190 protein-coding genes, 2 tRNA genes, 1 rRNA gene, 3 pseudogenes and 1 riboswitch are annotated in these 225,462 nt (G+C 44.8%); of the genes and pseudogenes, 93 read left to right on the top strand and 103 right to left on the bottom strand.

Features of this window, described 5'->3' with window-relative positions:
- The first annotated feature begins 251 nt into the window (after positions 1-251).
- The 4 genes from rrf to BW947_RS05985 all read left to right on the top strand — a co-directional run bounded on the left by rrf (position 252) and on the right by BW947_RS05985 (position 1,437).
- A 5S ribosomal RNA gene (gene rrf / locus BW947_RS06000) occupies positions 252-367 on the top strand.
- 36 nt (positions 368-403) lie between these two features.
- Positions 404-480, top strand: a tRNA-Asp gene (locus tag BW947_RS05995).
- A 224-nt stretch (positions 481-704) separates the two neighbouring features.
- Positions 705-959, top strand: coding sequence for a YkgJ family cysteine cluster protein (locus BW947_RS05990; RefSeq protein WP_076497485.1), 255 nt, complete (start codon positions 705-707; stop codon positions 957-959).
- 22 nt (positions 960-981) lie between these two features.
- Positions 982-1,437, top strand: coding sequence for an Rrf2 family transcriptional regulator (locus tag BW947_RS05985; RefSeq protein WP_076497484.1), 456 nt, complete (start codon positions 982-984; stop codon positions 1,435-1,437).
- Here the strand turns inward: BW947_RS05985 and BW947_RS05980 are convergent.
- From BW947_RS05980 to gpmM, 3 genes are all read right to left on the bottom strand, one after another.
- Positions 1,412-2,167 (bottom strand): divergent polysaccharide deacetylase family protein, encoded by a 756-nt coding sequence (locus BW947_RS05980; protein ID WP_076497482.1) that lies wholly within the window; start codon positions 2,165-2,167, stop codon positions 1,412-1,414. The genes BW947_RS05985 and BW947_RS05980 overlap by 26 nt on opposite strands.
- Before the next feature lie 250 nt (positions 2,168-2,417).
- Positions 2,418-3,551: a murein hydrolase activator EnvC family protein gene (locus tag BW947_RS05975; RefSeq protein WP_076497480.1), complete on the bottom strand. Its 1,134-nt coding sequence runs from the start codon at positions 3,549-3,551 to the stop codon at positions 2,418-2,420.
- 10 nt (positions 3,552-3,561) lie between these two features.
- Complete coding sequence (gene gpmM / locus BW947_RS05970) at positions 3,562-5,106, bottom strand: 2,3-bisphosphoglycerate-independent phosphoglycerate mutase (RefSeq protein WP_076497478.1); 1,545 nt, start codon at positions 5,104-5,106, stop codon at positions 3,562-3,564.
- A 266-nt stretch (positions 5,107-5,372) separates the two neighbouring features.
- Here gpmM and BW947_RS05965 point away from each other — a divergent pair, with 266 nt between their 5' ends.
- From BW947_RS05965 to BW947_RS05945, 5 genes are all read left to right on the top strand, one after another.
- A complete protein-coding gene (locus BW947_RS05965; RefSeq protein WP_076497523.1) occupies positions 5,373-5,807 on the top strand; it encodes a rhodanese-like domain-containing protein in 435 nt (144 codons plus the stop codon).
- 291 nt (positions 5,808-6,098) lie between these two features.
- The gene (gene secB, locus BW947_RS05960; RefSeq protein WP_076497476.1) at positions 6,099-6,584 is read left to right on the top strand and encodes a protein-export chaperone SecB; all 486 of its coding nucleotides are present in this window, start codon (positions 6,099-6,101) and stop codon (positions 6,582-6,584) included.
- A 4-nt stretch (positions 6,585-6,588) separates the two neighbouring features.
- Entirely contained in the window at positions 6,589-7,605 is a 1,017-nt protein-coding gene (gene gpsA / locus BW947_RS05955) for an NAD(P)H-dependent glycerol-3-phosphate dehydrogenase (protein WP_076497474.1), read from the top strand.
- Positions 7,606-7,843: 238 nt separating this feature from the next.
- On the top strand, positions 7,844-9,028 hold the full coding sequence (locus BW947_RS05950) for a BaiN/RdsA family NAD(P)/FAD-dependent oxidoreductase (RefSeq protein ID WP_076497522.1): 1,185 nt from the start codon (positions 7,844-7,846) through the stop codon (positions 9,026-9,028).
- A gap of 483 nt (positions 9,029-9,511) precedes the next feature.
- Entirely contained in the window at positions 9,512-10,531 is a 1,020-nt protein-coding gene (locus tag BW947_RS05945) for a Fic family protein (protein WP_244153232.1), read from the top strand.
- A 55-nt stretch (positions 10,532-10,586) separates the two neighbouring features.
- Here the strand turns inward: BW947_RS05945 and BW947_RS05940 are convergent, their stop codons facing one another.
- From BW947_RS05940 to BW947_RS05925, 4 genes and pseudogenes are all read right to left on the bottom strand, one after another.
- On the bottom strand, positions 10,587-11,951 hold the full coding sequence (locus tag BW947_RS05940) for a TrkH family potassium uptake protein (protein WP_076497472.1): 1,365 nt from the start codon (positions 11,949-11,951) through the stop codon (positions 10,587-10,589).
- Position 11,952: 1 nt separating this feature from the next.
- Positions 11,953-12,654, bottom strand: coding sequence for a potassium channel family protein (locus BW947_RS05935; protein ID WP_076497470.1), 702 nt, complete (start codon positions 12,652-12,654; stop codon positions 11,953-11,955).
- 46 nt (positions 12,655-12,700) lie between these two features.
- Positions 12,701-13,389: pseudogene (locus BW947_RS05930) on the bottom strand (response regulator transcription factor).
- Positions 13,390-14,436 (bottom strand): sensor histidine kinase, encoded by a 1,047-nt coding sequence (locus tag BW947_RS05925; RefSeq protein WP_076497468.1) that lies wholly within the window; start codon positions 14,434-14,436, stop codon positions 13,390-13,392.
- 361 nt (positions 14,437-14,797) lie between these two features.
- On the opposite strand from BW947_RS05925, the gene BW947_RS05920 reads away from it, so the two are divergent.
- The 6 genes from BW947_RS05920 to mog all read left to right on the top strand — a co-directional run bounded on the left by BW947_RS05920 (position 14,798) and on the right by mog (position 21,234).
- Positions 14,798-16,009: an NnrS family protein gene (locus BW947_RS05920; RefSeq protein WP_076497516.1), complete on the top strand. Its 1,212-nt coding sequence runs from the start codon at positions 14,798-14,800 to the stop codon at positions 16,007-16,009.
- A 93-nt stretch (positions 16,010-16,102) separates the two neighbouring features.
- Positions 16,103-17,413, top strand: coding sequence for an ammonia-forming cytochrome c nitrite reductase subunit c552 (locus BW947_RS05915; protein ID WP_083948146.1), 1,311 nt, complete (start codon positions 16,103-16,105; stop codon positions 17,411-17,413).
- A 263-nt stretch (positions 17,414-17,676) separates the two neighbouring features.
- The gene (locus BW947_RS05910) at positions 17,677-18,414 is read left to right on the top strand and encodes a sulfite exporter TauE/SafE family protein (RefSeq protein WP_076497465.1); all 738 of its coding nucleotides are present in this window, start codon (positions 17,677-17,679) and stop codon (positions 18,412-18,414) included.
- A gap of 163 nt (positions 18,415-18,577) precedes the next feature.
- Positions 18,578-19,042, top strand: a complete 465-nt coding sequence (locus BW947_RS05905; protein ID WP_076497463.1) for an NlpC/P60 family protein — start codon at positions 18,578-18,580, stop codon at positions 19,040-19,042.
- A gap of 32 nt (positions 19,043-19,074) precedes the next feature.
- Positions 19,075-20,538 carry an MFS transporter gene (locus BW947_RS05900; protein WP_076497461.1) on the top strand — a complete coding sequence of 488 codons (1,464 nt, stop codon included), beginning with the start codon at positions 19,075-19,077 and terminating at the stop codon, positions 20,536-20,538.
- Between the two features lie 162 nt (positions 20,539-20,700).
- The gene (gene mog / locus BW947_RS05895) at positions 20,701-21,234 is read left to right on the top strand and encodes a molybdopterin adenylyltransferase (RefSeq protein ID WP_076497459.1); all 534 of its coding nucleotides are present in this window, start codon (positions 20,701-20,703) and stop codon (positions 21,232-21,234) included.
- An 88-nt stretch (positions 21,235-21,322) separates the two neighbouring features.
- On the opposite strand, the gene BW947_RS05890 is transcribed toward mog, so the two are convergent.
- From BW947_RS05890 to BW947_RS05880, 3 genes are read right to left on the bottom strand one after another with little or no spacing between them, the layout of a single operon-like run.
- Entirely contained in the window at positions 21,323-22,516 is a 1,194-nt protein-coding gene (locus BW947_RS05890; protein ID WP_076497457.1) for an ABC transporter permease, read from the bottom strand.
- Positions 22,513-23,247, bottom strand: a complete 735-nt coding sequence (locus tag BW947_RS05885; RefSeq protein WP_076497455.1) for an ABC transporter ATP-binding protein — start codon at positions 23,245-23,247, stop codon at positions 22,513-22,515. Before BW947_RS05885 ends, BW947_RS05890 begins: the two co-directional genes overlap by 4 nt.
- A 3-nt stretch (positions 23,248-23,250) precedes the next feature.
- Positions 23,251-24,837, bottom strand: coding sequence for an alpha/beta hydrolase (locus BW947_RS05880; RefSeq protein ID WP_076497453.1), 1,587 nt, complete (start codon positions 24,835-24,837; stop codon positions 23,251-23,253).
- 438 nt (positions 24,838-25,275) lie between these two features.
- Here BW947_RS05880 and BW947_RS05875 point away from each other — a divergent pair, with 438 nt between their 5' ends.
- The 3 genes from BW947_RS05875 to BW947_RS05865 all read left to right on the top strand — a co-directional run bounded on the left by BW947_RS05875 (position 25,276) and on the right by BW947_RS05865 (position 28,435).
- Positions 25,276-27,084, top strand: coding sequence for an AMP-dependent synthetase/ligase (locus BW947_RS05875; RefSeq protein WP_076497451.1), 1,809 nt, complete (start codon positions 25,276-25,278; stop codon positions 27,082-27,084).
- Positions 27,085-27,349: 265 nt separating this feature from the next.
- A complete protein-coding gene (locus tag BW947_RS05870) occupies positions 27,350-27,760 on the top strand; it encodes an acyl-CoA thioesterase (RefSeq protein ID WP_076497448.1) in 411 nt (136 codons plus the stop codon).
- 126 nt (positions 27,761-27,886) lie between these two features.
- Complete coding sequence (locus tag BW947_RS05865) at positions 27,887-28,435, top strand: HPP family protein (protein WP_076497446.1); 549 nt, start codon at positions 27,887-27,889, stop codon at positions 28,433-28,435.
- Between the two features lie 19 nt (positions 28,436-28,454).
- Here the strand turns inward: BW947_RS05865 and BW947_RS05860 are convergent, their stop codons facing one another.
- Positions 28,455-28,718: a GNAT family N-acetyltransferase gene (locus BW947_RS05860; RefSeq protein ID WP_076497444.1), complete on the bottom strand. Its 264-nt coding sequence runs from the start codon at positions 28,716-28,718 to the stop codon at positions 28,455-28,457.
- 68 nt (positions 28,719-28,786) lie between these two features.
- A complete protein-coding gene (locus BW947_RS05855) occupies positions 28,787-29,215 on the bottom strand; it encodes an acyl-CoA thioesterase (protein ID WP_076497514.1) in 429 nt (142 codons plus the stop codon).
- Between the two features lie 448 nt (positions 29,216-29,663).
- Here BW947_RS05855 and BW947_RS05850 point away from each other — a divergent pair, with 448 nt between their 5' ends.
- On the top strand, positions 29,664-30,767 hold the full coding sequence (locus tag BW947_RS05850; protein WP_076497442.1) for a hypothetical protein: 1,104 nt from the start codon (positions 29,664-29,666) through the stop codon (positions 30,765-30,767).
- Positions 30,768-30,843: 76 nt separating this feature from the next.
- On the opposite strand, the gene mtnC is transcribed toward BW947_RS05850, so the two are convergent.
- The gene (gene mtnC, locus BW947_RS05845; protein ID WP_076497440.1) at positions 30,844-31,524 is read right to left on the bottom strand and encodes an acireductone synthase; all 681 of its coding nucleotides are present in this window, start codon (positions 31,522-31,524) and stop codon (positions 30,844-30,846) included.
- Between the two features lie 382 nt (positions 31,525-31,906).
- On the opposite strand from mtnC, the gene BW947_RS05840 reads away from it, so the two are divergent.
- Positions 31,907-32,335 (top strand): hypothetical protein, encoded by a 429-nt coding sequence (locus tag BW947_RS05840; RefSeq protein WP_076497438.1) that lies wholly within the window; start codon positions 31,907-31,909, stop codon positions 32,333-32,335.
- Positions 32,336-32,693: 358 nt separating this feature from the next.
- On the opposite strand, the gene BW947_RS05835 is transcribed toward BW947_RS05840, so the two are convergent.
- The 4 genes from BW947_RS05835 to BW947_RS05820 form a co-directional block, all read right to left on the bottom strand.
- Complete coding sequence (locus tag BW947_RS05835) at positions 32,694-34,571, bottom strand: DUF885 domain-containing protein (RefSeq protein ID WP_076497436.1); 1,878 nt, start codon at positions 34,569-34,571, stop codon at positions 32,694-32,696.
- 190 nt (positions 34,572-34,761) lie between these two features.
- The gene (locus BW947_RS05830; RefSeq protein WP_076497434.1) at positions 34,762-35,358 is read right to left on the bottom strand and encodes a Crp/Fnr family transcriptional regulator; all 597 of its coding nucleotides are present in this window, start codon (positions 35,356-35,358) and stop codon (positions 34,762-34,764) included.
- 194 nt (positions 35,359-35,552) lie between these two features.
- Positions 35,553-36,263 carry a purine-nucleoside phosphorylase gene (gene deoD, locus BW947_RS05825; protein WP_076497432.1) on the bottom strand — a complete coding sequence of 237 codons (711 nt, stop codon included), beginning with the start codon at positions 36,261-36,263 and terminating at the stop codon, positions 35,553-35,555.
- A 15-nt stretch (positions 36,264-36,278) separates the two neighbouring features.
- Positions 36,279-37,499, bottom strand: a complete 1,221-nt coding sequence (locus BW947_RS05820; protein ID WP_076497430.1) for a NupC/NupG family nucleoside CNT transporter — start codon at positions 37,497-37,499, stop codon at positions 36,279-36,281.
- Positions 37,500-37,747: 248 nt separating this feature from the next.
- Between BW947_RS05820 and BW947_RS05815 the strand changes: the two genes are divergently transcribed.
- Together BW947_RS05815 and BW947_RS05810 are read left to right on the top strand one after the other, a co-directional pair.
- A complete protein-coding gene (locus BW947_RS05815; RefSeq protein WP_076497428.1) occupies positions 37,748-38,311 on the top strand; it encodes a MarR family winged helix-turn-helix transcriptional regulator in 564 nt (187 codons plus the stop codon).
- On the top strand, positions 38,304-39,056 hold the full coding sequence (locus BW947_RS05810) for a siderophore-interacting protein (RefSeq protein WP_076497426.1): 753 nt from the start codon (positions 38,304-38,306) through the stop codon (positions 39,054-39,056). The genes BW947_RS05815 and BW947_RS05810 overlap by 8 nt, the downstream gene beginning before the upstream one ends.
- 81 nt (positions 39,057-39,137) lie before the next feature.
- Here BW947_RS05810 and hutI read toward each other — a convergent pair whose 3' ends face one another.
- Positions 39,138-40,364 (bottom strand): imidazolonepropionase, encoded by a 1,227-nt coding sequence (gene hutI / locus BW947_RS05805; RefSeq protein ID WP_076497424.1) that lies wholly within the window; start codon positions 40,362-40,364, stop codon positions 39,138-39,140.
- A gap of 193 nt (positions 40,365-40,557) precedes the next feature.
- Between hutI and hutC the strand changes: the two genes are divergently transcribed.
- The 9 genes and pseudogenes from hutC to selB all read left to right on the top strand — a co-directional run.
- On the top strand, positions 40,558-41,265 hold the full coding sequence (gene hutC / locus BW947_RS05800) for a histidine utilization repressor (protein WP_076497421.1): 708 nt from the start codon (positions 40,558-40,560) through the stop codon (positions 41,263-41,265).
- A gap of 115 nt (positions 41,266-41,380) precedes the next feature.
- Positions 41,381-43,060, top strand: a complete 1,680-nt coding sequence (gene hutU, locus BW947_RS05795) for a urocanate hydratase (protein WP_076497419.1) — start codon at positions 41,381-41,383, stop codon at positions 43,058-43,060.
- A 22-nt stretch (positions 43,061-43,082) separates the two neighbouring features.
- Positions 43,083-44,624, top strand: coding sequence for a histidine ammonia-lyase (gene hutH / locus BW947_RS05790; RefSeq protein WP_076497417.1), 1,542 nt, complete (start codon positions 43,083-43,085; stop codon positions 44,622-44,624).
- Positions 44,625-45,213: 589 nt separating this feature from the next.
- Positions 45,214-48,228 carry a formate dehydrogenase-N subunit alpha gene (gene fdnG, locus BW947_RS05780; protein ID WP_143562206.1) on the top strand — a complete coding sequence of 1,005 codons (3,015 nt, stop codon included), beginning with the start codon at positions 45,214-45,216 and terminating at the stop codon, positions 48,226-48,228.
- A gap of 2 nt (positions 48,229-48,230) precedes the next feature.
- Entirely contained in the window at positions 48,231-49,142 is a 912-nt protein-coding gene (gene fdxH, locus BW947_RS05775) for a formate dehydrogenase subunit beta (RefSeq protein WP_076497410.1), read from the top strand.
- Positions 49,139-49,783, top strand: a complete 645-nt coding sequence (locus BW947_RS05770) for a formate dehydrogenase subunit gamma (RefSeq protein WP_076497408.1) — start codon at positions 49,139-49,141, stop codon at positions 49,781-49,783. Before fdxH ends, BW947_RS05770 begins: the two co-directional genes overlap by 4 nt.
- The gene (gene fdhE / locus BW947_RS05765) at positions 49,783-50,688 is read left to right on the top strand and encodes a formate dehydrogenase accessory protein FdhE (RefSeq protein ID WP_076497406.1); all 906 of its coding nucleotides are present in this window, start codon (positions 49,783-49,785) and stop codon (positions 50,686-50,688) included. Before BW947_RS05770 ends, fdhE begins: the two co-directional genes overlap by 1 nt.
- 71 nt (positions 50,689-50,759) lie before the next feature.
- Positions 50,760-52,181, top strand: a complete 1,422-nt coding sequence (gene selA / locus BW947_RS05760) for an L-seryl-tRNA(Sec) selenium transferase (RefSeq protein ID WP_107884615.1) — start codon at positions 50,760-50,762, stop codon at positions 52,179-52,181.
- A pseudogene (gene selB / locus BW947_RS19070) lies at positions 52,178-54,001 on the top strand (selenocysteine-specific translation elongation factor); the annotation flags it as partial. The gene selA and the pseudogene selB, both read left to right, overlap by 4 nt.
- A 93-nt stretch (positions 54,002-54,094) precedes the next feature.
- Here selB and BW947_RS18690 read toward each other — a convergent pair.
- Positions 54,095-54,189: transfer RNA gene (locus BW947_RS18690), tRNA-Sec, on the bottom strand.
- A 141-nt stretch (positions 54,190-54,330) separates the two neighbouring features.
- On the opposite strand from BW947_RS18690, the gene fdhD reads away from it, so the two are divergent.
- The 4 genes from fdhD to BW947_RS05735 all read left to right on the top strand — a co-directional run bounded on the left by fdhD (position 54,331) and on the right by BW947_RS05735 (position 57,414).
- Positions 54,331-55,167 (top strand): formate dehydrogenase accessory sulfurtransferase FdhD, encoded by an 837-nt coding sequence (gene fdhD, locus BW947_RS05750; RefSeq protein ID WP_076497402.1) that lies wholly within the window; start codon positions 54,331-54,333, stop codon positions 55,165-55,167.
- 121 nt (positions 55,168-55,288) lie between these two features.
- Entirely contained in the window at positions 55,289-56,503 is a 1,215-nt protein-coding gene (gene yedE / locus BW947_RS05745) for a selenium metabolism membrane protein YedE/FdhT (protein WP_076497400.1), read from the top strand.
- Complete coding sequence (gene yedF, locus BW947_RS05740) at positions 56,503-56,736, top strand: sulfurtransferase-like selenium metabolism protein YedF (protein ID WP_076497398.1); 234 nt, start codon at positions 56,503-56,505, stop codon at positions 56,734-56,736. Before yedE ends, yedF begins: the two co-directional genes overlap by 1 nt.
- A 246-nt stretch (positions 56,737-56,982) precedes the next feature.
- On the top strand, positions 56,983-57,414 hold the full coding sequence (locus BW947_RS05735) for a VOC family protein (RefSeq protein ID WP_076497396.1): 432 nt from the start codon (positions 56,983-56,985) through the stop codon (positions 57,412-57,414).
- Between the two features lie 181 nt (positions 57,415-57,595).
- Here the strand turns inward: BW947_RS05735 and BW947_RS05730 are convergent, their stop codons facing one another.
- Positions 57,596-58,225 carry a DUF3157 family protein gene (locus BW947_RS05730; protein WP_076497394.1) on the bottom strand — a complete coding sequence of 210 codons (630 nt, stop codon included), beginning with the start codon at positions 58,223-58,225 and terminating at the stop codon, positions 57,596-57,598.
- A gap of 244 nt (positions 58,226-58,469) precedes the next feature.
- Between BW947_RS05730 and BW947_RS05725 the strand changes: the two genes are divergently transcribed.
- On the top strand, positions 58,470-58,862 hold the full coding sequence (locus BW947_RS05725; protein ID WP_076497392.1) for a DUF1090 domain-containing protein: 393 nt from the start codon (positions 58,470-58,472) through the stop codon (positions 58,860-58,862).
- A gap of 406 nt (positions 58,863-59,268) precedes the next feature.
- Complete coding sequence (locus BW947_RS05720) at positions 59,269-60,534, top strand: mechanosensitive ion channel family protein (protein ID WP_076497390.1); 1,266 nt, start codon at positions 59,269-59,271, stop codon at positions 60,532-60,534.
- Here BW947_RS05720 and BW947_RS05715 read toward each other — a convergent pair.
- Entirely contained in the window at positions 60,531-61,154 is a 624-nt protein-coding gene (locus BW947_RS05715) for a LysE family translocator (protein ID WP_076497388.1), read from the bottom strand. The genes BW947_RS05720 and BW947_RS05715 overlap by 4 nt on opposite strands.
- Positions 61,155-61,291: 137 nt before the next feature.
- Here BW947_RS05715 and BW947_RS05710 point away from each other — a divergent pair, with 137 nt between their 5' ends.
- Positions 61,292-61,744, top strand: coding sequence for a YybH family protein (locus BW947_RS05710; protein ID WP_076497387.1), 453 nt, complete (start codon positions 61,292-61,294; stop codon positions 61,742-61,744).
- A 14-nt stretch (positions 61,745-61,758) separates the two neighbouring features.
- Here BW947_RS05710 and BW947_RS05705 read toward each other — a convergent pair whose 3' ends face one another.
- Both BW947_RS05705 and BW947_RS05700 read right to left on the bottom strand, forming a co-directional pair.
- Positions 61,759-62,559 (bottom strand): NRDE family protein, encoded by an 801-nt coding sequence (locus BW947_RS05705; protein ID WP_076497385.1) that lies wholly within the window; start codon positions 62,557-62,559, stop codon positions 61,759-61,761.
- A 61-nt stretch (positions 62,560-62,620) separates the two neighbouring features.
- A complete protein-coding gene (locus BW947_RS05700; protein ID WP_076497384.1) occupies positions 62,621-64,228 on the bottom strand; it encodes a ZIP family metal transporter in 1,608 nt (535 codons plus the stop codon).
- A gap of 221 nt (positions 64,229-64,449) precedes the next feature.
- Here BW947_RS05700 and BW947_RS05695 point away from each other — a divergent pair, with 221 nt between their 5' ends.
- Both BW947_RS05695 and BW947_RS05690 read left to right on the top strand, forming a co-directional pair.
- Positions 64,450-65,043 (top strand): YhgN family NAAT transporter, encoded by a 594-nt coding sequence (locus BW947_RS05695; protein ID WP_076497383.1) that lies wholly within the window; start codon positions 64,450-64,452, stop codon positions 65,041-65,043.
- 333 nt (positions 65,044-65,376) lie between these two features.
- A complete protein-coding gene (locus tag BW947_RS05690) occupies positions 65,377-67,935 on the top strand; it encodes an immune inhibitor A domain-containing protein (RefSeq protein WP_076497382.1) in 2,559 nt (852 codons plus the stop codon).
- A gap of 94 nt (positions 67,936-68,029) precedes the next feature.
- Here the strand turns inward: BW947_RS05690 and BW947_RS05685 are convergent, their stop codons facing one another.
- Positions 68,030-68,593, bottom strand: a complete 564-nt coding sequence (locus BW947_RS05685; protein ID WP_076497381.1) for a chorismate--pyruvate lyase family protein — start codon at positions 68,591-68,593, stop codon at positions 68,030-68,032.
- Positions 68,594-68,708: 115 nt separating this feature from the next.
- Between BW947_RS05685 and BW947_RS05680 the strand changes: the two genes are divergently transcribed.
- The gene (locus tag BW947_RS05680) at positions 68,709-69,140 is read left to right on the top strand and encodes a flagellar basal body-associated protein FliL (protein ID WP_076497380.1); all 432 of its coding nucleotides are present in this window, start codon (positions 68,709-68,711) and stop codon (positions 69,138-69,140) included.
- A gap of 72 nt (positions 69,141-69,212) precedes the next feature.
- Complete coding sequence (rlmF, locus tag BW947_RS05675; RefSeq protein ID WP_076497379.1) at positions 69,213-70,304, top strand: 23S rRNA (adenine(1618)-N(6))-methyltransferase RlmF; 1,092 nt, start codon at positions 69,213-69,215, stop codon at positions 70,302-70,304.
- 66 nt (positions 70,305-70,370) lie between these two features.
- Here the strand turns inward: rlmF and BW947_RS05670 are convergent, their stop codons facing one another.
- The 5 genes and pseudogenes from BW947_RS05670 to ribB form a co-directional block, all read right to left on the bottom strand.
- Complete coding sequence (locus BW947_RS05670) at positions 70,371-70,574, bottom strand: DUF333 domain-containing protein (RefSeq protein WP_083948138.1); 204 nt, start codon at positions 70,572-70,574, stop codon at positions 70,371-70,373.
- Positions 70,575-70,640: 66 nt separating this feature from the next.
- Positions 70,641-71,303 (bottom strand): Bax inhibitor-1 family protein, encoded by a 663-nt coding sequence (locus BW947_RS05665; RefSeq protein WP_076497378.1) that lies wholly within the window; start codon positions 71,301-71,303, stop codon positions 70,641-70,643.
- 83 nt (positions 71,304-71,386) lie between these two features.
- A pseudogene (gene moeB / locus BW947_RS05660) lies at positions 71,387-72,164 on the bottom strand (molybdopterin-synthase adenylyltransferase MoeB).
- A 10-nt stretch (positions 72,165-72,174) separates the two neighbouring features.
- Positions 72,175-73,428 carry a molybdopterin molybdotransferase MoeA gene (gene moeA, locus BW947_RS05655; RefSeq protein ID WP_076497377.1) on the bottom strand — a complete coding sequence of 418 codons (1,254 nt, stop codon included), beginning with the start codon at positions 73,426-73,428 and terminating at the stop codon, positions 72,175-72,177.
- A 368-nt stretch (positions 73,429-73,796) separates the two neighbouring features.
- Positions 73,797-74,450 (bottom strand): 3,4-dihydroxy-2-butanone-4-phosphate synthase, encoded by a 654-nt coding sequence (gene ribB / locus BW947_RS05650; protein WP_076497375.1) that lies wholly within the window; start codon positions 74,448-74,450, stop codon positions 73,797-73,799.
- Between the two features lie 188 nt (positions 74,451-74,638).
- A riboswitch (FMN riboswitch) is annotated at positions 74,639-74,868 on the bottom strand.
- A 169-nt stretch (positions 74,869-75,037) separates the two neighbouring features.
- Between ribB and BW947_RS05645 the strand changes: the two genes are divergently transcribed.
- The 3 genes from BW947_RS05645 (at position 75,038) to BW947_RS05635 (ending at position 78,917) form a co-directional block, all read left to right on the top strand.
- Positions 75,038-77,173 (top strand): S9 family peptidase, encoded by a 2,136-nt coding sequence (locus BW947_RS05645; protein WP_076497373.1) that lies wholly within the window; start codon positions 75,038-75,040, stop codon positions 77,171-77,173.
- Between the two features lie 11 nt (positions 77,174-77,184).
- Positions 77,185-77,643, top strand: a complete 459-nt coding sequence (locus tag BW947_RS18780; RefSeq protein ID WP_076497371.1) for a GIY-YIG nuclease family protein — start codon at positions 77,185-77,187, stop codon at positions 77,641-77,643.
- Between the two features lie 641 nt (positions 77,644-78,284).
- A complete protein-coding gene (locus BW947_RS05635) occupies positions 78,285-78,917 on the top strand; it encodes a sce7726 family protein (protein WP_076497369.1) in 633 nt (210 codons plus the stop codon).
- On the opposite strand, the gene BW947_RS05630 is transcribed toward BW947_RS05635, so the two are convergent.
- From BW947_RS05630 to BW947_RS05520, 24 genes are all read right to left on the bottom strand, one after another.
- Entirely contained in the window at positions 78,888-79,961 is a 1,074-nt protein-coding gene (locus tag BW947_RS05630; RefSeq protein WP_076497367.1) for a beta family protein, read from the bottom strand. The two genes, BW947_RS05635 and BW947_RS05630, sit on opposite strands and share 30 nt — an antisense overlap.
- Complete coding sequence (locus BW947_RS05625) at positions 79,958-80,500, bottom strand: ImmA/IrrE family metallo-endopeptidase (protein WP_076497365.1); 543 nt, start codon at positions 80,498-80,500, stop codon at positions 79,958-79,960. Before BW947_RS05625 ends, BW947_RS05630 begins: the two co-directional genes overlap by 4 nt.
- Entirely contained in the window at positions 80,475-81,113 is a 639-nt protein-coding gene (locus BW947_RS05620) for a hypothetical protein (protein ID WP_208606965.1), read from the bottom strand. The genes BW947_RS05625 and BW947_RS05620 overlap by 26 nt, the downstream gene beginning before the upstream one ends.
- Positions 81,114-81,753: 640 nt before the next feature.
- A complete protein-coding gene (locus BW947_RS05615; RefSeq protein WP_076497361.1) occupies positions 81,754-82,581 on the bottom strand; it encodes a DUF4097 family beta strand repeat-containing protein in 828 nt (275 codons plus the stop codon).
- A gap of 306 nt (positions 82,582-82,887) precedes the next feature.
- Complete coding sequence (locus tag BW947_RS05610) at positions 82,888-84,933, bottom strand: M14 family metallopeptidase (protein ID WP_076497359.1); 2,046 nt, start codon at positions 84,931-84,933, stop codon at positions 82,888-82,890.
- 133 nt (positions 84,934-85,066) lie between these two features.
- Positions 85,067-86,224, bottom strand: a complete 1,158-nt coding sequence (locus tag BW947_RS05605; protein WP_076497356.1) for an FUSC family protein — start codon at positions 86,222-86,224, stop codon at positions 85,067-85,069.
- Positions 86,225-86,488: 264 nt separating this feature from the next.
- A complete protein-coding gene (locus BW947_RS05600; RefSeq protein ID WP_076497354.1) occupies positions 86,489-87,724 on the bottom strand; it encodes a dicarboxylate/amino acid:cation symporter in 1,236 nt (411 codons plus the stop codon).
- Positions 87,725-88,082: 358 nt separating this feature from the next.
- Positions 88,083-88,409 carry a DUF3325 domain-containing protein gene (locus tag BW947_RS05595; protein ID WP_076497352.1) on the bottom strand — a complete coding sequence of 109 codons (327 nt, stop codon included), beginning with the start codon at positions 88,407-88,409 and terminating at the stop codon, positions 88,083-88,085.
- Positions 88,406-90,010: a PepSY-associated TM helix domain-containing protein gene (locus tag BW947_RS05590; RefSeq protein WP_076497350.1), complete on the bottom strand. Its 1,605-nt coding sequence runs from the start codon at positions 90,008-90,010 to the stop codon at positions 88,406-88,408. The genes BW947_RS05595 and BW947_RS05590 overlap by 4 nt, the downstream gene beginning before the upstream one ends.
- Complete coding sequence (locus BW947_RS05585; RefSeq protein ID WP_076497348.1) at positions 90,007-90,375, bottom strand: hypothetical protein; 369 nt, start codon at positions 90,373-90,375, stop codon at positions 90,007-90,009. The genes BW947_RS05590 and BW947_RS05585 overlap by 4 nt, the downstream gene beginning before the upstream one ends.
- Positions 90,368-93,547, bottom strand: a complete 3,180-nt coding sequence (locus BW947_RS05580; RefSeq protein ID WP_076497346.1) for an efflux RND transporter permease subunit — start codon at positions 93,545-93,547, stop codon at positions 90,368-90,370. Before BW947_RS05580 ends, BW947_RS05585 begins: the two co-directional genes overlap by 8 nt.
- 4 nt (positions 93,548-93,551) lie before the next feature.
- Positions 93,552-94,601, bottom strand: a complete 1,050-nt coding sequence (locus tag BW947_RS05575) for an efflux RND transporter periplasmic adaptor subunit (protein ID WP_076497344.1) — start codon at positions 94,599-94,601, stop codon at positions 93,552-93,554.
- A gap of 27 nt (positions 94,602-94,628) precedes the next feature.
- A complete protein-coding gene (locus BW947_RS05570) occupies positions 94,629-95,270 on the bottom strand; it encodes a nickel transporter (protein WP_076497341.1) in 642 nt (213 codons plus the stop codon).
- 40 nt (positions 95,271-95,310) lie between these two features.
- Positions 95,311-97,497, bottom strand: a complete 2,187-nt coding sequence (locus BW947_RS05565) for a TonB-dependent siderophore receptor (RefSeq protein WP_076497339.1) — start codon at positions 97,495-97,497, stop codon at positions 95,311-95,313.
- A gap of 380 nt (positions 97,498-97,877) precedes the next feature.
- A complete protein-coding gene (locus BW947_RS05560) occupies positions 97,878-99,125 on the bottom strand; it encodes a glutamate-5-semialdehyde dehydrogenase (protein WP_076497337.1) in 1,248 nt (415 codons plus the stop codon).
- A gap of 48 nt (positions 99,126-99,173) precedes the next feature.
- Positions 99,174-100,274: a glutamate 5-kinase gene (gene proB, locus BW947_RS05555; protein ID WP_076497335.1), complete on the bottom strand. Its 1,101-nt coding sequence runs from the start codon at positions 100,272-100,274 to the stop codon at positions 99,174-99,176.
- 11 nt (positions 100,275-100,285) lie between these two features.
- A complete protein-coding gene (putP, locus tag BW947_RS05550) occupies positions 100,286-101,782 on the bottom strand; it encodes a sodium/proline symporter PutP (RefSeq protein ID WP_076497334.1) in 1,497 nt (498 codons plus the stop codon).
- 3 nt (positions 101,783-101,785) lie between these two features.
- The gene (locus BW947_RS18775; RefSeq protein WP_167368902.1) at positions 101,786-101,962 is read right to left on the bottom strand and encodes a hypothetical protein; all 177 of its coding nucleotides are present in this window, start codon (positions 101,960-101,962) and stop codon (positions 101,786-101,788) included.
- A gap of 164 nt (positions 101,963-102,126) precedes the next feature.
- Positions 102,127-104,184 carry an FUSC family protein gene (locus BW947_RS05545; protein WP_076497332.1) on the bottom strand — a complete coding sequence of 686 codons (2,058 nt, stop codon included), beginning with the start codon at positions 104,182-104,184 and terminating at the stop codon, positions 102,127-102,129.
- Positions 104,185-104,191: 7 nt separating this feature from the next.
- Positions 104,192-105,055, bottom strand: a complete 864-nt coding sequence (locus BW947_RS05540; RefSeq protein WP_076497330.1) for an efflux RND transporter periplasmic adaptor subunit — start codon at positions 105,053-105,055, stop codon at positions 104,192-104,194.
- A gap of 5 nt (positions 105,056-105,060) precedes the next feature.
- Positions 105,061-105,261: a DUF1656 domain-containing protein gene (locus tag BW947_RS05535; protein WP_076497328.1), complete on the bottom strand. Its 201-nt coding sequence runs from the start codon at positions 105,259-105,261 to the stop codon at positions 105,061-105,063.
- A gap of 180 nt (positions 105,262-105,441) precedes the next feature.
- A complete protein-coding gene (gorA, locus tag BW947_RS05530; RefSeq protein ID WP_076497326.1) occupies positions 105,442-106,797 on the bottom strand; it encodes a glutathione-disulfide reductase in 1,356 nt (451 codons plus the stop codon).
- 134 nt (positions 106,798-106,931) lie between these two features.
- Positions 106,932-107,510 carry a hypothetical protein gene (locus BW947_RS05525; protein WP_076497325.1) on the bottom strand — a complete coding sequence of 193 codons (579 nt, stop codon included), beginning with the start codon at positions 107,508-107,510 and terminating at the stop codon, positions 106,932-106,934.
- A gap of 105 nt (positions 107,511-107,615) precedes the next feature.
- Positions 107,616-108,407 carry a hypothetical protein gene (locus BW947_RS05520; protein WP_076497323.1) on the bottom strand — a complete coding sequence of 264 codons (792 nt, stop codon included), beginning with the start codon at positions 108,405-108,407 and terminating at the stop codon, positions 107,616-107,618.
- Positions 108,408-108,676: 269 nt separating this feature from the next.
- Between BW947_RS05520 and prlC the strand changes: the two genes are divergently transcribed.
- On the top strand, positions 108,677-110,716 hold the full coding sequence (prlC, locus tag BW947_RS05515; RefSeq protein ID WP_076497320.1) for an oligopeptidase A: 2,040 nt from the start codon (positions 108,677-108,679) through the stop codon (positions 110,714-110,716).
- Positions 110,717-110,913: 197 nt separating this feature from the next.
- On the top strand, positions 110,914-111,444 hold the full coding sequence (locus tag BW947_RS05510) for a thioesterase family protein (RefSeq protein WP_076497318.1): 531 nt from the start codon (positions 110,914-110,916) through the stop codon (positions 111,442-111,444).
- A gap of 20 nt (positions 111,445-111,464) precedes the next feature.
- Here BW947_RS05510 and BW947_RS05505 read toward each other — a convergent pair whose 3' ends face one another.
- Positions 111,465-112,112: a glutathione S-transferase family protein gene (locus BW947_RS05505; RefSeq protein WP_076497317.1), complete on the bottom strand. Its 648-nt coding sequence runs from the start codon at positions 112,110-112,112 to the stop codon at positions 111,465-111,467.
- Positions 112,113-112,318: 206 nt separating this feature from the next.
- Between BW947_RS05505 and BW947_RS05500 the strand changes: the two genes are divergently transcribed.
- The gene (locus BW947_RS05500) at positions 112,319-113,008 is read left to right on the top strand and encodes a DNA-3-methyladenine glycosylase I (RefSeq protein WP_076497512.1); all 690 of its coding nucleotides are present in this window, start codon (positions 112,319-112,321) and stop codon (positions 113,006-113,008) included.
- A 118-nt stretch (positions 113,009-113,126) separates the two neighbouring features.
- On the opposite strand, the gene BW947_RS05495 is transcribed toward BW947_RS05500, so the two are convergent.
- Positions 113,127-113,873: a TorF family putative porin gene (locus tag BW947_RS05495; RefSeq protein ID WP_083948142.1), complete on the bottom strand. Its 747-nt coding sequence runs from the start codon at positions 113,871-113,873 to the stop codon at positions 113,127-113,129.
- A gap of 879 nt (positions 113,874-114,752) precedes the next feature.
- Here BW947_RS05495 and BW947_RS05490 point away from each other — a divergent pair.
- The 4 genes from BW947_RS05490 (at position 114,753) to BW947_RS05475 (ending at position 119,808) form a co-directional block, all read left to right on the top strand.
- On the top strand, positions 114,753-115,898 hold the full coding sequence (locus BW947_RS05490) for an efflux RND transporter periplasmic adaptor subunit (protein ID WP_076497316.1): 1,146 nt from the start codon (positions 114,753-114,755) through the stop codon (positions 115,896-115,898).
- A gap of 9 nt (positions 115,899-115,907) precedes the next feature.
- On the top strand, positions 115,908-119,042 hold the full coding sequence (locus BW947_RS05485; RefSeq protein WP_076497315.1) for an efflux RND transporter permease subunit: 3,135 nt from the start codon (positions 115,908-115,910) through the stop codon (positions 119,040-119,042).
- Between the two features lie 142 nt (positions 119,043-119,184).
- A complete protein-coding gene (locus BW947_RS05480) occupies positions 119,185-119,460 on the top strand; it encodes a hypothetical protein (protein WP_076497314.1) in 276 nt (91 codons plus the stop codon).
- 24 nt (positions 119,461-119,484) lie between these two features.
- On the top strand, positions 119,485-119,808 hold the full coding sequence (locus BW947_RS05475) for a hypothetical protein (RefSeq protein WP_076497313.1): 324 nt from the start codon (positions 119,485-119,487) through the stop codon (positions 119,806-119,808).
- A gap of 70 nt (positions 119,809-119,878) precedes the next feature.
- Here the strand turns inward: BW947_RS05475 and BW947_RS05470 are convergent, their stop codons facing one another.
- A complete protein-coding gene (locus tag BW947_RS05470) occupies positions 119,879-121,495 on the bottom strand; it encodes an AbgT family transporter (protein WP_076497312.1) in 1,617 nt (538 codons plus the stop codon).
- 554 nt (positions 121,496-122,049) lie between these two features.
- On the opposite strand from BW947_RS05470, the gene BW947_RS05465 reads away from it, so the two are divergent.
- The 3 genes from BW947_RS05465 to BW947_RS05455 are packed head-to-tail and all read left to right on the top strand — an operon-like array spanning position 122,050 to position 124,445.
- Entirely contained in the window at positions 122,050-122,616 is a 567-nt protein-coding gene (locus BW947_RS05465; RefSeq protein ID WP_076497311.1) for a LemA family protein, read from the top strand.
- A 48-nt stretch (positions 122,617-122,664) separates the two neighbouring features.
- On the top strand, positions 122,665-123,702 hold the full coding sequence (locus BW947_RS05460; RefSeq protein WP_076497310.1) for a DUF3137 domain-containing protein: 1,038 nt from the start codon (positions 122,665-122,667) through the stop codon (positions 123,700-123,702).
- Entirely contained in the window at positions 123,702-124,445 is a 744-nt protein-coding gene (locus BW947_RS05455) for a lytic transglycosylase domain-containing protein (RefSeq protein WP_076497309.1), read from the top strand. The genes BW947_RS05460 and BW947_RS05455 overlap by 1 nt, the downstream gene beginning before the upstream one ends.
- Before the next feature lie 66 nt (positions 124,446-124,511).
- On the opposite strand, the gene BW947_RS05450 is transcribed toward BW947_RS05455, so the two are convergent.
- Positions 124,512-125,357 (bottom strand): 23S rRNA (adenine(2030)-N(6))-methyltransferase RlmJ, encoded by an 846-nt coding sequence (locus BW947_RS05450; protein WP_076497308.1) that lies wholly within the window; start codon positions 125,355-125,357, stop codon positions 124,512-124,514.
- Positions 125,358-125,520: 163 nt separating this feature from the next.
- Between BW947_RS05450 and BW947_RS05445 the strand changes: the two genes are divergently transcribed.
- The 5 genes from BW947_RS05445 (at position 125,521) to BW947_RS05425 (ending at position 131,044) form a co-directional block, all read left to right on the top strand.
- Positions 125,521-126,270: a class I SAM-dependent methyltransferase gene (locus tag BW947_RS05445; RefSeq protein ID WP_076497509.1), complete on the top strand. Its 750-nt coding sequence runs from the start codon at positions 125,521-125,523 to the stop codon at positions 126,268-126,270.
- A gap of 384 nt (positions 126,271-126,654) precedes the next feature.
- Positions 126,655-127,023: a hypothetical protein gene (locus tag BW947_RS05440; RefSeq protein WP_076497307.1), complete on the top strand. Its 369-nt coding sequence runs from the start codon at positions 126,655-126,657 to the stop codon at positions 127,021-127,023.
- 392 nt (positions 127,024-127,415) lie between these two features.
- Entirely contained in the window at positions 127,416-129,515 is a 2,100-nt protein-coding gene (locus tag BW947_RS05435; protein ID WP_076497306.1) for a protein-disulfide reductase DsbD family protein, read from the top strand.
- Between the two features lie 94 nt (positions 129,516-129,609).
- Positions 129,610-130,494 carry a DsbA family protein gene (locus tag BW947_RS05430; protein WP_076497507.1) on the top strand — a complete coding sequence of 295 codons (885 nt, stop codon included), beginning with the start codon at positions 129,610-129,612 and terminating at the stop codon, positions 130,492-130,494.
- A 25-nt stretch (positions 130,495-130,519) separates the two neighbouring features.
- Positions 130,520-131,044 (top strand): protein disulfide oxidoreductase, encoded by a 525-nt coding sequence (locus BW947_RS05425; RefSeq protein ID WP_076497506.1) that lies wholly within the window; start codon positions 130,520-130,522, stop codon positions 131,042-131,044.
- Between the two features lie 85 nt (positions 131,045-131,129).
- On the opposite strand, the gene cyoE (BW947_RS05420) is transcribed toward BW947_RS05425, so the two are convergent.
- Genes cyoE (BW947_RS05420) through cyoA form a run of 5 tightly spaced genes read right to left on the bottom strand, consistent with a single transcriptional unit; the run spans position 131,130 to position 136,079 of the window.
- Positions 131,130-132,062: a heme o synthase gene (cyoE, locus tag BW947_RS05420; protein ID WP_076497305.1), complete on the bottom strand. Its 933-nt coding sequence runs from the start codon at positions 132,060-132,062 to the stop codon at positions 131,130-131,132.
- 13 nt (positions 132,063-132,075) lie between these two features.
- The gene (cyoD, locus tag BW947_RS05415) at positions 132,076-132,405 is read right to left on the bottom strand and encodes a cytochrome o ubiquinol oxidase subunit IV (RefSeq protein ID WP_076497304.1); all 330 of its coding nucleotides are present in this window, start codon (positions 132,403-132,405) and stop codon (positions 132,076-132,078) included.
- Positions 132,405-133,025, bottom strand: coding sequence for a cytochrome o ubiquinol oxidase subunit III (gene cyoC / locus BW947_RS05410; protein ID WP_076497303.1), 621 nt, complete (start codon positions 133,023-133,025; stop codon positions 132,405-132,407). The genes cyoD and cyoC overlap by 1 nt, the downstream gene beginning before the upstream one ends.
- A 1-nt stretch (position 133,026) precedes the next feature.
- Positions 133,027-135,006, bottom strand: a complete 1,980-nt coding sequence (cyoB, locus tag BW947_RS05405) for a cytochrome o ubiquinol oxidase subunit I (RefSeq protein ID WP_076497302.1) — start codon at positions 135,004-135,006, stop codon at positions 133,027-133,029.
- 2 nt (positions 135,007-135,008) lie between these two features.
- Positions 135,009-136,079 (bottom strand): ubiquinol oxidase subunit II, encoded by a 1,071-nt coding sequence (gene cyoA / locus BW947_RS05400; RefSeq protein WP_076497301.1) that lies wholly within the window; start codon positions 136,077-136,079, stop codon positions 135,009-135,011.
- A gap of 1,267 nt (positions 136,080-137,346) precedes the next feature.
- On the opposite strand from cyoA, the gene BW947_RS05390 reads away from it, so the two are divergent.
- Positions 137,347-140,892: an EAL domain-containing protein gene (locus tag BW947_RS05390; RefSeq protein WP_425272272.1), complete on the top strand. Its 3,546-nt coding sequence runs from the start codon at positions 137,347-137,349 to the stop codon at positions 140,890-140,892.
- A gap of 119 nt (positions 140,893-141,011) precedes the next feature.
- On the opposite strand, the gene BW947_RS05385 is transcribed toward BW947_RS05390, so the two are convergent.
- From BW947_RS05385 to BW947_RS05370, 4 genes are all read right to left on the bottom strand, one after another.
- Positions 141,012-142,538: a DUF3300 domain-containing protein gene (locus BW947_RS05385; protein ID WP_076497298.1), complete on the bottom strand. Its 1,527-nt coding sequence runs from the start codon at positions 142,536-142,538 to the stop codon at positions 141,012-141,014.
- A gap of 148 nt (positions 142,539-142,686) precedes the next feature.
- A complete protein-coding gene (locus tag BW947_RS05380) occupies positions 142,687-144,051 on the bottom strand; it encodes an ATP-binding protein (RefSeq protein WP_076497297.1) in 1,365 nt (454 codons plus the stop codon).
- Positions 144,044-144,739: a response regulator transcription factor gene (locus BW947_RS05375; RefSeq protein WP_076497296.1), complete on the bottom strand. Its 696-nt coding sequence runs from the start codon at positions 144,737-144,739 to the stop codon at positions 144,044-144,046. Before BW947_RS05375 ends, BW947_RS05380 begins: the two co-directional genes overlap by 8 nt.
- Before the next feature lie 2 nt (positions 144,740-144,741).
- A complete protein-coding gene (locus BW947_RS05370) occupies positions 144,742-145,044 on the bottom strand; it encodes a PepSY domain-containing protein (RefSeq protein ID WP_076497295.1) in 303 nt (100 codons plus the stop codon).
- A 363-nt stretch (positions 145,045-145,407) separates the two neighbouring features.
- Here BW947_RS05370 and BW947_RS05365 point away from each other — a divergent pair, with 363 nt between their 5' ends.
- Both BW947_RS05365 and BW947_RS05360 read left to right on the top strand, forming a co-directional pair.
- Positions 145,408-146,361 (top strand): choice-of-anchor H family protein, encoded by a 954-nt coding sequence (locus BW947_RS05365; RefSeq protein ID WP_076497294.1) that lies wholly within the window; start codon positions 145,408-145,410, stop codon positions 146,359-146,361.
- Positions 146,362-146,441: 80 nt separating this feature from the next.
- Positions 146,442-146,915, top strand: coding sequence for a peroxiredoxin (locus BW947_RS05360; protein WP_076497293.1), 474 nt, complete (start codon positions 146,442-146,444; stop codon positions 146,913-146,915).
- 127 nt (positions 146,916-147,042) lie between these two features.
- Here the strand turns inward: BW947_RS05360 and envZ are convergent, their stop codons facing one another.
- Together envZ and ompR are read right to left on the bottom strand one after the other, a co-directional pair.
- A complete protein-coding gene (gene envZ, locus BW947_RS05355) occupies positions 147,043-148,359 on the bottom strand; it encodes a two-component system sensor histidine kinase EnvZ (protein ID WP_076497292.1) in 1,317 nt (438 codons plus the stop codon).
- A 39-nt stretch (positions 148,360-148,398) separates the two neighbouring features.
- On the bottom strand, positions 148,399-149,124 hold the full coding sequence (ompR, locus tag BW947_RS05350; RefSeq protein ID WP_076497291.1) for an osmolarity response regulator transcription factor OmpR: 726 nt from the start codon (positions 149,122-149,124) through the stop codon (positions 148,399-148,401).
- Positions 149,125-149,481: 357 nt separating this feature from the next.
- Here ompR and BW947_RS05345 point away from each other — a divergent pair, with 357 nt between their 5' ends.
- The 5 genes from BW947_RS05345 to BW947_RS05325 all read left to right on the top strand — a co-directional run bounded on the left by BW947_RS05345 (position 149,482) and on the right by BW947_RS05325 (position 160,576).
- Entirely contained in the window at positions 149,482-154,368 is a 4,887-nt protein-coding gene (locus tag BW947_RS05345) for a PAS domain S-box protein (protein WP_076497290.1), read from the top strand.
- Entirely contained in the window at positions 154,368-155,300 is a 933-nt protein-coding gene (locus BW947_RS05340) for a diguanylate cyclase (RefSeq protein ID WP_076497289.1), read from the top strand. The genes BW947_RS05345 and BW947_RS05340 overlap by 1 nt, the downstream gene beginning before the upstream one ends.
- A 75-nt stretch (positions 155,301-155,375) precedes the next feature.
- On the top strand, positions 155,376-155,900 hold the full coding sequence (greB, locus tag BW947_RS05335; RefSeq protein ID WP_076497288.1) for a transcription elongation factor GreB: 525 nt from the start codon (positions 155,376-155,378) through the stop codon (positions 155,898-155,900).
- Positions 155,901-156,041: 141 nt separating this feature from the next.
- Positions 156,042-158,393, top strand: coding sequence for a Tex family protein (locus tag BW947_RS05330; RefSeq protein ID WP_076497287.1), 2,352 nt, complete (start codon positions 156,042-156,044; stop codon positions 158,391-158,393).
- A gap of 218 nt (positions 158,394-158,611) precedes the next feature.
- On the top strand, positions 158,612-160,576 hold the full coding sequence (locus BW947_RS05325; RefSeq protein WP_076497286.1) for an LTA synthase family protein: 1,965 nt from the start codon (positions 158,612-158,614) through the stop codon (positions 160,574-160,576).
- Between the two features lie 62 nt (positions 160,577-160,638).
- On the opposite strand, the gene BW947_RS05320 is transcribed toward BW947_RS05325, so the two are convergent.
- Complete coding sequence (locus BW947_RS05320) at positions 160,639-161,199, bottom strand: hypothetical protein (RefSeq protein ID WP_076497285.1); 561 nt, start codon at positions 161,197-161,199, stop codon at positions 160,639-160,641.
- 61 nt (positions 161,200-161,260) lie between these two features.
- Positions 161,261-162,055, bottom strand: a complete 795-nt coding sequence (gene bioH / locus BW947_RS05315) for a pimeloyl-ACP methyl ester esterase BioH (protein WP_076497284.1) — start codon at positions 162,053-162,055, stop codon at positions 161,261-161,263.
- Between the two features lie 32 nt (positions 162,056-162,087).
- On the opposite strand from bioH, the gene BW947_RS05310 reads away from it, so the two are divergent.
- Positions 162,088-162,879 (top strand): ComF family protein, encoded by a 792-nt coding sequence (locus BW947_RS05310; protein ID WP_076497283.1) that lies wholly within the window; start codon positions 162,088-162,090, stop codon positions 162,877-162,879.
- A gap of 241 nt (positions 162,880-163,120) precedes the next feature.
- A complete protein-coding gene (gene nfuA / locus BW947_RS05305) occupies positions 163,121-163,699 on the top strand; it encodes a Fe-S biogenesis protein NfuA (RefSeq protein WP_076497282.1) in 579 nt (192 codons plus the stop codon).
- Between the two features lie 109 nt (positions 163,700-163,808).
- On the opposite strand, the gene BW947_RS05300 is transcribed toward nfuA, so the two are convergent.
- Positions 163,809-165,173 (bottom strand): MATE family efflux transporter, encoded by a 1,365-nt coding sequence (locus tag BW947_RS05300; protein ID WP_076497281.1) that lies wholly within the window; start codon positions 165,171-165,173, stop codon positions 163,809-163,811.
- A 22-nt stretch (positions 165,174-165,195) separates the two neighbouring features.
- Here BW947_RS05300 and BW947_RS05295 point away from each other — a divergent pair, with 22 nt between their 5' ends.
- The gene (locus BW947_RS05295) at positions 165,196-166,242 is read left to right on the top strand and encodes a polysaccharide deacetylase family protein (protein ID WP_076497280.1); all 1,047 of its coding nucleotides are present in this window, start codon (positions 165,196-165,198) and stop codon (positions 166,240-166,242) included.
- Here BW947_RS05295 and BW947_RS05290 read toward each other — a convergent pair whose 3' ends face one another.
- From BW947_RS05290 to BW947_RS05270, 5 genes are all read right to left on the bottom strand, one after another.
- On the bottom strand, positions 166,243-166,875 hold the full coding sequence (locus BW947_RS05290) for an SCO family protein (RefSeq protein ID WP_076497279.1): 633 nt from the start codon (positions 166,873-166,875) through the stop codon (positions 166,243-166,245).
- Positions 166,876-166,911: 36 nt separating this feature from the next.
- The gene (gene cyoE / locus BW947_RS05285) at positions 166,912-167,817 is read right to left on the bottom strand and encodes a heme o synthase (protein WP_076497278.1); all 906 of its coding nucleotides are present in this window, start codon (positions 167,815-167,817) and stop codon (positions 166,912-166,914) included.
- Positions 167,818-167,853: 36 nt separating this feature from the next.
- On the bottom strand, positions 167,854-168,831 hold the full coding sequence (locus BW947_RS05280; protein ID WP_076497277.1) for a COX15/CtaA family protein: 978 nt from the start codon (positions 168,829-168,831) through the stop codon (positions 167,854-167,856).
- Positions 168,831-169,376, bottom strand: a complete 546-nt coding sequence (locus BW947_RS05275) for a hypothetical protein (protein WP_076497276.1) — start codon at positions 169,374-169,376, stop codon at positions 168,831-168,833. The genes BW947_RS05280 and BW947_RS05275 overlap by 1 nt, the downstream gene beginning before the upstream one ends.
- Before the next feature lie 106 nt (positions 169,377-169,482).
- The gene (locus BW947_RS05270; protein ID WP_076497503.1) at positions 169,483-170,226 is read right to left on the bottom strand and encodes an SURF1 family protein; all 744 of its coding nucleotides are present in this window, start codon (positions 170,224-170,226) and stop codon (positions 169,483-169,485) included.
- On the opposite strand from BW947_RS05270, the gene BW947_RS05265 reads away from it, so the two are divergent.
- Entirely contained in the window at positions 170,225-170,443 is a 219-nt protein-coding gene (locus BW947_RS05265) for a DUF2909 family protein (RefSeq protein WP_076497275.1), read from the top strand. The two genes, BW947_RS05270 and BW947_RS05265, sit on opposite strands and share 2 nt — an antisense overlap.
- Positions 170,444-170,452: 9 nt before the next feature.
- Here BW947_RS05265 and BW947_RS05260 read toward each other — a convergent pair whose 3' ends face one another.
- The 6 genes from BW947_RS05260 to lexA all read right to left on the bottom strand — a co-directional run bounded on the left by BW947_RS05260 (position 170,453) and on the right by lexA (position 176,567).
- Positions 170,453-171,328, bottom strand: a complete 876-nt coding sequence (locus BW947_RS05260; RefSeq protein WP_076497274.1) for a cytochrome c oxidase subunit 3 — start codon at positions 171,326-171,328, stop codon at positions 170,453-170,455.
- Entirely contained in the window at positions 171,325-171,906 is a 582-nt protein-coding gene (locus BW947_RS05255) for a cytochrome c oxidase assembly protein (protein WP_076497273.1), read from the bottom strand. Before BW947_RS05255 ends, BW947_RS05260 begins: the two co-directional genes overlap by 4 nt.
- Before the next feature lies 1 nt (position 171,907).
- Positions 171,908-173,500 carry a cytochrome c oxidase subunit I gene (gene ctaD / locus BW947_RS05250; RefSeq protein ID WP_076497272.1) on the bottom strand — a complete coding sequence of 531 codons (1,593 nt, stop codon included), beginning with the start codon at positions 173,498-173,500 and terminating at the stop codon, positions 171,908-171,910.
- A gap of 9 nt (positions 173,501-173,509) precedes the next feature.
- Positions 173,510-175,048, bottom strand: coding sequence for a cytochrome c oxidase subunit II (gene coxB / locus BW947_RS05245; protein WP_076497271.1), 1,539 nt, complete (start codon positions 175,046-175,048; stop codon positions 173,510-173,512).
- 389 nt (positions 175,049-175,437) lie between these two features.
- A complete protein-coding gene (locus BW947_RS05240) occupies positions 175,438-175,950 on the bottom strand; it encodes a cell division inhibitor SulA (protein WP_076497270.1) in 513 nt (170 codons plus the stop codon).
- Positions 175,947-176,567: a transcriptional repressor LexA gene (gene lexA, locus BW947_RS05235; RefSeq protein ID WP_076497269.1), complete on the bottom strand. Its 621-nt coding sequence runs from the start codon at positions 176,565-176,567 to the stop codon at positions 175,947-175,949. The genes BW947_RS05240 and lexA overlap by 4 nt, the downstream gene beginning before the upstream one ends.
- Before the next feature lie 160 nt (positions 176,568-176,727).
- Here lexA and plsB point away from each other — a divergent pair, with 160 nt between their 5' ends.
- On the top strand, positions 176,728-179,151 hold the full coding sequence (plsB, locus tag BW947_RS05230; protein ID WP_076497268.1) for a glycerol-3-phosphate 1-O-acyltransferase PlsB: 2,424 nt from the start codon (positions 176,728-176,730) through the stop codon (positions 179,149-179,151).
- Positions 179,151-180,407, top strand: coding sequence for a tryptophan permease (mtr, locus tag BW947_RS05225; RefSeq protein WP_076497267.1), 1,257 nt, complete (start codon positions 179,151-179,153; stop codon positions 180,405-180,407). Before plsB ends, mtr begins: the two co-directional genes overlap by 1 nt.
- Positions 180,408-180,509: 102 nt before the next feature.
- Here mtr and BW947_RS05220 read toward each other — a convergent pair whose 3' ends face one another.
- The 5 genes from BW947_RS05220 to BW947_RS05200 all read right to left on the bottom strand — a co-directional run bounded on the left by BW947_RS05220 (position 180,510) and on the right by BW947_RS05200 (position 187,619).
- On the bottom strand, positions 180,510-181,679 hold the full coding sequence (locus BW947_RS05220) for a ribonuclease T2 (RefSeq protein ID WP_076497266.1): 1,170 nt from the start codon (positions 181,677-181,679) through the stop codon (positions 180,510-180,512).
- Between the two features lie 253 nt (positions 181,680-181,932).
- Positions 181,933-185,082 (bottom strand): efflux RND transporter permease subunit, encoded by a 3,150-nt coding sequence (locus tag BW947_RS05215; protein WP_076497265.1) that lies wholly within the window; start codon positions 185,080-185,082, stop codon positions 181,933-181,935.
- 9 nt (positions 185,083-185,091) lie between these two features.
- Positions 185,092-186,630 (bottom strand): efflux RND transporter periplasmic adaptor subunit, encoded by a 1,539-nt coding sequence (locus tag BW947_RS05210; protein ID WP_076497264.1) that lies wholly within the window; start codon positions 186,628-186,630, stop codon positions 185,092-185,094.
- 21 nt (positions 186,631-186,651) lie between these two features.
- Positions 186,652-186,912 (bottom strand): heavy metal-binding domain-containing protein, encoded by a 261-nt coding sequence (locus BW947_RS05205; protein ID WP_076497263.1) that lies wholly within the window; start codon positions 186,910-186,912, stop codon positions 186,652-186,654.
- 269 nt (positions 186,913-187,181) lie between these two features.
- Complete coding sequence (locus tag BW947_RS05200; protein WP_076497262.1) at positions 187,182-187,619, bottom strand: hypothetical protein; 438 nt, start codon at positions 187,617-187,619, stop codon at positions 187,182-187,184.
- 478 nt (positions 187,620-188,097) lie between these two features.
- Here BW947_RS05200 and BW947_RS05195 point away from each other — a divergent pair, with 478 nt between their 5' ends.
- Complete coding sequence (locus BW947_RS05195; RefSeq protein ID WP_076497261.1) at positions 188,098-188,661, top strand: NapC/NirT family cytochrome c; 564 nt, start codon at positions 188,098-188,100, stop codon at positions 188,659-188,661.
- A 79-nt stretch (positions 188,662-188,740) separates the two neighbouring features.
- Here BW947_RS05195 and BW947_RS05190 read toward each other — a convergent pair whose 3' ends face one another.
- Both BW947_RS05190 and rsmD read right to left on the bottom strand, forming a co-directional pair.
- Positions 188,741-189,025 carry a DUF1145 domain-containing protein gene (locus BW947_RS05190; RefSeq protein ID WP_076497260.1) on the bottom strand — a complete coding sequence of 95 codons (285 nt, stop codon included), beginning with the start codon at positions 189,023-189,025 and terminating at the stop codon, positions 188,741-188,743.
- Positions 189,000-189,653, bottom strand: a complete 654-nt coding sequence (rsmD, locus tag BW947_RS05185) for a 16S rRNA (guanine(966)-N(2))-methyltransferase RsmD (RefSeq protein WP_076497259.1) — start codon at positions 189,651-189,653, stop codon at positions 189,000-189,002. The genes BW947_RS05190 and rsmD overlap by 26 nt, the downstream gene beginning before the upstream one ends.
- 213 nt (positions 189,654-189,866) lie before the next feature.
- Here rsmD and ftsY point away from each other — a divergent pair, with 213 nt between their 5' ends.
- The 4 genes from ftsY (at position 189,867) to rpoH (ending at position 194,388) form a co-directional block, all read left to right on the top strand.
- Complete coding sequence (gene ftsY, locus BW947_RS05180) at positions 189,867-191,612, top strand: signal recognition particle-docking protein FtsY (RefSeq protein ID WP_076497258.1); 1,746 nt, start codon at positions 189,867-189,869, stop codon at positions 191,610-191,612.
- 3 nt (positions 191,613-191,615) lie between these two features.
- Entirely contained in the window at positions 191,616-192,332 is a 717-nt protein-coding gene (gene ftsE / locus BW947_RS05175) for a cell division ATP-binding protein FtsE (protein ID WP_076497257.1), read from the top strand.
- Positions 192,329-193,294, top strand: a complete 966-nt coding sequence (ftsX, locus tag BW947_RS05170; RefSeq protein WP_076497256.1) for a permease-like cell division protein FtsX — start codon at positions 192,329-192,331, stop codon at positions 193,292-193,294. The genes ftsE and ftsX overlap by 4 nt, the downstream gene beginning before the upstream one ends.
- Before the next feature lie 236 nt (positions 193,295-193,530).
- The gene (gene rpoH / locus BW947_RS05165) at positions 193,531-194,388 is read left to right on the top strand and encodes an RNA polymerase sigma factor RpoH (RefSeq protein WP_076497255.1); all 858 of its coding nucleotides are present in this window, start codon (positions 193,531-193,533) and stop codon (positions 194,386-194,388) included.
- Positions 194,389-194,475: 87 nt separating this feature from the next.
- Here rpoH and menE read toward each other — a convergent pair whose 3' ends face one another.
- The 5 genes from menE to BW947_RS05140 all read right to left on the bottom strand — a co-directional run bounded on the left by menE (position 194,476) and on the right by BW947_RS05140 (position 200,650).
- Positions 194,476-195,828 carry an o-succinylbenzoate--CoA ligase gene (gene menE / locus BW947_RS05160; protein WP_425272271.1) on the bottom strand — a complete coding sequence of 451 codons (1,353 nt, stop codon included), beginning with the start codon at positions 195,826-195,828 and terminating at the stop codon, positions 194,476-194,478.
- 61 nt (positions 195,829-195,889) lie between these two features.
- Positions 195,890-196,984, bottom strand: coding sequence for an o-succinylbenzoate synthase (gene menC, locus BW947_RS05155; protein ID WP_076497253.1), 1,095 nt, complete (start codon positions 196,982-196,984; stop codon positions 195,890-195,892).
- A 23-nt stretch (positions 196,985-197,007) separates the two neighbouring features.
- Positions 197,008-197,802 carry a 2-succinyl-6-hydroxy-2,4-cyclohexadiene-1-carboxylate synthase gene (menH, locus tag BW947_RS05150; RefSeq protein ID WP_076497252.1) on the bottom strand — a complete coding sequence of 265 codons (795 nt, stop codon included), beginning with the start codon at positions 197,800-197,802 and terminating at the stop codon, positions 197,008-197,010.
- A complete protein-coding gene (gene menD, locus BW947_RS05145; RefSeq protein WP_076497251.1) occupies positions 197,802-199,523 on the bottom strand; it encodes a 2-succinyl-5-enolpyruvyl-6-hydroxy-3-cyclohexene-1-carboxylic-acid synthase in 1,722 nt (573 codons plus the stop codon). The genes menH and menD overlap by 1 nt, the downstream gene beginning before the upstream one ends.
- Positions 199,524-199,681: 158 nt before the next feature.
- The gene (locus BW947_RS05140; RefSeq protein ID WP_076497250.1) at positions 199,682-200,650 is read right to left on the bottom strand and encodes a LysR family transcriptional regulator; all 969 of its coding nucleotides are present in this window, start codon (positions 200,648-200,650) and stop codon (positions 199,682-199,684) included.
- Between the two features lie 404 nt (positions 200,651-201,054).
- On the opposite strand from BW947_RS05140, the gene BW947_RS05135 reads away from it, so the two are divergent.
- From BW947_RS05135 to nrfD, 4 genes are all read left to right on the top strand, one after another.
- The gene (locus BW947_RS05135; protein ID WP_076497249.1) at positions 201,055-201,531 is read left to right on the top strand and encodes a DUF2726 domain-containing protein; all 477 of its coding nucleotides are present in this window, start codon (positions 201,055-201,057) and stop codon (positions 201,529-201,531) included.
- 79 nt (positions 201,532-201,610) lie between these two features.
- On the top strand, positions 201,611-202,078 hold the full coding sequence (locus BW947_RS05130) for a nitrite reductase (protein ID WP_076497248.1): 468 nt from the start codon (positions 201,611-201,613) through the stop codon (positions 202,076-202,078).
- A 4-nt stretch (positions 202,079-202,082) separates the two neighbouring features.
- Complete coding sequence (locus BW947_RS05125) at positions 202,083-202,769, top strand: 4Fe-4S dicluster domain-containing protein (RefSeq protein ID WP_076497247.1); 687 nt, start codon at positions 202,083-202,085, stop codon at positions 202,767-202,769.
- Complete coding sequence (gene nrfD, locus BW947_RS05120; protein WP_076497246.1) at positions 202,766-203,707, top strand: cytochrome c nitrite reductase subunit NrfD; 942 nt, start codon at positions 202,766-202,768, stop codon at positions 203,705-203,707. The genes BW947_RS05125 and nrfD overlap by 4 nt, the downstream gene beginning before the upstream one ends.
- A 264-nt stretch (positions 203,708-203,971) precedes the next feature.
- Here nrfD and BW947_RS05115 read toward each other — a convergent pair whose 3' ends face one another.
- Positions 203,972-204,403, bottom strand: a complete 432-nt coding sequence (locus tag BW947_RS05115) for an Lrp/AsnC family transcriptional regulator (RefSeq protein ID WP_076497245.1) — start codon at positions 204,401-204,403, stop codon at positions 203,972-203,974.
- A 250-nt stretch (positions 204,404-204,653) separates the two neighbouring features.
- On the opposite strand from BW947_RS05115, the gene yjeH reads away from it, so the two are divergent.
- Positions 204,654-205,925 (top strand): L-methionine/branched-chain amino acid transporter, encoded by a 1,272-nt coding sequence (yjeH, locus tag BW947_RS05110; protein ID WP_076497244.1) that lies wholly within the window; start codon positions 204,654-204,656, stop codon positions 205,923-205,925.
- Between the two features lie 16 nt (positions 205,926-205,941).
- Here the strand turns inward: yjeH and BW947_RS05105 are convergent, their stop codons facing one another.
- Together BW947_RS05105 and BW947_RS05100 are read right to left on the bottom strand one after the other, a co-directional pair.
- On the bottom strand, positions 205,942-206,400 hold the full coding sequence (locus tag BW947_RS05105) for a tellurite resistance TerB family protein (RefSeq protein ID WP_076497243.1): 459 nt from the start codon (positions 206,398-206,400) through the stop codon (positions 205,942-205,944).
- A 98-nt stretch (positions 206,401-206,498) separates the two neighbouring features.
- Positions 206,499-207,029, bottom strand: a complete 531-nt coding sequence (locus tag BW947_RS05100) for a DUF2780 domain-containing protein (RefSeq protein ID WP_076497242.1) — start codon at positions 207,027-207,029, stop codon at positions 206,499-206,501.
- A gap of 190 nt (positions 207,030-207,219) precedes the next feature.
- On the opposite strand from BW947_RS05100, the gene BW947_RS05095 reads away from it, so the two are divergent.
- Both BW947_RS05095 and BW947_RS05090 read left to right on the top strand, forming a co-directional pair.
- Entirely contained in the window at positions 207,220-207,927 is a 708-nt protein-coding gene (locus tag BW947_RS05095; RefSeq protein ID WP_076497241.1) for a hypothetical protein, read from the top strand.
- 33 nt (positions 207,928-207,960) lie between these two features.
- Positions 207,961-209,463 carry a DUF4145 domain-containing protein gene (locus tag BW947_RS05090; protein ID WP_076497240.1) on the top strand — a complete coding sequence of 501 codons (1,503 nt, stop codon included), beginning with the start codon at positions 207,961-207,963 and terminating at the stop codon, positions 209,461-209,463.
- Between the two features lie 16 nt (positions 209,464-209,479).
- Here the strand turns inward: BW947_RS05090 and BW947_RS05085 are convergent, their stop codons facing one another.
- Positions 209,480-209,842, bottom strand: a complete 363-nt coding sequence (locus BW947_RS05085) for a hypothetical protein (RefSeq protein ID WP_076497239.1) — start codon at positions 209,840-209,842, stop codon at positions 209,480-209,482.
- Positions 209,843-210,233: 391 nt separating this feature from the next.
- Here BW947_RS05085 and BW947_RS05080 point away from each other — a divergent pair, with 391 nt between their 5' ends.
- Positions 210,234-212,105 (top strand): methyl-accepting chemotaxis protein, encoded by a 1,872-nt coding sequence (locus tag BW947_RS05080; RefSeq protein ID WP_076497238.1) that lies wholly within the window; start codon positions 210,234-210,236, stop codon positions 212,103-212,105.
- A gap of 343 nt (positions 212,106-212,448) precedes the next feature.
- On the top strand, positions 212,449-214,320 hold the full coding sequence (locus BW947_RS05075; protein WP_076497237.1) for a methyl-accepting chemotaxis protein: 1,872 nt from the start codon (positions 212,449-212,451) through the stop codon (positions 214,318-214,320).
- Positions 214,321-214,447: 127 nt separating this feature from the next.
- On the opposite strand, the gene BW947_RS05070 is transcribed toward BW947_RS05075, so the two are convergent.
- Complete coding sequence (locus BW947_RS05070) at positions 214,448-215,443, bottom strand: LysR substrate-binding domain-containing protein (protein ID WP_076497236.1); 996 nt, start codon at positions 215,441-215,443, stop codon at positions 214,448-214,450.
- A gap of 113 nt (positions 215,444-215,556) precedes the next feature.
- Here BW947_RS05070 and BW947_RS05065 point away from each other — a divergent pair, with 113 nt between their 5' ends.
- On the top strand, positions 215,557-216,765 hold the full coding sequence (locus BW947_RS05065) for a multidrug effflux MFS transporter (RefSeq protein WP_076497235.1): 1,209 nt from the start codon (positions 215,557-215,559) through the stop codon (positions 216,763-216,765).
- Between the two features lie 140 nt (positions 216,766-216,905).
- On the top strand, positions 216,906-217,535 hold the full coding sequence (locus BW947_RS05060; RefSeq protein ID WP_076497234.1) for a tRNA-uridine aminocarboxypropyltransferase: 630 nt from the start codon (positions 216,906-216,908) through the stop codon (positions 217,533-217,535).
- Between the two features lie 289 nt (positions 217,536-217,824).
- Here BW947_RS05060 and BW947_RS05055 read toward each other — a convergent pair whose 3' ends face one another.
- Positions 217,825-219,945: a putative bifunctional diguanylate cyclase/phosphodiesterase gene (locus tag BW947_RS05055; RefSeq protein ID WP_076497233.1), complete on the bottom strand. Its 2,121-nt coding sequence runs from the start codon at positions 219,943-219,945 to the stop codon at positions 217,825-217,827.
- A gap of 292 nt (positions 219,946-220,237) precedes the next feature.
- Between BW947_RS05055 and BW947_RS05050 the strand changes: the two genes are divergently transcribed.
- Positions 220,238-220,594, top strand: a complete 357-nt coding sequence (locus tag BW947_RS05050) for a hypothetical protein (protein ID WP_076497232.1) — start codon at positions 220,238-220,240, stop codon at positions 220,592-220,594.
- Positions 220,595-220,780: 186 nt separating this feature from the next.
- Here the strand turns inward: BW947_RS05050 and BW947_RS18875 are convergent, their stop codons facing one another.
- The 3 genes from BW947_RS18875 to BW947_RS05040 all read right to left on the bottom strand — a co-directional run bounded on the left by BW947_RS18875 (position 220,781) and on the right by BW947_RS05040 (position 222,234).
- Positions 220,781-221,029: a hypothetical protein gene (locus BW947_RS18875; protein ID WP_244153231.1), complete on the bottom strand. Its 249-nt coding sequence runs from the start codon at positions 221,027-221,029 to the stop codon at positions 220,781-220,783.
- Between the two features lie 17 nt (positions 221,030-221,046).
- Complete coding sequence (locus tag BW947_RS18870) at positions 221,047-221,343, bottom strand: hypothetical protein (RefSeq protein ID WP_244153230.1); 297 nt, start codon at positions 221,341-221,343, stop codon at positions 221,047-221,049.
- A 72-nt stretch (positions 221,344-221,415) separates the two neighbouring features.
- Positions 221,416-222,234, bottom strand: coding sequence for a hypothetical protein (locus BW947_RS05040; RefSeq protein WP_076497231.1), 819 nt, complete (start codon positions 222,232-222,234; stop codon positions 221,416-221,418).
- Positions 222,235-222,605: 371 nt separating this feature from the next.
- Here BW947_RS05040 and BW947_RS05035 point away from each other — a divergent pair, with 371 nt between their 5' ends.
- Positions 222,606-223,937: a M16 family metallopeptidase gene (locus BW947_RS05035; RefSeq protein WP_076497230.1), complete on the top strand. Its 1,332-nt coding sequence runs from the start codon at positions 222,606-222,608 to the stop codon at positions 223,935-223,937.
- Positions 223,934-225,427, top strand: a complete 1,494-nt coding sequence (locus BW947_RS05030; RefSeq protein ID WP_143562204.1) for a M16 family metallopeptidase — start codon at positions 223,934-223,936, stop codon at positions 225,425-225,427. The genes BW947_RS05035 and BW947_RS05030 overlap by 4 nt, the downstream gene beginning before the upstream one ends.
- Positions 225,428-225,462 lie beyond the last annotated feature (35 nt).

The following is a 225,462-nucleotide window of genomic DNA, read 5'->3' as shown; positions in this document are numbered from 1 at the left end:
TAGGCATGGTGTGTAAGCGTTGTGAGGCGTTGAGCTAACATGTACTAATGACTCGAGAGGCTTAACCATACAACCCAGATGGGTTTTATATGGCCTTAGACGAATAGTGACACTTAATGAAGTGGTCATAAAATGCTGCTGCATTTATGACATCAAGTACATCGTTGTATTTGTCGAACTCAAGCAAGAAATCAGCTTTCCGAATTATTATTAACGTGGTCTCAAAGAGACACGGTAATAAACAGAATTTGCTTGGTGACAATAGCCTTGTGGAACCACCTGATCCCATCCCGAACTCAGCAGTGAAACGCAAACGCGCCGATGGTAGTGTGGGGTCTCCCCATGTGAAAGTAGGTCATCGCCAAGCGCCTAATTTAGGTTAATGTGTAAGCGTTAACTTAAAGGAGCGGTAGTTCAGTTGGTTAGAATACCGGCCTGTCACGCCGGGGGTCGCGGGTTCGAGTCCCGTCCGCTCCGCCAACATAAAGAGATAAGCCTCATCGAAAGATGAGGCTTTTTTCGTTATGTTTTTTAATAACAAATTTACCTATTTATCCGATGTTTATGTCGGTTTATGTCGTATATCAAAGGTATCATCTTTATAAACAGCTTATCTGTTTCGTGAGCCTCAGTAGTATTGACCCACGCCACAGATCTTAGGCTAATTAAGCGTTATAATGCCCCATATTTTGTGAGTAGTGTAAATGAATTGTCGTCTTGGATGCGGTGCTTGCTGTATCGCACCTTCAATCAGTAGCAAAATTCCTGGTATGCCTGACGGTAAGGCCGCTGGCGAGCGTTGTGTACAGCTGAGTGATGCCAATTTATGTTTGATTTTCGGCTCACCTGATCGCCCAGCTGTTTGCAGTGATTTTGATGCATCAGTAGATGTATGTGGTCATACGAACGATGAGGCACTTTGGTTGCTTAGCCAACTCGAATCTCAAACAGCTCATTAAGTTTATCGCGGACAGGTGAAATATGCAGTTAACTCGTTATACCGATTTTGGCGTTCGAACCTTAATGTATTTGGCTATTCAGCCAGATAGGACTACTTTATTTAGAATTGCTGAGATTACGCAGGTATTTGATTTATCTCCAAATCATATTTCTAAGATCGTACATCATTTAGGGAAGTTGGGTTATCTTGAAACCATTCGCGGTAAAATGGGCGGTTTTCGTTTAGGTAAGCCTGCGACTGAAATTAATCTGGGTCAGTTAGTGCGAGTGTTAGAAAACTCGTTAGCGCCGATTGATTGCAGTAAGCCTTACTGTCGATTCACACCAGCATGTAAGTTGAAAGGTGTGCTTGCCCAAGCGGTTGATGCCTATTTGAATGTACTCGATCAATATACTCTACTGGATATTGTGAGTAATCGTGATGAATTACTTACTCTGTTGCCGGATTTATCTATCTCAGTGTTGCAGTTGGATTAGTCCCTCCGGCTGGTGAAATATCGATAGAGAGTAAGCTTGATGCTGGCACCAGATCAATCCCTTCTATTTCTAGCCTTTGTAGATTAGCTTTAAGGAAGCGTATTGTTTCTGGATAAGGGTGTGCAATCGCCACGAGATTACCTTCTGTATGTGCTTGACTGATCATTACGCTAAATTGTTTTTCGAGTGCACTGGCACTGGTATCATTGTCTAAAAAAAGTTGGCGTTTTAGCAAAGGAACGCCTAATTGATCTGCTTTATCTCCCGCCTTAGTGAATCGTGTTGTCATACTATCGACAAAATACAGCTGTTTTTGTTTAAGGGTTTCCATAATCCATAACATGGGATCGTCGAGCTGTGTTAGTAGGCTACCCATATGATTATTCACGCCTTTAGCGAAAGGGACACTGTCAATTGCATCAATAACAGTGTCGCGAATTTGTGCCTCACTCATAGTATTGGTTAATCCGCCCAGCCCTAATGTTTTGCCGTTCAGTGCTTGCATGGGTAAATGCAGCATAATTTCATGGCCTTTTTCATGGGCAGTCTTGGCGAGCTGTTTACCCAGTGGTGTGTGAGGTAATACTGAGAGTGTCACCGTACTCGGTAACGCTAATACAGTTTCATCACTATGACGATACCCAATGTCATCAATAATTAGGGCAATTTGAGCGGCATAACTTTGAGAGGTACTTAGGGTTAATAGGAGTAATGAATAAAATAAACGCACAATGTCTTCTTATTAGTCATGATGCTATATCAATACTCATATTAAAAACTAAGCCATTTTGAGTGATAGCATGGGCTGATAGGGTATCGATTATAGCGATAATTTTATTGCCTGAACCCGTTGTTTAAATTGACTTAGATATTTGCATTAACGGGGTTAGCTATAAAGCTAAAAGATTAGGCCCGTAACTGAGCCTAATCCGACGCTATTGATAAAGTGTCCGCACACCTGTGGTGATAGGAAATACCGACTAGCGGCAGTATCTCGCTGGATCGACGGCTTTGCCTTTGTGTCTTATTTCGAAGTATAAGCCTGGCTCACTTTGCCCACCTGAGCGTCCGACTAAAGCTATCTCCTCACCCGTTTTAACCATGTCGCCAGGTTTTCTTAATAGGGTTTGGGCATGGCCATAAAGGCTCATATAACCCTTACCATGGTCGATAACCATCACTAAACCAAAACCGCGTAACCAGTCAGCATAAATAACCTTACCACCGGATACTGCACGAATATTTTGTCCCTCAGGCGCAGATAGCATGGTGCCTTTCCACACCACTTGGCCTGAGCGTTGGCTGCCAAAGCCTGCACTGACACGACCCTTAGTAGGCCATTTGAGTTTGCCACTTTGTTTACCAAAACCTTCCATGGATGGATTATCTTTCATCGCCCGCAACGCTTGCTCAACGACACGCTTTAAGCTGGCCTCTTCAATTTGCATCTGTTCAAGCTCAGCCCCCTTAGAGTTTAAGGTTCGTTGTAACTCATTAATGGTTAGTTGACGCTGATTTTGCTCTTGGCTCAGGCGTTTAGCTTGTACTTGCTGATCGCTCATAAGCTGAGTTAACTGTTGTTGTTTACTCGTTTGTGTAACCTTGATTTCATCTAGCTCAGTCAAGGTTTGCTTTAATTCATTAATCGACTTCATCCGCGCTTTGTTGAGGTATTGGTAATAGGCCAACATACGCTCGATAGTGGCAGGACTTTGTTGATTGAGTACCATCTTAGTGTAATCATGGTTACCGGCAAGGTAGGCGCTAGATAACTGTTTAGATAGCGTTTTCTGCTGCGTAACCTTAAGAACTTCTAATTCATCTTGGCGTGTTTTTAACTCTGCGAGTGTCGTGTCTATCTGCGCTAAATTATTTTTAGTGCTGTTGACCTTTTTAGCCGCAGACGCAATAGCCTCTTCATCGCTTCGTAGCAATGACAGTAATTTTTCTCTTTGTTTATCGGTAGTTTTTAACGCATTTTTTTGTTTATTTATTTGCGTTTGGATTGATTTCAACTCGGACTGACGCTTCGATAAATCAGAAGCGTTTGCCGAAAAACATAACATCATAAAGCCAGCAATAATGCTGGCTTTAACAAGGAGTCGAATGCTCACTAGGTAACGGTTACTCTTTAATGTGGATTAAGGGCTTACCTGTCATCTCTGCTGGAATGGCTTCGCCTATCAAGTTCAAGATGGTCGGTGCAACGTCGCTTAGCTTACCACCGGTATCGATAGTTGCATCGCGTCCCACAAAGATAAATGGCACTAATTCACTGGTGTGCGCTGTGTGCGCCTGACCTGTAGTTTCATCGGTCATTTGCTCGGCGTTGCCGTGGTCGGCAGTAATAATGCATTCACCGCCTACTTTTTCCAGCGCATCAACCACACGTCCAATACACGCATCGACGGCTTCACAAGCTTTTACCGCGGCGTCAAAATTACCCGTGTGGCCAACCATGTCGCCATTAGGGTAGTTGCAAATGATCACGTCGTACTTGGTCGACTCAATCGCCGCCACTAACTTGTCGGTCAGCTCGGCTGAACTCATCTCAGGTTGTAGATCGTAAGTCGCGACTTTAGGTGAGTTGATTAGAATGCGATCTTCACCTTTAAATGGCTCTTCTTTACCGCCGTTGAAGAAGAAAGTCACATGGGCATATTTTTCTGTTTCAGAGATGCGCAGTTGAGTGCGGCCTTGCTTTTCAAGCACTTCACCTAAGGTATTCACTAGGTTTTCAGAGGGGTAAGCGATAGGTGCTGTGATGTCGCCAGCGTACTCAGTCAAAGTGACAAAGTGCATTTTAGGCACGACAGCGCGCTCAAAACCATCAAAGTCGGGGTTAATAAAGCTACGGGTAATTTGACGGGCACGGTCGGCACGGAAATTCATAAATATCAGTGCATCGCCATCTTGCAAGGTCGTAACTTGACCGTCGGCATCAGTAATGGCTGATGAAGAGACGAATTCGTCGTTCTCGTTACGCTCGTAGGCCGCTTCTAATGCAGTAACGGCGTTGTCGAATTGGAACTTTGCCTTACCTTGGGTGATTAAATCGTAGGCTTGCGACACGCGATCCCAACGGTTATCTCTGTCCATTGCAAAGTAACGACCAATAATCGATGCAATGCGGCCATGACCTAATGTAGTAAACAGATCATCAAAATGGCTCAAGCTGCTCTTAGCACTGCGTGGTGGTGTATCGCGGCCATCGAGGAAAGCGTGCAAATAAACCTTAGTCGCACCGCGAGCAACTGCCATACGGCACATTGCTTCGATATGCTCTTCATGGCTGTGTACGCCACCGGCAGAAAGTAGCCCCATAATGTGCACCGCACCGTCGGCTTTAATCGCTGAGTCTATTGCATCACATAGGACTGCGTTTTTCTCAAACTCATGATCAGCAATGGCTTTACTAATGCGAGTGAGTTCTTGATAAACCACACGGCCAGAGCCTAAGTTAATGTGGCCAACTTCAGAGTTACCCATTTGACCATCAGGTAAGCCAACATCTAAACCAGAACCTGAAATCAAACTGTGGGGATATTGAGCATTGAGACGGTCGAGTACAGGAGTCTTTGCGTGAAAAATCGCATTGTTATGCGTGTTTTCTCGGTAGCCCCAGCCATCGAGGATCAACAACGCGAGTGGACGTTTAGCTGTCGTCATGGTGATTCCTTAAGTTTTATAGAAGCGATAGAAATCTGAAATTGGTTAAATATTACTACGTTAGTGGGGGATGAAAAAGCGCTTTACCCCGATTAAGGTCATCGAATGGCTAATTCGTTCGATTAGCGGGCCTGCTTGTGGCAAACACAGAGATAATTGCGCTAAAAGTGCGAGCTGGAACTGTGACTAAACTGCTGCAATCTGCCAAGGCAATCGGTATACTCTGTGCCCTTATCGAATTTTCGCCATTTATGCGGGCAATCATCATGCAAGAATATATCGAATTTTTTAAAGCTCACTCAATGTTAAGTCTAGCTTGGGTGGGATTATTTGTTGTGCTCGTTGCGAGTCTCATCAAATCAAGCATGTCAAAAATAAAAAATATTTCCCATCAAGAATTGACGATTATGGTCAACAGACAAGATGCAAAAGTGGTTGATGTGCGTTCGAACGACGAGTTCCGCAAGGGCCATATTGTTGATGCACTTAACGTTACGCTAGCGGATATTAAAAATAATCAGATATCGGCCCTTGAAAAGTATAAAGCCAGTCCCATTATATTAGTATGCAATGCTGGCATGACCTCGTCTCAAGCCGCTCAGCTTTTGGGTCAGCAAGGTTTTGAAAACCTGTATAACTTAAAAGGTGGTATGGGTGAATGGCAGGCAGCTAATATGCCTGTTTCAAAAAGCAAAAGATAAGTTGTCGGCGGCATTGATAATTTAAACTGCATGTTATTTTGGATATCGCAGTATTGAATCATCAATGTTTGGCATACTGATCCTACAGTGACTAATGGCTTAAATAAGTTGTTGGACAGGTTTGATCGATACCCGAATCTGGGTACAAATTGGCATGATACTAAGCACTAATACAGTTCTTGGATAAGATAAGCCACGAGCCAATTTATATTTAAGTAATAATTGGCTTTCAAATAATAATTGGCTTTCAACGAAAAGCTGAAACAACATTGATAGGATAAGTAGGAAATTATGGCTGAAGTAGCAAACAACGAACAACAAGCCCCACAATTCAATATCCAACGTGTTTACACTAAAGATGTGTCTTTCGAAACACCTAACAGCCCTGCGGTATTCCAAAAAGAATGGAACCCAGAAGTTAAGTTAGATTTAGACACTCGCAGCGCTAAGCTAGCTGATGACGTGTATGAAGTTATCCTGTCTTTAACTGTGACGGCACAAAATGAAGGCGAAACTGCTTTCCTATGTGAAGTACAGCAAGCGGGTATCTTCTCTATCACAGGTCTGACTGAGCCACAATTGGCCCACTCATTAGGCGCATATTGCCCTAACATCCTATTCCCATATGCTCGCGAAACCGTGGGCAGCTTAGTCGGTCGTGGTACTTTCCCACAACTTAACTTAGCACCAGTTAACTTCGATGCGCTGTTTGCTCAATATGTGCAGCAACGCCAAACCGCTGCGACTGCACCAGCGACTGAAGAAGCTAACGCTTAATCACATGAAAAATACTGCTGATATCACGGTATTAGGGGCGGGCTCTTATGGCACCGCCCTTGCCATTTCTTTGGCTAGCAATGGTCATAAGACCTTGTTATGGGGGCATAACCCTGCCCACATGCAAACGCTGGCGCAAGATAGATGTAACCAAGCATTTTTGCCAGGCATTGCATTCCCTGAATGTCTACACATCGAAGCCGATTTAGCGACCGCCTTAGCTGCCAGTAACAATGTGTTAGTGGTAGTGCCAAGCCATGTGTTTGGCACTGTGCTAAAACAAGCTCAACCTTTGCTCCGTAGTGATGCACGCATTGTATGGGCGACGAAGGGGCTTGAGCCTGAAACCGGACGTTTGTTGCAAGATGTGGCCCGTGATGTCTTAGGTGAGCAATATCCGCTAGCGGTGTTATCTGGGCCAACATTTGCGAAAGAATTGGCCATGGGATTACCAACTGCTATTGCAGTTGCAGGCACTTGCCCTAAGTTTACCCACGAATTAATTGAACTATTACATAGTCCAAAACATTTGCGGGTTTACGCCAACGACGACTTTACCGGCATCCAACTGGGTGGCGCAGTAAAGAACGTAATCGCGATTGGTGCGGGCATGTCCGACGGTATCGGCTTTGGTGCCAATGCCAGAACAGCCCTGATCACCCGTGGTTTAGTCGAATTAACGCGTTTAGGCGAAGCCTTAGGGGCCAATGCGGCCACCTTTATGGGAATGGCGGGATTAGGCGACTTAGTGTTGACCTGTACCGACAACCAATCCCGTAACCGTCGTTTCGGTTTAGCTTTAGGTAAAGGCAGCGATGTGATGACAGCGCAGGCTGAAATCGGCCAAGTAGTTGAAGGTTATCGCAATACCAAAGAAGTGTTTACGCTTGCTAAACGTCTTGGGGTTGAAATGCCAATCACTGAGCAAATTTACCAAGTCTTGTACCAAGGTAAATCGCCCGTCGATGCTGCTAAAGAATTGCTCAGCAGAGAGAAAAAATCAGAAACGCCGACGCAATAAACCGCGAGCCGTGATGATGCTGAATAAAAGAAAGGGTGCTAAAATAGCGCCCTTTTTTATGCACGGAAGTATTTATCCCCGGTCGCCAGGGATGGTGAAAGAGGGGATTTGTGCCTAACGTTTGAGCTTATCCTTGCTCCGTTTAGCTGTTGTATGACTTGCTTGCTAAATGTTCGCGAGTCATCAAATTGCCCGTTGGCAGCCAATATCAATCAATTTATCTGTGTGGAGTAATAGCGTGAAACATCATGATGTCATTATTATCGGAGCCGGCGCCGCGGGGTTAATGTGTGCAGCGACATCGGGTTACCGAGGCCGTGATGTACTCGTACTGGATAATGCCAAGCAAGCTGGGCGTAAAATTCTCATCAGCGGCGGCGGGCGTTGTAACTTCACTAACCTTAAAGTCGAGCCCGCTAACTTCCTCTGTGGTAATCCCCACTTTGTTAAGTCGGCACTGGCGCGTTATCCGTCGCAGCAGTTTATTGAACTGGTCGAGCGTCACGGCATTGAATACCACGAACGCGATCACGGCCAACTGTTCTGTAATGACTCGGCCAAAGAGATAGTCACTATGCTACTGACCGAGTGTGAATGGGCGGGCGTGACGATTAAGTTGCGCACCGATATTCTGGCCGTTAAAAAGACCGAGGCAGGGCGCTTTGAGCTCAACACTTCTAACGGCGAACTGAGCTGCGACTCACTAGTTATCGCCACGGGCGGCTTATCCATGCCTAAACTCGGCGCCACACCTTACGGTTATCAACTGGCCGAGCAGTTTGGCCTCAAAGTATTACCCACTTACGCAGGTCTGGTGCCTTTTACATGGCACAGTGAAGATAAAATTCGCTTCGAGCCTTTGTCGGGCATAGCCGTACCGAGCCGAATTACCGCCAAAGATGGCACTGCGTTCAGCGAAGCGTTGCTATTCACCCACCGCGGCTTATCAGGCCCCGCAATTTTGCAGATATCTAATTATTGGAAAGCGGGCGAAACCATAGAAATCGATCTCTTGCCGAATATGGATTTGGCGCAATTGCTGGAGCAACAGCTCGCCGCGCACCCTAAGCAAAGCCTGCGTAATACGCTCAGCCAGTGGTTACCTAAACGTTTGGTTGAAGTGCTATTCGATGAGGCCTTGCTAAACAAAGCCTTAAACCAGTTAGTGCACGTCGAGCGCGCAAAATTGGTCGATGATATACACCGCTGGACATTATTGATGAACGGCACCGAAGGCTACCGCACCGCCGAAGTGACTTTGGGTGGTATTGATAGTAATGAATTGTCATCCAAAACCATGGAAGCCAGCAAAGTCGCAGGACTCTACTTTATTGGTGAAGTAATTGATGTAAGTGGTTGGTTAGGCGGGTTTAATTTTCAATTTGCTTGGTCGTCTGGCGTCGCCGCAGGGCAAGCGGTGTAGCTGTATAGATGAAATTGCAACTAAGACAAACTTTTTTTGGGAGATGACTTTTAGTGATATGGATAATTAATAGAGGATTCTAATCGTTATCCTTTCACTAGACACCACACCGTTAACTCCACAACTCCTGCACAGTTTTCACCCTTGGATTCGCGAGGAAGTAGGCGAGTGTCTGTGGCTCAAGGCGACCCATGAACATCCTAAATTAAGAAGCTACAGCGATTGAATGACCATAACATTGCGCAAGGCGGCTGATTTTTAAGCATTAGTCAGTGGTTAACAAACTTATCAATGAGTTGAACTAGATAGATTTAATGTATAGAAAACTTGAAAAACTATACATGTTTTCTCTGTCATGTATAATTTTTGAGGAAAACTATATGTATTGAATCTCTTAAGTATAAAAAAGAGTGGAATTTATCTATGTTAAACTTGCTGGCCTTGCTTCCTCTTCCCAACATTGAATAGTGGGAAACTCGTTCAGTGCTAAAAAAAACCGCCGAAGCGCATCGCTATTTGGCTGAACTTAAAGGTGTTGCTGCCAGCATTCCAAACGAAGCGATTTTAATCAATACGTTGGCACTACAAGAGGCAAAAGACAGTTCAGAGGTTGAGAATATTGTCACTACGCACGATGAACTTTATAAGGCCAATTTATTTGAAGAGGCTATTACTAACCCTTCCACCAAAGAAGTCCAAGATTATGCCTTTGCTTTAAAGCAAGGGTTTCATATTGCGCGGCAAAACAAATTGATCCGCCTTAGCGATATTCTTGCGATACAGCAAAATCTAGAGCACAACAACGCAGGGCTGCGCAAGTTACCAGGCACTGATCTTAAGAATGCTCGAACAGGTGAAGTCATTTATATACCGCCACAGCATGCAGATGACATTGCTGAGTTCATGGACAATCTTATTCTGTTTATCAACAATGACGACCTGTGTGATGCCGATCCGTTAGTAAAAATGGCTATTATTCATCATCAATTTGAAAGTATTCACCCCTTCTATGATGGTAATGGTCGAACGGGGCGGATATTGAATATTCTGTATTTGGTCATTAAAGATTTACTTAACTTGCCAGTATTGTATTTAAGCCGTTTTATTATTCAGCATAAGGCTGACTATTACGCAAACTTGCAAGCGGTAAGAGATACAGGTAACTGGGAGCCATGGCTGCTGTTTATGCTTGATGGCATTATCGACACTGCGCAAAATACCATTTCACTGATCACCGAAATGAAAACGTTAATGACCAACGTCAAACAAGGTATCCGTGAGCATCTTCCAAAAATCTATAGTCAAGATTTACTCAACAATTTGTTTAATCATCCCTATACCAAAATTGACTTTTTAGTCGAAGAATTAGGGGTGACGCGTATTACCGCTACTAAGTATTTAGAGCAACTGGTCGAGTGCGGATTTTTAACGAAACAAAAAGTGGGGCGCGCTAATTATTACATTAACACCCCCTTGTGCCAGTTGCTGATCGCCCATAGCTAAACGGATTGTAACTATGGTGTTTTGTGCCGTTCCTGCGACCATCCAATCCATCTATTTACCCAATCGCCAGTTTGGTTTCTGCGTAGCGCAGTTTTTTCATCCTTGGATTCGCGAGGAAATAGGCGAGCATCAGTGGGCCGAGGCGACCCATGAACATCATAAAGATAATGATGGCTTGGCCTAAAGTGGTTAAGTTACCTGTTAAACCGCGGGACAAACCGACAGTGCCCAGTGCGGATATGGCCTCAAAGACGATATCGATTAATGGCGCTTTCTCGCTTAATACCAGCGTGAAAATGGCTAGCCAAGATACGACTAGAGAGATGATAGTCAGTGCTAAGGCTTTGCTGACAGTATCTTTGGGGATCTCGCGCTTAAATACATAGATGGCTTCGTCGCGACGTAAATAACCATAAGTGGCCAAAATCAGCACCATAAAGGTGACGACTTTAATGCCGCTGGCGGTGCTTAATGAGCCGCCGCCGATAAACATCAGCACGAGTATGAGCAAGGTGCTGGCGTCTTCGAGTTGGTTAATCGCTAGGGTATTAAAGCCTGCGGTGCGCGGTGTAACGGCTTGAAACCATGAGGCTAACCATTTGCCGAGTTCGCTTAAGGGCGCCAAGGTGTTGGGGTTGTTGTACTCAATAAAGTAAAGCGCAATCACAGCGACCGCGTTGATGATAATAGTGCCGGTGATCATCATGCGGCTGTAAACGCTGAGTTTTGACCAACGTTTGTTCCTACGCAGATCTATCCACACCGAAAATCCTAAACCACCGATAATAAGCAAAGCTGTGATCGTTAGATTGATAACGGGATCGGCTACGTAAGGCATCAGGCTGTCGGCACTGAGGGCAAAACCTGCGTTATTAAAGGCACTAATTGTATAGAAAAAACCGTGGAATAAGCTGGTTTTCCAGCCAAGTTCATGGCTCCAATGCGCTGATAAAATCAGCATGCCTATGGCTTCAACCAGCAGCGAAAATACTAATACTGCTTTTGCGGTTGAGACTAATGTTGATGTATCGGTTTGATTAAAAGCCTCTTTTGCGACTGTTTGTTGTAGAAAGCCAATCTTACCGCCAAGGGCGATAAGGGTGACAATGGCAAAGGTCATCAGCCCCAGCCCGCCGCATTGGATTAGCAGTGCAATGACGATTTGACCAAAGGGCGTAAAAACGCTGCCAGTATCTACAACAACCAGTCCTGTTACTGTGACTGCTGAGGTTGCCGTGAACAGGCTTTGTAGCCAAGTAATCGGTGATTCAGTCGCTATCGGCAGTTTGAGTAAACACATGCCGAGCATGATCAACAGGGCAAAACTGATGCTTAAAATAAACGGCGGCGCACCTAAAAGCTTTTTGCCCGCTTTAGGTTTGTGCTCAATTGCCGTGATTGAGGGATGCCATTGAACCACCTTACACCAACCTTGGTGCGAGGTATTTAAGTTCACTGCGGCTGCCACAAAGTAGCAAAGCGTCGTTGGTTTGTAGCACAAAATTGCCATCAAGCTTACTAAATACTGCCAGATCTCGCTTCACCATCACGGCCGTCACTTTGCCCTTAGGATTACGCTCTACATTCGTTTGGCTATCATCGGTACTGTCATCGAGGGTCGTCCCCAGTAACTTGGATAGAACAGTTTGGTCAAGGTGCGCTTTAATATGGATTTCAACCACATAAAGACCATCACCGATCGGCAAGAAATTACTTACCATAGGATAATTGAGCGACTGGGCAACGCGTATACCCATTTCTTCTTCTGGGTGTATGATGCGATCTACGCCGAGTTTAGACACAATTGTATGGTGCGCTTTAGTGCTGGCTTTGACCCAAATGACATTTACGCCCAAATTCTTAAGTGCCAAAGTGCATAGCAAGCTAGATTGCATATCTTTGCCAATGGCGACAAGCACCACGTCACTGCTGGCAAGGTCTAACTCCCGTAATGCAGTTTCGTCGGAGCAGTCGCAAATAACCGCTTCGGTTAGACTTTCAACATACTTTTCGACCATCTTGGGGTCACTGTCTACGCCTGTGACTGTGTGACCTAAGTGGATCAACTCATGGCTTGCCGCGACGCCAAATCGCCCTAAGCCAATAACGGTAAAGTGTGCCATACAAACATCCTTTTAAGATTTTTTGAAAGTTTTGATGAGAAAATGTTTATGACTGACTCGTGTCAGTTAAGCGATACCCTAAGCCTGCTTCAGTCTTTATGAGTTGTTGTTCAGTGCTATCGTTGAGTTTTTTACGTAACTGACTGACTAAAATCCGCAGATAGTGGCTGTCTTGTTGATGGGTTTCACCCCAAATATCCCGTAATAATTCGGTTTGTTTAACTAACTGACTCGGGCGGGACATTAAGGTCTCAATCAGCGCAAATTCCTTTTTGGTTAAGGCTATTTCTTGTTCATTGAACCAAAGCTGGTGGGTGCTTTTTTGCAGCTTAAGTGTGCCAAACAGCAGTACATCACTCAGGGGGATTCATCCACTAAGTCGCGAACTAATACCTTGATGCGTGCGATTAACTCTCTGATCCCAAATGGCTTACTGAGATAATCATTTGCGCCTGCTTCCAATAGGCGGATTTTCTCTTCCTCTTGATCGCGGGCGGTTAAGATAAGCACGGGCACTTTGTTACTCTGACGTAGGGTTTGCAGTAAGGTGATGCCGTCGCCGTCGGGTAAACCAAGGTCTAGCACCAATACGTGTGGCTGCTGCGCTTCATATTGCGCTAAGGCAGAGGCAATCGACGCCGCACCGAAATATTCAAAGCCTTCCGCTTCTAAAGATATGCGCATAAAAGTGTGGATTTGCGCTTCGTCATCAACAACTAGCACCTTATAAGCCATTTATTGCTCTCTTTTTTTAATCGGTAAAGCGATGCGAATAAGGCTGCCCTTGGAGGCGGGCTCGGCGCTGATCTGGCCGCCATGGGCAGTAATAATGCCTTTAGCGACAGCCAACCCAAGACCCGCGCCGCCATCAGTTGAAGGATGTTGGCGATAAAACAGTTCAAAAATAGCCATTGCCTCTGCGGGGGCGATGCCTACGCCCTCATCTTGAATATCTAACTGCAACACATCGCCCTGTTGGTAAGCCGTTACTGTGACGGGTTTATCTAAGGGCGAATAGCGCAGTGCGTTATCCAGTACATTAAAAATGGCCTGTTCAATCAATGAGCTGCTGATCATCAGTGGCGGCAGTTCAGCCGTGCTGTCGATAATGATTCGCGGCTGGGCGGCGGGAAAGCGGCCAATTGCTTGGTGTAATACATTGATAATCGTGTTTTCACTGAGGCTAAATTTAAGCGCACCGTGTTGTAACTTAGTGGCTTGTAAAAGGTTTTCGATATATTGATGCAGACGATGGCTTTCACTGGCGGCACTATCAATTAATTCATCCTTTTGCGACGCACTGAGCTTAGGCATGTATTCTTTCAATGTAGTCAGCGTGCCGATTATGGTTGCCAGTGGCGTGCGTAAATCATGTGAAACTGACAATAAAATGCTGTTGCGTAACTGAGCCTGTTCGAGTGCTGCTTGCTGGCGGCGGTAATGTTCAGCCAATTTGCTGGTAGTGAGGGCGACCAGTAAAAACACCGTTAAATTGAGAATGTCCTCAAGATTGAACATCTGTAGCGAATAGCGCGGCGTGGTAAACAGAAAATTAAAACTAGTTGCCTCAAACACTGCCGCAAAATAGGCAAAGTTGGCATTACACTGCAAGGCTATGGCGACCACGGCCAATTGTAAAACGAGCAACACAGCGATGGTAGAAGCCGAAAAATAGTCGATAAACACACTGCTAAAAATCGTAATCACTAACACAATGAAGGTAAATAAAGTGGGGCGGGCACGCCAGTACTGGGTCAAAGCTGCCTTTGTTAACAATGTCATGGAGTTGATAATGGTGTAATAGAAGTTAGTTTTACTCTAACAAAGCTATTTTAAGATAGCGCGTAAAAAAGTCGTAAAATTTTTAGGATGCTGACTTTATAAGTTTGTATTGCGTATCCGTAAACTCAGCCGTTAATAATACAAAAACTCTACCGTCCATTGTTGCGCGGTAAAAGTGCTTAACGAGAGTTATATCCTTGCACAATGTAGCTATCTTCAAATTGAAAACGTTGAACTTTGGGACATGGGTTCCAAAATCTAAGACCTAGTTTGAATTAAATAAGATTTCAGTACAGTATAAGAATCATATAAAAAACATCTTAAGTGTGCTCGCGATAATTAAGCCACTGAGTTAATTATGATGCTAAATATTGATGACCCTCAACAAATTGAACGTATTCCCGCGCTGTGGCGATTAGCCTTTAGGCCATTTTTTTTGGGAGGCGCAATATTAGCCGCACTCTATATTCCGCTGTGGTTATTAACTTGGTTTACTCCGCAATATAGTTTTTTTCCGCCCAATTTCTGGGCCATTATCTTGCCGTTATGGTGGCATCCACATGAGCTGCTATTTGGTTTTGCAATGGCGATTGTGTGTGGTTTTTTACTGACGGCCGTTCAAAGCTGGACTAATCAACCGGCATTAAAAGGCTGGCCACTTGCGCTGACGTTTAGCTGCTGGTTATTGGCTCGATTGTTACTGTTACTTCCAATGCAAGTACCACTGATTTTACCGGCATTGTTTGATTCGTTATTCCTTGGTATGGCAAGTCTTGCCTTGTGGCGCAGTATTTATAAAGTAAAGCAATGGCGTAATATTGGCTTTCCTATCATGTTGTTAGTCGCGTTAGTGATTAACAATGTTAGTTACTACGCTCTATTTGAGCGAGATTTTATTTTTGCCCATCAGATCTGGCAGGCAATGTTGTGGTGGTTTGCGTTACTGATCACCATAGTGGGTGGACGCGTGATCCCCTTTTTTACCGCAATGCGCATTAAGGCGACAAAAGCTGAACCATTACCTTGGGTTGAATATCCGCTGCTTGCGGTGATGATTTTACTGGTGATCCAAGCACTTTTTGAACCACTTTCGTTGGAAATAGAGCGAAGTTTATTGCTGATCGCAGGGCTATTACAGTTAATCCGATTTGCCCGTTGGTTACCTCATAAAACACTAAAGGAACCTATGTTGTGGTCCTTACATGTTGCCTATTTTATGCTTCCCGTCAGTTTATTAGCCATGAGTTGGTATCTCGATAATGAATATGCTTATCGCAGTTTACTGCACCTATTTGCGATAGGTTGTATGGCTACCTTGTGTCTTTCAATGATTTCTAGGGTGTCACTTGGGCATACGAGCCGAAATATTTATGAGGGCCCCAAAATGATATTGGCCTTTATTTGTTTGCCTTTAGCGGCAGTATTCAGAGCATTAATGCCTATCTGGTTTCCGGCTGACACCCAAGTCTGGTTATGGTTAGCCGCTAGTTGCTGGTTTATCGCATTTGCTATGTTTGTATGGCATTACATACCCATACTCACTCGCCCCCGTATTGATGGGCGACCAGGTTAAAATTGAGATTAGAATAAAGGAGATATAGTGGAAATTCATTTTAAAACAGTCACATTGTCAAAAATAAAGATTTATTTGATTGGCTCGCTGGCCATGGCGACATTTACCACTTTGGCCGCTTCTGATGCGAGCAATCAACAACAATTTCCTAATCAATATCAATCTTGGCAGGCAACATCCGAGCAGGTTGAGCGCGAGGATATGCTCGCCAATTATCCCGCCAGTATCATACTTTGGGCAGGATCTTCTTTTGCAAAAGAGTATCACAGCCCACGTGGACATCAATTTGCTGTTGCCGATGTAGCACACACCTTACGCACGGGTGTGGCACCAGAACCCGGTGAAAAAGGTTTATCTGCCAGTTGCTGGACCTGTAAAACGCCTGACGCACCTCGACTAATTGAGGAACTGGGTTTTGAAGGATACTCAGCCAAAAATTTTACCGATCTCGGTAAAGAGATCCAAAGCGTTGTTTATTGCAGTGATTGTCATGAGTCAGGTTCTAAAAAATTAGCCTTACCGCGTCCCCATGCCCAAGATGCAATGGCTAAAATTCAGCTACCTTTTGACAAACAAGATACCAACATGCAGGGCGCTCAGGTATGTGGTCAGTGCCATGTGACTTATTATTTCCGTCCAGAAAAAAGTAATGTGGTTAATATTCCGTGGATTTTTGGTAGCACTGCCGATGATATTGAAAAATACTATGATACTCGTCGCTTCTTCGAATGGATCCATCCCATATCAAGAACGCCCATACTTAAAGCGCGTCATCCAGACTTTGAGCACTGGAGCCGTAGTAAACATGCTGAAGTGGGCGTAACTTGTATTACTTGCCACATGCCAACTCAGCAAGATGCCAAAGGCGTTGAGTTTACCAGCCATAAAGTGGATAAAGCCTTACCGCATTTTGATAGTAGTTGCAGCAGCTGCCATAGCAGCAAAACTAAAATTGAAGCTAAGCTAGCGGCTAATAAATTAACCATTGAAACCAAAGCCCGTGAAGTAGAAGGCTTGTTAGTTAAGGCTCATTACGAGGCCAAAGCGGCATGGGATGCTGGCGCTAAATGGGAGCAAATGAATGCGCCTATTATGGCGATACGCCACGGCCAATGGCGATGGGATTTTGCCATGTCTTCACATGGTTTATATGCCCATAATCCCACCGAAGGTAAGCAATTGTTAGATAAAGCTTTTGAGCAAGCAAGTGATGCGCGTCAGCAACTCGCCGGGATATTAAAACAATTGAATGTTACTCAAGTGAGTTATCCAGATATCAGTACTAAACAAAAAGCCCAGCAAGCGATAGGCATAGTTGAGGCTGACTTAGTTAAAGAAAAACAGAAGTTTATTGAAGAAGAAATCAATAAAAACTGGCATCCCGTGGCTAAGTTTGGTTATTAGATAATTTAAGGCTGATAGAGATTTTTAATGATTTGTTATTTGAATCATTACTATAACAACCACCTCTCACCTTAGTGTTAGCACCTCAAATTATGTCTAGGCACAGATAGTTAAGCCTTAGCAAAACCCGAAGCCACATAGCTTCGGGTTTTTTATTTCAGGTTAAATAGATTCATTTGTATTGACCCAGCCATGTTTGCTCGATAGTTTTTATCACTGCAACAATAACTTGTTAGCCTTAAGGCATTATTCAGGGTGTGGTGATGTTTACGGACGCGCTTTTTTGGTTAATCGCGATACCCGCCGTATTAATTACGGGTATTTCTAAATCGGGTTTTGCGGGTGGAGTCGGCGGGTTAACTGTCCCACTATTGGCGTTAACGATTAGCCCAACTACAGCGGTCGCTATTATGTTGCCGTTACTAATCTATATGGATTTTTTAAGTGTACGTTCATGGTGGGGACAACATAATCCGCATCATTTACGGATATTATTACCTGCGGCAATTGCGGGTATCATTATCGGTTATTTGCTGTTTGAACGCTTGAATGAAGACTATTTGCGGGCTATTTTGGGTTGCGTGTCACTGGGATTTGGTTTGTATGGTTTGATTCTTGGGGATAAAACTCAAGCAACCCCTTCCTTCTTGGTTGGGCGGCTTTGTGGTTTAATCGCAGGATTTACCAGTTTTGTTGCTCATGCGGGCGGCCCACCACTCAATGCGTATTTACTGCCATTACGCTTAGCTAAATCTGAATATTTAGCCACAGCGGTGGTATTTTTTGCAGTAGTGAATGTGGTTAAACTCATTCCCTACAGCTTACTTGGGCAGATAACCCAAGAGAATATTATCGTCTCATTGTTACTCGCGCCACTCGCGTGGTTAGGCGTAAAGCTGGGATTATTTATTCAGCATAAAATTTCTGATAGGTTATTCAAGCGTATCATTTTGATTTTAATGGTACTGGTGGGGGTGCGTTTATTATGGACAGCATTCTAAATTTAAGCTTTAGGTTATCTAAGTCTGCTAAAGTGCTGTGATGTTTGAGTGTAGAGTGCTGCGGTATTAGGTTATTTTAGTGTTTGAGCGACTCTTAAGCTGAATTTTCTGATAGAAACTAAATGACTTTACTGTGAAATCTGCCTGCAATGAGTTAATGCTAATGAAACAATTACTGATAGTTATCTTAGCCTTAGGACTTGGTGCTTGTGCTAGCGCGCCAGAGCCTAAGCCTGTGGTAAAGCAAGTTGAACCGGTCTCGGTGTGGAACGATAGTAGTATCTCTGCACTGCATTCTGAGTGGCGCGGTGTACCTTATCGTATGGGCGGCGGCACTAAAAAGGGCATAGATTGCTCGGCTTTTGTTTCTGTTGCTTATCAAAAGATGCTAGGTCTAACACTGCCACGTACGGTCGAAGAACAGCAAGCCCTTGGTAAACCGATACCACGAAGTCAGTTACGCAAAGGTGATTTAGTATTTTTCAAGACAGGTTGGAGTTCGCACCACGTCGGTATTTACGTCGGCGATGACAGTTTTCTGCATGTGTCTACTAGCCAAGGGGTGAAAATTTCAAGTTTACATAACAGTTATTGGGCATCTAAGTATTGGAATGCACGGCGTATTTAATTCCACTATAGCCTTACGATAAGTAGAGAAGCATGCCACTAGAGCCTACGTTACCCCAGAGCGAGCCTTTACCCACTTCCGTTTTCCTTGCTATTTTTTCGGCGGTTTTTTTGCCTATGTTTCTGGCAGCGGTCGATCAAACCTTACTCGCCACAGCCACACCTGCGATTGTTGAAGATCTTGGCGGCCTGCGCCAAGCCTCGTGGATCACTATTGGTTATATGCTCGCGATGGCGGCTTCGGTGCCGATTTATGGCTGGTTAGGGGATAACTTTGGCCGCGCAAAAATCTTGATGATCGCCATCGTGGTTTTTGCCTTGGGTTCTATCGTTTCCGCAAGTGCGAGCACGATGGACCATATGATCGCCGGACGCATCTTGCAGGGTATGGGCGGTGGCGGCTTAATGAGTTTGTCTCAGTCATTGATTGGTGAGTTAGTGCCTATTCGTCAACGGCCGCGTTTTCAAGGCTATTTTGCCGCTATGTTTACCCTCGCTAGCGTTGGCGGCCCTGTTATTGGCGGCTTAGTGGTGCACGCTTATTCATGGCACTGGCTATTTTGGGCGAATATTCCACTGTCCATACTGGCAGTATGGCGGCTCAATAGTTTGCATAAACGCAGTGTTAAACCCATACGCCAAGGCCAGTTTGACTTAGTGGGCGTGGTGTTATTTCCGCTCATTATCACAGCACTATTATATTGGTTATCGGTTGCGGGACAGGAGTTTGCGTGGCTTTCAGTGACCAGTTTAGGCTTTGCCGTATTTGTCGTTTTAAGCTCTTTAGGATTGATCGTGTGGGAGCGGCGACGGGCGAGCCCATTTTTGCCGTTAGATTTACTCGCCAATAAGGCGGTGTATATGCCGCTGCTGACTGCAGCACTGTTTGCGGTCTGCTTATTTGCGATGATCTTCTTTTTACCGATTTATTTGCAAGTGGGGTTACATATTAATCCCGCCCAAACCGGTTTACTGCTATTGCCTATGACGTTCGGTATTGTAATGGGGTCGACGATGACAGGCCGCTTGTTAAGCAAAGATGTGGCACCTAAATGGTTACCGACTTTTGGTATGGGATTAGCCTGTATTGGATTGTTATTAATCAGTTTTGTACCGCCAAATGCCAATGTGATTGGCGGTTTAGGTGTGTTAGTTGGCATTGGTTTAGGTACAGTAATGCCGAGCGTACAGCTAGTAGTACAGAGTGTGTCTGGCAAAGCGCGGCTCAGCCAGATAACCGCTATGGTGTCACTGTGTCGCTCGATGGGCGCCGCCATTGGTACTGCACTATTTAGTGTGCTGCTTTATAGTTTGTTACCGCTAACGGATGCTGAATTTGGTATCGATGCAATAAGAAAATTGCCAATAGAGACGGTGCATCACGCCTTCCAGTATGGATTTATGGCTGCAGCAGGGGTGGCACTTTGTGCCGCGATCGTCGGTTTTTTATCGCCAGCGACTGCATTAAAAGATCACGATAGCGAAACGGCGCATTAAATGCGAGCAAGCTGAGTTTAAGCGCCAATACGTGACGAATGTCGACTTGCCGCAGCACATTGAACCGCATATTTATGTTATTTTAGCCGCAGAGAATATAGCAGAAGCCGTTGTTATTTATACAATGGGCAAGTCATACATTGACGTTTGGGGAATGGGATTATGAGCAAAGCAAAAATCGGTATTGTGACGGTAAGTGATCGTGCTAGCGCGGGGATTTATGAAGATATCTCAGGCAAGGCGATTATCGACACGCTCAACGACTACCTCACCAGCGAGTGGGAGCCGATTTATCAAGTGATCCCCGATGAGCAGCATGTTATTGAAGCGACGTTGATCAAGATGGCCGATGAGCAAGATTGCTGCTTAATTGTCACCACTGGCGGCACTGGCCCAGCTAAACGCGATGTTACCCCTGAAGCCACTGAAGCGGTATGCGATCGTATGATGCCAGGCTTTGGCGAATTGATGCGCGCTGAGTCATTAAAATTTGTGCCGACAGCAATTTTATCGCGCCAAACCGCAGGATTGCGTGGCGATTCTTTAATTGTGAACTTGCCGGGTAAACCTAAGTCGATTCGCGAGTGTTTAGATGCGGTATTCCCCGCTATCCCTTATTGTATCGACTTGATGGAAGGGCCGTATTTAGAGTGTAACGAAGCGGTGATTAAACCCTTTAGACCTAAGGCAAAGTAATGTTAGGTCAATAACAAAAAGCCACTGAATATTCAGTGGCTTTTTGTTTTAATTGTTTTTTTTAGTCTCTATCGTTGATATGCCTCCTTTAAAGCCCAAAAATTACCCTTTCACTCTTGAGCGACCTTTCCATGCCAAAGGCGAGTAATACTGCAATGGCTAAGGTGCTGAGGGTCGAAACTAATAACTGCAACATGGGCAAGTCCTTACCTTTAATAAAGTCCATTAATGCTTGTTGCTGGCCCGATACGGGCAACCACTGCAGCATATCTGGCGCTATGTTGTAACTGGCGGCCATCGATAAAGCTAAGGGCACAAACAACACTATCGTTAGGTAGGATTGGGCCTCCTTAAAGGACTTTGCCATAAAAGACACAAATAGTTGTAAGCAAGCTGCCATTAGCGCAACAGGAATACCGACCACTAACATCAGCGCCATAAATTCACTGGTGATGTTGACGCTAAAACCTAATTCTTGCCAAGGTACAAAGGTATAGGCAATTTTGGATACCAGCAAAATCAGCACTAATCCCAAGAGGGCAAACAGACTCACAGCGATGATTTTCGATAACACTAACTGGCGTGTCGTGAGCGGATGGCTTAGTAATAGCGCCAAAGAGTTACGTTCACGCTCGCCGGCACTGGTATCGATCGCGAGGTTCATGCCCGAGATAAATACCGAGTAAATCATAGTGAAAATCGCGATACCTAAGATCATTCCACCCTTAGAGTCTGTCGTCGCTTGGTCGTGGATATTGACCTTAAGTGGCTGCATTACGCGGGGATCGATACCGCGGGCAATCAAGCGTAGGCTGCCCATTTCTGTACTGTAGGCTTGCAGTTGTCTTTCGAGTCTACGAATCGAGTTTTGCAGTTTCTCGTCTGAGTTATCGGCAACAATCGTTATCTCAGCACCTTTGCCTTGGTTCATTTGCGCGGCATAGTCGGTGCTAATAATCATTTCAATGGCTTTAAGGTCTTGTGTGTCAGCTCCATTTTCCGTCGATGCTTTAGCCGTGCTGTCTTTAACGTTAGCCGCTTTAATATTGCCTTGAGTAATACCTTTATTTGATAAAAAACGCACTAAATCTGGGGCATTATCGGGATTGGTGATGGTGATTTTTAAGTCATCAGGGCTGGTAAGCTGGCCAATCAGCACCATAAATAAGCCGCACATAATCAGCGGCGTGCCGATGGCGTAGTAGAGTCCTGCCATCACCGAGCGCTTATCACGGGCTGCATCAATGAGTTCCTTGCGTACCATTGCGATTATTTTATTCATGCTGCAATTCCTTCATCGGTACCGATAAGTTGGATAAAGGCTTCTTCGAGTGAATCTTTGCCCGTTTGTATACAAAGCTCGCTTGGGCTACCAATGGCCACCACTCGACCTTGCGCCATCACAATGACTTGATCACACAGAGCGGCAACTTCTTGCATCACATGGCTAGAGAAAAGTACGCAATGGCCTTGATTTTTAAGGTCGATAAGAATATCGCGCAGCAGACGAGTGCTCATTACGTCGAGCCCACGGGTCGGCTCGTCGAGGATAATATTACTTGGGCGGTGGACAATGGCCTGTGCGAGTGCGGTTTTCATCCTTTGCCCTTGGGAGAAACCTTTGCAGCGGCGATCGCTAATATCTTCAAGGCGCAATTTAGCAATCACTTGGCTGGTGGCCTCTTTAGCGTCTTTAGATGATAAGCCGCTCAGCTCGGCAAAATAGCGGATATATTCTCGTGGTGTTAAGCGCTCATACAAGCCAAAAGGATCAGGAAATAACCCGAGTTGCTGCTTAGCACCGATAGGGTCGATGGCGACGTCGATACCTTCTATTTCAGCTTTGCCGGTATCAGGTTTCAGTAAACCAAAAATAGTGCGTAAACAGGTGGTTTTACCCGCACCATTGGGGCCGAGTAAACCGGTAATTTGGCCATTTTTGGCGACGAAGCTTAAGTCATTGAGCGCCTGCACGTCACCGATGCGCTTGGAAAGATGGGATACTTTGATCATGGCTTACTCCTTGGCCTCAGTGCTGGCGTTATCATCCGTTGTCGTAGTTTTTACGCTGTTCGCATTAAGTGGCTCTACCGAGCTGGCATTTAAATAAAAGCTGCGGCGCACATCTTTCTTTAAACATTTGCCGTCAAGATCGCTAACTGAACCCGAGCGAACAAGATCGGCGATAAGCGTGTTGGCGCAGGATTGATAAGCGACGCCGTGGGTCGCGTAGGGCGCAATAAAGTGCTTGGCATTACTGAGTTTTTCCATTGCTAACTCGCCCCAACTGGGTGGTGTGGCAGGGTCTATTTCACCAGATAACAACAAGGTTGGGATATTGCTGCTGATAGGTTCGCTAAAGCTGTCAGCGACCGCGGGGACTTTCCATACTGCACAAGTGGCTTCTAAGCCTTCGAGCATAGTCTTACCCATAAAGGATTTTTTGGCCTGCTCGCGCATGGCTGGCGTAATACGGTGCATATCTTCACCACAGACCACCGATGCGTGCATGCCCATCGCCATACCGCCATTTTCTAGGGTAAGGGCGTATAAACCAAGAATGGGTTGGAAATTATGTTTCGCGGCTTGGTGAATCGCATGGGGTACTAAGGCGCGCACGTTAGCCTGATACAGCGCCATGCGAATCGAGCCATAGAATTTACCGCGCGTCATCGTCAGCATGGTTTTTTCACCGCTGACAGGATCGTAAACATTTTCCATCACAGGCGCCTTCGCGAGTGATGCGGCCACTTGGTCGAATTCAGTTTTAAGCTCTGGGAATTGCGTATGACAAGCGGCGGTTTCTTGGCAATCTTTAAACAGTAAATCAAAACCACGATCAATTGCCGCGCCGATTTCTAATACACTTTGCTGCATTGGCACTATGCCGTCTAAGGTGACTGTGGCTAAGTGTTCTGGATACAAACGCATGTAAAGTTGTGCCATACGCGTGCCGTAGGAAATGCCATACACATGCAATTTTTTATAGCCTAAATGTTGGCGCACCACTTCAAAGTCTTTAATCGCATTAAGGCTACCGTATTGGGTTACGTCGGCGTCGAGTTGCTCAAGGCATTTTTGTGCCTCAACTAAGGTATCAACATTGTCATCATCAAATGACAGTGGAGATTGCGCCCCTTCATCACAGGTCAATAGATTCGAACGGCCAGTGCCCCGTTGATCAATCAGTAAAATATCCCGCTGCTGGCGTACTTTACTGAGCATGGCATCAAAACCAGCGGCGTTGTCGATAGCCGATTGCCCCGGGCCGCCAGCAATGGCGAGTAAGGCTTCTTCATGGTTGACGTTTTTTACCGCGGGCAATACTACATAATGCACTTGGATCTGTTTGCCATCGGGTTTGTTAGGATTTTCTGGCACAGTCACAAAGCCGCAATTTAAACGGTCTGATACGCCATTAACATAACAAGTGTCTGTCTTACTTGCTGTTTTTTTATCTTGGCTGATAACATCACTCGCCCAAGTGGCTGTACTGGCGATAGTCAGCACAAGGACACTTAATATATCGCGAGGCTTTAACCTCATTGGCGCAAGACGCTGAACGGCTTGGTGGGACTTCCTATATGTCGTGCCGCGAATCATAAGCGCTTTCCTTTTTGCTGTTCAGGAGGAACTTTTGTTTAATTATAACTATATCAATGCATTAATATAGTGTGTGAAGCTAATGTTAGCGCTTTTAAATGTCAACGTTAGTCGTGGATAATTTACCTACAAACCATTATACGAACCAAAGCGTACGATTAATGGTGAGTGTCTATCTGTGCTGTTTTTGTGGCGTAATGGTTCACTGAATAGTTACTTTATATCGGATAGATTCTTGATGTTAATAGGACGGATTGTGTTGATTTTGTGCAAGAAAAGGCATTAAAAGGCAGGCGTGATACAAACCTAACTGAATGTTTATAGCGTGATTTAGGTTGCATTTGCACAAGATTAGAGCAAAAACTCTTAGGTTTTATTTAGCCTTCAGGTAGAATGCGAAAAAAGCGGTACACTTGTAAGCTAAAAGGTGAGTCACCTATGTCTCTCGAACAATATCATGTTATTCGACTATTACAGCAGCAGAGTCAGTCTTTAAAGGATGCTATCGCGCTGGAAGGTTTCGAAATGGCTGCGCCTTGGTATCAGGTAAGCTGGCAAGCATTCGATCACATTAGCAGTAAAATTGCACAAGTGTTGATTCAACTCGGCGTACAAGTGCAAGACCGTTGTATTATTTTGGCGCAAAACTGCCCGCAGTGGACCTGTGCCGATATTGGTACACTCAAAAGTCGTGCCGTTGTGGTGCCCATTTATCCCACCAGTACCCTTGAGCAGGCGAGTTTTATCGTTAACGATGCCGCCGCTAAAGTCATCTTTGTGGATGATGCTAAGCAATATGCGATGGCCTGTGATCTACAAAAATTATGTCCCAGTATAGAGCATGTCATTGTATTCGATGCCAGTGTGGCTCTTGCGGCTAATACGGTTGAGCAACACTGGCATTTAGACACTTTACTAGCAGCTAACGATGAGCTGGAGGCTGAACAGAAGGCCGAACTAAATCAACGTCTACAAGCGACTAATCTCGACGATTTACTCACCCTAATTTATACATCAGGCACGACAGGCGATCCGAAGGGCGTGATGCTGGATTACCGCAACATGGCTTCGACTATACGCCAACACGATCAAAAACTGGCTTTTCAGAGTGGTGATGTATCTTTGGCATTTTTACCTTTGAGCCATGTGTTTGAACGCAGTTGGAGTTTTTACGTTTTGTGCCGCGGCGGTCATAACGTCTATTTGCAAAATACCCAAAGAGTAAAAGAGGCAATTAGCGCAGTACGTCCACATACTTTGTGTGTAGTGCCGCGTTTCCTCGAAAAAGTTTACAGCGCCGTACAAGATAAAGTCACCAAATCACCAATTAGCCGTAAAAAGCTGTTTGCTTGGGCAATGCGTATCGGTCAACGGCAGTTTGAAGTTGCTCAGGGTCGCGCCAAAGGTGGATTGTGGCTATCACTACAAGGGCGTGTGGCGCATAAACTCGTATTTAGCAAGTTGCACACAGTGCTTGGCGGCCGGCTGAAGTTTATGCCCTGCGGTGGTGCGGCCTTAGATATTAATGTGGGTAACTTCTTCCACGCTATCAATATTCCAGTGCTATGTGGTTATGGCATGACAGAAACCAACGCTACAGTGACCTGCAACACTTTAGACAATCGTGTGCCAGGTTCAAATGGCCAACCTTTGCTGGAAACTGAAATCAAACTGGGTAAAGATGACGAGATCCTCGTGCGCGGCGCCGCTGTGATGCGTGGCTATTACAATCGCCCAGAAGATACCGCCGCCGCCTTTGAGGATGGTTGGTTAAAAACCGGTGATGCAGGGCGTTTAGATGCTAACGGTAACCTATTTATTACCGACCGCATTAAAGAGCTGATGAAAACCTCCAACGGTAAATACATTGCGCCTCAAAGAATTGAAGGTGCTGTCGGCTGTTGTCCTTTTATCGAACAAGTGGCCATTATTGCCGATGCTCGTAACTATGTGACCGCCTTGATTGTGCCTGCGTTTGAGTCTCTGGAAACGTGGGCAAAAGACAAGGGCCTTAAGTATGAATCACCTTTAGAATTACTACGCCACAGCCACGTAGTCGCGCATTTTGAGCAACGTCTGAAGCAGTTACAGCATGAGTTAGCAGGTTTTGAGCAGATCAAAAAGTTCACTCTATTGCCCGATGCGTTTTCGATGGAAGCAGGGTTAATCACCCCAACACTTAAGTTACGGCGTAAGATGATTTACCATAAATATGCTCACGAAATTAATGCAATGTACAACAACTGATTCTTAAGTAGTTGTTACTAAAGGCCGCTATGCGGCCTTTTTGTTTTTCATTTTAAGCGCTGAGCTAGGCCTGTTTTGGGTTTGTTTGGACGTTTGGGTCTGTTAGGCTATGTATAAATATGACTGTGACTACTTAATTAAAGTCGCCAATAGTTTTCACGATAGATAACATTGTACCAAACCCTGTTCAGCCATCAGGGGTCACCCGTCAAACTTAAATTACCCTGTAGTTGATTTATAAATAACAATAAAAAAGGAAGTGTACATGTCAGTTACTGAATACAGCCTCGAAATATCCCCAAGATTTACCGAAACCGATGGACTCGGTCATATCAACAACACGGTCATTCCTGTGTGGTGTGAAGCGGCGCGTCAACCTATCTTTGAGATATTTAATCCAGAGTTGGATTTACAGCATTGGAATCTTATTGTTGCTGGGTTTACTGTCGCTTTTATTGCCCCGACTTATTACGGTAAAGACGTGACGGTGAAAACCTATGTGAGTCGTATCGGTAATAGCAGCTTTGAAGTGACACAAACCTGTTGGCAGGCGGGAAATAAGACGGCAGAGGTCAAGACGACTCTAGTGCATTACGACTACAGCAGCGAAAAAAGTTGTCCTATCTCAGAGGATATCCGCGCAGTGCTAACGGGCTTGCAAGGTGAAATTATTTAATGTTTCGCTAATCTTGGTTAAGCGCAATTGCAATTGCGCTTATTTAACGTTAATTTGGCGCCCGCGAACTGTGATGCAGATCACTCATCTGTAATGCATTGATGATATTCAGCCCGGATTAACATAATGAGATTTTACTTTACCCGCATGCGCTCTAAAGATATTTGCCCACCTAGACAACCACTTAAGAAAATAGTGTGGTCATGGGTTGGCGCATTTTGTGGTATCTACCTAGTTGCTAGCCTTGCTTTCTATATCAGTGTAAACCCGATGGGTACTATGTTTGTGATTGGCTCGTTCGGAGCATCGGCAGTACTGGTGTATGGCGCACCCCTGGCAGAGTTTTCACAGCCACGTAATTTAATCGGTGGCAGTGTGTTGTCAGCATTAATTGGGGTTGCGGTTTATCAGCTGTTTACAGATTATATGGTGCTTGCCTGTGCTTTAGCGGTATCACTATCTATCGCGTTAATGTACCTCACACGTACTCTTCATCCACCGGGCGGCGCAACGGCATTGATTGCCGTGATTGGCGGTGAAAACGTGCATCAACTCGGTTTTCTCTACGCGCTAATGCCAGTGTTCCTCGGCTCAGTATTACTTTTATTGGTCGCGCTGGTGGTCAATAACCTCTCCACCGATCCTAAGCGCCATTACCCTGTTTATTGGATTTAGCAACGTTACTGTAAACGGATTATTTCAAAAATTTCTGCACATACCAGCAGCTGGCTTGGGTAGCCAAATCTTGGCTTTTGGCCCATTTAAGTCCGTGGCGAACTAAGCGTTCGGCAAGGCCTTTACCGCGCAGTTCGTTGGGGACAAAGGTGCGGCTAAAATCGATATCCTTGCCTGATAATTGGTATTCCAACACGGCTTCATAGCCATCGACAGGGATAATAAAACGCTGTCTATCCTTTTGATGTTCAATGGCTATCTCGATATTTTCGTTATCTGACATACATGCTTCCTCAAGGTATGGCTTAAAGTGTGCTGATAATTTATCTATGGGCGCAGATAGCTTAGCGCTTAAGCAAGTTCATGCTGTTTGAGGATCGACAGTAGTTCTACGGGTAACTCGGCCTTTTTGCCTGTTCTAAAGTTGAACATCACCGCGACGGAAGTCCCTAGGGTTGTCACAGCCTGTTGCTGTTTACTAAAAGCCTGATAATGCATGGTAAATCTATCGCTGTGAATATCGCTAATGCTGACACTCACTAATAGAGTATCGGGGAAGGTCACTGGGCGTTTATAGCGGGCCTGATTTTCGCTGATCACAGGGCCAATACCTGATTTATATAAGCTATCTAACGGAAAGAGGCGATTAAAAAAGTCGATACGCGCCGTCTCAAAATAGCGGAAATAAACCACATTATTCACATGTTGCAGAGCATCCATTTCGCCCCATGCCACGGGGATTTGAGTGACGATGGGATTGATTGCAAGAAACTTTTCCATTGCCTGCTGTTGTGCACCTTTTTGTGGGTGTTCTTGTATCTGTTCCATGATGAAAATCTCTAGTTGAAACGTTCGTTTAAGGCAGCCAGACTAGCAGTATAAAATAGCAACGACAAGGCTTGTCCCGTACAGCAACTACTATTAACAATGGCGAGTTTAATAAATATTAATAACGTTTTTAAATAGTTATGGTAAGTTACCTTTATTGAGATGTGATGGCGACAATTTTTTTGGCGATAAAAGAAACCAGGTTACCTATTATTAAGCCTATCTAAACTGCCTTGAATAGCGTCATGAAATAGTCTTGTTTATCGTATTGTGTTTTAGACTAAATGTGAGTCGTTGTTAGCCATTTACTAGAGCCGTTGGGATGACGATCGTCACTGGTCTGGTTTATTACAGTGGCCATTGATGCGCGCTTAATCGTTAGTGGAGCAAAAAATTAATTATGAATTTGAGTGGTTATGCTGAATCTGTTCGCGAATATTTGCGGCAAGTGACTTTTCCGTCACCGAGTAAGCTCCAATTAGGATTGAGCAAGCTATGGCGTTACATCAGCCAAGGCATTGCTCGGCTATCCTTTGCACAAAAGTTATATCTTATTGCCTTGATATTAGCTTTCAGTGGCGATTTGATGGGCATGGTCGCTGTGATTGCCGTGATAGCGATGGCCGTTGAATTTTGGCCTGTGTTTGAGCGAGTCTGGCACAGCTTGGCGGGCAAAGCGGTGTTACTGCTGTTTTATGCCATTATTGCCAACTTTGCTTTAGGTTGGTCTGGCGCAATCGTGAACGAAGTGATTGGTGTGTCGGCAAGTGACCTCAACTATACCCATAACTTAGCGATTTTACTTTATATGCCCGCGTGGTTTTTGATGGTGAGTGCGGTTGTGCTGCTGGCATTGCAGTTGATTATTCCAGCCTATTTAGTGATGATTTTTTTGCTCAAGCCTTTGGGAATTAAATCATTACACATCACCTCGCATACTTCATTTCGTAAAACGACTTTTTTGATCCGTATCGTGTTGGCGACGGTGGTGCTATACCATTTGAGCCTATTAATTGATCTTGAAACCCGCATTCAGGCGACGTTGACTGATTTTATTAGTACAGCTCAACAAGTCTCAGAACATAACCCTAGCGATCCAACATTAGAGCTGCTGCCCAATGCGACCGATGTACTCACCGCGCCGATTGCTGAGCTAGCTAAAATAAAGCCTGAGCAAGAAGATGATAAGTTAGACCGTATATCAACGCCGCAAAATACTGAAGTGATTGAAGAAAAACGCGAAGAAGAGGAGCGCAAGCAAACCTATGCGTCACTGCGAGCACAATATCAATATCTGATGCGGCAGTGGCTGGCAACCTTTGCTTTTGCGCTTGAGGCCAATAGTCGCTCACGTTGTGAGAAGCCTGCAGAGTCGAATGTGGTCGAATTAAATGATTACGAGATTCTGCAAATCACGCCAGACAAAAATGCAGATTACGGTTATCGTTTTGAGGTAAAAAAGTGTATCTCGGCCGCATTTCCGCGTGAATCGGCGGGTAAATAATTCGCATATAAATAAAAGCGACCTGGAGGTCGCTTTTATTTATATGCGTTATGAGCTAAACCCCAGCAGGGCTGAATTAGTCAATAATCAGCTCATCGAAGCTGCTGATTTTGTAGCACTCGCCAGTACGTTGATGGCTATCGCGAACCATTTGGCAGGTCATCATGCCCGCGGCTTCAGCGGCCTTTAATTCTTCAATCACATCAGACACAAACAGCACTTGCTTGGGGCTTAAACTAATGGTGTTGAGGATATTACAGTATGCCTGTTTGTCTGATTTATGGCCCGTTCGGGTATCAAAATGGCCGTTAAACATCTCGGTTAAATCGCCGCCGTCACTATGGCTGAATAATAGTTTTTGCGCTTCAACAGAGCCGGATGAAAAGCTGTAAATACGCAAATTTTGCGCGCTATAACGTTTTATGGCTTCAATAAAGTCGGGGAAAATATGCCCAGTAAATTCACCATGTGCGTAGCCTTGCTTCCAGATTAACCCTTGCAGGGTTTTGAGCGGTGTGGCCTTACGATCTTCATTAACCCACTGCTGTAAAATCTCAGTGACGCGGGCTAAGTCGGCATTGGGTTCTAATGCGATCTCTCGGGTGTCACAAATACAGTTTTCAACCAATACATTGTGTTGGTTCTGCGCTAAAAAGTCTGGCAAGGCTTTGACAGAATAGGGGAATAGTACATCTTGGATAAAGTTTAGGTCTGTCGTGGTGCCTGCTGTGTCTACGACTATGGCTCTGATACCCATAATGTTTTGATACTCCACAATATGTTGGCTAAAAAAGTGCTACCTCGATCCTAAGCGTTATTGGCAATATTGGCTAGTCTATTTCGCCCAAGTAGATGGGCAAATTGTGGTCGATATCACTAAGCGGTAAAATTGAAATTTGATTAATCTAATAATTTTAAAAGCTTATCTGCTGAACATCTGAGAAAGCCCGCGCTTGATACTGCATTTTATCTATTTTTTCGCGCCCTATTTTGTGACGAACATAAGACTATGGTCTTAATAGCTAAGGGAAAATTAGGCTGCTATTGTAGTTAGCGCCTCGTTTCTACCTTATGTTGCGTAGACCGTCGTTTTTTTGGGTAATGCGGGGAAATTTTATGGGCAATAAGAGAGAGATTAAATGAAATATTTACCTGCTGTTGGTTTTGGTATTTTATTAGCTTTATTGAGTTTTATCAGCTTCTCATTAGTCGCTAGTGCGGGTTATATGTTAGACATGCTGAGCGGCGCACCAGATATTACCCAAAACAGTGCGGAGTATCTTTTGTTAGCGGCTCATGATGCGGGTTTACTGATATTGCTTGCGGGCCTAGTGCTTTATGCTTACCACAGGATATTTCCTACACTTCCCTTCGATTGGTTTGCCGCTGTCTTTATCCAAATGCCACTTGGTTTAGCAGTGCTGGTACTTGATGGTATTAACTTCAACTTACTGTCATTTAAAGGTTTTGCACTGACGTTGACCACCTTTACTGCCTCTTTTGGGGTGTTAATCATATTTTGGTTATTGCAGCGCAAAGCAAAACGCTTGCAGGTTAGTCATAGTTAATGAGCTTAAAGTTATAAAATATCACCTAGAGACAGTGCTAGATTGTTGTTGGATTTCCATTTTTTCTTGGGTAATTTTATTCATTGTTGATAGATGTACTTGTTTAGCGCTTTTATTGTGCACGAGCGATAAGTTGTTTTTATTGCCTATTTATCGCTAACAGAAATAAACGCGCCGGAGCAAGAATAAGTCTTCTCAAACCTTCCAAAACGTGAATATGAGTATCTGGCCAGCACGATAAAAAAGGGTCAACCGAGATAGCGGTTGCCCCTTTTTTGTATGTACAGCGTCAATATTGATGCATGTCATTGCGGTGCGATGAGTTATGAGCGGCGTGCTAGGTGTCAGCTAATTACGCTTAGACTGCTTTAACCGAAGCTAGCCACTGATTAATTTTTTGCTCCATCAAATCTAATGGTAAAGCGCCGTTTTCAAGCAGGCGGTCGTGGAACACTTTGATATCAAACTTATCCCCCAAAGCTTGTTTAGCTTTTTCACGTAGCTCGATAATTTTTAGCTCGCCGAGTTTGTAACCCAATGCTTGAGCAGGCCAAACCACGTAGCGTTCGATTTCAGCCGTAGCCTCGGAAAGATGAATACCTTCAGTTGTGACCATGTAATCAATTGCTTGTTCACGGCTCCAGTCTTTAGCGTGTATACCTGTATCGACCACCAAACGCACCGCGCGATGTAGTTCCGATTGTAAGCGGCCAATATCGTTGATGGGATTGTCAGCGTAAATACCCATTTCGGATGCTAAGCGTTCGGCGTACAAAGCCCAGCCTTCGCCAGCGGCATTAGAGTAAAAAATGCTACTGAGTAGTGGTAACTGGTCTGACAAACCTATGAGTGTTTGCAAATGATGGCCAGGGTTAGTTTCGTGGTAGGTTAAAGTTTGCAGCGAGTAAGAGGGTAATGCGGCCATATCGTACAAGCTTATCCAAAATGTTCCTTTACGTGAGCCATCTTGCGATGGGGCATCGTAAAGTGCACCGCTAGTTGATGCTGCACGACTATCCGGCACTGCTTCTACTGCGACTTCTTGAGCCGGTAAATGGCTAAACCACAGCGGCAGTTTGGCGTTTACCTGTGCAAGATCGGCATGAATATCGGCCAGTAACTGTTGTTTACCTTCAGCCGTATCTGGGTATAAATATTGAGGGTCGTTTAATAGCACCTGCATGCGCTCGCCTACAGTACCTTCGTTATAGCCGACCTTTTTTAGTAAACCGTCCATTTCTGTGCAAATGCGTGCCACTTCAGACAGACCAAGTTGATGAATTTGTTCGGCAGTTTTATCTGAGTTCGCCAGATGCTGAATCATGGTTTGATATAGTTTTTTGCCTTGGGGCAAGTGTCCGATACCAGCATTATGTGATGCCTTCGGGCGTATATTGTTGAGTGCGGAAATCAGTTGGCGCGTAGCAGGATAGTATTTGCTTTCGACCAATTCGGCGGCCGATTGCCCTAGTGCTTCACGGTCTGTTACCTCTGCAGTCAGTAATTTTTCGTTAAAACTGGTGACAAGTGGATGCTCAGCGGCCATGCCATTGAGTTGTTGCTGTAAGCTGGCAATCGTTTTATCGATGACAAAATCAGGTGGGATCACTCCCATTTGTGCATCTAAATTTAATTTATCGATCAACGTGCCCATCGCCGCAGGATACATGCTTAAACGGGTTAAATACGCCTTCGCTTCAGCACTATTGTTTACAGCAAACTTATCTTCCATATAACCAGGAAATTCAATATGCAGCCCTGATAAATGGCTAACTGTATAAGGTAAAAACCATACGCCGTATTCACCTAGTACAGTACCGTAAGCCACGGCCTTGGCAGGTAACAGTGCGCCTTTAATCTCTGACTTTATAGCATTAAGACTGATATTTTCTGAAGTGTTGAGTGTCGCAGTATCAATGGCATTTAGCTCATTTAATATTGCGTTAAGGCCTTTGCGCCGGTGGTTTTCACCAGATGGACTGTAGTTTGTAAGTTTAGACATGATGTTTTTACCCGCATCAATATCGGAGACGCCAAAATAGGTGGCAATTTCTGGTCTGAGGGCAAAATAGTGTTGAGTGATTACGGTTAATTGCTGTTTTAAATTTAGGCTGTGCCCAGCTGTGGTGGTGTTTTCGCCTAGCTTCGTTGCGGGCGTTTCAGTGTTGGTGGCGCTTGGTTCACCACAGGCGGTGACTAATAAACTTATCATTAAGATATTTATTATTTTTTTCATATGGTTACTCGTGAAATTAGACTCAGCATCAAAGTGATAGGAATGTTGCTGTTGAAATCGTATTTTGTGAGTAGAACATAAGATAGCTGTTCTGTCAGATATTAATCATTAACGTTATATAGATTGAATGACAGAGTCTTTATATTGCAGAAGATAGAGGGTAAGGCGTGGTAATAAACTAGGCTTGCGATTAAAGATCTATTATTTGGTAAAAAGGTTTATTTTTTATAATCTTCCCTTCTTGAATTAACTCATTAATAATACGTCGATATGAGCGCGTTGTAATACCGAGTTTTTTAGCGCCTAATGTGGAAGATAATTTAAACTGTTCTTCGTTAGCTAAGTTTTTTGCTTCTAATATTTGATTGATAATGCTGGCTTTAGTGGGTTGTGTGAGGTTACTAATAAGTTCGTGCATATTTCTATTGTATCGTTTAGTAATTAAAGAAGTAATATACATAAACATATCTGAATTTTTTTCTACAATTTTTATGAAGCTAGCTTTTGATATTCGATATAATGAACCTGATTTGTTAGATCTTACACTAAATAAAGAACTATTGTTTTCTTGGAAAAACTCCATCTCCCCTAAAAAACCAGTATAGTCATCTTCCACTTTTAGAATAAATTCATTACCACTTGAGTTGATATAAGATATTGTTAGGCTCGCATTCTCACAAAATAATAGTTCTGACACTTGCTTAGATTGTCTAAGTAAGTAGGTATTCTTACTGTACTTAATCTCTGCAATACCCATAGCCTTAACAATAGTAGTAATATCTTCCATAAGTATCTGTATTATATTCAATAACGTGTAATTTAACATTTAATTATACGCTTGCGGTATTGAATAGCAATCTATACTTAGAGATGTAATATTTTGGCTGTTAGTTGAGCGGTTTGACGTTATTTATATTTAATAAGTGGCTAAAGATATTAGCCACTTATTAATATTTATTTTATATAGCTACATGAAGTTAGTTATATTTTAAGTGCGGTTTCTAATGCGACTTTAACCATTTCGTGCAGATCGGTTCTGCGTTCATCAGCGGTTAAATACTCATGGCGAGTAATATGGTCTGTTACTGTGCACAGTGCGAGCGCGCGGCATTGATGTTCAGCAGCAAGTGTATAAAGCGCATTCACTTCCATCTCGACACCGAGCACGCCATATTTTGCCATTACAGTGTAATCATCTTCATTAGGGCGATAAAAGAGATCCGATGAAAATACATTACCGACTTTAAACGTAACTGAGGTTGTTTTTAATACCTCATAACACGCTTGTAATAGCTCAAAGTTTGCAATAGCGGCAAGGTCATGGTCTAAAAATCGAATTCGATTTGTTTTAGAATCCGTTGAGGCGCCCATAGCCACAATTAAATCTTTTAAGTGGATATTATCTGATATCGCACCGCAACTACCGACTCTAATAAAGTTTTTCACGCCAAAAGTGGTCATGAGTTCATGAAAGTAGATAGAGGCTGAAGGTGCACCCATACCATGGCCCATAACAGAAATAGCTTTAGATTTATATTTGCCTGTAAAGCCTAGCATTCCACGAATATTCGTGACTTCTCTAACGTCTTCTAAATAGGTTTCCGCAATGAGCTTTGCTCGTAGTGGATCGCCTGACATGATAATGGTTTCTGCAAAATCACCTGGATTTGCATTGATATGTGGAGTCGACATGTTTTACCTCAAAATTTATATTAAAGACACTAGGCCGCCAGCAATCGTGCCAGACATTAAATTGGCTAAAATCGCTGCTAAGAGAACTTTTGGACCAATTTGAGAGATAATTTCTCTTTTATCTGGACACATAGCAGCGATACCACCGACGACCATGGCAAGGGAGCCAATATTGGCAAATCCACACAGACTGAACACGACAATTGCCTGTGTTTTATCTGAAAGGGTGCTGGAGATTTCTAAAAAGTGGATGTAAGCAACAAACTCATTAATGGCAATCTTTTGGCCAATAATTGAACCCGCTTGTATTGCCTCTGACCAAGGTACACCCATTAAAAATGCCAGTGGTGACAGTAGGTAACCAATGATCATTTCTAGCGTAAGATTATCGATACTGAACAAGTGACCAAAACCGCCAAGGAGTCCGTTTAATAAAGCGATAAGCGCGACAAATGACACTAATAATGCGGTAACAGTGATGACTTGATTCATTCCCATTAATGAACCATCGGTAATGGCTTCGAGTAAACCTTTAGGTTGCTCAGCCGCATCGATTTCGATTTCATCTTTGACTAAATGTTGTTCCGTTTGCGGACACAGTAACTTGGCAAATAACAGACCCGCTGGCGCGGTCATAAAACAAGCGGTAAGAATATATTTAGGATCAATGCCTAAGTTGATGTAACCCACCATAGTGCCACCGGCAACACTGGCTAATCCGCCCGTCATCACGGCAAATAACTCTGAACGAGTCATATTTTTTACCAGTGGACGCACCATCGAAGGCGCTTCAATCGGGCCGACGAAGATATTGGCTGTGGCCGAGAGTGATTCTGCTTTACTGGTGCCTAATACTTTGGCAAGCGCGCCACCAATAATATTGATGACAAACTGCATCACCTTTAAATAGTACAGAACAGAAATTAATGCAGAGATAAATATCACGACACATAGGACGTTGATTACAAAAACGAACCCCACCTTATAATTGGCTAAGTCGCCAAAAACAAAGCTTAATCCCGCATTTGAGAAAGCGATAACACTGTTGACGCCACTACTCATGGCTTCAATAATGGTGACGCCTACTGGTACAAACATTACAAATGCACCCAGTAAAATTTGCAGTGTTAATGCACCCCCAATCGTTTTAAATTTTACATGGCGTTTATTCTCAGAGAATAAGTAACCAATCAAAATCAGAACAGCAACACCGATACAGCTCATTAGTGTAGACATAGGTCAATCCATCATTTTTGTAGAAGATCATTTTTGTTGTAGATGAATCATTGAGGATTTTTTCTATAAAAAAACGGACATTTTTCCGATTTAATCATAAAAATATGCTTATTTGCTGTACATCACTTAGGGCGTACAAGCTTTGCCTTAAATGTTAAGCGATATGCCATTCTCAACCACTCGAGATAGTTGACTCAGTCAATCAAATGCAATATTGTTGATATAGTCAACTATTGAGAGGGCTTGTTATGCCGTTATTGTCACTTAGCGAAACCTTGCACACCTTAGTCCACGCCTATAAAAAACAATTACGTAGTGATATTGCCGCGCAAGAGGTTGATTTACCTGTCACTCATATCCGTGCATTAAAAGGGATTTGTCGTAATCCAGAATCAACGGCTCAGTCTATTGCCCTGCGGATGCAACGGGATAAAGCACAAATCACTCGAGTGCTCAATGAGCTGCAGCACAGTGGCTTAATCACTAAACTGGATAACCCTAAAGATGGTCGTAGCCAGTTACTGCGCCCAACGGCTGAGGGGGAAAAAATCATGAGGCAGGTCAATATCGCTGAGCGCAAAACAGTCGCGCACATGACACAGGCTCTCAGCCCCGATGAAGTTGCTACTTTTATTCAACTTGCCAATAGAATAAGTAAGAGTGTCGACGAGACATTTAGCGCGAATAGCGTAACGCAAAAAAGATTGTCTACTGAGCGTAAAAGCTCTGTGGAAAAAGTAAGTATTGCATCACAGCTAATGGCAGAACACGCAGCTGTAGAGCCTTCAATTGAGGAGAATAGCAATGAATAAGCCGCCGCCACGTGAGTTACAAGTTATCCGCCGCACTTATATTACTCCGCATATGCTACGCATCAGTTTAGGTGGCGCCGGATTAGCGGGTTTTCCAATCAATCAAGAGAGTGCTTATATTAAGTTGTTATTCCCACAGGCAGATGAGCGTCCATTGATGCGCACCTACACTATTCGTCAGCAACGCGATAATGAAATTGATGTGGATTTTGTACTACACGATACCGACGGACCCGCATCAGGTTGGGCAAAAACAGCGCAAGTGGGCGATATGATTCAAATTGGTGGCCCTGGGCTTAAAAAACTGATCAATCTTGAGGCTGATTGGTTTTTACTCGCCGGTGATATGACTGCGTTGCCGGCCATTAGTGTCAATTTGGCACTTTTACCAACAGATGCCGTCGGTTACGCCGTGATTGAAGTGCTAAATGAAGCCGACATTCAGCCTTTAATACACCCTGAAAATGTTGAGCTGCATTGGGTAATAAACCCAGAAGCTGATCCTGAAGGTCGCCCTTTGGTTGAGAAAATAGCCCAATTACCTTGGTTTGCTGGTGAGCCAGCCGTGTGGATTGCCTGCGAATTTAACAGTATGCGCGCGCTAAGAAGACATTTTAAGCAAGCGCATACATTACCTAAGAGTCATTTTTATACATCAAGCTACTGGAAAATTGGTTGTAATGAGGGTGAGCACAAGTTGGTAAAGCAAGAAGATGAGCAGCACGAAAGTGCTATAAATTCTTAATAAAGATAAGGTCACTATATTTGATTTAGCGACCTTATCTTACTTGCGGTGTATCCTGCATTTGTGGCGAGTTCTTTTATGTTACTGATGTACTAACACGCCATTTTTCACTACATCTTTGCAGGGGTTTACGCCATAGCTGTAGGCTAACTGCGCAGGAGTGGCGATATCCCACAGGCAAAAATCGGCTTGTTTGCCAACCACTAAACTACCAACTCTATCTTCAATCCCTAGGGCTTTAGCGGCGTTTAAGGTGAGCCCTTTTAAGGCTTCTTCTGGGGTTAAGCGGAATAAGGTGCAGCCCATATTCAGCATCAGCAGGGTTGAGCAAATAGGCGATGAGCCTGGGTTAAAGTCGCTGGCGAGCACCATAGGTACACCGTATTGGCGCAGTAAATCGATAGGTGGTTTTTGCGTTTCGCGTAAAAAGTAAAATGCGCCCGGTAGTAGCACAGCGCAGGTGCCACTTTCACTTAAGGCTTTAACGCCTGCTTCATCTAAATATTCAATATGATCTACAGACTTAGCGCCAAGCCGCGCCGCCAATGCTGAGCCGCCCATATTGGTTAACTGCTCTGCATGGAGTTTAATCTCTAATCCCGCCGCTTTAGCTGCGCTGAGTACACGCTCAGTTTGTTCGAGATTAAACGCAATATTTTCGCAGAATACATCTACCGCATCGGCCAGATTCTCGGCGATCACGGCTGGCAGCATCTCGTTGATAATCAAGTCAACATAGCCATCGCTATTGTCTTTATATTCTGGCGGAATAGCATGGGCGCCGAGAAAAGTCGTTTTGACATCCACATGGTGATGTTCACCTAATTCTCGGGCAACGCGGAGGATTTTTAATTCAGTTTCAGTATCTAAGCCATAGCCTGACTTAATTTCAACCGTAGTTACCCCTTCTTTAGCAAGTGCGTTTAAACGCTGGCGGCCGAGCTCAAACAATTCTGCTTCATCGGCATCACGGCAGGCTTTAACAGTAGAAATAATACCGCCACCGGCGCGGGCTATATCCTCATAACTGGCGCCCTGTAAGCGTAATTCAAATTCATTGGCGCGATTACCGGCAAAAATTAAGTGTGTGTGGGCGTCAATCAATCCAGGGGTTATCCAGCCACCTTTGCCTCGGTAAACGGGGGTTGCCAATACATCAAAGGCGGGCAGTTCGCTACGTGGGCCAAGCCAAGCAATTTTGCCCTGTTTGACTGCGATGGCCGCGTTAGTAATCGCGCCATAAGGTGTTGATATGGAAGGGTCCATAGTGGCTAAGTTAACGTCAATCCAAACCTGATCCCAAGACATGTGTTCCCCTCGCTGCGTTGACATTTTGCCCCTGCGCAGTCGTTATCATTGAAAATTATGTGAGCTAGCTTGTATTTGCTTGTATATACAAGCTAGGATTGTAGCCGCTATTTTAATCGTTTGAAAGCGTCGTTACATTCGCTAGCGTGAGGTTATTCGCTCGCATTTATTCTCTCAGTTTAAAGGAAATGTTTTGGCTATTCCTAAGTTTGCCGAAATTAAGCAATACATTATCGGCTGTATCGAATCGGGCGAGTGGGAAGAAAATGCCCGTGTACCGTCTGAGAATCAACTCGCTGAATTGTTTACCTGTAGCCGGATGACGGCGCGGCGTGCGCTGACTGAACTAACCGATAACGGCGTACTTGAACGCTCGCAAGGGCTAGGCACCTTTGTGGCGGGGCGTAAATCGCAATCGTCCATGCTGGTAATTCGCAATATTGCCGACGAGATCAAAGACCGCGGCCATGGCTACAGCGTGCAGCAACTTTTATTACGGCAAATGAATGCTTCAGCAGCTATCGCTATAGCGCTCGAAGTTGATTTAGATAGCCCTATTTTTCATTCAATATTAGTGCATTGCGAGCAAGGCTTACCGCTGCAAGTTGAAGAACGCTATGTGAATCCCGCATTAGTGCCGGACTATTTATTGCAAGATTTTAGCCTGCAAACACCACACGAATATTTATCACAGGTAGCGCCGCTCACCGAAGCACACCATACGATTGAGGCGGTTATTGCCAATAGCGAATTACAACAAAGGTTAGCGATTCCAGCGACAGAACCTTGTTTACAGATTTTACGCCGCACTTGGTCACGGCAAGGCGTTGTCAGTTTTGCACGATTAGTTCACCCCGGAAGCCGCTTTAAGCTTGGTGGCCATTTAACCTTTAGTAAGTAGATTTCATATCAATAACACGTTGTACCCTTATTAAGAAATACACAATAAAAACAATACAATTATAAATAGTTCTACCGCGTTAACGGATGAACACCACAGGTTGAAGAGGATATTTATGGACAAGCGACACGACCCTAGCCGCCGTATTATTGCGCCGCATGGAACAACATTAAGCTGCAAAAGCTGGCTAACTGAAGCGCCAATGCGCATGCTAATGAATAACTTACATCCCGATGTCGCCGAGCGGCCTGAGGACTTAGTTGTCTATGGCGGTATCGGCCGTGCTGCCCGCGATTGGGATTGTTACGACAAAATCATCGAGGTCTTACAACGCCTCGAAGATGACGAAACCTTGTTAGTGCAATCGGGTAAACCGGTAGGCGTGTTTCGCACCCACAGTGATGCGCCGCGGGTGTTAATCGCTAACTCAAACCTAGTGCCACATTGGGCGAATTGGGAGCATTTCAACGAGTTAGATAAGCTAGGTTTGGCAATGTACGGCCAGATGACGGCGGGTTCTTGGATTTACATTGGCACTCAAGGCATAGTTCAAGGCACATACGAGACCTTTGTGTCGGTGGCAAAACAGCATTTTGACGGCATAGCGAAAGGCAAATGGATCCTCACTGGCGGGTTAGGCGGCATGGGCGGCGCACAAACTTTAGCGGGCACTATGGCGGGCTTCTCGGTGTTAGCCTGTGAAGTCGACGAAACCCGTATCGATTTTCGCTTACGTACTCGCTATGTCGATAAAAAAGCCACTACGCTTGATGAAGCATTAGCCATGATTGATGCGGCCAATGCCGCAGGCAAGCCTGTATCTGTGGGCTTGCTGGCAAACGCCGCCGATGTGTTTGCCGAGCTAGTTAAGCGCGGCGTTACGCCCGATGTCGTGACCGACCAAACCTCTGCCCACGATCCACTCAACGGTTATCTGCCGCAGGGTTGGACTATGGCGCAAGTGTCAGCCATGCGCAAAACCGACGAAGCGGGCGTCGTCAAAGCTGCTAAAGCCTCGATGGCAGTGCAAGTACAAGCGATGCTCGACTTACAAACTGCGGGTGCGGCCACGCTGGATTACGGTAACAATATTCGTCAAATGGCGTTTGAAATGGGCGTTGAAAACGCCTTTGATTTTCCTGGTTTTGTACCCGCTTATATTCGTCCGCTGTTCTGCGAAGGTATTGGCCCATTCCGTTGGGTAGCGCTATCTGGTGATCCTGAAGATATTTACAAGACCGACGCTAAAGTTAAACAGCTCATTCCTGATAACCCACACCTACACAATTGGTTAGACATGGCGCGTGAGCGTATTGCCTTTCAAGGTTTGCCAGCGCGTATTTGTTGGGTGGGCTTAAAAGATCGTGCTCGCTTGGCGTTGGCGTTTAACGAAATGGTCAAAAATGGTGAGTTGTCGGCGCCCATCGTTATTGGCCGTGATCACTTAGATTCTGGCTCTGTTGCCAGCCCTAACCGCGAAACCGAATCTATGCTCGATGGCTCAGATGCGGTGTCCGATTGGCCATTACTCAATGCGCTACTTAACACCGCCAGCGGCGCAACTTGGGTTTCATTGCACCACGGTGGCGGCGTGGGTATGGGCTTTAGCCAACATTCGGGCGTAGTGATTGTGTGTGACGGTACCGATGCGGCGGCAAAACGTGTCGGCCGCGTACTGTGGAATGACCCAGCGACAGGCGTGATGCGCCATGCCGATGCGGGTTATGAGATGGCCAAAGATTGCGCCGTTGATCAGGGCTTAGACTTACCTATGCTCACCGGAAATAATAACTAGAATAAAAACGGGAATACAAAATATGAAATCAGCGAACCACTTAGTGTTAACACCGGGCAGCTTGAGCCTAGCGCAATTACGCGAAATCAGCCGCCATAAGCTGACGCTTGAATTGGCACCGGAGGCCATTACCGACATCAATACCAGCGCGCAAATCGTGCAAAAAGTATTGGATGAAGGCCGTACTGTTTACGGTATCAATACTGGCTTTGGTTTATTAGCCAATACCAAAATTGCACCTGAAGATTTGCAACTATTACAACGCTCTATCGTGTTGTCGCACGCAGCGGGAACGGGGCAATATATGCAAGATGCTACAGTGCGCTTGATGATGGTGTTAAAAATTAACTCATTAAGCCGTGGTTTTTCAGGTATTCGCTTAGAAGTGATTAACTTTTTAATCCGTTTAGTCAACGCACAGGTCTATCCCTGCGTGCCAGAAAAAGGCTCAGTCGGCGCATCGGGTGACCTAGCGCCACTGGCTCACATGTGTTTGCCTATGCTCGGTGAAGGCGAGATGAGCTACCAAGGTGAGTTAATTTCGGCAGCCGAAGGTTTAGCCATCGCCGGCCTTAAGCCTATCGATTTAGCCGCCAAAGAAGGGCTAGCACTGCTTAACGGCACGCAGGCATCTACCGCGCTGGCGCTCGAAGGGTTATTCCATGCCGAAGACTTGTTTGCCGCAAGCAGTGTGATTGGTGCGATGAGCGTTGAAGCCGCTATGGGCAGCCGTAGCCCGTTTGATCCTCGCATCCATGCGGCGCGTGGTCAGAAAGGTCAAATCGATTCAGCTAGGGTATTTCGTCATCTACTGGGTGAAGAGTCAGAAATTAGCATCAGTCATGCTAATTGTGAAAAGGTGCAAGATCCTTATTCACTACGTTGCCAACCGCAAGTATTGGGTGCCTGTTTGACACAAATCCGCCACGCAGCCGATGTGTTAGGCACTGAGGCCAATGGTGTCACCGATAATCCATTAGTGTTCCAAGACACGGGCGATATTATTTCGGGCGGTAACTTCCACGCCGAACCTGTTGCTATGGCGGCGGATAACTTAGCGATTGCGATTGCTGAACTAGGCTCCATTGCCGAGCGTCGTATCGCACTATTAATCGATTCGAGCCTGTCGAAACTACCACCATTTTTAGTGAAAAATGGTGGGGTGAACTCAGGCTTTATGATTGCCCAAGTGACAGCCGCGGCATTGGCGTCAGAGAATAAAACTTACGCCCATCCCGCGTCGGTAGATAGTTTACCTACCTCGGCCAACCAAGAAGATCATGTGTCTATGGCGACCTTTGCGGCGCGCCGTTTACGTGATATGAGCGAAAATACCCGCGGCGTATTAGCGATTGAATGGTTAGCGGCAGCGCAGGGGTTGGATTTTCGTGCGCCGTTAGCGCCAAGTTCAGCCGTGGCTAAGGCCAAAGCCGAATTACGTGAAGTGGTCGCTTATTACGATAAAGACAGATACTTTGCCCCCGATATCGAGGCGGCTACTGATTTACTTTATTGCGCCAGCTTTAACCTGTATTTGCCAGCAGGAACACTACCCAGTGTTTAAATGGTTCGATACGGGAAATTATTAACCTGTAGCAGCGCATAAAAATACTGAAAGTGTGGGCTCAAGCAATTAGCTTGAGCCTTTTTTTATGCTTTCTGTCCATTTTTAAGGATTTTTAACTTTGTACTTTGAGGGCTTTTAACACCGCGGACAGGTTATTTTTTTCACTTTTCTTTACATTGTCAGTTTTTGATTTTGCTTCTGTACAAAAAACAACCTTTTCAAGTGTTCGCATATTCATTATTTGATGGTTACTAATTTTTTTAATAACCAAATGCATCACCAGAGGGACTATTTGTACTCTTGGTGTGTGACAATATGTCTATGTGCTTATTTTGGGTTTTAATCTTGTCTTGTCTGTTTAAATTGGTTTTAAATTCTATTTGTAGTGTATTTCGGTCTTGTTTTCAGTCTTTAGTTTTGTGGTTGGTGATTTGCGATCTAGATCTCGTGTCATTATTTGTTATCTAATTTCTATTTTAGGATAATCTCAAATTAAGTGTGGTCTTTAACGAGGCTCACTCAGTCGGTTGCAAATTTTACCATTGCAATCACCAGACTCATAACGACAAGAGTGTGAGAGGACGCTATGAACAGACGCCAGTTTTTTAAACTGTGTGCTGCCGGAGCTGCCACTTCAGCAATTTCAGCGTTGGGATTGATGTCCGAAAAGGCCTATGCGGCCGTTCGCGAGTTCAAACTCATTAGCGCGAAAGAAACCCGCAATAACTGCTGTTATTGCTCAGTGGGTTGTGGATTGTTGATGTATAGCAAGGGTAGTAATGGCAAGAATGCCGAGCAAACTATTTTCCATATCGAAGGGGATGCAGATCATCCAGTGAACCGTGGGGCTTTATGTCCTAAGGGTGCTGGTTTGGTGGATTATGTTAATAGTCCGAACCGTCTTAAATACCCAGAATATCGTGCGCCAGGCAGTAATGTATGGACGCGTATTAGTTGGGATGATGCGTTTCAGCGTATTGCTCGCCTGCTAAAAAATGATCGTGATGCGAATTTAATTGAAAAGAACTCCGCTGGGACGACGGTTAACCGTTGGCTAAGCACCGGGATGATGACCTCGTCGGCTATGCCGAACGAAGGTGGCTATATCACCCAAAAATTTGCACGGGCATTGGGCCTAGTTGCAATCGATACTATTGCGCGTAACTGACACTCTCCAACGGTAGCAAGTCTTGCTCCGACATTTGGACGTGGTGCCATGACCAACCACTGGATCGATATTAAAAACTCTAACGTCATTATTATTATGGGCGGTAACGCTGCAGAGGCTCACCCTGTCGGATTCGGCTGGGTAACGGAAGCAATGCAACATAACAACGCCAAATTAATAGTGGTTGATCCACGCTTTACCCGTAGCGCTGCGGTAGCTGATTACTACGCACCTTTACGTTCAGGTACCGATATTGCCTTCTTATTAGGGGTTATCCGTTATCTGATTGAAACTAAACAGGTTAACTACGATTACGTAAAAGCGTATACCAACGCAGGTTACATAGTTCGTGAAGACTTCTCCTTCAATGAAGGTCTGTTTAGTGGTTTTAATGAAGAAACCGATAGCTACGATAAAGAGTCTTGGTATTACGAATTAGACGAAGAAGGTCACGCTAAAATCGATCCTAGCTTTGAAAATCCACGTTGTGTGTGGAATTTAATGAAGCAGCATGTGGATCGTTACGATTTTGAAACAGTAAGCAATATTACCGGTACGCCGATTGCGGATTATGAAGTGGTTTGCCAACAAATTGGTAGCACGCATACCCACGACCGAGCGGCGACGTTTATGTATGCCTTAGGTTGGACTCACCACACTAAAGGCTCACAAAACATTCGCTCTATGGCGATGGTGCAATTACTGCTGGGTAACATTGGTGTGCTGGGTGGTGGTGTTAACGCACTACGTGGTCACTCTAACGTGCAAGGCGCGACAGACATGGGATTACTGTGTCAAAGCTTACCTGGCTACCTTAAGTTACCAAGTGATAAAGACACCGATCTTAAGACTTATCTTAAGCATAATACGCCGCTTGCATTGCGTCCCGATCAGACCAACTACTGGCAAAATTATCCTAAATTCTTTATTTCACAAATGAAGAGTTACTGGGGTGATAACGCGACAGCTGCCAATGACTTTGGTTATGACTGGGTACCTAAATGGGATAAACAATACGACTTTACTAAACACTTAGATATGGCCTATCACGGTGAAGTAAATGGTTACATTATCCAAGGTGTTAACGCCATTAACTCTATGCCAAACCGTAATAAGGTACTCAAAGCATTGAGTAATCTTAAATATATGGTGGTACTTGATGCTCTGGCAACGGAAACCGCAACCTTCTGGCAAAACGCCGATGGTTTCAACGAGGTTAATCCTGCTGAAATCATGACTGAAGTGTTCCGTCTACCGACAACCTGTTTTGCCGAAGAAGAGGGTTCGATTGTGAACTCTGGTCGTTGGATGCAGTGGCATTGGAAAGGGGCTAACCCACCGGGTGAAGCTAAACCAGATGCGGAAATCCTCTCTGGTGTGTTGATGGAAATGCGCAAGCTGTACAAGCAAGAAGGCGGTAAATTGCCTGAACCATTAAATGCCATTAGCTGGGATTACCATAACCCATTGTCACCACATGCTGAAGAAGTGGCCCGTGAGCTTAACGGTAAAGATCTGCTGACTAACCGTCAAATTAGTAGTTTTGCAGAGCTTAAAGATGATGGCAGCACGGCAAGTGCTTGTTGGATTTATGCGGGTTCTTGGACCGAAGAAGGCAACTTAATGGCCCGACGCGATAACCATGATCCGTCAGGTAAAGGGGTAACACCGGGTTGGGCATTTGCATGGCCAGCTAACCGCCGCGTGCTGTACAACCGTGCATCATGTGACCTCAACGGTAAACCTTGGGATCCTAAACGCACAATCGTTGAATGGGTTGATGGCAAGTGGCACGGCATTGATGTGGGCGACTTCAATATGAAGTTAACGCCACAGCAATCGGCGGGTCCTTTCATCATGCAGCCGGAAGGTGTGGGTCGTTTCTTTGCCCTCAAACTGTTGGCCGAAGGTCCGTTCCCTGAGCACTACGAGCCGATGGAGTCACCTATTGGGGTGAACCCACTGCACAAAGTGACCAGTAACCCAGCGGTGCGTATGTTACCGGGCGTAAAAGAAACCTTAGGTTCACATAAAGACTTCCCCTATGTGGCGACGACTTATTGTGTGACTGAGCACTTTAACTTCTGGTCAACCCATGCTCGTTTAGCGGCGATTTCTATGCCTGAAACCTTTGTCGAAATGGACGAAGTGTTAGCGGCCGAGAAAGGGATTGCTAACGGTGATTGGGTCACTGTCAGCTCTAAGCGCGGCAGTATACAAACCAAAGCGTTAGTGACTAAACGTCTGCAACCGTTAAAGGTGAATGGCCAGTTAGTTCATACAGTCGGGTTACCCCGTCACGGCAGCCATAATGCGTTAACTCGTAAAAGTTACTCCTGTAACGTGCTTACCACAGAAGTCGGTGATGCAAATACACAGGTGCCTGAGTTCAAAGCATTTTTGGTTAACATCACTAAAGCTGAGGGGATCTGATTATGGCATCACAAGACATTATCCGCCGCTCTGGAACTTCAGGGATGACGCCAGCAGCGAAAGGTCGTAACTCGTCGGAGCAGGTCGCCAAGCTGTTTGACGCCACTAAGTGTAATGGCTGTAAAGCCTGCCAAGTGTCGTGTTCAGAGTGGAATGATCTACGGGAAGAAGTGGGTACGTTCCAGGGTAGTTACCAAAACCCCATGTCACTATCAGGCCAGTGTTGGACCCTGATGGAGTTTCATGAGGTGATGGAAAGCAACAAGCTACGTTGGCAATTTACCCACTCAGCTTGTATGCACTGTGCTGATCCGGCTTGTTTAAAAGCCTGTTCGACCTCAGGAGCGATTATTCAACATGCCAATGGCGTGGTGGACTTTGATTCAGACAAATGTATTGGTTGCGGTTACTGCGCCAGTGCGTGTCCCTTCGATGTGCCAAAAATCGACCCTAAGGACAACAAAGCTTACAAGTGCACTATGTGTTCTGACCGTTTAGCGGTCGGATTAGAACCTTCCTGTGTGAAGTCATGCACCACCGGAGCCCTGCGTTTTGGCTCCCGTGAGGACATGTTGTTCTATTCCGAGAAGCGCGTGGCTGAACTGAAAGAAAAAGGCTTTCCAAAAGCCGGACTCTACAACCCAGAAGGCGTGGGCGGCACGGCGATGATGATGATATTACATGATATCACTCAGCCTGATAGCTATAACATGCCTGTTGATCCACAGATCCCATTGTCTGTCACCTTGTGGCAAGACTGGGTGAAACCGCTCGGTGCAGCGGGCCTAATTGCAACGGCTGCCGTGGCTTGTTTACACAAGATCACTGTGGGTCGAAACATAGTGGAAGAGGATCAGCCGGGTTATCAGCCTCCAGAGGAAGAGGTGAAGGACAAAGAGGAGGATGACCAATGAGCAAGCATGATAAGCAAGAAATGATAGTGCGTCATAAGCTGTTTGATCGCATTTGTCATTGGTTCATTGTTGCCGTGGGCTTAGTGACCTTTCTCACTGGCTTCTCTATCTTTTTTCCTTCCTTTCAATGGATGGGAGCGATAGCAGGAACACCCCAATTGGCGCGCTTCATTCACCCCATTGCCGGTTTGATGATGTGTTTACCCTTAATGTTGCTGTTGGCGCGTTATTACCATCACAACAAATGGGAAAAGAACGATCTCAAATGGATGTTGGCGATTAAGGATGTGATGTTCGAGAACGAGGAGGGTATCCCACCTATCGGCCATTACAACCCGGGTCAAAAGGTATTATTTCGTACCTTTGTGGTGACCTCAATCGTCTTAACCGTGACTGGGATCATGATGTGGCAGCCTTACTTTGCACCGTATTTTTCGGGCGTAGTAGTGGGCTGGGCCATTCTGTTACATGCGATTTGTGCCTTGATCATGATGATATTCGTGATAGTGCACTTTTGGATGGCAACGTGGGTGGAAGGTTCGGTCGCGGGCATGCTTTACGGCAAAGTTTCTAAAGCTTGGTGTCGTAAGCATCACCCTTTGATGTTAGATGAACATTCAGACGTGGAGAAAAAACACTAATGAGTCAAACAGCCGAGATACCTATGGTCCCCGGCAGCGAATCGCCGCTGGAACTGAAACATATTAAAGCGGTGGATCCCCATGCTGTGTATCACAGAAGGGCCCAACGTTTGCTGACGCTGGCCAAGGACTCGCCGCTGGCTGACTACTTTGAGCTATGCCGCCGTGTGGTGTCTATACAAGCCAGACTGGCAAAGGAGGCTGATTTCGGTCAGCTACTCTCTTGGGGGAAAGAAGGGGCCATTCCGCTTTCTCATTTGGGCTCAGAGGTGGATAGCTACTGGCAAGGACTACTACAGCAACTGTTAAGCGATCTGCTACCGCAGGTGGATGAATCCGTTGCACGGGTAGTGCGTTTGCTGATGCAGCAATCTCCTGAGCAGTTAAGTACGTGGGGACGCGCATTACGCGAAGGGCGCATGAGTGATGCTCCCGCGCGTTTTAGCCTGTTCCTGTGGGCGGCGATGGGGCTTTATTGGTCCCATTGGGCACCCATGGTGATCAAGCGTATGGATCAACGCAAGCTGAAACAACAAAGCTTGTGTCCCATTTGCGGCAGTCATCCGGTGGCGAGCGTTATTGTCGATGAGCCTCGAGCAGGCTTACGTTATCTGCATTGCAGTTTGTGTGAGAGCGAATGGCATTACATTCGCGCCCATTGCACGAGTTGTGGCCAAGATAAAGAAATGACAATTTGGTCGCTCGACGATGCACAAGCGCAAGTGCGGATTGAAAGCTGCGATGAATGTCATGGCTATACCAAAATGATGTTTATCGAAAAGTCACCCTTAATGGATGTGGCGGCTGACGATCTGGCAACCTTGATACTGGATAAAGAGCTTAATGCCAAAGGGTTTGGGGCGACAACCGTCAATCCACTCCTACTGGCCCATGAAACCGAGTAGTTCAAGTGAATGTGGGAGGGGCTTGTGATAATGCAAGTCCTTCCTTTTTTAGCACACTAAAGATGACACAGATGATGACCCAAGCACCCGACACGCCACAAGCCCTGTATCGCGCTTTACCTTCAATGGACAGCCTATTGGCAAAGCCGAGCTTTGCACAATTGCAGCAGACCTACGGTAAGGCGGCGGTAAAGGCGGCGTTGGATGGGCATTTACATGCTGCGCGCACGTTAATTAGTCAGGAGCACCGCTTACCAAATTGGTGTTCTGACCCCGCGCAATTGCACGGATGCTTGGTTGATCAACTGTCAAGAGACTATTGCCACAGCCTAAAACCGGTGTGGAACCTTACGGGTACGATTTTGCATACCAATCTTGGCCGCGCCCAGCAGTCGGAAGCCGCCATTAAAGCGGTCAGCTCGGTAATGCGTTACCCAACACCGCTAGAATTTGAATTAGCCGCAGGAGAACGTGGCCATCGCGATAATGCCATTAGTGGTTTGATCCATCGCCTTACTGGAGCAGAGGCCTGTTGTGTGGTTAACAATAATGCTGCCGCTGTATTGTTGATGTTATCTGCGGTAACGGCGGGGAAAGAAGTCATCGTTTCTCGCGGTGAGCTGGTGGAAATTGGCGGAGCATTTCGTATCCCCGACATCATGCGTCAAGCAGGTTGTACCTTAGTGGAAGTAGGCAGTACCAACCGCACTCATCTTAAAGATTACGAGCAAGCCATTACTGAAAATACTGCCGCCATCATGAAGGTTCATACCAGTAACTATCACATCAGTGGTTTTACCGCGGCGGTAGAAGAGGCCAAGCTGGGTGAGTTATGTCGCGAGCGCGGTATTGCATTAATCTCAGATCTGGGCAGTGGCTCACTCACCGATTTACGCCGTTTTGGTCTTAAACAAGAACCTACCCCGCAGGCCATGCTACTGGACGGGGTTGATTTAGTGAGTTTTTCGGGTGACAAATTATTAGGTGGGCCTCAGTCAGGCTTAATTGTCGGCAAACAGTCGTTGATTAATCAATTGCAAAGTCATCCTCTTAAACGCGCATTACGCTGCGACAAGCTGATTTTAGCGGCGCTAGAAGCCACCTTAATCCATTACCTCACGCCAGAAACCTTAGATACTGAATTGCCGATTATGGCGAAATTTGCCCGTAGCCAAGATACGCTCAGGCAAATAGGCCAGCGATTACAGCAGGCACTGATACCACTGTTTCAGCCTGCTTATGGCATTGAATTACAAGACTGCCAAACTCAGGTGGGTAGTGGCTCGCAACCCGATACCTTTTTGCCATCCGTCGCCTTGTGTTTTACCGCCTTAAAGGGCGGCAGTTTAAGCTTGTTAGAACAGCATTTTAAGCAAGCCGAACGACCCGTGATTGGCCGCATGAGTAACGATCAACTCAGATTAGATTTACGTGGAATCGACAATGAGGCGGAGCTGCTTGCTGAGCTAAGTACTCTAGGGGTGCAGTTATGATTATTGTCACGGCAGGCCATGTTGATCACGGTAAAAGTACACTCATTCAAGCATTAACAGGCATGGGCACCGACCGCTTACCAGAAGAAAAACGCCGCGGTATGACTATTGATTTGGGTTATGCCTTTATGCCATTGAATGATGGCTCACGCCTCGCTTTTATTGATGTCCCTGGCCATGAAAAATTTATCAACAATATGCTGGTGGGCGTCAGTCATGCTCGCCACGCATTATTGGTATTAGCCTGTGATGATGGTGTGATGCCGCAAACCCGCGAACATTTACAGATTCTGGCCCTTTTACCTCTAACTAGCTTGACCTTAGTGTTAACCAAGCGAGATTTAGTCGATAGCGAAAGAGCTGCGCAAGTTGCCGCGCAAGGTCAGGCTCTGTTGGCAGACTATGCGATGAATGCCAGTCGCATTTTTGAGGTTGCGGCCAGTCAATTTGATGAGCAGCAGACTAACGGTATCGCAGCACTGCGCGCTCATATCCTTGATATTGCAGCACAAGAGTCATTACGCAGCGAAGATGTAAGCAGTTTTAGAATGACACTCGATCGCGCCTTTAATGTTAAAGGTGCTGGCTGCGTGGTGACTGGCACCGTCATTAGCGGCAGAGTGTGCATCGGCGATAGTCTCTACAGCTCAGCACAAAAAGGCAAACTCAGGGTGCGTGGCATTCATTGCCAAGGACAAGAAGCGCAAAGCGCAGTGACGGGTACGCGTGTCGCACTTAATTTAGCCGGAGTCGATAGCCATCGCGCTCCAGAACGCGGTGATTGGCTGAGCAGCTTACCCCAAGCTGAGCCCTGTACTCGTCCCGTGGTGCATATCCGCACGTTTGATTATTCAGGTATCGATGGTCTAGTACATTGGCAAAATGTCAGTTGCCATCACGGCGGCGATCATACCTTAGGCCGCGTCTCGCTACTCAATGAAGTGGATGAACAAGGGTTTTGTCTGGCGGAGCTTGTGCTTGAAAAACCGTTATTACTCTGTCAAGACGACCGTATTGTGCTGCGTCATATAGGCGGTAAACAAACCTTAGGTGCAGGGCGGGTGCTGTCACTCAAGGTGCCTAATCGTAAAAAACGCACGCCTGAACGAGTCAATGCGCTGCAGCAATTAGCCAACATGAATCAGGCTGTCTCGGCTTTGGCATTATTAGGCCAAAGCCAAGCATTGCCCGAAGCTGAACTCGCTTGGCGTTGGCAACTGACCGATGAAGGCCTTGCCACGTTACTGGCTCAAGCAGGCCTAGTGCGACTTGGCGGTTATGCTATTGCCGTAAGTTTACTCGAACAAGAAAAACAGCAATTTCTACATTTACTGGGCGAATACCATCAACAACATCCTGATCAACTTGGGTTAGGCCGTAGTCGTCTACAGCGGATGATCCACAGTGTTTTACCGCCAGAATTAGCCAATAAAGTGCTCGACACGCTATGCCAAGAAGGCCGAATGGTGCTGCGCGGCGCTTTGTTGCAGCTTGCTGAACACAAAATAGTATTAGATGCCGATGCGCAGCAATGTTGGCAAAGGTTAGCACCTTGGCTAGCGCAACAAACTACACCGATATGGGTGACCGAAATGGGCGAATACCTTGAGCTTGACCCAGCTAAGTTGCGCTTATTGTGTTTTCAATTAGTGCAGCAGGGTTTTATTACCGCTGTCGTGAAAGACCGATATTTGCTCAGCGAGCAGCTTTGTCAGTATGCCAATTTAGTGCGTCAGCATGTAGCTGCAGAGGGCAAAATTGAAACGAGTGAATTTAAGGACATGATTGGACTTGGACGTAAGGCGAGCATTCAATTACTAGAGTTTTTTGACCGCAGTGGCTTTACCCGCAGAAAGTATCGCAGTAATAGCCGGGAAATTAGGGATGCAGAGCTGTTTTTCTCTCACGAGGATTGGCGGAAGAACATAGGAGTCGAACCTACCCAGGACTGCTGGCAGCCCTACCCGGATTTGAAATCCGGACGCCTCACCGGAGACGACGTTCTTCCAATGAAGACCTAGGGATAATAGAAAAAGCTTCGAGATGATTCAACTCGATTTTTATTTAGTTAATCACTTTGTGATGTAAGTCTTAAATTATCATCAAACTAATTGTTTTTACTTGTTTTTAACAGGTTAAGAGGGGCGCTATGGAATACCATTCACATGCTGTGGTTACTGAAAAAAAAGTGACCCTTTTAGAGCACGGACAAGCGTCAGAATTAACTGACTATTTAGCGAATGAAGTACGGGTTGCACTGGTTTATAACGGCATTTCACATACTGTTATGTTGGCCAGCCCCGAAAATTTAGAAGAATTTGCCGTCGGTTTTACGCTGTCTGAGCGTATCGTTTCGCATATTAATGAGATTAAGGGCGTTGAATTAGAGTTCACGCCTGAAGGCATACTCATTCAAGTTGAGATTACGCAGCGCTGTTTCATGGAGCTAAAGCAACAAAGACGCAATATGGCGGGTCGTACGGGCTGCGGTTTATGTGGCGTAGCGCAACTTGAAGAAGCGGTAAAACCCGTTATGCGCGTCGACTCCGATATTCGGTTTGATATTCAACATCTGCAGAACGCACTTGAACACATTAAAAGTAATCAACATCACTTCAAGCTCACCGGAGCAACTCATGCTGCGATGGGACTAAACCTTGAAGGACAAGTTACTGCGGCTTATGAAGATATTGGCCGCCATATCGCACTTGATAAATTAATTGGTGCTTTTTCGCTGCGCCAAGCTGAACGGCCTGTCGCCGTACTGCTGACGAGCCGAGCCAGTTTTGAAATGGTTCAGAAAGCGGCAAGCGCCAATATCCAAATTCTGTTTGCTATGTCCGCCGTGACCTCACTGGCGTTGGAATTAGCAGAGAAAAGCAACATCACGCTCATCGGTTTTTGTCGCAATGGCAGGGCAACGCTTTATACCCACGGTTATCGACTGCTGGGACAAAATACTGCCCGTTTAGCCAAAGCCATTTAAGCGTGAAGCGACTGTCACACTGAAATATCAATCGTGTATTGGGTTTGAGTGCAGCAGTGGCATAACGGTTATAAGCGCATTGCGCTTATTTTTTTACAGTCTCGTTCATTAGGATAATGACATGACATGGCAACAATTTAAGCAAGCCTATTTAATACGATTTTGGGCACCAATGCCTGCGGTGATCGCTGCGGGTATCCTTTCTACTTACTATTTTGGTTTAACAGGTACCTTCTGGGCCGTAACGGGGGAGTTCACTCGTTGGGGTGGGCATTTGCTGCAGTTTTTAGGCGCAAACCCTGAATCTTGGGGGTATTTTAAAGTGATCGGTTTAGAGGGTTCTCCCTTAGATCGCGTCGATGGCATGATGATTATTGGTATGTTTGGTGGTTGTATTGCCGCTGCGCTTTGGGCTAATAACGTCAAACTGCGTATGCCGCAGAGTCGTATTCGGATTGCACAGGCGCTGATTGGCGGCATTATTGCCGGTTTTGGTGCTCGCTTGGCGATGGGATGTAACTTAGCTGCTTTTTTCACCGGTATTCCTCAGTTCTCTTTGCATGCTTGGTTTTTTGCCTTAGCAACGGCAGCGGGCTCCTATTTCGGCGCAAGATTTACCTTATTGCCGATGTTCCGCATTCCGGTCACATTAAAAAAAGTCACTAAAGCCACCTCAATCAAGCAGGATGAAAATCAGGCTAGACGGCGTTTTCGTATCGGAATGTTGGTGTTTGTCGGTATTGTCGGCTGGGGTTTATTGACTATGTTCGATGCGCCAAAATTGGGTATGGCGATGCTATTTGGTGTCGGTTTTGGGCTACTTATCGAGCGAGCTCAAATCTGTTTTACCTCGGCTTTTCGCGATATGTGGATCACGGGCCGAACCCACATGGCGAAGGCGATTATTTTGGGTATGGCCGTCAGTGCTATTGGTATTTACAGCTATGTGCAATTAGGTGTGTCGCCAAAAATTATGTGGGCGGGCCCTAATGCGGTGATCGGTGGCTTACTATTTGGTTTTGGTATTGTGTTGGCGGGCGGCTGTGAAACGGGTTGGATGTACCGCGCGGTTGAGGGGCAAGTGCATTTCTGGTGGGTCGGTTTAGGTAACGTATTAGGTTCGACTTTGCTGGCTTATTATTGGGATGATATCGCCCAACCATTAGCGACTAATTGGGACAAAGTGAATCTGCTCACTAGCCTAGGTAATGAGGGCGGTTTATTAGTGACTTATGCACTGCTCGCGCTGTCTTTTGGTTCAATGTTACTGTGGGAAAAACGTTTCTTTGCCCGTAAAGCGAAGCGTGATGAACAACTGCTTGCGGAGGCCGTGTAATGACACAATATATTCCAGATTATCAACTTGATATGGTCGGCGAACCTTGTCCATATCCGGCAGTCGCGACCTTAGAGGCAATGCCTAAATTAAAAAAAGGTGAAATTTTAGAGGTCATTAGTGATTGTCCACAATCGATTAATAATATTCCTCTCGATGCTAAAAATCATGGTTATACCGTGCTAGAAATTGAGCAAAATGGCCCAACGATTCGCTATTTAATTCAGCGTTGAGGCTAACGAGTATTGAATCAAAAAAGCACAAACCGTTGAGTTTGTGCTTTTTTATTTAAGCAATTGCAGAAGGATTATTTGGCGAGCACTTTGTGCTGTGGACTTAACATTAATCTTGTAACGGCAATATTGCTGCTTGATACCAGCTGAGATGGTTATCACCTAATACAATTCTGAGAATTAAGTGCAATCCGTACAGAAATGGACGGTACACTACTATCCAATAGTTGCTGAGGCAGAGTTAGAATGAAACAAGCACTGGTGCATATTGCGTTAGTCGTAAAAGATTACGATGAGGCAATTGATTTTTATGTGAATAAATTAAAATTCGAATTAGTGGAGGATAGCTATCAAGCCGAGCAAGATAAGCGCTGGGTTGTGGTTGCACCGCCGGGTTCTAAGGGCGCAGCTATTTTGTTAGCGCGGGCTTCTAAGCCAGAGCAATTCGATTTTATTGGTAATCAGGCCGGTGGTCGGGTGTTCTTATTTTTAAATACCGATGATTTTTGGCGTGATTACCGCCGTATGGTCGCCGATGGTGTCGAGTTTGTGCGTGAGCCACAAGAGCAAGACTACGGCACAGTCGCGGTGTTTAAAGATCTCTACGGCAACTTATGGGATTTACTGCAATTGAATGATAAACACCCTATGGCGCAAAGATTGGCATATCGTGATTGAGTTATAGCCAATTGCAGTAGATTGGTACGCGGCAATAAGGCTTTAATCAGATAATGAGCTGCGAAAATATCTCACTGCTAATGTCCAAGAGTTTAGCAGCAAGATAGCCTTTTGGACCGAATGTCAGATAAGACGTCTTGCTGCTTAATAGAAAACTTAACCGCCCTTTATATCGGCTAAGTTAGCGAGAGTTGATCTCAGTGATCTTGAGGTTGATTAACTGCTTTTGCCATTGTGCTTTATCTATACCTTCGACCCAAATCACGCTGCTGTTACGCTGCTCGCCTTTGCGTAAATAGGTTTCAGGCATGCGGAATATCGCTTCCCACACTGCCAGTTTTTCAGTCTTGAGTAACGTGCCATTATCGGCAAAAAAGCTGGCTTCAACTTCCACTAATGTGACATGTTTATTACTCGTACTCGCCAGCTCAAAGCTAAGTCCGAGTTTATTCTCTTTCCATTGTGCTGTTGTAAAGCTGACTTTAATGCCGTCTTTAGCGGTTGAGCCTAATAATTCTGGCTGGGCAATGGCTGTGGCTGTTAGTGTGGTGACGGGCGCTGCAATAGCCTGACTTGCTTCGGCAGTACTCGGAAGGCTGGTAACACTGCTGGAGCTGTCAATAACGGCGTCAGTGGCTAAAACATTGGGTGCCACTTGGGTCTGCGTAAGCACATATTCCCAAGTAAAGTCGTCTTTAAGTCTGACTTGGGCACCGTTTTCGAGGGTGATATTGGCTACGTCGGCGGCCATAACCGATGATGATAGCCACAATAATGAGCTAAGTGCGCTAAGGCGTAATGAGGTTTGCATTGATTTTTGGGCTCCAGTATCTGTCTAAGTCAATATTCTGCCTTAACCTAAACAATTTAGCGCATGTTAATCACTGCCTAAGTGTTGTTTTAACTAAAAATCAGCTTTAAAGAGAAGATTCTAACGCTAACACAGATTGAACTAACAGATTGTGTCACTATATTGATAGCGCAGTGGCATGACACCATCACATAGCACAGTCACATAGCAGCATTATCAATAAAGAACGTGAGGAGATAATAGTATGCAAATGAAGTACGGAATTTATAGCTTGGTCATTGGTTTAGTTCTTAGCACAACAAGCTGGGCTGCTGATGCACCTAAAACCGGTTGCGCGGCAAAGTTAGACGCCATTAGCGCACAGCTTGCGCAGGCGAAAGCGGCGGGTAATAAGCATAGAGTTGCTGGGCTTGAAAAGGCCTATAGCGAAGTCTCTGCCCACTGTGACAACGACAGTCTATACGCTGAGCGACTAGCTAAAGTTGAGAAATTAGAAGAAAAGTTAACTGAGCGCCAAGATGAGTTGGCTGAAGCTATCGCTGAAGGTAAATCTATGGAAAAAATCACTAAGAAACGTGAGAAAGTGGCACAGGCTGAGGCGGAGCTGGCTCAAGCTCGAGCTGAGTTAGCCCATTAATCATGCGGCGTACTCGCTTAACTAACTCTATATCACCCATTCGATATGGTTGTTAAGGCTAGGCGTGAGTGTTCTCGCCTAGCCTTAACTGTTTTATGATCTGCTAAGTTTGATGACAGATGTAACTCATTACCTCTGACAGGCATATTCGATGTATTAAGTGGCGAGTATTTATGTGGCCATAAACCCAAGCTAATCAATGAATCACAGACGGTATTGTGCCTTAGTATCGGCGTAAAGATGTTCATTGGCTTTTGTGTTCGGTATGTTCAAAATGCTAATATCTATTTAAGAATAAGTAATTGTAAATAAACTGTATTTATAGTGAGTAGGTATAACTCTGAGTAACTCAATCGTTACCTTTGTATGGATTTATTGCGCTAGCGGCTAAAAATTGGAGTGAATTGTGGATCAGGAAATAAAACTCAAGATTTCGGCATGGTTAGCGAGCTTTGGAATTGATAGCCAGCCTTCGGACGGCATATCAACCAGCATTATGATTATTGCTTTTATGCTGATAGCGGGCATAGCTTATTTTATTGTTCTGCGCGTGGTTGTGCGTGCGGTCAACATGGTGATCTTACGTTCTAAAGCAACGTGGGATGATGTGTTTATGCGTTACAAAGTGCTCGAAAAGTTAGCTATGTTGGTGCCTGCAATCGTACTAAGTCTTTTAGTACCCATTGCACTCACTGAGTATCAAATTTTAAATACTTTGGTTAGCCGTTTGTTAAGCATTTGGATCGTAGTGCTGATGATCCGTGCTATTTATGCTGGTTTAGATGCGATTGATGAAATTTCAGATGTTAATTTGGTGAGTCGGCGTTTACCCGTTAAAAGCTTTGTGCAGTTAACTAAACTATTTTTATTCTTTGTTGGGATTATCGTTTCTATCTCAATCTTGGCCAATCAATCGCCGGTGTATTTCCTCAGCGGCTTAGGTGTGGCAACTGGTTTTGTGATGTTAGTGTTCCGCGACACTATTTTAGGTTTTGTGGCGGGGATTCAGTTAGCGGCTAACCGTATGGTAAGTAAAGGCGACTGGATCCAGATGGACAAATACGGCGCCGACGGTGCGGTAGAAGAAGTGTCACTGACCACGGTCAAAGTGCGCAACTGGGACAAAACTATCACTATGATCCCTGCTTATGCTCTGGTGTCGGATGCGTTTCGTAATTGGCGCGGCATGTCAGAATCGGGTGGCCGTAGAATAAAGCGTGCAATCAATATTGATATCAATAGCATTGCATTTTTAACTGAGGAAGAGCGTGAACGCCTGAGCAAGGTTCATTGTTTGAAAGAATATTTCCCTGCCAAAATTCATGAAATTCAAGAGTCTAATGCGAGAATTTCAGATCTGGATATAAAAGTGAATGGTCGTCATTTGACTAATGTCGGCACCTTCCGCGCTTATTTGCAAGAATACTTACAGCGCCATGATAAAATCCATAAAGAAATGACCCTAATGGTGCGCCAATTAGCGCCGACCACAGAGGGATTACCCATCGAGATTTATGTTTTTACCAACGATACTCGCTGGGCTTTTTATGAAGCAATACAAGCGGATATTTTTGATCATATTTTTGCAATATTACCTGAGTTTGGTCTAGTGTCATTCCAAGCCCCCACAGGTAATGACATTCGTAGCTTAAAGTCGGCTAAGGTCGATTAATCTCTCGATACTAGAATTGCGGCTAACGTTAAAAAGACACCGCCGCTGATTCTGTCAAACCAATGTAGCTTGTTACTGGTTTTTAAACTGGGAGCAAGCACGTTGGCCATGCAGGAATAGAACATCACAAAACTAAAATCGACCACTACCCAAGTGAGCGCCAAAATGGTGAGTTGTGGTAATTGCGGTACTGATAAGTCGATAAATTGTGGAAATAAAGCCGCAAAAAATAGTAAATCTTTCGGGTTACTAATACCCACCAAAAAAGCCTGCTTAGCAAGTTGTTGAGGTGTACCTTTACCTTGTAAATGGCACATTTCAATCGTTTGCCCTTGGTTCTTTGTCAGCAATAACTTGATACCTAAAAAAACTAAATATGCAGCGCCTCCCCATTTAAGTACGGTAAAACCATACTCAGAGGCGCTAATCAACGCCCCAAGACCCGCGGCAGAAGCCATCATTAATATTAAGGCTGCACTGACACTACCTAAGGCCGTAGCAAGGCTACGCATTTTGCCAAAATGTATGCCATGAGACATGGACAAAACGGCGATGGGCCCTGGAGATATTCCGATTAACATAATGGCAATAAAATAAAGTAGCCAAGTATCTGTTTGCATAAGTAACGCTCTAAATCTGTTAAATAAAAAATGAATTATATCATCTACTTTTTAGGTTTTTTGCTGACTTTAACGAGCGAGCCTGTGATGATTTCGCTATAGTATAGTTTAGCCTGATTGTGAGGGGGAACAATACTGTGTTGAAAAATGGACTGTGGAATAAAGGTATGTGGCCAAGAGTATTGGCGACATTATTGCTGTTGGTCACTTGTCATGTGAGCGCTGTACCTACGGATGAAATTACGCAAATGCTTAAAGGCCAGCAGGACGCGTGGAATCGCGGCGATCTTGATGCTTATATGCAAGGTTATTGGAAGAGCGATCGATTACGTTTTGTTTCTAATGGTAAATTTCGTTTTGGATGGGATGAAACTCTCGCCACCTATAAAAAGAATTATCCTAATAAAGAAGCTCTTGGTGAACTTAAATTCACTATAAAAGAAATCAAAATGCTGAGTAATTACGCGGCTATGGTGGTTGGTCGCTGGGATTTACGTCGCCAAAAAGATGCGCCTACAGGCGTGTTTACTCTGCTAGTTGAGAAAATAGATGATAATTGGGTGATCACTATGGATCACAGCTCAGATTAATCACGTGATAAAAATTAAGAAAGAATTAAACATTCTGGTGTTGCGGGCGGCTCGGATGGCAGGATTATATCGAAATCCTGTTGCCCGAGCTGTCGGCCTTTGCCATCGTATCTCACCTCGGTGAAATGCATTCTACCTTGGGTATCTTCAAGCAAAATACTGGTGGAGCGCGTGCCGTAGTCGGGATGCTGAATATAAATTGCTGCTAAGCGCCGTTCCCATTCAAGCCCCACGCCCGTATTGGGTAACTCATGATCTTGCGGCTGAGAATCATCTTTCATCAGTTGGATCAACGCTTGCACATCAATATCAGTAGATTGATTAATTAGGGCTTCTAGTGCTTGTTGTCCTTTGGCCATTTTGGGCCAAATATCATCAAGAGTGCCATTACATATTGCATGAAATCCATTGGCTAGTTTTACGGTGTTTTTATTTATGCTATTAAAACAAAATAAGTCCGTTCCTTGGCCAAAAATAAAATTAAATGGCTGATAATTATCGCTATGTTCAATAAGCCAATTTGGGCACACCAGTGAGCCAGAACTAAGTGTATTCGTGACTAACTCACCACGAGTACGCATCGCAGCAGAACTCTTTTGCGCCACTCGCAAATTAGTTACGCCTGCTATTTGCCCTTGCTTATTTACACCAAACCAAGTGCCGCCCGCTTGCAGATCTTTTCCTGCGAGTATGTTTTCTTCAGGTAGCCAGAAGTGTGCTGGCGCTGTGGGTCGATGATGAAACTCATCGCGGTTAGCACAGATGATTAAGGGGTACTTAGGATGGGCATTAATAGCGACAAAGAGTATGCACATAACAGGCTAAATTAATCCAAAGGTAGATTAATTTAGCCTGTCTGCACATAAATGAACAGTGTTAGTGATGTGAATGTTTATCTGTCTTTGTGTGCTCGTGTGCATGTTTGTCAGAATGTGGACTGACTGAGTTGGGCATTTCGGCATGGCTGTGAGCGTGGTTATGTGTATGACCCGCAGGCTTGCTGAGCATCAAACGACGTAAAAATTTACGTGGACCTAAGCGTAGTAGGCTGGCGGCAAATAACCCTGACAGCGCTAAGAGTGCAATTAAGTTGAGTATTTCCGGTAAAGAGATTAACGAGAACCACAAAGGTAGACGTAATGCCGCCATTAACCCTAAGGCAATAATACTCAGTAATATAGCCTTTTGTGGCCAGGTCATTAATTTCAGTTGCGCTAGGTTAAGTACGGGGGCAGCAATCAATGGCATCATCACAGCAACAGAACTCCAGCCGCTGTAAGCCAGTGCTAACGCGAGCACCGCTGCGCCTAAATTACAGAAACGCATCGGTAAAAATACCAATAATAGCACTATGACTTGTAATAATGGATTGCTTAATGGTACTGAAGGGTGACCAATCAGGTTCACGAGCACTAAGCTGAGCAAAATCCACGGTGCACTGCGATCGACCAAATGCGCAAAGCCAAAACGTAAAGATTTAGTGGGTAATGTTGTGTGTGGATCGGTAATATTGACCTTGGCATGGCTTAAGTAAGCACTCAAGATAAACACAATAAGTAGCTGAAATAGTGCCAACCAAGGACCCAGTAGCAAAGCGGTGATAACTAGCGCTTCTGGCCCCACTAAGCGTTGGAACCAGCGGCGAGCTAAACTGCTATCCTGCGGCGTTAGGCCACATTTAAAGCGCAGCGCCGCCGCAGCGTAGCTCAGCAACAGTACTGGGGCGAGTGTCAGTAACCATGTAACTAACTGTTCGGTGCTGTGATCGTGGTGAGTATGCTCGTGGCCACCAGAATCAATCATCAGTAGCATCACCAGTAGACCTATACCCAATAAACTACCAATTCCAGCTTGGTATTCGTATTTACCCTGTACGTTAGTATCGTGCTGGCCATGGGGTTGATGCAGTACAACATGTAAAATGGAGCCCGTAACAAACGCTTGTAAATAAACGGTATTATCTAAGCTTAATTGAGATAATAACTGCTCACCTGCAAAGTAACCCACAGCTGTAAGAATCATCATCGCGACCAGCACTAAACTGGCCCAGCGCGTGCCGACTTGTGGTTTAAGTAGCCACCAAATAGCCAATCCGACAGGGAGTCGATGCATAATGACCCCGAGCGCAAGTAAGATAGAACTGCCTTCTTGTTGTGCTAATACCATAGCCCCACCATCGGTGATGGTGTGTAACAATAAACCGCCGATGCCTAAGGACAGGGTGAGATTATGGGTTATTTCTGAATAGCGATGAAATAGTCGCTCACTAGCCGTTGGCCCCCAGATACCGAGCAATACAAACACAATCGCCAGCACTCCACCATGTTCTAATAGCTCAGGCAAAATATGGATCAGCACTAATCCGCCCAATGAGACGAATATAAAACCGTCGAGCGCTTTTTGTAATCCGCTTCCCGATGAGAAATAACGGTAAAAAAGTGGCCCGATTAATAGTGCGATACAGCTAGCAAGAAGATAGAGCATGGATTCCACGGGAAATTGGCTGAAAAAACGCTGTAGTATATCAGCTACAAGGCAAAGTGAGCAGAAACTTGCTGGTAATTTACTTAACGGTTGGCATTTTTTAGTCTGTTTTTAAGCGGATACTTTTATTCACTGTGGTTATTTTTATATTAATTTTCAGATCTAAGCCGCGAAAAGTTATACAATAGCGATCTATGTTGGCTTGGATGTTGATAAGTTAAATGGATATATTTTCTGCTGCAGTAATGTTGTTTCTTATTATGGATCCCCTAGGTAATTTGCCGATTTTTGCATCGATTCTTCGGCATATTGATCCTAAAAAACGTCGTAAGGTATTGATCCGCGAATTGCTCTTTGCGTTAGTTATTATGCTGTCTTTTCTTTATGCGGGCGAAGCTATCTTAAGTTTCTTAAATCTCCGTTCTGAATCGGTCAGTATTGCGGGCGGGATTATTCTGTTTTTGATCGCGATTAAAATGATTTTCCCTCAGCCTGGCGGTGTGGTTGGTTTAGCCGCGGGAGAAGAGCCCTTTATCGTGCCTATGGCGATTCCTTTGATGGCTGGCCCGTCGATTCTTGCTGCCTTGATTTTACTGGCGCATACCGATAGTTCGCGGATGGGTGATTGGACGATTGCGCTTGTTTCTGCTTGGGGCGCCAGTGCGGTAATTTTGATGTTCTATAAGCTTTTTACTCGAATACTGGGAGAGAAAGGTCTTACTGCCGTTGAGCGTTTAATGGGCATGGTATTGGTGATGATTTCGGTACAAATGTTCCTCGATGGTATTTCAAATTATATGAAAACGGCTATGTAAGCAGACCAAGTAAGCTGCCTAAAATCCCAGCGTAAAAACCGTATTCACCCAGTGAATGCGGTTTTTTTATGCCTCAGATACCGTCTAGAGTAAGGTTTATATTGAGAGTTTGCTGAATTAATGCTGACAAAATGGAAAATTCTGCTAATTAACCATTGTATCAAGTTGTTACATCGCTGTCGTGCTGCTAACGTCCACAACCCGTCTCTCAATTTGGGAGATGGATACCCTGAATAAATTGCCCCACGGGCAGAGTTATTTAAATACGAAGAGACATTCGCCTTATAAAAACACTCTCCAAGGCGGTGTTAGCAGTTACTTAAAGGATTAAAAATGCGAAGTACAAAAAACGCTATAGCGTTTGGCCTCTTGTTGGCATTGATTAGTGGCGCGAGTATGGCGGCTTCAAATCATACCCCTGCAGATGCGGGCGTGATTAACAAAGATCGAATTTTATATTGGCTTATTAAACGTGGCGAAGTGGCAACGGATGCCAGTGATAGCGTAAAGCAGGCAGCGATTGAGGCTTATATCTACCGCGCGACATTGGCTCAACCTAAAACCCCGCGCATTGAAGTTGAAGCTGAACATGCGCGCGTACAAAGAGCCCAATCATCGCACATGATGCGCTCACCAGCACAGCGCCTACAAGTTGATGCTGATGTAAAAAAAACCGTGAAAGTGTTGACCGTATTAATTGATTTCCCTAATTTAAAACATGATAACAATGGTTTAAAAGCCGATGATACCGCCATGTATTATCCCAGTTATCCACTATCGCATTATCAAAATTTACTCTTTTCTAAGACTGGATTTAACGGTCCACAGGGACAGAACCTCACATCAGGGTATCAATATTATCAAGCGGTTTCTGGGCAAACTTTTTCTTTTACAGGCGAGGTTAAGGGGTGGTATACCGCTAATCAGAATGCGGAATACTATGGCGCTAATGATCCTCAATCTGGTAGTGATGCACAGGTAAGCCAACTGGTTAAAGAGGCGGTGTCCCAGGCTGTCGCAAGTATGTCCATAGCAGAGTTAGCCAGTTATGATGTTGAAGATCCTTATGATATTAATAATAACGGTAACTATAACGAACCCGATGGCATCATCGACCACGTGATGATATTTCACTCCAGCATAGGTGAAGAAACCGGTGGCGGAGCATTAGGAACGAGCGCTATTTGGTCCCATCGCTATTTTGTCGACCAAGGCACGCAAGGTTATGCGCTACCTGGCACGGTGAAAAAAGTATTTGGTTACACCATTCAACCTATCGACGCGGCAACCGGGGTTTGTACCCACGAGTTTGGTCATGATCTCGGCCTGCCCGATGAATACGATACCAGTGATAATACGAGTAAAGATGGCTCACCAGTAGGCGCATGGTCATTGATGTCTGGTGGGAGTTGGACTGGTGACATTGCGGGTGCACAACCGAGTGGTTTTAGCCCTTATGCTCGCTCTTATCTGCAGGAAAGATATAAAGGTAAGTGGTTAAATGAGCGTGAAATTAGCTTGGATAGCATTCCTAAGTCAGGCATCAATATAACCTTGAATGAGGCGGTTAATCATCAGGCGGTAAACCAGATTTCTATTCCTCTTCCTCCTGCGCCAATTCCTTTTAAAATGCCATATCAGGGCAGTTACCAATACTATTCTGGCCAAGGCAATATGCTAAATAACAGCATGAGTTTTAATCTTGATTTACCTAAGGTAAGCACTGAAAAACTTATTCTGAGTATGCAGGCCAGTTGGAGCATCGAGACCGACTATGACTATATGCAAGTTAACGTGAATGGTGTGGCGATTGCGGGTAATCACACTTTGTCCGATAACGCGATAAATAGTGCGCGCCATATTATTACCGGTGAGTCGTCTGCCAACTCTCAGGCAGAAGGAAGCGATGCTTGGGTGGCTTTGGAATACGATTTAACCGCATTTGCTGGCAATGCAGTGACGATTGAAATCAACTATGTCACCGATGAGGCGACAACCCTGGCGGGGATAACGCTGGATAGCATCAGCATTAAACAAAATACCACTGAGTTATATAGCGATAATGCCGAAGTGGCGGATAAAGTGAAACTCAACGGTTATAGCCGTATTCAGGATTCTCGTCCAGGCGCAGCATCTCGCTATCTTATTCAGTTACGTAGTCATAATGGCGTTGATGTCGGCTTAAAATCAGTCGGTTTTGACCCCGGAGTATTGCTCTGGTTAGAAGATGTGGGTTATACCGACAACAACGTATCAGATCATGCTGGCCATAGTTTAATTGGCGTGATTGATGCCGACCAAAATATGCTTGGCGTAAGCTTGACGTCTACCGATGAACAAATCCGTGACGCTGCCTTTAGCACTGTGAAACAAAGCTTTTATTTAGGTGATAATCATCTCGATGCAGTGAGTCTATTTGATGACAGCTTAGACTACAGCGCACCGCTGCAGCCGCAATCTGGTATGGTTTTACAACCGCTCGGATTAACGATGCAGGTAGTGTCTCAGTCCCGTAATAACAGCACTGCGGTTATTCGTTTGGCGAATGCGAATGCCATTACACCATTAACGGTCAGTTTTACTAAACAAGTGACTCAATTAGCAGTGAATTTTACCAGTAATGTTGATGGTGGTATGGGGCAACTAACCTATGCATGGCGTTTTGGCGATGGCGCGACAAGCACTGCTGAGGCGCCAAACCATATTTATGCTGCGGCTGGCACTTATAACGTAGAGCTCACAGTAACTGATATGGCAAATACTCAGGTAACGAGCAATGCTACAGTCACCGTTGCAGCAGCAACTGAGAGTTCAGGCGGTGGTAGTTTAGCTTGGCTAAACCTTGCCATCCTCGGAGTATTTGCGTGGCGTCGTCAGTTTAAATGGCATTAAACTCTTATTATTACTCAATAAAAATTTAGTATTACTCAATAAAAATGCCTCTGATTAGAGGCATTTTTTATTGGCTCTCAAACCGTAAATCACATTACATCTTATTAATAGCTTGTTCGGCCGCGGGCAAAAAAAACTCACTGACGATCATTTCATGCTCACCGTGATGAAAGTAGCGGCGGCGTCCCCAAAGATCATGTTCGACAGTTTGCTGTAAACTTTCAGCTAAGTGGGCAAGGCGACTACAGGTTTCAAAGCTAGCGACTTCTATTCTACCGGGGATAAAGTTATCTTGGCTAAATAGCAATTCGCCTAAGGGGCGAGAGCCAAGGCTAAGAAAATCGCCTTGTCGTTCAGACATCAAACTTTCGGGGATCAAGGTTCTGGCAAATACCCAAGGCACAGTGTCGAGGCAGAGTAATACTTCGCGGATCCAGACTGAACCCTGTTGAGGATATTCACCATTTAATGGCGCATAGTGCCCTTCACCTAAGACTTTGACCTCAAATTGAGTGCAGCAGGTTTTGAGCTTTTGCGTTAGGCTGCCAGTGGCGAGCAACCATTCTTTTAAGGGTGAAAGGGGGAGTTTGTTGGCGCTATCGGCACAAAACCACTGAATAGATTCACCATAAGGGAAGCTTAAGCTAGTCACATTCATTAAATACTCGTTACAATATAAGCAAACGTCGGCAGTTTAGCATGTCATGGCGCGAGCAGATAGATTGGGAAGTTTCTTCCATTACCATTATTGTTTTAGGGGGCCGTAAGTCACTATGAAAAAATTACTCTCAACCTGTCTGATTTTATTCACTGGTATTTTTAGTGTTTACGCCGCCGATGAGAAAGAAGTGGCGCCTGCAGATACCGCTGCCGCGACCGCACCTGAGTACGCTTATTATGCTTTTGATCCAGAAATCGTCACCAATTACATTTCAACCCGTAAAAAACTAGGGTTTGTTAAAATCAGTATTGAACTGATGGTTAAAAGCCCCGACGACCTCATTACTATTGAGCGACATGATCCGTTATTGCGCGCCGCCATTGTTGAAGTGTTAGGCAACCAATCGGAAGACAAAGTTAAATCGCTGATAGGACGTGAAGAGATTCGCCGTGAATGCTTCGACATCGTCAATAATTTGATCACTCAAGAGGCGGGTAAGCCATTGATAGTCAACTTACTGTTTACCTCTTATTTGTACGATTAATTTACTGCCCCACTTTAAGGGCTGATGCATGTCGGCCCACTGCATTACACCCACTGCGCTACAAGAGTGACTATGTCAAAACCTGCCGTAAAACCGACTGCTTCAGCACCGCTCAAAATAGCCGCTAGCCCAATAAATACCAAAACCAACCGGGCAAAGAAGGCTGGCGCCAAGGCAAAGGTGAGTAAGGCGCCAATTAAAAACCGCGCCAGTGCCGAAATCAAAAAAACTCTACATCCGCGTAATGCCCATTTGCACGGTTATGATTTTCCGGCGCTGATAAACGCCTTGCCTAAACTAAAAACCTTTGTTCGCCCCACCGCCTATGGCGCTTTATCAATAGATTTTGCCGATCCTCAGGCGGTTAAAATGCTCAATACCGCCTTGCTTAAACACCACTATGGGATTGAATTTTGGGATATTCCTGCGGGAGCTTTATGTCCCCCCATTCCTGGTCGAGTCGATTATTTGCATTATGTAGCCGATCTCTTAGCCGAAGGCGATAAATCATGCGCGATGGATAACGTGCGGGTGTTAGATATTGGCACTGGTGCGAATGGTATTTATCCGATACTGGGTAGCCAAGTATACGGTTGGCAATTTGTCGCCACGGATATCAATGCTGATTCCCTAAACAATGTGCAACGTATTATCGAGCTTAATCCGCCATTGCAGGGGCGTTTACACTTAAGGCTACAGTCGAATGAAAAGGCTGTTTTTAAGGGTATTATTCAAACCGAAGAACGTTTTGAGTTAACACTGTGTAACCCACCCTTTCATGCCTCTATGGCAGAGGCCAATGAGGGGGCAAAACGTAAGGTGAACAATCTACAGCTTAATCGTCGTAGCGCGGTAAAGACTGCAACTACGTTAAATTTCGGTGGCCAAGCGGCAGAGCTTTGGTGCCAAGGCGGTGAACGGCAGTTCTTGGCGACGATGATCCGTGAAAGCCAAGCGTTTGCCGATCAATGCTTGTGGTTTACCAGTTTGGTGTCAAAGAAGGAAAACCTGAAACCTTGTTATCAAGCCTTGGCACAGCTAAAAGTGGATACAGTGAAGACTATCGAGATGCAACAGGGCAATAAAATTACCCGAGTTTTAGCATGGAGTTTTCAGTCGGTGGATAAGCGCAAAATCTGGCGCAGTGAACGGTTATCACATTAAGCTTTTGATTTTAAGTAAAAAAACAGGCGCTAAGCGCCTGTTTTGCCATCAAGTTAAAAATACTCTTTATTGCGGTTTTTCTGCCTTGTGATTGCGGCGAAATAACGCCCACTCTTCAATGACTTCTCCGTTGGGCAAGGTACAGATGCCATGTTCACCCTCAGCAGTCATCTTAATTGTTAAGCTGCCATTGAGGGAGGTGCAATACTCTGAAGCGGGATTGGCTATGCTCACTTTCGCAGCAGGTTGTTTGGCTTCACCACAACACACCCAATAGCAGGGTGGTCACAAACGTTAAACTGAACTTCATAAACAGCCTTTGACTCATTGTCTTGCTTACTTGCGGCCTAAAATTCGCAGGATCCGTAGAAATAAGTTGATGATATCCATATATAAAGCGGCTGCGCTATCGATAGCATTGTCTATAGTTTTGGGGATTTGATTCGCCCGTCCCCAGTCGTAACCAATATAACCGCAAAAAATAAGCACCACTATCCAATCTAAAATGCCGTGATGAGTATTAAACACAAATACTTCAATCAGTTCGACAACAATAACGAGCAACAAGGCGATAGTCAGTGCGCCCACAATTTTCTGGAAAAACGCAGGGAAAAGCGTACCTAAACACATCATGGCAATAGTCACTAAGCCGGTAATACGAATGGCCTCAGTCACTAATTCAGGATCGTATTGACTGACCACCATATTGATAATCAAACCGAAGGGTACGACCACAAAGTTATAACCAATAAAACTGACGAGTGGATTACTCGATTTTTGGAACAGATAAATCCCCAGAAAACAGCAGGCAAAATAGCCGATAAAGAACACCCACGAATTAATGCTGGCAATCGCTTCTGGGTCGATATTGGTGACCATCCAATAGTTAACGGCAAATCCCCAAATTAGCGTAAGGCCAATCACGAGGTTATAAATACCCGCACCAACGAGAGTACCGTCAGTGGTTACGCGATCAAATACACTATTTTCAGAGTCCATAGGTTTCCTTGTCATTCCTTTATGTTAACTATTCGTTCAGTCTCTACAATGTCGCGTTAAGTTAAGGTAAATAAACTTGTTTATCAAGTATTAGCATCCAGTGTACTACAGACGCTACAACGGGTTTGTTTGGGTAATTTTCATCTCGCGAAACTCCATCGTCATCGCATCGATCATCAAAATACGTCCCGCTAAGGTTTTACCCATGCCAGTGATCACTTTGATCGCTTCAATCGCTTGCAAGCAACCTACCATACCCACTACTGGTGCGAGAATGCCCGATTCGACACAACTGAGTTGTTGTTCACCAAATAAAGCGCTAAAACAATGATAACAAGGCGTTTCATTGTGGTAGTCAAATACGGTGATCATGCCTTCCATGCGAATAGCGGCGGCGGATACCAAAGGAATTTTGTGCTTAAAACAGCTGAGATTGAGCTGTTCGCGCACGCTGACATTATCGGTGCAGTCCAGTACCAAATGGTGCTCGGCAACGAGGGCATCAATCTCATGGTCATCTAACACGGCATCAATAGTATTGATTTTGATATAGGGGTTCAGCTGGCTAAGACTTTGCTTAGCCGATTCAACCTTCGGCTGACCGATATTGCCATCTTGATGCAGCACTTGGCGTTGTAGATTAGAAAGTTCAACCCGATCAAAATCCACTAAGGTCAGTTCACCAATACCTGCAACGGTTAGGTACTGGCTGGCGGCGCAGCCTAAACCGCCTGCGCCTATCATCAACACTTTTGCTGTTTTTAAGCATTCTTGACCGTCGATATCCATGGCTTTAATGGATATCTGGCGGCTGTACCGCAATAGCTCGCTGTCGCTAAGAATATCTTCTGAAACATTCATCGAGATTTTCCTAGCACAGTACGCTGTTAAAGGGTTCAACCGTTACTTGAGTGCCTACCGCGGTATCACCTTGAAATTGCTCTAATAACACCAAGCAGTTTGCTAGGCTCATTGAGGTCAACATGCCTGAACCTTGGCTACCAGTAATGGCAACTTCGAGCTCACCTTGTGCATTGCGGCTTAAAATACCGCGTTGATATTCGACGCGACCTGAGCTTTTACGTATTGGCGTACTGAGTGTGGCATTTAACATTAAGGGTGCGACAGGGGTTAAGCCCTGCATCTTTTGAAGTATTGGCCAAACAAGTTTATAAAAAGTCACCATCGATGATACGGGGTTTCCTGGTAAACCACAGAACACCGCCTTACCTATTTTTCCCATGGCGAAGGGTTTACCCGGTTTAATCGCCAATTTCCAGAAGGTGATTTGGCCTTCTTCATCGAGAACTTGCTTAGTAAAATCGGCTTCGCCGACTGAAACGCCGCCTGAGGTTAATACCATATCTGCTTGGCTGGCAGCATGGCGAAATGCCTGCCGTATCGCTTCAGGATCGTCGGCGATGACGCCTAAATCTAACCATTCGACATTGGCACGCTTGAGTAAGCCTTGGATTGAATAGCGGTTTGAATCGTAAATTTGCCCCGGAGCTAATTCACTGCCAACGGGGCGCAGTTCATCACCGGTAGAGAAAAAAGCCACTTTAAGCTGACGGTACACACGTACTTGGCTAGCGCCAATGGTCGCAAGTACGCCCAGTTCAGCGGCGCCGATTTGAATGCCCGCATTGAGCACCTTAGTGCCTTGGGTCAGTTCTTCACCGCGACAACGTACATTAGCGCCTTGTGCTTTAGGGTGACGAATATGCACAATTTCACCGTCTACTTCGGCTTCTTCTTGCATTTGCACTGTGTCATAACCAACAGGTAATGGCGCGCCCGTCATGATCCGCACACAGGTATTAGGTTTGGCTTCGCCTTGAAAACCATGACCTGCAAATGAACTGCCGATGGGTCGCAATGAGGTTTGATTCGTTTGTGTATTTAAGTCGGCAAAGCGTAGGGCGTAACCGTCCATAGACGAATTGTCAAACGGCGGCAGATCGATGCAAGCCGCTAAATCTTCGGCAAGAACGCGGCCAAGAGCATGGGGAAGTAACACTACTTCAGTGTCTGACACTGGGCTCACTTGTTCGAGCAACAGGGGAATAGCTTGATCTGGATGCATTAAGCTAGGTTGCGAACAAGGATCGGCTTTTACGGACATAGGGTCTACCTTATATGCAATGGGTCATGATGACGCGAAATGAATTTTTACCTGACCTTGGGGTGATACCCAAGTGACATCAACATACTGATGCCGAATTTTAAGGTTATTGCGTAACATTATGCCATGGTGATTAAGGATGGCTATGATCTGCATGCGAGTTTATGTGATATGCCAGCCAGTTTTTGCCCTTGCTTTGACTCAGGGCTCGATTCTAATTTTTTAGTGCGACACATTTTTCAGTAGCAAAAATGATGGAATGAACGTGTCTACGCTGCCTTTGTCGCTAAAACAAAAAGGACGTTTGCCGCAGCTAAACGTCCTTTTTTGTTAGTTAACATCCTCAAGCGAGGATGCTGTCATCTCACTTAACCTACATTCGCCAGTAACGACTTGCGATAAACCACGATATCTTCAATCGTTAACACGGGCATATTGTGCAGTGCACCAAAGGCAATAATTTCAGGTAATCGCGCCATAGTGCCATCGGGATTAGTGACTTCACACAATACGCCAGCGGGTTTTAAGCCAGCGAGTTGCACTAAATCAATAGTGCCTTCGGTGTGGCCGCGGCGGGTTAACACGCCGCCCGGTTGGGCGCGAAGTGGATACACATGGCCAGGGCGAGCGAGATCGCTTGGTTTAGCGTTGTCGCTAATTGCCGCTTTAATGGTAGTGACGCGATCAGCGGCTGAAACCCCCGTTGTTACACCAACAGTTGCTTCGATACTGACCGTAAATGCGGTGCCGTATTGGCTCGAGTTGTGCTCGACCATCGCTGGCAGTTCGAGGGCTTTGATTTTTTCATCGGGTAAACATAGGCAAACAATACCGCTACATTCACGAATGAGCATGGCCATTTGAGCGTTAGTGAGAGTCTCGGCTGCGAAAATTAAATCGCCTTCGTTTTCTCTATCTTCGTCATCGACAACTAACACACCTTGGCCTTGACGCAGGGCATTAAGACCCGCTTCAACGCGTTCGATAGCAGTACCAAAAGGAGCAAGTAAAGACTGATTCATGGCTAATATCCTTAAATAAACGACATTGGAATATCCAGAATCAGGGCGTGCAGAAATACAACGTAATCCAACCCTGTGGTTCGATTTTGTTGTAGCAATAACATTCACTTTTGAGTGACGTTATTGCAAAACATGAGGCTAACACTGCGATACACAAGCGCGTTGCACTGAGATACCACAATGTTGTCTTACATTCTCTTCCATCCGGACTCAGCACCGTCGCCATTAAAGCAAACAGTCCATTACCGTCGGCTCTGGAATCGTCAGGTTTGCACTTGGCAAAGCCTAAATCACCAGATCTGCTGACCCCGAAAATATAATTCGGGCGCTCGCGGGCTTTGATGACGTTAAGTAGAATAATTACTCACCGTTACCATTTACCGCCGGTGGGGAGTTTCACCCCGCCCTGAGAATTTGCTTTTGAGCCATTAACACTCAAAAACGCGGTTATGTTGCCCTTATTTACCCCGAATGGCAACTTCTCGCGCGCAATGTTTGCGCTAGTGCACACCTGACTACTATCATACTGAAAATGTTTAGCCTTTGAGTTATTCGAAGGTTGGTATCAACGTCACAAGGACGTATAAATGCGATCTCTGCTGCTAACTTTAGGTATTGCCATGCTGTTATCCGGTTGTTCGACCTCAAAAGGGCAAGTACCCGCCCCAATTGCTGAAAAAATTCCCCATGTGATGACTTTGCATGGCGTTACCCGCACCGATGATTACTATTGGCTGCGCGATGATGAGCGCAAAGATCCTAAGGTGATTGCCTATCTCGAAGCTGAGAATCGCTACACTGCAGCTTATTTCAAACCCTTAAAGCCGCTGCAAGACCGTTTATTTACAGAGTTAACCGAGCGTTTAGTCGCCGATGAGTCGAGCGTGCCGTACCAATGGCACCAGCATAGTTATTACAGTCGTTACCAAGAGGGCGGCGAATATCCGCTGATCAGCCGTAAGGGTAGTGATGGCGTTGAGCAAGTGATGCTTGACGTGAACGAGCGAGCTAAGGGCCATGAGTTTTATGGTTTAGGCGGCGCGAGTGTCAGCCCTGATGAAACTATGTTGGCCTTTGGCGAAGATGTATTAAGCCGCCGCGTATATAACATCTATTTCAAAGATTTAGCCTCCGGTGACATGATTGTCGATGTGCTCGAAAACACCGAAGGTCGAGTGGTATGGGCGAACGATAATAGGCATGTATTTTATATCGCTAAAGATCTTAAAACCTTACTGGGCTACCAAGTGTATCGCCACGAGTTGGGCACTAAGCAATCGAGCGATGTTTTAGTGTATGAAGAACAAGACGATTCTTTTTATATCTCGCTCGGCAAAACCTTAGATGAGTCGCAAATTGTGCTGTTCCAAGAAAACACCACAACCAGCGAAGTCTCTGTGCTTGATGCCAAGGATCCACTAGGTTTATTTAAGCCAGTATTAGCGCGGGAAGAAGGCCATGAGTACAGCGTGTCTAAGCTGGGCGATAGCTATTACATTCTTACCAACTGGCAGGCGACTAACTTCCGTTTGATGAAAGTCGCCATTAAAGATGCAGCAGACAAATCTAAGTGGCAAGAAGTGGTTGCGCACAACCCCAATGCCCGTATCGAAGACGAGTTAGTGCTCAAGGATTATCTGATTATTCAGACCCGTGAAAATGGCCTGAGCCGGATTAAAGTGATGCCGTTCAATGGTCAAAAGCCCTTTGAGCTGAGTTTTGATGAACCAGCCTATGTGATGGGTTTAGATGTTAACGCCCAGCAAGATAGCAATAAATTACGTATTTTCTACTCCAGCCTAACAACGCCAGAAGCCGTATACGAATATTCGCTGATTAATCCAGATAGACGGGATTTATTGAAGCAAGACCAAGTATTAGGTGGTTTTGATGCTAACCAATATCGTTCTGAGCGGGTGTTTATTACCGCCCGTGATGGCGTAAAGGTGCCTGTTTCTTTGGTGTATCGTAAAGATAAATTCAAGAAAGATGGCACTAACCCTCTGTATCAATACGGTTATGGATCTTACGGTTACACCGTTGAGCCTGACTTTTCTTCATCCGTTATCAGCCTGCTCGATCGCGGTTTTGTATATGCCATCGCTCATGTGCGCGGCTCAGAAATGCTCGGTCGCCCTTGGTATGACGACGGTAAACTGTTGAATAAGCAAAACACCTTCAATGATTTTATCGACGTGACGACGGCGTTAACCGCACAAGGTTATGGCGATAAAAATAAGGTTGTCGCCTCTGGTGGCAGCGCGGGTGGTTTGCTAATGGGCGCAATTGCTAACCAAGCGCCAGATAAATATTTTGCCATCGCCGCCCATGTGCCGTTTGTGGATGTGGTTACCACTATGCTCGATGAGTCGATTCCGCTAACAACTAACGAGTACGACGAGTGGGGCAACCCTAACGAAAAAACCTATTTCGATTACATGTTGAGTTACTCGCCCTACGACAATGTCACTGAGCAAGAATACCCCCATATGTTAGTGACGACAGGTTTGCATGACTCGCAAGTGCAGTATTTTGAACCCGCCAAGTGGGTTGCTAAGCTGCGCGATGTTAAAAACAAATGGTACAAGAGCGACGATAAAGTCTTGTTACTTAACGTGGATATGGAAGCCGGCCATGGTGGTAAGAGTGGTCGTTATCGCCAATACCAAGATACAGCCCAAGAATATGCGTTCTTCTTGAGTCTGTTAGGTATGGCAAAGTAGGTCATTCGTAAGTGACCGAATCAGCCGTCAGCCTAGGCAATACTGACAAAGAAGTTTTACAGCGACATGAGTCACTGGTGGCAGATACTCTTGCCCCAGTGACTAGCGTTGTGGCTACCAAAGATGGCGTGACTAAAGAAGCGCTGAATCCCGTACCATTAAATTCTGCACCTCTGAAGCCTACACCCATAAAGTCAGCATCCCTCTGGTATTTGTATCTAGTCCGCTGCGCCAATGGGCATTTATACACAGGCGTCACCACTGATGTAGCAAGGCGCTTTAGCGAGCATCAATCGGGTGGCATCAAATCTGCTAAGTATCTGCGCGGTAAAGGTCCGTTAACCTTGATGTATCAAGAGCAGGTTGGCAGTCAGGGCGATGCACTGCGCCGTGAGATAGCAGTTAAAAAACTAAGCCGTAGTCAAAAGCTGGCGTTGATTGAGTCAGGGGGCTGTGTGCTTGAACGCTAGAATTTTAGTGGCACGTTACGCAGACTGAGATTTTTCTGTCTTTCCATTTTCACATCTAGCTTTATCTTCAATGTGTTCTTCGTATTAAAGCAAAGTCAAAGTCGTGGGGCTTCACCCCACACCCGACCAAGGAGGACTGCTCGTCCTATCCTCCTTGGATGCTCCATGACGCCCCCAACGGAGTTGAAAGCCCCTTGTGCTCATTGGCAAATTTGCTATCGCTTTCGAAGGATGCGTCCCTGCACCTGCGAAAGCTAGCTTGCCATCCATGGCAAGACTCACGCAATTTACCTATTCGCCCTGCGGCAACTCCGAGGGGATGGTGTACTCCTGTTACTTTGGTGTTGTCTGCGATTTACTTAAAAAGATATACATGTCCCATCTTTCTATTTATGCTCGACGGCGGCATCCATGCCGCCAACGGTCACTTCCATGTCAGCGCTGAATCCAATTAACCACTGAGTATCCTGTTAGCCTGAACATACCCTCGTTCTGTTGTTTTATTGCAAAATTTAACAATGGGTATCTCGATAAAATCTTTTTCAAAATTACAATAAATTTATAATAAAAGAATAAATTTGCTTGTTGATTAGCTGTTGATAGGCCACAATACTGTTTAAATATACAGCTTAAATTAAACAATGACAGAATTAGAAATAAAAATTTTATTAGTAAAATATTTTCTAGAAAAGTACGATAATTTTGTGGTTAGCTCAGAGTTTCCCTTTCAGTTTGGTGAACGGCGAGCAGATTTAGCTTTATTATATTCAGGCTATTTAACAGCTTTTGAAATAAAGGGATCAAGGGATAAAGTATCTCGGTTAGGTTATCAAGTTGAAAGCTATAAAAAGTTTTTTGATTTTTGTTACGTGGTTTGTGAATCAAGTAATTTAGCAAGAGTAAGAGAAGTAACTCCAAAAGGAATAGGGATTTTGATTGCAGATGTTGATGGTATTAAACATGTCCGTTATTCTAAACTGTTTAAAAGACATGATAAGATGATGTTAATAAGCGTTCTCAGCGTGCAAAAGTTAAACACTTTAACAAAGGGTAAGCACTTAAGGTCTAAGCATGAAATTTGTGAGCATATATCAAATAATAACTCACTAGATTTAATAAGGGAAATATCAAGAAGTGATTTCAATGAAAAGTATGGAGTGGCATCAAGATTAATGAAACAAGAAACCACTCTTCATCTAAATTCTGACGATATATATACTATTACCAAAAAGGCTCCTTCTTTATTAAAGAAACGAATCAATCGACTCTCTTAATAAAATTCTACTTTTAACATAATAGTTCATACGAACAGATATCCAAAATGCAGGACTAATACCTGAAGGACTATTGGTCGCAGCAGCTTTAATTTCTTTGTCAGCCCATACACCAAGCGGTTGATATGAATCAGTATCTGAAATAGTATGTTTTGCTGCATTTACATAGCCACCGTTGTTTCTACGGTATCTTTTGTATGTGAATGACTTACCATCAAGTGATGCAATGTCGATTCTGGGAACAAAGGTACCACCTTTCATTTCAATTTGTTCAGTATTGATAGATACATAATCACCATATCTGATAGGAAATTCTTCACTAATCCCTTGATATATATCTTCTTCATTAATTTTAAAGCTACCAGCAACATCATCTCCACCAGCTTGAGCGACACTTGATGGAAAGCTAGAGCAGAGCATAACTACACCTTCAATTTTGGCCTCAAATGATTTAGTCCCTGCACATGCTTCAAGAAAAGCATCAACAACTTCATCAGTTGATTTATTTCTAACAAATTCAGCATCAAGAAGAACATAAAGCTTACAATCATCTTTTAAATTTTTGATAATTGGACTTAAATACTGTTCAACTTCATTATGGCTTAAATCATAGGGTAATCTAACCGCGAGAAATTTAGATCTTGCAGAAGCAATTGCGACAAATTCTTCAACATCTGCAAATTTACCATTATCATCCTCGTATAAGTGAACCATTGGAATAATATTTAAATCACTAAAAAGATCAAATAAAAAATATTGCCATTCCTTAAAGCCACTTTGTTCTGATAAAAGCTGCTCTATTTGTGGATTGCTATATATTTTATCTGTACTTAGATCAAGGATAAAAGGTCTGTTTTTTTGAATTTCAGCAATCTGTTTCATTCTGCGATATATATCGCCATCTGGTGCTACTTTTGTTTTTCTTGACTTTGTTAACTCGTAAATAGGTAAAATTTTTGAGAAATCATCGTCATTTATATTCTCAAAACAGCGAAGCTCGCCATCTCTAGTTTTAATTATTGGGAAATAGACAAATTCATTCATAGATTATGTCCATCATAGCCCAAGACTTTCGCTCGAATTCGTACAGCATTGGATGATACTTGGAAGTGCATTGCGACATCTTCAACTTTTGATGACACCTTTTCGATAAATGCCTCAAAGGTTTCTCTAGGCATCAAGAGTGAAGCAGCAAAAGTATTAGCCTCAGCTTCCATCCAATTAGAGTCTCCATTTCTGAAAAATGTTGTATCTTCAAAAGAGTCACTATTTGCAGCGTGCCGAATGCGGTGAGCAATTTCATGAGCAATTGTAAAACGCTGTCTATGAGGATGATGCAATGAATTAACAGTCATTATCCAATTACCGGTTTTTTTATCTTTTTTAAGCGAGCCAGACTCTTCATCTTGCATTGGTTCGTATCTAACAACAATTCCAAGGTGCCTAGCAAGTTCAGATACATTAACCGGATTCGTTTCTAAACCTTTATTCTCAGCAAGTGCTATTAAATGTTCAGGAGTTGATAGTTCTTCAAATTCTGTAGTCGTTTGAACTTTTCTATCTGATTTTCTTACGAATGCCATTACTCATTCCTTTTTTTACAAGTCGATAATCTTTGCCTTCAGCTTCTGATGCATCTAATTTAGCAACTCGTTCCGCAATCACCTTCAATTGCTGTCGTAAAGTTTGATTATCAGCCTCCAAAAAAGCTAACTGCTCAAGAGCGGCATGAACCATTTGAGCTGATTTTTCAAAAGTATCTGCGGTAGTACTATAGTCATCTTGTACCACTCGAAGTCGCAAGGCTGCTTCAGCTTGGACTTTTTGATTTAATGAGTGTTCAAATAGGTCACCACGCATATATTTTTTAGTTATTTCTTCCGCTTTTTCTTCTGACGTACTTTTAATATAAATAACTGATATTGCAGCAATCAAGCCATTGATAGCAACTAAAATTGTAATTATAGTTTGATAAAAACCAGTTTGAAATGACCATACATCTTTTATACTGATTAATGTTCCACTCTTAACTAACTCTCCAATAATATAAGAAGTAAAAGGATCATTGATATTATCAGCATTTGCTAATGTCACTGAGTTTGCATAACCAAAGTAAGCTAGCAACGAAGGAAGTGGTAAGAGAACAAGTAGCGTTATTATTAATATGCAAAAAACTAAGCTTACAACGGTGCTCACAAAAAATATCGTTCTACTAAAACTGTAATTTGTATTTATTATTGGTTCTGACATGTTTCAGTAATATTAAGTGAGGAGTTTAACGACTATACTAGATAACTATTTAATAAAAAAGAATTTATTCTTGTAGTATATGAGTCCCTAAAAGCCAAAATAGGCATTATTCGGTTATCAATGGTTGCACCAAATCCAGCATTGTTGCACCAGTGACCTTCTAAAACATGGATGTTTTAGCAGAGCCTACAAGGACGTATCCACGGCGAGTCACTGGTGTAACAGTGCGAAAGCCTGCGGCAGGCAATTAGGGAATACGATAGCAAAAAGCCATGTTGCCGCTGATTAGCCCCTCGAACCATTACCGAAGCTACTGGGTTACCGAGTGAGTTTACCGAGACACACATTGTCAAACTTTGCTTCGAAAAGACAAATAGGTAAAACGTTACCAACGACTGTCATGAATTGAGGCAGAGAAAGTCTCAGACGATGAAAAAAAATGCCGCTACCAGGGAGTCGCGGCAAAATTGCAATAACTGCAAAGGGTGGGTAGAAGACTGACATCTTGGCTGGGAACCGTTGCAACATCAGTCTCTACGCCGGGAAGTGGGTAAAACCTTTGGGTGTAGAGTGGTAAAGCGGCGCGTTATTTCATGCTTACTGGGCCGTCGATTTTATTAAATTTCACATCGCCAGAGCCTGCTGCAAGAATCGTTAATCCCTTAGTGTTAAACACATTAATATCGCCTGAGCCATCGGTGATGGTCACAGCACTTTGCACATTGGCGATTTCGATGTCGCCTGATCCATCATCAATAGTGATATTGCCGCTAACATCAGTCACCTTGATTGCGCCAGAGCCATCTTTAATGGTTAGGTTGCCGTTGTGTTGTCTGACTTCAATATCGCCAGAGCCGTCGTCGATCGTGAGGTTGCCATTGATTTGGCTGACTTCAATATCACCTGAACCATCTTCTATGCTGACATTGTTACCGCCGTTGATGATGAGCTCACCTGAACCGTCTTTGACATTGATGTCTGCTGTCATCTTGCTGATCATAATGGCGCCTGAGCCGTCATCGATATCCAGTGCTAAATTTGCAGGTACTTGCAGTTTTAGATCGATATAGGGCGAGTCATGATTAAGGCCGTTTTGTTCAATGTCAGCTTTGAGCTTGGCTTTATTGGCCTTTTTCTCAAGGGTGAGAATGACTTTGCTGTCCTTATTGCTATAGATATCGGCGACGAGTTTAATTTGGGTTAGGCCTTCGACGCCGATAATTTCAAGACTACCAGCGCCCGTCTCGGCAATTAGGCTTTGTAAGTCTTGGCTATCGAGTGTGAGTTCGCGTTGCTGGTGGTCTAAATCGGACATGCCAGCGGCGTTGACATTAATAATGCAGCCAGTGAGCGACACCCCCACGGTAAACACTAATATAAAAGCGAGGGTGAACATAAATGGACGTAGTGACATGTTAGCTTCCTTGTTTATCTGGCACTCATTTTTCGTGTGAGTGCTGAGTCGTCTTGCGATAGACAAGATATTGCACAGCCCATGCCAATATTAAGTTTTATTTACAATCAATGGCTTAAGATAAAAGATGTCCGTGCTTAGTTGTATGGACATGACGGCAGTTTTTAATTTTTACTAATTTTTGGTGAAATTACGTATTTTTAGCGGCGATTCCAATATGGAAATAAACCAATAAAAAAGCCCCAAAAATTGCTCTTTGGGGCTATGCAGGCACTAGCTAACGCTTATTGCTTATTAATCTTCAGTTTAGCGACTACGGTAAACCGGATACTTAAGGTATTGGTTATCGTAGTAAGGGCTGCGTTCATAGAACCAGCGCAGGCGCGCTTCGGGATCGGCGGCAAATTCGGCGTTGGTCAGTGCTTTATCGAACAGTGCCTGTAACTTAGGATCCTCTTTTAGCATCTTGGCCGCTAGTGGCTCTACGGCATAATCTTCAATGTATTCAGTGTTGGTGAAGATAGGATTAAAGAAACCCCATTGCAACAGAGAATCTGGCGATTGCGGCTCAAGCAGCAAAATTGCTAGATCGCCCAGCGGTTGCTCTGTGCTGATTTTAACCGTGCCCACGGGCAGAGTGGTGCTGACTTTCGTCAATTCAGACTCGGCTTTAACCGTTTGGCGCCCCTCAAGATCCTGAGTATTAAACACTGGGTTACTGAGCTTATATTGCTGTAATTTAAGCTCTGTCGGTTTAGTCAGGCGCGTCATGCGAATGCCATGTACGTTAAGGCGATCAATCACTTGCGTCCACTGCGCCGGAATATAGTAAGCACTCGGGCGAGTGACTTTAATATCGGGCACAGTTTCAGCCATCACAGGTAAGTTCGGGTACAGCTTAGGTTGACCGTTCCAGCGCACTACCTCTGTGCCACTGATTGGGCTAGTTTCAAGGGCATAATCGATGCCTTTAAAGTCCCAGCCTGTTGCTAATGGCGCCGATTTCCACGTTAGGGTAATGAGCGGCGAGGCGCGGTATTTATCTTCTTGAATTGCACTCTTGAGCTTAGTCGCCTGTTCCCCCACGGTTTTAAGGGTTTGCTCAAGCATTACATAGGTGCCGAGCACTCTTTGTTTAAAGGGTTTTAAGCTGTGGTTCTCAATCAAAATAGTCGGTAAATGGCGCGCATCGCCATAACCGTTGGAGAAGCGTGGACTAGGATTCCACAGCGACATACCTTTAGTGATATCGGTATTATCTACGGCAAAAATCAGTGGGCCGGGAATATGACCTTGCTCGGTTAATGCCGCTTCAACCGCGGGTCTGTAACTGTTTTCGAGCCAGCGGAAACTAGCAGGGCTTAACCCTTGGGCAAGGTTATAACCAAAGGTGACATCGTATTGGTAATCGATGCCGTCGGTGACATGGATATCGATATATAAATCAGGCTGCCACACATTAATGGCACGCAGCATGTGCTGCATTTCTAAGGTGTCGGCCTTGGCATAATCGCGGTTCAGGTTGAGATTATTTGCAGTAGTGCGCCAGCCCATATTCACTGGGCCACGTTGATTCACCCGATTAAATTTGCTGCTGCGCTCATGGGCATCGACACTAAACATAGGCACAAACAATAGGTTAGCTTTATCGAGCAAACCACTTTTATCGCCTTTGATGATGTCGCGCAATAGCATCATGCCGGCATCTTTACCGTCGATTTCTCCGGCATGAATACCCGCCTGTACTAAAACCGTTGGTTTAGTGTTTTGCTTGAGGCGAGCTGATTCATTAATGCCTTCGCTACTGGCGATATACATCCACATATCGCGCCCTTGTGGGCTTTTACCTAGACTAACCTTTTGTAACTTATTGGTTTCTAGTGCGAGTTTATCAAGCCAAGCGATAGTGGCATCGTAGCTTGGGCTCTCAAGGCCGCGACTTTGCTCGAAGGGCGTTGCCCACTCGTTGTCGACACTGAGCATCAGTGATTCACTGGCGCCATGCCAAGTGATACTGGGCGGTAAAATGGCATCGTTAACAAAAGTATTGGCTCGCTCAGGAGTGGCCGCTGGCTGAGCTTCTGCTGTGACAACTACGGCCTCGGTTATTACATCGGCCGCAGGCGCGGTGATTGGCGTATTCTCAGCGGAGTTTACGACTTGTGGCACAACAACAGGAGTATCAACTAGTGTTTTTTCAGGGGCAGTTGTGTGAGGCGTCGCGACTGCAGTCGCCTGTACCTGAGTTGTTTGATCTAAGGTTTTTGCATCGTTGGCAAAGGTATTACCAACGGAGAGACTACCAGTGGAGATACAGGCAATCGCGATAACGGAGAGAGGAAATACGCGCATAAAAAGAGTCCATCTATCGAGTTTTTATTAGGACGGTATCTTTTCATTAAACGCCCCGCTAACGCAAGGGCGGCCAAGGGTTTATCTGACTTTTAGGGCATAGATTTAACCCATAAGCTAACGGTCGAATAACTTAATCTGTTTGGTCTGGCTTTATCTCAGATGCTGGTGGTTTATGGTAGGCAATGTCGATAACGGCAATGTCATCATAAAGTGCTTCAACGGCAATCGCCAGTTGGTAAATAAGCCAGCTATACCCCGTAAGTGCAAAGCCCTGCTGGGCATCATAACTGTGTAGCGAAGTTGCACTGGTGGCTAGGCTCGACTCGGAGGATGAAACTAACGCGAGTTGTAATCTGTGTTGTAATTGTGACTCTAAATTTTCAGGTAAATGGGGGCGCTGCGGTGTTTTTCCGCCAGTAAATGCGGCCAGTTTTTGCAGATAAAGTGCGAGTTCAGCGGCAATGCTATTGATTTGGTTGTAGGCATCTTTATCTTTTTCCTGCCAGCGGGTTAAGGGCAAGAGTTCAAGCAGGGTGATTAAGCGCACTTGTTTATTCACTAACTGCGACAGTAATATTTTATGTTTTTTGAGTGTTTGGCTTTCCCACTCCAAAGAGAAAAATAACTTCTTTTGAGTGAGTACGGCCTTCATTGCAGTTTCAAGTTCAGTGCGAAAATCAAGATTATGATTTGCGGGCGCTTGAAGGTGTTGCGTTAATACATTGGCCATATTCCCAATAGTATTAGTTAGTTGCGAACGCCAATCCTGCTTAGCCTTAATCGGGAAAATAAACAGTGATACTAAAATAGCAATCACGCAACCGGAGAGAATATTCGCTGTTCGCCATAGCGCCTCAGAGGTACCGTGATTGGCATCGCCGACCACTATGATGATGGTAAATCCTGCCACTAAATAGGCGTAGCTATAACGTCCGGCCGAGATAAAGCAAATCAAACTAACGGCCAAAATAAGCAGGCTCATGATCAACCAATAACTGTCGATGGTCGCCACCAACATTATTCCATAAATCGAGCCTAAACAGGTGCCGACTGCCCGTTGCAATGATTTTTCAATCGCGCCGCCCACCTGCGGCAAACTCATCATAATGACCACAATGGTCACCATGCTCCAAATAAAGTGTGGCGGCGCCCAAATAGCATTGATGGTGACAGCAATCAGCAGAGCCAAGCCTAGCTTCAAGGCATGAACCGCACGAAAATGACGATAGATAAAGTCGGCAAAGGGTGTTGCTGGTGCAAAGGGTGTAGCAGGGGCAAATACAGACATAGGGCAGGATTCCTTTTACACGTTAACTTAATGTTATTATCGCAGAAAAATCCTATGACTTGCCGTTTATAGGTGAGAAAGAAATGTAAATTGCGAAATTTAACCGCTTACTCTGCGCGATATGAATGCTAGAGATCACATTAACATTCATATAGTTGAATTACTGAGCTTACGTATGAGTGGAAAACTGAGCATTATCGGCTTTAGGGTATAAAAAAGCTTGAATAAGCACTGCCTATTCAAGCCTTTGTTGATGTTTTACGGTTAGCTTATGCTGTCCGTTTTTACCTCAGCGTATTTATCCATAATTAACGCGCAAGCCGCATCACCTGTGATATTGAGTGCTGTGCGGATCATGTCAAAAATCCGATCTAAGGCAAACAATAAAGGTAAACCATCGATTGGGATCCCCGCTGCTAATAGTACGGCTACCACTAAAAAGGAGGGGCCGGGTACACCCGCTTGGCCGATAGCGCCCAAGGTTGAGGTGAATATGATGGCGGCATAAGCCATCATCGATAGATCAACCTGATACATTTGCGCAAAAAACATTGCCACTAGACCATAATAAATCGCGTTGCCGCTCATATTAATGGTGGCACCTAACGGTAATACGAAAGCGGTGGTAGCTTTAGATACTTTAAGATCTTCTTCGCAGGTTTCCATATTCACCGGTAGTGTAGCCATAGAGGATGCGGTTGATAACGCCATCACCTGTGGTTTTTTCATTGCCGAAATAAACTGGCGCGCTGATACTTTTGAGAACAGATGTACCACCAATGGAAAGAAGATAAAGCCGTAGATCAAAATCGCCGCCACAAACACGACAAACAGCTTAAATACCACTTCTAAGGCATCAAAACCGAAGGAGCCGACCGAATCTGCCATTAAGCCAAATACGCCAATGGGCGCAATGATCATTACGCAGTTGATCATCCACACAAAGGCATCAACTATGGTATTCAGCGCCGCCAAAATAGGTTTAGCGCCATCGCCTTTCACCTTCGTCAGTGCAATACCAAAGAAGATACTAAAGACCAGAATTTGTAAGATATTCCCGCCGTTCAACGACTCGAACACATTGGTTGGGATCATACCAATAAAGGTCTCGACTACCCCAGGTAACGCCCCTTGATCTTTAGTCACTTCCATCAAACCTGTGCTGCTATGGGCGGTAAAATCCACTCCCGCACCAGGTTGGAATAAATTTCCCATTACCAAGGCCAATGCTACGGCGATACCAGAAGTGACAATAAAGAAGCCGAAAGTACCAATGCCAATTTTTCCCGCAGAAGGGCTATCACCTAAACTCGCGGCACCGCTGATGATAGAAACCAGTACCAGTGGGATCACGAGCATCTTAACTAAATGAATGAAAATGGTGCCCAGTGGTGCAAATACGCTTGCACTGTCGCCCATAATAAAACCCACTAACGCGCCTAAAATCATGGCAATAACCACTTGCACACCAATATTGCCTAATAAATTTTTGCTTTTCATCCGTGCGAAACTCCCCATTACCACAGTCTTTAGTGTTATTTGCCGGCGATTATAACCTTAACGTCCATTTTCCATATTATTTAGTCGCGTAATCTACCCTGGTCCACAAATAGAGTTTAAATAGTGCAAATGATAAAGCTAAATTATTGAACCGTTACGGTGCAATAATTTCCATTATAATCAGTGGCTAATATGGTTGACTGACAAAGTGTAGGCGTTAAAACCATGCCTGTTTAATTTGCACATGCAGGATCTCATAATGATCAGAATTGTGGGATAAATGAGCATGATGAGAGCAACTTAACTGAGCATGCCTATTATGTGTGCAGATTGGTGTAGTTTGGCGCTGGGTAGTGGCTTAATACAGTAGTCCGAGCAAGCACACTAAAGCGCTGGCGGGTAATAGGGGTTGTAACCAACGCGGCTTATAGCTGATTAAAATCACTAGGATTATTGAGCTAAAGCACACCCAGCCGAGCAGTAATACGCTGGCGTAGGCGGGGCCATAATGATGACTGGCAAGCCAATAGCACAAGGCTAGCATTGCAGTGCCGGCGATGCGAAACCCACGGGCTTGTGTATCAGTTAGCGGACGATTACGCACGGCTCGGTGGTGGCTGAAATAAGACAAGGCCAACAGCCCCATGGCGATAAAACAGGTTAATAACTCGCTTGTGGCTGTCATGATTCGATTCCTAATTCTGTTGTCGCTTTGGTTGCCTGCGTAGCCCGCACTTTTTTGGGGCTACGTAAGCGCTTAGCTGCCATGTAAAACAGCGCTGCAAGTGCGAGCATCATCAAATCAAATCCTGCCAGAACATAGGCTTGGCGCTGTAGGTTGCTAATCAGCTGATATTGCGAAGTTATAGCATTGAGCAGGGGCAGCAGACCATAAAGCAAGGCGGTGAATAAAAAGAGTCGTTGCCATATTTGTCTATCTCGTTTGAAGCAGGCGAGTAGCGCGACTAACGCCCAACTGATAAAGAAACACTGGATTTCCCAATACTCTCTATCCGCAAAGGTGACGGGTAACAGTCGGTTGGCGTAGAAATAACTGGCTAACGCTATGGGCAGGCCTGCAAAGGTTGCCAGATTTAGCATTTGCACTAAGGCTAAACCGGGTTTGAACTGGCCGCTTTTTTGTTGTTTCTGAGCAAGTTTTTCTGCCCACATGATGGCGCCTGTCGCAATCATTACGCAGCCTGTAATCCCTGCTAATAAATACAATAACCTCAAACCTTGGCCTGCAAAGCGGCCGCTGTGGAGCGCTATCATAGTGCTTTGGGTTTTATTTGCTGCCGATGTAGCCGTTGATTCTTCTGTTAATTTCCCAGTTACTGCGCTAAAGCGATACCAAGGTGCTTGCTGGTTTAAGCTGTGCTCTGGACTCATTCGTACCGTTACGCTGGCGTTGGCATCATTCAAGTGCTCGACCTGCAGCATCTCTATTGGACTTGCCGTTTCATCATTCATGGGGATAACAGCACTAAGGCTAGCAAGCAGTTGCTGCGGGCTTAGCATGGTTGCTGCTTCGCCGCTGGGAGTGCTTGAGTTGAAAATAGGTCTCAATTGTGAGTAAAAGGCTTGAGTTTCATCACCATATTGTGTGCTCAGTCCCCATGGCATATACATAAACATCAGCGTCACTAAACCTGTGTAAGTGATCATAAGATGGAAGGGTAATGCGAGAACTGAGCTGGCGGCATGGGCATCGAGCCAAGAACGTGGGCCTTTTGCTGGTCTAAAACTAAAAAAATCCTTAAAAATCCGCTTGTGGATCACTATTCCACTGATGATGGCGACCAGCATGAACATAGTGCAAAATCCGACGATCCAACGCGCCGTTAATGCGCTCATATAGTACAAGTCGAAATGCAGCCGATAGAGGAAATCGCCACCTCGGCTTTCTCGTGCTTTGGGTAGGGTGTCACCCGTCGAAGGGTTAATAAATCCTTGATGATAATCACCAAATCGCTGACCTTCAGTGGCGGGTTCACTCCACGCATAGGTCAGTAATGGCATCCGTTGTGTGGGCAGGTAAACCCACCATGACTCAGCGTTGGGCGCTTGTTGTGCCAAGGACGTTAGGCCCTTGAGTATCAGTTGTTGGTTATCCGCGTTGGTATCATATTGGCTGATGTGGTTTTCGGGTTGCATCCACAGGTTAATTTCAGCACGGTAATAGGCCGCTGTTCCGGCAAAAAATACCAGAAACAACACCCAACAGGTGAGTAATCCCACCCAAGTATGCAGCCAAGTCATAGAGCGAAAAAAGGAGTCTTTCATAATCCGCCACCTTGAATAGGATTGATATCCAACGCTTTAGTCGCAAGATAGGCTAAATACAGCAGGCCGCTCAGCGCTAATATATCCAGCCAGAATCGCCACATTGATTTAACGCTAAAAACCCATAACACAGTGCAGGTATAAACAGTGAATGACAGCATCATGGCGGTTAATACTCGATCAACCTGAGATAACGGTAGGATTTGCGCCAGTAAAATGGTGGCGACAGCAGATAACAAATAGCCACCGAATATGGCCGCGAGACAGCGATTACCTACGTGTAGGCTATCGCGCCAAATAGTAGACGTTTTCCAACGCGTTAATCTTTGTGTTAACGGCCGAGTCATTTCGATTTTTTCAGTCATGATGATGTGCCACTTTTGCTGAACTGGCTGTTAGGTTAGCCCTGTTGGTGTAAGACAACACAGAGATTAGGAGGGCGGGTAAAAAGGTTAAGCTGAGTAGCGTTGCGACTACAAGGCCAGCCAGCACGACTATGCCAACGCCGCGGTAGAGTTCGCTGCCTGCACCCGGGAATAGCACTAGCGGTAATAGGCCAAATAAGGTTGTCGCGGTAGACATTAAAATCGGCCGTAATCGATTAGCGATGGCAGACTTTACGGCATCAACGACACTAAACAGACCAGATTGCAGGTTTTTACGGCTATGTTCCACGATCAAAATCGGGTTATTAACGACAGTGCCGAGCAGGATTAAAAATCCAAGCATGGTAATCATATCAAAGGGTTGGTGCCAACCTTGGCCGCCAAGATACGCAAACAAGCTACCGGTATAATTGAGCGTTTGTAAACCGACTAAACCGCCTGCGAGCCCGAGTGGAATAGTGATCAGCACAAATAACGGATAACCCCAGTGATTAAAAATCGCCACTAATAACAAGTAGATGATCAGCACTGCGACCAGAAAATTACTAGAGAGTGCCGCTTTTGTTGCTTCGAGCTGATCGGCAGCGCCTGAAATATCCAAACTGACATCTTTGCCGACAGCACCTTGTTGATAGAGGATAGGGACTAATTCTTCCCGCACTTTAGCTACAGCGGTTTCCAGCGCAATGGCGCGCGGCGGAATAATGTAAAGAGTCACGGTTCTGCGGCCATCGACGCGGCGTAAACTGTCGCTATCCATCTGCTCGCTAATATCGGCCAAGGCTTGCAGTGGCAACACATTGCCCTTAGGTGTGACTATCGGTGCGAGTGCTAATTGCGACAGGCTCTGTTGATTGCCAGCAAGGCTAAAGAGAAAAATATCTACTTTGTTATCATTGAGGAAAAACTCATCGACATAGGCGCCATCACTCAGTGCCGAAACGGCATAGCCAAACTCGCTGCCACTAAAATCTTGTTCTACAAGACGTTGCCAACGAGGGGGAATCTGCCACAGCGGTTGATCGAGCGACAAGCTCGATGGATCTGAATACAACTGTGGATCGGCAAACACTTTTTCTGCCGCTTGATATGCCGCTTCGGCAGCGCGATAGAGGCTGGCTTGATTCGGACCAGAAATATCCAAGGCGACAGCGCGGGTGCCGCCATCGTTGCTGGAAATAATCGACCCCCGCGATGAATAGGCGCGCATGCCCGGATATTGCTCAAATAAAGCGGTGAGTGAGCTCATCATGGCATCCATATCTTGGCTGCGAACGGGTTCGCTCATTACCCAAATACTGCCGACACCTACGCTGAGAGTATAGTATTTTAGCGGCGGGATTTTTTGCTCACCACGTTCAAAGGATGCCGCCTCGGCATTGACTCTTGCAGATAGCTTGGTGGTTAACTCTTGTGCAATCTTAGCCATTTCCGAAAGGTTATAACCCGGCGGCGCGACCATTGAGGTAAAGGCTTTTGGCTCTTCGCCTTCGGGTAAATATTCGGCCGGAGGCATCAGCCAAGCCGCAAGCCCAATCGTTAAGACGAGTGACAGCACAATCACTGCGGCGCGGCGTTTGGCCGACAGTACCAACTGGCTGACTAAGCTCAATATGCGTGATGCTTTGGGCGGTTCACTTTGGTTTGTGCTTGCCGAGCGCATTTTACCAAAGCCAAAACGGGCAATGGCGGCGGGTACGATGAACACCGCGACCAACATAGAGGCGACAATGGAGGACGCGATGGCAATCGCGATATCCGAGTACAGTTGTCCTGCTTCTTGTTTGATAAATAGAATGGGCACAAACACCAGCACTGTGGTGAGTGTCGAGGCCAGTACCGCAGGCCACACATCGTAAATGCCACTTATGGCGGCTTCGAGACGATCTAATCCGCGCCTGCGCGCTTGTTCAATGCTTTCGAGCACCACAATGCTGTTATCGACTGTCATGCCTATGGCAAAGGCTACACCCGCCAGCGAAATAACATTAATGGTGCGATTAAACACCAGCAGCCCGACGAAGGCGGCTAAGGTACACAGCGGAATACCGATAACACCAATCAGTGTGGCTCGACTCGATCGTAAAAAGAGGTACATGACCAAGGTTGCCAGCAATGCACCTAGGCCTAAATTCACCCACACATTTGCAACCGAATCTTGCACATAGCGCACATCATCACTGAATAACTCTAACTGCATGGCGTGCTGGGCGAGTTGACTTTGATTGATCTGTGCTACCACAGGCATCATGGCGGCTTTGATGGCGATGACGTTAGAACCCACGTCTCGCTTAACCGCTAAGCTGAGGGTACGTTCTTGTTCGGCAAAGGACAGCTCACGGATTTCGGCGTGGTCGAGTTTTATCTCGGCAACGTCTTGCAGCAGAATATTCGTATCACCTTGGCGTTTTAAAATCAGTTGCTTAAGTTGATTTAAATCCTCGAAACGGCCAATCACCCGCAGTAAATAACGTTTTTTACCACTATCGATATCACCCGCAGACGTGTCTTTGTTGCGATCTCTAATGGCTTGGCGCACATCCATAATGCTGATGCCGCGTTGGGCGAGTTTGGCGGGGTCGAGTAATATTTGGATTTGCCGTTCGGCGCCGCCTTGAATAGTGACGGAGGAAACGCCTTTGACGCGCTCCATTTGTGGGCGAATGAAGTCATTAGCGAAATCACGCATCATGTCTATATCTAGATTTAGCGGGTTGCCTGCGACAGGCACTAGACGGAAATACATGAAAGCGTTATCTGAATAAGAACTGCTGTAAAGCCTTGGTTGGTCGACGTTTTCTGGATAAGATGACACTTGACTGAGCGCATTGCTAACACGAATAAGCGCGTCGCTGATCTCAGTACTTTGGGGGAATTCGAGTTCTACCCATGCCGAACCTGTATCGGCCCAAGATGTCATACGTTGTAAGTTGGGCAGGGTGCGTAGGTAGCGTTCCTGCTCAAGTAGAATTTCTTTTTCTACGTCTTGTGGCGTTGCTCCCGGCCAACCTGTGGCGACACTGATGGTGCGTACATCTAAGTCGGGGATCATTTGGATTGGGATACGCAGTGCGGCAGCGGTGCCCAATACGCAAAATATCAATACTATGACCGACAGTAAGGTGCCATGTTTAATACCAAACTTCAGCATCCTACTAACCTCCTATGACAGGGTTGAGTACAGAGACTGACTGTTGGTCTTGTAGGCTTTCGTTACCGCGGATAACCACAGGCGCGTCTTTGGGTAACGGACTGAGAATTTCAATTCCGATGGCGCTCGTATGGCCAATTTGAACGCTATGACGTTGGGCTATGTTGTTTTGCACGGTAAAGACGCTGAACTGGCCGTCGGGATGACGGATTAAGGCATCTTGCGGCACCACAACACTGTGTTTTGCTCGCAGTAAGTGGAAGGTCGCGGTGGCCGATGTGCCGGGCATCAAAAGTCTATCCGCCTCGGGAATGGTTAAGCGCACTAAAAAGCTGCGAGCATTATGGTCGCTCACAGGGACAAGGGCACTTACATGGCCGCTAAACTGTTGTTCAGGCAGCATGTCGGCGGTAATGTCCACGTGAGTCGCCGTGGCTACGCTTTGGAACATTTCTTGCGGCACTTGAATATCGAGCCAGAGCTGTTCTTGGGATACTAAGGTGAAGATTTCAGTGCCGACATTAACCCATTCACCGGTTTCAGTTTGTTTACTTGAAATAACTCCCGCAAACGGCGCCATTAATTGGTGGCGGGCAACTAGCTCTTTTTGGTGTGCTAGTGCTGCCGTTAAACTTTGTAGATTAGCTTCGGCCTCGGTTAACGCCGCTTGGCGTATCGCGCGCTCCGTTTCGGGAAATAACTGCTGAGAGCTGAGTGTTTGCGCCTCAGTAAGGAGGCGCTGTTTTTCTGCCAGCATGGTTTTAGCGGCCATGACATCGGCTTGACGCTGTGCTAATTGGTGTACGGCTAAGGTGTCATCGAGTGCGAGCAAAGGCTGGCCTGCGCTGACTTGCGAGCCTGCATCGACCAGCACTTTAGCCACTAGGCCATCGGTGCGTGCCGATAAGCGAGCCACCCGTGCGGATTTAATTGAGCCACTGAGTGGCAACAGTTCATTGGTGTTGCCTGTTTGTGGCAAGGCGACTGTTACAGGTACTGCGCTTGCGTGGACTGCAAAACTCAGCAGATATAAACCTATCATTAAATACCGCACGTTAACTCCATCTGACTATTAAGATTATTACTGAGTGATAAAACTTGTGGTGGTGATGTGTAAAACGCTATCAACCTCGTTGCCAGCCAGTGTTTGTTTACCATCAGTGGTGTGGTTGCTGACGAGTAAATAGCGGCCTGCATCAGGGGTGTCGAGGGCGAATTTACCTTGGGCATCGGTAGTGAAAGACTTGCTCCAAAAACCGGGGCGATACACTTGCACGGGATGATTAACCAATGGCGCGCCTTTGTAACTAAGCACAAACTCGGGAGCGCCTGCCTTTACTGGTGTAAATTCAAAATCTTGCAGCGCTTTGGTGTGCTCTTGTCCCGTGCGGGCGTAGAGTATTGCGGCCTGCAGCCCGATCTCAGTTTTCCATGGCTGCCATGCGGTATCGGCATAGAAACTGACATCACTCTTGCCATCTTGTGTTTTAACCAGCAAATGATCGGCCTGCGCTGTGGCGGTCAACGGTGCTTTAGCATTGGCATCTAAAATTCGTGCTGCGCTTAACGACGCTAACTCTTCGGCGGTGGCGTACTCTGAACCAGGTTCACCAAATTGCACTTTGACTGAACCATCGCTGCTGCGCTCAAGCCACACTTCATGTGCTTGAGTTGAAAGTGTAATACCGCTGAGTAAAGTGAATAGTACAAGTACTTGTTTCATTTGATTATCCTTAATGTTATTTAGGGTTTAGTAGAAAATTTTACAGTGTCCAACGTAATGACAGGGTGGCATTACGTGGCTCGCCAAAGTCTGCGTAACCCCAAAGAGAGCGGTTATAGTTTTTGTCGAAAATATTGTTGATATTCAATTGCATCGAAATTGACGGTGTTATTTCGTAGCCAAACATGAAATCAACCAGCGAGTAGGCAGCCTGTGTTTGACGGTAAGCCACATTCGGCGCGCCATCGACGCCATAGATGGTGCCATCATAGAAGGTGCTGCTCTGCCAGCGCCAGCTTGCGCCCGCAGTAACACCTGGAAGGATGTCTTCAAAGTTGTACTTAGTGGTTAGTTTGAAAATATCTTCGGGTAGATAGGTTTGGCGACGTAGGCCATCTGCATCTTCCGCGTCGTTATGGGTATAACCGCCACTAATATCCCAAAGGTCGGTAAGTCGCCCGGCAATTTCAAGCTCGTAGCCCTTGGTGGTAATGCCATCGACACTTTCGTAGATAGAATCCCCTGAAGGTAGCTGGCCTTTACCCGCATATTCGGGTTCGTTGTCTTTGTTGGTTTCGTAGATTGCCGCTGACATATTGAGGGTGTCATCGAACAATGCGACCTTGATGCCACCTTCAACGTTGGTGCCTTCTGCGGGTTCGAGCAGTTGGCCATCTTCACCAAAATAAGTGCCGGGCTTGAAGATTTCAGTACGGCTGGCGTAGACAGAGATCTGCTCGGTCACATCGTAGACTAGGCCATAGTAAGGAATGAAAATGCCGGTTTTTTCCATGCTTGCATCTGTGCTATTGCCTACGAGATCATGTTTTTCGTAGGACCAATCACTCACGCGCCCACCGACCATTAACTTTAGCGAATCCAATACATTGATACGGACTGTACCGTAAACACCTGATTGACTTTGTTCATTCGTTTGGCCATTGGTGGGTGAATTAGGCAGATTAGGCTTGGGGTAATTGCCTTGATCGGCCACGTTATAGCGACGTTGGCGATCAGATTCAGTATTGATGTTGTCAAACTCGTTATCACCGTAGTTAAAACCAATCACAGCGCTATGTTCACGGCCGAGTAAGTCAAAGTTACCCGTGGCGTACAGGTTGAAACTGTTGGTATCGGATTCTCTATCATGCTGGGCGGCATAGGTATCGCCCCAAGGACCGACAAATTCGCCGGTTGATTTCACTATGTAGTCACCAGGGTAAAACGCCAATGCGTCTATGGTGGCATTAGCAATACGATAGGCACTGACGAGTGACCAGTCGTTATCGAATCTATGTTTAAACTCGGCCATGAGACTTTTTTGGGTCACGTCCCAATGGGTCCAGTCCTGTGAGTTGGAATAACTGCGGCCGAACTCGACAGGTGTGCCATCGGTATAGAATGCAGGATTAGAGTTCCAGTTATACACGCCGTCGGTTTGTGATTTTTGATAGTCCGCAAACAATGACAAGCTAGTATCTGTGCCGAGACTTGTTTCAACTACGCCATAAAGCACCGCTGTATCGCGTTGATAGCGGTCGATAAAAGAATCGCCTTTTTTCACTGCACTGACGAATCGGCCTTTAACATTGCCCGAATCCGTTAGCCAGCCAGAAACATCGGCCTCTAATCTATAGGTATTCCATGAGCCATAACTGACACTTGCGGTGGCGCGGGTGTCATCGGTTGGGCGTTTGCGAATAAAGTTAACTGTGGCAGAAGGTTCACCTAAACCGCTTAAAATCCCGGCGGCACCTTTTAACACTTCAACCCGTTCGGCAATCACAGGATCTAAACCTTGATCAATTGAACCGCTGTAAACATGGGATGAAGAGGTCGTGATTAGGCCGTCAATTTGGACACCGCTATCGAGTGCATAACCGCGCACAAAAATCTGACTATTTTCAGAGGCATCGCCCACCATAGTGACGCCCGGAGTGTGGTTTAACACTGACTCCATAGTGACCAAACCTTTGTCACTGATCATCTCTTCGGTAATCAAAGTGACGCTTTGCGGGGTTTCTTTGAGCGACATAGACAAACCCGTAGCGCTATTCATTGCTGCTCGAGTGTAAGTGCCCACCACATTTAACCTTTCTATCTGTTTTGTTTCATCTTTTTCATCTTGTGTAGGGTCGGTGTTGGCTTGAACCGTCAGAGTAAGCGTGCTGAGAAGTACAGGAATCAATGGCGAGCGCCATGACGTTAAAACAAATGGGGGAGGCATGGTATTTCAATCCTTTCAGGCGATATTTAAATTAAATGATGATGAGTTATTCCGGGCACACATCCATGTTACTAGTAAATCTTACTTGTAAATGAGAATTACTCGCATTGTATGTTTGTTGAAAATAAATGCAACATGCTGAATGTGTAAATTATTTCAGCGAAGTGGTGACTTATTGGTGAATATCTTGTCGGCGGTCTTTAGCGGGGGAGTTATTAATGGGTTAGCAGTTCTAGTGTATACCTTACTATCACTCGGTTTTATGGGTTAGCCTTGGAATACAATTAGTTGTAACTCAAGTTCCTTTAGCTAAAAAAAAAGGCCGCAGTCGTTATCGATTGCAGCCTTTAATCTTTACAATTGAATCGGGACCCAACTAATTAAGCGCGCACTTGGCCGGTTCCTGAGACTAAATACTTTTCAGCAGTTAAAGACTCGAGCCCCATTGGGCCGTAGGCATGTAGCTTAGTGGTGGCAATACCAATTTCGGCGCCAAGGCCGAGTTCGCTGCCGTCAGAGAAGCGCGATGAGGCATTCACCATGACGACAGACGCATCAACTGCACGTTGGAAGCGTGCGGCTGTGACTTCGTTTTCGGTGCAAATCACTTCAGTATGTTGGCTACCAAAACGGGCAATATGTTGGATTGCATGGTCGAAGCTGTCGACTTGACGAATGGCGATTTCGAGATCTAAATACTCTTGGCCGAAATCGTTTTCTTCCATGTAAGTACAGTGTTCAAAGTAGCCACCGGCCTGAGTACAAGCGTTGATTTTAACCTTGTGCTCTGCCAGCGATTTGGCGACTTTAGGCAAAAATTGCGCCGCGATATCTTGATGTACTAATAGGGCTTCGAGGGCATTACATACGCCTGTGCGCTGCGTTTTACCGTTGAGCAATAAGGCTAGTGCGTTATCTAAATCGGCATCCTTATCAACGTATAAATGGCACACACCTTTAAAATGCTGGATCACTGGTATTCTACTGTTATCAGTGACAAAGTTAATTAAACCTTCGCCGCCACGGGGAATGATCACATCGATATAGTCACGCTGCTGCATCAACTCTAGTAACAGCGCGCGATCAGGATCAGGGACCACTGTGATTAACGCGGTTGGTAAAGCGTATTGTGTTAATACGTTTTGCAAAATAGTAGCGATAACTTTGCTGCTCGTCAGCGCTTCTTTCCCACCGCGCAGGATCACCGCATTACCAGATTTAAAGCACAGGGCGCCCGCATCGGCGGTAACATTGGGGCGCGCTTCATAAATCATACAAACCACACCTAAAGGCACACGCATTTTACTGATGGATAAACCGTTAGGTCGCTTGCCAATATAGCGCTCGTTACCAATGGGATCGGGCAGGGCGGCAATGGTTTCAATGCCTACTGCCATGGCTTCAATGCGTTCAGGTGTTAGCGTTAAGCGGTCTAGCATCGCTGGGGCAACGTTATCGGCTGTTGCTCTGTTCAAGTCGATTAGATTAGCGCTTTGGATTTCATAGGCTTTTTCGCGTATTGAGCGCGCCATATCGAGGAGCACAGTATTTTTAAGCTGTTCGTCAACTTGGGCGAGGATAAGAGCCGCTTTGGCAGCTTCTTCAGATAAATTTTTGATTAAAGTCATATTTACTCCGCTTAGATGTTTACTCGCTCATATTTATTCGGCTGATGCTTATTCGAGAATGGCGATGTTTTTCTCGGAAATGATCGGTCCAGTCTTTTGCTGAAATTCACTGGCAAACTCGCGATCGTCTTGGTCCGTAATAAAGCTAAGTAAACAACTGCTGTAATTGGATTTGGCTTTTGCCAATTTAGTACCGTCACCTTTGCGTACTAAAATAGTGTCACCCACTGAAAAATCACCGTTAATGGCGACAACATCGTCACTGGTCAATTGCTCGCTATGGGCATCAAGGTCAATATCAAAATCATTTTCGACAATGACTTCGCCCTGAGCCTGCGAGGTATGTGTCATCCAATGCAAATGTTCCTGCATGGGTTTCTCGTGGGAAGTGAACAGCGTACCGGGATTTTGACCCTTCAATAATTGGTTGAAGGAGTCAGCATCAAAGCCATTGATAATAAAGGTTTCAATCCCGTGGGATATTGCCTTTTTGGCGGCTTGGATCTTAGTTCGCATGCCACCGGTACCGACGGCGCTACTGGCACCGCCGGCCATGGCGTAAATCTCGGCAGTAATTTCGGTGACTTGTTTTATCAACTTTGCATCGGGATTTTCATGGGGGTTTTGCGTGTAAAGCCCATTCACATCCGAACAGATAATCAATGTATCGGCATCGGCAGCCGCGGCGACCATGGCCGAGAGATTATCGTTATCGCCGACTTTGAGCTTGTCGGCGGTCACGGCATCGTTCTCGTTGATAATCGGCAGTAGCCCGTGTTCGAGTAGGCTAAAAATCGTATCTTTAATGCTGATGTAACGATCACGATTACGTAAATCGCCGTGAGTTAACAGTAGCTGGGCGGTTGGGAAATCAAATAACTTGTTCCATGTGGCCATCATATCGGCCTGACCCGCTGCTGCCATGGCTTTTTTCACTGTGACGCTGGGTTTATCAACCTCGCCAAAGTGATGCCATCCCGCGGCGACTGAGCCCGAAGAGACCAAGACAACTTGGATCCCTTGGGCACGACAATAAGTAATAAATTGGGCAATGCCGAGTAAGTAGTGGCTGCTGCAACCTTGTTTTTGGGGAGCAATCAGGGCACTACCTACCTTAACGACAATGCGTTTCCAGGGTAAGTCAGTCATACCTTAATGCCTTATCTGTCTTCGGCTAAAACACGGCCAGCCTTGTGGAATAATTTAGTGGTTTTGGCACAAGGGTCGGCATCGAGTAACGACACTACCCAAATCACCATACTGCTCACGGCAAAGCCGGGGATCATTTCATACACCACTGTGGTTAAGGCTTTGCCATCTGCTAATACTGGTGCATAAATCCAAAACAGGACAGTGAGAGCGCCTGACACTATGCCGGCTATCGCGGCTTTGTGGGTTAGGTTAGCTTTATACAAACTAAACAAAACTAACGGACCAAAAGCGGCACCAAATCCTGCCCAGGCATTACTCACCAGTGATAACACACTGCTAGAGCGGTCGAGCGCCAGTAGACTCGCAACAATGGCCACACCTGCGACGCCATAGCGTCCCATTTTAACCATGTCTTTCTCGGTAGATTCTTTCTTCGAAATAACACGATAGATATCTTCCGTGAGTGAGCTTGATGACACTAATAGCTGCGATGAAATGGTACTCATAATCGCCGCTAGAATCGCGGCCAGTAAGAAGCCACTAATAATCGGATGGAATAACAATTCTGAGAACACGATAAAGATGGTTTCAGGATCGCTCAACTTCATACCAAATTTATTGGCGTAAGCAATACCAACCAGTCCCGTTGCCAGCGCACCAACAATGGTTACTGTCATCCAACCCATACCAATGCGTCTTGCAGTTTTTATGTCTGCGACTGAACGAATCGCCATAAAGCGCACGATAATATGCGGTTGACCAAAATAACCCAGCCCCCAAGATAAGCTCGAGATAAGCCCTAACATAGTGACGTTTTGCATGGCATCAGAGAAATGTGGAATCGACTGATACGCAAAATTCATCATCTTGTCGGCACTGTTAAACTCTTGGTAAGCCACTACAGGCACTAAGACTAGTGCGATAAACATAATGCAGCCTTGAACAAAGTCAGTCAGGCTCACGGCCAAGAAACCACCTAACAAGGTGTAAGAAACCACCACGCTAAGCGTCACAATTAGGCCAATGTCATAGTTCAAACCAAATGCTGACTCAAACAATTTACCGCCAGCAACCAGTCCTGCTGAGGTATACAAGGTAAAGAAAATAACAATAATTACAGCAGCGATAATACGGATGCTGCTATTAGCGTTACCAAAACGTTTAGCAAAAAACTCTGGAATGGTCAGTGCGTTGTCGGCCACTTCGGTATAAACACGCAGTTTAGGGGCCACAATCAAATAATTGATTAGAGCACCAATCAATAGGCCAAGGGCGATGTAAATGGTTTCAAATCCAACCAAAAACATAGCGCCTGGTAGGCCCATCAGCATCCAACCACTCATGTCTGATGCACCCGCTGAGAGTGCCGTGACCTGTGGGCTGACTTTACGCCCGCCGAGAATATAGCCAGATACATCGCTGGTGGAATTTTTATAGGCAAATAAGCCAATGGCAAGCATAGCGATAAAATAGACCGCTAAGGAAACGTAAGCGAGATAGTTCATGAATTATTTATCTCCTAACGCTTTGTTATTTTGAATAATACTCGGTTTCAAAATGACAAAGAGATAGGTGCTTAATACGGCGAGCAAACACATAAACTGCATTGATTCTTTGGCGTGTACTAGGGTAAAACGTGTTGCCTGTGAGATGAGATTTTCCTCTGATGGGTTCCCCGATGACATAGTCTCTCCTTGGTTGATAATTGAATTAATATCACCAATATAGTTAGTGATCTAATTATATTAAGACATTTTATTGGCTAAACTTCAAGCTTTCATTGGATTTTAATAAGGTTGGTGACTGTAACGTGGTGGGATTTTTAGACGGAAAATAGTTTGATGTATGATTATTTTTCAGTGGCTTCTTTCTGCTCAGCGATGGTGTGGGCGGTGCGTTCAAAGGTTAAATTGACGCGTTCAAACATCCCTTCGATCATCGTAAGTTCTTCTGGTGGGAGTGGCGATTTGGCGAGTTCTTGCAGTAACGTGTCGCAGCTAAGTGCAAACTCTTTGGCGACTTTGCCTTGAGCGCAAGTAATAAAAGCTTTACCTAAACTGAGTTGCCAAAGGTGTAATGCGGACTCTAAATGGGCTGCAGGTATTCCCTGTAAAATGCGCCTTAGACGAATGGATACATGGCCAAGATTGAGTGCGGTAAACGCCAAGTCGGTAAAGACCCGAGAGCTATGACCCGAGCCTTTTTCGTAAGTGGCAATCCGCAGCAATCGATCACCCATACGGGCATTAAACCAAGAGGTAGGATCGGGACGTTGAGCCAGATTAACCAGATCTTTTTGGATGGATTGCAGCAGTCGATATTGCATTAAGTGTTCGCTGGGTTGAGTGATTAGCTTAAATAACCAATACAGTACGGTAACGCCTACAAAAATAGCCAGTGCATTACTGACCGTGTTTTCTATTGCAAAAGAAATGTTATTACTGGGCTGCACAAGTACAGCAAACGGTACGCAAATGCCTAAACCATAGGGTAAGGTCGGTCGATTTGCTAAGGCTAATAAGCCGATAAAAAACGGACCAGCGAGCACTAGAATGAGGATTTCAAAATCGCCGCTACTTTGTGCCAATAGGGGCAAGGCATAAAATATGGTAACTGGCACTATGATGATAATGCCGACAAGAATATGGCGTAACCCCGTTGTTAACATCGGCAGTGGTTGGCGTGCCATCATAATAGAAAAGACCACAGGCAAAAGGATCATCATCAGCACCGCATTAGAACCTGTACCTATCCACAACGAAGCCCCAATCACAAATACGGCCATACTGCGCAGGCCAGTAGTCAGACCAATAAGCGGATCACGGTGAAACTCCATTGGCGGCGCATTGAGGTTAGCAGCGCTATTACTTGTCAGTACATTATAGCTTTTGAGCACCATAATCAGGTCGGCACTTAATTCCATCGTGGCCTTGAGTAAGCGGGTTTCTAAGGGGGTTTTACTCTGATATTGCAGCAGGTTTTGCTGCACTTGATGGCGAAGGCTACGCGCCATTTTATAGCATTCTTGGTAATCACTTGAGTGTGCCATTAGGGTAAAACAACTGCGCATATTCTCTAATATTTTCGCCAGTGGCTCGCTAACCAGTTGAGGGTGATTACGCTGTAGGCGGCCGAATATTTGGATTGCTGCCAGTAATGAAAGGGTTTTATTACAGAGAAAATTTACTGCATGGTTTTGTCCACGCCCTTGCGGTCCTTCATAAATTACCGCGCTGGCGTCATCACTGAGGGTAGATATGGACTCTAGAATAGTATCAATATGCTCATGACGACTGGCGTGTGATCCTGTGGGGTCGAGCTCTAATGCAAGATAACTCAGCGTTTGATTAATGGTATTTTTAGCGCGTAGCTGCAAGCTATGTTTGACTTTTACAGGCCACAGCAGCTGGCTAACTAATACGGCACAGATGGCTCCAACAATAATCTCGCTGATCCTCGCCTGTGCCACATAAAATATTTTTGCACTGTCGGCCGTGTTCGGGCTTGCCATGACTATTAACACCACCAAACAGGCGGTCATACCGGCCATTGCGAAGGCGTATACAAAGTTTTGTTGGCGCATCATGGCCGATAGCCCTGAATTGAGCCCTATCCAGCAGGCGAGTAGCCCTAAGGCGAGTGTAGGATATGGAGCAAATCCGTTGAGTATCATGATCCCAACCAGTGCGCCAACTAAATTGCCGCCGATCTGGCATAAGCCCTTTTCGATAACTAAGCCACTTTCTGGGCGAACTTGCAGAAAAATGGCTGATACCAGTGCCCAATAGGGTCGCTCTAAATTCAAGAACATCGCCACATATAAGGCGAGCGTCATCGATATTACGCCTTTAACCGCGAATATAATGGTGCGTCTATCTGGGAAAAATAAGCTCTGTAATAACAGCATCTTAATTTTATTTATCAGTATGTAACTGGATAGATGCTGTCATGCCCACGCTTAATTCAACGTCAGGTGGAATAGCCTCTAGTTGAATATCGACAGGAATACGCTGCGCGAGTCTTACCCAGTTAAAGGTCTGATTTATCTGTGGTAACAGCTGTCCGTTGGTGGTGACATTAGTGTTAGCAATGGCTTTACCAATGCTGATGACTTTGCCATGCAATACATGGCCACCGCTCATTAGATTGATATCGGCACCTTGACCTAAGTGAATTAAGGGGATTTTAGTCTCTTCAAAATAGCCGGTAACATAGAGGGAGTTTTTTTGGACAAGTGAAAATACCGCATTACCTTTGCTGACGTAGTTGCCATACCTAAGGTTTAAATTGATCAGAGTGCCGTCTTCAGGGGCGAGAATTTGAGTTCGTTCTAAGTCAATTTTGGCAGTATTTAATTGTGCCAGCGCAAGTTCATAACTGGTCCTTGCCAGTTCAGTATTAATAAAAGCCTCATCGATAGTCTCTTTGCTGACTAAGTTGCCATTAGTTAATGCGATACGCCGTTTGTACTTATGCTTGGCAAGCTCCCATGCAAATTTTTGGCTTTCTGCTTTCGCATTCAATTCGGCAATGGTGGCCTTGTAGCGGGTATCGTCCACAGTGAATAACACATCTCCCTTATTGACGAGCTGATTATCTGCCACGTTTAGTTGGTTTACCCAACCTGAGACATCGGGCGTAATGGTGATGATATCGGCGCGTACTCGACCGTCACGGGTCCAAGGAGAATAAAGATAGTGTGACCATATCCAGTGCCCTGCGATACCTGCAACCGCGACCACTATTAATGTCAGCATGATACGTAAGATTTTGCCCATGAAAATCAACTCCCAAGCAAGTAAATAACGAAAGCCAGATAGCAGATAAATAGCCCTACCTCGAACCAAGCGGAGCGCCAAAGCCGGTGATAGAGCCCTGTTTGATACAGTACCAAACGAGTGATGCAGGAAAGCAGAAAAGCCAAGGGAATAAAGATAATTAATGGGCTGAATAGCAAACCATTGAACGCGAGCTCTTTAAGCATAACTCTCTTATCCCGATTGCTGCGGTGCAATAATAACAGCGCAGTCAATTTAAAATGCACAGTACTCAGCCGAGGTTATAGTAAAGTCGCGTAAGAGTTAATGTTTTTATCATATATCGGATCAATTAGGGCCAGCATAAGCTAGCCCTAATTATTATGAGAATAAAGTCAAAACCGCAGTTATCTCATGGTAACAAATTCTTCGGCGCCCGTTGGGTGAATAGCAACCACAGCATCGAAATCAGCCTTAGTTGCGCCCATTTTCATGGCCACGCCAAAACCTTGAAGGATTTCGTCCATACCAAAACCAATACCATGAATACCGACGACTTTTTCGTCCTTACCCGCGCAGACTAACTTCATCTTACAGGCTTGACGATGGGCCGTGACGGCGGTGTACATTGAGGTAAAAGTTGACGTATACACTTTGACGTTATCATCGCCATATTGGGTACGCGCTTCTGGCTCTGTTAGACCCATAGTGCCAATCGGCGGATGACTAAACACCACCGTTGGGATCAGGTTGTAATCCATTTTGGCATCTGTCATGCCGTTAAATAAACGCTCGGATAACAAACGGCCTGCTTTAACTGCAACTGGGGTGAGTTCTACGCCGCCCGCCATAATATCGCCGACACAGTAAATCCCTTTGTGAGTGGTATTTTGCTGTTCGTCAGTGATGACATAGCCTTTGTTATCTAATTCGACTTTAGTGTTTTCTAAGCCAATATTACCGGTTGCGGGTGAGCGGCCAATCGCCCAAATTAGGCAATCAACCGTTACGCTTTCACCGTTTTCTAAGCTTAAGGTTAGGCTGTTATCGGCATTTTTAATGACCGCTTTTGGCACACTATGCGTATGCAATGTTGGGCCTTCACTCGCCATGGCATCGACGAGGGCATCGACTAAGATAGGGTCAAAGTTACGCAATGGTGCATGTTTACGCACTAATAAGTGAGTTTCACTACCAAGTGCATGCAAAACGCCAGCGACTTCAACGGCAATATAGCCAGCACCTACAACGGCAACACGCTTAGGTTGCTCACGCAGGGCAAAGAAACCATCGGAATCGATACCGTATTCGGCACCAGGAATATTCGGGATCGTCGGCGCGCCGCCAGTGGCGATAAGGATATGATCGGCAGTGTAATGTTCACCGTTTACTTCAATAGTGTTGCCATCGACAAAGCGGCCATAGCCATTTAGCAAAGTGACTTTATTACTGGCAAAACCACGGCCATAGGCATCGTGAATGCGGCCAATATAGGCTTCGCGGTTTTCAACTAAGGTGTTCCAATCGAATTTATTAACCGTGACGTCAAAACCATAATCTTTAGCGTAAAGGTTCATCGCTTCGGCAACATGGGCGCCATACCACATGACTTTTTTAGGCACGCAACCGACGTTAACACAGGTGCCACCCACATGCTTGGCTTCGATGAGTAGTACTTTTGCGCCACGCATTGCAGCTCGGTTTGCTGAGGCGATACCGCCGCTGCCTGCGCCTAGGCAGATATAGTCAAAATGTTGAGCCATGAGTTTCTCCGTCTTACTTTAAGGATGAGATGCTTTACAGCAGAAGGTCATTGTAGGGATGTTTATGATAACAGACCAGCCCATTAGGTTCGTTATGCACCTAGATATCAAAGATTTCCTGTTAAAGAGAGCGATCACTTCGTGTTTGTTTCGCGGCGATATTGGCAATTGGAATGATCGTTTTGGTCTGGCCCTTCTGCACCACATTTAAGGCATTGCCATTCCTTGTTACGGATGCTGGCTTCATCACTAACATGTTGCAAGTTATTGCTTTGTTTTCCGTTGAGTTGTGCTTCAAGTTGGCCAATACGCTGATCGAGCCAGCGACAGTTGGGATCGTTCGCAACGTGGTTACGACTAGCTAGTTGTTGTTTACGGTTAAGTTTCTTTGCTTTAGAGGTTTTAACAGACGGAGTTGATTTGGTTTTTGATGGATTGATAGGGACGGTCACTGGAGTGGAATACTCTAATGCACTCTGTGTTTGGTGGGGAATATTTATCGGTTGTCCATGGCTGTCGAGCAAGGTACCTAAAGGTAAAGGTAAAGGTTCGGTTTTTTTCGGTTTAGATAAAGACGTTACACTAGGCTCGGATTCAGGTTCAGGTTCAGATTCAGATATCAGCTGTGCACTTACGGGAATTATGCTCTGCATAAACAGCATCATTAATGCCATAAGCACAATACGAATAAAATAAAGTTGATGCGCTAACATTCCCTGTCCCTCAGCATAATTGGATATTAACGGTAAAGTCGCTCCGTCGACATTTTGAGTTTAGTGAGTGGAATGTCGTCTTGCCAAATTTAGTGTCTAAATTAACTAAAACGTCATTGCAAAGTGGATGCCTGCATAAGTTTGATCCTGCGAGCTCGTATCGCCATTGGCCGCAGCTTCTTGTTCAATATCCCCTTGGGCAATGCTATGGCTAATATGGCCGCTGACACTCATGTTGGGTGATAATTGATAATTGCTTTCGAGACCAAACTGCAGGTTGTTCTTACCATTGTGCTCAGCTGTTCGGTATTTAAAATCAAACCCTTGGGTGATGTAGGGCGTGAGACTCAAATGGTCAGTAATATTCCAAAAACTGTGTAGACTCATTTCCACAAAATAGCCGTTAGCTTCGGCCGAATAAACATAATTTATTGATGGAATTAACCAAGGTGTGGCGGTGTAGGCGAGTTCAGCGAATAGCTCATTATCTTGGCAGCGACTACTACCATAGCCTTCAATACGTTGATATCCCAGATTCGCTTCGAGATTTTCGGCCAAGTTAAATCCATATTCAAGGCCAAGATTCCACTCGGTATAGACTTGGCTATCGCCACGACCAACTAATGCGTAGCTGGTCAAGTTGCCATATTGGACTGATGTATTCAGCCAATAAATACCGCCATTTTGTAAGTTATCGCGGCCCTGCGAGATATATTGACTGTCCCAGCCTAAATCGAATGTTACCGCCAAAGGTTCAGTCATCTCGCTGGGCATTAAATTGTATGATTTACTCTCGATGTGTTCTAAGTTCTCATTGGCGGATGCACTGTGACTAAGGCTATTGATGCCTAAAATACAGAGGATGCTTGCCATCATTTTTGCTGAGTGTATTACCATATTTTTATAGCTTTAGGTCGAGTGTATTTATACAGCAGAGAATAACTCTCTCCTGATTAAACGTTAATGCGAATTGATTCCATTTGCGATCTGGTTTGCAACAATGCTTAAGTAAATTAAACGTAAATAAAAAGTGCGAACCAACTCGCATTTTTCCGAATAAAAAATCGCTAGGTAAAGATTATCGAAGTGAGCAATCGGTTTTCTCGCCTTGATAAATGGGACATTAGCCCTTATTTATACCCTATACAGATTGTTGAGGAATCATTATGAGTAACCCTTTGCTTAGCGGCGCAAAATTACCGCTTTTTTCACAGATTAAACCGGAGCATATTCAAGTCGCTGTTGAGCATGCTATTGCTCAGTCTCGCGCTAAGATTGATGAGGTATTACAACATCAAGGGCCTTTTACTTGGGACAATTTAGTCGCGCCACTCGAACAGGTTGACGATGAACTGAGCCAAATTTGGTCACCTGTTTCTCACATGAATTCAGTCACTAGCACAGATGAATGGCGCACTGCCCACGATGCTTGCTTGCCATTATTGTCAGAGTACGGCACTTATGTTGGTCAGCATCAAGGTTTATATGAAGCCTATAAAGCCCTACGTGCATCGGATCAATTTGCACAATTGAGCCAAGCGCAGCAGAAAGTGATTGAGCACAGCCTGCGCGATTTTGAACTCTCAGGGATTGGTTTAGATGACGGGCAAAAAGTGCGTTATGGCGAAATTGTAAAACGTCTGTCTGAGCTTACCAGTGGCTTTTCAAATCAATTATTAGATGCGACCCAAGCCTGGACTAAATTAATCACCGATGAAACTGAACTAGCAGGTTTACCCGATTCAGCTAAAGCTGCTGCTAAGGCAATGGCGCAGGCGCGTGAGTTAACAGGTTGGTTATTTACCTTAGATTTCCCTTCATATTTACCCGTTATGACCTACAGCGAAAACCGCAGTCTTCGGGAAGAGTGCTACCGCGCTTTTGTCACCCGCGCCTCCGATCAAGGTCCTAATGCCGGTGAATTCGATAACAGCCCGTTAATGGACGAAATTTTAGCGCTGCGCCATGAACTCGCGCAGCTACTAGGCTTTGACAGTTTTGCTGATAAATCTCTGGCGACTAAAATGGCCGAAACGCCGGCGCAGGTAATGGCATTTTTAAATGAATTAGCACTGCGCTCAAAGGATCAAGCTAAAGCTGAACTGGCTGAGTTAAGAGCTTTTGCCGAGGCTGAATATGGCGTGACTGAGATGGCATCTTGGGACTTAAGTTTCTACGCCGAGAAGCTACAGCAGCATAAGTATGAGATTTCACAGGAAATTCTGCGCCCCTATTTCCCAGAAGATAAAGTGCTCTCGGGATTGTTCTACACAGTATCGCGTTTGTTTGGCCTTAAAATCATTGAGCAAACAGAGTTTGATCGTTGGCACAAAGATGTTCGTTTCTTCGATATTTTTGATGAAACAGGTGAACACAGAGGCAGTTTCTACCTCGACTTATATGCTCGCACCGGTAAACGTGGCGGTGCTTGGATGGATGATTGCCGTGTGCGCCGTCAAACTGCCCATGGTTTACAAAAGCCAGTGGCTTATTTGACCTGTAACTTTAATGGTCCGGTCGATGGTAAACCTGCGTTGTTTACCCACGATGAAGTGACGACCCTATTCCACGAGTTTGGCCACGGTATCCACCATATGCTGACCAAAATCGATGTTGCTGGCGTGTCGGGTATCAGCGGTGTGCCTTGGGATGCGGTCGAATTACCAAGCCAATTTATGGAAAACTGGTGCTGGCAGGAAGAAGCGTTAGCTGAAATTTCTGGCCACTTCGAAACGGGCGAGCCATTACCTAAAGCATTGTTAGATAAAATGTTGGCGGCGAAAAACTTCCAATCTGGCATGACGATGCTGCGTCAACTTGAGTTCTCGTTGTTTGATTTTAGAATGCACCATGAATACGATCCTGTTAAGGGGGCGCGCATTCAAGAAACCTTAGATGAAGTGCGTCGTCAGGTAGCCGTATTAACACCACCAGACTTTAACCGTTTCCAGCATGGTTTTGCCCATATTTTTGCGGGCGGTTATGCCGCAGGATATTACAGCTATAAATGGGCCGAAGTGCTGTCGGCGGATGCGTTTTCGCGCTTTGAGGATGAAGGTATTTTCAATCCTGAAACCGGTCGTCGTTTCTTGCATAATATCCTCGAAATGGGCGGCTCAGCTGAACCTATGGACTTATTCAAGCAGTTTATGGGGCGTGAGCCAAATATCGATGCTCTGTTAAGACACTCAGGCATTGCTGCATAAACAGGCTAGATAAGTCATTGTTAGTCAATCATATCAACATATTTAATCCGTTAATTATGTTGATGTAATGAGCTCAAAATAATCTGAGTTACACAGTAAGAAGGCGCCTGATAGCGCCTTTTTTGTGACCTAGATCTCGCTTGCCCTGTGGTATGACCTCTGTTAGCCTGTGGCTCTTATTTCAAGGGTGACTGGCTATGAATCTGTATTTTCGTTTGTTTTGGTTATTATTTTGGCGTACGCGCCACTGCCGTGAGATCGACTTTCTCGGCACCAGTCGCATCACTTATCGTGCTTTGCCGAGCGATTGTGATATCAATTTTCATCTGACTAACTCCCGTTATCCCGCCTTTATGGATCTCGCGCGGACTTATATGTTGGCTGAGATGGGTTTGCTAAAGCGCTTTATAAAGTTGAAGTGGATGCCAATCGTCAATGCCGCCGAATTTACCTATATTCGTGATATTAAGCCTTTTCAACAGTTTGAGATTGAAACTAAGGTTGTCGGTTGGGATGAGAAATATTTCTATATTGAACAGCGCTTCGTAAGTGAGCGTGGCCTGCATTGTATCGTGCATGTGCGCGGAGTGTTTGTGTGTAAGCGTAAGCAAATACCGCTGGATGTACTCGTGAAAGAGGCGGGGTATAACGAACCCGCGCCTGAGTTGCCACCCGAAGTGATTAAGTGGAAGGCATTTTTACAGTTAAAGAAAGAGCGTAACATTTGATTTTACAGAGGCATGCTCGCCTAGGGGATGCCTCTTTTCTCTCTATTATCCTCCTGCTCAATCAATAGTATTTCCTCCTGTACTAACATCCAAGCCCCGCGCAGTTGTGCTTGTTGCCAATAGCGTACTACTTGGTCAAAATCTAACAGGTTTAAATTTTTAAAAGCATAGTTTAAACATGGTATTAGAGCGCAGTCAGCGAGTGTAAAACTGTCGCCACAGATCCAATGATGCAGTGCGAGTTGTGCATCTAAGTGTTGAAATTGTAATAGTAATAGCTTCTCTATTTTCTTAATTTCAAATTCGTTACTGTTGTCGATATTTTTCATTTTTTCTAATTGAAGTAATGGGTTACTAATATCATTATCGATAATGCGATCAAATAGTCTGACCTGTAAATTATGCATTGGCTCCGTAGGTAGAAGTTGGGTACTGCTATAAAAATGCCTGTCTAAGTATTCAATAATAATGCTGGATTCGGGGATTAGCTGTTCATCTTGGGTTTTAAGTAAAGGCACTCTTGCTTGTGGATACAGTTGATAGAATTTTTGGCGTGAGAACGGATCGCGTAAATCGACAGTTATGGCGTCAAAGTTGGCCTGCTTCTCATAAAGTGCAATTAGTACCTTTTGCGAATAGCGTGATAAAGGGTGATAAAAAAACTCCATAGATACAGGCTCCAAAACCAGTCTTTTTTTGATTTCACGCTTTAACTTTAGTCGTAATTGAGGCGTTTGTTATAAGAGTTTGTTTTAAAAACGCTCGAGAGAATCCAATTTTTGTGATGAGGCTAAATGATCTATTGGGGATTAAAATCGGTATTATTAATGCTGTATTTAAAGTGTCAGAATTTAATCAGTTTAAAGGTAGTTATATGAATCAGTTAGAGCGTTTCTCATCCATTTATGCCAGAGCCAGTGATCGCAAAGGTGGTTCCGCTGGGCTCGAAGCTTTGCTGTCAGGTTGTTTAACTGATGATGAGATCCGCCAGTATCGTGATGCCGAGTTATTGTCTGCGATGAGTCGGCAGGTATTTCAAAGTGGTTTTGTGTGGCGGGTAGTTGTTAACAAATGGCCTGAGTATGAGAAGTCTTTTTTTGGATTTGAACCACACAAGGTATTGATGTTATCACCTGAGCAAATTCAAACTCGAGCGAGTGATGCAACTTTAATTCGTCATTTAAAAAAGACCCAAGCTATTTATGATAATGCGTTAATGATCCACGATATTGCGCGTGAGCATGGCAGTTTAGCGCAGCTAATTGCCGATTGGCCAACGCAAGATATTATCGGTTTATGGGCATTGTTAAAGAAACGCGGTACGCGATTAGGTGGTAATACGGGGCCATATTTTTTGCGCGGTATTGGGAAAGATACTTTCTTGTTAACCGATGATGTAAAGGGTTATTTTAAAACACATAAGCTCGTGGATACTGGCTTTACATCACAGACTGCGCTTAAACAAGTACAAGCGGTGTTTAATCAGTGGCAACAGCAGTCAGGTCGTTGTTTGGCCGATATTAGCCGCATATTGGCTTGTAGCGTGGGTGATAATCGGATTTAGTGTAATACGCCTGATGTTAATGCAAGCTGACCAGCCGATGGCTGGCCAAAGCTTTATGTATCAAACGATTATATGCTTGTTGAGACGTTGTATCCTAGACAGGCTAACCGCGCTAATCTTAAAAACTTTTGCTTATGCTAACAACAAATCTGTCATCGAAGATTTCAGTCTGAGTGCCATAAACTTTATGATCGTTATTAACTGTGCTGCCGTGGTAACGAACATCAAAACTCAGTCCGTAGAACTCTTTGCTAAGACCTAGGTTCCAGTGCCCCCAACCTTCGGCACCTTCACCGCTTAAATCTTGATAACCGACAGAACCCGACATTTTTACACCATTGGTGAAGTGATAACTTGGGTGCAGCGCATAGTTTACGCCTTGCCAGCCATCGACCCCAAACCAGTCATCAAGTGTTGGGGTTACTTCTAACTGTAAATTAGCACTGCCAAACTGCTTACCGACTTTTAGCCAGAGCTCGGTGTAATTTGAATAGGATGCGCCTGGATAAAGGTATGAAAACAACATGACATCATAGGTGAAGCCAGAGTTGCCAAATTCGCCCGCTTTACCGACAAAGGGAGCGGTGACGATTTCTAAATTGGGATCGGCAAATTTAATGTTGGAACTAAACACCCCAGCATACCAGCCTTCATTGTGGTTCCAGCTCAAAGTGCCTTGTACTGCGGGGATATCACCATCTAAAGTTTCAGATTCACCACGAAATACATAATCGGAGGTAAAATTGAGTTTACCATTAATCGTGCCACCCAAGAGTTGATTATCATCAGCTGCTTGAGCATTTATGGCAAAGGTAAGTAATGCTCCGCTGAGCAGGAGTGTGGTGCGAGTTGTCATGGTTATCATCTCAACATTATGTTTAATCAAGGGAGTTGTTAGCGCACCTTTATCATAAAAGTAAGTTGTGAATAGCGGTGTTACTGAGGATGAACCAATCACGAAAAGATATGAATAAATATGAAAAATCAATTTTAGTCGTAGAATTAATAGGTTTGTGAACAATTGCCTGCATTATAGAAGTCTTATTTGTGGGAGTCATAGTCTCATTTTATGAGGCACTAATTTGGCTTTGCTATTTGATCCGCTTTGGATGAATCACTAAGATATCCCGTTCAGTAATATTTGTACTGATTCGATTGCTGTAGATTGATGATGTAAAGTTGTCATTAAACGCAGGAAAGTACTTGATATGATGTATAACACTCATTCGCGCTCTATTTATAATTAAGCTATAAACGGTATGAGCTTTTTCTGCTAATATCTTATGTAAATCTGCTGTTTTTAACGGTTAAACCAATTAAAAATAGATTATAAAGACTATTTATAAGGCTGTTCTTGTCATCTAAATAAGTGATTATGAGAAATATGCTCACATTATGTCGAAGAGAATTCATTTGATTCACGGTTAAGCCATTAGTAACCGATTTACAGTGTATGCATAGGTTACAAATTCAACATGTGGAGTCGGCCGATTAATTTTTTATGGCACATTCTGCTAACAAGATGACTCATCTTTAATAGACTTTTTTAAATCGAATAACAATTCGTTGAGTTGAGCCATACCTGAACAGTGAAAATTTTTATTAGTTTACAATTTAGTTTCGTTATCTCCCTTGTTGCTCCCAATAGACTATGAGATAAATAACGGATTTAGTTACCATTACCGCTCGTGTCAGCGCAATAAGTGTACTGGTATGTGGGCAGTTAATATTTGAAGGAGTTCTCATGCGGCAGACAATTAAACTTGCCTCAGTTATAAGCGTAGCGTTATGGATGGCAGCTTGCAGCCCTCAGGAAGATAAAGCTCCGGCGAGTGCGGGTCCACAGAGTACGGAAGTGGGAATCCTTAATGTTGTTGCCCAGACTCAAGCGATTCTGGTGGAGTTACCTGGCCGTAGTAAGGCTTTTCTTGAGGCGGAAGTTCGCCCACAGGTTAGCGGTATTATTACTAAACGTAGCTTTATCGAAGGGAGTAACGTGAAACAAGGTGATTCACTTTATCAAATCGACTCCGCAACCTATAAAGCCGCTCTAGTGAGCGCTAATGCAGATTTAGCTAGAGCAAACGCGAGTTTGGCCTCAGCAAAAGCAAAAGCAGCTCGCTATAAGCAGTTAGTCAAAACTAACGCCATCAGTCAGCAAGATTTTGATGACGCAGAAGCGGGATATAAAGAAGCCTTAGCGGGTGTAACTGTTGCGGAAGCTGCCATTAATACCGCAAAAATCAATTTGCAATATACCGAAGTGCTAGCGCCTATCTCTGGGCGTATTGGTAAATCAAGTGTTACTGCAGGTGCGTTAGTTACCGCAAATCAAAGCCAAACGCTGGCTACAATTCAGCAGCTTGATCCTATCAATGTGGATATCGCTCAATCGAGCGCACAGTTACTACGCCTTAAAGCTAAATTGAAGCAAGGTAAGCTGCAAGCATCTGATAATGCTGATGTGAAATTATTACTCGAAGACGGCACACAATACAGTCATCCAGGTAAGTTGCAGTTTGCCGAAGTGAGTGTGGATGAAAACACCGGCTCAGTCATTCTGCGCGCCGAGTTCCCGAACCCTGAAAGTATCTTGTTACCTGGTATGTATGTGCGCGCTATGTTGAATGCGGGCACCGATCCACAGGCTATTTTAGTACCACAAAAATCGATCTCTCGTAACTCTAAGGGCGATGCGGTGGCTATGGTGGTTAACGAGCAAGGTATAGTTGAAGCGAGAACTGTGACGACTGCGGAAGTCATCAACAATCAATGGCGCGTGACTTCGGGTTTAGCTGTGGGCGATAAATTAATTGTGGAAGGATTACAGAAAATTCGTCCAGGCGCTCCAGTAACCACCAAAGTTATTTCTGAAACGCAAGCACAATAGGGCATAGCTATGGCACGTTTTTTTATTGACCGCCCCATCTTTGCGTGGGTGATAGCCTTAATCATTATGTTGGCGGGGGTCTTGTCGCTCCGAACCCTGCCTGTTTCGCAGTACCCAAGTATTGCACCACCTACTGTAGTGATCAGTGCGAACTACCCTGGTGCATCGGCGAAAATCGTTGAAGACTCAGTGACTCAGGTGATTGAGCAACGTATGAAGGGTATTGACCATCTACGTTATATTACCTCGACCAGTGATAGCTTTGGTAACGCGTCTATTACTCTGACTTTTAACGCGGAAGCCGATCCTGATATCGCTCAGGTTCAAGTTCAGAACAAATTACAGGGTGCTATGACCCTGTTACCGCAAGAAGTGCAGTCTCAAGGCGTTAACGTTAACAAGTCAAGTTCAGGCTTTTTAATGGTACTAGGCTTCGTATCGACCGACGGTTCGTTAGATAAAGGCGATATCGCCGACTACGTTGGTGCGAACATTCAAGATCCTATGAGTCGTGTTCCGGGGGTGGGTGAAATTCAGGTGTTCGGTGCCCAATATGCGATGCGTATATGGCTAGACCCGTTGAAGTTGACTCAATACCGCTTAACCAGCTTAGATGTTGTTGCGGCGATTCGTTCTCAAAACGCTCAAGTCTCCGCTGGACAGTTAGGTGGCGCGCCATCATTAGCTGGTCAAGAGCTGAACGCGACCGTATCGGCACAGAGCCGTTTACAAACACCTGAGCAGTTCCGCAAGATCATCCTCAAATCTGATACCTCGGGTGCGAACGTATTCCTGGGTGATGTGGCGCGTGTTGAACTGGGTTCAGAAAGCTATGCGATAGAGTCGTTGTACAACGGTAAACCTGCCTCGGGTATTGCGATTAAACTAGCAACTGGTGCAAACGCACTGGATACGGCAGAAGCCGTGCGTGCTAAAGTCGAAGACCTACGTCCTTTCTTCCCGCAAGGGTTAGAAGTCGTTTCTCCATACGATACAACACCTTTCGTAGAGCAATCTATCGAAGGTGTGGTGCATACCTTGCTTGAAGCGATTGTACTGGTGTTTATCATCATGTACCTATTCCTGCAAAACTTCCGTGCAACCTTGATCCCGACTATTGCGGTACCTGTGGTATTGCTGGGTACCTTTGCGATTCTATCGATTGCAGGGTTCTCGATTAACACCTTAACCATGTTCGCTATGGTGCTCGCCATCGGTCTGTTGGTGGATGATGCGATTGTGGTGGTGGAAAACGTTGAGCGGGTGATGGCAGAAGAGGGCTTGAGTCCGCTTGAAGCTACCCGTAAATCAATGGACCAAATTACCGGTGCCTTAGTCGGTATTGGTCTGACCCTATCTGCTGTGTTTGTCCCTATGGCATTTATGTCAGGTTCAACGGGTGTGATTTATCGTCAATTCTCTATCACTATTGTCTCTGCAATGGCACTTTCGGTACTGGTAGCAGTGGTGTTAACACCAGCACTGTGTGCGACTATGCTCAAGCCCCTTAAGAAGGGCCATGGTCATATAGAAACAGGCTTCTTCGGTTGGTTTAACCGCAATTTCGACAAGCTAACTAATCGTTATGAATCGAGTGTTGCTGGCATAATCAAGCGTAGCTTCAGAGTAATGGCGATTTACGTGGTGCTGGTAATTGCAGTGGGTTGGATCTTCATCCGTATGCCTACGGCCTTCTTGCCAGACGAAGACCAAGGTATTTTGTTTACCCAAGCTATTTTGCCGACTAACTCAACCCAAGAAAGCACGCTAAAAGTATTGGAAAAAGTTTCTGATCACTTTATGGCTGAAGAAGGCGTGAGATCGGTATTCAGCGTCGCGGGCTTCAGTTTTGCTGGTCAAGGGCAAAACATGGGTCTAGCTTTCGTTGGCCTTAAAGATTGGTCTGAGCGTTCAGAACCTGGCATGGACGTTAACTCTATTGCGGGCCGTGCCATGGGGGCATTTAGCCAGATGAAAGATGCCTTAGTCTTTGCCTTCGTACCGCCAGCGGTTATTGAGTTGGGTACGGCGAACGGCTTTGATATGTACCTGCAGGATAAGAGCGGCCAAGGTCACGAGAAGTTACTGGCGGCACGTAATCAACTGCTCGGTATGGCGGGGCAGAATCCTAATTTGGTTGGCGTACGTCCTAACGGACAGGAAGATGCGCCAATTTATCAGTTACATGTCGATCACGCTAAGTTGAGTGCGTTAGGCATTGACATCACCAGTGTCAACAGCGTGCTCGCTACGGCTTGGGGTGGTTCTTATGTGAACGACTTTATTGACCGTGGCCGCGTGAAAAAAGTGTATGTGCAAGGTGATGCGCAATATCGGATGCAACCGGGCGACATAGATAAGTGGTACGTACGCAATAATAGCGGCGACATGGTACCTTTCTCTGCCTTCGCAACTGGGGCATGGGAATACGGTTCTCCACGTTTAGAGCGCTTCGATGGTTTGCCAGCGATGAACATTCAAGGGGCCGCTGCACCAGGGTTTAGCACGGGTGCTGCGATGACCATTATGGAAGATTTGGTAAAGCAGTTACCGCCAGGCTTTGGTATTGAGTGGAATGGCTTGTCGTACGAAGAACGTCTGTCGGGTAACCAAGCGCCAGCTCTATATGCGCTATCTATCTTAGTGGTCTTTTTAGTATTGGCAGCACTTTATGAGAGCTGGTCAGTCCCGTTTGCCGTTGTGCTTGTGGTTCCGCTCGGGATTATCGGCGCATTGATAGCGATGAATGGTCGCGGCCTACCCAATGACGTGTTCTTCCAAGTAGGGTTGTTAACTACGGTGGGCTTAGCAACCAAGAACGCCATCTTGATTGTAGAGTTTGCTAAAGAGTTCTACGAGAAAGGCTCTGGCTTGGTCGAGGCAACGTTACACGCGGTTCGTGTGCGTTTACGTCCTATCTTAATGACGTCTCTCGCCTTTGGCCTTGGTGTTGTGCCATTAGCCATTAGCTCGGGTGTGGGTTCTGGTAGCCAAAATGCCATCGGTACTGCGGTACTTGGTGGTATGTTGAGCTCGACTTTCTTAAGTATTTTCTTTGTACCATTATTCTTTGTGCTAGTGGAGCGCATCTTCAGTAAGCGCGAGAAGAAAGGTCAAGAAGAGAAGCCAACCCCAACAGAATAAGCTTAGTTTTCTCTACACTAAAGCCCTGCAATAGCAGGGCTTTTTGTTATTTACATATGAGCGTATCAGTATAAATAACGATATTGATAGTCAGTCAGCTGTGGCATATTAGGTTTAGGTCATCATTACTGACAGGGAAAATATGCACGATTCTACGTTGGAATTACAAGAATTAGATGCGCGAATCGCCAAGGGTAAGTTGCACAGTATTTTAGTTGTTGGTGTACTTTATTGGGGCATGCTGACATCGCTTATCGTCGCTTTGATAAATTATTTTATATGGGACGATTCATTTGGGGGAGAACTGCAAAAAGCACTCTGTATTTACCCCATTTGTGGTATTTTATTTGGTTGGTCTGCGTGGGTGCAGATTAATCACAGACGAGATAAACTGCGCGCGAATATCAGCAATCGTTAGCGTAAAAGCGAGTATAGGAGTGACATGGTATTTTCGTGGGGTAATCTTGCAACTAAGCAACTTATCGTAGGAATGGTATGCCATATCATAGCACTGGCTATTTTGGCTTATGGTGTTTATACGTTTTATTGGCTTGAGCTTATTCTGCCTGAGTTAACCCGTTGCGTCGGTGGCGCGGTATTATTTGTGGCGATGGGGTTAGCGCCTAAGCTGTTTTTTATGCCTGTCAGCCAGATAGTGTCACAAGCCGAGAACACGACAGAAAAATCTGCATTGCAGACCTATGTGTTTAATCTAGGTATTTTTTTGATGATTTGCAGCCTGTTGATGGAATGGTTATACGATTAGAATCGACCTGATAAAGTAAGGGCGTCGAGGTAATCTTCGTCGCCCTTTTTATTACGATTTTTATGTGTATCTAAGGTGTATAGTAAGTCGCTGCGCCTGGTCCTACTGGTAGGCCAAAACCAAATACCCATAGGAAGAAAAACGCTGTCCAGCCTACAAAAAACACTAAAGTGTACGGCAACATAGTCGCAATCAGTGTGCCGATACCTAGGTTCTTTTGGTAACGGCAAGCCACCGCTAAAATTAAACCGAAGTAACTCATCATAGGTGTGATTAAGTTAGTCACTGAATCTCCAATACGGTATGCCGCTTGAATTGTTTCGGGCGCATAACCCACCAGCATCAGCATAGGTACAAAAATCGGTGCCGTAATAGCCCATTGAGCCGAGGCGCTGCCCAGCATTAGGTTGATAAAGCCGCAGAGCACAATAAAAAATAGAAATACGATTGGGCCAGTAAGTCCAATAGATTGCAGGCCATCAGCGCCTAATACTGCTAGCACCGCGCCTAAATTACTCCAGTTGAAGAAGGCAACAAACTGCGCCGCAAAGAACACTAGCACAATATACATTCCCATAGTGCTCATACTGTGGGACATGGCATTAATGACATCTTTATCATTTTTAATACTGCCCACAATTTTACCGTAAATAAAACCCGGAATAGCAAAGCAGATAAAGATAAAGGCGACTATCCCCTTAAGGAATGGTGAGCCGGATATAAGTCCTGTTTCTGGATGTCGCAGTGGTGCACCTTCTGGTACGACTGAAAGTGCTAAGATGGCAGTGAGCACTAACATAGACAATCCTGCCCATTTTAGGCCGCGTATTTCAATGGCACTGACACTTTCCATCGATTGCAGTACGGTTTCATCCGCATCATCATCTTGATATTTACCTAACTTAGGTTCGACAATTTTCTCGGTGACAAAGGCGCCAAGAAAAGTGATTACAAAAGTTGAGACAAACATGAAGTACCAGTTTACTTCTGGGCCGACGTTATAATCAGGATCTATCATACGTGCGGCAACTTCGGTAATACCCGATAATAAAGGATCGACAGTACCCAGTAACAAGTTGGCACTATAGCCGCCAGAAACCCCAGCAAATGCGGCAGCTAAACCCGCGAGAGGATGACGGCCAAGAGAATGAAAAATCATTGCCGCCATAGGGATCAATACGACATAACCAAGTTCCGCTGCCGTGTTAGACATAATGCCAGCAAACACTATGGTTACAGTGACCAATCGCTTTGAAGCGCCTATGACCAAGGTGCGCATGGCGGCAGATAATAGGCCAGAACGCTCAGCAATCCCAACACCCAGTAGTGCCACCAGCACAGTACCGAGCGGTGTAAAACCGGTAAAATTAGTCACAAGATTCGAGACAATCATCCGTAAGCCTTCAGCATTCATCAGGCTTACAACATGGATTAAACCGTCGGCGCTACGACCGTGAGATCCTATGGGCCTAGGATCGATAACGGTCAGCCCAAAGTAGCCAGCAATACCTGAAGCAATAATGACCGCGATACAGAAAAGTGCAAATAGGGTGATTGGATGTGGCAGTAGATTACCTAAGCGTTCGACAACGTTGAGCAAGCGTACAAACCAACCACTGGCGCTGATATCACTATGTTGTGGGCCTGAAGCTTTTTTATTGGTGATATCACTGGAGTTAACACTCATTATCTTTCCTTTATATCGACCTTGGCGCAGTGCAATTCCCTTGACTCTAGATACGCTATTAGCCAATAAGACCGCAGAGAGATGATTGCGGATATAGAATGCAGGATAAACATCAAGGTGAAAGTTAAAAAATTAGCTAAGAAGTATGATTGTTAAGGTTTAATTGAAACTTAAATGTTGCGATTGGTTTTGCGGAAGTGATGAGGCAAAAATAGTATAAAAAAAAATGGACTCTCGGAGAGTCCAGTATTCACGAGCAAAATTGGATGCTCTAATGTTGTGCCATATCACTATAGTCGTTATTTGCTGTATCGGAGCTGAATATCGTTAAATTTATATTTTGATTACGCTTTTTTAATCGTCAGGATCACTATTTGTTGTCGTCCCAGTTACGACATTTAGTGGGGATATTGGATGCTAAATAGCCGTAACCCCCTCATCAGCTCTGACCAGCACAGCATTTCACCGTCTTAATCTGTACTGTAGGTGAAATTTCCACTCATTTATGATTAGCTGTATTCTGCTAATAAGAATAAGAAACCTAAGGATGGAAGATGGAAAAATTATTATTGGGATTAACGCTGATTTTTATCGTGGCCTATCTTTGGTACGTCAGCCTAGTCAAAAAGCGTAATACCGCGCTCGAAGCTCTATCGGGTATTGATGTGCAGTTAACCAAGCGTGCTGATCTGGTGCCTAACATTCTAAAAATAGCCAAACGATTTATGGATCATGAAAAATCGTTGCTTACTGAAATCATCGAATTACGAACTCAACTGAGCAACAGCTATACCAAGACCGATCCTAAGGCGGTTAAAGAGCACTTAGCTCAGGCTGAACGGTTGAATGATAAAATGGGCACCTTGATGGTCAATGTAGAAAACTATCCTGAGCTCAAGTCCGACAACACTATGCTGCAGGCGATGCAGACCTATAACGAGGTCGAGGCCCATATTTCCGCAGCGAGGCGTTTTTATAATTCGGCGGTTTCTGAGCTAAACACTGCCGTCGAAATTTTCCCCGGTTCTATCATCGCTTCCATGGCGAACATTAAAGTAATGCCATTTTATGAAGTCAGTGAGTCGGCAAAAGCGCCCGTTGATGCAGCCGAATACTTGTAACTTTATCGCGACGGGTGATTGATCACCCTGCAATACGATGACATCAATATGAATATATTAACTTTTATTTTAGGTGTCCCGATTCGCGCTGTTCGCGGCCCGGTAAGTTTGTCAGCAGATTTAGAGGCTTTGCCTCAGCTACAAGCGTATTACGATAAAAATATCGCCCCCATCAGTCGCAAATATGAAACTCAACGCGTGGCCTGCCTTAAGGCTGCGCGCAAACGCTTGTATTTGAGCTTTATAATAGTGCTTGGGCTCACCTTGCTCACTGTTATTGGCTATCGCAGCGGAGCGGCTTATTTTCCTCCTTTGCCATTGCTTGCGTTACTTGGATTGGGCTGGTGGAGTTTTGCCCCAGTTCGCGATTTTAAACAGTCGGTGCAACAACATGTTTATCCACTGATGTTTAAATATTTTGGTGATGATTTTGTTTATAGCCGCGAAATGCGTCTCGACATGAATCGGTTAGTTGCGGCTAAGGTATTGCCACATTACGATAAAGTACGCTTTGGCGACTATATTCAAGGCTGCTATCAAGGCGTTGACTTGATGATTAATGAGCTTACCTTGACCAAAAAAGTGACAGTTGAAACGCAGGGTATCAATAGCAATAGACGAAGAACCGTTACGCGCACTCACACCCTATTTCGCGGCTTAGTGGTTGAGCTGAGTAGCCATAAGGCGTTTACCGGCCACACAGTAGTGCTGCGAGACCGTGGCGGGTTAGTTAACTTTGTATCCGATAACTATGCAGGGCTGACACGAGTAAAGCTTGAAGATCCGCAATTTGAAAAAGAGTTTGATGTGTTTTCAACGGATCAAGTGGAGTCGCGTTACTTGCTAAACACGGCATTTATGGAACGCTTACAGCAACTTGCCAAACATTTTGGCGGGGATATCCAATGTGCTTTTTTTCGTAATAAGCTAATGATGTTTTTACCGAATCGCAGTATCCATTTTAATATGCAGTCTATTTTCAATGGGGCGACTTTTTCCGCTGAATTTAGTCAGATAAACCGCGAGATGAAACAACTCTTTGCTATTATTGAAGTACTTAAACTTAACCAGCATACGGGACTCTGATGTTGCCTATTCGTTCACCACTTACCCGTAGATGGACTGTAGCATCTTGTTTATCGTCTCGCAGCCTAGTCGCGCTGGGCTTGAGTTTACTATTATTACCGAGTGCTTATGCGCAAGAGGCTAGCGAGAGCTCAAAGCCACGTATTGTTGCGCGTTACTCCGATAATGGTATCGTCAGCCGTGAAGGCCTTGAGAAACTTAAGATTTACCAATATCAGCAAACTAATGGTGTCACTGTCTTTACCGACAAAGCTCCCGTTAATAGCACCTATCAAATCTTACTCTATGACTGTTTTGCCTGCCGCCCCGACTCAACCATTGATTGGAATGGTATCCGTCTATTTACAGCTAATTATGATGCAGTTATCACCCATGCAGCGCATAAACATCAGCTTGACCCCGCTCTAATTCGCGCAGTGATCCATGCCGAGTCTGCTTTTAATGCGCGTGCCGTTTCGCGTACTGGTGCGATGGGCTTAATGCAATTGATGCCAAACACAGCCAAAGAGATGGGCGTGGCCAACGCTTTTTTGCCTGAAGAAAATATTTTAGGGGGCAGTCGATATTTGGCACAAATGTTAAAACAGTTTAATGGTGATGTGGCGTTGGCTTGTGCCGCCTACAATGCGGGGCCGACAACGGTAGTGCAGTACAATGGCATTCCACCTTATCCTGAAACTCAAGCCTATGTTGAGCGAGTAAAGATTTTATTGAAACGTTATCGTGAGCAGGCGGGGGCTTAACGGCTGTATATGAGATTAAAAATAGGCGGCGAAAATTTAAATATCCGCCGCCATTTAAATTGAGCGTTATTCGCCAACTTCCCATTTCACAGTAATGTTACCGTCAGCTTGTCCGAGTGTCTTACCTAAGTAATCCATTAACTCAGTTGCAATTTCATCTAACTGCCAAGGCGGGTTGATGACCCATAAGCCAGCTGCTGTCATACCAAACTCATCAGAATCGGGCTTGATTGCTTGTTCTATGCGTAGTTGGCGTTTAATACCACTGTTAGCAAGGCGCGATAACATGCCCTCGGTTTGAGCACGATTCACGACTGGATACCATAATAGGAAAACCCCAGTGGCAAAGCGTTTGTGCGCTTTTATCAGTGTTTCGGCCACATCTTGATAGTCGGTTTTCATCTCATAACTTGGATCAACCAGTACCAAAGCGCGGCGCTCTAGTGGCGGCACTGCGGCGATAAGACCTTGTAAGCCATCACCATTAAGTACTTTAACTTGTCTATCTTCGCAAAAGTAATCGTCCAGTAACACATAATCAGTACTGTGCAGCTCGTGTAGCACCATGCGATCTTTAGGCCCTAATTCCATGTCTATAATGGCGGGCGAACCCGGGTAGAAGTTGAGTTCATCAGGGTTTTCTTCATTAAAATGACGCACAGCGGCGACATAGTCCTGCAGCGATTGCGGCAAATCTGTTTTATCCCAAAGCTTAGCTACACCTTCGAGGTATTCACCGGTTTTTTGTGCAAATTCATCGCTTAAAGCATAACCACCTGCACCCGCATGGGTATCGATATACACAAGTGGTTTGTCTTTCTTGTGCATCAGCTGCAAGGTTTGAAGCAAGATGGCGTGTTTCAACACATCGGCATAATTGCCTGCGTGATAACCATGGCGGTAACTTAACATGGAATCTTCCAAGGTGAGTGGTGCAGGTGGAATACCCGCATTCATGAGGGCAATTATAGGGATAATAGTCCTTAGGGTAAATTGGCCAAGCCAAGACAGTATTCAGCTAAGATTGCTTTTGGCATAATGACCGCAGTTTTTAATTGTATAAACAGTGGTCCCTTTGCCTATTCCAGTCTTTTTCAATCAGCAATACCCGACACTTGTGGAGATTTGTGCGCGTTGGCAACTTGTCTACGATGCGAATGCTCCCTTCGAATTGCGTTTTGAATCAAATACCTTATCACTGTATAAACGTGATGAACCTAAGCTCGATGGCATAGTGGTCGATTTTGTCACTGGCGCCGTAGCGCATCGGCGTAAATTTGGTGGTGGTCGTGGGCAATCGATCGCTAAAGCGGTGGGATTAAAGCAAGGCATCACGCCGAGTGTGGTTGATGGTACTGCAGGTTTAGGGCGCGATGCCTTCGTGCTTGCGAGCCTAGGTTGTACAGTCACTATGGTTGAGCGTCATCCCGTGGTTGCGGCATTGCTTGAAGATGGTCTGCGCCGCGCCTATCAAGATGCCGAAATCGGTGATTGGATGCGTGAGCGGATGCGTTTGTTCCCTGGTTCTAGCCTAGAAGCACTCGCGAAACTGGAGCAAGACGTTGACGTGGTTTATCTTGATCCTATGTATCCACACCGTGATAAATCGGCCTTAGTGAAAAAGGAAATGCGTGTATTTCAATCCTTAGTTGGCGCCGATTTAGATGCCGATGGCCTGCTTGCGCCAGCGCTCGCTTTAGCAACTAAGCGTGTGGTGGTTAAGCGTCCCGATTATGCTGAAGATTTAGACGGCGTGAAGCCTAATACCGTTATTGAAACTAAGAAAAACCGTTTCGATGTGTATGTAAAAGCTGCGATGAAATAACAATCACCCAAGTATAAATACTTACGTATAAGCACTTGCGTATAAAAAGTCAGCTTGAATGGCGTAGGATAATAACCACCTATATTCAGGCGATAGCTTTTTACTTTATTTATCAATGGATAAGTTTTTCATGGTGATTTTTTGGGGTAGTGAGATTAATCATTACTTATTCCAATAATGCGTAAGAAAAAAAGTAAACTAGACCGCCAGTTTAGCGATAATACTCAAATAGTTTGCTTGCCGATGAACTATTGTTACAATCCTCCGGTCTTATACTCCGCGAACGTTTGATACCAAGCTGTTTATATTTTTCTAGCAAAAAAGACCAGAGACACTCACATCATTAAGTTATTGACTAAACAAACAGGCAATTTATGGGGCGTAATGGTTTTTACCATACTGACCTTGTTTTGTTTGACGCAAAATAGTGGAATGCTTAAATTGCTACTCAATCCATCGAGTACGCAAGCGATTGCTGGCACCTCTTTTTCGAGCGATATAGCCAAAGGTGTGAATGTTAGTCACCTTTCTAGCGAGGGTGATTTAGCTAAAACTGAGCCTAAAAAATGTGAATTGTCTGAAAAGTCGATCCGCACCTGTATTGATGTACCGAGTTCTATCCCTTTTCTAACGTTATTGTTCCTACTGCCATTACTCCCGCGCGCCTCCCGCGTGATAACACTGTTGCCTATACAGCGTTATCAAGCCAAACCTCGGCGAATACATCTCACCCATTGCCGCTTTCAAGAATGAAAATAATTTACTTATCAATTTGATAGGTGATTTTTTCAGCGTGAACTTTGTCTGTGGATCGTTAATTATCTCATCAGCTTATTGCTGATAAACAGAACTAAGTCGCGGCTGAACATCAGCTTTATACCTTTATCTCCCTATCAAATTTTTTGAACTACACCTTTTAGCGTATCGCTCCTATTAAGTCGTGAGGACTTAAATAACGAGATCATAGCGTTAGCCTGCACTTCGATGGCTAAAAGATGAGCTAAGGCATAACGTAAATGCACTTTGGAAATACACTCAACGGCGATTCACGCTTAAGTATTACCTCGGTAGTTATGCTGACGAAATATCAAAGAGATTAATATGCAATTGAATAACTTACAGTTAATGCATACTTTGGGGATAAAATGCACATTCTAAAATTCATCTCAATCCGATTGTGGATGCTGGTTTTGCTCGTGGCGAGTCCGGCGTTATCGGCAGCATCAACCCCATGGTTAGTGAATGAACATCATTTGCCCGTCAAGGTGCGATTTATGCTGACTGGCGCAGTAGATCCAGTATCGAATACTTTACCTGCGGTACTCGAGGTTCAACTTGAGGGCGATTGGAAAACCTATTGGCGTAGTTCTGGGGAAGGCGGTATTGCCCCAGCAATTAAATGGGATGAGTCCCGTAATCTACAACATGTTGATTGGGCATGGTCTGCACCTGCAGAGTTCTCATTATTAGGGCTACAAACCTTTGGCTATAAAGGTAATACGACCTTTCCATTACTCCTAACTGTTGATGATATTAGTGCGCCAACTCAGCTGCGCGGTAAGGTGACGTTATCGACTTGCACCACCATCTGTGTACTGACTGATTATCAAATTAATCTTGATTTCACCCCTAATGCACTGCAAGCAAATACTGATGCCATGTTGGCTTACAACAAGGCTATATCGCGGGTGCCCCAAAAGGTCGTGGCAGCAGAGGGCGCGCCGCCTGTGATGACATTAGGTTGGGATGCCGCGAAAAGTCAGCTTGAAGTCAGGCTGAATGATACCAACTGGCAGCAGCCCAGCATTATTATTGATGGCGAGCCCGATACTACATTTAAACGAGTGAGCTTAACTAAGAGCGAAACGGCCCTAGAGGGCCAGCAATTAGTGGCTATTTTTAATGGCACGAGTTGGCTAGGTGAACCAGAAGTATTAGGTAAACCACTCAATGTTACGGTTATTGATGGTGAGCGAGCACTCGAATATAGCGCCAAGGTTGAACCTAAGGTGATTACGCAGGAAAACACCTCGATATTCAGCATCATATTATTGGCGCTTATCGGTGGCTTGATTTTAAATGTAATGCCCTGTGTATTACCGGTGCTCGGGATGAAGTTGAGCTCAGTCGTCGCTGCGCCTCATTTACAACGCAATCAAATCCGCCAACAGTTTATCGCCTCAGCGCTGGGTATTTTAGTCTCATTTTGGCTACTGGCTGGCTTCATCTTAATACTCAAACTCACTGGACAAGCGATTGGATGGGGCGTGCAGTTCCAAAATCCGTGGTTTATCGGCTTTATGGCGCTTGTGACTACAGTGTTTGCTTTCAATATGTTAGGTGTGTTTGAGATTAACTTACCTTCTAACGTACAAACCAAGCTGGCGACAACCGGCGGCAATAACAACCGGGGCCACTTTTTACAGGGCATGTTTGCGACTTTGTTGGCAACGCCGTGCAGTGCACCTTTTTTAGGCACCGCAGTGGCATTCGCTTTGGGCGCTGATGTACTGAGTCTGTTGGTTATCTTTACTGCTTTAGCTGTGGGGATGTCGCTGCCTTGGTTAATGGTGGCGGCATTTCCACAAGTGGCGGGTTACTTCCCTAAACCCGGCCGCTGGATGAACATAGTAAAAGTATTTTTCTCCGCCATGTTGTTACTCACCAGTTTGTGGTTAATCAGCCTATTAGCGAGTTTTGTTAATGTGATTTATCTGTGGTCACTCGGTGCTGCCATTGCGCTGATTTTTATGTTCTTTATGGCTAAAAAATACGGCGCTATTGCCATTGTCAGCAGTGTGGGTATTTTATTATCGGCTGTCATCGCGTTTAGCACGTCAAATCAATGGGCAAAACCCTTACCAACAGACCTTACTTGGACGCCACTGGATCAAGCGTTAATTGACCAACAGGTTGCCCAAGGAAAGACTGTATTTGTTGATGTAACCGCAGATTGGTGTATTACCTGTAAGGCCAATAAAGTGGGCGTGATCTTACAAGAACCCGTCTACAGCTTGTTGCAACAGGCACATGTATTATCCATGAAAGGCGATTGGACCACAGCATCGCAGCCTATTACTGATTACCTCCAAAGTCACAATCGTTTCGGCGTGCCCTTTAATATCGTCTATGGCCCTAATGCGCCGCAAGGTATTGCATTACCTGAAATTCTATCTAGCCAACGGGTAATTGATGCGCTTAAACAAGCCTCATCTATGCCTAAAGAGGCGACAACTGAACACTAACGCTATTAACACTCGATATTTTGGTGAATTAACTGAGAGATAGTTAACGACTGGAACGACGCGAGCTCTGGTCCATGACATTGGAAAACCTATGATGAAATCAACGATTCACGTCAAAAATGTAGTTCAAGCTGATAAATTAACGCACGAAAATGGAGTCACAAACATGTCGAAATTAAGCACGATTTTTAAACACCGTAAGCTGCAAATGTTTGCGGTATCGAGTGTAGCAATGGCGATGTTCGTCATGTCATTACCCTCAATCAGCACTTTTGCCCATGCAGATGCTAGCAGCCTAACCGTTGCACAGCAGCAAGAAGTGCGCGCCATTATTAAGGATGCTTTGATCAATGATCCTGAGTTATTGAAAGAAGCCATTATTGCGTTGCAATCACGAGAGCAACAGGGCGCTGATGCCGCGATGCAGACGAGCTTAGTGACGAATCATGAGGCCATGTATGAAACGAAAAGCGATCCATGTAAAGGTGCGGCAACCCCCGAGATCACTATGGTGTATTTCACCGATTTTAATTGCCCCTATTGTAAAAAAATCGAACCCGCATTGAACCAATTGATTGAAGAATTCCCGCAGTTAAAAGTTATTATCAAAATGGTGCCACTGCAGGGTGAGGCGTCAAAGCTAGCTGTCGACTTTGCTCAAACCGTATGGTTAAACGAGCCTGAAAAGTATCTCAAAGTGAAGGACATGTTGATGTCGAGCCCGCGTGGACTGGATGCTGCCGCTATTACCAAAGTCGCTAAACTGACAAAAACGGAGCGTTGGGCTGGTAATACAGACCCACGAGTAGCTCAAATGGTAGATGATAATGTTAATTTAATGAATGAGTTAGGCATAGGCGGCACGCCAAGTATGATAATTGCCGATACGGTTATTCCTGGCTTAGTTCCCTATGAGGTTCTAAAAGAGCAACTAGAAGCCGCGATAGCAGCCCAAGATAAGACTCAGAAGAGTAGTTAAGATGAAGCCAAAGCAAACCGAACAGATGAGCGCCGCACAGGTTTCGGTCTCATTGCCTAAGCGCATATGGGATTTTGCCAAACAGTTGCTGTTGTGGCTGATCATTGCCCTTGTGGTGACGAGTGTGATGGACCTTTGGCGTGGTAAAGACATCCCGCGGGATAATTTACCTCCACTACGAGGTATAACCTTAGCGGGCGCCGAAGTCGATATTACCACTCTTAGCCAAGACCAAGCGGTACTGGTGTATTTTTGGGGGACATGGTGCCCAGTGTGTAATTTTGTCAGTCCGGCGGTTAATCAACTGTCTGAACATTATCCCGTGGTAACAGTAGCGATGGGATCGGGTGAAGACGAAAAGCTAAAGAAATACCTTCAGCATCAAGGCTATGATTTTGAAACGATTAACGATAGCGATAATACTATTGCTCGTGATTGGTCATTACAGGCGACGCCAACGATAATGGTCTTTAAAGCGGGAGAACTCCAATACTACACTACAGGCTTTACTAGCTTGCCAGGCATGTGGTGGCGAATGTTGTTTGCTTAAAATGCACTTTTTATCGGTGCTAAATTAATCAATAAAAAAGCGCTAACCTAAGTTAGCGCTTTTTTTAGCAGAATAAACTGAGTCTTTACTGAGTTAACGTCAATAATGGTGTTTGGCTGACCACTTGAAAATCTAGCGCCATAGTCACACTGAGCGCTGTAATAGTGATGATTGAAAAACCAAACACTTGGCGAGCCCAGCGGTGCATATCAATACCGTGACGATAACCTTTTAATGCCATAGCAAGCCACCACAGGCTAGTCGCGCAGGTGACCGCCATAAAGGCGATACCAGTATAACCCGCCAGTGGTAGCAGTGCGCTGACCAAAGCGAACACCGCAATATAAAGTACGATATGCAGTTTTGCCTTAGTCATGCCTTCGGCAACCGGTAATACCGGAATATTTGCAGCTGCATAGTCATTAAAGCGGAAAATAGCGATGGCATAAGAGTGTGGCATTTGCCATAAACTGAACATTAGCAGCAAAATAACTGCGCCCATGTCCATTTGCCCTGTCACGCTGCAATAGCCAACTACGGGCGGTACAGCACCCGAAAAGCTGCCAACCAAAGTGCCATATACTGAGTTACGTTTCATGTAGAGGCTATAAACGCCCACATAAACAAGATAACCAATAACGGCAAATAGCAGGGCTAATGCATTGGTAAATATCGCTAAAATACCAAAGCCAATAACGCCTAATATCACACCGAAAATAAACACATTCACCAGTGCAATTTCACCAGTGACGGTCACGCGTTTACAGGTGCGTTGCATTTTGGCGTCGATATCGCGATCAATACAGTTGTTGATAGCGCAGCCAGATGCCACGACCAAAGACAATCCCACTAAGCTTGCTAGCATCAAGACTAGATTTACATCGCCTTTGGCGGCCAATAAAAAACCGCCAGCAACGGAAATCAAATTCCCGAAAATGATGCCAGGTTTAGTAACCTGTACATACCCTTTGAAGCGTGCTTTCCATTGCGGTGACATAAATCTGTCTTGTATATTCATCTGCGGCCTCTCATTACATCATCAAAGTGTTAGCTTCGAGGATGATCCACACCGACAAGCCTACTACCATGACAATAATCAAGGCGGTAAACAGGAAGGAGAAGGTATTAATTTTTCCTTCCTTGGAGAAGTCTAAGTGCAAGAAGTACTTAAGATGTACCACTATCTGCACTATTGCCATCACGAGCACTAAGCTCAATGTGGTCGATTTCTCGAAGTGGTGGGTCATTACCGCCCAAAATGGAATAGCGGTTAATATCACCGACAGTACAAAACCCATTAAATAAGATTTAATGCTTGCGGCCAGATCGTCTGTCTTATGGCTATCAAGATGTGCGCTCATTACAGTGCTCCCAATAAATACACGACAGTGAATACACAAATCCACACGATATCGAGGAAATGCCAGAACAAACTTAGGCAACTCAAGCGGGTGATGCTGCGAGGACCTAAACCGGTTTTCGCCACTTCAACCATCATGATGACCATCCAAATTAAACCCGCAGTTACATGCAAACCGTGCATGCCGACAAGGGCGAAAAAGGATGATAGGAAAGCACTGCGCTGTGGGCCATTACCGTGTTCAATCAGGTGATGGAATTCATACACTTCCATTCCGATAAACACACAACCAAGTGCAAAGGTGATAACTAACCAAGCTAGTGTCGCGGCTTTGTTATGGCGTTTAGCAAAAATCAGCGCTAGCCCGTAGGTAATACTACTGACTAACAGAGCAGCAGTTTCGATCAACACAAAATCGAGTTCGAAAATGTCTTTACCTGAAACGCCACCATCGGTGTTCATGTAGAGCACCGCATAGGTTGCGAAAACCGAGGCAAACAAAATGCAGTCGGTCATTAAGTAAAGCCAGAAACCAAATAGAGTGTTGCCACTGGTATCGTGGTGTTCATGGTGCTCGTCACTGTGAGCAACATTTAAATCTGCTGGGATTGTAATACTCATATCAGCCCCTTACTACATGGTTTAAGTGAGCATCTTCAATGCGAGCCACTTCATCGGGTTGAACGTAATAGTCGACGTCATTGTTATAAGCACGGAAGAGGAACACGATGAACGCGCCTACTAAGCCCACAATGGCTAACCACAAGATGTGCCAAATCGCAGCAAAGCCCACAGCCGTAATGCCCAGAGCCATTAAGATACCGCTTGGGGTATTTTTAGGCATATGGATAGCTTGGTAATGCTTTGGACGTTGATACGCGGTGCCTTTTTCTTTGGCATCGGTAAAGGCATCAATATCAGCAACCTGTGGCAGCGTAGCGAAATTATAAAATTGTGGTGGTGATGCGGTTGACCATTCTAGAGTGTGGCCATTCCATGGATCGCCCGTAGTATCACGGTTTTGGTCGCGATCACGAATACTCACATACAGTTGTACGAACTGTAGAATAATACCCACTAAAATAATGGCAGCGCCCACAGCGGCTAAGTAAATCCAAATGTTCCATGCTGGGTTATCAATGTGGTTGATACGGCGTGTCATACCCATAAAGCCCAGTACGTACAACGGCATAAATGCCACATAGAAACCAATTTGCCAGCACCAGAATGACGCTTTACCTAAACGTTCATTTAAGTGGAAACCTGTCGCTTTAGGGAACCAGAAGGCAAAACCAGCTAAGTAACCAAATACTGCACCACCAATAATCGTGTTATGGAAATGCGCGATTAAGAACAAGCTGTTGTGCAAGACATAATCGGCACCCGGTAAGGCCAATAGCACTCCAGTCATCCCGCCTATGGTAAAGGTCACCATAAAACCTAGCGTCCACAATACGGGTACCGTGATACGCAAACGGCCACGGTAGATAGTGAACAACCAGTTAAATAGTTTTACCCCTGTCGGCACAGCAATAACCATAGTCATCACCCCGAAAAAGGCGTTAACGTTGGCGCTTGAGCCCATGGTAAAGAAGTGGTGTAGCCAAACAATAAAACCAAGTACAGAAATAACCCCACTTGCCCACACCATTGAGGTGTAACCAAAGAGTCGTTTTGACGTAAAGGTTGAAATGACTTCCGAAAATATACCAAATGCAGGCAGAACCAAAATGTAAACTTCAGGATGTCCCCACGCCCAAAATAGGTTGATATACATCATGGCGTTACCGCCACCTTCATTGGTGAAAAAGTGGAAATCCATGTAACGGTCAAGAGTCAGTAAGCCGAGTACCGCGGTCAAAATAGGGAACGAAGCAACAATGAGTATGTTTGCCCAAGTACAAGTCCAAGTGAAAATTGGCATTTGCATTAGCTTCATGCCTGGAGCGCGCATTTTGAGTACCGTGGCGATAAAGTTCACCCCAGTTAAGGTCGTCCCTATACCCGATATTTGCAGTGCCCAAATATAATAATCGACCCCAACTCCCGGACTATAAGCTAGCTCAGAGAGTGGTGGATAAGCAACCCAACCGGTTTTAGCAAATTCGCCTAATCCTAATGAAATATTGATCAGCACAGCACCCGAAGCGGTAAGCCAGAAACTGAGATTATTCAAGAAAGGGAAGGCAACGTCGCGGGCACCAATTTGTAGCGGTACCACTAAGTTCATTAGACCGATCATAAATGGCATAGCCATAAAGATAATCATAATCACGCCGTGGGCAGTGAAGATTTGGTCGTAATGTTCAGGCGGCAGATAACCAGCGGCGCCGTTGGTTGCGAGTGCTTGCTGGGTACGCATCATAATGGCATCTGAGAAGCCACGGATAAGCATCACCATCGCAAGTATGATGTACATGATACCAAGGCGTTTATGGTCAACTGAAGTTAACCAGTCGTTCCAAAGTACGCTCCATTTCTTATATTTAGTGATCAAGGCTGCGATGAACAGGCCTGCGATCGCGACGACCGCGAGGGTCACCATGATGATTGGCTCGTGATACGGGATCGCATCTAAGCTTAATTTACCTAAAAATGACATGATTACTCCGCCTCCACTTTTTGGGTGGATGAGTGCTCTAATGATAAAGGTTCAGTAGATGAATCCTTTGTTAATGACGGTGCAGAATGTGTTGAGCTATCCATGTCGGCCATGTTCTGTGTATTTTCCATCGCGTGCTCGCCAGCCATATGCGCCATATCGTGCTCAGTGCCCGTATGTTCCATACCTGCGTGCATGTCCATTCCTTCGTGACCTTTCATGTCTTGATGTGAGTCCATGTGCATGTATTGCATCACGATTTGGTCAAACATCCCTTTGCTCACTGAACCAAAGTATTCCACAGGGTTGTATTCGCTTGGTTTAGCCAGAGCTGCATAAGATACTGAGTCTAATCTGTGCTTCTGTTGTTTTAATTTCGCAATCCACGCATCGAAGTCGGCAGGTGTTTGAGTGGCAATCGCTTTAAACTTCATGCCTGCAAAACCTGCACCGCTGTAGTTCGCTGAAATACCATCGAAGGTACCTGGCTCGTTGGCGATCAAATGCAATTTAGTGGTCATGCCCGCCATAGAGTAAATCTGGCTGCCTAGCTGTGGGATGAAGAAGGAGTTCATTGCAGTGTCTGAGGTGATCTTAAAGTTCACCGGAACATTAGCTGGGAATGCTAGTTCGTTAACGGATGCAACACCTTGTTCTGGATAGATGAATAACCATTTCCAGTCCATTGAAACGACTTCAACCGTAATAGGTTTAGCCTCGTGGACGAGTGGTTTATAGGGGTCAAGATCATGGGTTGAACGCCAAGTGATCACGCCGAGTATAATCACAATCACAATAGGTACTATCCACACCACGGTTTCAATTGCCGTTGAATGTGCCCATTTAGGCGCATAAATCTCTTGGTCGCGACTGTCGCGGTATTTCCATGCGAAGTACAAGGTCATGAAAATAACAGGAATAACCACAATTAACATGAGTAGGGTGGCGACGACGATCAGGTGCTTTTCATCGATACCGATTTGACCCTTAGGGTCCAATACTCCGCCGTCACAACCCGCAAGCATGAGCACTAATGCTGCGGATGCTGCTTTACTTAATTTTCGAATTAACAAAGGACGATTCCTCTAACCCTAAGGTTTACAACTCTGCCAAAAAAGCACTGGCAGTTGCATTCAGTGGTGTTATCTACAAGAAGATCCGGAAAAACCAGAGGCAAAATACAGTAATGTTTTGCCGCCTCGAGCAATGTGAGGGTCTACTTTTAGCACTAAATGCTTAATTTTATTTTATAAACAAAGGATTAAAATGGTGGGGCGCGACAACCGTGGGCTGTTTGTTCGAGGTATTTTAGCCTTGGAGGAGCTAAAAAAAGTGAAGCGTTAGTTAGATCTATATTATTGATAGATTTGCAGTTGCTATCGATCAAATACCATAACTGCTGAATAATAAGCGGATTAAGTAATAATAAGCTGAGCAGGCTAGCACCAACAAAATCGGTCAAAAAGCCGTCGTTTAGACAAATTAGTCCACTGACATCGATGCTGCTACCCATCAACATGCATAAAACCTCAGCGACAGGCAGCACAAACAATAACCCGAATAATAGGGTTAAGTTTGTCACGCTAAAATGAGAGAACCTAATTATCAGGCTCAATCTTTCAGCAATGAATTGGCTTATAGCTAATTTCAATGAGTGGGTCCGGCTGAACAGGAAAGGGGGAGTTAGTTGGCTGAGCAAAAAATATTCAGCATGCAACTTTTTTGTGCGACAGAGGATACCAATAAGCGGCTATTGAATGAAAGCGGTTCTCCTGCCTAAACTGGCTTAAACATTAAAAAAACCCTAATAAAAACATAGTTAATCATATAAAATAACTAATTTAACCATTATTTAACTGACCTATGTCTCATAAACTAAAGATGTGTGATGATGGTGGTACATCTATTTTGGCTAAAGTTGACTTGCTGCGCGCCTTGCTTGTTAGGTGATCACGCTGCTTTAAGTGTCAGTTGAATAGTCATAACGTTGCGAGTCGATCTCAAATATCGATCCTCGAGTATCAATCATAGTGTTACTTGGGCTTTGTCTGCCAATAGTGAGTGTGTTTAACGTAAGCATGTGCGGTGAAAAAACATACAGAGGCATGCCATGAAATTTAAATCACTTTGCTTATGTACATTAGGCTATGTGACTATATTACTTTGTGATCATTTCAACGTTAATATGAGGTTGAGATTAAACCTGTCAGTAGTGCATGATGCTCTACTCTATTAAATATCACTAATGTGAAGGGACCAACTATAAAGTCATTTATCCCATACATTACGGTAAATTTTTTCATTGCCGTCGCTTATTTAGTGGTTGGGAAGCTAGGCTTGATGATTGCTTTGCCGCCTGGATATTCGGCTGCCATTTGGCCTGCTGCAGGCATTGGCATTGCTGCTTGCCTCCTTTGGAAACCCTATGCACCTTGGATTGGCATATTCATAGGGTCAATGTTGATTAATTCTCATCTGGGTGGATACCTACATTGGAGCTGGTTGGCATTATCTATCTCAATGGGCTCGTGTATACAGGCAGTGCTCTCTGCCCATGTTCTTAGGCGCATAGATCCTTTATTCACTTTAGATAATCCTCGTGTTGTCCTTAAATCTAGCTTGAGCGTAGCGTTAACGTGTTCAATAGCGGCGATTATTGGTAACAGTTCATTGCTTTTCAGTGGTGCGATTGAGCGCTCAGATATGTGGGGCAATTTAGTTTACTGGTGGACGGGAGACCTGTTGGGTGCAGTGATTTTTATTCCGTTAACCATGCTGCTGTTTGATAAACGGGCTATTTGGCGCTCACGCCGCCTGCAAACTGGAATGTCTTTATTGGTCGGTTTTTTATTGTGCGTCGGAGTTTATTACTATGCACAGCTGAATCAGCGTCACGAGTTACAGGATAAGTTTCAGATCCAATCTAATGCGGTTATTAATAATGTTCAAAGCTTACAAACCGCGAGCCTTCAGCAAGTTATTGCATTAGCTAGTTTATTTGATAATAGCGAGCAAGTGTCTTTAAATGAGTTTACCCAGTTTGGTAAACGCAACATGGCGCCAAAGGATGAATTTAGAGTCTGGTCTTGGCTACCGTTAGTTACTGCGTCCGAGCAGAAAAATTTTGAGGCATTAACGAGTGCGGCCATTGGCAGAGCTTACAAAGTGAGCCGTCCAGAAGGTTGGCAAGCTAATAGCGATGGATGGTTAGTGCCAACCATGTATGTTCAGCCTCTGGCGGGTAATGAGGCCGCATTAGGAGTTGACCTTAATAGTGAGCCAATACGCGCCGCTGCTATTGCTAAAGCGCGCTTAACCTTAGCTCCAGTGATGACGGCCAAAGTTCAATTAATGCAAGAACCCGACGGTCCGGGTGGTGCGTTAATCCTTGTGCCTACATTGGATAAATTAGGCGAGGTTTCGGGTTTTTGCTCTGCTGTCATCGACTTTAAAAAAGTCATTAACGATGTCGAAATAATAAAGGGAATTGAGTGGAAACTGACCGATGTGAGTGACGGTGGTGCGTTGCTTTATCGTAGCACTCCAATGCTTTTCCCTGAGTTTACTGGGTCGCTGTTCAGTGATAGAACTGGGCAATATTTTCAAGCCGACCTCATGCTCGCTGATCGCCATTGGCATATCGTGATTTATCAATCTTATGCAGCATTGATGGGTGATGATTTTAGCTTACCGATACTGATGTTATTACTCGCTTTTATTGCCTGTGCTGTGGTGGGCGGTATGACACTGGTTTCGTCTGGTGAACGTCAGCGTATTGCAGATACCGTGACCGAAAAAACGATGGCATTATCCAAAGAGATTGCCCGCAGTCAGGCATTTCAAAGCACTCTGGTTGAAAGTGAACAAAGGTATCGTAGCCTGTTTGATAAGGCTCCCGCTGGGCATGCTCTCAAGCGTGTCGACGATGGTCAATTTGTGGCAATAAACCAAGCTTTTAGTGATATCACTGGCTACACCCTTGCTGAGTTAAATCAGCTCGAGCCTTGGGAGTTGACGCCGCTGCGCTATCAATTAAGTGAAAACGAGCAACTAACACGCTTAAAGCAGACTGATCGTTATGGCCCTTACCAGAAACACTATCGCCACAAAAATGGTCAACTGATTGCCGTACGTTTGAATGGCACTTTAGTGACTGCGGCAAATGGTGAGCAACAAATTCTCTTTATTGTGGAGGATATTACCGAGCAAGAGCACACCGCCGCACGATTACATCTGCTGGCACAGGTATTTCAGCAAAGCGGTGAAGGCATTAGCATCACAGATGCCAACGATATTATCGTCGACGTAAACACTTCTTTTACTCAAATTACCGGTTACACACGTGAGGAGATTATCGGTAAAAATTGTCGTGATTTAGAGGCACAACGCACTGATAAAACGATTGATGCCCAAGTACGTGTCGCCCTTGAACAAACGGGTTTTTGGCAGGGCGAGGTGTGGGATAGGCATAAACAAGGTTATGATTTTCCTAAATGGTTAATGATATCAGTGGTGCGGGATGAATCGGGTGCAGTCAGCCACTATATTGGCTGCTTTACCGATATCAGTGCGCGAAAAATCACTGAGGAACAGATCCATTTTCTAGCTCATCATGATTCGTTAACCCTGTTGCCTAATCGACTCAGTTTGCAGCTGCGCCTCGAAGAAGTGTTTCGAGAAGCATTAATATCGCAGAGCCAAATAGCGGTGATGTTTATCGACATGGATCATTTTAAGAGTATTAATGACACCTTAGGTCACCATATGGGCGATCAGTTGTTATTAGAGGTTGCTCGACGTTTAAAAAGTACCGTAGGTGAGCACGATATTGTGGCACGTTTTGGTGGTGATGAGTTTGTGGTGGTGTTGTCTGACACACATCATGATGAAGTCGCTAATTTAGCTGAAGCGTTACGTTGTGGTTTGAGCCAAACCTATATTATTGATAATCAGGCACTACATTCATCACCGAGTATTGGGATAAGCTCGTTTCCTGCCGATGGTGATAGTGTTGAAGCCTTAATGAAAAATGCCGATATGGCCATGTACCGTGCTAAAGCAGCTGGCCGCAACAACTATCAATTTTTTACAGCAGCAATGAATACCTCTGTCACTGAGCGCCAACATATTGAAACTGGGTTGAGGCAAGCATTAGCGAATAATGAATTGCTACTGCATTATCAGCCGCAAATGGATATTCATAGCAGCCAAGTAGTGAGTGTTGAAGCGCTGATACGTTGGCAGCATCCAGAGCTTGGTTTAGTCGCTCCAGACCGTTTTATCCCCATCGCCGAAGAAATTGATATGATTATTCCTATTGGACAATGGGTGTTAGAAACGGCTATGGCGCAGCTTGCGGATTGGCGTGCGGCAGGCGCCACTGAATTGCGAATGGCAGTCAATTTATCAGCACATCAATTACGAAAAGACACTATTGTCAGTGATATCACCAATGTATTGCTGAAACATAATCTGGGTAAAGGGGCGTTGGAGCTCGAAATTACTGAGAGTGTGGCAATGCAACATCCTGAGCAAAATGCGCGCTTATTAGCTGAACTACGTCAGTATGGTATTGAGCTTGCTATCGATGATTTTGGTACTGGTTATTCGTCATTATCCTATTTGAAGCTTTTACCCCTAGACAGGCTGAAACTTGATCGCTCTTTTGTGAAGGATATTGAGCACGATCCTAACGATGCGGCCATCAGTGCGGCCACGATTTCTATGTCCCATGAGCTTGGCTTGACGGTCGTCGCTGAAGGCGTTGAGAACGAGGTACAACTGGTATTATTGTCGGGTATGGGTTGTGATTTAGCGCAAGGGTTTTATTTCTCTAAACCCTTAGTCGCAGAGGAGTGTTTCCGTTTTATTCAGCGCTATTTATAAAGTCTATTAATGTTTGCCACTATAAAGTAGCGCACCCATAGTGTTGATATTTAACCGCTCAACTAAATAAAAAAACGCCATAGATGGCGTTCTTCGTTTGCTGCTAGTAATCGTAAAACCTATTCTCTGTGACGTCGCTCTTGGCTTTGAGCTGTTCGACCTTGATTATGATCTACCGAGCGAGTCGCTTGCATATTTTGGCGTGGCTCACTTTGTTTTACTCTCATTTCTTCACGTTGCTTTGGCGCTGACTGTTTTACCTGTTCAATGCGCGGTTGCTGAATGCGCTGTTGCTCATTACGTTGCTGTGGTTGACTGCGTTGTGGTTCTGCACGTCTTACCTCAGGACGCTGAGTTTCAACTCTGGGCGTCACAGTTCGTAAGTTCTCTTGTTTCTGTGGCTGCGCCCTTTGCGGAACAACATTACGTGGTTGCGATTCCCGAGTTTGATATTGCCTTTGCTGCGGCTCTTTTACAGGTATCGGCTTTGACTGTGCAGGTCTTGATTGGGCCTCATTACGATCCTTATGAGTGGGCGTTTGCACCATAGGCGCAGAGCGGCGTTCCTTTAACTCTGCCTGCGTTTTTTGGTAACTCGGTGTACGTTTATCGTGCTCACGACCATCATAGTTATGCTGTTTATCTTTATAGTCACGGCTCTTGTCATGTTGATTTTGGCGTTCATTAGATTTTGAATATTGGCTGTTGTAGTGCTTGTTACTGCCATTAGAGTGCGAATCACGACCACGATACTTGTTATCGTTGTAATAGCGTTGCTTGACTATGGGGTTGTGATAATTCACGCCACGGCGATGCTCTGGCTTATGCTGCCAAGGCTGCGCGCCATGGCTAACACTGTATCTTTCCCGTGGACGATAGCGGTGCGAATGACGATAGTCGAGTACGACCACTTTGTGGCTATGCCAGTGAAAAGAGCTAAAGAAGTAGTTGAAGGAGATGTGGATCCCCGGTGACCAGTAGAAATGGTTATGACGTGGGCGATAGGGATAACCCGCATAGCCGCTAAATTCCCAATATACCGGTGGATAGGCTGCGCCCCAGCGCCATGAGCCAAACACGACACGGGGATCATAGTAGGGCACGTAGACTATTTCGCGCTTAGCTGGTTCGATGATGATTTGATTATTGGCACGGGTGATGGCCATGTTATCCATATTAGCTAAGCTGCTAGCCTTATCAGCCTGTTGCCTTAAGGATTGAATGCCGTTCATCACTTGGCCTTCATCTTCTAAGAAGGCTTCACCTAATCCTTGAGTCCAGTTGAGATCATCCGCCATCCGTTGTAGCAGCGTAGGGAAAGCCAATAGTGCTTTTACACTTGGGTCCCAGTCTTGAGTGTCAGCCTGCGACATGATCTGGTCGACCGATAAGTTAGGGCGCTGCGTTAACCAACGTTGTGCCTGCACGATTTCCAGAGGATAAGTCGAAGCGATTAAGATGTGGGTTAATAGGCTATCGGGATACAGGGCAATGGGTGCCAGCATTTGTTCAAGTTCAGCTTGGCTGGATGTTGCGCTCGAGCCTTGGCTCATTGATACACCGGCCGCCTGTGCGATAGTCGTCAAAGGCAAGGTGACTAACGCTGCCGTTAGCACTAGCCAATTCCATCGTGATGTTCTGTTCATTATTCGCTCCAATAACCCTATTCGAGGATGTTATAGGCATGATAGGCGTTTGAATATGAACATAAGCTGAAAGTGTCTTACGGTATAGGATTTATATTTAATGATAAATTGAATGAGATAGTGAGTTCATCATATTGAAATTAAATGATTAAACTGAGTAAACAAAGCTGATGCTAAATTTGGCACCACCTAGCGTTGTTGAACGGGAGACGGTAATTCTACCGTTATAGCTATCGACTAAATCACGCACTATAGCAAGCCCAATCCCATTACCTTGCAGATAAGAGTCTGCACGGATACCGCGTTCAAAGATTTGCGTTTGTAGCGCTTCACTGATCCCTGGGCCATCATCTTCGATGCAAATCAGTAGCTGATAGGCATCACCGGTTATCGTTAACTTGACGGTGGATTTTGCCGCTTTACAGGCGTTGTCGAGCAGGTTGCCCACAATCTCGGTTAAATCAGCCTCATCCCCCTTAAACACAGCTTGCGCTGCAACCTCGCTACTAAGGTTTATTTGTGGTTCTCGATAGATTTTAGTCAATGTACGCAACAGTTTAGCTGCGACTTCATTTGTGCTAATCCCTAAATGCCACGAAGCGGCAGCAGCAGTTTGGGCGCGTTTCAGCTGGTGGCCAATAATTCGGCTGATTAACGACACTTGCTCACTGGAAGCTGCACTTAAATCGGCTTGGCTCTTAATGACTGCTAACGGGGTTTTGAGGCTGTGGGCAAGATCGGCTAAGGCATTTCGATAGCGTGAACGCTGGGTTTGTTCGGTATTAAGTAAAATATTGAGTTGCCGTGCCACAGCTTGTAATTCAGTGGGATATTGGCTGCTGAGCTGCATCGATTTACCTTGCTCAACATGATGTAGTTCTTGAGTAAAGCGCGCCAGCGGTCGCAGTGTCCACCATAACCAACTGAGTTGAAACACTAACATAACTAACATCAAAATTAGCAGCCAAGTCCAAAGCTGTTGATTAAATTTATCAATTTGTTGCTGGAACGCGATCTCATCTTTAATGATGTGGATGGTTACTGGCACGTTTTGATTTTGGCTGGCAAAACTCACGCTAAAGCTATAAATCAAATGAGGTTTATCGGCGAGTATGATTTGCTCAAATGCGCTTTGACCTGTCACAGGAATGGTAAAATGGGGTGGTGGCGTAATGCCCATAAAAGATTGCGAGTGCCACACAATGGTTTGTTTGCCACTGGTATCTTCAGTGGTGGCAATGGCATAAAGCCCTGATTGAACGAGGTTAAAACGATTCTCTAGCACTAACTCTGGGATGGAAATTTGTTGATTGTCTACCTCTGTAACCGCGAGAATCGAATAAACATAGGCGCTAAGTTCATTTTGAGTTGCACTTTTAACTTGCTCGGTAAAAGCATCGTTTAAGGCAATGCCAATCAAGGGTAATAACACTAAGATGAACAATAGCGCGCTGGCGACTAAGCGCGCTTTAAGAGAATTTAAAACTTGCCACGCCATAGCGCGTTTACTCATTGCCGCTTTGCTCAGGTGCTAAGATTTTTAGGCGATAACCTTGGCCGCGTAGGGTTTCAATCAGATTGTATTGATTATCGGGATCGAGTTTTTTGCGTAAACGGCGGATAAAAACCTCAATCACGTTGGAATCTAAGTCAAAGTCTTGATCGTAAATATGCTCAGTCAGTACCGTTTTAGATTTTACTTCGCCTTGATGCAGCATAAAAAATTCGAATAACTTGTATTCTGAACTGCTAAGACTCACCAATTCTTCGCCTTTGCGTATTTCTAAACTGCTGGTATTAAGGCTAAAGGGGTCGTTGTAAATCAAAGGGCTGGATTTACCTGCGGAGCGACGAATTAATGCTTTTAAGCGGGCGATGAGTTCTTGGGGATGAAAAGGTTTGGTGAGGTAATCGTCGGCGCCGGCGTCAAGTCCTTCAACCTTATCTTGCCAACTGTCTCTGGCGGTTAAAATTAAAATTGGGAAACCACGCTTCTGCTCGCGCACCTGTCGGATCAGGGCTATACCATCAAGCTTAGGTAAACCTACATCGATAATGGCCGCATCATAGTTGACTTCGAGTGCTTGAAATAGACCTTCTTCGCCATCGCTGGCAATATCGACACTATAATGAGCCTCGAGTAAATGCTGTTTTAAGTTAGTTTGTAATTCTAAATCGTCTTCCACTAATAACAAACGCATCGTTACTTCCTCGATACTCGGCCCGTTGCGGCGTCTACTGAGACTGAAAATACTTGGCCATCATTATTGAGAATTTTAACGCGATAACCTGCACCACTAGATTGTACGCTCAGTACTTTTCCTTGAAATTGGCGCTGCGCTATTGCCACCGCTTGATCCGGATTATTGACCACCAGACGGCGCTGCTCGTTCTTTGCCTCTTGATTGCGGGACTGATTGCGATCATCACGTCTATCATTGCCAGCCGTGCTTCCAAAAGAGGCAAATAAGCAAGCGATTAGGGCCAATGTCAAACCAAATTTCATATCGGGTATCCGCAATGTTTGGCGATCTTGAGTTAATGGGTGAAGTGGATAAGTTATCGAGTTGACTAAGAATACCTCATCACCTTAACAAACATATAGAGATCAGCCAATTGGTTAGCAACATTCCTTAAAAATAACTCAAATAGTTTGTTCAACTACCTTAGTTACAATTATTTTACCGTGGTAACTGCAATGAAACGGCAGTCACTCGCTCTATTTTTAAGCGTATCTAGTGTTGTCTAATGTAGATGAATTGGCGCTGAACGAATCAATTAAGTCATAAACTTGGATGTTCAGCTTATGTTCACCTTCATTGCACTTTAATAGCTCCAATTTGAACGGATTATCCATGGGGTATTCAAGATGAACAAACACAATAACCTAGGTATGGCAGCCATAATGAATACCTTCTTAGTGAAAGGCGTAGTCATTGGCACGCTATTAATGCTCCCTTCCGTGGTGAGTGCTGAGCCTCGATACTTAGAATCGTCGCAAAACTTATCACCATTTGCAGCTGCCAGTGTAGGTATTGCCAAAAATGCCGAACAAAGCAGTGAGCAAGCCGCCGAACAGGAGCAGCAAGCACTCACTTTGTTACAGCACGCCGCCCCCGCTAAAAATATTACTGAAGCGGCGGCAACAGTGGTTAAATCCTTAGCGCCAGCTTTGTCGACAAAAGCACCCGCAGTAAAACGAGTAGAGCTGATGGGCACTGCGCCAATGACGCGTGAGCAAGTGACGGCTAAGCATGCGAGCCAAGGGATACCCAGTTCGAGCGCTGCCAGTGACAACGTCAATCGTGCACCTGTGTACCATAGTTTTTCAATTTATGATGCCAGCAGCCGTTTGTTCGAAGACTTTGACTATGATGGTTTTTATCAAACCTTTAGCGTGACTTTTGACGTTGATGTTAATGGCTATTATCTTAATGAAAGAGCGGACTTATTTGCTGAGCTTTATTTGAGTCGTAATGGTGGCCCTTGGGTGCATTACTACACCACAGAGGTGTTTACTATTTATGGTGACTCGCAACAGGATGATTATGAAGTACTGACCACGCTTTATACGGGTTATGCAACGGATTACTATGATGTGTTAATTGATGTATATGAAGTGGGTTACAGCGATGTAGTGGCGACGATTAGCGCCGATGAAATTGATAGTTTATATGCACTGCCACTCGAAAGCAGCGATAGAGATACAGATCGTGGGCCCGATGTGATCATCGTGGAAGAAAGCGGTGGTAGCTTATCGGTATTGGGTCTGTTATTCCTCAGTTTATGCGCGGGGCTACGCTTAAATCGAACTCGAGCATAATTACCCTTATTTCTCTCTGTGTTTATCTGCGTTAAATAGGGCTAGTATGGATAGGTTAATTTAACTAAAGGGAGAAAGACATGATTGCTCAAGGTCAAAAATTACCCGCTGTAACCCTAAACCAACTGACTAAAGATGGCATGGTAACTCACCAAGTTTCTGAATTATTCGCTGGTAAAAAAGTAGTATTGTTTGCAGTGCCTGGCGCTTTTACGCCGACGTGTTCTGAAGCGCATTTACCTGGATATGTCGTGCTTGCTGACGAGTTTAAAGCTAAAGGCGTGGATTTAATTGCCTGTGTGGCTGTGAATGATGCCTTCGTCATGAAAGCATGGGGCGAAGCACAAAATGCCTCTGAATTAATGATGCTCGCCGATGGCGATGCCAGTTTTACTAAAGCATTAGGCTTAGAAATGGATACCGCTGGTTTTGGCGGCATACGCTCACAACGTTATTCGATGATTATCGAAGATGGTGTAGTGACACTGCTGAATGTTGAAGCGCCAAATGCGTTTGAAGCCAGTAAAGCCGAAGTGGTTTTGGCTGCGCTGTAATCTCTAATCAGGCGTGACGATCAATTGGGAGCTTAGGCTCCCAATTTTTTATCTGTGTATTAACCGATTAAGCGGCCAACAATGGCGGCATGCCGTATGATTATTGATTTATCGACAATAAATAAATCTATTCTAGTGGTAGCCACACTTGCGCTTTTAACCCACCTTCAACACGATTTGATAAGATGATTTGCCCTTGGTGGCGGTCAATAATACGTTTGATGATAGCGAGACCGAGGCCTGAGCCAACGCTACCACGGGCGCTATCCCCTTGAGTAAAAGGTTGAAAAAGTTTACTAACCTGTGACTCATCAATACCGGGGCCGTTATCTTCGACGCAAAAGCCAATTCGTTTACCATCAAATAGTGAGCTGATACGGATCCAACCTGAACCATAGCGAAAGGCATTTTCGACTAAGTTACTCAGTACCCGCTTAATGGCAATCGTTTGGAACAGTGCTTCAGGGCAATCAGTGAGAACAAGGTCAATTTCACCGGCACGATTGGCTTCTGCTTGAGCGATATCTTGGATCAGTTTATTGATTTGCCCTAACTCACGGCTGGTGTCTTGATCTTGGCGTATGTAGGCAATAAATTGGCTAATGATGGCGTCCATATCCTCAATATCGTTCACTATGCCATCTTTAAGATATTGATCTTCATCTACCATCATCTCAGAGGCGAGACGAATACGGGTCAGTGGTGTACGCAAATCATGGGAAATCCCCGCCATTAATAACGCTCTGTCTTGTTCAAGTTGCTTCATACTGTGCGCCATCTGATTGAAAGCATTGGTTACTTCAACAATTTCACTCGAACCTTTCAGCGGCAATGGCTCGGGGAACTCACCACGGGAGACCGAGATAGCCGCTTTTTGTAGTCGTCTAAGTGGACGATTTTGCTGGCGTGCAAACCACCAACCGCCCGCGACGCTTAGCGCACCAATCACCAGTAAATAAAGAGTGAGCGGCGAAAGATCTGATACATTCTGGCCGATAAGTGGCACTTTTATCCAGATTGAAGGTGCTTGCGGTGGGCGGATCCAAATTTGTAGTACTTTGCCGTGGGTAACGCGTACCTCGGCATCGCCACCCAGATATTCAGACATCTGTGATGACCAAAAACCATAATAAGTCGCTTGATCAATGCCAGCTTCACGTGCTTGCTGTTGATTATAAATCTTCATGCCGTCGTCACGTACTTTGGCATTAAGGGCATCGACTATAGTTAAGTGTTCGCGGCCAATATCGATACCGTCGACAAACAGCAGTTTGACTTGGCGAGCGATAAGTTGATTGATTTGCTGGTAGCTAGGCTTGAGTACATAGACCGCCACTGTGATGTAAGACACCAACTGATTAATCAAAAGTAAGCAACCAATCAGCATTACGGTTTGACTAAACGCGCTTCGAGGTAAAAAACGCCACCAAAATTTCGTTTTCATGGCGGGTTTAATCACGACACATTGAGTGGAAAATACGGCTCATCGACGGGCGGCGCCATCGGGCACAAACACATAACCCAATCCCCAAACCGTTTGAATATAGCGAGGGTTGGCGGGATCTTTTTCAATTAAGCGACGTAGACGCGATACCTGCACGTCGATAGAACGCTCTAATGCTGAATAATCACGGCCGCGGGCAAGGTTCATCAGTTTATCCCGTGATAACGGTTCGCGCGGATGAGTAACGAGCACTTTTAGTACAGCAAATTCGCCGCTGGTGAGTGCGATAGATTCATCACCGTGGTACATCTCGCGGGTAGCTAAATCTAAGGAAAATTCACCAAAGTTGATTTGTGCCTCTTGCTGCGCGGGGGCACCGGGCACATCTTGGGTTTGGCGACGCATCACCGCTTTAATTCGCGCGAGTAATTCCCGTGGGTTAAACGGTTTTGGTAAATAATCATCGGCGCCGAGTTCTAGACCAATAATTCGGTCAACTTCATCGCCTTTGGCTGTCAGCATCACGATAGGGATCCGGTTTTCTTGCTGGCGCAGACGACGGCAAATAGACAAGCCATCTTCACCGGGTAACATCAGGTCGAGTACCAGTAGATGAAAGTTTTCACGTTCTAATAAACGATCCATCTGCTCGGCATTAGCTGCGCTGCGCACCTGATAACCTTGCTCCATCAGGTAACGCTCGAGTAATGCTCGTAGGCGCATATCGTCATCGACAACGAGAATTTTCGAGGTTTCTTGTCCCATGGAATGTCCCTTAATTGCGCAGTTTGGTGTTTATTCTACTGCTGAGAAGTAGTTAAGATTAACCAACTGACTGAAATTGAAAATGAATCGGCTTAATATAGCCGCATTCCGCACAGGCGACTAGCTCACCTTAGGGCTTAGGCGTAATAAATACTGATATTTATTGGCTAATATTAATGCTAAGCAAATGAAATTGCGTGGAAATACTCGTGATTTCTCACGCTAGAGGTGAAATTGTAACTAAATTGAAATTAGAGATTTTTGGTACATTTATACCGTGTTGCCATAACCTTAGTGGCAAAAGGGGTTGTATTAGTCCAGAATCATAACCCTATGATTCTATATTGTAAGGTGTTTATGCGCGTGTCGATGAGCTATAAAAATGCCTCAAAGTTGGGCTTATTTATCCTGTTAATTGGGGTAACGCTCAGTGCCGTAGCGGCATGGTGGGTACAGAGAACGAATACCCAAACAATCGCACAAGCCTTACAGGAAAACACCGAACAGATCGGTGAGAATGTCATCAACCGTATGACCTTATATCAATACGGTTTACGCGGTGTACTCGGTACGATTGTCGCAGCGGGTGAGCACAATATCAGTCGTGCAGGTTTTGGTCGTTATAGTTTGATACGGGATGTAGAACAAGAGTTTCCAGGCGCCCGTGGATTTGGTTTTATTCGCCGAGTCGCCCGTGCCGATGAGGTTAATTTTTTAACCCGAGTTCGACAACATAGCTGGCCTGATTTTATGATTCAGCAACTAGCGCCTAATGACGGTGAACGATATGTTATTGAATATATTGAACCAATCGCGCGCAATCAAGCTGCAGTTGGCTTAGATGTTGCCTCTGAGCCGTACCGTAAGCAGGCTGCTGATGCGGCACTATTATCAGGAGAAGCGCGTTTATCTGCCCCGATTACGTTAGTGCAGGCTGAGGGAAAGACCTCACAGTCCTTCTTAATCTTACTGCCAATTTATCGAACCATTTCAGTACCTAAAACAGAAGCAGAAAGACTCTCGGCGGGTTATGGCTGGAGTTTTGCGCCATTGGTGACCAACGAAGTATTAACGGGGCTGGCATTAGATCACAAGATGACCAAGCTGTTACTGAGCGACGTCACGCAAGCTTCAGACCCTATCCCTTTTTTTGAAACTCAGCATGATGCATCACCACTGTCGTCCTACCGCCATAAAATGATCAAAGAGATTTTTGGTCGTCAGTGGCAGATAGAAGCAATTGCATATCCTGCTTTTATTAAGGCGCTCCATCTCAATAAACCTAGCTTAGTATTTATCGGTGGTAGTGTATTTAGCTTGCTCTTAGGCGGGTTAATTGCGATGTGGTCGCTGAATTTGCAGCGCAAGCAACAAGTGATCGCAGAGCAAGCAAGGCGCGCTAGCATGTTAGATCATTCGCTCGATGCGATTATCAGTTATGACACAGACGGTAGCATTACCAGTTGGAACCGAGGTGCAGAACAGTTATTTGGTTATACCGAAGAGCAGGTCTTAAACCAATCGAGTTGGGATTTAATTATCCCCCCCAATAGAGTGTTAGAAGAGCAGTTATTATTTGCGGAAGTGATGTCGGGAAAAATTGTATTAAATCGGATATCTATCCATCAAAAACAAAATAGCAGCCATTTATCGACATCAACTACGGCACTACCTATTTACGATGCATATGGCGCCATTGTGGGTTTGAGCCAAACTATCCGCGATATTAGCCAGCAGCAAGAGGCTGAGCAGCAAATATTAAACCTCAATGCGAGCCTTGAACAACAGGTGATTACGCGTACACAAGCGTTGCAGCAAGCATTGTTAGAGCACCAAACCTTGCTGAATACGATTAATCAACAGCTGCTTTATTCTGTGACCGATGCAGACGGAATTATTCTAGAAGTGAATGATCATTTTTGCTTCGTCAGTGGTTATTCCCGTGAGCAACTGGTTGGCAGTACCCATGCAATAATGAAGTCGAATGAGCACGATACTGCATTTTGGCAAGCGATGTGGGCGCAAATAACCTCTGGCGAGTCTTGGCATGGTGAGATCTGCAACCGCGATCAAAACCAGCAACTAAAATGGTTCGACACCGTTATTGGCCCTGTTATTGATGAGCAAGGTAAAATTGAGCGTTTTGTCGCGTTAAGAATTGATATCACTGGTCGTAAGCTAATACAGATTGAAAAAAATAACTTAGGGTCATTACTCACAAATGTACTCGATGCGGCCTCTGAAATGTCGATTATTGCGACTGATACCAAGGGTGTGGTGACCATTTTTAACCGCGGTGCCGAGCGTTTGCTGGGCTACTCAGCTACAGAGGTCGTAGGTAAATCACGGCCGACGCCTTTACACCTAAAAGAAGAGTTACTCACTCAAGCTGCAGAGATCTCCCGTGAGTATGGCCAAGATATTCAAGGTTTTGATGCCCTCATTTATAAAGCGAAAATTCAAGGCTCCGAAACACGTCAGTGGACTTATGTGCGTAAAGATGGCAGCCAATTTCAAGTATCCCTCTCGGTTACCGCAATGCACGATAGCGAAGGTAAAATTATTGGCTATTTAGGCATGGCAGTCGATATTTCGCAGGTATTACAACAACAAGAAGCACTCATTACTCTCAGTAACCATTTAAGCAAGGCTGCTGAAGTCGCTAAACTGGGTATCTGGGCTTGGAATGTGCTCGATAACACGCTCGAATGGAACGATCGTATGTATATTATTTATGATCACCCCCTAAGCTTACAAAAGCAGGGCGTCACTTATGAGCATTGGTCTATGCGCGTCCATCCTGACGATCTAGTGTCTGCTAATGCCCAATTAGAAGCGGCTTTAGCGGGAACCGTTCAATATGATCCTATTTTCAGGTTGATTAAAGCGGACGGCTCTACTTGCTATGTACAAGCGGCAGCTGCCATAGAGCGGGATAAAAACGGTAATGCAGTAAGAGTGATTGGTATTAATATCGATATTACCGAGCAGCGGCAATTAGAAGCAACTCTCAGAGAAGCTAAATTAGAGGCCGATGCGGCCAGCGCTGCTAAGTCTGCATTTTTAGCAAATATGAGCCACGAAATTCGCACACCGATGAACGCCGTATTTGGTATGTTGCAACTCATGCAACATACCTCTCTTTCCTCGCAGCAGCAGGACTATGTTAGCAAGACTCAAACCGCTGCTAAGTCATTGTTAGGTTTGCTTAATGACATTCTTGATTTCTCTAAAATCGATGCAGGTAAGCTAACACTCGATCTACAGCCTTGCTCTATCGAGCTACTGATGCGCGATCTTGCCGTAGTGCTATCAGGTAATCATGGCAATCAAGATGTTGAGGTAATGTTTGACCTTGATTCAGCCTTACCGCCCTGGTTGTTAGCCGATCAGTTGAGATTGCAGCAAATTCTCATTAATTTAGCGGGTAATGCACTTAAATTTACCCTTAGTGGCCAGGTCACGGTTGCGATTAACTGCTTAGCCCGTGACACCGATACGGTTACGTTACAGATTGCGATTACGGATACGGGAATAGGCATCAGTGATGAGCAAATAGAGCGGATATTTACCGGATTTGAGCAAGCGGAATCGTCAACATCACGCCGTTTTGGGGGGACGGGGCTTGGGCTCGCCATCAGTAAAAGGCTGGTTGAGCTTATGGGCGGCCAGCTACAAGTCACCAGTCAGGTCGGTATCGGTAGCCGTTTTTGGTTTGATGTGACTTTTCCGATTATGACAGCAGGAGAAAGCCAACAGATAGATCTCAGTGGATACCGTGTTTTAGTGGTTGATGATAATCAGCTCACTGCGGAGATTTTATATAAGGTTCTCACTGGGCTGGGTTGTGAGGTCGAAATAGCCTTGGGAGGTTATTCGGCGCTCACTCAATCAGCCCGTGCCGATAAAGCTTTAAACCCCTTTGACGTCATCTTGATGGACTGGCGTATGCCTGAGTTAAATGGCTTACAAACTGCCGAAATACTGCGTGATTCACATGCCGATAGTCGTACGCCACTGGTGGTAATGTTAACCGCCTATGGGCACGAAGTGATTGCAGAAAGTCAGCAGATTAAAGACGTACCTTTTGTGAATTTTTTAACCAAACCCGTTACTTCACAAGTCTTAGCTGAAACAATTGTAAATGCCATCGAAGGCAAGACGATGAATAGCCATCCTAAGCCGCGTTCGCAGCGACTATTAGCCGGACTCACCATTTTAGTGGTCGAGGATAATCAGCTAAACCGACAAGTGATTGATGAGTTGTTAAGTTATGAAGGGGCAAGTGTAGTATTGGCCGAGGGCGGCGTGGCAGGAGTTGCTCTGGTGTTTGAAAATGAAAACCTATTCGACATCGTCATAATGGACATGCAAATGCCTGATATGGATGGCTTGGAGGCGACTCGTCTTATCCGTAGTGATGAACGCTTTGCTACTTTACCCATATTAGCGATGACGGCTAACGCCTCTCAGTCAGACAGGCAAGATTGCCTCGATGCCGGGATGAATGACCATGTAAGTAAACCCATTGATATGCCATTACTGCTACCCAGTATTTTGCAGTTAGTAGGACGAGAGGTCGCAACTACTCAGCAATATGCAGAGTATTATTCCACGGCAGCGGTCAGCCTAGAGGATGAGCCATTACTGGATAATATCGATCTTATCTTGCAGCGTTTTGGCGGAAATGAGTCGTTCTTTCATAAAATAGCGCAGAATTTCACGCCTGAAATGAACAAGCAACTGGCGCAATTGACCCAAGCGACTCGGGTAGCTGACTATGAAAAGGCGGCCGCTGTAAGCCATGCGATTAAAGGCGTGGCCAGTAGTTTTGGGGCTAGGCGCTTAGCGACATATAGTGCTTATTTAGAGCAACAATTTAAGCAAAAATCCTTTGAGCAAGTTGAAGTTGAGCATTGGGTTGATAAGTTAGCTGTGTTAATCCACCAAAGTAGCCAACAAATCGCGACTTATGGCGAGGCTACAGAAGCGAGTATTTTCGCGAATGATGTTACAAATCAACTCAGTCAGCCAGCCACAGCGGTACAAAATATAAAATTAGAGCTAAATACGCTAATGACGTTATTAGCAGAAAATAATTTAGAAGCTATAACGCGAGTGGAGCAGTTAGCAGAATCGTTATCGGGCCACCCACAATGGTCAGTGCTATATACGCAAGTGCAAGCTCTCGAATTCGCCCAAGCATTAGATACGCTACACATTATCGTGTTGGAGGATAAATAATGGATGTTGCAGACATAATTGTGCCACTTGAAACTGAGAGAGGTAAAATTCTTGTCGTTGATGATCAACCGCTTAATATTAAAATATTGCATCAACTCTTCCATGAAGATTATGAAATGTTTATGGCGACCAATGGCCAACAAGCGATAGCATTATGTCAAAAGTTACAGCCAGATTTAGTGCTGTTAGATATTGAAATGCCGATAATGTCAGGCTATGACGTCTGCCAACAACTTAAAGCCGATCCGCTAACGGCCAATATTGGGGTCATTTTTGTTACGGCACATTTTGATGAAGTTCAGGAGGTTAAAGGCTTTCAGCTCGGTGCGGTTGATTTTATTCATAAGCCTATTAACCCAATCATTACCACCGCACGAGTTAAGAATCAGTTTATTCTTAAGCGGCAAACCGATTTGTTGCACTCGATTGCATTGCTTGACAGCTTAACTGGGGTGGCGAACCGGCGTCAGTTTGAACAACGTCTACCTGAAATATGGGAGCACAGTTGCCGAACTCAATCGCCTTTATCCGTGGTGATGTTAGACGTTGATTTTTTCAAACATTTCAATGATCGTTATGGCCATCAAGAAGGCGATCGATGTTTACGTCTGGTTGCTAAAGCAATTAGCACTACATTAAAACGCGCGGTGGACTTTGTTGCGCGATATGGTGGTGAAGAATTTATTTGCATTCTACCTGACACCCCATTGCTAGGGGCGGAACATATGGCACAGAACATAGTCGATGCAGTGCAAGCTTTGCACATTAAGCATATCGATTCGAGTTTCAACGAAGTTACTATTAGTGCCGGTGTAGCCTGCGTGCAGCCTCGTAGTGATTTGACCTGGCAAACGCTTATTGAAACGGCTGATCAGCAATTATATGTTGCGAAACAAAATGGTCGTAATGTCGTTTGCGGTTTGGAGCTGTAGTTAACCCGTTTTATATTATTTTTAGCGTTCCTATAGGATGCCGCTATTTTTGCTCAATATGTGGATAAGAGAGTTATGAAAGCACATTTGATTACCCGTCAGGGTTGGCAAGCTTTAGATAAAGAGTTGAAGTATTTATGGAAAGAATATCGACCGCAAATCACCCTTAAAGTGCAAGAAGCTGCGGCGCAGGGTGACCGTAGTGAAAATGCTGATTACACCTATAACAAGCGCTTATTAAGACAAATAGATGGCCGTGTTCGATACCTAGTTAAACGGCTTGAAGAATTGAAAATTGTCGATTATTCGCCACAGCAAGAAGGTAAAATTTACTTTGGCGCGTGGTTTGAACTCGAAAACGAAGCGGGTGAGCGTGTACGTTACCGTATTGTGGGTAAAGATGAGCTCGATACTAAATTGGGCTACATCACTATTGATTCACCTATGGCGCGTGCGTTAATCGGCAAGCAAGTGGATGATGAGGTGGTAGTGCAAACACCGTCAGGACCAAAAGAATGGTATATCAATCAGATACGTTATACACCGTTTGAAGATAATCTTACTGGTACGCCAGAGTCGCTATTCGATAGTGCTGGTTAATTTTAGACAACGACGAAGAAACTCAGCTGAAGATCAAACTCTGTGATTTCAACTTGGCTTTAGCATGAAACTTACCGTGCGCCTGTGGTATCTTTGGCGCAATAACGACTTACTTTATTAGCTAGGCACGACACTTTATTTATGCAAACTCATGCTCATAATATCGCTCAAATTATCGCTCAAGAACTGAATGTTCGTGAGCAACAAGTCACCGCAACTATCGCTCTGCTTGACGATGGTGCCACGGTTCCTTTCGTCGCCCGTTACCGTAAAGAAGCTACGGGCGGCTTAGATGATACGCAATTGCGTACCTTGTATACGCGTTTAGGTTATCTGCGTGAGCTGAATGACAGGCGTCAAGTGATCCTGTCTAGCATCCAAGCTCAAGGTAAGTTAACCCCAGAATTACAATGGGCTATTGACGAGGCTGATAGTAAAACACGTCTCGAAGATTTGTATTTACCCTTCAAACCTAAGCGTCGCACTAAGGGGCAAATCGCGATTGAAGCAGGATTAGAGCCATTAGCCGATGCATTGTTGGCTGACCGTAATGCCGATATAGACGCCAAAGCGAGCGAATATATTAATAGCGAAGCAGGATTTGCTGACATTAAAGCCGTGCTTGAAGGTACGCGTTATATTCTGATGGAACGTTACGCTGAAGATGCTGAGTTATTGCGTAAAGTACGTGAGCATTTAGGCCAAAATAGTGTATTAGAAAGCCGCTTAATCGCTGGTAAAGAGAAAGAGGGCGCGAAATTTCGCGACTATTTTGAGCATACTGAGCCGTTAGCTAAAATCCCATCTCATCGTGCATTGGCTATGTTGCGGGGTCGTAATGAAGGCTTTCTATCACTATCGATGAATGCTGATCCAGCCGCGCAAGCGGGCCAAGGTAGCTACTGTGAGGTAATTATTGCTGATCACTTACGCCTTAAACTGGGCGAAAGTAGTGTCGATCAATGGTTGAAAACCGTAGTCACCGCAACATGGCGCGTAAAAATTGCCCTGCAAATGGAAACCGAGTTTATTTCGCAAATGCGTGAACGCGCTGAAGCTGAAGCGATTAAAGTCTTTGCCCGTAATTTAGGCGATTTACTGATGGCAGCACCTGCGGGCGCAAAAGCCACTATGGGACTGGATCCCGGTTTACGCACTGGCGTGAAAGTGGCTGTGGTGGATAACACCGGCAAGATGTTGTGCCATGCGACTATTTTCCCCCATGCACCACAAAATTTGTGGGAAAAGTCGATTCGTACTTTGGCTAATCTTGTCAAAATGCATAAGGTTGAGTTGATTGCGATTGGTAATGGTACAGCATCGCGCGAAACTGACAAATTAGCCGCTGAGTTAATTGCCAGCGTGAAAGATACCCATCCACAGTTGACCAAAGTGATGGTCAGTGAAGCGGGTGCATCGGTATATTCAGCCTCTGAATTAGCGGCGCTTGAGTTCCCAGATCTTGATGTCTCTATTCGTGGCGCAGTGTCGATTGCTCGTCGATTACAAGATCCATTAGCCGAGCTGGTTAAAATTGAACCTAAATCTATCGGTGTCGGCCAATACCAACATGATGTGAGTCAAAGCCAGTTATCGGGTTCACTTGAAGCTGTGGTTGAGGACTGCGTAAACGGTGTGGGTGTCGATCTTAATATGGCTTCTGCGCCTTTGCTGTCACAAGTGGCGGGTTTAAATAAAACATTAGCTAAAAATGTTGTGGATTATCGCGACGCCAATGGTCAGTTTAAAAACCGTAAAGAGTTATTAAAAGTACCGCGTCTAGGACCCAAAGCTTACGAACAAGCGGCAGGTTTTTTACGTATCAGCGCTGGTGACAATCCTCTGGATGCGTCATCTGTGCATCCAGAGGCGTATTCGCTGGTGGAATCAATCGCTAAGGCTAAGCAAGTTGAATTGGCAAGCCTACTAGGTAACTCAGAGCTATTGCGTAGCATCAAAGCGCAGGACTTTATTACGCCAGATTTTGGTTTGCCAACCGTGACCGATATTTTGACTGAGCTTGATAAACCCGGCCGCGATCCCCGTGGCGAGTTTAAAACGGCAACCTTCAAAGATGGCGTTGAAGAACTTAAGCATTTAAAAGCCGAAATGGTGCTTGAAGGCGTTGTGACCAACGTGACTAACTTTGGTGCTTTTGTCGATATTGGCGTACATCAAGATGGTTTAGTGCATATATCTTCATTGACTGACAAATTTATCAGCGATCCCCATACCGTGGTAAAAGCGGGTGATGTGGTGAAAGTTAAAGTGATGGAAGTCGATGTTGAGCGCCGCCGTATTAGTTTGAGTATGCGTTTGGATGAAGCTATCGATCAAACGAAATCTCAATCACGACCCAATAGCCAAAGCCGAAGTAATAACGCTAAAACGCCTGCGTCGGCAAAACCTACACAAAAATCGGCACCTAAAGCCTCTGCTAATGCGGCGATGGGAAATGCATTTGCCGATGCTTTCGCTAAACTGAAAAAATAACGTCTGCAATGTTAAAACTCGGATACAAAGTGTGTCCGAGTCATATCTTTTTACTTATTACTCACAAATTTGTTGCATAAATGCTGCTTTAAAGAATATAACGTTGGCATTTAATGCAACGTTAAGCAAAGTCAGTTGTCATAGCATGGCTCATTCACTGATTTTCTTGAATCGACACTCTAACACAGAGTGGCTTTTTATATGTTTTGGGGTAACACATGCAAGCAAGTTTATTTTCTCGTGGGCAGAAGAAGGCCCATGGGCCTTTTCGTGCCATCTTTATTTTTTCATTATTAGTCATCTTCATTACTACCCTAAGCCGTATTGCTTTGGGATTGTGGCAGGCCGATCGCGTCACCGCTGTTGATGGTTGGTCACACCTATTAATTCAAGGGTTGCGTGTTGATATAGCAACCTTGTGTTGGTTATGGGGTATCGCAGCGTTAGGAACCACGCTATTTTCTGGTGATCATGTTGTAGGCCGTTTATGGCAGTTTATTTTACGAGTATGGCTAACTGTTGGCCTGTGGATCATTCTATTTTTGGAAGCATCAACGCCTGCATTTATTGAAGAATACGGTATTCGTCCGAACCGCTTGTATGTCGAATACCTTATCTACCCGAAAGAAGTGTTATCTATGTTCTGGGCGGGTCGTAAATTCGAACTCTTTTTCTCGGTATTGTTAACAATTGGCACACTCTGGCTTGGGTGGGTATTAAGCGGTAAGCTCACAAAAAATCTTCGCTTTCCACGATGGTACTGGCGCCCTGTGTTGGCGTTGTTTGTGATTGCTCTCACGATCGTAGGTGCTCGCTCAACGTTAGGCCATAGGCCGATTAACCCTGCGATGGTCGCATTTGTCGATGATCCGTTGGTTAATTCTTTGGTTATCAACTCTGCTTATTCATTAGTATTTGCAATCAAGCAGATGGGCAGTGAAGAAGATGCGTCAGACGTTTATGGCGATCTAGAGGATAAGGATATTATTGCTACTATCCGCCAGGAAAGTGGCCGTCCTGAAAGTGCATTTACCTCAACAGATTTACCTTCGCTGAGTTTTAATCAAGCTAGTTATACTGGTAAGCCAAAGAATTTAGTTATTCTATTGCAAGAGAGTTTAGGTGCGCGTTTTGTGGGGAGTTTAGGCGGTTTACCCCTCACTCCTAATATCGACGCTTTATCTAAAGAGGGTTGGTATTTCGATAATTTGTATGCCACAGGAACTCGCTCAGTACGCGGTATCGAAGCCGTGACGACAGGTTTTACACCAACGCCAGCTCGCTCGGTGGTCAAATTGGGTAAGAGCCAAGTTGGCTTTTTTAGTATTGCCGAACTACTTAAAAATCATGGTTATACCACCCAGTTTATCTATGGTGGTGAGAGTCATTTCGATAATATGCGTAGTTTTTTCTTGGGCAATGGCTTTAGTGACATCATAGATCAAAAGGATTACAAGTCTCCGGCCTTTGTCGGCTCGTGGGGGGCATCTGACGAAGATTTAATGCGTAAAGCTAATAGTGAGTTTGAACGCTTGCACAGCGAAGGTAAACCCTTCTTTAGTTTAGTTTTTAGCTCGAGTAACCACGACCCATTCGAGTTTCCAGATGATCGTATTAAGCTTTACGAAGAACCTAAACAAACCCGCAATAATGCGGCAAAATATGCTGACTATGCGATTGGTGAGTTCTTCAAGTTAGCGAAAAATGCCGATTACTGGAAAGACACGATTTTTATCATTGTTGCTGACCATGACAGCCGGGTTGTTGGTGCTGATCTGGTACCGATATCGCGTTTTCGTATTCCGGGTTTAATCCTTGGGGATAATCTAGCGCCAAAGCGCGATCAGCGTATTGTCAGTCAAATAGATTTACCACCAACATTGCTATCATTGATAGGTATTTCAGACTCTTATCCTATGCTTGGCCGTGACTTAACCCAAGTTAGTGACGATTGGCCTGGCCGCGCATTAATGCAATATGATAAAAACTTTGCCCTAATGGAAGGTAGTGATGTAGTGATTCTTCAGCCAGAAAAAGCTGCTCAAGGTTTCCAATATAATATCAAAACTAAGAAATTGACGCCTTATGCCCCAGCGGCAAAAGCCTTAGAAAAGAAAGCATTAAGTTGGGCATTGTGGGGCAGTTTAGCCTATCAGCAAGAGCTATATCGCTTACCGAAATAAATATTCAATAGAATAAAAATGCCGCTATTTAGCGGCATTTTTTATTGATACTAATAAAGAGATTAAATCGATGTCGACAAAGCGGGCTCTTGTTCTGGTCGTGTTTGCCGTTCGTAGAACAGGCTAATGCGTTGCCCGAGTTGTTGATAAAAATGATTTGGCTCGCTTTGGATAGATGGTCGTGCAGCATTACTTACTGTGTTTGCTTTAACACTATTCCCCATATCACTTACTGCGTCTTGGCTGACTTTTAAGCGTATATCCTTACGTTGTAACGCCGCTTGGCCTTTTGCTGCTATTTTTAGCGTTTTAGGTAAAATCCGCTCGGCCACCAAAAGGGGCGCTTTTTTCTCTTGCTGTTGTTGGTTTTGTTGCTGCGAAGATTGCTGTTGCTGCTGTTTTTCTTGAACTTGCTGCTGATTGCTCTCAAGTGTTTTGGTTTGTTGCTGAGTATGATCTGCTGTGCGTTCATTTTGCGGATTAAAGGCACGTTCTTCGTGACCTTTAGTTGCTGCTTGTGGCGGAATTACCACAGGTTTCAGTTGGTTGTCGACCCGAGCCGAGTCCGTTGCGACATTACTGGTCGCGAGCGGAACTTGGGGGTAGTTACTGACAACTAACATGGAAAATTCCTCACTGCATTAATGGTTAAATACTAGCCATTAATCGCTCAAAGATAAAGCTTTAGCGTGTCTGTAATGCTAACCAAGGCATAAATATCTGCAAAAACGCTTGTTGATGGGAAATAAACGGCGCATGGGAGGCTTTGGCTAACATAGCATCTTCAATGTGGCTTGCCATTGGCATTTTAGGTTGCACGCGTTTAGGCACAAGTCCATCAAGTCGTCCCCAGATTCTAAGCCAAGGCAACTGTAGCTCTGTAAGTTGCGATCTTAAGTCAATGTCAGTCAGCATACTTAACCCCTGTGATAACGCTGTGACAGTCGGTAAAGGGCGTGCGAGCACAAGATCGCGCAGCTGTTTGATATCTTCTTTAGCCGTTTCGCTGCCCATAGCTTGAATTGCCAGAAATCGTTCTATCGTGCGCGGTAAATTTTGCCCAAGTTGTTCACTAAACTGATTAAGCACTTGGGGTGGGATGCCTGGCCAAGCTTCATCTTCTTTCGCCATAAAACAGGGTGAAGAGGCAATAGTAATCAAGCCTTTGATTTTTTGTGGATAACTCAGTGCTGCTTGAGTAGCAACAAGCCCACCGAGCGACCAACCTGCCCAAATGGCGTGTTCTGGTAATGCTGTCACTAGAGCATCAACCCAAGTGGATAGCCCACCTTCTATTTGCTGACTATGGCCAAAGCCCGGCAAGTCGACATAGTGCACTCTATACTGAGACAGTGACTGGTGTAAGGGTGTAAATACTGCACTATTTACACCCCAACCATGAAGCATGACCAGATCAGGCCCTTGGCCTATTATTTCAATATGCAAATTAGCTGAATTGTTGGATGTCATTTGGCTCATTTGAGTGCCTCAAAAATCGATTAGGTGAATATATGTCGCACGTTGTCAAAAGGATTTGGCTGCAAGCCGCTTTGCGGAAAATGCGTGTAGGATATCAACTCGGTACTACTTGGCTAGCGAGCAGTTTACCTAACCGTTGCTTGCTGTGCCACCAATCGATATCACTTCCCGAGAGCGGCATTTGTGCTATTTGTCTGCATTCTGGCCTATATCGCGGGCCGATTTGTTTAGGCTGCGGTAAGTCGATGCAAATTGAGGCCGATTATTGTGGTGAATGCCAAAAACGCCAGCCGCGTAAAGTGATTGCGCCTTGTAGTTATCATCAAGGTTTAGGCACTTGGGTTGGCGCGATAAAGTATCAAGGCCAGCTTGCCGCTTTACCTGTGTTATGTCGTGCTTTAGTCACGCGTATTAAAGCATTAGAACAACAAGGATTAATCAGGCTTCCCCAAGCCATAATACCCGTACCTTTACATCCTAAACGTCTGCAACAACGGGGATTTAATCAAGCATGGTTAATTGCCCATGAGTTATCGCAACTCTTGCAGTTGCCGTTGATTGACGAAGGACTAACGCGCAGACAAGATACTCGACCGCAAGCTGGGCTTTCGGGGGCACAGCGGCGGCGTAATTTACACGATGCTTTCATTTTGGCAGATGATTTTGCCTTCCAACGTGTTGCACTGGTCGATGATGTGGTCACCACTGGGACTACAGTTTCTGAAATAGCGCGCTTATTTGAGGTGCATTACGTTGATGTTCAAGTGTGGTGTTTGGCACGAGCTGAGGCGCCTGGCTTGCTAGATGAGCTTGATAGTGAGTGAGTTGGCGAGTTATAAGCTCCCGTAAAAATCATATTAAACATTTGTTTTATAATAATTATTTATTTTCAACTTATCCAAGCTATACCGCTCGAGCCCGCGACATAGTAGCGTTAAAGCGTGATCGTTATGGCAAAAATCCATAAACTTGCTACCCAAGGGACTACAAAGCAAAGGTGAGTCGGAGTATCATACGGCTAATTCTTACTAAAACACTCAGGTATCCCCTGACGGAGCAGGTTTCATGATTACTATTTCCGATACGGCTCAAGCCCATTTTGTTAAGTTGTTAGCAGATCAACCTGAAGGCACTCATATTCGCGTATTTGTGATCAGTCCAGGAACCTCGCAAGCTGAGTGTGGTGTATCTTACTGTCCTCCAGATGCTGTTGAAAGTGATGATATTGAAATCGAGTTTACAGGTTTCAAAGCTATGGTTGATGAAAAAAGCGCGCCTTTCCTTGAAGATGCCACCATTGACTTTGTGACGGATCAATTAGGTTCTCAACTTACGCTTAAAGCCCCCAATGCTAAAATGCGTAAAGTGTCTGGTGATGCACCTTTAGTTGAGCGTATTGAATATGTGATCCAATCTGAGATTAACCCTCAGTTGGCAAGTCACGGTGGCAATATTATGTTGGTTGAAATCACGACCGAAGGCGTTGCAATATTGCAGTTCGGCGGTGGATGTAACGGTTGTTCTCAAGTTGATATCACCTTAAAGGATGGTATCGAAAAACAACTGTTAGACATGTTCCCAGGTGAGCTGACTGGCGTGCGTGACGTGACAGATCATCAGCATGGCGAGCATTCTTACGCTTAATCTTATTTGCTGGTTTTAATAAAGAACGCGACCTTTGGGTCGCGTTTTTAGTTTTACGTTCGTAAATTATTTTGTGGCACGAATAGGGTTGTGTACGAGCCGTATTAGTTTAAGCCAAGAAATCTTTGCTGAAATAATAATGCCCAGCAAGCGTTAAACTTCTCACGATCATAAAGGCGCTAATGGCAGCCCAGAGTGCATGATTACCTTGCTCTGGTGATAATAGCTGCTGCAGTAAATACCAAGTGGGGAAAAATGCGCCGAAGGTAGCAAGTATCATGCTGTTACGCATTACTTTTCCTTTAGCTGCACCAATATAAACACCATCGAATAAATAAGAACTAAAGGACCATAAAGGTAAGAATATTAGCCAGATAAGATAGGCCTGTGCTGTAGTTCTGACCTCATTAATGCTGGTTAATAATGCGATAATATTGCTACCAAAAAGGCCGAAAAAGGCACAAAACCCTAGAGCCGTAATCGCGGACCAGCACCACGCTAAGATCACCGCCTCCCTTAATTGCTTAGCTTGCTTTTGCCCGTAGGCTCGGCCGACTTCTGCCTCAGCGTAATAGGCAATACCATCCAGAGCATAAGAAATTAACAACAATAAATTCAGTAATACGGCATTGGCGGCAACGGTATTATCGCCTAAACCAGCACCATGAAATGTCATAAAGGCAAAGGCTGTCTGCAGGCACAGGCTGCGGATAAAAATATCGGTATTTAGTCTCAGTAATTTGCCATAACCCGTAAACGTAATATGGGTAAGTAACTGGGATAAGTGAAAATCGGTTGCGCGCTTAAGTTGTTGTAACACCATAGTCAGCGCGACGGAGAAGGCGGTCATATCGGCAAATACTGAGGCGAGTGCAGCGCCTTTTACGCCCCAGCCTAAACCGAGTACGAATATGATATCGAGAATAATATTGGCAAGGTTAGCTAAGATAAGTTGCCACATAGCGGCTTTGGGCTGTTGCCGCCCTAATAGCCAGCCTAACATCACCAAATTGAGCAAGGCGAAGGGCGTTGACCAAATTCGTACCTGAAAATATTCGCGGCAATATCGCTCAACCTCACTACTCGCTTCGGATAACCCTAATGCTAAATTGAGTATCGGGACTTGCATCGCGATAACTCCAACACCCAATAATAGCGCCAGCATAGCGCCTTGGACTAATAGCTTATGCTGGGCGGGCAGATCGTCAGCGCCAAATGCTTGTGCGACTAAGCCTGTGGTCGCCATACGCAAAAATCCCAATAACCAAATGATTAATGTGATAATTGTTGACCCGACAGCGACTCCGCCTAAATAATAGGCTTCACTCAGATGACCTATAACAGCCGTATCGACTAAGCCCAAAAGTGGAATAGTGATGTTGGAGAGTATCATCGGCAACGCGAGCGCCAGTAATTGACGATTTTTCGCGCCGTTAAGCATTAGGTCATACCAAGTTGATTTAGTCGTATTCATTAATTTTAGAGGTATTCACATTATGGTTAAACGTGCACTGTTGGCACTCATCGGGCTAATCACTTTTTCGGCCCACGGGGTGGTTATTTTGCAATATCACCATGTGTCAGAAACCACTCCGGCGGCGACCAGCGTTACACCTGCACAATTTCGTGAGCAAATGCAGTTTCTCGTTGACGATGGCTTTAAGGTGATCCCGCTGTCTCAAGTGGTTGAAGCGATAAAGCAAAAACAAGATTTACCTGCAAAAACAGTCGCGATTACCTTCGATGATGGTTATCGCAGCATAGCTACAACTGCGCATCCTATCCTAAAGGAATTTGGATTTCCCTACACCTTGTTTGTGGCAATTGAGCCGATTAAACAAAAGTTTACCGAGATGATGAGCTGGGATGAATTGGTTAAGTTAGCGAAGGAAGGCGCGGATATCGCTAATCACAGTTGGGCTCACGAACATTTGATCCGTAAGTTAAGTAATGAATCACAGGTACAGTGGATAGCACGCATAAAAACCAATATTTTGGATACAGAAAAAGCCATTTTGGATGCGACAGGGCATAATTTTAAAATACTGGCCTATCCCTACGGTGAGTATAATCAAGCTTTGCAGGACATGTTAACAGATAACGGCTTTGTCGCTTTTGGACAACAGTCTGGTGCTGCTGGCCCTTATTCACCCTTAACCGCACTGCCACGCTTTCCGGTTGCAGGGCAATATGCAGATTTAAAAAGCCTTAAGGCCAAGTTATACAGTTTAAATATGCCTGTGATAGCACAAAGTCCTAGCGATCCAGAGTTAACGGGCGGCCGTTGGCGCCCAGAGCTTAACGTCACACTCGATATGAGTGATATCTCTGCCAAACAAGTGATGTGTTATATCCAAGGCCAAGGTTCAAAAAAACCGACTTGGTTAAGTGAAAATAAGTTTAGTATTCAAGCGGATTTAGCCTTACCTGCGGGGCGTTCGCGTTACAACTGCACTGCGCCAAGTAAGGCGCGCAATGGTTACTATTGGTTTTCTCAGCCTTGGGTGAGGCCAAGGGACGATGGCTCTTGGGTCAAAGAGTGATTAACGGCTAGGTTTGTATTGCGACACTATTTTTCTAAAATCGCTAATCATTTCATCATTAACGACCTGTGGTGGTTTCCCCAATGTTGCCGTAGGTTTGAATACTGCGACTCGTGTTCCCAGGGGTGACACCAATACATAGCCTGCGCTGTGGTCAACTTGGTAGTTCTCTCCCTCACCGATCATGGCATAAGCTAGCCCTAAGCTGCGGGTGAGGGGAAATAATTGTGTGTGTTCGCCTGTCACAGCTTTAAATTCTGGATTAAAAAAATTGACATAGGTCAGCAGTTTATCCGGTGTATCCCGTTTGGGATCTACGGATAAAAATACCACTTGTAATGGCGCTATTTGATTGAGTTCAGGATAAGCTGCTGCGAGTTTATTTAAGGTCGTCGGGCACACATCGGGGCAAAACGTAAAGCCGATAAAAAATAAGCTCCATTTATCTTGTAAGTTAGCGTTGGTAAAAGGCTGTTTGTGCTGATCAACTAATTCAAAAGGCGCTATTTCGTATGCCTGTGGAAATAACAAACCACTCTCTAATTCGAGCGGTTTAGGCGAGTTAAATTTCACCGCCAATAGGCCGCCAAGGCCAATCAATAAAATGGCGCCAACTAAAATTCTTTTTTGCATAAAGTAAGCTCCATAAATACTCGTTAGTGCTACAAACTAGAACCACAAATAATGGTCAAGTAGTAATGCCATAAATAACAACATTAAATGGTAGATAGAAAAGCGAAACACCTGCATTGCCAAGCCATCATGGTCACGATATTTAAGTTGCCACGCCTTATAGATAAATCCCGTACTGAGCAAGCTAGAGCATACAAAGTAGACTGGTCCACACATACCAACCAGCACGGGTAGCAGGCAAGCAACCGCTAATAATACTGTATAAAGCAAGATACAGGTTTTGGTAAATTCGACCCCGTGGGTAACCGGTAACATAGGAATATCTACTTTGGCATATTCGGTGCGTCTGTGAATGGCCAATGCCCAAAAGTGTGGCGGCGTCCACGTAAAAATAATGATCACAAGCAATAATGCATGGCCGTGCAATTCGTTAGTGACGGCTGTCCATCCCAATAATGGTGGCATAGCACCTGCAAGACCGCCGATCACGATATTTTGCGATGTAGCACGTTTTAAATAGGCGGTGTAAACCAAGGCGTAGCCAATCAGGCTGGCAAATGTTAACCAAGCTGTGAGTGGATTAACCCATAAATATAAAATGATAAAACCAGAGCTACCTATGCTGGCGGCGAAGATCAGGGCGTGTGTGGCTGAAATACGTCCTTTTGGCAGTGGGCGATTGTAAGTTCGCGCCATTAAACCATCGATACGGCGATCGATCAGATGATTCAATGCCGCTGCCGAGCCGGCCATCATGGCAATGCCAAGCATACCTACAAGTAAAGGTTGAACGGGCACCGCATGGGGCACTGCCAGGCACATGCCGACTAACACTGTGAGTAGCATGAGTGCGACCACTTTTGGTTTAGTCATTTCAAAATAGGCGCGCCATGTCGTGCTAAAAGTTGGCAGGCTACTGGTGATTGAGAGTGGTTTTGCCATCTTGGATCCCTCGCTTATGTCTTACGCTATAAGAACTTATGCTTTACGCCATAAAAAATAGTTGATGGCGACTAAGGTCAGCAGCAACAGTGCAGCTCCGCCGTTGTGAGACACGGCAATGCCAAGTGGTAAATGCATGACTACGTTAGAAATACCTAAGCTCACTTGTAGGATTACTAGCCCCACTAATAATAGGCTTAAGGCTCTAAGCCCCGTCGCGCCAACAAATAATCGGTAGGCGAGGACGAGTAGTAAGCTGGCGGTAACGATAGCGCCAATTCTGTGGGCAATATGGATAGTCATACGTGCACGGTAATCGAGCACCCCAAATTCAAAACTATGATGTTCACCTTGGAACGGTGAAAAGGCTTTTACTATAGTCAAATTATCTACCCAGTTACCTTCACAAATAGGTAAAGAGGTACAGGCGAGCGCTGCATAGTTAGACGATGTCCAGGCGCCTAACATGATTTGACCAACAAGGACAAATAGGCTCAGCAGTGCAAGCGGTGCTAAGTTTTTGGCATAGGTTTCGCTATTAAAAATACGCCTTGGGCGGGTGCGTAGATAGAGGAGTAAAAGCAGTGAAATTAAGCCAAAACCACCAATGAGATGCGACATTACTACTATGGGCATCAGTTTCATCGTCACTGTCCACATGCCGAGAGCGGCTTGAAAGAGGATCAATAATAATATAATCAATGGCAGCTTTTTCGGTGCTGCTGGCGTTTTTAAACATAACACTAAGATGCATAACACCAGTAAGCCCAGTCCGCCGGCGATGTATCTGTGGATCATCTCCAACCAGGCTTTCTCTGGGTGGATATCATGATCTGGGAATATGTTTTGTGCATGGGCGATTTCATGGTCTTGTGTGGGGACTTTGATATGGCCGTAGCATCCTGGCCAGTCAGGGCAACCTAGCCCCGCATCTGATAGGCGAGTGTAGGCGCCCATTAAAATCACTAATAAGGTAAAAACTAAGGTTAAGCGTAGCAGCCAAGTGAGTTGCATCAATCTACCCTCGATAGTTTTAGCAACTTGCGCAGATCGGCAATTAGCGCCTTACCTTGAGCCAAATTGGCCTCTTTGCCCAGCACTTGTGGATAGCGCAACACTAAACTGCCTAAGGGATCGACTATGATTAGCTGTTGTTCATCTAGCCACTGGCTTAAAGCTGTATTGATAGGTTGAGTGTTGAAATTAAAGTCTTTTAAGGCGCTAAGATCGCTATCGGAATTAAGCAGAATAAGCGGCTCGACTCGCGCCTGATCTGGCCCGAGTGCAGTATGACTTTGACGTAAAATATATAAGCGTTCGCGACAAGCCTCATCGCAGTGGGCGGGTAATAAATACAGCAGTTGCCATTCTTTGGGCTGGGGATTCTCAACCCCAAGGCTGGCATAGTTGGTTTCCGGGCTAATTAATTCACCATGATTAGTGGCACCGCCATGGTATAAATTGAGGCTCAGTACTAACTTGGCGATGACCACGGGCGCGATAAATGCCAGCAATAACAGCCCTAATGCCTTGTGTTTAGATTTATTCTGGGAGTTCATGCTTGCTCCTCTCATTCAAATTATCCCTAATTTATTGTTTTTTATTATTAAGTTTTTTTATCATTGTAAGTATGGTCTGGATTTTCCTCTTTGCTTATTGATTTTGTTATTTTTTGCCGCGGTAGCGCTTTATATATTTAATTCCCTGCCACAGCATAAGCCCTGCAAAGACGGCTGCCATCGAAAACCATTGCAATGCATAACCCCAATGTTTTTGTGCCGACAGCGGAAAGGGCTGCCAAGGATGTGGTAAATCGATAGATGCTAACTCATCAGGTTGTAACACCGCAGGTAGCAGAGGGTGACCAAGCATTTTGGCTATTTCGGGCATATTGAGATTTTGAAAACGAACACTTGCCCCTGTTTCAGCCATGAGTGACTGACTTAATGGATTAATTTGTTTTTGATAAAGCCGGCCTTCGATATTTAATTCACCACTCAGTGGGTGGATGTGAGGTAATTCATCGCGGTGGGAACTGGCGGTGATAAAACCTAATTCAACCAGCAGCCAAGGTTGGTTAACTTCGACTTGGAGAGGTTGAAAGGCTAAATATCCGACTTGACCTTGATAGATTTGATTATCCAGTAGCCAGATCTGCGAGCTGGCAGGGCTGGCATGTATTTGTAGCCGATAACCTGTTAACAATTCCTTGTTTATTTTATGCTGGAGTTGCTCAAAACTTAATGCTGGTAAAGATTGCCTAGCTTCCATTTGAGCTAAAAGCGCAGTTTTTTCCTCGCCTCGCGCTAACTGCCATAATCCTAACTTGACCAAAATAATAAATACCGCCACAGTCAATATCAGTAAAAAAAGCGTTAATTTATTCAGCAGAACATAAGGATATTGTATGAATGCCCTGTTCATTTTTAAGTTAGTCTTAGTTCTGCTATTGCTGTTTATCATTTTTAATTTGGCCAGAGCCCTATTTATTATGGTGAAAGGCGATACTCAAGTGCCGATGAGTCGTTACCTTGGTCGCCGAATAATATTTTCTGTGTTGGTTATCTTATTGCTGTTAGTCGCATTAAGCACAGGGCTCATCAGCACTCATCCCACACCTCGTTAGGGTTTATGTTTACAACACGTAAACGAACATAAATAAACATAACCAAACTACGTCTACAAAGTGCCAATACCAACTCCCCGCTTGGAAAGCAAAATGTTTATCTGCGCTAAAGTGACCCTTTAACACTCTGAAAAACAATACCAATAAAAAGAGAGTTCCGAGCGTTACGTGCATACCGTGAAAGCCTGTTAATAGGAAAAAGGTATTACCGTAAACTCCAGACGTTAGTGTGAGCCCCATTTCATGATAAGCGTGCATATACTCTTGGACCTGTAAGGCAAGGAAACTCATCCCCAAGAGTATGGTGATCCCCAGCCATAATTTAATAGCTGAGCGTTTACCCTTTTCAAGACTTACCTGAGCAAAGTGCAGGGTGACGGAGGAGGTAAGCAGCACTATGGTGTTAATTAAGGGGAGGCCGCTCCATGGCATCGCTTCGGTTTTAGTGCCATCGGGTGTGGTGAGCAGTGGCCAAACGGCTTCAAAATGTGGCCATAGTACTTCATGGGTCATTGCATTATTGGAGGCACCGCCGAGCCAAGGTACTGCAACCATACGGGCATAAAATAGTGCTCCAAAAAATGCACCAAAAAACATGATTTCTGAAAAAATAAACCAGCTCATGCCTTGGCGAAAAGAACGGTCCATTTGGTGGGAGTAGAGCCCTGTCATTGATTCGTTGATCACGGTTCTAAACCAACCCACTAGCATAAATACGATAACGGCAATGCCTGCGAGTAAGATATAGCCGCCACCGGATGCACCAGATTTTAACTGATGGACAAAGTGTCCTGCGCCAAAGGCAATTAAAAACAATCCTATAGCGCCAATAATGGGCCAGACGCTTTGGGCAGGAACATAGTAATTTTCATGTTTTATAGTCATTTTGCAGCTCCTTGCTCTATGGCTGACGCTAACTGCTTGTCGGTAATGTCGTAGAGTGTGTAAGAGAGGGTCAGAGTGTGGATTGATTCAGGTAACTGAGGATCCACAAAGAAAATGAGTGGCAACTCCGCGCTTGTTGAAGCCGCTAAGTGCTGTTGATTAAAACAAAAACATTCTGTTTTATTAAAGTACGCAGCACCTTGGCCAGGTGATACCGAAGGGATTGCCTGACCGACCGTGGCTCTGTCTGACACATTGCGCGCCAAAAATACTGTGTGTATGAGTTCGCCAGGGTGAACTTCAAGTCGCTTGGTTTGCGGCTCAAATTTCCATGGCATACCCGTTTGCACTTGGGAGATAAATTCCACTGTGACAATACGGCTAGTGTCGATGGTTATCGCTTGATAACTACTGGCGGTATTAGCCGTTTTGCCGTTAATTCCAAGCTTGTCACATAGCACATCGTATAGCGGCACCAGCGCAAAACCAAAGCCAAACATACCGATACAACCCATGACGAGCATGCTGATCAGCTTGTGGTTTGACTTGAGTTTATCTGGCTGGTGATGGTTCGTCATTTCATTTCACCTCAGGTGGTGTGGTGAATGAGTGATAAGGTGCAGGGCTTGGTAATGTCCATTCTAGACCTTCAGAACCTTCCCAAGGTTTAGCAGGAGCTTTTTCGCCGCCACGGATACATTTGATGACTAATACTAAGAAAATCAATTGCGATAAACCGAAAGCAAACCCACCAATCGATACGATTTGATTTACATCGGCAAATTGAATTGAGTAATCAGGAATACGTCTGGGCATACCCGCAAGTCCAAGGAAATGCATTGGGAAAAACAGTACGTTGACTGAAATTACCGAACACCAGAAATGCCATTGTCCTAGTCGCTCGTTGTACATGTGCCCGGTCCACTTAGGTAGCCAATAATAGGCAGCTGCCATGATAGAGAAAATGGCCCCTGTGACTAACACATAATGAAAATGTGCCACCACAAAATAAGTATCGTGGTATTGGAAATCCGCTGGCGTAATAGCCAGCATTAATCCCGAAAACCCCCCAATAGTGAAGAGCACGATAAAGGCCACAGCGAATAGCATTGGCGTTTCAAAACTGAGTGAACCGCGCCACATAGTCGCGACCCAGTTAAATACCTTTACACCTGTTGGTACCGAAATCAGCATAGTGCAATACATGAAGAATAATTCGGCAAAGACAGGCATACCAGTGGTGAACATATGGTGTGCCCACACTAGGAATGACAGAATAGCAATACTGGCAGTCGCATAAACCATTGATGAGTAACCAAATAATGGCTTGCGACTGAAGGCGGGAACAATAGCGGAGATGATGCCAAAAGATGGCAAAATCATGATGTAGACTTCAGGGTGGCCGAAGAACCAGAAAATATGCTGAAACATCACTGGATCGCCGCCGCCTGCAGCCTCGAAAAAACTTGTACCAAAAAACTTATCGGTTAGCACCATAGTCACTGCACCTGCGAGCACTGGCATAACCGCTATTAGTAAAAATGCGGTGATAAGCCAAGTCCAGACAAACATGGGTAGCTTCATCCATGTCATACCGGGAGCTCGTAAGTTTACTATGGTCACAATCACGTTAATCGCGCCCATAATGGAGCTTATTCCCATGATATGGATGGAAAATACAAATAGAGCTGTACTGTCTGGGCTATAGGTGGTCGATAATGGTGCGTAGAAGGTCCAACCAAAGTTAGGCCCGCCGCCTTCCATAAATAGTGAGCTGAGCAAGATAGTAAAGGCGAAGGGTAAGATCCAAAAACTCCAGTTATTCATCCGAGGTAACGCCATGTCTGGCGCACCGATCATCATGGGGATCAGCCAGTTCGCCAACCCAGTAAACGCTGGCATTACAGCGCCAAATACCATGATCAACCCATGAACAGTCGTCATTTGGTTGAAAAAATTGGGTTCAACTAATTGTAAACCTGGCTGAAATAGCTCAGCGCGGATTACCATGGCCATAGCGCCACCGGTTAAAAACATGATGAAGCTGAACCATAAATACAAAGTGCCTATGTCTTTGTGGTTGGTGGTTAACAGCCAGCGCATGATGCCTTTTGGCGCATCATGATGGTGGTCATCATGGGTTATGCTTTGATCTTGAGTCGTTGTGCTCATCATAATCCCCTACTGTCCATGGCTTGCGATATCAGCAGGTTGCACTGTATCGCCGGTATTGTTGCCCCAAGTATTACGCTCATAAGTAATGACTGCAGCCAGTTGCTGTGGGCTAAGTTGTTTGCCAAATGCCTGCATAGCAGTACCTGTTTTGCCGTGCATCACAATATCGATGTGATTGGCAACTGGCCCAGTGGCAATAACGCTGCCAGCAAGTGCGGGAAAGGCGGGTGGCACTCCTATTCCCGTCAATTGATGACAAGCAGCACAAATTGTGGCGTAAACAGTTTTACCTTCGGCCATAAGGGTGTCATGACTGAGTGTCGGCAGGCTTGCGGGATCGACTGCTGCGGGTTGTGGTATCGAAGTCGGATTTGGTGTTGCACTGGCAGGTGCCGTATCGGCAGATGCTGGCGTACCAACCTTGCCGTTCATGTGCTCGTTGACGTCTTTGGCTTGTACCGCATCGCCAGTATTATTGCCCCAAGCATTACGCTCGTAGGTAATTACGGCGGCAATTTCTTGCGCAGATAATTGCTTACTAAAAGCTTGCATAGCTGTCCCTGTTTTGCCGTTGAGCACGATTTCAAGGTGTCCGCTGAGTGGTCCAGTGGCTATTGGGCTGCCTTTGAGGTGTGGGAATACACCTTGTAGCCCTTCACCATTAGGTTGGTGGCAGGCTGCGCAGTGTCCTAAGTAAACTTTCTCACCTTGGGTTATTAGCTCATCTTTACTGAGTGTTTGTGATAACGCCGCTGTTGCTGCTGCGGCTGCTGCGCCTGCCGCTTGCTTTTGCTCTGTCACCCATGCTTCAAAATCAGCTTCGGATAGGGCTTGTACTACGATGGGCATAAAACCATGATCTTTACCGCAGAGTTCGGCACATTGACCGCGGTAAATACCGGGTTTGTCTATGCGAGTCCAAGACTCATTAATAAATCCAGGGTTAGCGTCTTTTTTCACAGCAAAAGCAGGTACCCACCATGAATGGATCACATCTTCAGATGTCATCAAGAAGCGAATTTTGCGGTTTATCGGTAAGACGAGCGGTTTATCGACTTCCAATAGGTAGTGTTCACCTTTGGCTTCTGTACCGTCGATTTGTGCTCTAGGGGTTGCGAGTATGCTGTAAAAATCAATGTCTTGATCAAAATAGCTGTAATGCCATTTCCACTGGGAACCGGTCACTTTAACTGTCAGATCGGCGTCGCTGGGGTCTTCCATCGCAATTAAAGTCTTTGTTGCCGGAATCGCCATTAAGATCAAAATGATGAAGGGTAGTACGGTCCAAGCAACTTCGACTTTAGTGCTTTCGTGAAAGTGAGACGCGACTGCGCCTTTAGATTTTCTGTGGTTGATGATGGCATAAATCATCACGCTAAAGACCACAAGGCCAATTGCGCAGCAGATATACAAGATAGTCATGTGCAAGTGATAAACCTTGCCACTGATCTCGGTCACGCCAGGGGTCATGTTGAACCGCATGTCCGCGGCGGCCAACGATGGTGCGAATAACACCACGAGTAAACAATACAACAATTGCTTCACAAGACTTCTCCTCTGCCAATTGCGAATAGCAACTACAAAGAAGAGCAACACAGTAAGTCTTAACTCTATGCAAACTCTTCAGTTCCCAAAAAAGCTGTTTTGACTTCAATGTGTGTTGGCGGCTGTTACTTCCAATTAAGTATTGTTACTGCTGGTATTAGCCACGTTTACACATACGACTGAAATACATCTGTTCTCTATTTCTAATAATAACGGTTCAATTGATTTGCCAAGGGCAACGCTATATCACCGTCGACTGAATCAACCATACTTGCTGTTTAAATATTGATCAAGATCACCAATTAAGCTAATTATATGAAAAATTGCCAAAAAAAAGCCTCACATTCATAGGCGAGGCGGCTTTTAAGCTAAAAAATTAAATAAATATTTTAATGTATTGCACTAAAAAAAGATGGCTGACCTAGGAGCCGTCCTTGCTCAATGTGTAGATCGTTAGGTAAGTGATTGTTTACATCTTCCAGCACTATACCCATAGCCCGAGCACTTTTGGCCACAATCTGTAGGCGGCGATTATCGCGGGCATCTAATGATTGGGTCCAAGTAATCACTGCACTAGACGTTCCACTCGTTAGCGCCTTTTCCATCGCCCACAATGTTTCGACATCATCTTTAGCGTGTACGAGTAATACTCTATCCATACGCACCCCCGCGCTGGCGAGCATTTGTTTATAGCCAATGCTGGGTGGGTTGATAAGCACTAGCCAACGGCCCTGCTGACTTAGTTGGGCGAGTTGGGCGCTCAGGTGAATGAGTTCTTGGCGGCCTTGAGTTTTTGTGGGCATACAGGCGATAGGCGTGTGTTGCCAATCATAATCGGCAGCGCGAACTTCATCGCGCCATAAGCCTGGATGACGCGGGGCATTGCCAAGTAGTTTGTTCATAGCCAATCTCCATTACGGATCACACCGACGGCGAGTCCTTCAATTGTTAAACTTTGAAAGCCTAAATCCACTTTTATTGGGGAGTAGTCTTCATTTTCGGCGTGTAGATAGACCACATTACCTTTTTTTTCGAAACGTTTAACCGTGACATCGTCGTCGACTCTAGCGACAACCACTTGACCATTTCTAGCTTGTTGTACTTTATGAACTGCCAGTAAATCTCCTTCGAGAATACCGATATTTTTCATACTGTCGCCTTTAACTCGTAGTAAAAAGTTGGCAGTAGGATGGAACATGTTTGGGTCGATTTGATAATACTGTTCTACGTGTTCTTGGGCGAGAATAGGCTCGCCCGCAGCAACTTGGCCTATAAGAGGTAAGCCGGTTTCAGTTAAGTCTTCGACTTCAGCGGTGAGACGAATGCCTCGTGAGGTACCAGGTATAATCTCGATACAGCCTTTTTTCGCCAACGCTTTTAGATGTTCTTCAGCCGCATTAGCACTCTTAAAACCTAAACGAGTAGCAATTTCTGCCCGAGTAGGTGGCATGCCAGTATCGGCAATGTTTCGTTTAATTAACTCTAAAATTTCAGCTTGCCGTGGCGTCAAAGGTCTCATGGTCTTTCCTGTTTTTCTATACAGTTACTGTTAGTATATACAGTATTGTTTGCAGTGCAAGTATTAACCATTTTTTAACCATATCGGAGAGAATTAGCGAATATTCCCTATAGTCTGGTATTCTATCCGGCTAGTGAACGTACTTAATTGCATAAGAATAATGCCTAAACATGACTCTCTTTGGTTAAAATCATTACGTTGGATCCAAAAACACTTAGTGCACACTATTGTGGTGCCTCAGGATCCCTTTGCCGATCTGAATCTGGATGCCTCCAGACCTCTTGCTTATGTGATGAAAACAGAATCACTCAGTGACATTGCTGCTCTGAGTGAAATAACGGCTAAACTCGGGCTACCTAGCCCTTATGAGCCGCTAGTTGCTAACGGTGTTGTTGCACCGCGGGTCGTTTGTCTTCAAGGGCGTAAGCCATTGTTTGGTGAGCGCACTGGTAACGAACCTTTTCTCGAATGTTTTATGCGCTTATTAGCCGTACATAAACAAGATCCTGAGCTCGATATTCAACTGGTGCCTGTCAGCTTGTATTGGGGGCGAACGCCAGGGAAAGAAGATGACACAATGAAGGCGGCCGTATTTGAACGGGAAAACCCGACTTGGCTACGCAAGTGTCTGATGATTTTATTTTTAGGCCGACATAACTTCGTACAGTTTTCTAATGCGGTATCGCTGCGTTATATGGCTGACGAACATGGCACAGATATGGGGATTGCGCATAAGTTAGCGCGAGTAGCGCGGGTGCATTTCCGTCGCCAGCGTAAAGTGATGACCGGACCTGTGTTGCCTAATCGCCAAGCGTTATTTCATTCGTTATTAAAATCGGAATCAATACGTAAAGCGATTCAAGAAGAAGCGGCCAATAAAAAGATTTCTGAGACGCAAGCGCGCGAGACAGCTATTGAGTATCTCGATGAAATAGCTGCTGATTACTCCGATAGTTTAGTGCGTATTGCCGAACGCTTCTTAACTTGGCTGTGGAACAAGCTTTATAGTGGGATCAATATTAAAGGTGCTGAGCAAGTTCGCCAGTTGCACCACGATGGTCACGAGATTGTCTATGTGCCTTGCCATCGCAGCCACATGGATTACTTACTGCTATCTTATATTTTATATTATCAAGGTATGGTGCCGCCGCACATTGCCGCAGGTATAAACCTTAACTTCTGGCCCGCTGGACCTATGTTCCGTCGTGGTGGCGCCTTCTTTATTCGTCGTAGCTTTAATGGTAATAAGCTTTATACCGCTGTATTTCGTGAATATTTAGACCAACTGTTTGCTAAAGGTTATTCGGTAGAATACTTCTCCGAAGGCGGCCGCTCACGCACGGGGCGTTTATTGGCACCCAAAACCGGCATGATTGCCATGACAATGAATAGCGTACTACGTGGTATCGAGCGTCCTGTAACGTTAGTGCCTGTATATTTGGGTTATGACCATGTGATGGAAGTGGCGACTTACCACAAAGAATTAAGTGGTAAGAAAAAGAAAAAAGAATCTGTGTGGCAGGTATTTGGCGCCATTCGCAAACTCGGTAATTTTGGTCAAGGCTATGTGAACTTTGGCGAGCCTATTACCTTGCAAAACTTCTTAAATGAACGTGCACCTAATTGGCGTACTGAGCTTGCTGATGATCCAGAGCAAAAACCAACTTGGTTAACACCAGCGGTAAACGTACTAGCTAATCGGGTGATGACTCATATCAACGATGCCGCAGCGGCGAGTTCGGTCACATTAACAAGCTTAGTGTTACTGGCTACAGATCAAAATGCCTTACAGCGCAGCCTGCTGGAGCGTCAGCTTGATCTGTATCTGACCCTTCTCAAGAAAGTGCCTTACACTGCTTATACTTCGGTTGTTGAAGGTGATGGCAAGCTGTTAGTGCAACAAGGTTTAGATCTGAATAAGTTTGTTGTGTGTGCCGACCCATTAGGTGAAATTGTTTCTATTGAAGCAAGTCAGGCAGTATCCATGACTTACTATCGTAATAATATCATTCACTTATTTGTTGTACCGTCATTAATTGCGAGTTGTTTAACGCATAGTGATCATATCCCGCGTCAGCAAGTGGTATCAATCGTTGCTGATTTTTATCCTCTGCTAAAAGCTGAGCTTTTTATGGGGATTAAAGATGTACCAGCTTATGTTAATCAAGTGCTAGATTTCTTCATTGAACAAGAATTAGTGGTTGAGACTGATACCTTAACTGTCGTGCCTGAGCACACTAGCCAACTATTATTGTTAGCCAGTTCAGTGAGTGAGACTTTGCAGCGCTACGCCATTATTTTCAACTTGTTAGCCAATAGACCTAAGATGGAGCGCTCAGAGCTTGAATCTGAAAGTCATCTGCTCGCCCAGCGTTTAGGAGCATTGCATGGTATTACAGCGCCTGAGTTTTACGATAAAAAACTTTATGGCACATTGAGCGTTAAGCTAAAAGCATTGGGGTATCTGGCTGATAGCGAAGACAAGTCGAATATTAATCGCATACGGGATCAGGCTAACAGCTTGTTACGCCCCTCAGTGAGGCAAACCATAGTGGCCAGTGTCACTGCGGAGCACATTGTTTAATGGCAAACCATATGAATGCGGTTAAAAATAAGCCCGCTGGTAAGTCCCTGCTCGGTGGAGCAATGATTATTGCTGGTACGACCGTTGGCGCTGGGATGTTTTCTCTGCCCGTGGTGGGTGCGGGTATGTGGTTTGGTTATTCGATTTTAATGTTATTAGGTATTTGGTTTTGTATGTTGATGTCGGGTTTATTGTTACTCGAAACTAATTTACATTTCGAACCCGGCGCTAGTTTTGATACCTTAAGTAAGCAAACTTTAGGGCAATTTTGGCGAATTGTTAATGGAGTTTCCATTGCCTTTGTCTTGTATATTTTAACTTATGCCTACATTAGTGGCGGTGGTTCGATTGTAAATCATAGCTTACATGGCATGGGCGTTGAGTTACCGCAAAGTGTGGCTGGGCTGGTGTTTGCCATCGTTTTAGCGTGCATAGTGTTAATTAGCACTAAGGCAGTGGATCGGATTACCACGATTATGCTCGGTGGCATGATTATCACTTTCTTTCTCGCTATCGGCAATTTACTGATCGAAATCGACGTGACTAAGTTGCTCGAACCCGATGGTAATAATAGCTTTTCGCCATATTTGTGGGCGGCTTTACCCTTTGGCCTTGCCAGCTTTGGCTACCACGGTAATGTTCCCAGCTTAGTGAAGTATTACGGCAAAGACTCCTCCACCATTATCAAGGCAATCTTCGTCGGTACCTTTATCGCGCTGGTGATTTATAGCTGTTGGTTAGTGGCTACTATGGGCAATATTCCCCGCAGCCAGTTTATTGATATTATTGCCCAAGGCGGCAATATGGGTGTGCTGGTCGGCGCTTTGTCTAAGGTGATGGCGAGTAGCTGGTTGAATAGTATGTTGTCACTGTTTGCCAACTTAGCCGTGGCTTCATCTTTCCTCGGAGTTACATTAGGCTTATTTGATTATCTTGCTGATTTATTTAGCTTTGATGATTCGCGTACGGGCCGCATGAAAACCGCATTAGTGACCTTTGTGCCACCCACTATCTTAGGTTTACTGTTCCCCGATGGTTTTTTAGTGGCGATTGGTTTTGCGGCATTAGCTGCAACCATTTGGGCGGTAATTGTTCCGGCACTAATGGCCTATAAATCACGGCAGTTATTCCCTAACAGCACAGGTTTTAGAGTGTTCGGTGGGACACCACTAATCATGCTTGTGGTGTTATTTGGCATAGTGACAGGTGCTTGTCACTTATTGGCAATGGCGCATTTACTACCACAGTATTCATAATGTAGCCCAGTATGATAAGCCCTCATCATGAGGGCTTATTTGTATTATAAATATGGCTTTTTTAGTCTTTATAATCAGGTTGTTATTACCGTTTTAACGTGTCTAGTTAGGCTGGTCGATTGTTATGGTTTCAGGACAAGAGCCTTTTTTAGCTTTGTCAGCTTTGGCTAGTAGACTTGGTAAGGAGTCTGAAGTCTTAATGACCTCGGGCAAATTAATACGGATTTCACTCAATAAGCCTTTGGCACATTCTAAGCTCATTTTAGTGTGAGCACCTTTGCCAAAACTGGCATCAAAACTTTGGTTTAATTCACTTTTGGTGACATTTTTACCAATACGTTCATGAATAAAACCTTGTACCCATGCCGAGGCGTTTACCGCTTGGGTTAGCTGGGTTGCCAATAAAAAGTATTCGTTTGGATCTTGGCTGCGGCAAGTGCCGTGTTTCCACCATTGGTGTCGCTCTAAACAGGTTCCGTAGCGGGCGCTTGGCATGACTTCTTCTAAATTTTTACGAACCGATGGGTTAAGTTCAAACTCAGGATAAGTACAGAAATCGTTTGGCTGTAGTTTTACTGTGTTGCAATAGCCATAACGTGTGCCGCATTGCTGCTTATTCGGCCACAGTCCGTGCAGACTAAAGTGTTGCCATTGGGTCGACTCACTCGTTTGGCTTAACGCGTGGCATTCTGCTTTTCGGCTGCCATAGAGTTCACAAAACGTGCTTTGCCAGCTTAATGCCAACACATTGGCATCAAATTTTTCGCCTATTCGACATTGATCCCCTTGGCTCTTTTGCGTGACGCCATGCTCTTTAAGGCTATCTCGGTTTTTGGCTTTGATATCCGCTGCCGTGGTGGTTTGCGCGGGTTCGACTGCCGTTGCTGGTATTGATAGATTACTGCCTGCAATATTGGATTGATATTGGCCGCAAGCACCACTAATCCAGCGCATGGGCGATTTTATCGCATTGGTTCGCACTCGCAGCCAGTCGGGTTTTAAGCTGTTACCGAGGATTTCGAGTACAGGATAGCGCTCGCCAATATTGCTCTGCCACTGATCGGGATTGGTTTGTTTATTTTTTGATTGAAATAATTCACAGCGTTTATCGGCGATAAATTCTCCGCTCGCTGGCGCAGCAAAAGCGGGTATGACTGCAATGATTAGCGTACCGAATAGGCCGAATGCAGCAAGTAATACGCGCGGTGGGCGGTTAAGTAAACCTACTATCAGCCTAATTCGGCTGATCGTTAAACAGAATGTTTTTATCATTTAATGGAATCCTTTCTGCTACAGATAGTTGAGTCAATCCTGTGGTGCGCTGCGTTAATGGTACACATAAGCGTTATAAACTTAGAGGCTTATTTTATTGATCGTCATTTGTAGCGGCATTGCTCACGCTCTCCTAAATCGATGCTAGCCTTCGTCTGTATATGAGTTGAATCCACTAAGCTTTAGTTTTATGAAATGAAAAATCCCTTCAACCGTAACGGCTTGAGGGGATTTTTGTAGATTTACATTGTGGTTAACTTACATGCTCGGCATCTTTCTTTAGCTTGCGCGAGTAAACCAGTAAGTAGAGTGCGGGCAGGACAAATAGTGACAATAACGGTGCTGTTACCATGCCGCCAACCATAGGTGCGGCGATTTTTTGCATCACATCGTTACCCGAGCCAGCGCCCCACATAATGGGTAATAGACCAAAGAAGATGGTTGCGACCGTCATCGCTTTAGGGCGAATACGCATAACCGCACCTTCGATTAAGGCTTCTTTTAAATCGCTAACACAGTGGTAAGTGTCTTTTTCTTGCCGGTGCTTGATAGCGTTATTGAGATATACCAACATCACCACCCCAAACTCGGCGGCGACACCTGCTAGGGCAATCATACCCACGGCCACAGCTACTGAGATATTGTAATCGAGTAGATACAGCAGCCAAGTGCTGCCGACCAGCGCAAAGGGTAGGCTGAGCATGATAATGCTGGCCTGAATGGTGGAGCCGAATGTCATCATCAGCAGAATAAAAATAACTGCTAACGCCATGGGGATCACTTGTTTAAGCTTAGCATCTACGCGTTGCATATATTCATACTGCCCTGCGAAAGTATAGCTGTAGCGCGGAGGTACTTTCAGTTCGGCATTTAAAGCTTGCTTAGCGGTGGCAATATATTCGCCAATAGAAGTACCTTCAATATCGATAAATACCCAAGAGATTAAACGACCGTTTTCACTGCTGAGCATAGGCGCACCATCAGTGATTTCAATATCCGCTAAATTTCGCAGTGGCAAGTAATGCCCAGATTTAGTGATGACAGGTAACTCACGTAGTTTCTCGATATTATCGCGTAGCTCACGGGGGTAGCGTAGATTGATGGGGTAACGCTCAGCACCCTGTATCGATTCACCAATATCCATGCCGCCAATGGCGTAACGCACCACATCTTGAATATCCTGTAAGGTCATACCGTAACGCGCTGCCACATCCAGTTTTGGGCTGATATCAATATAGCGCCCACCGCCACTGCGTTCAGCATAGGCCGATTTGGTGTGTGGCACCTTACTCAAAATTGCTTCAATTTGAGTACCTATTCTTTGCAGCTCGTTGACATCGGCCCCAGTAATCTTAAGCCCAACAGGGGTTTTTATCCCCGTTGAGAGCATATCGATACGAGTTTTGATAGGTTGCACCCAAGCATTAGTGATTCCCGGCACTTTGACCGTTTGTTGCAGCTGGGCAATGATGCCATCTAAAGTCATGCCTTCACGCCATTCGTTATGGGGCTTGAGCATGATTGTCGTTTCAAGCATGGTCAGTGGCGCGGGATCGGTGGCGGTTTCGGCGCGGCCTGCTTTGCCGAATACGCGAGCGACTTCGGGGACTGTTTTGATTAACCGGTCAGTTTGTTGTAACACTTCGGCAGCTTTACTGGCGCTGACACCGGGTAGTGTTGTTGGCATATAGAGTAAATCGCCTTCTTCAAGAGCAGGCATAAACTCACTCCCCATACGAGTCATTGGGTACCAAGCACTGGCGAGTGCGACTAACGCTAAAATTAACGTGACCTTAGGAAATTTCAACACCAGTTTTAGTGACGGCTCATAAAGTGCAATCAAGAAACGGCTAATAGGATTACTGCGTTCGCTGGGGATTTTACCGCGGATAAAATAACCCATCAAAATGGGTACTAAGGTTATCGATAAAAAAGCTGCCGCGGCCATAGCAAAGGTTTTTGTGTAAGCCAATGGCGCGAATAATCGACCTTCTTGCGCCTCGAGCGCAAACACGGGCACAAAGCTTAAGGTGATAATGATCAATGAGAAAAATAGTGCAGGGCCGACTTCAATTGAGGCTTCGGTGACGATACGCCAATGTTCTTTAGTATCAGGCTCGCGATTATTATCTGCCTTAAAATGCTCTAAATGCTTGTGCAAGTTTTCGATCATCACAATCGCACCATCCACCACAGCGCCGATAGCAATAGCAATGCCGCCAAGACTCATGATATTGGCGTTAACACCCATCTTATTCATCACGATAAAGGCGATTAGGATAGATAGCGGCAGAGTTATTACCGCCACGAGCGTGGATCGTGCATGTAGTAAAAATAGTAAACAGACTAAACCAACCACTAACATTTCTTCGACGACTTTACTAAAGAGGTTGTCGACGGACTCAAGAATTAAATGGGATCTGTCATAGGTAGGAATAATCTCAACGCCTTCTGGCAGACCGGCTTTGAGTTCTTCGAGTTTTGCTTTCACCGCATCAATTGTCGCTAAGGCGTTTTCGCCGTAACGCATCACTACAATTCCGCCAACGACTTCACCTTCACCATCGAGTTCGGCAATGCCGCGGCGTGAGGCTGGGCCTTTACGCACAGTAGCCACATCTTTGAGTGATAAACCTGTACCAGCAGGGCTGGTGATGCCAAGGGGAATTTCACGAAAATCTTCCAAGGTTTGGCGATAACCTTTGGCGCGTACCATGTATTCAGCTTCGGCCATCTCGATCACTGAGCCGCCGGCTTCGCTGTTAGCTCTATCGATGGCTTGTTTAATGCTGGCGATATCGAGCTTATAGACCGCCATTTTATCGGGCTCAAGCACTATCTGATAAGTCTGCTCCATGCCGCCTACGGTAGCGACTTCTGACACGCCCGCTACGCTTTGTAGCTCTAATTTAAGATACCAATCCTGTAGACTTTTGAGTTGTGATAAATCTAAATTTCCGGAGCGATCGACCAGCGCATATTCATACACCCAACCCACGCCTGATGCATCTGGGCCAAGAGATGGCTGCACGTTTTGTGGCAAGCGGCTGCTGATTTGGCTCAAGTATTCGAGCACTCGTGAACGTGCCCAGTAGATGTCAGTGCCATCTTCAAAAATCACATACACATAAGAGTCACCGAACATGGAATAGCCACGTACAGTTTTGGCACCGGGTACGGCTAACATGGCGGTCGACAAAGGATAGGTGACTTGTTCTTCTACCAATTTTGGTGCTTGACCCGGATAAGGGGTTTTAATGATCACTTGTACGTCGGATAAATCTGGCAGCGCATCGAGCGGCGTTTTACGCAGCTCCTGTACGCCCCAGACCGTGATCATGATGGCAATAATTAGCACCATAAATCGCTGCCTAATGGACGCTTCAATAATATATTTCAACATATCGCGCTCCTAGTGCTGATGACCGCTGCTTAAACGCATTAAGCTGCCCTTGAGACTGGCTTCTGAGTCGAGTAAAAACTGCCCCGAAATTACCACCCGCTCACCTTCATGCAGGCCTGAAATAATCTCGGCCTTGCCTTGGCTCATCATGCCAACAGTGACTTGTTTAGCGGTAAAACTGTCATCGGCTTGTTTAACGATTACGCGGTTTTCTTTACCCGTTTGAATTAAGGCTTCCTGCGGGACCACCAGTACATTTTCATGTGGCCCGCCAAATAGCGAAACCTTAGCGAGGGTTTTGGGTCTTAAATCTACCTTAGTATTGTTGAGCACTACCCGTACTCGAAGGCTACGAGTCACTGGATCAAGTTCGGGATAGATGTAATCGATAGTGCCTTCAATACCGTTAATATTCATGGCGGGAACGGCAATTTCGGCCTTTTGCCCTTTGGCAATCCAGCTTTGCTCGTTCTCAAACACGTCAGCAATTACCCACACTTTAGAAAGATCCACCACCGACATCACCTCGGTTGAGGGCTGAATATACATGCCATCACGTACATCGAGTGCTTTGACAATTCCCTCTTGGCGCGCATAAAAAGGTACTCGATATTGTGTTTGTTTTGATTCGGTTAATTGTTTGATTTGTTTATCATTAAACCCAAGAAAAGATAATCGTAAACCTGCGTCGCGAACCAGACCTTTATAGCGCTCTTGTCCGTTTGTTGTAGCGGTATCCATCGCCAGTAGATAATCATTTTGCGCATTGATTAAATCGGGAGAGTAGATCTCATAAAGTAGCTGATCTTTCTTAATGGTATCGCCAACTGACTTGATCATCAGCTTTTCAATCCAGCCAGTAACACGGGCATGGATATGGGTAATTTGACTTTCGTCATAGTCGACCTGACCAACGGTTTCGACAAATTTCCATAGTGTGTCGCGTTCAACTTTTGCGACTTTAAGCGCTAGCGCTTGCTGCATACTGCCAGAAACATTGATGTTGATTTCTTGGGTATTACCACCGGTTTCGACTTTCTCTAAATTCATGCCACAGATAGGGCAAGTGCCGGGCACATCACTAATGATGTGGGCGTGCATAGGGCAAACGTACTTGATTGTTATCACGTTATCTGCAGCTTTGACTAAGCTGTCGGCCTTAGGTGCAGGAGTGTCAAATACCAGACTTGAAGACTTAGTGGCTAAGGTTGGTCGGTGCTCTGCGTTTTGGTGCTCAGCAGCTTGATGCTCAGTATGCTTATCTGTCGGGCTAGCGACAGCTTGTTGCTCAACTAAAAACATATTGCACTGAGGGCAGCGGCCGGGCTCATGGCTGATCACTTCTGGATGCATTGGGCAAGTATAAGTTTTTACTTGATTTATAACGTTCGCCTGCGGCGCATGTTCATGGCTGTTAGCTTGGTGTGCAGCAGTTTGATCTGTACTTGCAAGTTGTGCATGACTCAACCAAGGCGTACTAATAAGTATGCTACTCAATAGTAGTACGGTCTTAGGGGCTTGTTTTTTTACGTTGTTAAATGGATTCATATGCCTCATCTCCGGCCTAGCTTAGTGGTGTTCGTGCGCGTTGTGCAGCGTACCTTCAGCTATTTTTTCATCCGTCGCTTTGGGCTCTAAGTCCATACCACATTTAGGGCAAGTATCGCCTTTTGTGCCAACCACTTCGGGGTGCATAGGGCAAATATAGGTTTGCGCTTGCAATTGTGGACTTAGATTACCGTGCTGATGTTCGTGTGGCGCGGCCGTGGCAAACACACTGGTATTGATAAGCAGTAATGTCATTAAGGCGAGGTTAGTTAGGTTTTTCATATTATTCACTCCATCGGATTACTAGCCGAAGATTAAGTCCATAAAACATCGATGAGCCTTGTAGATTAAAGCTATTTGCTTTGATTTACAGATTGATGCCATAACTTGGCATTTGGCGCAGTGATCAATATTTTTCTGAACGTGGGTGCATAATTTAATAATAAGGCACCACAATAAACGGCAGAAACTTGCGTTAATTTGGTTGTCGTTTTAGCTTGATTACTTCGCGTTTTTTAATGGCTGATTTGCCGATTAAAAGCAAAGTAGAGCTAGGCTATCGGTGGTTTAAAGGCCGAAGACAAAGAGATAGAGTGGAAATGAGGCATAGGAGTGGCCATTGCGGTATCGCTCATGCTCACACTTGGCCAGAGGTGTGGGCTGAATAGAGTGCCAGCGACTGAAATCGTCAAACAATGCCCACAATCATTTGAACATGATGTGGTGCCATCACAGCAATGCTGTTTCGCGCCGGGAAGCATTGTCTCGTTACAGCAATCCGCGTTGGCTATTGAATGTGAGTCAGAACTGTTCTCTGTGTTCATCTGCATCACTGTATGATGCATTTTTTGACTTGAAGCCTTATGGTTTATTGCACTCATGTCCATAGTGTGCGGCACCATGGCGTGACCATTAGACACAACACTTTGCCCGACGAGTGCGAGTAAAGTGAATACGACTAAAAAGTAACGACCGAGTGTGTGATGCATAAGTATCCCAGATGATGAACGGCTCGATTCTAGCATAGCGATATTATTCTGTAATGGGTTAGCTCACGTTTTAGCATAACCAATAGATATTTATTCTCAATAGACCCTGCAGCAGTCAATTATTTATGCCTATTTTTGCATTAATCTAATACTCCGCACCATAATAAATGTGTCGTCAGTCACATTTAAGTATTCTATAAATAAGATTTAACTTAAGCGCATTTAATTCGAATGTTAATCATTAAAATAAACTCCCCGTGTTTTATTTCGATTAGGTGGATGTAAATATCCATGTATTACGCCGTTTGTTAGAGGGTTTCTGCTTGTTACTACTGTAATAGTTAGATCTAGATCTCACTTTACGCTTTTAAACGTCATTCAATGGTTAAATTTTGGCTTAGAATCAAATTTCTAATAAATAAAAGAATATAAACTAGACTTATAAAAACTAAATTTATCAATTTCGGAGAATAGAGTGATGAACTGGCGTGCACTGTTTAAACCTAGCGCAAAATATTCAATCCTAGCATTACTGGTCGTGGGTATTGTTGTCGGAGTTGTGGGCTACTTTGCCACCCAAACGACCTTACACGCTACCAGCCAAGATGCATTTTGTATGAGCTGCCATAGCCAACACTCATTGAAAAATGAGGTGATGTCATCTCCCCATGGTAACAACCGTGTGGGTATTGTGGTGCAGTGTCAGCAATGTCACATTGCACAGGAACCATTCCAATATTTGAAGAAAAAGATCATCGTTTCTAAAGACGTTATCGGCTTCTTAATGATTGATGGTTTTAATACTCAAGCTTGGTTAGATGAAAACCGTAAAGAGCAAGCTGAACTCGCACGTGATTATTTGCGCTCAATTGATTCTTCAACGTGCCAAAATTGTCATAATCGTATTTATGAAAACCAATCAGAAAATATGAGCAAAATGGCAGTGAGAATGCACAGCAACAATTTTAAGAAAGCGCCAGAAGATAGAAAAACCTGTATCGACTGTCATAAAGGTGTGGCTCACCCTTATCCTAAAGGATAAATTTTAGTGCAAGATCACTCTGAGTAATTACCATAAAAAAACCCTCTTACCGAGGGTTTTTTATTATTTATAATATAGGTTAAACCGCATTAGCCAGTACTCGCTGTCGATAGGTGAGCAAACTAAAAATGCCAAAGATAAATACCTGTAAATAATCTTGCTTCGTTAATGGCAGCAAGGTTTTAAACAACATATGGAAAATAGCAACCTGAAAACAATGCATCATGCAGGTAATACCAAGCAGGATATTCAAAATAATCGCGACATTGCCGTCAAAAGGGATTACTAAGTTATAGGCCATCATCAGCCAAGCAATAAGCGTGATGGCTTTACCTACATTAATCAACAAGGGCATGGTTTTCATCTTCTATAGGCTCAGTCGTATTTGCAGATTGATATTGATACAAGCGATAACTGACTTGCCCTGTATGCTTTTCTTTTAAAGCTTGCCAGTGAGATGGTATTGCTAATTGTGTCAATTCCGCTTCAACTTCGACATAAATCAATGCGCCATCATTGAGCCAGCCTTGGGTGTCGAGCAGTTGAGTCGTCTTTTCTGCCAATCCCTTGCGAAATGGCGGGTCGATAAACACTAGGTCAAAACCCTGATCGCAGCCTTGTTGTAACACCATTAATGTGTCGGCGTTGAGCACTTCGGCCTTATCGCATTTAAGGGTTTGAAGATTTTCTTTTAGCTGCAAAGCCGCGCCACGTTGTAACTCGATAATTTTAGCGTAATTTGCATAACGCGATAGGGATTCGAGCGCCAATGCGCCACTCCCGCCAAAACAGTCAAGTACACGAGCATTAACAACGCTGTTAGCTAACCAGTTAAAAAGTGTTTCGCGCACTCTATCTGGCGTTGGCCTTAAACCATCGAGATCCTGAATAGGCAAACGACGCGAACGCCATTGTCCACCAATGATCCGCACCTGACCACTACCAAGCTGACTTTTAGTCGATTGATTTTTTATCGAACGATGATTGGCCAAAGTGCCCCCGTGATTTTGCCTGAAGAAAGAAAGTGGTAGACTATGCCACCTTAATAAAGGCCGCTATTTTATATCAAAGTCTCACCAAAAGGTGAGAAGGCTGAGTGAGCTTAGCTAATTGCCGACTTTTTGGACGTAATTTCCGAGGCAATCTGGTATAACATCAGGGTCTTATTCAAAATTCAACACTGAAGTAGAGCGCTGGGATCACACATGGCAAAGAAAGGTTTTTTCTCTTGGTTTCGTAAAGATAAGTCACAAGATGAGGTCGTCGCTGAAACTCCAGTCGTTACTCCCACACAAGACGCTGAAAAAGCACCGTCTGTAGAGCAGGAACAAGTAGAGGCGCAGCGTTTAGCTATTGAAACAGCAGCAAAGCTGGCCGCAGAGCAGTTAGCTGCCGAGCAGACGCAAGCCAAAGTAGAAGCAGAACGTATTGCCCACGAGCAAGCACAAATCAACGCTCAGCGTATAGCTGAGCAACAAGCAAAAGCAGCACACTTGGCGGCAGCACAGTTAGAGGCTGAACAAGCTGCAGCAGAATTTACTGCAAATAAGTTAGCCGCAGAACAATTAGCTCAAGAGCAAGCCCAAATTGAAGTAGAGCGTTTAGCGGAACAACAAGCGCAAGTAGCACGTAAGGCGGCTGCTCAGCTAGAAGCTGAACAAGCTGCAGCGGAATTTACTGCTGAGAAGCTAGCCGCAGAACAACTAGCTCAAGAGCAAGCCCAAATTGAAGCCGAGCATTTAGCGCAAGCACAAGTAGCACGTAAGGCGGCCGCACAGTTAGAGGCTGAACAAGCTGCAGCAGAATTTACTGCTGAGAAGCTAGCCGTAGAACAATTAGCTCAAGAGCAAGCCCAAATTGAAGTAGAGCGTTTAGCGGAACAACAAGCGCAAATCACAGCCGCTGAAGAAGTGGAACGTGTTAGCCAAGCTTTAGTAGCAGAACAGCTTACCGCAGAGCTTGAACAAGTTGTTGAGCTTGTAGCAGAATTACAACCTGAGCCGCAGGCTAGGCCGGTTAAAGAAGGCTTGTTTGCGCGTCTAAAACGCGGATTGATGCGTACCAGTGAGAATATCGGTAGTGGTTTTATCGGGCTATTTCGCGGTAAAAAAATTGATGATGACTTATTTGAAGAGCTAGAAGAGCAGTTATTAATCGCCGATGTTGGCGTTGAAACGACTACGCGTCTTATTAAAAACTTAACAGAACATGCGTCACGTAAACAATTAAAAGATGCCGAAGCGTTATACGAGTTATTGCGTGATGAGTTGCAAAAAACACTTGACCCTGTCGCCATTCCGTTAGTGCCAGATAATGCGAATGGGCCATTTGTAATTTTAATGGTGGGCGTCAATGGTGTGGGTAAAACGACCACTATCGGCAAAATGGCCAAGCAATACCAAAGCCAAGGTAAATCGGTGATGTTAGCTGCGGGCGATACTTTCCGTGCCGCCGCGGTTGAGCAGCTACAAGTTTGGGGACAACGTAACGACATTACTGTGATTGCCCAGCATACGGGCGCAGATAGTGCTTCGGTATTGTTTGATGCCTTACAAGCCGCCAAAGCGCGTAAAGTCGATGTATTGATTGCCGACACCGCGGGTCGTTTGCAAAATAAAGCGCATCTAATGGAAGAATTGAAGAAAGTTGTGCGAGTAATGAAAAAGCTCGACCCCGATACACCACATGAGGTCATGCTGACATTAGATGCCAGCACGGGGCAAAATGCGATTAGCCAAGCGCAATTGTTCCAAGAAGCTGTAGGGGTAACGGGAATTACCATCAGTAAGTTAGATGGAACAGCTAAGGGCGGCGTAGTGTTTGCGATTGCCGACAAGTTTAATATCCCCATCCGTTATATCGGTGTTGGTGAGCAAATTGATGATTTACGCCCCTTTAATTCGAAAGAATTTATCGACGCCTTGTTCACTCAAGAAAAAGCGGATAGCTAATTTATGATTGATTTTCAGCAGGTCAGTAAGATTTATCCTGGCGGCCAAATGGCGCTGGAAGATGTCAATTTTCATCTGCAACAGGGTGAAATGGCATTTTTAACCGGCCACTCAGGTGCGGGTAAAAGTACGCTGTTGAAGTTAATTACGGTTATTGAACGCGCGACCACTGGCCGTGTGGCGATTAATGGCCATGATATCGCCCATTTGAGTGCCAAACATGTGCCGTACTTACGCCGCAATATTGGTATGATTTTTCAAAATCATCATCTTTTAATGGATAGAAGTGTTTTTGATAATGTCGCCTTACCGCTGGTGATTGAAGGTTTTTCCCATGGTGAGATACGTAAGCGTGTGGCTGGTGCCCTCGACATGGTGGGGTTATATGGCAAAGAGCGGCATAACCCGATCATGTTGTCAGGTGGTGAGCAGCAACGTGTCGGTATTGCCCGCGCGATTGTGAATAAGCCGCTTTTACTGCTTGCTGACGAACCAACGGGTAACTTAGATCCTAAGTTATCGATGGATATTTTACGTCTATTTGAAACCTTTAATGATGCCGGCACAAGCGTGCTTATCGCCACTCACGATTTGGGATTAATTGCGCGGATGAAGTACCGTACTTTTACGCTTAAACAGGGACGTATGTTAGGCGCACAAGAGTTAGATCATAGTGTGCATGCACGTAGTACAACGCTCAATAGAGGTGAAGGTCTATGAGCAATAGCGCAAAATTAACTCGTAGTAAATTGCCTCTGTCGGGACGATTCGTGATGTTTTTTATTCGACATGCGCAACAAGCCATGGCGAGTTTAGGTGAACTCTGGCGTAATCCAATATCCTCTGTGATGACAATGGCGGTACTCGGTGTGAGTTTGAGTTTACCGGCGGCATTACAGGTATTGGTTAAAAATGCTGAAACCATTACTAGCTCGTGGAATAGTGCCGCTGAGATATCCTTATTTATTGATGATAATCGCAGTGAACAAACAATCCAGAGTCTATTAACTCGTATTGGTACTTATTCTGAAGTTGATAAGGTGCGGTATATCGATAAAAACCAAGCCCTAGAAGAGTTTCAACGCCTTTCTGGATTTGGTGAAGCCTTAGCCTATTTGGATAAAAACCCCTTACCAGCCGTGATTACGGTGACCCCTACGAAGCGATATTCAACGCCAGTGGGAGCCCGGGAATTATTAACTAAGCTAGAGCGTGAACCTGAGATTAGTTTTGGCCGTTTAGATATTGAATGGTTAGAGCGTTTACAAGCTGTGGTTCGTGTGCTTGAGCGGACTGTAATGGCGATTGCAGCTCTTCTCATTTTGGCCGTGGTATTGGTGATTGGTAATACAATTCGTCTCGCGATTATGAATCGACGTAGCGAAATCGAAGTGATGAAATTAGTCGGTGCAACCGAAGCTTTTATCCAGCGTCCTTTCCTTTATACGGGTATTTGGTATGGGGTAATTGGTGGCATACTAGCTTGGCTTATCATTAACTTATTGGTGTGGTATCTCGATTCGGCGTTGGCAGAATTGTTGGGGCTTTACGGCAGTCAGCTTGAAATGAAATCACTGACGTTTACTGAGTTATTGCAATTAGTCGGTTTAGCATCATTTTTAGGCTGGTTAGGGTCGTATTTATCGGTTCGTCAACATTTACGTGCCATTGAACCGTCGTAACCCGGTTAACCTTCGACGTTAATAAATAGCAAAAAAGTCACTAAAAAAAGCGATGGTGATGAACTTTTTTTCACTTGATATGTCTATTTTAACGAGTTAAAAAGGCTATCGGTAAACGCGCTAAGGTTGACATAGTCTGTCAATTAGCCGATAGTTCATCAGCTTATTCTTGTGGTATTTTGTTAGAGAGCTCAAGAATACACTCGTAAGTAGTCTGATAAAATGTAGGAGAGCGAATGACCTTTCAAACGCAATCAATGGCACTGACTGTCCCACAGGGCGCCAGTAGCTTAGAAGCTTATATCAATTCAGTGACTAGCATCAGCATGCTGGATGCTGAGGCTGAGTATGAGTTAGCCAAGCGTTTGCAGGAAACAGGCGATCTGCAGGCGGCGAAGCAACTGATTATGTCGCACTTACGTTTTGTTGTGCATGTCGCAAAAGGCTACTCAGGCTACGGTCTGCCACAGGCTGACTTGATCCAAGAAGGCAACATAGGTTTGATGAAAGCGGTTAAACGCTTCGATCCTGATGTTGGCGTGCGTCTGGTGTCTTTTGCTGTTCACTGGATCAAAGCTGAAATACATGAATATGTGCTGAAAAACTGGCGCATTGTTAAAGTTGCCACCACTAAAGCGCAACGTAAGTTATTCTTTAATATCCGTAAAGCTAAAACTCGCTTAGGTTGGTTCAGCGATGCTGAAGTCAGCATGGTGGCTGAAAATCTCGGGGTTTCTAAAGCTGACGTGACCGAAATGGAATCACGTATGGCGGCGCAGGATCCTGCATTTGATTTGACTAATGATCAAGATGAGGAGCATGACTTTGCTCCTGTGCATTATCTAGAAGATCATTCGTCAGATTTAGCGGAGAATATTGAAAACGACAACTGGGAATCCGATTCTCAAGGTCGTTTATTATCGGCGATTAAAACCTTAGATGAGCGTAGCCAGCATATTCTGCGCGCTCGTTGGTTAGATGATAATAAAACGACACTGCAAGAACTGGCAGAAACCTATCAAGTGTCGGCTGAACGTATTCGCCAACTTGAGAAAAATGCCATGAATAAACTAAAAGCGTGTATGGAAATCTAAGTCGCATCACTCATTAAGCGAAGTGATTTCAGACATAAAAAAACCTGCTACGGCAGGTTTTTTTATGTCTGAAATTCGTGTTAAAAATTAGCCTTGAATAAGGTTAGCAATCAGTGATTTTCGGTTCACTTTCAGCCCTGTCTGCTCACTACTTTCTGGCCATGGGTAATAGTGTCTTGGACGTTTGAAACGGGCGATTTTATCGGCGAGGAATAACTCGAGTTCGCTGGTTATCGCCTCAGGCTGACGGGCTAAACTACCGCGAATAATGGCGGCAGGAAGGTGACCAAATTTGTCGTCAGGGATAGCGAAAACGATAGCATCGTCTATTTGCGGGTGCAGCTTAAGCGCGGCTTCAATTTCTTCTGGCTGGATATTTTCGCCACCGCTGATAAACATATTATCGACGCGGCCGAGGATGCGTAGATTGCCATTTTCATCCCATTCACCCCTGTCTTTGGTATAAAACCAGCCATCTTGATCAACGCACGTTTGTATTCCATCGGCAGTGAGGTAGCCCATAAATAGACAAGCGCCGCGCACCCAAATAACACCGTCTTCGATTTTAAGCTCACGTTTCGGGAGTAATTTGCCACTGCTGCCGTCGCTTAAGGCGAGCCCCGTGGTGATTTGTGAGCCCATTTCTGTCATGCCGTAACTGGTGTAGCTGGCAATATTACACTGCTTAAGTTGCGTGAGTAAGTCGAGTGAGACGGCGCCGCCACCGAGTAATAAGGCTTTGATGCTTTTAAGCTTGCTACTGGTGTCGGTTAATAGTTTATTCAGCTGTGCAGGAACCAGAGATAGATGGCTTAGTTTATCTTGGTCAATCTGTTGGCTTAGACTAAGTGCATGATCTGGCATAACAACACAAGCGCCGACTAAGGCGCAGCGATTTAATATTGCCAGACCACCAATGTGGAATAAGGGGAGTGAGAGTAACCAAGCATCTTCTTGTTCTAGCGCGATTAAGCTGCGAGCACCCTCAGCGTTTGCAATATGGTTAGCTAGGCAATGAACAGCTGCTTTGGGGAAACCACTGGAGCCAGAGGTTAAAATCACATTGGCAGGACGTAACACATCGACAGGTTGAGGTAAGTTGGTGCTAACGCATTCAAAATCTAACGCTAATAGACGACAGTGTTGTAACCCTGTATTTTCCTGACTCCAAAAATAGCATATCTGATGACTATCGATTAAACCTTGGATCTGCGTTAGGGGGAAACGTGGTGAGATAGGGAAAAAGATTGCCCCGATATCAATACAGGCCCAGTAGAGGCAAATCATCTCCAGATTATTACTGGCAACGCAAGCGAGGGATTGGCCTTGGCTGATACCCGCAGCACTTAGCTGCTGATTAAGTGCGATAACGCGCTGGCTTAATTCAGAGTAACTAATGTGTTGTCCTGCCTGCTTGATGGCCGTTTGCTGTGGAAACATAAGCGCGGCTTGGTGTACAGGTGACAATATTAGCGGTGGCGATAGGTAGGTATTTGGCAAGCTATCTTTCCTCACCCTTAGCGATACTAGAATCACTTTGCAGTGTTAAATCAAGGGTGTGTTGCACAATAAGCTCAAGTTGCGCCAGTGTCAGGCAGTGTTTTTTACCCGATGATATTAATAAATCTTGGCTAAAGGCACTTAGAGTATCTAACCCAGGGGTTTCATCGGGAGTGAAGATGGCAGCTAAATGAGCTAGATCGTGAATACCTAAGCTGCTTTCAAGGCATGAACTAATAATACAACGCACGCCATAGCTCTGCGCTGTATCGATTAAATCAGCGAGCCTTTCGACAGTGCCGAGCAACATAGGTTTAATCACCAGTGCCGTCAGACCCTTTTGCATCTTAAATTGATACGCGGGATCATTAAGCGACTCATCGAGGGCATATGGCATGCCAATCGCTTGATAAAATCCCACACTATCCTTTGGGTTTTGGCAAGGTTCTTCAATGTATTCAATAGAATCTAGGGGGAGGCACGCAGCAAATTCGATCGCTTGCTCAAGTGTAAAACCTTGATTTGCGTCTAAACGCAATTTGAGATCGGGGCGGGTACGTAGAATGCCATAAATGAGTTTAAGCTCATCTTCAATTGAGGCCTGAGCCACTTTCACTTTCACTGAGTGAACGTCCACGCCAAGCGCTGCAATTTTGTTATCGAGTAAGTCTGTACCTGTATCCGTAGGATGATAAATCAAAGGGACGGTAGCAGTTTGTGGACGAATAGCATCAAGTTTACCCGACAGCTTGGCATGTAATAGACTTAGACCGAAAGCTAAGGAAGGGTAAGCGCTCGTGTTAGCATATTCCAGCAATCTGTCGATATGCTGACCGCAGAGCTGCGGTAATAACTCAACTAAAGAGTGTTGCACTTGAGCCAGCGATTCGCGGCTAAATCCGACTAAAGCTTGCTGATTGATATCAACGCCTGAGAGTGGCGCAATATCAACTTCGACTTGTCGATACTCGCCTTCAATACTTATACAGGCTTGCAGCACTAATCCCGCTCGGTGATCAATTCGTTGCTTGCCTACTGGCAGCAACACGTCGAGCGGTAGTCGATATTGATACAGGTTAAGCGAGCTTAAGATCATATGTTTCCTACATTTTAATACTATTAACCTAGCAGCTTAACTAGCGTTGAGACTAATACCTCTGGAGCCGCTTGGTGTATGTTGTGTCCAGCACCATTGATGCGGTGGACGAGAATGGGCACATGTAATTGCCACTCTTGAGCGAGGGCGTGAAACTTAGCATCTTGACTGCCGGCAAAGAAATGGCATTCACAGGCAAGCTGTGAAGGTACATCCCATAATGAAACTTGGCGCGCCAATGAGGTGGCTAAGAATACTTGTTTAAGTATTTGCTTAGGATGCATGTTCAATATATGAGTTCGATACTCGATTAAGCTTTTTATTTTGGCGGCGGTCATATCGGCAAATACGGGCTGCTGATACCACAAGCTTAAAAAATCTTTACTATTAAGATTGAGCAAACGTTCGGCCCACTGGGCATCACTTTGGCTTCTGGTGTGTTTTTCCTGCTGATCTTTAAGCCCTGGATGGCAGGACTCGAGGTTAAGACTCAATAATCGCTGCGGATAGGCCCTAGCAAGATGCAGGGCGATGCGCCCCCCTAATGAATAACCGTAGAGATGGAACATCTCAGTATTAAGTTTAAGGCTATCAAGTCGCGTCATTATGTCTTGCGTGCAAAAGTTAAAATCAAACTTAGCCTCAGTCGCCCCCTCAGCTTGATTATCCCCATGGCCCGGCAGATCCAGACAAATACAATGAAAGTGCTGACTCAACGTAGGCATTAACGACAACCAGTCGACCTTAGTGCCTAAAAAGCCATGTAGTAGCACTAAAATGGGTAATGAAGCGTCACCGTAACGGGCCATAATTGGCATTAGCTTTGTTTCACCCATAGGTTGAGCGCAGCGATTTGATCGCTAGCTTGGTTTTGGCTCACGTTGACCTCAATGATCGAAGCCCCCTGAAAATCTAGCGCCTCATTGTAGCTATCTTGAAAGTCGGCTAAATTATCCACTTGATTATAGGGCAAATTAAACATGGCTGCGGCATAACCAAATTCTAAGCCGTGGCTGAGTCGATAATAATCACTACGAATTTGCTCATTAGGCACGGGCAGTAAGTTGAAAATATTACCGCCATCGTTATTGAGAATGACGATGACTAACGGGCTGGTTAAACTTTTTGCGATTGCCAGCGAGTTGAGATCGTGCAATTGCGATAAATCACCAATGATCAAACTCGTGGGTTTGCTTGCGTGAGCCGCAATGCCACATGCTGTAGCAAGTAAACCATCAATCCCTGATGCGCCACGATTGGTGAAGGTGGTCGCTGTACAGCAACTTACGGGGGCATACATGTCGTACAAACGTACAGGTAGGCTGTTACCAATAAAAAGCTGTTGTTCTAATGGGCGTGTATTGGCAATCGCACGGACTACTTGTGCTTCACCAAATTCACCATGATCGATATTGCGCACAAATAAGTTATGCAATTCATCGTTATAGGTAATTAAAGTATTTGCCCAGTTTGCAGAGGATGAACGATACCAGTTCAATGCGGCAAACTGTCCTGCATTAGCATGCCAAAGGTGTTTAGTATTGTGGCTCGGGTCGAGCCGGTTTTGCTCGGGTAAAATTTGCCAGTAACTATGCCAATTTTGTTCGGCTAAATATCCAATCAAGCGTTTTGATAATAAACGACCGCCAAATACCAGTACGCGATCGGCCTCTTGTAATAAATTGCGCGCCCTTGGGTGTTGCAACAGTTGGTCGATATTACCTATGACAGCAGGATGCTGGCGCAGTTGTGACTGTGCATCGGTGAGAAGCGGCCAGCCAATTTTTTGCGACAAGGTAATGAGCAGCTGTGGATCTTGCTCTGGCGTAAGCGTACCAACAACAATGACACCTTTACCGTGGACGAACCGCATGATGGCATCGTCACTTGGACTGCTCTGCTGAGAACTCTTGCCATATTGAGTATAAGGTTGCGTGAGTTGCAGCCAATTGTGCAGCGGTTTTAAATAGGGCGATTCTGCATCGAGGATAGTGCTCCCGAGTTCACTCGGATATAAAGGCTCACGGTACATACAGTTAACGTGTACTGGACGAGTTTGATTCGCTATTGCCTCATCTATGGTAGTGAGCAAAGCTTGCGGTGCAATGTGTGTATCCGGTGTAGGTAAATTCACTTGCATAGCATAATTGGCAAAAATACCGGGTTGAACTATGGCTTGATTGGCACCGCAGCCAAGTAATTCAGGCGGACGATCACCACTTAAAACAATTAAAGGCACATGGGTTAGCCAGGCTTCAACGATTGCGGGGTACAAGTTGGCGACGGCGGTACCCGATGTGGTAATAATCGCGACTGGTGCGCGGCTGGCTTTTGCTAGCCCTAAAGCCATAAAGCCGAGTCCACGTTCGTCGAAATGTAAATGACGCTGGAGCTTAGTTTGCTGGGCGGCGGCGAGGGTTAATGGCGTCGAGCGTGAGCCTGGTGCCATACACACATGTTGTACGCCAAGACGTGCTAATTCCTCAAGAATAAGGGCGCCCCAAATAAGATTAAGTGTGGCTGTATTTTCGGTCCGCATAGCTGAATCTATTAGGATAAAGATAGGCTTAGTGTAACGTGTTTGCGGCGTAAGATGTATGGTTGGCTTAACAATTTCGCCAAGGGTTATCTAGAGCATGAGCTGGTGCTTAAGCTAAGGCTGTATCATCTCTATATCGTATTTTTTACTCTTTTTTGCTAAACAATATGATCAACAATTTTTTTAATTTGCCCATTTAACCAAATTAAATCGTCATTTATGTTATTCGGTTGATTTTTTTGCACTAAGAATATTGCCGGTACTTCAGTTTCGGCATATAAACGTTCGGCCTCAAGTTGTGATAACTGACATGTATGTAATTCGGGGGTATCACTCGCCATTTCATAGACGACGCGATAGGGCAATAATGATAGCGCCTGACTTTCTCCGAGATATTCAAACAAACTTGAAATACTGGTAATGTTAATTTCAGTATTGAGTGTGATGCTATTTTTGAGGCAAAAATCTTGATAAGGGCTGAGTTTGCTATGCGAATTACCTAAATCGGTATTTACATAGGGATATTCTGCAATCGTTTCTAAGGTGATATCCCGCTTAAAGATAGGATGGTTGCTGCTAGCAATAAGATAAACTTTATCCATATTTTGCAGTGCCGTTGTTAAAAGCTTATCACCGAATGCGGCCACGTCTGCTGCACCTTTATTACAGCAAATACCTAACATAGTCTCGCCGTTAATAATATCTTGAGTGGTATGCATTGACCACGGAGTGATATTAATATGCATGAGTTTTTTTTCTTCTTTAATGGCCTGCATAAGCGGTTTTGGGAAAGCGTAGGCAATTAAACCTGGCGCAGAAATTTCCACGTGGGTTTTGACTAAATTAGTATTAGCTGCTCTGGCTTTATAAAACTTATCGGTACATTCAATTGCTTCTTTTGCTATTGGATATAAATGAGAAACAAACTCATTAGGGAAAAGTCCATATTTACGACGAATAAAAAGTTCATCACCAAAGATTTCACGCATATTTTTAAGGCTACGGCTAATCTTAGGCGCAGGAATATCGAGAGCTTTAGACACATAAGTTGCAGACTTGTTTTCATATAATGAAACAAGTATTTTCAAACTTAGAATATCGAGCCCATCAAGATTACTAATATGCATTTTTTATATCCCTTAAAATGGAGTAAATGCTTTAAACATTGATTGATTATGGCTCGGCTGAATAATATTAATGTGAAATGTATCTCAACTTCAAAACTATAGCTCCGTAATTAATAAAGGTTTTCTTATATTTATATTTTTCACATATTAAAAAATATAAAATATTATTTTTAATATGTTAATTCCGATTTTCAATATTTCAAATATTGAAAATGTAGCTTTCATATTCCGCTATCGAGATTTGCACTAAGTGACAATGAGGGTTGATTCTTAATTTGTTGTTTATTATTAGGTTGTTATTGTCAAGCGTGATCCTTGTCAAGTAAATAAGTTTGCTTCACGTTAATACTAAAGTTGTTTTAAAAAAGGTGATAACAAAAAATAAATAGGTTATTGGAGGCGTTATGAATACTTCAGTTATTCTCAGTTATGCGTTTATGTACTTTGTGCTGTTTGTCGCAGTTCCATTCGTTTTTGTCATGTTCGTCATGACCTGTATTAAGTTTTTTAAATCAGGTTCGGATGAGGCTGAACATCACGAAATAAAACTAAAACCCATGCTGTTTGATAAGAAAAGCTTTAGTTTTTTTAAATCATTAAAAACAGTAGTAGAAGGCAAGTATGATATTTTTTGTAATGTGCCATTAGATACAGTATTTGAGATGGATCAGCATGATGCTAGTTTAAATCATGATTATCGTCTCGATTATGTATTAATTGATCAGGACTCATCCGAAGTCAAAATGGTAATTAGTGATTCTAGTAAAGAAAATAACTCACTAATGAAAAAACTATTTAGTAAGTTCAATATTAACTTTATTGAGATGAATCAACAGAAATCGTGGGATGCACAAAGCCTTAAGCAAGCGCTAGCTGTCTGATTACGACCGTCGGGTTCGGATATTTCCGAACCCTGACACTCATCTTCGCCCTTCCCCAAATAAATGTGAGGACTCCTTAATGTCCAAAATAAAATGGCTGTGGTCGATTCGCTTGGGTGCAATTGCATTGCTTTTAAGCTTTAGTGCGATGAGCGCCGAATCTCCGCTTCAAATTAACAGTGATACAGCCTGTATGAAGTGTCACAAGCGTAACGGTTCAATGTTAGGCCATCATGGCCAAGATACGATGAAAATGTCCTGCTCAAGTTGTCATGGCGAGAAAGGGGATCACCCCAAAAAGCCAAATGACTTAGTTGTGTTTGGTCTGCAAGAAGGATCTGATCTTGATAAACAGCTTGCCGTTTGTCGCAAATGTCATACACCGAAAAAACTGAGCGCAGCAGAGTGGACACATAACGTACACGCTAAAAAAGTGCCTTGTGCTGCCTGCCATAAATTACATAGCGCAACCGATCCCATGGTTGAAATGACGCCAAAGGTTCGTAGTGAGTTGTGTAGCAGTTGCCACGCCGGCAAGCAGGAGTAAAGTCATGGAAAATTCAAAAAGAAGGTTTCTAAAGGGCACCTGTGCGTTATTAGCGGGTGCAACAGGCGCATCACTTCTTACCACAGTGAATGCCTCTGAAAGCGCTAAAGCCGGATCCGATATTAAGTATGCGATGGTTCACGATGAATCTAAGTGTATTGGATGCCGTGCATGTGAAGTGGCATGCCGTGAGGTGAATGATGTTCCCGAAGGTGTGTCTAGAATTCAAATTCTGCAGACAGGTCCCTTTGGTGAATACCCTAACCAGTTTTATCACTTTAGCCGCAAGTCTTGCCAGCATTGTGAAGATGCACCTTGCGTCAACGTGTGCCCAACAGGCGCCGCGTTTATTGATAAAGAAACCGGTATCGTTTCGGTTAATGCATGGAAATGTGTGGGTTGCCAATATTGTATTGCAGCTTGCCCTTATCAAGTTCGCTTTATTAATCCTGTCACCCACGCAGCGGATAAGTGTGATTTCTGCCGAGAAACTAACTTAGCCCAGGGTAAGCAACCTGCTTGTGTGGCCGCTTGCCCAACCAAGGCATTGGTGTTTGGTAATTTAAAAGATTCGACTTCTGAGATAGTACAAGTGCTGCGCGCTAATCCCACTCAACGCGCCAAAGTTGCCCTCGGAACGCGACCTAAGTTATTCCGTATTCTGGCGAAATCTGGGGAGGTAGTGCTATGAGTGCCTTACATTTTGATACCTTAGTGTGGCATTGGCCCATTGCTATTTACTTGTTTCTTGCAGGCGTTTCTGCAGGGGCGATGTTCTTCGCTGTATTGTTAAAACATTTTGTCTTAAAGCAAAACGCTTATAAATCGGGTTTTGTGCGCGCCGCTTGTATTATCGCGCCAGTGGCGGTAATGGCCGGATTAGGCATTTTGGTTGCTGACTTAACAAAACCTCTCGATTTTTGGAAGATTTTAGTGTTTTACAATCCTACATCTGTCATGTCGATGGGTGTACTTATTCTGCTGATTTATCAAGTATTCATGTTTATGTGGATTGGTTTAACCTTCCGTAAACCGGTTGATGATTGGTGTGAAACACGTTTTCCTATCGTGCTGAAGTTAACTGCATTACTGGCTCGGTTTGAGGCTGCCATCACGGGATTACTGGTGATCCTATCTTTGGCTTTGGGAGCTTACACGGGCTTTTTACTGTCGGCGTTACCTGGTTACCCCATGCTTAAAAACCCAGTATTGCCTTTATTGTTTTTAGTTTCTGGGCTTTCCTCTGGTGCAGCTGCGGCTTTACTCGGGGGCGTGTTGATGAATGGTAAGCCTGATGACAAAGAGGTGCACTTTATCCATAAAGTTGAGATCCCGTTGATCTTAGTTGAAATAGTATTGTTGTTTACCTTCTTTATGGGATTAGTGCTTACTGGTGGGCAAAGTAAGGTCGCAACCTTTAATGCCTTAGGTTATGGCTTCTGGGGATGGGTGTTCTGGGTCGGTATTGTCGGGTTCGGTTTATCAGGTCCTTTAGCGATGAATCTATTTATGACTTCAACATCGAAACGTAAATGGGCTTATGTCGCAGGGACGGCCTGCTTAAGTTTGCTCGGCGTTATATTGCTACGTAACTTTATCCTTTATACGGGGCAAATGACCATAGCCTAAAGCAGAGTCGTGTATCTCTGTAAGCATAATGATAAGAGTGGAAGGACATCGACAAATCGCGAAAACAGTATTTAAGGATAATATTGTAGATAAACCCTTGTGATGCTAGCTCTCAAGGACAAGTCTAGTCGCGATTTGTTGTGTAACAGGGAGGTCGCTGGGCAGGATGCCATTTTCTAGACTTGACTATTTTGCCCTGCCTCCAAATGGGCGTTGCCACCTTTATTTTTAGGGTGGCGTTTCTTGTTTTGGGGTAAATATAATTTATTCGCCGAGATTATTGATCCATTCACTCATAACCACATGGGTTTTGATTTTGATAATATCGGTATGAGTATCAATGTATTCACGGATCTCGTGTAAGCGGCGCATTGAAGGTGCGTTGACATAAACCAGTAAATCCATATCGCCAGAAATTCCACGGCAGGTAATTACTTCGGGTATCGCTTGAAAAACGTGTACTACGTCAGCACAGCGTGGACATTGATGCTGGATCTCGAAATAAGCCGATACGCCCTCTTTTTGTGATTCGCTCAATAGCACTTGATAGCCACGAATAACCCCAGTTTGTTCTAATTTTTTAATGCGCTCGGCCACTGCGCTGCGTGACAGGTTTACCTGTTCAGCAATATTCGACACGCTTTGACGTGCATCCTGACGCAGACTATGAATGATGGCGGTATCAAATTTATCCAAGGGTTACTCCAGTGAAAATGGTTGTTTTAAATCCATGTACTATTTTGCCATTAGTTTGAACAGCTAAAAATTGACTGATGTTTTCAGTTTGAAATATCACTCAACTTTAAATTAGCCGCCATTTTGACTGAGATACAGCCATTTACCGTGATTATGCTTGTTCTGGACGTGAGGAACACTGAAATTAACGGCAGATTGTGGGGCTAAATCTCACTATACTAGCAGCTCAAAAACCACAGAATACTAACAGATGAATTCAAATAGCGGAACTATAGGTCGTTGGCAAGGTGCTGGATTAATGGCGACCACTTTGCTTGGTACTGGGGTATTCATTTTACCTCAAATGACAATTGAAAAAGCGCAATCAGGCGCGCTAGTCGCGTGGATATTGCTTACTCTAGCCATTATTCCAGTGGCACTTGTCTTTGGTCGTTTAGCGAGTGTATTTCCCCATGCCGCTGGCCCCGCCTATTTTGTCGAAAAAGCCTTTGGCCGCACAGCAGGCCGAACCATAGGGTTGATCTTTTTGCTGGTGGTGCCGATGGGCGCGCCCGCAGCTATTTTAATGACTTTTCAGTTTGTAAACGCCTTAATACCTATATCGGGCTGGTCGAAGGTTGGTGTTGAGGTGCTAGTTATTTTTGGTTTGTTCCTGATTAACCTAAGGGGCATTCAAGTGTCGGCTAAGCTGCAATTTGGCCTGACACTGTGCATAGTTGCCGTGGTAATGGTGCTGTTTGGTGCAAATAGTTTTCAGCCAGGCCAGCTAACCACACTTGCTAGCCATGGTATGCCCGAAATGCCGACCGTAATGATGGCTGCTGGCATTGCTTTTTGGAGTTATTTGGGCATCGAAGCTATGACCCATCTCGCCGATGATTTTCGCCGCCCGCAACAAGATATGATCCCCGCGATGATGATGGGCACGATATTAGTAGGGGTTATTTATGTGGCTTGTACACTCTTACTCTTATTAGTTCCGACAGATAAAAGCGTTGCTATGATTGGTGTGTTTGATCAAGTACTTGGTGGTTATGGCGCGCAAGTTATTGGTATTTTAGGTATTGCCAGCGGGTTGGCTACAGTTAACGTATATGCCGCCAGTGCGGCTCGTTTAGTATGGAGCTTTAGTTGTGAGGGTATTTTGCCGCGCTTTTTTGCGGTAAAGAATGCCCACGGTGTTCCTATTCGCGCTTTAGCAGCATTGTTATCAGTAATGGCAAGTGTCATCGTGCTCACCTATATTTCTGGGCAAGAGCTTGAGCACCTTATCGCATGGAGCAATAGTGTGTTTGTGGTGATCTATCTGATGGCGATGTTAGCGGCAGCTAAGTTATTACCGCGGCATAATTGGCCGTTAGTGGCGCTCGGTTGTGTATTTTGCGTTGTGCTGGCCTTTGCGCTTGGCGCCAGCATGTCCTACGTGTTGGTATTAATATTAGTGGTGGCGCCATTCCTGTGGTGGCAAAAGAGCCACATTATCCGTAAGCAAAGTTTGACTGTACCAGAGTCATTACTGTGACCAGCAGGATTAAAACCTACTGGGTATGACTGGTTTCTATGGCGATATTGCGCATGTGGATTAATTCACTGTGTTTTAGATAGAGCAAATCAGCAGTGCGGCGAATAATTTGGTCTTCGTACTGGGATAACTGCCCATCGGCGTAGGCCAGTTGCCACATTGCGAGCAATAGTTGTTGCTTCTGCTCAAGGCTAAATTCAGCATTAATGGCGGTGGTGAACTCAAAGAGTGAAGTGGCGTTGCCTTGGACTCTTTTGGCTTCATCAATTAATACTTGCGCATCTGCTTGCGACATTGACAAGGTTTCGGTCAGTAATTTAGGTAATAACTCGGCTTCTTGTGGTGACAGTGTGTCATCGGCAAATACCACCTCAAGTAACATACTAGCTGCGGCGAGCTTAAGTTGATGCGCCTTGTCTTCAGGTGAAGCGGCTTGAGTATGCGCTTCAAGAAATCGTCTTAATTTTGCAATCATATATGGCGGCTCTTATGCTGGAGGAATATAGAGTAGAGTCGATTGAGGAATGAAAGTTCACCCTAAGTATCGAGCGCTTAGGGTGAGGGCATACCGAGTTAAAGCAGTGAGCTCAGACCTTTTGTGAGTAAATCTGAGGTACCTTCTGCGCCATTGGAGTCTAAGTAAGACTTGGCAATATTGATCATTGGCATAGCCAAGTCTTTAGAAATACCTAGTTTTTCAAAAGCATCAAATACCATTGCACTACTTTGTAGTGATGATCCTAAATTTCCCGCTTTTGATAACAAGCCAGATACACCTGAGGTTGAGTCTAGTGCAGGTGCTGCCGCTAATAGGCTGTCGGCGTTAGGGATGCTGGCAGCCAATGTTGAATAGTCTGTTGTACCAAGGCTAGATTGCGCTAAACCTAATAAACTGCCTAAACCACCCTCTGCCTGAGTTTGATTTAAACCTAGCTGTGACATAACGTTACCAACCAAATCATTTGATTGAGTTGCTGTTGCCGTCGCGAGCGTTTTCTCCGTTTTTGCTTGAGCTCCAGTTAAGTTATCTAGCCATCCCGCACTGGCGGGCGCTGCCAAAATACAAGTGCCAAGGAGGATAGACAGGGTAATAGTGTGTTTCATATGGAAGCGTCCTTTAATAGTTTACGCGCTAGTTCGTTGGACAGTTTAGCGGGTTTGCGGCTTTTGTTGCAGTAGTTTTCTGTGATTAACAGTTCACACTGATGATTTCTATTGTGCATTACTAAGGGATTTTCGGTATCCTTAGCGGCAATTCTTAGTGTTAATTTATTTCAATTATTTGGAAAGTCGCATGTCACTATCCGCAATTTTGTCAGAAGCCTATAACTTCTTCCGTAATCATCTAGCACAACTCGCTATGTTGACTATGCCATTACTGTTGATCCAAGTGGGGATCCAGTTATGGTTAGGCATAGAGATGGGTAAAGTCGATTTAGAAAATCCACAGTTTGGTGCACCGCACATGATTGCGATGATGCTGTTATTGCTCACCTTTTCGGTACTTATTGCCGCAGTTACGTTGTTTTTAGAACTGCGCTCTCAGGGACACAATCCTTCTGCGGGCTTGGTACTTAAAGCCAGCTTGCCTTTTGTTCCACCACTATTATTGGCTGGGGTGTTTTCTGGCTTAGCAATCTTAGCCCCGGTCATGCTGTTTGCTGCCTTTGGACCTTTATGGCTGATTGGATTGGTCATTAGTTTTTATCTTTTTGCCCGATTAGCTTACGTCAACTTTATGGTTGTGGTCGAACGCTTAACCCCATTAGAGGCCATTAAGGGAAGCTTTAGTTTTAGCGGTCCTATTGTGCTGAAAACGATTGCGCTATTAATGCTATATCTACCACTTTCCGTTATCGGCAGTCAGCTATCTGGATTTGCTGCAATGGGTGGGTTTCCGCTACAAATGTTGATGGATACCATTATGTCTTTCATTGGCTTATTCGTTAACGTCGCGTTATTTCGCTTATATATGGTGTCGAAAAAGCCTAATGTTGCATAGTACACATCCAATCTAGTTTGTAGGGAATCACTCATGGGGATGAAAGCGGTCATTAAGGATAGTGAATTTATCCAAGATTTTTCGGCCTCTTTGAGTGATGATTATCTCAAGGCAAAAAGCTATGTGCAGGATGTGCCGACCCAGTCGCTGCTGCACATTCGTAGCTTTACTCATAAACTTGCTGAGTTACTCGGGCAAGATAAGCAAGTCGCGTTCGCGAGTCCAAATTTATACGATAGAATCGAACAACTTAACCAGCAACGCGTTATCGATGTTAAAACTACTCGCGCGCTACATCGATTGCGTGCCGACGGTAATCGCGGCGCTCACCCTGAAAAGTATCATCTCACCCAAGAGCAATTACTCGCGCTCGCGCAAAAATCCATTAAAGATGCCTTGGCCTTAGTTGAGCATTTGTACCCAAAGGTGAAGAGGTACGCGGCATCTCAATACTGTTATGAAGCGTCTGACGCTATGACGGCCAAAGATTTATGCTATCGCGCTATTATGGAAAACGATGCACACGCGCAATATCTAGTGGGGATATCCTTTAAAACCAAGGCGCTAATGCTTAAAGAGCAAGAATCGCTCAAAGAACAAACGTTACTTAAAGAGCAAACGCTTGTGATAACCGCAGGCCCAGCATCAAGTGCCGATGTATCCGCTATCTCCCAGGCCAATAGTGCTTCTCATCTGAGTGCAACAGACTGTTTCTCCCGTGCAGCTTATTGGTTTTCCCTGGCGGCCCCTAGAAATATGGAGGCCTTGCATGAGCACGGCGTGGCATTAATCCACGGATATCAAGGTACACCAGAGGTGGCTGAGGGTGAAAAAGCGATTGCCACCGCAGCCGAGGCTGGAATCGTCAATGCGATGGCGTTGTTGGGATATTTTTATCTTGTCGGCAGTGAGTCGTTTCAACCCGATAGTCAGTTAGCGCAGCATTACTTACAACGCGCGGCAGATGGCGAACAAGCCGAAGCTATGGCTAATTTAGGTGTGCTGCATTACCAGCAAAAAAATCTTACTCAAGCCCATTATTTTATCAGCAAAGCCGCGCAAGCGGGTTATCCCCATGCTCAATACCATTTGGCCTTAATGTTGGCTAATGGCGATGGCTGCACGCGGGATGTTATAGCAAGCGAGCATTGGATGGCTGAAGCTGCAGAGCAAGGACAACTAGATGCCATGCTTATGCGCGCGCAACATATGCTTAATGATGATAATGCCTTTGGCAACGATTTGACTCAGGCAGAGGATTATCTGCGTCAAGTCATTAAATACAGTTACAGTGTTGCTGCCATGATCGAGCTAAGCATGGCATTAGCCGACGGTATGCTAGGGCGAATCGATGTGGTGGGGGCAGCGGCTTTGCTTAAATTAGCACGACAAAATGCCAATAAAAAAGAGGCCGATATTATCGAGCCCCTTCGGCAGTCACTTGCATTACAGATTGAAAATGTGTTGAAAGTAACGCAAGACCCTGCAGAAATTCACAGCCTCAAACACGCGCAGACTTTACTCTCGCAAACTTAACTCTAATTCGTTTAAGTTAGTGTTCGTCTTCTTTATGCTCAAAAGTCCGCCCTTGTTGGCGCATTCGATGGGTTTCTCTCGCATTAGACTCTCTGACAATATTAGCTGAGCTGTAAACGTGACCTTGTGGCTCTTCAGTCATGTAGTCATGTTGATTAGCGCTTGCCTGTGCTTGGTTAAATTTTGCTACCTGACGCACCATATAGAAACGGCTAAATAACACTAAACAGCCGAGGGCAATAGCCCCAAATAGGAGAACGAAGGGTAATAAAAATAACGATAAACAAATTAGACTCAGACTAACCGCCATCGCTAACCAAGCCCGAGGGCCAGAAATTCGTGTCTGCATTGGACTGCGTTGGAACTGTTGATAAATCATGCGAACTCCTCGATAAGCAGTGGACATTTAGTGTGCAATAGCGAGTATGTTTAGGTCACGTTAATATTGCTTAATTTACTTTATTTTACTTTGAAACTCATTCATCGTTAAATATTTGCTTTATTTGTGAGTTAAAAATAATTTGAGTTATCAACTATGGTTTTGTTGGTTGTGTATAAGTTTTATAAAAATCTTTCTGCTGGAAATGTGAGCACCGTCTTTCTTAACTGTACAAAATATGGGACAATTTAGTCTAAATTAAGCTTTAGTTTTAATGTAAAAAGTCGCCTTGTAATATTAACTATAAATATTAGCTAAACCCGTTTAGACACAGCTCAACCCGTTCAGACACCCTATTTCTCAATGCTTTGTTAATAAATTAGACACCAACATGAACTCATATTCGCTCAAGCAAAAAATTCTGTTCTCCGTTGTGGTAGCCCTTTCACTCGTGATTGGTTTGTTGTCATGGCAAAGTTATTCCAGCCAAAAATCCCAGCTGTTGCAAAATAGCCTAGAGCAAGTACAACGCTTAGGTGATCAACAAGCCGAGCGTATTCAAGAATGGTTAGTAAGCAAACAAGATATTATGGGAGCACTGGCGAGTAAGGTTGAAGGCGATACGCTTAATACACTGCAACAGGCACAGGTATCTGGCCGTTTTCAGTTAACTTATTTTGGCTCTCAAACTGGGCAAATGCATGATTCAGATCCCAGCATTGATCGTAGCGGTTATGACCCACGCAGCCGTCCTTGGTATCAACAAGCCGCTAGTGCACGTGCGCCTATTTTAACTAAGCCTTATGTGGATGTTGCTTATAATATTTTAGTGGTAACGATGGCACAACCCACGTCTCAAGGTGTTGTCGGCGGAGACTTATCTATCGCAAGCCTTGTCGATGGTGTTAATCGGATGAAATTACCAGCCAATGGTTATGCCATCATGATGCACAAAGACGGCACGGTGATCGCTTATAAAGATCAAGCGAAGACGATGAAACCGATAAGTGAAATCGATGATGAGCTTAATCGCAGTTTACCGGAGCAGAGCCGCAAGGCGGGTGCACTGTTACCGATGTATTTTGACAATGAAGGCCGCGATAAGCTGGTATGGAGTGTTGATATTCCCAATACTGAATGGGAATTAGTACTCGTGCTTGATAAAGCAACCTTAGAGGCCCCGCTGTCTAGCCTATTACTGACTCAGCTAGGATTAGCGGCACTGGTGTTACTCTTGAGTGTATTAGCCATTTCTTGGTTAGTGAATGTGCTTTTAGGTCCTTTAGGGCGAGTATCGCAAGCGTTGGCGCGTATCGCTGATGGTAATGGTGATTTAACGCAACGTATCTCTGTCGATACTCAAGATGAAGTAGGTGTACTTGCAGATAGTTTTAACCGTTTCGTCGGTAGCCAGCACCAATTAATTAGCCATATTCGTCAACTGGCCAGTGAGTTAGATGCTGATGCGGAGCGCAGTTTAGTCACCACGCAAACCTCAGTAAATGAATTACAGCGTCAGCAGCAGGAAGTCGCCATGGTCGCAACAGCTGTGACTGAAATGGCGAGTGCCACTAATGAAATTGCGGCTAATGCCGAGAATACCGCAACGGCAGCGCAGCAATCTGCTACGAGTAGCTTACAGGGTAAAGAGTTAGTAAATAAAACCCGTAACTCAATTAACTCTTTGGCTGATGAAGTTGCTCAAGCAACAGATGTGATTGAAGATTTGAGTCGTCATGCACAATCCATTTCGAGTATTTTAGCAACAATTCAAGGAATTGCAGAACAGACTAACTTATTGGCGCTTAACGCAGCCATTGAGGCGGCTCGTGCTGGAGAGCAAGGCCGTGGCTTTGCAGTTGTAGCTGATGAAGTACGAGTATTATCGCGCCGCACTCAAGATTCGACCCAAGAAGTGCATACAACTATTGAAACCTTGCAACGTACTACGGCTAGAGCTGTGAGCTTGATGGAAAGTAGCCAGAAACTAGCCGGTAACAGTGTTGGCGATGCCAATGCGGCCGCGAAGGCGCTAGAAGAGATTACGCAAGCGGTTAATGTTATTTCAGATATGGCCAGCCAAATTGCCACCGCAGCGGAAGAGCAAACTCAAGTAACGAGTGAAATTACTCAAAATACGGTTGCGATTAAAGATGTTACGGATGAAATAAGCGCATCTGCGATGTCAGATTTAGCACAGGCTAGAGCGTTGAAAGCCCGCGCAAATGATTTAAAGGCTCAAGTAGCGACCTTTATTCTATGATCTAAGTAGATAGCGCAGTCGGACAATTATTATTTTTTAATTTTAAAGTGCCATATAAATTTATGGCACTTTTTTATTATACCAGCACAACGTTTCTTGTAAGTGTTTTAACTTTTTAGATACCTTATGTTTAAATTTAGATGAGTTACAATTTATTTTATATAGACGCTTTTTAAGTGGGTCTTTTGACTGCGATAAATTTTGTTTCAACGACTCACCTTTACTGGTGATAGTGGAATTATGAACTATATTTTTATGTATCTAAGTAAACTAACCGTGACTAAAAATAGTGGTTTTATTTTTAGTTAGTCTAATTACCTGATGTTTATTAGTGAACAATATTATGAACTCATATTCTTTAAAAAATAAAATCCTATTTTCGGTTATTATCGCGCTCTGCGCGGTTATTTTACTATTATCTTGGCAGAGTTACTCTAGCCAAAAGAAAGCACTACTAGAGGCGAACTTACAGCAAGCTCAACGGATTGGAGATCAGCAAGCTCTGTTGATTAGTAAGTGGCTTGAAAGTCATCAGCAAATTATTAAAAGTATCGTGGGACAGCCCGGTTATGATATTGCACAGGCAATAAAACAAGCTAAGCAGTCTGGAGGATTTGAATCAACCTATTTTGGTGAGTCAAACGGTAATATGCGGGACTCAGAGCCGGCAACTGACTATACCAACTTTGATCCTCGCACCCGCCCTTGGTATCAAGCCGCGGTGCAAGCGGGTAAAAGCATACTAACTCAACCTTATCTCGATAGTGCCTTCAATATTTTAGTGGTGACTTTAGCTGAACCCGTCGTAGGTGGTGTGGTGGCAGGAGATTTATCCATTAATATGCTCATCGAAGAAATCAATCAGATGAAGTTACCTGCAAACGGTTATGCCATCATGGTGCATAAAGACGGCACGGTTATCGCCTATAAAGATCAAACTAAGACGTTGAAACCGATAAGTGATATCGATAACGATCTTAATCGTGGTTTACCAGAGCAGAGCCGTAAGGCTGGTACCTTGTTACCGATGTATTTTGAAAGTGAGTCCCGTGACAAACTCGTTTGGGCCGTTGATATACCCAACACTGACTGGGAGTTGGTATTAGTGCTCGATAAAGAGACGTTAAACGCGCCACTTTCTAGCCTGTTACTTACCCAACTTGGATTATCGGCACTGGTGTTGATCGTGAGTGTGTTAGCTATATCTTGGTTAGTAAATGTGCTTTTAGGGCCTTTAGGTCACGTATCAAAAGCTCTCGCTCGCATTGCCGATGGTAATGGTGATTTAACGCAACGTATCTCTGTCGATACTCACGATGAAGTGGGTATGCTTGCCGATAGCTTTAACCGTTTTGTGGGTAGTCAACATCAGTTAATTAGTCATATCCGTCAACTGGCCAGCGAATTAGATACTGATGCAGAGCGTAGTTTAGTGACTACGCAAAACTCAGTAAATGAATTACAACGTCAGCAGCAAGAGGTGGCTATGGTCGCGACAGCTGTGACTGAAATGGCGAGTGCCACTAATGAAATTGCGGCTAATGCTGAGAATACTGCCACGGCAGCACAGCAATCGGCTATGAGTAGCTTGCAGGGTAAAGAGTTAGTGAATAAAACCCGTAACTCTATCAATTCTCTCGCCGATGAAGTGACTCAAGCAACGGATGTAATTGAAGATTTGAGCCGCCATGCGCAGTCAATTTCGAGTATTTTAGCGACGATTCAAGGGATTGCAGAACAGACCAATTTATTGGCACTTAACGCAGCGATTGAAGCCGCTCGTGCTGGTGACCAAGGCCGAGGGTTTGCGGTTGTGGCTGATGAAGTGCGGGTGTTGTCGCGCCGTACTCAAGACTCGACTCAAGAAGTACATACTACGATTGAAACCTTGCAGCGTACTACTGCCAGAGCCGTGAGCTTGATGGAAAGTAGTCAGAAATTAGCTGGAAACAGTGTTGGCGATGCTAATGCGGCGGCGAAAGCGCTAGAAGAGATTACCCAAGCGGTTAACGTTATTTCAGATATGGCCAGCCAAATCGCCACCGCTGCGGAAGAGCAAACCCAAGTCACGGGTGAAATTACTCAAAATACGGTTGCGATTAAAGATGTAACTGATGAAATCAGCGCATCAGCGATGTCAGACTTAGCACAGGCTAGAGCATTGAAAGCTCGTGCAAATGATTTGAAAGCCCAGGTAGCGACCTTTATTTTATAGCGTTACCGTTGTTTCGTTATGGCTAATGTTATGCCGTATAAAAGGCCCGATAATAACCATATTATCGGGCCTTTTTGTATCGATACTCACGGCGATATTCTCTTTTAATGATTCTCACCGTGTGCCGTTATTCTCCCACTAGACTATCAAGCGAGGAGTTGCCAAGCGGGTTAAATAAGGCGGCTATGCTCTGACAAATGGTTTCTCTAATCCATTTGTGCCCTTGATCTTCATTATTTCTTTGGTGCCATAACAGTACATAGGCCATGGGCATAAACTTGAAGGGTAATGGCAATAGTTTGAGTGGATAAAGTTGACAGGCATGGCGAGCAAAGCTCGATGGCAACGTGAAGATCAAATTGCTGTGAGCACATACACTGGCGGCACCATAAAAGTCAGGTACTGTCGTACTGATTTGCCGTCTATGTCCAAGGTCGGCAAGAAAGTAATCTAGCGCCCACCAATCGTTGCCTTCACAACGAACCTGAACATGGGCCATATCAAGGTAGAGTGCTAAAGTCCACTGTTCTGAAGTCAGTGCTGTCATTAGTGGGTGGTTTTCACGCACTAAGCATACTTGCTGATCGGTAAATAATGTCTGATAAGCAATGCCTTCGGGCAGGCGATCGACTTGAAAATCGGACAATGGATGTAGATCTCGTCCTGAAATACCAAAGTCAATTTGCCCTTGCTGCAAATCTTGCATCGATTTCTCGGTCCAGACGTAGGAGTCGAGTTTGACGTTAGGTGCGGTGGTCAGCATAGGGCCAATAAAATACGGAATTAAGGTTTCATAGGCGCTTTCGACCATGGCAAAGGAAAATTGCCGATTACTACTGGCGGGATTAAAGGTCGGAGGCTGAGTTAATTGATACAAATCTTGTAATATATTCGGCAGTTTTTGTCCGAGTATAAGAGCATGTGCTGTAGGTTTTAAGCCATGGGCGGTACGCTGAAATAGCGGATCGTCTAAGGTTTCTCTAAGGCGGCTTAAGCTCTTACTGAGTGCGGATTGGCTTATGTGTAAGCGGCTTGCGGCGCGGGTCACGCTTTGCTCTTCTAGTAGAACTTTGAGTATGACGAGTAAGTTAAGATCGATTCTGGCTAAGTTGTCAATATTCAAAGATATTCCTCAGAGGAAATTTACTTTGGAAATTATACCATTTCTATTCATACCTTGAGTTAATTAAAATAACGCCCACTAAAATATTGTTCATTGTTTAACTGAGATGATTTATGCGGCGCAATCTGTTACCTATCTTGATGTCTATGGTGCTTCTTAGCCCATTAGCTATCGATATCTACTTACCTTCAATGCCAACTATGGCGACAGAATTCGCTGTATCTGCCAGTGACGTGCAATCCACACTGGTTTTATTTTTATTTGCTATGGGCTTAGGGCAAGTCTTAATTGGGCCATTGGCAGACCGTTATGGCCGTCGTCCTGTGGCGATATTTGGCGTATTACTTTATGGCGCAAGTAGCCTTCTTGCCGCTGCTGCTATCGAGTTTCATTGGTTACAGATTGCCCGTCTATTACAAGGGCTGGCTGCCTGTTCTACGTCAATTGTAGTATTTAGCGCAGTACGCGATTGTTACTCTCAAAAAGAGGGTGCCAAGATTTACAGCTACTTAAATGGTGCGATTTGCGTGATCCCCGCATTAGCACCGACGTTAGGTGGTTTACTGGCCCTGCAATTTGGTTGGCGCTCAACTTTCATTTTCATGATGTTATATGCCATGTTGATGATGATTGTTGTTGGTTATCGTTTACCTGAGACTCGTCCTGCGAATACCGTCACCACTGGCCCACTTTATCGTTGGAGCCGATATAAACCTGTACTAGGTAATACTCACTTTTTATTTTATGCCTTGGCTTGCATGTCAGCGATGGCGGCTATTTTAAGTTATGTGTCTTATGCACCAGTATGGTTAATTGGTCATTTAGGGGTTTCTGAACTCACCTTTAGTGGCCTATTTGGGCTTAATGCAGTGTTTAACATTGTCGCCTGTTTTGCTGCGCCAATAGTGATACGTAAGCTAGGTAATCGTCCGACGGTGGTGTTGGCGCTTTCTTTATTGATTCTTTCTTCACTTGCGGTAGTGGCGGCTCAACTATTTGGCCCGAGTTCGGGTATCGCTGCTGCGTTTGCCTTTATGCTACCAATGATGTTGTTATGTGTTGGGTTTGCCTTTTTGCTCGGCCCTGCAACCAGTATGGCACTATCGGCTTTTGGTGAGCGAGCAGGAACGGCTGCGGCGATGTTAGGCTTTATTCAAATGAGCGGCGCATCAATTTTAGCTGGGCTGGTACAACAAACTGATCTGATTGCGCCTTATGCAATCGCATTAGTAATGGGCGTATCTTCCATCGGGTTGTTATTGATGATGACGTTGAGTCGATTCGATCATTGGCATCAAGAGCAGCTTACAGCAGAGCATTAGTCCATCGTATTTTTGGTAATTCAGTACACCCTTTACTCACAGTTTGTTTGACCGCAGGCTGTGGGTATTTTTTATTGTGTCTTTTCACGCTTTATCCTTTGGTATACTTGTCGTTAGATTTGTTTATCTGAGGCTGCCGCTTGTCCCGTCATTATTGTATTACTTGCCGTTATCCGCAGAATGCGTGCCTATGCGCCAGTATTCAGCCCATTTCCCCAACCACTCAGCTGGTGGTGTTGCAACATCCAAGTGAAGTAGAACATAAAAAGAATAGTGTGCGGATATTGAGCCTTGTCGTACCTAAAACTCTCGTTTACGTGGGGGAATTTCCGGCTGATTTTGCGGATTTGCAGCAATATTTAACTGCGTGTAATAAACCGATTTATCTCGTTTATCCTTCGACATCTAGTGTGAGCGTGGAAGAGCAACATATTAACTCAGATTGTGTGTTGTTATTGCTTGATGGTACTTGGCGTAAGGCGTTTAAAATATTGCAGCTTAATCCTTGGTTGCTCCAGTATCCCGCGGTGCATTTGGCGCAAGGATATGAGTCACGCTATCGCATCCGTAAATCAAGCCGCAGTGATAGTTTATCTACCTTAGAGGCGTGTGCTTATATGTTAAATGCCCTCGAACCCGCGCTCGACATTCAACCATTGACGAAGGCATTCGATGCTATGGTTACGCTGCGGATTAAGGCAATGCCAAGTGCGGTGCAGGCACGTTATTTAGCACCAAACACAGTGAATGGCAAACAATCGTCAACTTAAGTTTGCAATTTGGGAGTTTTGATAGTGTATCGATGCGCTGAGGTATTTTAATAAGTGTTTTTGAGATTGCGTACGCATTAAATTTGTTAAAATCTTATTCAGATCACGCTAACTTAAGATGGAATAAGGTTTAATAACGTCGATTCATTTGTACTATAAATGATGATAGATAGCCCTGCCAGCCAATTGCTTTGCAGGGGAGTGATGCCATAGTTTTTTTGTTAAATGGTGTGCTGGTAGGGCTATCGCGTTAATTCCAGTATTAGTTATCAATCGATAGCGGTGTCGTTTAGGCTAAGCATTTTTGGGTAAAAAAAGCCTGGGTGAAGTGTTCAACCGTGCTAGGATAACCAAATAAAAAACCTTGCCCAAAACCTTGCCCCATTCCCGTCATTATGTCTTTTTGTTGCTGTGTTTCTATTCCTTCGGCAATGAAGTTAATCTCCAGAGCTTGCGCGAGTTGTATTATAGCATTGTAGAGTTTTTGTCCTGATGCTTCGTTTAAAAGTAGGGCAAACTCAGCATCAATTTTCACACTATCAATAGGTAACGTTCCTAGGCGACTAAGGGAAGACAAGCCGGTGCCAAAATCATCGATGGCAATACTCACTCCAAGCGCTTTAATACGATTGAGTGTGGCTCTTGCTTGTTCTGGCTGGCGCAACAATGCCGACTCGGTAATTTCTAAAATCAGGGCTTCGGCGGGTAAATTTGCCATGGTTAAGGCATTTATAACCTGCTCAATAAAATCGACATGTTCTAACTGCAGCGGTGACACATTAACTGACACTCTAAAGGTCGATTGGTGGTGTTGACGCCAGAGTGCGGCTTGTAAACAAGCTTGTTCTAACACCCATTGCCCGACACTGACAATCAATCCTGTTTCTTCTAGCAAAGAAATAAAATTGGCTGCTTCATAATATTCAGTTGGCGATCTTTGCCATCGCAGTAGTGCTTCAGCTGCAATGGTCTGATTTGTCTGTAAATCCACTATGCATTGATAGGCAAGAGTGAACTGTTTTAAGCTGTGTGCATGTCTTAGGTTATTAATAAGCTGTAATTTTAGCTCAGCAGCTTGGCTCATCGCTTTGTCGTAAAAGACTAAATGTGGCTGGCTTTTTTTAGCGCAATACATGGCGGTATCGGCGAGGCTAATTAACTGTGAGGCCTGGTCGCTATGGGTTGGGTATAGAGCTATACCGATGCTGGTGCCAAGGAAAAATTTTTGCCCTTCAATTTCAAAAGGGCTGTCGAACAAGCTGAGAATTTGCTCTGCAAATAGTTGAATTTCTTCTTTGCAGCTACAGTCTTGTAACACTAAGGTAAACTCATCTCCGCCCATGCGCGCAATATCGGCTTTTTCAATACAGCCGCCTTCGAGCCTTGCTGCAACCAGCTGTAATACCTTATCGCCCATGGCATGACCAAAACTATCATTAATATTTTTGAAACCATTGAGATCTAAAAACATTAACGCGCCAAGTGTAAGCGGATCAGTTTTGAGCTTTTCGAGGGCACTATGAAGTATTTGCTTAATATGAAACCGATTCGGCAATCCAGTTAAAGTATCGTACATGGCACGAGTCGTGAGCTGAGTTTCAAGCAGTTTTTTCGTGCTGATGTCACTAAAAATGTTCACATGATAGTGTTCATTGTTATGGGTGACAATTTTTCGACTGCTCTGCCAAGCAGGAAAATGATTACCATCTGAGCGGCGTTTCCATATTTCGCCTTGCCAAAAACCTCTTTGTTTTAGGGCCTGTCGGCAATCGTTTTCATCGCTACCAGCTAGATGACGAACATCTAAAAACTCTGGTGTATTATCGATCATTTGCTCGGCGCTATAACCGCAAATGCGACACATCGCTTTATTCACTGCTAAAATACGGTTATCAGCGTCAGTGATATAAACGGCTTCGGCACTTTCTTCTAAGGTGGTTGATATAATTTCTTTAGGAATATGCGCAAAACCATCTGACACGATTTCACGTACCTGATTACGGCGGTTTAATGCTTGTAGCTCCACCAGAACAACAGTTTGCTGCTGTAGAGTACAGTGATATAAGTTGATGCGTGACGGGAGTTCGGTACCTTGTTGGCTGAGATGCAACCAGTTGAACGCTATATTTTTACCCGCAATTGCTTCGAGTATCATTTCTCTTGAGTATTCAACACTGTTGCGGCCTGATGATTGAATTCGGGGTGAAAAATCATAGGGAGTTGCATTGATAAACGCGTCGTATTTAGTCTCAAAATAATTAAGCGTGGCTCTATTCGCGCTAATAAAGCTAAAGCCTTGAATTAATGCTAAGGGAGTTTTATGGGGGTGCGCTTGCCAGAGTGACAGCTTTTGTTGCAATACCGGATCGTCGGTACTGAGTTTATTCAATAAATGTTGCCATCTGATCATATCAGCATACTCCCTTAGCGACTCTTAAGGCCACTCCCCCTTCCATAGGTATTTCGTTTATAACGAAATTTAATAAATAATACATTATTTATTAAACATTAAAAATCAATATAATGCTGTTTTTACTCAAAAATAAAATTAGAAGGTATAGTTTAAAATGCTTATATAGGTATATTTTTAATAAATTTGTTCGATATTCTTACTGAGGTTAGTTTCATGCTATGTTTGCCACCGGTCACGCAATTAGACTTTATTGTTCAGCAACGCTATGTGTCAACAAAGGAGGCTCGTTATGGCGTATTTATTTAATGTATTTATGTTGTCAGTTTTATTCTTTAGCGTTCAGCTATCAGTGGCTAACGCAGCAGATACGCCTAAACCAGTATTAACGCTAGAACAAAAGGCGGATAAGGCTCGGGTAGATTCTCAGTTATTGGAACAAGCACAATTAGAAAAGGCGCGTCAGGCATCCAAAGATGCTGCTGAACGAGCAGATAAAATTAAACAAAAATCTCAAACTAATGATTGGGCAACGCAGCAAAAACGTAAAGCGCAGCAACAGTCTGTGGAGCGAGAGACTCGCGAACAAAAATATTTACGAGAAGCAAAAGAGGCTGCGACACAAGAGCATAAAATTCCTAAACCGTAACTATCACGTATCGGGCACAAGAGTCGGCAGTATTTGTCGGTTCGTATTATAAAAGCCGTTGAGTCATATTGTTTTTTGCAACCACAACTTTTTAACTGCTCATACATCGCTATAGTAAGCGACTCTAATCATTGGTAAAATGTCTTAACTTTGCATAAATAAGCTATTAGCGAGCTAGTGCGATTGCTATTTTTGATAACGTAGATATGTCGGTATCTGTAAATCATTTACATCGTAGTGATGTTGCGATGGCAAAATAAAAGGATAGGGTTCAGGTAATTGTGCCACCCGGCAAGCCCAATATAACCATGGATTTTCAGGATCGCTGGCTAATACTTTATCGGCCCGCTCAAAATAAGGCTGTAACTGTTGTAAGCTTTGCGGTGGCATCAGCTGGCTTGCACTGCGTTTCAATGTGGTGAGCGCCAATGCCATATGTTGATCCATCAAGTCTAGATTAAGGCCGCGCCAACAAGATTCAATCGACCAACCATAGGGCTTACTTCTGTTATCAAGACGTAACCCAAGGCGCCCATTTCATACATAGCTTTAAGATCACGCTGCACTGAGCGTTTACCTGCATCTTGGGTGCGGTTTACGAGCCGTTCGACTAATTCATTGACGGATATTTTTCGTGGTGCGCGCGGAATTAGGCTGAGTAAGGTGACTTGACGCTGAAAATTAGGCTGCATATTGGGCCAATAGTCTGACAGGGATAACAGTATGATAATCAAAAGCTGCGACAACATGTGTCGCAGCTTTTTTTATTAGAAATTGAGTTATGGAAGAGGGTTAACGCTTTATCAGCGTTTGAAGATTATTTATAGGGTGCTGACTTGAAGATCGGCCCACTTGGTGCCTGGTGCATTATGGTAAAGAGTCGCTAGAACATCGAATGCTCCCTCAGACCAAGAACCAAACTGAGGCTCAAAATGTTGGTACATGCCCATACCGTGCGCTAACTCATGCATTACTGTTTGTGTGTTCCATTTGCAACCGTGGTTATTTCCCATATTGGTCCAAATCAGATTTTCTTTGCTGTAGGTATAACCGGTCTTGTCCCACAGGATTTGTAAAGCACCACTGAAAGGCGCTATGGATGAGTTAGCGCACATATTCTGGGCATTGTTGGAATATTGCTTATCATAGTAGCCAGAATCAATTGAAAGAATCATACCGCCTTCTGATAAGTTATTTTGTGCCATGAAAAAGGCTTTATCAAAAGTACCATTACCCATATTCTCATCGGACGCATTTGTGTCCCGATATTGCTGTACGTCCCAGGTCAGTATTTTAAAATCGGTGAAAATATCACCTAAACGTGACTCTAATTGAGCGACACCATCAATCAATGTTTGAGGTGGATTAGCACCGTCAATGGAGACAAAGTATAAGGGGATTTGAGTTTCTGTAGACCAACGCAAAACACCATCACCTAGATAGTAAGTGACTGCCTCAGGTGTTTTCATTAACAGTTCACTGGTCGCACTGTCAGGGTAATTTTGATTGGCTGAATTTGTGTTCCTAGCCAATGAGAGTACCTGTTCAGTCGTTAGGTTCTCTGCATTATCATCGCCACCACCACAAGCTGTTAAGGCGATAATGGAGGCTGATAAAAAAGTTAGTGCTAATGGTTTCATTATTTTATTTCATGTCGTTCAATGATTAAGATGCGGGCAGTGTATATTTTTATTTTATAAAAACAAGTGGTTAGATTTTTAAAGCTATCATTATAACTATTGTTGTTTTATAACAGCCTAATGACAATGTTCATTTTTCTGTGTCCTTTTTTCTGTGTCATTTTTTAGGCTGCACCCAAAATAGATGCTATCGATTACACCCATTTTTGTTAATGCTGCCTTCAAACTCTAGGTGAAAGATAAAGACCTCACTAGCTTGAGCTTACGAAAGCTTTAGCTTACAAAAAATCAGCTTGAGCTGAGCTATTTGTACTTGATTTGTTAAATGATTTGCTTTCATATGTGGATATTTACAGCAAGGAGCGAACAAGATGAAGCGCACGCTATCGGCTCTTGTATTGGCAATGGGACTTTTGAATCCCTTAAGCCAAGCACAGGCCACCACGGCAGAAGACATTAAGAGTTTCACGCTAGATAACGGCATGAAAATCATGGTGCTAGAAGATGCCTCAATTCCCAATGCCAACATGTATTTGTTTTGGAAAGTCGGTTCACGTAACGAAGTGCCCGGCATTACCGGTATTTCACATTTTTTCGAGCACATGATGTTTAACGGTTCAAAAAAGTATGGCCCGAAAATGTTCGACCGTACTATGGAAGCCGCAGGTGGCGCGAACAATGCGTATACCACTGAAGACATGACGGTTTATACCGATTGGTTCCCCGCTAATGCGCTCGAAACTATGTTCGATCTTGAAGCCGACCGTATCGCTAACTTAGATATCAACCAAACTATGGTCGATAGTGAGCGTGGCGTAGTGCAGTCTGAGCGTTCCACTGGTTTAGAAAACTCTAACTGGAATGCCCTTGAAGGCGAAATCAAAGGCGTGGCATTTTTAGCTCATCCTTATTCTTGGTCGGTGATCGGCCATGAGTCGGATATCGCCGCTTGGACGCTGGAAGATCTCGTGCAGTACCACAAAACCTATTACGCGCCGAACAATGCTGTGGTGGTGATTGCGGGTGATGTAAAGCTTGCCCAAGTTAAAGCTTTGGCCGACAAGTACTTTGCGCCTATTCCTGCACAAACTCCGCCTAAAGCGATTCGCACCGTTGAACCTGAGCAAAAGGGTGAGCGTCGTACTTTTGTGCAAAAGGCGTCGGTGAGCACACCTAATGTCATGTTGGCTTACCATATTCCGGCGGCGACTCACGCAGATTTTTATGCGTTGGATTTATTAAGCTCTATTTTAAGTCAAGGGAATAGCTCGCGTTTTTATCAATCACTGGTTGATAAACAAGTGGCCTTAGAAGCGCAAACCTACATGCCGATGTCGGTCGATCCTAACCTCTTCTATGTGATGGGCGTTGCCACGCCTGAGGTGAAAGCTTCGACATTGGAACGCGCGCTGATTGAACAAATTGATGCGATTGCGACGAATGGTGTTACTCAGCAAGAACTGGATAAAGTTAAAAATATCAAGTTGATGGATTTTTATCGTTCGATGGAAACCATTAATGGTAAGGCCAATACTATAGGCACCTATGAGATGTATTTTGGCAATTACGATAAGTTATTTAATGCGCCAGAAGCCTATAATCAGGTGACAAGCGCGGATATTCAACGTGTTGCCCAAACCTATTTACGTAAATCGAATCGCACTGTAGCTGTGCTGGCGGCAACCGAGGAGTCTTCTCAATGAAATCTACAGTAGTGAAATCGATGGCAGCGAAATCGACAGCAATGAAATTACTTAAGATGGCATCACCTAGGAAACCCTCTAAGTTAATGGCCGCATTAGCCCTAGGCACAAGTTTGGCTTTAGCAGGTTGTGCTACGACATCGGCGCCAAAACGTGTTGATACTGGCAGCTTTGTGATGCCAAGTTATGACAAGTTCGTACTGGATAATGGCTTAACCGTGTATTTAATGCCGCAGCGCGAAGTGCCATTAATTACTTTAAATGCCGTGGTGCGTGCGGGTGCTGTCAATGACACTACCGCAGGCGTAGCGCAAATGACGGCGGAAGGCTTACTGTTAGGTGCGGCGGGTAAATCTAAGGCAGATATCGAGCAACAAATAGATTTTCTCGGTGCAAGTTTAGTTGCTGAAGCGGATAAAGAAGGCAGTTATCTTAGCGCCGATTTTATGGCGAAAGATACTGATGTCATGCTGAGTTTATTTAGTGTGGCGATGTTAACGCCAGACTTTGATGTCGCCGAGTTTGATAAACTCAAGCAGCGCGCCATTGCGGGTTTGCAGCAAGATAAAGAAAGCCCGCGTGCGGTGATTGGGCGTTACTTCGATAAGCTAGTGTTCGGCGCCCATCCTTATGGGAATGCGGCTTCGGGTAATAGTGAATCGCTTGAACAAGTAACAGTGTCGCAACTGCGTGCTTTCCATAAGAGTTACTACCAACCAGCCAATACTGCGATTACTGTGGTGGGGGACTTTGATATTGCCGCCATGAAGGCCAAGCTGACGCAAACCTTTGGTCAGTGGCAGGGCAGTGAAAAGCTAGTGCAGCCTGACTTAAACCAAGGCTTACCTCAGTTGACTACAGCTAAAGTTTTGCTGGTGGATAAACCCGATGCAATCGAAACCACGTTCGTGATCGGCGGTTTAGGTATTAGCCGTGACAACCCAGACTATGTGGGTTTAACCGTAGTGAACACTATTTTAGGTGGCCGTTTTACCTCTTGGCTTAACGATGAGCTGCGGGTGAATGCCGGGTTAACTTATGGTGCGCGCTCAGGTTTTACGCCGTATACCGATGCAGGTGTGTTTACCATTAGCACTTTCACTAAGACGGAAACCACCCAAGAAGCAATGGATTTAGCTTTAAAAACCTATGCTCGTTTGTGGGAGAAAGGCGTTGATCAAGCCACCTTAGATTCAGCTAAAGCTTATGTGAAAGGCCAGTTCCCACCTAAGTTTGAAACATCAGGCCAGCTGGCGGGACTCTTGTCAGGCATGTATCTGTATGGTTTTGATGATAAGTTTATCAATGAGTTTCAGGCTAAGGTCGATGGCTTTACCTTAGAAGAAACCCAAAGGTTAGTTAAGGCTTACTTTCCGCAAAAAAATCTACAATTTGTGTTGATTGGCAATGCCGCTAAAATAGCACCCATCGCCGCTAAATACGGCACAGTGCACACAGTGGATATTAATGCCACAGGGTTTGGTCAGTAAACTAAAGCTGTGTGCGCAAAACTTAAGTCTTTGCC

The organism is Shewanella morhuae (assembly GCF_900156405.1).
In the GTDB taxonomy this organism is placed as follows: domain Bacteria; phylum Pseudomonadota; class Gammaproteobacteria; order Enterobacterales; family Shewanellaceae; genus Shewanella; species Shewanella morhuae.
This window is presented reverse-complemented; position numbering and strand designations above follow the sequence as displayed.

Excerpts from the sequence above, each read along its gene's own strand:
- BW947_RS05990 (WP_076497485.1), top strand. The coding sequence starts at position 705 with ATGAATTGTCGTCTTGGATGCGGTGCTTGCTGTATCGCACCTTCAATC.
- BW947_RS05985 (WP_076497484.1), top strand. The coding sequence starts at position 982 with ATGCAGTTAACTCGTTATACCGATTTTGGCGTTCGAACCTTAATGTAT.
- gpmM (WP_076497478.1), bottom strand. The coding sequence starts at position 5,106 with ATGACGACAGCTAAACGTCCACTCGCGTTGTTGATCCTCGATGGCTGG.
- BW947_RS05965 (WP_076497523.1), top strand. The coding sequence starts at position 5,373 with ATGCAAGAATATATCGAATTTTTTAAAGCTCACTCAATGTTAAGTCTA.
- secB (WP_076497476.1), top strand. The coding sequence starts at position 6,099 with ATGGCTGAAGTAGCAAACAACGAACAACAAGCCCCACAATTCAATATC.
- gpsA (WP_076497474.1), top strand. The coding sequence starts at position 6,589 with ATGAAAAATACTGCTGATATCACGGTATTAGGGGCGGGCTCTTATGGC.
- BW947_RS05935 (WP_076497470.1), bottom strand. The coding sequence starts at position 12,654 with ATGGCACACTTTACCGTTATTGGCTTAGGGCGATTTGGCGTCGCGGCA.
- BW947_RS05925 (WP_076497468.1), bottom strand. The coding sequence starts at position 14,436 with ATGACATTGTTAACAAAGGCAGCTTTGACCCAGTACTGGCGTGCCCGC.
- BW947_RS05920 (WP_076497516.1), top strand. The coding sequence starts at position 14,798 with ATGCTAAATATTGATGACCCTCAACAAATTGAACGTATTCCCGCGCTG.
- BW947_RS05915 (WP_083948146.1), top strand. The coding sequence starts at position 16,103 with ATGGCGACATTTACCACTTTGGCCGCTTCTGATGCGAGCAATCAACAA.
- BW947_RS05910 (WP_076497465.1), top strand. The coding sequence starts at position 17,677 with ATGTTTACGGACGCGCTTTTTTGGTTAATCGCGATACCCGCCGTATTA.
- BW947_RS05905 (WP_076497463.1), top strand. The coding sequence starts at position 18,578 with ATGAAACAATTACTGATAGTTATCTTAGCCTTAGGACTTGGTGCTTGT.
- BW947_RS05900 (WP_076497461.1), top strand. The coding sequence starts at position 19,075 with ATGCCACTAGAGCCTACGTTACCCCAGAGCGAGCCTTTACCCACTTCC.
- mog (WP_076497459.1), top strand. The coding sequence starts at position 20,701 with ATGAGCAAAGCAAAAATCGGTATTGTGACGGTAAGTGATCGTGCTAGC.
- BW947_RS05890 (WP_076497457.1), bottom strand. The coding sequence starts at position 22,516 with ATGAATAAAATAATCGCAATGGTACGCAAGGAACTCATTGATGCAGCC.
- BW947_RS05885 (WP_076497455.1), bottom strand. The coding sequence starts at position 23,247 with ATGATCAAAGTATCCCATCTTTCCAAGCGCATCGGTGACGTGCAGGCG.
- BW947_RS05880 (WP_076497453.1), bottom strand. The coding sequence starts at position 24,837 with ATGATTCGCGGCACGACATATAGGAAGTCCCACCAAGCCGTTCAGCGT.
- BW947_RS05875 (WP_076497451.1), top strand. The coding sequence starts at position 25,276 with ATGTCTCTCGAACAATATCATGTTATTCGACTATTACAGCAGCAGAGT.
- BW947_RS05870 (WP_076497448.1), top strand. The coding sequence starts at position 27,350 with ATGTCAGTTACTGAATACAGCCTCGAAATATCCCCAAGATTTACCGAA.
- BW947_RS05865 (WP_076497446.1), top strand. The coding sequence starts at position 27,887 with ATGAGATTTTACTTTACCCGCATGCGCTCTAAAGATATTTGCCCACCT.
- BW947_RS05860 (WP_076497444.1), bottom strand. The coding sequence starts at position 28,718 with ATGTCAGATAACGAAAATATCGAGATAGCCATTGAACATCAAAAGGAT.
- BW947_RS05855 (WP_076497514.1), bottom strand. The coding sequence starts at position 29,215 with ATGGAAAAGTTTCTTGCAATCAATCCCATCGTCACTCAAATCCCCGTG.
- BW947_RS05850 (WP_076497442.1), top strand. The coding sequence starts at position 29,664 with ATGAATTTGAGTGGTTATGCTGAATCTGTTCGCGAATATTTGCGGCAA.
- mtnC (WP_076497440.1), bottom strand. The coding sequence starts at position 31,524 with ATGGGTATCAGAGCCATAGTCGTAGACACAGCAGGCACCACGACAGAC.
- BW947_RS05840 (WP_076497438.1), top strand. The coding sequence starts at position 31,907 with ATGAAATATTTACCTGCTGTTGGTTTTGGTATTTTATTAGCTTTATTG.
- BW947_RS05835 (WP_076497436.1), bottom strand. The coding sequence starts at position 34,571 with ATGAAAAAAATAATAAATATCTTAATGATAAGTTTATTAGTCACCGCC.
- BW947_RS05830 (WP_076497434.1), bottom strand. The coding sequence starts at position 35,358 with ATGGAAGATATTACTACTATTGTTAAGGCTATGGGTATTGCAGAGATT.
- deoD (WP_076497432.1), bottom strand. The coding sequence starts at position 36,263 with ATGTCGACTCCACATATCAATGCAAATCCAGGTGATTTTGCAGAAACC.
- BW947_RS05820 (WP_076497430.1), bottom strand. The coding sequence starts at position 37,499 with ATGTCTACACTAATGAGCTGTATCGGTGTTGCTGTTCTGATTTTGATT.
- BW947_RS05815 (WP_076497428.1), top strand. The coding sequence starts at position 37,748 with ATGCCGTTATTGTCACTTAGCGAAACCTTGCACACCTTAGTCCACGCC.
- BW947_RS05810 (WP_076497426.1), top strand. The coding sequence starts at position 38,304 with ATGAATAAGCCGCCGCCACGTGAGTTACAAGTTATCCGCCGCACTTAT.
- hutI (WP_076497424.1), bottom strand. The coding sequence starts at position 40,364 with ATGTCTTGGGATCAGGTTTGGATTGACGTTAACTTAGCCACTATGGAC.
- hutU (WP_076497419.1), top strand. The coding sequence starts at position 41,381 with ATGGACAAGCGACACGACCCTAGCCGCCGTATTATTGCGCCGCATGGA.
- hutH (WP_076497417.1), top strand. The coding sequence starts at position 43,083 with ATGAAATCAGCGAACCACTTAGTGTTAACACCGGGCAGCTTGAGCCTA.
- fdxH (WP_076497410.1), top strand. The coding sequence starts at position 48,231 with ATGGCATCACAAGACATTATCCGCCGCTCTGGAACTTCAGGGATGACG.
- BW947_RS05770 (WP_076497408.1), top strand. The coding sequence starts at position 49,139 with ATGAGCAAGCATGATAAGCAAGAAATGATAGTGCGTCATAAGCTGTTT.
- fdhE (WP_076497406.1), top strand. The coding sequence starts at position 49,783 with ATGAGTCAAACAGCCGAGATACCTATGGTCCCCGGCAGCGAATCGCCG.
- selA (WP_107884615.1), top strand. The coding sequence starts at position 50,760 with ATGATGACCCAAGCACCCGACACGCCACAAGCCCTGTATCGCGCTTTA.
- fdhD (WP_076497402.1), top strand. The coding sequence starts at position 54,331 with ATGGAATACCATTCACATGCTGTGGTTACTGAAAAAAAAGTGACCCTT.
- yedE (WP_076497400.1), top strand. The coding sequence starts at position 55,289 with ATGACATGGCAACAATTTAAGCAAGCCTATTTAATACGATTTTGGGCA.
- yedF (WP_076497398.1), top strand. The coding sequence starts at position 56,503 with ATGACACAATATATTCCAGATTATCAACTTGATATGGTCGGCGAACCT.
- BW947_RS05735 (WP_076497396.1), top strand. The coding sequence starts at position 56,983 with ATGAAACAAGCACTGGTGCATATTGCGTTAGTCGTAAAAGATTACGAT.
- BW947_RS05730 (WP_076497394.1), bottom strand. The coding sequence starts at position 58,225 with ATGCAAACCTCATTACGCCTTAGCGCACTTAGCTCATTATTGTGGCTA.
- BW947_RS05725 (WP_076497392.1), top strand. The coding sequence starts at position 58,470 with ATGCAAATGAAGTACGGAATTTATAGCTTGGTCATTGGTTTAGTTCTT.
- BW947_RS05715 (WP_076497388.1), bottom strand. The coding sequence starts at position 61,154 with ATGCAAACAGATACTTGGCTACTTTATTTTATTGCCATTATGTTAATC.
- BW947_RS05705 (WP_076497385.1), bottom strand. The coding sequence starts at position 62,559 with ATGTGCATACTCTTTGTCGCTATTAATGCCCATCCTAAGTACCCCTTA.
- BW947_RS05700 (WP_076497384.1), bottom strand. The coding sequence starts at position 64,228 with ATGCTCTATCTTCTTGCTAGCTGTATCGCACTATTAATCGGGCCACTT.
- BW947_RS05695 (WP_076497383.1), top strand. The coding sequence starts at position 64,450 with ATGGATATATTTTCTGCTGCAGTAATGTTGTTTCTTATTATGGATCCC.
- BW947_RS05690 (WP_076497382.1), top strand. The coding sequence starts at position 65,377 with ATGCGAAGTACAAAAAACGCTATAGCGTTTGGCCTCTTGTTGGCATTG.
- BW947_RS05685 (WP_076497381.1), bottom strand. The coding sequence starts at position 68,593 with ATGAATGTGACTAGCTTAAGCTTCCCTTATGGTGAATCTATTCAGTGG.
- BW947_RS05680 (WP_076497380.1), top strand. The coding sequence starts at position 68,709 with ATGAAAAAATTACTCTCAACCTGTCTGATTTTATTCACTGGTATTTTT.
- rlmF (WP_076497379.1), top strand. The coding sequence starts at position 69,213 with ATGTCAAAACCTGCCGTAAAACCGACTGCTTCAGCACCGCTCAAAATA.
- BW947_RS05665 (WP_076497378.1), bottom strand. The coding sequence starts at position 71,303 with ATGGACTCTGAAAATAGTGTATTTGATCGCGTAACCACTGACGGTACT.
- moeA (WP_076497377.1), bottom strand. The coding sequence starts at position 73,428 with ATGTCCGTAAAAGCCGATCCTTGTTCGCAACCTAGCTTAATGCATCCA.
- ribB (WP_076497375.1), bottom strand. The coding sequence starts at position 74,450 with ATGAATCAGTCTTTACTTGCTCCTTTTGGTACTGCTATCGAACGCGTT.
- BW947_RS05645 (WP_076497373.1), top strand. The coding sequence starts at position 75,038 with ATGCGATCTCTGCTGCTAACTTTAGGTATTGCCATGCTGTTATCCGGT.
- BW947_RS05635 (WP_076497369.1), top strand. The coding sequence starts at position 78,285 with ATGACAGAATTAGAAATAAAAATTTTATTAGTAAAATATTTTCTAGAA.
- BW947_RS05630 (WP_076497367.1), bottom strand. The coding sequence starts at position 79,961 with ATGAATGAATTTGTCTATTTCCCAATAATTAAAACTAGAGATGGCGAG.
- BW947_RS05625 (WP_076497365.1), bottom strand. The coding sequence starts at position 80,500 with ATGGCATTCGTAAGAAAATCAGATAGAAAAGTTCAAACGACTACAGAA.
- BW947_RS05615 (WP_076497361.1), bottom strand. The coding sequence starts at position 82,581 with ATGTCACTACGTCCATTTATGTTCACCCTCGCTTTTATATTAGTGTTT.
- BW947_RS05610 (WP_076497359.1), bottom strand. The coding sequence starts at position 84,933 with ATGCGCGTATTTCCTCTCTCCGTTATCGCGATTGCCTGTATCTCCACT.
- BW947_RS05605 (WP_076497356.1), bottom strand. The coding sequence starts at position 86,224 with ATGTCTGTATTTGCCCCTGCTACACCCTTTGCACCAGCAACACCCTTT.
- BW947_RS05600 (WP_076497354.1), bottom strand. The coding sequence starts at position 87,724 with ATGAAAAGCAAAAATTTATTAGGCAATATTGGTGTGCAAGTGGTTATT.
- BW947_RS05595 (WP_076497352.1), bottom strand. The coding sequence starts at position 88,409 with ATGACAGCCACAAGCGAGTTATTAACCTGTTTTATCGCCATGGGGCTG.
- BW947_RS05590 (WP_076497350.1), bottom strand. The coding sequence starts at position 90,010 with ATGAAAGACTCCTTTTTTCGCTCTATGACTTGGCTGCATACTTGGGTG.
- BW947_RS05585 (WP_076497348.1), bottom strand. The coding sequence starts at position 90,375 with ATGACTGAAAAAATCGAAATGACTCGGCCGTTAACACAAAGATTAACG.
- BW947_RS05580 (WP_076497346.1), bottom strand. The coding sequence starts at position 93,547 with ATGCTGAAGTTTGGTATTAAACATGGCACCTTACTGTCGGTCATAGTA.
- BW947_RS05570 (WP_076497341.1), bottom strand. The coding sequence starts at position 95,270 with ATGAAACAAGTACTTGTACTATTCACTTTACTCAGCGGTATTACACTT.
- BW947_RS05565 (WP_076497339.1), bottom strand. The coding sequence starts at position 97,497 with ATGCCTCCCCCATTTGTTTTAACGTCATGGCGCTCGCCATTGATTCCT.
- BW947_RS05560 (WP_076497337.1), bottom strand. The coding sequence starts at position 99,125 with ATGACTTTAATCAAAAATTTATCTGAAGAAGCTGCCAAAGCGGCTCTT.
- proB (WP_076497335.1), bottom strand. The coding sequence starts at position 100,274 with ATGACTGACTTACCCTGGAAACGCATTGTCGTTAAGGTAGGTAGTGCC.
- putP (WP_076497334.1), bottom strand. The coding sequence starts at position 101,782 with ATGAACTATCTCGCTTACGTTTCCTTAGCGGTCTATTTTATCGCTATG.
- BW947_RS18775 (WP_167368902.1), bottom strand. The coding sequence starts at position 101,962 with ATGTCATCGGGGAACCCATCAGAGGAAAATCTCATCTCACAGGCAACA.
- BW947_RS05545 (WP_076497332.1), bottom strand. The coding sequence starts at position 104,184 with ATGCTGTTATTACAGAGCTTATTTTTCCCAGATAGACGCACCATTATA.
- BW947_RS05540 (WP_076497330.1), bottom strand. The coding sequence starts at position 105,055 with ATGGGCAAAATCTTACGTATCATGCTGACATTAATAGTGGTCGCGGTT.
- BW947_RS05535 (WP_076497328.1), bottom strand. The coding sequence starts at position 105,261 with ATGCTTAAAGAGCTCGCGTTCAATGGTTTGCTATTCAGCCCATTAATT.
- gorA (WP_076497326.1), bottom strand. The coding sequence starts at position 106,797 with ATGGCTCAACATTTTGACTATATCTGCCTAGGCGCAGGCAGCGGCGGT.
- BW947_RS05525 (WP_076497325.1), bottom strand. The coding sequence starts at position 107,510 with ATGTTAGCGCATCAACTTTATTTTATTCGTATTGTGCTTATGGCATTA.
- BW947_RS05520 (WP_076497323.1), bottom strand. The coding sequence starts at position 108,407 with ATGGTAATACACTCAGCAAAAATGATGGCAAGCATCCTCTGTATTTTA.
- prlC (WP_076497320.1), top strand. The coding sequence starts at position 108,677 with ATGAGTAACCCTTTGCTTAGCGGCGCAAAATTACCGCTTTTTTCACAG.
- BW947_RS05510 (WP_076497318.1), top strand. The coding sequence starts at position 110,914 with ATGAATCTGTATTTTCGTTTGTTTTGGTTATTATTTTGGCGTACGCGC.
- BW947_RS05505 (WP_076497317.1), bottom strand. The coding sequence starts at position 112,112 with ATGGAGTTTTTTTATCACCCTTTATCACGCTATTCGCAAAAGGTACTA.
- BW947_RS05500 (WP_076497512.1), top strand. The coding sequence starts at position 112,319 with ATGAATCAGTTAGAGCGTTTCTCATCCATTTATGCCAGAGCCAGTGAT.
- BW947_RS05495 (WP_083948142.1), bottom strand. The coding sequence starts at position 113,873 with ATGATAACCATGACAACTCGCACCACACTCCTGCTCAGCGGAGCATTA.
- BW947_RS05490 (WP_076497316.1), top strand. The coding sequence starts at position 114,753 with ATGCGGCAGACAATTAAACTTGCCTCAGTTATAAGCGTAGCGTTATGG.
- BW947_RS05485 (WP_076497315.1), top strand. The coding sequence starts at position 115,908 with ATGGCACGTTTTTTTATTGACCGCCCCATCTTTGCGTGGGTGATAGCC.
- BW947_RS05480 (WP_076497314.1), top strand. The coding sequence starts at position 119,185 with ATGCACGATTCTACGTTGGAATTACAAGAATTAGATGCGCGAATCGCC.
- BW947_RS05475 (WP_076497313.1), top strand. The coding sequence starts at position 119,485 with ATGGTATTTTCGTGGGGTAATCTTGCAACTAAGCAACTTATCGTAGGA.
- BW947_RS05470 (WP_076497312.1), bottom strand. The coding sequence starts at position 121,495 with ATGAGTGTTAACTCCAGTGATATCACCAATAAAAAAGCTTCAGGCCCA.
- BW947_RS05465 (WP_076497311.1), top strand. The coding sequence starts at position 122,050 with ATGGAAAAATTATTATTGGGATTAACGCTGATTTTTATCGTGGCCTAT.
- BW947_RS05460 (WP_076497310.1), top strand. The coding sequence starts at position 122,665 with ATGAATATATTAACTTTTATTTTAGGTGTCCCGATTCGCGCTGTTCGC.
- BW947_RS05455 (WP_076497309.1), top strand. The coding sequence starts at position 123,702 with ATGTTGCCTATTCGTTCACCACTTACCCGTAGATGGACTGTAGCATCT.
- BW947_RS05450 (WP_076497308.1), bottom strand. The coding sequence starts at position 125,357 with ATGTTAAGTTACCGCCATGGTTATCACGCAGGCAATTATGCCGATGTG.
- BW947_RS05440 (WP_076497307.1), top strand. The coding sequence starts at position 126,655 with ATGGTTTTTACCATACTGACCTTGTTTTGTTTGACGCAAAATAGTGGA.
- BW947_RS05435 (WP_076497306.1), top strand. The coding sequence starts at position 127,416 with ATGCACATTCTAAAATTCATCTCAATCCGATTGTGGATGCTGGTTTTG.
- BW947_RS05430 (WP_076497507.1), top strand. The coding sequence starts at position 129,610 with ATGAAATCAACGATTCACGTCAAAAATGTAGTTCAAGCTGATAAATTA.
- BW947_RS05425 (WP_076497506.1), top strand. The coding sequence starts at position 130,520 with ATGAGCGCCGCACAGGTTTCGGTCTCATTGCCTAAGCGCATATGGGAT.
- cyoE (WP_076497305.1), bottom strand. The coding sequence starts at position 132,062 with ATGAATATACAAGACAGATTTATGTCACCGCAATGGAAAGCACGCTTC.
- cyoD (WP_076497304.1), bottom strand. The coding sequence starts at position 132,405 with ATGAGCGCACATCTTGATAGCCATAAGACAGACGATCTGGCCGCAAGC.
- cyoC (WP_076497303.1), bottom strand. The coding sequence starts at position 133,025 with ATGAGTATTACAATCCCAGCAGATTTAAATGTTGCTCACAGTGACGAG.
- cyoB (WP_076497302.1), bottom strand. The coding sequence starts at position 135,006 with ATGTCATTTTTAGGTAAATTAAGCTTAGATGCGATCCCGTATCACGAG.
- BW947_RS05390 (WP_425272272.1), top strand. The coding sequence starts at position 137,347 with ATGATTGCTTTGCCGCCTGGATATTCGGCTGCCATTTGGCCTGCTGCA.
- BW947_RS05385 (WP_076497298.1), bottom strand. The coding sequence starts at position 142,538 with ATGAACAGAACATCACGATGGAATTGGCTAGTGCTAACGGCAGCGTTA.
- BW947_RS05380 (WP_076497297.1), bottom strand. The coding sequence starts at position 144,051 with ATGAGTAAACGCGCTATGGCGTGGCAAGTTTTAAATTCTCTTAAAGCG.
- BW947_RS05375 (WP_076497296.1), bottom strand. The coding sequence starts at position 144,739 with ATGCGTTTGTTATTAGTGGAAGACGATTTAGAATTACAAACTAACTTA.
- BW947_RS05370 (WP_076497295.1), bottom strand. The coding sequence starts at position 145,044 with ATGAAATTTGGTTTGACATTGGCCCTAATCGCTTGCTTATTTGCCTCT.
- BW947_RS05365 (WP_076497294.1), top strand. The coding sequence starts at position 145,408 with ATGAACAAACACAATAACCTAGGTATGGCAGCCATAATGAATACCTTC.
- BW947_RS05360 (WP_076497293.1), top strand. The coding sequence starts at position 146,442 with ATGATTGCTCAAGGTCAAAAATTACCCGCTGTAACCCTAAACCAACTG.
- envZ (WP_076497292.1), bottom strand. The coding sequence starts at position 148,359 with ATGAAAACGAAATTTTGGTGGCGTTTTTTACCTCGAAGCGCGTTTAGT.
- ompR (WP_076497291.1), bottom strand. The coding sequence starts at position 149,124 with ATGGGACAAGAAACCTCGAAAATTCTCGTTGTCGATGACGATATGCGC.
- BW947_RS05345 (WP_076497290.1), top strand. The coding sequence starts at position 149,482 with ATGCGCGTGTCGATGAGCTATAAAAATGCCTCAAAGTTGGGCTTATTT.
- BW947_RS05340 (WP_076497289.1), top strand. The coding sequence starts at position 154,368 with ATGGATGTTGCAGACATAATTGTGCCACTTGAAACTGAGAGAGGTAAA.
- greB (WP_076497288.1), top strand. The coding sequence starts at position 155,376 with ATGAAAGCACATTTGATTACCCGTCAGGGTTGGCAAGCTTTAGATAAA.
- BW947_RS05330 (WP_076497287.1), top strand. The coding sequence starts at position 156,042 with ATGCAAACTCATGCTCATAATATCGCTCAAATTATCGCTCAAGAACTG.
- BW947_RS05325 (WP_076497286.1), top strand. The coding sequence starts at position 158,612 with ATGCAAGCAAGTTTATTTTCTCGTGGGCAGAAGAAGGCCCATGGGCCT.
- BW947_RS05320 (WP_076497285.1), bottom strand. The coding sequence starts at position 161,199 with ATGTTAGTTGTCAGTAACTACCCCCAAGTTCCGCTCGCGACCAGTAAT.
- bioH (WP_076497284.1), bottom strand. The coding sequence starts at position 162,055 with ATGAGCCAAATGACATCCAACAATTCAGCTAATTTGCATATTGAAATA.
- BW947_RS05310 (WP_076497283.1), top strand. The coding sequence starts at position 162,088 with ATGTCGCACGTTGTCAAAAGGATTTGGCTGCAAGCCGCTTTGCGGAAA.
- nfuA (WP_076497282.1), top strand. The coding sequence starts at position 163,121 with ATGATTACTATTTCCGATACGGCTCAAGCCCATTTTGTTAAGTTGTTA.
- BW947_RS05300 (WP_076497281.1), bottom strand. The coding sequence starts at position 165,173 with ATGAATACGACTAAATCAACTTGGTATGACCTAATGCTTAACGGCGCG.
- BW947_RS05295 (WP_076497280.1), top strand. The coding sequence starts at position 165,196 with ATGGTTAAACGTGCACTGTTGGCACTCATCGGGCTAATCACTTTTTCG.
- BW947_RS05290 (WP_076497279.1), bottom strand. The coding sequence starts at position 166,875 with ATGCAAAAAAGAATTTTAGTTGGCGCCATTTTATTGATTGGCCTTGGC.
- cyoE (WP_076497278.1), bottom strand. The coding sequence starts at position 167,817 with ATGGCAAAACCACTCTCAATCACCAGTAGCCTGCCAACTTTTAGCACG.
- BW947_RS05280 (WP_076497277.1), bottom strand. The coding sequence starts at position 168,831 with ATGCAACTCACTTGGCTGCTACGCTTAACCTTAGTTTTTACCTTATTA.
- BW947_RS05275 (WP_076497276.1), bottom strand. The coding sequence starts at position 169,376 with ATGAACTCCCAGAATAAATCTAAACACAAGGCATTAGGGCTGTTATTG.
- BW947_RS05265 (WP_076497275.1), top strand. The coding sequence starts at position 170,225 with ATGAATGCCCTGTTCATTTTTAAGTTAGTCTTAGTTCTGCTATTGCTG.
- BW947_RS05260 (WP_076497274.1), bottom strand. The coding sequence starts at position 171,328 with ATGACTATAAAACATGAAAATTACTATGTTCCTGCCCAAAGCGTCTGG.
- BW947_RS05255 (WP_076497273.1), bottom strand. The coding sequence starts at position 171,906 with ATGACGAACCATCACCAGCCAGATAAACTCAAGTCAAACCACAAGCTG.
- ctaD (WP_076497272.1), bottom strand. The coding sequence starts at position 173,500 with ATGAGCACAACGACTCAAGATCAAAGCATAACCCATGATGACCACCAT.
- BW947_RS05240 (WP_076497270.1), bottom strand. The coding sequence starts at position 175,950 with ATGAACAAACTACTTGGCAATGCCCCGCGTCATCCAGGCTTATGGCGC.
- lexA (WP_076497269.1), bottom strand. The coding sequence starts at position 176,567 with ATGAGACCTTTGACGCCACGGCAAGCTGAAATTTTAGAGTTAATTAAA.
- plsB (WP_076497268.1), top strand. The coding sequence starts at position 176,728 with ATGCCTAAACATGACTCTCTTTGGTTAAAATCATTACGTTGGATCCAA.
- mtr (WP_076497267.1), top strand. The coding sequence starts at position 179,151 with ATGGCAAACCATATGAATGCGGTTAAAAATAAGCCCGCTGGTAAGTCC.
- BW947_RS05220 (WP_076497266.1), bottom strand. The coding sequence starts at position 181,679 with ATGATAAAAACATTCTGTTTAACGATCAGCCGAATTAGGCTGATAGTA.
- BW947_RS05215 (WP_076497265.1), bottom strand. The coding sequence starts at position 185,082 with ATGTTGAAATATATTATTGAAGCGTCCATTAGGCAGCGATTTATGGTG.
- BW947_RS05210 (WP_076497264.1), bottom strand. The coding sequence starts at position 186,630 with ATGAATCCATTTAACAACGTAAAAAAACAAGCCCCTAAGACCGTACTA.
- BW947_RS05205 (WP_076497263.1), bottom strand. The coding sequence starts at position 186,912 with ATGAAAAACCTAACTAACCTCGCCTTAATGACATTACTGCTTATCAAT.
- BW947_RS05200 (WP_076497262.1), bottom strand. The coding sequence starts at position 187,619 with ATGCATCACACACTCGGTCGTTACTTTTTAGTCGTATTCACTTTACTC.
- BW947_RS05195 (WP_076497261.1), top strand. The coding sequence starts at position 188,098 with ATGAACTGGCGTGCACTGTTTAAACCTAGCGCAAAATATTCAATCCTA.
- BW947_RS05190 (WP_076497260.1), bottom strand. The coding sequence starts at position 189,025 with ATGAAAACCATGCCCTTGTTGATTAATGTAGGTAAAGCCATCACGCTT.
- ftsY (WP_076497258.1), top strand. The coding sequence starts at position 189,867 with ATGGCAAAGAAAGGTTTTTTCTCTTGGTTTCGTAAAGATAAGTCACAA.
- ftsE (WP_076497257.1), top strand. The coding sequence starts at position 191,616 with ATGATTGATTTTCAGCAGGTCAGTAAGATTTATCCTGGCGGCCAAATG.
- ftsX (WP_076497256.1), top strand. The coding sequence starts at position 192,329 with ATGAGCAATAGCGCAAAATTAACTCGTAGTAAATTGCCTCTGTCGGGA.
- rpoH (WP_076497255.1), top strand. The coding sequence starts at position 193,531 with ATGACCTTTCAAACGCAATCAATGGCACTGACTGTCCCACAGGGCGCC.
- menE (WP_425272271.1), bottom strand. The coding sequence starts at position 195,828 with ATGTTTCCACAGCAAACGGCCATCAAGCAGGCAGGACAACACATTAGT.
- menC (WP_076497253.1), bottom strand. The coding sequence starts at position 196,984 with ATGATCTTAAGCTCGCTTAACCTGTATCAATATCGACTACCGCTCGAC.
- menH (WP_076497252.1), bottom strand. The coding sequence starts at position 197,802 with ATGCCAATTATGGCCCGTTACGGTGACGCTTCATTACCCATTTTAGTG.
- menD (WP_076497251.1), bottom strand. The coding sequence starts at position 199,523 with ATGCGGACCGAAAATACAGCCACACTTAATCTTATTTGGGGCGCCCTT.
- BW947_RS05140 (WP_076497250.1), bottom strand. The coding sequence starts at position 200,650 with ATGCATATTAGTAATCTTGATGGGCTCGATATTCTAAGTTTGAAAATA.
- BW947_RS05135 (WP_076497249.1), top strand. The coding sequence starts at position 201,055 with ATGAATACTTCAGTTATTCTCAGTTATGCGTTTATGTACTTTGTGCTG.
- BW947_RS05130 (WP_076497248.1), top strand. The coding sequence starts at position 201,611 with ATGTCCAAAATAAAATGGCTGTGGTCGATTCGCTTGGGTGCAATTGCA.
- BW947_RS05125 (WP_076497247.1), top strand. The coding sequence starts at position 202,083 with ATGGAAAATTCAAAAAGAAGGTTTCTAAAGGGCACCTGTGCGTTATTA.
- nrfD (WP_076497246.1), top strand. The coding sequence starts at position 202,766 with ATGAGTGCCTTACATTTTGATACCTTAGTGTGGCATTGGCCCATTGCT.
- yjeH (WP_076497244.1), top strand. The coding sequence starts at position 204,654 with ATGAATTCAAATAGCGGAACTATAGGTCGTTGGCAAGGTGCTGGATTA.
- BW947_RS05105 (WP_076497243.1), bottom strand. The coding sequence starts at position 206,400 with ATGATTGCAAAATTAAGACGATTTCTTGAAGCGCATACTCAAGCCGCT.
- BW947_RS05100 (WP_076497242.1), bottom strand. The coding sequence starts at position 207,029 with ATGAAACACACTATTACCCTGTCTATCCTCCTTGGCACTTGTATTTTG.
- BW947_RS05095 (WP_076497241.1), top strand. The coding sequence starts at position 207,220 with ATGTCACTATCCGCAATTTTGTCAGAAGCCTATAACTTCTTCCGTAAT.
- BW947_RS05090 (WP_076497240.1), top strand. The coding sequence starts at position 207,961 with ATGGGGATGAAAGCGGTCATTAAGGATAGTGAATTTATCCAAGATTTT.
- BW947_RS05085 (WP_076497239.1), bottom strand. The coding sequence starts at position 209,842 with ATGATTTATCAACAGTTCCAACGCAGTCCAATGCAGACACGAATTTCT.
- BW947_RS05080 (WP_076497238.1), top strand. The coding sequence starts at position 210,234 with ATGAACTCATATTCGCTCAAGCAAAAAATTCTGTTCTCCGTTGTGGTA.
- BW947_RS05075 (WP_076497237.1), top strand. The coding sequence starts at position 212,449 with ATGAACTCATATTCTTTAAAAAATAAAATCCTATTTTCGGTTATTATC.
- BW947_RS05065 (WP_076497235.1), top strand. The coding sequence starts at position 215,557 with ATGCGGCGCAATCTGTTACCTATCTTGATGTCTATGGTGCTTCTTAGC.
- BW947_RS05055 (WP_076497233.1), bottom strand. The coding sequence starts at position 219,945 with ATGATCAGATGGCAACATTTATTGAATAAACTCAGTACCGACGATCCG.
- BW947_RS05050 (WP_076497232.1), top strand. The coding sequence starts at position 220,238 with ATGGCGTATTTATTTAATGTATTTATGTTGTCAGTTTTATTCTTTAGC.
- BW947_RS18875 (WP_244153231.1), bottom strand. The coding sequence starts at position 221,029 with ATGGCATTGGCGCTCACCACATTGAAACGCAGTGCAAGCCAGCTGATG.
- BW947_RS18870 (WP_244153230.1), bottom strand. The coding sequence starts at position 221,343 with ATGTTGTCGCAGCTTTTGATTATCATACTGTTATCCCTGTCAGACTAT.
- BW947_RS05040 (WP_076497231.1), bottom strand. The coding sequence starts at position 222,234 with ATGAAACCATTAGCACTAACTTTTTTATCAGCCTCCATTATCGCCTTA.
- BW947_RS05035 (WP_076497230.1), top strand. The coding sequence starts at position 222,606 with ATGAAGCGCACGCTATCGGCTCTTGTATTGGCAATGGGACTTTTGAAT.
- BW947_RS05030 (WP_143562204.1), top strand. The coding sequence starts at position 223,934 with ATGAAATCTACAGTAGTGAAATCGATGGCAGCGAAATCGACAGCAATG.